The sequence below is a fragment of the Streptomyces sp. S063 genome (assembly GCF_002832675.1).
In the GTDB taxonomy this organism is placed as follows: Bacteria; Actinomycetota; Actinomycetes; order Streptomycetales; family Streptomycetaceae; genus Streptomyces; species Streptomyces sindenensis.
Map to the genome: position 1 here is coordinate 6031601 of NZ_CP021707.1, position 230686 is coordinate 6262286.

At 71.4% G+C, this 230686-nt stretch carries 178 protein-coding genes and 14 pseudogenes (2 of these 192 cut by a window edge); 111 read left to right on the top strand and 81 right to left on the bottom strand.

Annotation, left to right across the window (positions count from 1 at the left end; all coding sequences use genetic code 11):
- A pseudogene (locus tag CCZ36_RS37020) lies at positions 1 to 1828 on the top strand (SDR family NAD(P)-dependent oxidoreductase); its annotated part reaches 6762 nt to the left of the window's first position; the annotation flags it as partial.
- Between the two features lie 153 nt (positions 1829 to 1981).
- Positions 1982 to 4306: pseudogene (locus tag CCZ36_RS37025) on the top strand (type I polyketide synthase); the annotation flags it as partial.
- A gap of 248 nt (positions 4307 to 4554) precedes the next feature.
- On the opposite strand, the gene CCZ36_RS27610 reads toward CCZ36_RS37025, so the two are convergent.
- Both CCZ36_RS27610 and CCZ36_RS27615 read right to left on the bottom strand, forming a co-directional pair.
- Positions 4555 to 5751, bottom strand: coding sequence for a cytochrome P450 (locus CCZ36_RS27610; protein WP_069736815.1), 1197 nt, complete (start codon positions 5749 to 5751; stop codon positions 4555 to 4557).
- Positions 5748 to 7364, bottom strand: a complete 1617-nt coding sequence (locus CCZ36_RS27615; protein ID WP_128818787.1) for an AMP-binding protein — start codon at positions 7362 to 7364, stop codon at positions 5748 to 5750. The genes CCZ36_RS27610 and CCZ36_RS27615 overlap by 4 nt, the downstream gene beginning before the upstream one ends.
- Positions 7365 to 7506: 142 nt before the next feature.
- On the opposite strand from CCZ36_RS27615, the gene CCZ36_RS27620 reads away from it, so the two are divergent.
- Both CCZ36_RS27620 and CCZ36_RS27625 read left to right on the top strand, forming a co-directional pair.
- Positions 7507 to 7746, top strand: coding sequence for an acyl carrier protein (locus tag CCZ36_RS27620; RefSeq protein ID WP_069736817.1), 240 nt, complete (start codon positions 7507 to 7509; stop codon positions 7744 to 7746).
- A gap of 102 nt (positions 7747 to 7848) precedes the next feature.
- Positions 7849 to 9507 carry an AMP-binding protein gene (locus tag CCZ36_RS27625; protein ID WP_234427827.1) on the top strand — a complete coding sequence of 553 codons (1659 nt, stop codon included), beginning with the start codon at positions 7849 to 7851 and terminating at the stop codon, positions 9505 to 9507.
- Here CCZ36_RS27625 and CCZ36_RS27630 read toward each other — a convergent pair.
- The 4 genes from CCZ36_RS27630 to CCZ36_RS27645 are packed head-to-tail and all read right to left on the bottom strand — an operon-like array spanning position 9449 to position 14111.
- Positions 9449 to 10420 carry an ACP S-malonyltransferase gene (locus CCZ36_RS27630; RefSeq protein ID WP_069736819.1) on the bottom strand — a complete coding sequence of 324 codons (972 nt, stop codon included), beginning with the start codon at positions 10418 to 10420 and terminating at the stop codon, positions 9449 to 9451. The genes CCZ36_RS27625 and CCZ36_RS27630 overlap by 59 nt on opposite strands.
- Before the next feature lie 52 nt (positions 10421 to 10472).
- On the bottom strand, positions 10473 to 11789 hold the full coding sequence (locus CCZ36_RS27635; RefSeq protein WP_234427828.1) for a pyridoxal phosphate-dependent aminotransferase: 1317 nt from the start codon (positions 11787 to 11789) through the stop codon (positions 10473 to 10475).
- A gap of 20 nt (positions 11790 to 11809) precedes the next feature.
- Entirely contained in the window at positions 11810 to 13159 is a 1350-nt protein-coding gene (locus CCZ36_RS27640; RefSeq protein WP_069736820.1) for a KamA family radical SAM protein, read from the bottom strand.
- 34 nt (positions 13160 to 13193) lie between these two features.
- Complete coding sequence (locus CCZ36_RS27645; RefSeq protein ID WP_069736925.1) at positions 13194 to 14111, bottom strand: proline iminopeptidase-family hydrolase; 918 nt, start codon at positions 14109 to 14111, stop codon at positions 13194 to 13196.
- A gap of 203 nt (positions 14112 to 14314) precedes the next feature.
- On the opposite strand from CCZ36_RS27645, the gene CCZ36_RS27650 reads away from it, so the two are divergent.
- From CCZ36_RS27650 to CCZ36_RS27665, 4 genes are all read left to right on the top strand, one after another.
- Positions 14315 to 15610: a nucleotide disphospho-sugar-binding domain-containing protein gene (locus CCZ36_RS27650; RefSeq protein WP_069741287.1), complete on the top strand. Its 1296-nt coding sequence runs from the start codon at positions 14315 to 14317 to the stop codon at positions 15608 to 15610.
- 147 nt (positions 15611 to 15757) lie between these two features.
- Entirely contained in the window at positions 15758 to 16828 is a 1071-nt protein-coding gene (locus tag CCZ36_RS27655) for a glucose-1-phosphate thymidylyltransferase (RefSeq protein ID WP_069736822.1), read from the top strand.
- Positions 16825 to 17874, top strand: coding sequence for a dTDP-glucose 4,6-dehydratase (rfbB, locus tag CCZ36_RS27660; RefSeq protein WP_069736823.1), 1050 nt, complete (start codon positions 16825 to 16827; stop codon positions 17872 to 17874). The genes CCZ36_RS27655 and rfbB overlap by 4 nt, the downstream gene beginning before the upstream one ends.
- The gene (locus CCZ36_RS27665) at positions 17871 to 19235 is read left to right on the top strand and encodes an NDP-hexose 2,3-dehydratase family protein (RefSeq protein WP_069736824.1); all 1365 of its coding nucleotides are present in this window, start codon (positions 17871 to 17873) and stop codon (positions 19233 to 19235) included. Before rfbB ends, CCZ36_RS27665 begins: the two co-directional genes overlap by 4 nt.
- A 66-nt stretch (positions 19236 to 19301) precedes the next feature.
- Here CCZ36_RS27665 and CCZ36_RS27670 read toward each other — a convergent pair whose 3' ends face one another.
- Positions 19302 to 20030 (bottom strand): class I SAM-dependent methyltransferase, encoded by a 729-nt coding sequence (locus tag CCZ36_RS27670; protein WP_069736825.1) that lies wholly within the window; start codon positions 20028 to 20030, stop codon positions 19302 to 19304.
- Between the two features lie 202 nt (positions 20031 to 20232).
- On the opposite strand from CCZ36_RS27670, the gene CCZ36_RS27675 reads away from it, so the two are divergent.
- The gene (locus CCZ36_RS27675) at positions 20233 to 21225 is read left to right on the top strand and encodes a nucleotide disphospho-sugar-binding domain-containing protein (protein WP_069741290.1); all 993 of its coding nucleotides are present in this window, start codon (positions 20233 to 20235) and stop codon (positions 21223 to 21225) included.
- A 32-nt stretch (positions 21226 to 21257) separates the two neighbouring features.
- Here the strand turns inward: CCZ36_RS27675 and CCZ36_RS27680 are convergent, their stop codons facing one another.
- Positions 21258 to 22490 carry a class I SAM-dependent methyltransferase gene (locus CCZ36_RS27680; protein WP_128818788.1) on the bottom strand — a complete coding sequence of 411 codons (1233 nt, stop codon included), beginning with the start codon at positions 22488 to 22490 and terminating at the stop codon, positions 21258 to 21260.
- Between the two features lie 174 nt (positions 22491 to 22664).
- On the opposite strand from CCZ36_RS27680, the gene CCZ36_RS27685 reads away from it, so the two are divergent.
- Genes CCZ36_RS27685 through CCZ36_RS27700 form a run of 4 tightly spaced genes read left to right on the top strand, consistent with a single transcriptional unit; the run spans position 22665 to position 27486 of the window.
- Entirely contained in the window at positions 22665 to 23981 is a 1317-nt protein-coding gene (locus tag CCZ36_RS27685) for a cytochrome P450 family protein (RefSeq protein WP_128818789.1), read from the top strand.
- Between the two features lie 22 nt (positions 23982 to 24003).
- The gene (locus CCZ36_RS27690) at positions 24004 to 25293 is read left to right on the top strand and encodes an activator-dependent family glycosyltransferase (protein WP_128818790.1); all 1290 of its coding nucleotides are present in this window, start codon (positions 24004 to 24006) and stop codon (positions 25291 to 25293) included.
- Positions 25290 to 26306 carry a Gfo/Idh/MocA family protein gene (locus CCZ36_RS27695; RefSeq protein WP_128818791.1) on the top strand — a complete coding sequence of 339 codons (1017 nt, stop codon included), beginning with the start codon at positions 25290 to 25292 and terminating at the stop codon, positions 26304 to 26306. The genes CCZ36_RS27690 and CCZ36_RS27695 overlap by 4 nt, the downstream gene beginning before the upstream one ends.
- Positions 26296 to 27486 carry an aminotransferase class I/II-fold pyridoxal phosphate-dependent enzyme gene (locus CCZ36_RS27700; protein ID WP_128818792.1) on the top strand — a complete coding sequence of 397 codons (1191 nt, stop codon included), beginning with the start codon at positions 26296 to 26298 and terminating at the stop codon, positions 27484 to 27486. The genes CCZ36_RS27695 and CCZ36_RS27700 overlap by 11 nt, the downstream gene beginning before the upstream one ends.
- A 163-nt stretch (positions 27487 to 27649) precedes the next feature.
- Here CCZ36_RS27700 and CCZ36_RS27705 read toward each other — a convergent pair whose 3' ends face one another.
- Both CCZ36_RS27705 and CCZ36_RS27710 read right to left on the bottom strand, forming a co-directional pair.
- Positions 27650 to 28987, bottom strand: a complete 1338-nt coding sequence (locus CCZ36_RS27705; RefSeq protein ID WP_128818793.1) for an FtsX-like permease family protein — start codon at positions 28985 to 28987, stop codon at positions 27650 to 27652.
- A 3-nt stretch (positions 28988 to 28990) separates the two neighbouring features.
- Positions 28991 to 29803 carry an ABC transporter ATP-binding protein gene (locus CCZ36_RS27710; protein ID WP_069736832.1) on the bottom strand — a complete coding sequence of 271 codons (813 nt, stop codon included), beginning with the start codon at positions 29801 to 29803 and terminating at the stop codon, positions 28991 to 28993.
- Between the two features lie 338 nt (positions 29804 to 30141).
- Here CCZ36_RS27710 and CCZ36_RS27715 point away from each other — a divergent pair, with 338 nt between their 5' ends.
- Positions 30142 to 30567: a cold shock domain-containing protein gene (locus CCZ36_RS27715; protein ID WP_079134005.1), complete on the top strand. Its 426-nt coding sequence runs from the start codon at positions 30142 to 30144 to the stop codon at positions 30565 to 30567.
- Between the two features lie 81 nt (positions 30568 to 30648).
- Here the strand turns inward: CCZ36_RS27715 and CCZ36_RS27720 are convergent, their stop codons facing one another.
- A complete protein-coding gene (locus CCZ36_RS27720; RefSeq protein WP_069736833.1) occupies positions 30649 to 31425 on the bottom strand; it encodes a VOC family protein in 777 nt (258 codons plus the stop codon).
- 237 nt (positions 31426 to 31662) lie between these two features.
- Between CCZ36_RS27720 and CCZ36_RS27725 the strand changes: the two genes are divergently transcribed.
- Positions 31663 to 32493, top strand: coding sequence for a sulfurtransferase (locus CCZ36_RS27725; RefSeq protein WP_069736834.1), 831 nt, complete (start codon positions 31663 to 31665; stop codon positions 32491 to 32493).
- Positions 32494 to 32577: 84 nt separating this feature from the next.
- Here the strand turns inward: CCZ36_RS27725 and sepH are convergent, their stop codons facing one another.
- Positions 32578 to 33675 (bottom strand): septation protein SepH, encoded by a 1098-nt coding sequence (gene sepH, locus CCZ36_RS27730; protein ID WP_006128151.1) that lies wholly within the window; start codon positions 33673 to 33675, stop codon positions 32578 to 32580.
- 409 nt (positions 33676 to 34084) lie between these two features.
- Between sepH and CCZ36_RS27735 the strand changes: the two genes are divergently transcribed.
- Positions 34085 to 35239 (top strand): hypothetical protein, encoded by a 1155-nt coding sequence (locus CCZ36_RS27735; RefSeq protein WP_128818794.1) that lies wholly within the window; start codon positions 34085 to 34087, stop codon positions 35237 to 35239.
- Between the two features lie 91 nt (positions 35240 to 35330).
- Here the strand turns inward: CCZ36_RS27735 and CCZ36_RS27740 are convergent, their stop codons facing one another.
- Positions 35331 to 36650 carry a D-arabinono-1,4-lactone oxidase gene (locus CCZ36_RS27740; RefSeq protein ID WP_069736836.1) on the bottom strand — a complete coding sequence of 440 codons (1320 nt, stop codon included), beginning with the start codon at positions 36648 to 36650 and terminating at the stop codon, positions 35331 to 35333.
- Entirely contained in the window at positions 36610 to 37854 is a 1245-nt protein-coding gene (locus CCZ36_RS27745; RefSeq protein WP_069736837.1) for an MFS transporter, read from the bottom strand. The genes CCZ36_RS27740 and CCZ36_RS27745 overlap by 41 nt, the downstream gene beginning before the upstream one ends.
- A 242-nt stretch (positions 37855 to 38096) precedes the next feature.
- Here CCZ36_RS27745 and CCZ36_RS27750 point away from each other — a divergent pair.
- Positions 38097 to 39223: pseudogene (locus CCZ36_RS27750) on the top strand (ferrochelatase).
- A 45-nt stretch (positions 39224 to 39268) separates the two neighbouring features.
- On the top strand, positions 39269 to 40069 hold the full coding sequence (locus CCZ36_RS27755) for an inositol monophosphatase family protein (protein ID WP_069741299.1): 801 nt from the start codon (positions 39269 to 39271) through the stop codon (positions 40067 to 40069).
- 91 nt (positions 40070 to 40160) lie between these two features.
- Here CCZ36_RS27755 and CCZ36_RS34925 read toward each other — a convergent pair whose 3' ends face one another.
- Positions 40161 to 40334 (bottom strand): hypothetical protein, encoded by a 174-nt coding sequence (locus CCZ36_RS34925; RefSeq protein ID WP_164873557.1) that lies wholly within the window; start codon positions 40332 to 40334, stop codon positions 40161 to 40163.
- Positions 40335 to 40716: 382 nt separating this feature from the next.
- Between CCZ36_RS34925 and CCZ36_RS27760 the strand changes: the two genes are divergently transcribed.
- From CCZ36_RS27760 to CCZ36_RS27775, 4 genes are all read left to right on the top strand, one after another.
- Positions 40717 to 41370 (top strand): response regulator transcription factor, encoded by a 654-nt coding sequence (locus tag CCZ36_RS27760; RefSeq protein WP_069736840.1) that lies wholly within the window; start codon positions 40717 to 40719, stop codon positions 41368 to 41370.
- Between the two features lie 5 nt (positions 41371 to 41375).
- Entirely contained in the window at positions 41376 to 42608 is a 1233-nt protein-coding gene (locus CCZ36_RS27765) for a sensor histidine kinase (RefSeq protein WP_069736841.1), read from the top strand.
- A 403-nt stretch (positions 42609 to 43011) separates the two neighbouring features.
- On the top strand, positions 43012 to 43308 hold the full coding sequence (locus CCZ36_RS27770; protein ID WP_003965732.1) for a DUF4193 domain-containing protein: 297 nt from the start codon (positions 43012 to 43014) through the stop codon (positions 43306 to 43308).
- Positions 43309 to 43321: 13 nt separating this feature from the next.
- Positions 43322 to 44284 carry a hypothetical protein gene (locus tag CCZ36_RS27775; protein WP_128818795.1) on the top strand — a complete coding sequence of 321 codons (963 nt, stop codon included), beginning with the start codon at positions 43322 to 43324 and terminating at the stop codon, positions 44282 to 44284.
- A gap of 28 nt (positions 44285 to 44312) precedes the next feature.
- On the opposite strand, the gene CCZ36_RS27780 is transcribed toward CCZ36_RS27775, so the two are convergent.
- Complete coding sequence (locus CCZ36_RS27780; RefSeq protein ID WP_128818796.1) at positions 44313 to 44771, bottom strand: DUF3093 domain-containing protein; 459 nt, start codon at positions 44769 to 44771, stop codon at positions 44313 to 44315.
- 58 nt (positions 44772 to 44829) lie between these two features.
- Between CCZ36_RS27780 and CCZ36_RS27785 the strand changes: the two genes are divergently transcribed.
- The 8 genes from CCZ36_RS27785 to CCZ36_RS27820 all read left to right on the top strand — a co-directional run bounded on the left by CCZ36_RS27785 (position 44830) and on the right by CCZ36_RS27820 (position 52462).
- Positions 44830 to 45414 (top strand): PaaI family thioesterase, encoded by a 585-nt coding sequence (locus CCZ36_RS27785; protein ID WP_029182603.1) that lies wholly within the window; start codon positions 44830 to 44832, stop codon positions 45412 to 45414.
- The gene (gene dut, locus CCZ36_RS27790; protein ID WP_069741301.1) at positions 45411 to 45941 is read left to right on the top strand and encodes a dUTP diphosphatase; all 531 of its coding nucleotides are present in this window, start codon (positions 45411 to 45413) and stop codon (positions 45939 to 45941) included. Before CCZ36_RS27785 ends, dut begins: the two co-directional genes overlap by 4 nt.
- A gap of 1 nt (position 45942) precedes the next feature.
- Positions 45943 to 46716, top strand: a complete 774-nt coding sequence (locus tag CCZ36_RS27795; protein ID WP_069736844.1) for a DUF3710 domain-containing protein — start codon at positions 45943 to 45945, stop codon at positions 46714 to 46716.
- Between the two features lie 165 nt (positions 46717 to 46881).
- On the top strand, positions 46882 to 47616 hold the full coding sequence (locus tag CCZ36_RS27800; protein ID WP_069736845.1) for an ABC transporter ATP-binding protein: 735 nt from the start codon (positions 46882 to 46884) through the stop codon (positions 47614 to 47616).
- A 182-nt stretch (positions 47617 to 47798) separates the two neighbouring features.
- On the top strand, positions 47799 to 50342 hold the full coding sequence (locus CCZ36_RS27805) for a sensor histidine kinase (RefSeq protein WP_069736846.1): 2544 nt from the start codon (positions 47799 to 47801) through the stop codon (positions 50340 to 50342).
- A gap of 130 nt (positions 50343 to 50472) precedes the next feature.
- Complete coding sequence (locus CCZ36_RS27810; RefSeq protein ID WP_069736847.1) at positions 50473 to 51168, top strand: response regulator; 696 nt, start codon at positions 50473 to 50475, stop codon at positions 51166 to 51168.
- A 76-nt stretch (positions 51169 to 51244) separates the two neighbouring features.
- A complete protein-coding gene (locus CCZ36_RS27815; protein ID WP_176734525.1) occupies positions 51245 to 51670 on the top strand; it encodes an OB-fold nucleic acid binding domain-containing protein in 426 nt (141 codons plus the stop codon).
- A gap of 3 nt (positions 51671 to 51673) precedes the next feature.
- Positions 51674 to 52462, top strand: a complete 789-nt coding sequence (locus tag CCZ36_RS27820; RefSeq protein WP_128818797.1) for a DUF3159 domain-containing protein — start codon at positions 51674 to 51676, stop codon at positions 52460 to 52462.
- Positions 52463 to 52529: 67 nt separating this feature from the next.
- Here the strand turns inward: CCZ36_RS27820 and CCZ36_RS27825 are convergent, their stop codons facing one another.
- Positions 52530 to 53207: a potassium channel family protein gene (locus CCZ36_RS27825; RefSeq protein ID WP_069736849.1), complete on the bottom strand. Its 678-nt coding sequence runs from the start codon at positions 53205 to 53207 to the stop codon at positions 52530 to 52532.
- Positions 53207 to 53875, bottom strand: a complete 669-nt coding sequence (locus tag CCZ36_RS27830; RefSeq protein WP_069736850.1) for a potassium channel family protein — start codon at positions 53873 to 53875, stop codon at positions 53207 to 53209. The genes CCZ36_RS27825 and CCZ36_RS27830 overlap by 1 nt, the downstream gene beginning before the upstream one ends.
- Positions 53876 to 54197: 322 nt before the next feature.
- Between CCZ36_RS27830 and CCZ36_RS27835 the strand changes: the two genes are divergently transcribed.
- Together CCZ36_RS27835 and CCZ36_RS27840 are read left to right on the top strand one after the other, a co-directional pair.
- On the top strand, positions 54198 to 56246 hold the full coding sequence (locus tag CCZ36_RS27835) for an APC family permease (RefSeq protein ID WP_128818798.1): 2049 nt from the start codon (positions 54198 to 54200) through the stop codon (positions 56244 to 56246).
- 115 nt (positions 56247 to 56361) lie between these two features.
- Complete coding sequence (locus tag CCZ36_RS27840) at positions 56362 to 57690, top strand: class I SAM-dependent RNA methyltransferase (protein WP_069736852.1); 1329 nt, start codon at positions 56362 to 56364, stop codon at positions 57688 to 57690.
- Between the two features lie 553 nt (positions 57691 to 58243).
- On the opposite strand, the gene CCZ36_RS27845 is transcribed toward CCZ36_RS27840, so the two are convergent.
- The 5 genes and pseudogenes from CCZ36_RS27845 to CCZ36_RS27870 form a co-directional block, all read right to left on the bottom strand.
- Positions 58244 to 58900 (bottom strand): contact-dependent growth inhibition system immunity protein, encoded by a 657-nt coding sequence (locus tag CCZ36_RS27845; protein ID WP_069736853.1) that lies wholly within the window; start codon positions 58898 to 58900, stop codon positions 58244 to 58246.
- 13 nt (positions 58901 to 58913) lie between these two features.
- Positions 58914 to 59213 carry an RNase A-like domain-containing protein gene (locus CCZ36_RS27850; RefSeq protein WP_030080002.1) on the bottom strand — a complete coding sequence of 100 codons (300 nt, stop codon included), beginning with the start codon at positions 59211 to 59213 and terminating at the stop codon, positions 58914 to 58916.
- A gap of 57 nt (positions 59214 to 59270) precedes the next feature.
- The gene (locus tag CCZ36_RS27855; RefSeq protein WP_128818799.1) at positions 59271 to 59831 is read right to left on the bottom strand and encodes a hypothetical protein; all 561 of its coding nucleotides are present in this window, start codon (positions 59829 to 59831) and stop codon (positions 59271 to 59273) included.
- 26 nt (positions 59832 to 59857) lie between these two features.
- On the bottom strand, positions 59858 to 60439 hold the full coding sequence (locus CCZ36_RS27860) for an RNase A-like domain-containing protein (RefSeq protein WP_128818800.1): 582 nt from the start codon (positions 60437 to 60439) through the stop codon (positions 59858 to 59860).
- A 1431-nt stretch (positions 60440 to 61870) separates the two neighbouring features.
- Positions 61871 to 62370 (bottom strand): annotated as a pseudogene (locus CCZ36_RS27870) (transposase).
- A 103-nt stretch (positions 62371 to 62473) separates the two neighbouring features.
- On the opposite strand from CCZ36_RS27870, the gene CCZ36_RS27875 reads away from it, so the two are divergent.
- Positions 62474 to 63082 (top strand): hypothetical protein, encoded by a 609-nt coding sequence (locus CCZ36_RS27875; protein ID WP_237302750.1) that lies wholly within the window; start codon positions 62474 to 62476, stop codon positions 63080 to 63082.
- 238 nt (positions 63083 to 63320) lie between these two features.
- Here CCZ36_RS27875 and CCZ36_RS27880 read toward each other — a convergent pair whose 3' ends face one another.
- On the bottom strand, positions 63321 to 64754 hold the full coding sequence (locus tag CCZ36_RS27880) for an endo-1,4-beta-xylanase (protein WP_069736858.1): 1434 nt from the start codon (positions 64752 to 64754) through the stop codon (positions 63321 to 63323).
- 564 nt (positions 64755 to 65318) lie between these two features.
- Here CCZ36_RS27880 and CCZ36_RS27885 point away from each other — a divergent pair.
- Positions 65319 to 66785: a non-reducing end alpha-L-arabinofuranosidase family hydrolase gene (locus CCZ36_RS27885; RefSeq protein WP_128818802.1), complete on the top strand. Its 1467-nt coding sequence runs from the start codon at positions 65319 to 65321 to the stop codon at positions 66783 to 66785.
- A gap of 328 nt (positions 66786 to 67113) precedes the next feature.
- Here the strand turns inward: CCZ36_RS27885 and CCZ36_RS27890 are convergent, their stop codons facing one another.
- Positions 67114 to 68202, bottom strand: a complete 1089-nt coding sequence (locus CCZ36_RS27890) for a lytic polysaccharide monooxygenase (protein WP_069736860.1) — start codon at positions 68200 to 68202, stop codon at positions 67114 to 67116.
- 674 nt (positions 68203 to 68876) lie between these two features.
- Here CCZ36_RS27890 and CCZ36_RS27895 point away from each other — a divergent pair.
- On the top strand, positions 68877 to 71468 hold the full coding sequence (locus CCZ36_RS27895; RefSeq protein ID WP_128818803.1) for a glycoside hydrolase family 9 protein: 2592 nt from the start codon (positions 68877 to 68879) through the stop codon (positions 71466 to 71468).
- 183 nt (positions 71469 to 71651) lie between these two features.
- Here CCZ36_RS27895 and CCZ36_RS27900 read toward each other — a convergent pair whose 3' ends face one another.
- Positions 71652 to 72713: a LacI family DNA-binding transcriptional regulator gene (locus tag CCZ36_RS27900; protein ID WP_069736862.1), complete on the bottom strand. Its 1062-nt coding sequence runs from the start codon at positions 72711 to 72713 to the stop codon at positions 71652 to 71654.
- Positions 72714 to 72852: 139 nt separating this feature from the next.
- Here CCZ36_RS27900 and CCZ36_RS27905 point away from each other — a divergent pair, with 139 nt between their 5' ends.
- From CCZ36_RS27905 to CCZ36_RS27920, 4 genes are read left to right on the top strand one after another with little or no spacing between them, the layout of a single operon-like run.
- Positions 72853 to 74154: an ABC transporter substrate-binding protein gene (locus CCZ36_RS27905; protein ID WP_128818804.1), complete on the top strand. Its 1302-nt coding sequence runs from the start codon at positions 72853 to 72855 to the stop codon at positions 74152 to 74154.
- A 32-nt stretch (positions 74155 to 74186) separates the two neighbouring features.
- Positions 74187 to 75143 (top strand): carbohydrate ABC transporter permease, encoded by a 957-nt coding sequence (locus CCZ36_RS27910; RefSeq protein ID WP_234427831.1) that lies wholly within the window; start codon positions 74187 to 74189, stop codon positions 75141 to 75143.
- Positions 75140 to 75961, top strand: a complete 822-nt coding sequence (locus CCZ36_RS27915; protein ID WP_069736864.1) for a carbohydrate ABC transporter permease — start codon at positions 75140 to 75142, stop codon at positions 75959 to 75961. Before CCZ36_RS27910 ends, CCZ36_RS27915 begins: the two co-directional genes overlap by 4 nt.
- On the top strand, positions 75958 to 78426 hold the full coding sequence (locus CCZ36_RS27920) for a beta-glucosidase (RefSeq protein WP_069736865.1): 2469 nt from the start codon (positions 75958 to 75960) through the stop codon (positions 78424 to 78426). The genes CCZ36_RS27915 and CCZ36_RS27920 overlap by 4 nt, the downstream gene beginning before the upstream one ends.
- Here the strand turns inward: CCZ36_RS27920 and CCZ36_RS36025 are convergent.
- From CCZ36_RS36025 to CCZ36_RS27955, 6 genes and pseudogenes are all read right to left on the bottom strand, one after another.
- A pseudogene (locus tag CCZ36_RS36025) lies at positions 78410 to 78592 on the bottom strand (hypothetical protein); the annotation flags it as partial. The gene CCZ36_RS27920 and the pseudogene CCZ36_RS36025 overlap by 17 nt on opposite strands.
- A gap of 304 nt (positions 78593 to 78896) precedes the next feature.
- Positions 78897 to 79973 (bottom strand): C40 family peptidase, encoded by a 1077-nt coding sequence (locus CCZ36_RS27935; protein ID WP_069736866.1) that lies wholly within the window; start codon positions 79971 to 79973, stop codon positions 78897 to 78899.
- 32 nt (positions 79974 to 80005) lie between these two features.
- Complete coding sequence (locus CCZ36_RS27940; RefSeq protein WP_006128197.1) at positions 80006 to 80488, bottom strand: poly-gamma-glutamate biosynthesis protein PgsC/CapC; 483 nt, start codon at positions 80486 to 80488, stop codon at positions 80006 to 80008.
- The gene (pgsB, locus tag CCZ36_RS27945; protein WP_128818805.1) at positions 80485 to 82164 is read right to left on the bottom strand and encodes a poly-gamma-glutamate synthase PgsB; all 1680 of its coding nucleotides are present in this window, start codon (positions 82162 to 82164) and stop codon (positions 80485 to 80487) included. The genes CCZ36_RS27940 and pgsB overlap by 4 nt, the downstream gene beginning before the upstream one ends.
- Before the next feature lie 6 nt (positions 82165 to 82170).
- Positions 82171 to 84426: a cache domain-containing protein gene (locus tag CCZ36_RS27950; RefSeq protein ID WP_079133987.1), complete on the bottom strand. Its 2256-nt coding sequence runs from the start codon at positions 84424 to 84426 to the stop codon at positions 82171 to 82173.
- A gap of 230 nt (positions 84427 to 84656) precedes the next feature.
- Positions 84657 to 85835: a CapA family protein gene (locus tag CCZ36_RS27955; protein ID WP_069736869.1), complete on the bottom strand. Its 1179-nt coding sequence runs from the start codon at positions 85833 to 85835 to the stop codon at positions 84657 to 84659.
- 107 nt (positions 85836 to 85942) lie between these two features.
- Between CCZ36_RS27955 and CCZ36_RS27960 the strand changes: the two genes are divergently transcribed.
- Entirely contained in the window at positions 85943 to 86842 is a 900-nt protein-coding gene (locus CCZ36_RS27960) for a hypothetical protein (RefSeq protein ID WP_128818806.1), read from the top strand.
- On the opposite strand, the gene CCZ36_RS36030 is transcribed toward CCZ36_RS27960, so the two are convergent.
- A complete protein-coding gene (locus tag CCZ36_RS36030; RefSeq protein WP_237302751.1) occupies positions 86839 to 87297 on the bottom strand; it encodes an aldehyde dehydrogenase family protein in 459 nt (152 codons plus the stop codon). The two genes, CCZ36_RS27960 and CCZ36_RS36030, sit on opposite strands and share 4 nt — an antisense overlap.
- A gap of 276 nt (positions 87298 to 87573) precedes the next feature.
- On the opposite strand from CCZ36_RS36030, the gene CCZ36_RS27970 reads away from it, so the two are divergent.
- From CCZ36_RS27970 to CCZ36_RS27990, 5 genes are read left to right on the top strand one after another with little or no spacing between them, the layout of a single operon-like run.
- Positions 87574 to 88734 (top strand): NAD(P)/FAD-dependent oxidoreductase, encoded by a 1161-nt coding sequence (locus CCZ36_RS27970; RefSeq protein WP_164873558.1) that lies wholly within the window; start codon positions 87574 to 87576, stop codon positions 88732 to 88734.
- Positions 88731 to 89021, top strand: a complete 291-nt coding sequence (locus tag CCZ36_RS27975) for a (2Fe-2S)-binding protein (protein ID WP_069741330.1) — start codon at positions 88731 to 88733, stop codon at positions 89019 to 89021. The genes CCZ36_RS27970 and CCZ36_RS27975 overlap by 4 nt, the downstream gene beginning before the upstream one ends.
- The gene (locus CCZ36_RS27980) at positions 89014 to 90504 is read left to right on the top strand and encodes an FAD/NAD(P)-dependent oxidoreductase (RefSeq protein ID WP_128818808.1); all 1491 of its coding nucleotides are present in this window, start codon (positions 89014 to 89016) and stop codon (positions 90502 to 90504) included. The genes CCZ36_RS27975 and CCZ36_RS27980 overlap by 8 nt, the downstream gene beginning before the upstream one ends.
- 9 nt (positions 90505 to 90513) lie before the next feature.
- The gene (locus CCZ36_RS27985) at positions 90514 to 91428 is read left to right on the top strand and encodes a dihydrodipicolinate synthase family protein (protein ID WP_164873559.1); all 915 of its coding nucleotides are present in this window, start codon (positions 90514 to 90516) and stop codon (positions 91426 to 91428) included.
- A 1-nt stretch (position 91429) separates the two neighbouring features.
- The gene (locus CCZ36_RS27990; RefSeq protein WP_128818809.1) at positions 91430 to 92431 is read left to right on the top strand and encodes a proline racemase family protein; all 1002 of its coding nucleotides are present in this window, start codon (positions 91430 to 91432) and stop codon (positions 92429 to 92431) included.
- 78 nt (positions 92432 to 92509) lie between these two features.
- On the opposite strand, the gene CCZ36_RS27995 is transcribed toward CCZ36_RS27990, so the two are convergent.
- Positions 92510 to 93220: a GntR family transcriptional regulator gene (locus CCZ36_RS27995; RefSeq protein WP_128818810.1), complete on the bottom strand. Its 711-nt coding sequence runs from the start codon at positions 93218 to 93220 to the stop codon at positions 92510 to 92512.
- Positions 93221 to 93302: 82 nt separating this feature from the next.
- Positions 93303 to 94763 (bottom strand): aminopeptidase P family protein, encoded by a 1461-nt coding sequence (locus CCZ36_RS28000; protein ID WP_128818811.1) that lies wholly within the window; start codon positions 94761 to 94763, stop codon positions 93303 to 93305.
- Between the two features lie 324 nt (positions 94764 to 95087).
- Between CCZ36_RS28000 and CCZ36_RS28005 the strand changes: the two genes are divergently transcribed.
- From CCZ36_RS28005 to CCZ36_RS28035, 7 genes are all read left to right on the top strand, one after another.
- On the top strand, positions 95088 to 96839 hold the full coding sequence (locus CCZ36_RS28005; protein WP_128818812.1) for an ABC transporter substrate-binding protein: 1752 nt from the start codon (positions 95088 to 95090) through the stop codon (positions 96837 to 96839).
- A gap of 20 nt (positions 96840 to 96859) precedes the next feature.
- Positions 96860 to 97804 carry an ABC transporter permease gene (locus CCZ36_RS28010; RefSeq protein ID WP_128818813.1) on the top strand — a complete coding sequence of 315 codons (945 nt, stop codon included), beginning with the start codon at positions 96860 to 96862 and terminating at the stop codon, positions 97802 to 97804.
- A complete protein-coding gene (locus CCZ36_RS28015; protein WP_128818814.1) occupies positions 97801 to 98787 on the top strand; it encodes an ABC transporter permease in 987 nt (328 codons plus the stop codon). The genes CCZ36_RS28010 and CCZ36_RS28015 overlap by 4 nt, the downstream gene beginning before the upstream one ends.
- Positions 98788 to 98789: 2 nt before the next feature.
- Entirely contained in the window at positions 98790 to 99881 is a 1092-nt protein-coding gene (locus tag CCZ36_RS28020) for an ABC transporter ATP-binding protein (RefSeq protein WP_237302752.1), read from the top strand.
- Positions 99878 to 100912, top strand: coding sequence for an ABC transporter ATP-binding protein (locus tag CCZ36_RS28025; RefSeq protein ID WP_128818815.1), 1035 nt, complete (start codon positions 99878 to 99880; stop codon positions 100910 to 100912). The genes CCZ36_RS28020 and CCZ36_RS28025 overlap by 4 nt, the downstream gene beginning before the upstream one ends.
- Before the next feature lie 206 nt (positions 100913 to 101118).
- The gene (locus CCZ36_RS28030; protein ID WP_443069822.1) at positions 101119 to 103443 is read left to right on the top strand and encodes a collagenase; all 2325 of its coding nucleotides are present in this window, start codon (positions 101119 to 101121) and stop codon (positions 103441 to 103443) included.
- A 146-nt stretch (positions 103444 to 103589) separates the two neighbouring features.
- Positions 103590 to 104648 carry a VWA domain-containing protein gene (locus tag CCZ36_RS28035; protein ID WP_069736878.1) on the top strand — a complete coding sequence of 353 codons (1059 nt, stop codon included), beginning with the start codon at positions 103590 to 103592 and terminating at the stop codon, positions 104646 to 104648.
- A 51-nt stretch (positions 104649 to 104699) separates the two neighbouring features.
- Here CCZ36_RS28035 and CCZ36_RS28040 read toward each other — a convergent pair whose 3' ends face one another.
- Positions 104700 to 105347 carry a LysE family translocator gene (locus tag CCZ36_RS28040; protein ID WP_069736879.1) on the bottom strand — a complete coding sequence of 216 codons (648 nt, stop codon included), beginning with the start codon at positions 105345 to 105347 and terminating at the stop codon, positions 104700 to 104702.
- A gap of 162 nt (positions 105348 to 105509) precedes the next feature.
- Between CCZ36_RS28040 and CCZ36_RS28045 the strand changes: the two genes are divergently transcribed.
- Positions 105510 to 106853 (top strand): aminotransferase-like domain-containing protein, encoded by a 1344-nt coding sequence (locus CCZ36_RS28045; RefSeq protein WP_128819774.1) that lies wholly within the window; start codon positions 105510 to 105512, stop codon positions 106851 to 106853.
- A 28-nt stretch (positions 106854 to 106881) separates the two neighbouring features.
- Here the strand turns inward: CCZ36_RS28045 and CCZ36_RS28050 are convergent, their stop codons facing one another.
- Together CCZ36_RS28050 and CCZ36_RS28055 are read right to left on the bottom strand one after the other, a co-directional pair.
- Positions 106882 to 108408 (bottom strand): cryptochrome/photolyase family protein, encoded by a 1527-nt coding sequence (locus CCZ36_RS28050; protein ID WP_069736880.1) that lies wholly within the window; start codon positions 108406 to 108408, stop codon positions 106882 to 106884.
- Between the two features lie 125 nt (positions 108409 to 108533).
- Positions 108534 to 108968 (bottom strand): hypothetical protein, encoded by a 435-nt coding sequence (locus tag CCZ36_RS28055; protein WP_128818816.1) that lies wholly within the window; start codon positions 108966 to 108968, stop codon positions 108534 to 108536.
- A gap of 115 nt (positions 108969 to 109083) precedes the next feature.
- On the opposite strand from CCZ36_RS28055, the gene CCZ36_RS28060 reads away from it, so the two are divergent.
- On the top strand, positions 109084 to 109899 hold the full coding sequence (locus tag CCZ36_RS28060; protein WP_176735217.1) for a helix-turn-helix domain-containing protein: 816 nt from the start codon (positions 109084 to 109086) through the stop codon (positions 109897 to 109899).
- Positions 109900 to 109920: 21 nt separating this feature from the next.
- Here the strand turns inward: CCZ36_RS28060 and CCZ36_RS28065 are convergent, their stop codons facing one another.
- Positions 109921 to 110145: a hypothetical protein gene (locus tag CCZ36_RS28065; RefSeq protein WP_069736882.1), complete on the bottom strand. Its 225-nt coding sequence runs from the start codon at positions 110143 to 110145 to the stop codon at positions 109921 to 109923.
- A 182-nt stretch (positions 110146 to 110327) separates the two neighbouring features.
- Here CCZ36_RS28065 and CCZ36_RS28070 point away from each other — a divergent pair, with 182 nt between their 5' ends.
- From CCZ36_RS28070 to CCZ36_RS28090, 5 genes are all read left to right on the top strand, one after another.
- Positions 110328 to 111293, top strand: coding sequence for a hypothetical protein (locus CCZ36_RS28070; protein WP_128818817.1), 966 nt, complete (start codon positions 110328 to 110330; stop codon positions 111291 to 111293).
- A 161-nt stretch (positions 111294 to 111454) separates the two neighbouring features.
- Positions 111455 to 112507 carry an iron-siderophore ABC transporter substrate-binding protein gene (locus CCZ36_RS28075; protein WP_069736884.1) on the top strand — a complete coding sequence of 351 codons (1053 nt, stop codon included), beginning with the start codon at positions 111455 to 111457 and terminating at the stop codon, positions 112505 to 112507.
- A 50-nt stretch (positions 112508 to 112557) separates the two neighbouring features.
- Positions 112558 to 113595 (top strand): FecCD family ABC transporter permease, encoded by a 1038-nt coding sequence (locus tag CCZ36_RS28080; RefSeq protein WP_128818818.1) that lies wholly within the window; start codon positions 112558 to 112560, stop codon positions 113593 to 113595.
- The gene (locus CCZ36_RS28085; protein WP_128818819.1) at positions 113592 to 114659 is read left to right on the top strand and encodes a FecCD family ABC transporter permease; all 1068 of its coding nucleotides are present in this window, start codon (positions 113592 to 113594) and stop codon (positions 114657 to 114659) included. The genes CCZ36_RS28080 and CCZ36_RS28085 overlap by 4 nt, the downstream gene beginning before the upstream one ends.
- 277 nt (positions 114660 to 114936) lie before the next feature.
- Entirely contained in the window at positions 114937 to 115488 is a 552-nt protein-coding gene (locus CCZ36_RS28090) for a hypothetical protein (RefSeq protein ID WP_128818820.1), read from the top strand.
- A 72-nt stretch (positions 115489 to 115560) separates the two neighbouring features.
- Here the strand turns inward: CCZ36_RS28090 and CCZ36_RS28095 are convergent, their stop codons facing one another.
- Together CCZ36_RS28095 and CCZ36_RS28100 are read right to left on the bottom strand one after the other, a co-directional pair.
- Positions 115561 to 116229 carry a DedA family protein gene (locus CCZ36_RS28095; RefSeq protein ID WP_128818821.1) on the bottom strand — a complete coding sequence of 223 codons (669 nt, stop codon included), beginning with the start codon at positions 116227 to 116229 and terminating at the stop codon, positions 115561 to 115563.
- Positions 116230 to 116255: 26 nt separating this feature from the next.
- Positions 116256 to 117143 (bottom strand): SIS domain-containing protein, encoded by an 888-nt coding sequence (locus CCZ36_RS28100; protein WP_128818822.1) that lies wholly within the window; start codon positions 117141 to 117143, stop codon positions 116256 to 116258.
- A gap of 228 nt (positions 117144 to 117371) precedes the next feature.
- On the opposite strand from CCZ36_RS28100, the gene CCZ36_RS28105 reads away from it, so the two are divergent.
- The 11 genes from CCZ36_RS28105 (at position 117372) to CCZ36_RS28155 (ending at position 130284) form a co-directional block, all read left to right on the top strand.
- Positions 117372 to 118169 carry a DeoR/GlpR family DNA-binding transcription regulator gene (locus tag CCZ36_RS28105; protein ID WP_069736932.1) on the top strand — a complete coding sequence of 266 codons (798 nt, stop codon included), beginning with the start codon at positions 117372 to 117374 and terminating at the stop codon, positions 118167 to 118169.
- A 191-nt stretch (positions 118170 to 118360) separates the two neighbouring features.
- Positions 118361 to 118765 carry a cell division protein SepF gene (locus tag CCZ36_RS28110; RefSeq protein WP_006128240.1) on the top strand — a complete coding sequence of 135 codons (405 nt, stop codon included), beginning with the start codon at positions 118361 to 118363 and terminating at the stop codon, positions 118763 to 118765.
- A gap of 136 nt (positions 118766 to 118901) precedes the next feature.
- Positions 118902 to 119261, top strand: a complete 360-nt coding sequence (locus tag CCZ36_RS28115; RefSeq protein WP_069736890.1) for a nucleotide pyrophosphohydrolase — start codon at positions 118902 to 118904, stop codon at positions 119259 to 119261.
- Positions 119262 to 119385: 124 nt separating this feature from the next.
- Positions 119386 to 119907, top strand: coding sequence for a DUF6099 family protein (locus CCZ36_RS28120; protein ID WP_128818823.1), 522 nt, complete (start codon positions 119386 to 119388; stop codon positions 119905 to 119907).
- Positions 119908 to 119998: 91 nt separating this feature from the next.
- Positions 119999 to 120922 carry an LLM class F420-dependent oxidoreductase gene (locus tag CCZ36_RS28125; protein WP_069741351.1) on the top strand — a complete coding sequence of 308 codons (924 nt, stop codon included), beginning with the start codon at positions 119999 to 120001 and terminating at the stop codon, positions 120920 to 120922.
- A gap of 35 nt (positions 120923 to 120957) precedes the next feature.
- A complete protein-coding gene (mmuM, locus tag CCZ36_RS28130) occupies positions 120958 to 121980 on the top strand; it encodes a homocysteine S-methyltransferase (RefSeq protein WP_237302753.1) in 1023 nt (340 codons plus the stop codon).
- Positions 121981 to 122037: 57 nt separating this feature from the next.
- A complete protein-coding gene (locus tag CCZ36_RS28135) occupies positions 122038 to 123516 on the top strand; it encodes a 3' terminal RNA ribose 2'-O-methyltransferase Hen1 (RefSeq protein ID WP_128818824.1) in 1479 nt (492 codons plus the stop codon).
- Positions 123513 to 126158, top strand: a complete 2646-nt coding sequence (locus CCZ36_RS28140) for a polynucleotide kinase-phosphatase (RefSeq protein ID WP_237302754.1) — start codon at positions 123513 to 123515, stop codon at positions 126156 to 126158. Before CCZ36_RS28135 ends, CCZ36_RS28140 begins: the two co-directional genes overlap by 4 nt.
- 80 nt (positions 126159 to 126238) lie before the next feature.
- The gene (locus CCZ36_RS28145) at positions 126239 to 127474 is read left to right on the top strand and encodes an arginine deiminase (RefSeq protein ID WP_069736894.1); all 1236 of its coding nucleotides are present in this window, start codon (positions 126239 to 126241) and stop codon (positions 127472 to 127474) included.
- Positions 127475 to 127578: 104 nt separating this feature from the next.
- Positions 127579 to 128583, top strand: coding sequence for an ornithine carbamoyltransferase (gene argF, locus CCZ36_RS28150; protein WP_128818825.1), 1005 nt, complete (start codon positions 127579 to 127581; stop codon positions 128581 to 128583).
- Positions 128584 to 128796: 213 nt separating this feature from the next.
- Complete coding sequence (locus tag CCZ36_RS28155) at positions 128797 to 130284, top strand: amino acid permease (RefSeq protein WP_069741354.1); 1488 nt, start codon at positions 128797 to 128799, stop codon at positions 130282 to 130284.
- Here CCZ36_RS28155 and CCZ36_RS28160 read toward each other — a convergent pair.
- Positions 130235 to 130684, bottom strand: a complete 450-nt coding sequence (locus CCZ36_RS28160; RefSeq protein ID WP_069736897.1) for an ATP-binding protein — start codon at positions 130682 to 130684, stop codon at positions 130235 to 130237. The two genes, CCZ36_RS28155 and CCZ36_RS28160, sit on opposite strands and share 50 nt — an antisense overlap.
- 297 nt (positions 130685 to 130981) lie before the next feature.
- Here CCZ36_RS28160 and CCZ36_RS28165 point away from each other — a divergent pair, with 297 nt between their 5' ends.
- Together CCZ36_RS28165 and CCZ36_RS28170 are read left to right on the top strand one after the other, a co-directional pair.
- Positions 130982 to 131809: an enoyl-CoA hydratase family protein gene (locus tag CCZ36_RS28165; protein WP_069741355.1), complete on the top strand. Its 828-nt coding sequence runs from the start codon at positions 130982 to 130984 to the stop codon at positions 131807 to 131809.
- Positions 131810 to 131811: 2 nt separating this feature from the next.
- A complete protein-coding gene (locus CCZ36_RS28170; RefSeq protein WP_237302755.1) occupies positions 131812 to 134103 on the top strand; it encodes a bifunctional salicylyl-CoA 5-hydroxylase/oxidoreductase in 2292 nt (763 codons plus the stop codon).
- Here the strand turns inward: CCZ36_RS28170 and CCZ36_RS28175 are convergent.
- A complete protein-coding gene (locus CCZ36_RS28175) occupies positions 134090 to 134530 on the bottom strand; it encodes a hypothetical protein (protein WP_079149520.1) in 441 nt (146 codons plus the stop codon). The genes CCZ36_RS28170 and CCZ36_RS28175 overlap by 14 nt on opposite strands.
- Complete coding sequence (locus CCZ36_RS28180) at positions 134527 to 135357, bottom strand: GNAT family N-acetyltransferase (RefSeq protein WP_069736900.1); 831 nt, start codon at positions 135355 to 135357, stop codon at positions 134527 to 134529. Before CCZ36_RS28180 ends, CCZ36_RS28175 begins: the two co-directional genes overlap by 4 nt.
- A gap of 213 nt (positions 135358 to 135570) precedes the next feature.
- Between CCZ36_RS28180 and CCZ36_RS28185 the strand changes: the two genes are divergently transcribed.
- On the top strand, positions 135571 to 136149 hold the full coding sequence (locus tag CCZ36_RS28185; RefSeq protein ID WP_128818827.1) for a DM13 domain-containing protein: 579 nt from the start codon (positions 135571 to 135573) through the stop codon (positions 136147 to 136149).
- A gap of 36 nt (positions 136150 to 136185) precedes the next feature.
- On the opposite strand, the gene CCZ36_RS28190 is transcribed toward CCZ36_RS28185, so the two are convergent.
- On the bottom strand, positions 136186 to 137004 hold the full coding sequence (locus CCZ36_RS28190; protein ID WP_128818828.1) for a PaaX family transcriptional regulator: 819 nt from the start codon (positions 137002 to 137004) through the stop codon (positions 136186 to 136188).
- Positions 137005 to 137013: 9 nt separating this feature from the next.
- Positions 137014 to 138714, bottom strand: a complete 1701-nt coding sequence (locus CCZ36_RS28195; protein WP_069741358.1) for an AMP-binding protein — start codon at positions 138712 to 138714, stop codon at positions 137014 to 137016.
- Positions 138715 to 138864: 150 nt separating this feature from the next.
- On the opposite strand from CCZ36_RS28195, the gene CCZ36_RS28200 reads away from it, so the two are divergent.
- The 10 genes from CCZ36_RS28200 to CCZ36_RS28245 all read left to right on the top strand — a co-directional run bounded on the left by CCZ36_RS28200 (position 138865) and on the right by CCZ36_RS28245 (position 148430).
- Positions 138865 to 140058, top strand: a complete 1194-nt coding sequence (locus tag CCZ36_RS28200) for an acyl-CoA dehydrogenase family protein (RefSeq protein ID WP_128818829.1) — start codon at positions 138865 to 138867, stop codon at positions 140056 to 140058.
- On the top strand, positions 140055 to 140456 hold the full coding sequence (locus CCZ36_RS28205; RefSeq protein WP_069736905.1) for a RidA family protein: 402 nt from the start codon (positions 140055 to 140057) through the stop codon (positions 140454 to 140456). The genes CCZ36_RS28200 and CCZ36_RS28205 overlap by 4 nt, the downstream gene beginning before the upstream one ends.
- An 85-nt stretch (positions 140457 to 140541) precedes the next feature.
- On the top strand, positions 140542 to 140973 hold the full coding sequence (locus CCZ36_RS28210) for a (4Fe-4S)-binding protein (RefSeq protein WP_069736906.1): 432 nt from the start codon (positions 140542 to 140544) through the stop codon (positions 140971 to 140973).
- A gap of 151 nt (positions 140974 to 141124) precedes the next feature.
- Positions 141125 to 144028 carry a Na+/H+ antiporter subunit A gene (locus CCZ36_RS28215; RefSeq protein WP_128818830.1) on the top strand — a complete coding sequence of 968 codons (2904 nt, stop codon included), beginning with the start codon at positions 141125 to 141127 and terminating at the stop codon, positions 144026 to 144028.
- Positions 144025 to 144642 (top strand): Na(+)/H(+) antiporter subunit C, encoded by a 618-nt coding sequence (locus tag CCZ36_RS28220; RefSeq protein ID WP_069736908.1) that lies wholly within the window; start codon positions 144025 to 144027, stop codon positions 144640 to 144642. The genes CCZ36_RS28215 and CCZ36_RS28220 overlap by 4 nt, the downstream gene beginning before the upstream one ends.
- Complete coding sequence (locus tag CCZ36_RS28225; protein WP_069736909.1) at positions 144639 to 146291, top strand: Na+/H+ antiporter subunit D; 1653 nt, start codon at positions 144639 to 144641, stop codon at positions 146289 to 146291. The genes CCZ36_RS28220 and CCZ36_RS28225 overlap by 4 nt, the downstream gene beginning before the upstream one ends.
- Positions 146288 to 146917, top strand: coding sequence for a Na+/H+ antiporter subunit E (locus CCZ36_RS28230; protein WP_069736910.1), 630 nt, complete (start codon positions 146288 to 146290; stop codon positions 146915 to 146917). The genes CCZ36_RS28225 and CCZ36_RS28230 overlap by 4 nt, the downstream gene beginning before the upstream one ends.
- On the top strand, positions 146914 to 147252 hold the full coding sequence (locus CCZ36_RS28235) for a monovalent cation/H+ antiporter complex subunit F (protein ID WP_069741363.1): 339 nt from the start codon (positions 146914 to 146916) through the stop codon (positions 147250 to 147252). The genes CCZ36_RS28230 and CCZ36_RS28235 overlap by 4 nt, the downstream gene beginning before the upstream one ends.
- The gene (mnhG, locus tag CCZ36_RS28240; protein WP_006128274.1) at positions 147249 to 147602 is read left to right on the top strand and encodes a monovalent cation/H(+) antiporter subunit G; all 354 of its coding nucleotides are present in this window, start codon (positions 147249 to 147251) and stop codon (positions 147600 to 147602) included. Before CCZ36_RS28235 ends, mnhG begins: the two co-directional genes overlap by 4 nt.
- Before the next feature lie 90 nt (positions 147603 to 147692).
- Positions 147693 to 148430: a CDP-alcohol phosphatidyltransferase family protein gene (locus tag CCZ36_RS28245; RefSeq protein WP_128818831.1), complete on the top strand. Its 738-nt coding sequence runs from the start codon at positions 147693 to 147695 to the stop codon at positions 148428 to 148430.
- Here the strand turns inward: CCZ36_RS28245 and CCZ36_RS28250 are convergent.
- Positions 148399 to 148848 carry an adenylyltransferase/cytidyltransferase family protein gene (locus CCZ36_RS28250; protein ID WP_006128276.1) on the bottom strand — a complete coding sequence of 150 codons (450 nt, stop codon included), beginning with the start codon at positions 148846 to 148848 and terminating at the stop codon, positions 148399 to 148401. The two genes, CCZ36_RS28245 and CCZ36_RS28250, sit on opposite strands and share 32 nt — an antisense overlap.
- A 151-nt stretch (positions 148849 to 148999) precedes the next feature.
- Between CCZ36_RS28250 and CCZ36_RS28255 the strand changes: the two genes are divergently transcribed.
- The 3 genes from CCZ36_RS28255 to CCZ36_RS28265 are packed head-to-tail and all read left to right on the top strand — an operon-like array spanning position 149000 to position 153191.
- Positions 149000 to 150262, top strand: coding sequence for a glycosyltransferase (locus tag CCZ36_RS28255; protein ID WP_128818832.1), 1263 nt, complete (start codon positions 149000 to 149002; stop codon positions 150260 to 150262).
- Positions 150259 to 151950 (top strand): lipopolysaccharide biosynthesis protein, encoded by a 1692-nt coding sequence (locus tag CCZ36_RS28260; RefSeq protein ID WP_128818833.1) that lies wholly within the window; start codon positions 150259 to 150261, stop codon positions 151948 to 151950. Before CCZ36_RS28255 ends, CCZ36_RS28260 begins: the two co-directional genes overlap by 4 nt.
- The gene (locus CCZ36_RS28265) at positions 151947 to 153191 is read left to right on the top strand and encodes a hypothetical protein (protein WP_128818834.1); all 1245 of its coding nucleotides are present in this window, start codon (positions 151947 to 151949) and stop codon (positions 153189 to 153191) included. Before CCZ36_RS28260 ends, CCZ36_RS28265 begins: the two co-directional genes overlap by 4 nt.
- Here the strand turns inward: CCZ36_RS28265 and CCZ36_RS28270 are convergent.
- The gene (locus CCZ36_RS28270; protein WP_069736916.1) at positions 153160 to 154695 is read right to left on the bottom strand and encodes a hypothetical protein; all 1536 of its coding nucleotides are present in this window, start codon (positions 154693 to 154695) and stop codon (positions 153160 to 153162) included. The two genes, CCZ36_RS28265 and CCZ36_RS28270, sit on opposite strands and share 32 nt — an antisense overlap.
- Before the next feature lie 108 nt (positions 154696 to 154803).
- On the opposite strand from CCZ36_RS28270, the gene CCZ36_RS28275 reads away from it, so the two are divergent.
- Positions 154804 to 155967 (top strand): glycosyltransferase, encoded by a 1164-nt coding sequence (locus tag CCZ36_RS28275; RefSeq protein WP_069736917.1) that lies wholly within the window; start codon positions 154804 to 154806, stop codon positions 155965 to 155967.
- 32 nt (positions 155968 to 155999) lie between these two features.
- Here the strand turns inward: CCZ36_RS28275 and CCZ36_RS28280 are convergent, their stop codons facing one another.
- The 4 genes from CCZ36_RS28280 to gmd form a co-directional block, all read right to left on the bottom strand.
- Positions 156000 to 156839 (bottom strand): glycosyltransferase family 2 protein, encoded by an 840-nt coding sequence (locus CCZ36_RS28280; protein ID WP_069736918.1) that lies wholly within the window; start codon positions 156837 to 156839, stop codon positions 156000 to 156002.
- Positions 156836 to 157570, bottom strand: coding sequence for a hypothetical protein (locus CCZ36_RS28285; RefSeq protein ID WP_069736919.1), 735 nt, complete (start codon positions 157568 to 157570; stop codon positions 156836 to 156838). The genes CCZ36_RS28280 and CCZ36_RS28285 overlap by 4 nt, the downstream gene beginning before the upstream one ends.
- A gap of 3 nt (positions 157571 to 157573) precedes the next feature.
- Positions 157574 to 159832: a LamG domain-containing protein gene (locus tag CCZ36_RS28290; RefSeq protein WP_128818835.1), complete on the bottom strand. Its 2259-nt coding sequence runs from the start codon at positions 159830 to 159832 to the stop codon at positions 157574 to 157576.
- A 380-nt stretch (positions 159833 to 160212) separates the two neighbouring features.
- On the bottom strand, positions 160213 to 161226 hold the full coding sequence (gene gmd, locus CCZ36_RS28295) for a GDP-mannose 4,6-dehydratase (protein WP_128819776.1): 1014 nt from the start codon (positions 161224 to 161226) through the stop codon (positions 160213 to 160215).
- Positions 161227 to 161340: 114 nt separating this feature from the next.
- Between gmd and CCZ36_RS28300 the strand changes: the two genes are divergently transcribed.
- Entirely contained in the window at positions 161341 to 162324 is a 984-nt protein-coding gene (locus CCZ36_RS28300; protein ID WP_069736922.1) for a GDP-L-fucose synthase family protein, read from the top strand.
- A gap of 74 nt (positions 162325 to 162398) precedes the next feature.
- Here the strand turns inward: CCZ36_RS28300 and CCZ36_RS28305 are convergent.
- From CCZ36_RS28305 to CCZ36_RS28335, 6 genes and pseudogenes are all read right to left on the bottom strand, one after another.
- A pseudogene (locus CCZ36_RS28305) lies at positions 162399 to 163957 on the bottom strand (exopolysaccharide biosynthesis polyprenyl glycosylphosphotransferase).
- 572 nt (positions 163958 to 164529) lie between these two features.
- Positions 164530 to 167186: pseudogene (locus CCZ36_RS28315) on the bottom strand (SpoIIE family protein phosphatase).
- Between the two features lie 96 nt (positions 167187 to 167282).
- Positions 167283 to 167912 (bottom strand): alpha-ketoglutarate-dependent dioxygenase AlkB, encoded by a 630-nt coding sequence (locus tag CCZ36_RS28320; protein ID WP_128818837.1) that lies wholly within the window; start codon positions 167910 to 167912, stop codon positions 167283 to 167285.
- Between the two features lie 39 nt (positions 167913 to 167951).
- A complete protein-coding gene (locus CCZ36_RS28325) occupies positions 167952 to 169529 on the bottom strand; it encodes a GMC family oxidoreductase (RefSeq protein WP_128818838.1) in 1578 nt (525 codons plus the stop codon).
- Positions 169530 to 169543: 14 nt separating this feature from the next.
- Positions 169544 to 171132, bottom strand: a pseudogene (locus CCZ36_RS28330) (APC family permease).
- Positions 171129 to 172597, bottom strand: a pseudogene (locus CCZ36_RS28335) (aldehyde dehydrogenase family protein). The pseudogenes CCZ36_RS28330 and CCZ36_RS28335 overlap by 4 nt, the downstream one beginning before the upstream one ends.
- 350 nt (positions 172598 to 172947) lie before the next feature.
- Here CCZ36_RS28335 and CCZ36_RS28340 point away from each other — a divergent pair.
- On the top strand, positions 172948 to 174165 hold the full coding sequence (locus CCZ36_RS28340) for an FAD-dependent monooxygenase (RefSeq protein ID WP_128818839.1): 1218 nt from the start codon (positions 172948 to 172950) through the stop codon (positions 174163 to 174165).
- Positions 174166 to 174182: 17 nt separating this feature from the next.
- On the opposite strand, the pseudogene CCZ36_RS28345 reads toward CCZ36_RS28340, so the two are convergent.
- The 9 genes and pseudogenes from CCZ36_RS28345 to CCZ36_RS28385 all read right to left on the bottom strand — a co-directional run bounded on the left by CCZ36_RS28345 (position 174183) and on the right by CCZ36_RS28385 (position 187527).
- Positions 174183 to 174910: pseudogene (locus CCZ36_RS28345) on the bottom strand (ABC transporter ATP-binding protein).
- 10 nt (positions 174911 to 174920) lie between these two features.
- Complete coding sequence (locus CCZ36_RS28350) at positions 174921 to 175787, bottom strand: ABC transporter ATP-binding protein (protein ID WP_128818840.1); 867 nt, start codon at positions 175785 to 175787, stop codon at positions 174921 to 174923.
- Positions 175784 to 178000 carry a branched-chain amino acid ABC transporter permease gene (locus CCZ36_RS28355; protein WP_128818841.1) on the bottom strand — a complete coding sequence of 739 codons (2217 nt, stop codon included), beginning with the start codon at positions 177998 to 178000 and terminating at the stop codon, positions 175784 to 175786. The genes CCZ36_RS28350 and CCZ36_RS28355 overlap by 4 nt, the downstream gene beginning before the upstream one ends.
- A 1-nt stretch (position 178001) precedes the next feature.
- Positions 178002 to 179216, bottom strand: a complete 1215-nt coding sequence (locus CCZ36_RS28360) for an ABC transporter substrate-binding protein (RefSeq protein WP_069740701.1) — start codon at positions 179214 to 179216, stop codon at positions 178002 to 178004.
- Positions 179217 to 179270: 54 nt separating this feature from the next.
- Positions 179271 to 179675 carry a roadblock/LC7 domain-containing protein gene (locus CCZ36_RS28365; RefSeq protein ID WP_069740702.1) on the bottom strand — a complete coding sequence of 135 codons (405 nt, stop codon included), beginning with the start codon at positions 179673 to 179675 and terminating at the stop codon, positions 179271 to 179273.
- Positions 179672 to 182203, bottom strand: a complete 2532-nt coding sequence (locus CCZ36_RS28370; RefSeq protein WP_128818842.1) for a sensor histidine kinase — start codon at positions 182201 to 182203, stop codon at positions 179672 to 179674. The genes CCZ36_RS28365 and CCZ36_RS28370 overlap by 4 nt, the downstream gene beginning before the upstream one ends.
- A 694-nt stretch (positions 182204 to 182897) precedes the next feature.
- On the bottom strand, positions 182898 to 185540 hold the full coding sequence (adhE, locus tag CCZ36_RS28375; protein WP_128818843.1) for a bifunctional acetaldehyde-CoA/alcohol dehydrogenase: 2643 nt from the start codon (positions 185538 to 185540) through the stop codon (positions 182898 to 182900).
- Between the two features lie 215 nt (positions 185541 to 185755).
- Positions 185756 to 186403 carry a CBS domain-containing protein gene (locus CCZ36_RS28380; protein ID WP_128818844.1) on the bottom strand — a complete coding sequence of 216 codons (648 nt, stop codon included), beginning with the start codon at positions 186401 to 186403 and terminating at the stop codon, positions 185756 to 185758.
- Positions 186404 to 186795: 392 nt separating this feature from the next.
- Entirely contained in the window at positions 186796 to 187527 is a 732-nt protein-coding gene (locus CCZ36_RS28385) for a hypothetical protein (protein WP_128818845.1), read from the bottom strand.
- 554 nt (positions 187528 to 188081) lie between these two features.
- Between CCZ36_RS28385 and CCZ36_RS28390 the strand changes: the two genes are divergently transcribed.
- Positions 188082 to 188504, top strand: coding sequence for a pyridoxamine 5'-phosphate oxidase family protein (locus tag CCZ36_RS28390; protein ID WP_069737840.1), 423 nt, complete (start codon positions 188082 to 188084; stop codon positions 188502 to 188504).
- Positions 188505 to 188755: 251 nt separating this feature from the next.
- Here CCZ36_RS28390 and CCZ36_RS28395 read toward each other — a convergent pair whose 3' ends face one another.
- Positions 188756 to 189961, bottom strand: a complete 1206-nt coding sequence (locus CCZ36_RS28395) for a globin domain-containing protein (RefSeq protein WP_069737841.1) — start codon at positions 189959 to 189961, stop codon at positions 188756 to 188758.
- 271 nt (positions 189962 to 190232) lie between these two features.
- On the opposite strand from CCZ36_RS28395, the gene pflB reads away from it, so the two are divergent.
- From pflB to CCZ36_RS28445, 10 genes and pseudogenes are all read left to right on the top strand, one after another.
- Positions 190233 to 192491, top strand: coding sequence for a formate C-acetyltransferase (gene pflB / locus CCZ36_RS28400; protein WP_128818846.1), 2259 nt, complete (start codon positions 190233 to 190235; stop codon positions 192489 to 192491).
- Positions 192488 to 193225: a pyruvate formate-lyase-activating protein gene (pflA, locus tag CCZ36_RS28405; RefSeq protein ID WP_128818847.1), complete on the top strand. Its 738-nt coding sequence runs from the start codon at positions 192488 to 192490 to the stop codon at positions 193223 to 193225. The genes pflB and pflA overlap by 4 nt, the downstream gene beginning before the upstream one ends.
- Before the next feature lie 92 nt (positions 193226 to 193317).
- Positions 193318 to 194013: a response regulator gene (locus tag CCZ36_RS28410; RefSeq protein ID WP_069741558.1), complete on the top strand. Its 696-nt coding sequence runs from the start codon at positions 193318 to 193320 to the stop codon at positions 194011 to 194013.
- Between the two features lie 128 nt (positions 194014 to 194141).
- Entirely contained in the window at positions 194142 to 195899 is a 1758-nt protein-coding gene (locus tag CCZ36_RS28415) for a GAF domain-containing sensor histidine kinase (RefSeq protein ID WP_069737844.1), read from the top strand.
- A gap of 518 nt (positions 195900 to 196417) precedes the next feature.
- Entirely contained in the window at positions 196418 to 197047 is a 630-nt protein-coding gene (locus CCZ36_RS28420; protein WP_069737845.1) for a DoxX family membrane protein, read from the top strand.
- 151 nt (positions 197048 to 197198) lie between these two features.
- Complete coding sequence (locus CCZ36_RS28425; protein ID WP_128818848.1) at positions 197199 to 198104, top strand: universal stress protein; 906 nt, start codon at positions 197199 to 197201, stop codon at positions 198102 to 198104.
- A 405-nt stretch (positions 198105 to 198509) separates the two neighbouring features.
- A pseudogene (locus CCZ36_RS28430) lies at positions 198510 to 199352 on the top strand (universal stress protein); the annotation flags it as partial.
- A gap of 355 nt (positions 199353 to 199707) precedes the next feature.
- Positions 199708 to 200607: a universal stress protein gene (locus CCZ36_RS28435; protein ID WP_069741388.1), complete on the top strand. Its 900-nt coding sequence runs from the start codon at positions 199708 to 199710 to the stop codon at positions 200605 to 200607.
- Between the two features lie 32 nt (positions 200608 to 200639).
- Complete coding sequence (locus CCZ36_RS28440; RefSeq protein WP_069737848.1) at positions 200640 to 201671, top strand: zinc-dependent alcohol dehydrogenase; 1032 nt, start codon at positions 200640 to 200642, stop codon at positions 201669 to 201671.
- Entirely contained in the window at positions 201668 to 202531 is an 864-nt protein-coding gene (locus CCZ36_RS28445; RefSeq protein WP_128818849.1) for a universal stress protein, read from the top strand. Before CCZ36_RS28440 ends, CCZ36_RS28445 begins: the two co-directional genes overlap by 4 nt.
- Before the next feature lie 170 nt (positions 202532 to 202701).
- Here the strand turns inward: CCZ36_RS28445 and CCZ36_RS28450 are convergent, their stop codons facing one another.
- On the bottom strand, positions 202702 to 203877 hold the full coding sequence (locus tag CCZ36_RS28450) for a cation:proton antiporter (protein WP_128818850.1): 1176 nt from the start codon (positions 203875 to 203877) through the stop codon (positions 202702 to 202704).
- Positions 203878 to 203881: 4 nt separating this feature from the next.
- A complete protein-coding gene (locus tag CCZ36_RS28455) occupies positions 203882 to 204361 on the bottom strand; it encodes a cation:proton antiporter regulatory subunit (protein ID WP_069741390.1) in 480 nt (159 codons plus the stop codon).
- Between the two features lie 362 nt (positions 204362 to 204723).
- On the opposite strand from CCZ36_RS28455, the gene CCZ36_RS28460 reads away from it, so the two are divergent.
- Both CCZ36_RS28460 and CCZ36_RS28465 read left to right on the top strand, forming a co-directional pair.
- On the top strand, positions 204724 to 205641 hold the full coding sequence (locus CCZ36_RS28460; protein ID WP_069741559.1) for a universal stress protein: 918 nt from the start codon (positions 204724 to 204726) through the stop codon (positions 205639 to 205641).
- A 187-nt stretch (positions 205642 to 205828) separates the two neighbouring features.
- Complete coding sequence (locus CCZ36_RS28465) at positions 205829 to 206710, top strand: universal stress protein (protein WP_176734528.1); 882 nt, start codon at positions 205829 to 205831, stop codon at positions 206708 to 206710.
- 487 nt (positions 206711 to 207197) lie between these two features.
- Here the strand turns inward: CCZ36_RS28465 and CCZ36_RS28470 are convergent, their stop codons facing one another.
- The 3 genes from CCZ36_RS28470 to CCZ36_RS28480 form a co-directional block, all read right to left on the bottom strand.
- On the bottom strand, positions 207198 to 208070 hold the full coding sequence (locus CCZ36_RS28470) for a carbohydrate ABC transporter permease (RefSeq protein WP_069741391.1): 873 nt from the start codon (positions 208068 to 208070) through the stop codon (positions 207198 to 207200).
- Positions 208067 to 209035, bottom strand: coding sequence for a carbohydrate ABC transporter permease (locus CCZ36_RS28475; RefSeq protein WP_128818851.1), 969 nt, complete (start codon positions 209033 to 209035; stop codon positions 208067 to 208069). The genes CCZ36_RS28470 and CCZ36_RS28475 overlap by 4 nt, the downstream gene beginning before the upstream one ends.
- An 86-nt stretch (positions 209036 to 209121) precedes the next feature.
- A complete protein-coding gene (locus CCZ36_RS28480) occupies positions 209122 to 210441 on the bottom strand; it encodes an ABC transporter substrate-binding protein (RefSeq protein WP_128818852.1) in 1320 nt (439 codons plus the stop codon).
- Positions 210442 to 210707: 266 nt separating this feature from the next.
- Here CCZ36_RS28480 and CCZ36_RS28485 point away from each other — a divergent pair, with 266 nt between their 5' ends.
- On the top strand, positions 210708 to 213107 hold the full coding sequence (locus tag CCZ36_RS28485; RefSeq protein ID WP_128818853.1) for a glycoside hydrolase family 2 protein: 2400 nt from the start codon (positions 210708 to 210710) through the stop codon (positions 213105 to 213107).
- Positions 213104 to 214132: a LacI family DNA-binding transcriptional regulator gene (locus CCZ36_RS28490; RefSeq protein ID WP_069741395.1), complete on the top strand. Its 1029-nt coding sequence runs from the start codon at positions 213104 to 213106 to the stop codon at positions 214130 to 214132. The genes CCZ36_RS28485 and CCZ36_RS28490 overlap by 4 nt, the downstream gene beginning before the upstream one ends.
- Positions 214133 to 214883: 751 nt before the next feature.
- On the opposite strand, the gene manA is transcribed toward CCZ36_RS28490, so the two are convergent.
- Both manA and CCZ36_RS28500 read right to left on the bottom strand, forming a co-directional pair.
- Positions 214884 to 216107 carry a mannose-6-phosphate isomerase, class I gene (manA, locus tag CCZ36_RS28495; protein WP_128818854.1) on the bottom strand — a complete coding sequence of 408 codons (1224 nt, stop codon included), beginning with the start codon at positions 216105 to 216107 and terminating at the stop codon, positions 214884 to 214886.
- Positions 216108 to 216153: 46 nt separating this feature from the next.
- Positions 216154 to 217113 carry an ROK family protein gene (locus tag CCZ36_RS28500; RefSeq protein WP_128818855.1) on the bottom strand — a complete coding sequence of 320 codons (960 nt, stop codon included), beginning with the start codon at positions 217111 to 217113 and terminating at the stop codon, positions 216154 to 216156.
- A 662-nt stretch (positions 217114 to 217775) separates the two neighbouring features.
- Here CCZ36_RS28500 and CCZ36_RS28505 point away from each other — a divergent pair.
- The 4 genes from CCZ36_RS28505 (at position 217776) to CCZ36_RS28520 (ending at position 222614) form a co-directional block, all read left to right on the top strand.
- Positions 217776 to 219056: a cellulase family glycosylhydrolase gene (locus CCZ36_RS28505; protein WP_128818856.1), complete on the top strand. Its 1281-nt coding sequence runs from the start codon at positions 217776 to 217778 to the stop codon at positions 219054 to 219056.
- 351 nt (positions 219057 to 219407) lie between these two features.
- Complete coding sequence (locus CCZ36_RS28510; RefSeq protein ID WP_128818857.1) at positions 219408 to 220733, top strand: phytase; 1326 nt, start codon at positions 219408 to 219410, stop codon at positions 220731 to 220733.
- A 236-nt stretch (positions 220734 to 220969) separates the two neighbouring features.
- Entirely contained in the window at positions 220970 to 221953 is a 984-nt protein-coding gene (locus tag CCZ36_RS28515; RefSeq protein WP_128818858.1) for an acetylxylan esterase, read from the top strand.
- Between the two features lie 475 nt (positions 221954 to 222428).
- Positions 222429 to 222614, top strand: a complete 186-nt coding sequence (locus CCZ36_RS28520) for a hypothetical protein (RefSeq protein WP_069741402.1) — start codon at positions 222429 to 222431, stop codon at positions 222612 to 222614.
- 137 nt (positions 222615 to 222751) lie between these two features.
- Here the strand turns inward: CCZ36_RS28520 and CCZ36_RS28525 are convergent, their stop codons facing one another.
- The 3 genes from CCZ36_RS28525 to CCZ36_RS28535 form a co-directional block, all read right to left on the bottom strand.
- Positions 222752 to 224281 (bottom strand): helix-turn-helix domain-containing protein, encoded by a 1530-nt coding sequence (locus CCZ36_RS28525; RefSeq protein ID WP_069737891.1) that lies wholly within the window; start codon positions 224279 to 224281, stop codon positions 222752 to 222754.
- Positions 224282 to 224477: 196 nt separating this feature from the next.
- Entirely contained in the window at positions 224478 to 225128 is a 651-nt protein-coding gene (locus tag CCZ36_RS28530) for a TMEM175 family protein (protein WP_128818859.1), read from the bottom strand.
- Positions 225129 to 225166: 38 nt separating this feature from the next.
- Entirely contained in the window at positions 225167 to 225619 is a 453-nt protein-coding gene (locus CCZ36_RS28535; protein ID WP_069737893.1) for a RidA family protein, read from the bottom strand.
- 161 nt (positions 225620 to 225780) lie between these two features.
- Between CCZ36_RS28535 and CCZ36_RS28540 the strand changes: the two genes are divergently transcribed.
- A complete protein-coding gene (locus tag CCZ36_RS28540) occupies positions 225781 to 226215 on the top strand; it encodes a VOC family protein (RefSeq protein ID WP_069737894.1) in 435 nt (144 codons plus the stop codon).
- 32 nt (positions 226216 to 226247) lie between these two features.
- A pseudogene (locus tag CCZ36_RS28545) lies at positions 226248 to 227162 on the top strand (phosphotransferase); the annotation flags it as partial.
- Here the strand turns inward: CCZ36_RS28545 and CCZ36_RS36040 are convergent.
- The 3 genes and pseudogenes from CCZ36_RS36040 to CCZ36_RS28560 form a co-directional block, all read right to left on the bottom strand.
- Positions 227045 to 227473 (bottom strand): annotated as a pseudogene (locus CCZ36_RS36040) (alpha/beta fold hydrolase); the annotation flags it as partial. The pseudogenes CCZ36_RS28545 and CCZ36_RS36040 sit on opposite strands and share 118 nt — an antisense overlap.
- 23 nt (positions 227474 to 227496) lie before the next feature.
- Positions 227497 to 227832: a YnfA family protein gene (locus tag CCZ36_RS28555; protein ID WP_069737896.1), complete on the bottom strand. Its 336-nt coding sequence runs from the start codon at positions 227830 to 227832 to the stop codon at positions 227497 to 227499.
- A 56-nt stretch (positions 227833 to 227888) separates the two neighbouring features.
- Positions 227889 to 228713: a MerR family transcriptional regulator gene (locus tag CCZ36_RS28560; protein WP_128818861.1), complete on the bottom strand. Its 825-nt coding sequence runs from the start codon at positions 228711 to 228713 to the stop codon at positions 227889 to 227891.
- Positions 228714 to 229033: 320 nt separating this feature from the next.
- On the opposite strand from CCZ36_RS28560, the pseudogene acnA reads away from it, so the two are divergent.
- Positions 229034 to 230686, top strand: a pseudogene (acnA, locus tag CCZ36_RS28565) (aconitate hydratase AcnA); it runs 1061 nt beyond the window's last position.

Below are 230686 nucleotides of genomic sequence, written 5' to 3' on the forward strand. Positions count from 1 at the left end.
GGAGGGGCGGGTGTGGCCGGATGTGGGTCGGGTGCGTCGGGCGGGTGTGTCGTCGTTCGGGATCAGTGGGACGAACGCGCATGTGATTTTGGAGCAGGCGCCGGTGGAGGTGTCCGGTGAGGTGGGGCCGGAGCTGGTTCCGGTTTCTGGTGTGGGTTCGGTTGGTGTGGTGCCGTTGGTGTTGTCGGGTGGTTCTGTGGGTGTGGTGGGGGAGTTGGCGGGGCGTGTGGTGGCGGTGGGGGATGCGGTGGTGGGGGATGTGTCGGTGGGTGAGGTTGGTCGTGGGTTGGCGTTGACGCGTGCGGGGTTGGGTCATCGGGCTGTGGTGGTGGGTGAGGGGTGGGAGGAGTTGCGTTCGGGTTTGGTGGCGTTGTCGGAGGGTGAGCCGGCGTCGGGTTCGGGTGTCATTTCTGGTGTGGTGCCGTCTTCTGGTGGTGGGTTGGGGTTTGTGTTTGCGGGTCAGGGGTCGCAGTGGTTGGGGATGGGGCGTGGTTTGTATGAGGCGTTTCCGGTGTTTGCGGAGGCGTTTGATGAGGTGATGGGTTTGGTGGGTGAGGGTGTGCGTGAGGTGATGTGGGGTCTGGATTCCGATTCGGGTTCTGCTCCGGAATCTGGTTCTGGTTGGTGGTCTGGTTTGTCGGTGGATGATACGGGTGTGGCGCAGGTGGGGTTGTTTGCGTTTGAGGTGGCGTTGTTTCGGTTGTGGGTGTCGTGGGGTGTGCGGGTGGATTGTGTGGGTGGTCATTCGGTGGGTGAGGTGGTGGCTGCTTTTGTTGCTGGGGTTTTGTCGTTGGAGGATGCGTGTCGTTTGGTGGTGGCGCGTGGGCGGTTGATGCAGGGGTTGGCGTCGGGTGGGGTGATGGTGGCGGTGGAGGCGTCGGAGGAGGAGGTGTTGCCGTTGTTGGGTGGTGGGGTGTCGTTGGCTGCGGTGAATGGTCCTTCGTCGGTGGTGTTGTCGGGTGTGGAGGGTGTGGTGGATGAGGTGGTGGGGGTGTTTGTGGGGCGTGGTCGTCGATCGAAGCGTTTGGTGGTGTCGCATGCGTTTCATTCGGTGTTGATGGAGCCGATGTTGGAGGAGTTTCGGGGTGTGGTGGAGGGGTTGGTGTTCCGGGAGCCGGTGTTGGGTTTGGTGGTGGGTGGTGATGTGTGTGATCCGGAGTTCTGGGTGTCGCATGTGCGGGAGCCGGTGCGGTTTTTGGAGACGGTTCGGGTGATGGAGGGTCGGGGTGTTTCGGGGTTTGTCGAGGTGGGTCCGGATGCGGTGTTGTCGGTGATGGGTCCGGGTTGTGTTGTGGGTGATGAGGTGGTGTTTGTGCCGTCGGTGGTGCGGGGGCGTGATGAGGTGCGGGGTGTGGTGGGTGCGTTGGGTGGGGTGTGGGTGCGGGGGTTTGATGTTGATTGGGGTGCGGTGTTCGAGGGTCTTGGTGTTCGGGGTGGTGTTGGTGGTGGGGTTGTTGATTTGCCGACGTATCCGTTTGAGCGTCGGCGGTATTGGTTGGAGCCGGGTTCGGGTGGTTCGGGTTCGGGTGATGTGTCGGTGTCGGGTCAGGTGGGTGCGGGGCATCCGTTGCTGGCGGCGGTGCTGGATCACGTCGACGGGGATGGCGTGACGCTGACCGGAAGGCTGTCGCTCGCCACCCACCCCTGGCTGGCCGAGCACACGATGTCCGGCAACGTCATCGTTCCGGGCGCCGCGTTCGTCGAGCTCGCCATCAGAGCGGGCGACGAGGTCAGGTGCTCGCGGTTGGACGAACTCGTCCTGGAAGCGCCTCTCCACCTCGCGGCACGCGATTCCCTCGCCCTTCAGGTGACGGTCGGTGGGCCGGACGCCGCAGGACGCCGACCCGTGGCCGTCCATGCCCGTACGCACGGGGAGCGGAGCGACGGGGTTACGCGTGGGTGGACGCGCCACGCGAGCGGCTACCTGACGTCGGAGCCGGCATCGGCGGTCGCCGCCGTGGTGGCCGAGAAGGACGTATGGCCGCCGGCCGCCGCCGAAACCGTCGACATCGGCGCTCTGTACGACCTGCTGACGGAGCAGGGCTTCGGCTACGGGGAGCTCTTCCGCGGCCTGCGTCGTGCCTGGAAGCGGGGCGACGAGGTCTTCGCCGAGGTCGCACTCCCGGAGGACGCGGACGCGAGCGGCTTCGGCATGCACCCCGCACTGCTGGACATGGCGTTGCACGGTGGGGAGCTGTTCGCCGAGAACGACGACGTCACCATGCCGTTCGCCTGGCACGGTGTCACCCTGCACGCGACGGGAGCCACCGCGCTGCGGGTCCGGCTCACCCGGGCAGGCGGGGGAGCGGATTACGCGATCACCGCGACGGACCCGGGAGGCGGGCCCGTACTGACCGTCGACTCGTTCGTACCGCGTGCCGTGTCCGCCGACGAGTTCGCCGACGAGTTCGGGGGCGACCAGGTCCACGACGACCTGTTCACCCTGGACTGGACCGCGGTGGGAGCGCCGTCAGGGGCGGCGGAGTCGGAGTCGAAGAAGGGCGGCAGCACCGTCTGGGCGGTGCTCGGTGCCGCGGGCCCCGCTCTGCCCGGTGCCGTGTCGTACGAGGCTCTGGCCGCCCTCCTGGGCTCCGCCGGGCCGATGCCCGACGCGGTTCTCCACGTACCGCAGGTCCCTGCCGACGAGCCGCCGGCCGCGGTGCGCGAGACCGTCGCCGACACGCTCGCGCTGCTCAACGACTGGCTGTCGGCCGAACGTTGTGCCGCAGCGAGACTCGTGATCGCGACCACGGGTTCGGGTCCCGTCGACGGGGCCGTCACCGGGCTCGTACGCGCCGCGCAGGCCGAGAACCCCGACCGGATCACCCTCGTCCACCTCGGGCCGGGCGAGATACGGGCCGACCTGCTCACCGAAGGCCTGCGTTCCGGCGAGCCGGAATTCGCCTTGCACGACCGTGAGGTCCGGGTGGCCAGGCTGACGCGGGCGGCCGGGGTCGTGAAGGCGCCGGAGCCTGGTGCGAGTGTTCTGGTCACGGGGGGTACGGGCGGTCTCGGCGCCGCTGTGGCACGCCACCTCGCCGCCCGGTACGGAGTGAGCGAGCTGGTCCTCGTCAGCCGTCGCGGGACCGAGGCCCCCGGCGCGCGGGAGCTCGTGGCCGAGCTTTCCGGCCACGGTGTCCGCGCGACGGTCGTCGCCTGTGACGTCGGCGACCGCGAGGCCCTCGCCCGGTTGCTCTCGGACCATCCGGTGTCCGGCATCGTGCACACCGCCGGAGTGCTCGACGACGGGCTGATCGGCTCGCTGACGCCGGAGCGGTTCGACGCGGTGCTCCGTTCCAAGGCGGACGCCGCGTGGTACCTGCACGAACTGGCCGAGGAGATGGCGCTCGACCTCTCGATGTTCGTGATGTTCTCGTCGGCGGCCGGCACGTTCGACGGCGCCGGGCAGGCCAACTACGCCGCCGCCAACGGATTCCTGGACGCGCTCGCCGCGCACCGCCACCGTCTCGGACTGCCCGCGACGTCCTTGGCCTGGGGGCTCTGGGAGGAACGCGCCGGGATGGCCGGGACGCTCGGCGAAGCGGACCTGGAACGGATGCACCGGTCGGGCATGCGCGCCCTGCCGACCGCGCACGGCCTCGCGCTGTTCGACACGGCGGTGGGCCTGGGGAGCCCCGTCGTCCTGCCGATGCGGCTGGACACGGCGGCCGTGGGCGAACGCGGACGCGATGTGCCGGCGGTGCTGCGCGGCCTGGTCCGCTCCGGCGCTCCGCAGCGACGCAGTGCCGAGTCCGCTCCCGTCGAACCGGAGATGCCGTTCGAGGAGCGGCTGGCGGCGATGCGTCCGCGCGAGCGTGCTCCGTTCCTGCTCGACCTCGTCCGTACCCAGGTCGCGGTCGTGCTCGGGCACGACGGGCCCCGCGACATCGATCCGAAGCGCGGCTTCACCGATTTCGGCGTCGACTCGCTGGCCGCGCTCGAACTGCGCAACCTGCTGGCCAAACTGACGGACGTACGGCTTCCGGCGACGCTGGTCTTCGACCACCCCACCCCGCAGGCCGTCGCCGACCTGCTCTTCGAGGAGCTGGTGGACGATCCGGATGCCGGTCTCCCCCTGGGCGCGGAGCTCGCCGCGATCGAGGAGGCACTGCGTACGGCAGACCCCGCCGATGAGCAGTACGCCTCGGTGATCACCCGGCTGCGCGCGCTCACCGAGGCGTGGTCGGGGCCGCGGACGGACCAGGCCCGGGCGCGGGCGGCGGACGAGGAGGAGATCGGGTCGGCCACGGCGGAGGAGCTCTTCGGCATCCTCGACGGTGAACTCGGCGAGCTCGGCGAGGAGTGACGGGCAGGCCGGGGGAGCCGGGAGGCCGGGGGAACGGGCAGGCCGGAGGAGCCGGGAGACCGGAGGAGCCGGAAGACCCCGCCGCCCGCACCCGCGCCCCCCGGCACCGGGGGAACAGGAAGGCCCGCCCTCCCGCCCGGCCCTGACGTACCGCCGAAGTCGGTGTCAGGACCGCCGCGGAGGGCGGGCCGGTTCTGATCCAGGGGCTCCCACCGGTCCGGTCCGGGAGCTCCTGGCGTCCAGGACGTCTACCAGGTGACGCGCAGCTCGGCCGGACCGCGCACGATCACACCGAACTTCCACTGGATGCTCTCGGGCGGGTCGGCCAGGCGCAGATCCGGCAGGCGGGTCAGCAACTCCCTGAGCGATTCCTGGAGTTCCATACGGGCGAGTTGCGCGCCGATGCAGTGGTGCGGGCCGTGCCCGAAGGTGACGTGCGGGTTGTGGGCGCGTGCCAGGTCGATGGTCTCCGGGTCGTCGAAGACCTCGGGGTCCCGGTTGGCCGCGTGCAGCGCGGGCAGGACGGGGTCGCCCGTGCGCACCAGGGTGTCCCTGAACCAGACGTCCTCAAGGGCGTACCGGGCGAACATCGCCGACGTGTTGATGGGCACGTAGCGCAGCAGCTCCTCCACGGCGGTGGGAAGCAGCTCCGGCTCCTCACGCAACTGCTTGAGCAGTTCGGGCCGGGTGAGCAGCGTGTAGACGAAGCTGGGCAGCGCCGAGGCCACGGTCTCCACGCCGCCCGTGAGCAGCCCCGCGCCCGCGAGGGCGATCAGCTCGGTGTCGTCGAGTTTGTCCCCGTTGTCGCGGGCGTAGACCAGTGCGCCGAGAAGATCGTCGGTCGGCTCCTCGCGGCGCTGGGCGACCAGGCCGGCCATGTAGTCGTCCAGCTCCCCGCCGATCTCGAAGAGGACGTCCGCCTTCGCCGTCTCGTCGTTGGTCACACCCTCCGTCCAGCGGCGGAAGACGTGCCGGTCCTCGAACGGGACGCCGAGCAGATCGCAGATCACGGTCACGGGGAGCAGCCGTGCGAAATCCTCCACGATGTCGGCGCTCTGCCCGCCCGCGATCATGTCGTCGACGATCCGGGACGCGAGTCCGCGCACCTCGGCGCGCATCTTCTCCATCCGGCGTGCGGTGAACGCCTTTCCGACGAGCTTGCGCAGCCGGGTGTGGTCGGGCGGGTCCATGCCCATGATCCCGTCACCGACCAACTGGCTGCGCAGCCGCGGCTGGTCGAGGCCCTGGGAGATGGCCCGGCTGAACCGCGGGTCGGTCATCACGAGCTTCACGTCGTCGTAGCGCGTGGCCAGCCAGGAGGGCTCCCCGAAGGGCAGGCGCACGCGGCTCATCGGCTCGTCCTCACGCAGCCGCGCGTACTGCGCGGACACGCTGATGTCCTCCATGTCGAACGGGTAGTCGCGTATCCGCTTCTCGGTGCTCATCGTGACTCTCCTGCTCCCGTCGCCGGCTCGCCGGCCGTTCCGCTGGTGCTGTCCGTGCTGCTCATGTCGGTGCCGCCGTCGATCAGGCCCTGGGCGTACGCGGCAAGCCGCAGTCTGTCGACCTTCTTGTTCGCGTTGAGGGGGAACTCGGGCAGGTGGTGGTAGTGCTTGGGCAGCACCCCGGCCGGCAGATGCGCGCGGAGCCGTCCGACGAGCCCGGCCGTGGGAACCCGGTCACCCGTGTAGAAGGCGGCCAGTTCCGTGCCGGTCGCGCCCGTCACCGCGACAGCGACGGCATCGCCCACGCCGCACAGCCGCAAGGCCTGTTCCACCTCCGCCAGTTCGACCCGCCAGCCCTGGATCTGGACCTGGGCGTCGCGGCGCCCGAGGTAGACGAGTTCGTCCCCGTCCAGCCGCCGCACCCGGTCGCCCGTCCGGTACCAGCGGCGTCCGTCCCGCTCGAAGAACCTGCCCTGCTCGTCGGCCGGATCGAGGTAGCCGGCCGCCAGTTGGGGTCCGCTCACGCACAACTCGCCCTCGTCATGGCACGGTTCGCCGTCGTCGTCGAGCAGCAGGTGCTCGTGGCCCCGGTGCACCGGGCCGATCGGGGAGAGACCGTTGACGGCGGCCGCGGGGGAGTGTTCGCTCGACCAGCGGTGCGCCGCGATCGTGATGGTGAGCTCGGTCGGCCCGTACAGGTTCTCCAGGACGGAGGCGGGCGCGGAGCGCTGCCAGTCCTCGGCGTCCCGGCACTTCAGCGCCTCCCCGGCGAACAGGCTCCAGCGCAGCCCTGCCAGCACGTTCTCACCGAGGCCGCCGACACGGCGTACGAGGTCGATGGCGCTCGGCGTCGAGAACCACACCGTCAGCCCCTGCTGCGCGACGAAGGAGGGCAGATCGAGGTAGGCCCCCGGCGGGATCGTCACGACGGTCGCCCCCGCGCCCCAGGCGCAGAACAGGTCGAAGGCGCCGCAGTCGAAGTTCAGCTCGAACGCCTGGGAGAACACATCACCCGGGCCGAAGTCGTAGCGTTCGTCGGCCAGCCGGAAGTAGTGCTCGGTGCCGCCGTGGGTGAGGGCCACCCCCTTGGGCCTGCCCGTGGACCCCGACGTGAAGAGGTAGTACGCCGGATCGCCGGGCTTGATCCGGGCCGGCTCGTCGAGGGCGGTGGCGCAGGCCGGCAACAGCCGTACCCCGGGCACCGTCGCCCCGTCGGCGGCATCCGGCGCGAGCACGGACATCTCGTCGGCGCCGTCCAGCACCTCCGGGAGGACGGCGAGGCCCTCTTCGTCGGCCACGACGGCGCGGAGGCCCGACGCCTCGATGATCTGCCGGGTCCGGCTCGCCGGAAAGTCGGGCCGCAGCGGCACGACGGCCGCACCCGCGTAGAGCGCCGCCAGAATCCCCGTATAGGCCGTGAGCCCCCTGGCGGCCAGGACACCGACGGCCGGACTGCCCGTCCGGGCCAGCGAGCCACCCCAGCGCAACGCCAGACCGTGCATCTCGGCGTAGCTGCGGGATTCCTTTCCCGTGCGCGCGGCGATTCCATCGGGAGAGGCGGCGAGGCCCCGGAGAAACCTCGAATGCAGAGCGTACTCCGCGCTTTCTGCCATGCTCGACTCCGCTGTGAATAGGGGTGGTCGCCAGTCGATGAAAGCCACTTCTGCAACTAGGCTCGGTGCCCAACGATCGGACGCGATCTGCGTCCTGGCAACCCTTGATTCCAGCTGATGCGAATGCGGAGTGGAGTAGCCGATGTGGGACACCCGGTTCGAGGAACTGCTGCGCGGCCACCTGCCGTATCTCGGAGCGACCGAGCCGCTCGACGCGGACCTTTCGCTGCGTGACGTGGGGCTCGACTCCATGGCCATGGTGGAGCTGCTCTCGTCCATCGAGAGCAGCTACGACGTGCGGTTCGCGGACGAGGCGATGAGCATGCGGAACTTCGAGACGCCCGCTCGCCTCTGGGCGACGCTGGAGTCGGTCAGGGCCTGAGTCCGGTGACGGCGTATCAGGACCTGAGCCCGGTGACGGTATAGGGGTCGGCTAGGGGTGACCGGAGCAGACGGAGAGGCGGACATGGGCCGGGAGATATTCATGCGTGGGCAGAATGCGTCGGAACGACTTCATGAGTTCCTGCTGCTCGGTGCGCAACTCACGCCGGAAAAGCCGGCAGTGGTCGAATACCACGAAAATGAAACGGGTTTCCTTTCGTACCGGCAGCTCCAGGACCGTGTCGCCGGTTATGCCAAGACACTGGACGAACTGGGTCTGGACATCGGTGACCGCGTCATCCTGGAAGCCGATACGTCCGCCTCGTCCATCGCGGCCTTCCTGGCGTGCTCCTCCCGGGGACTGCCGTTCGTCCCCATCAGCCCCGAAACCCCCACGAAGCGGCTCCTGTCGATTCTCGGCACCATCCGGCCCGCGTTCTATCTCCAGGCGGACGACGGCCGGCGGGACGGCATCCCCGAGCACATCGGTACCGGGCGCTTCGGCGGATCCGGCGTCACGATCGAACGGGCCGCCGCGCCACGGGTGCGCCACCGGCGCGAGATCGTGGCCGCCGACCCCGCGTACGTGGTCTTCACCTCCGGGACCACCGGGCGCCCCAAGGGCGTCGTGATGAGCCACCGAGGGATCCTCGCGTTCTACCGGGGGATGCTCCAGCACGGCATCGTGGGACCGGAGAGCCGGGTCGCCACGACGGCTCCGCTGCAGTTCGACTTCTCCCTGCTCGACATCGGGCTGGCCCTGGGGACCGGGGCGACGATCGCGCCGGTGCCGCGCTCACTGCTGCGCTGGCCCCGGCGGTTCGTGAAGTTCCTCCGGGACGCGGAGATCACGCAGGTCAACGGCGCCCCGTCGATCTGGCGGCCCGTGCTCCGGCACGAGTCGGCGCAACTGGCGGAGCTCGGTGACCGGATCCGCGGTGTCCTCTACTCCGGCGAGTCCTTCCCGCTGCCCGAGATGCGGCAGCTCCAGGAGCTGCTGCCGGAGGCGAGGATCGTCAACTGCTACGGCAGCACCGAGTCCATCGCCGCCTCGTTCACCGACGTCCCCCGCCCGCTGCCGAAGGACATGGAGCGGATGTCGATCGGGTACGCCCACCCCGGCGCCGAGATGATGCTGGTCGACGACGACGGAGCCCCCGTCACCGAGCAGGGGGCCGACGGCCACATCCTGCTGCGCAGCTCCGCCCTGTTCACCGCCTACTGGGACGACCCCGCCGCGACGGGCGAGGCCCTGGTGCCCGACCCGGCGGCGCCGGAGTCGGGCCAGGTGGTGTTCCGTACGGGAGACGTGGCGACCCGGGGCGAGGCGGGCGAGCTCTATCTCGTCGGACGCGCCGACTCCATGGTCAAGATCCGGGGAAACCGCGTCGAACTGGGCGAGGTGGAGCGCAGGGCCGCCGAGTTCGCGGGCGTCGCCGCCGTCAGCGCCGTACTGATGCCCAGGTCCGGTGCCGACCCCGTGCTCGCGGTCTTCGTCGTCCTCACCCCCGAAGCCCGACAGGAAGGCACCTTCGACGAGATGGGGCTGTGCGCCTTCTGCATGGAGGACCTGCCGGGCTACATGGCGCCGCAGGAGATCCACGTGGTGGACGAACTCCCCGTCACCCCCAACGGGAAGATCGACCGCCCCGCGCTCCGCGAGATCGGCGAGGCCGCGGCCGCCGCCCGCCGGGGCACGACGGTCACGGGCGCGCCGGCCGGGGCCGCAGCACCGACTGCGGACCGATCTGATCGACCGTGAAGTTGCGGGTGGTGCGCGGCACGCGGGAGAACAGGCTGTCCGGGCCTGCCACGCACAGGTCGCGCACCCCCGACCGCAGGAGCGTGTCCACCACGGCGGGCCAGCTGACCGGTCGCACGAACCCGTCCAGGAGCATCGTGCGCACACCGTCCGCCGTCGTACGTACGGAGCCGTCCTGGTCGGCGACCACCGGGATCCGGGGGTCGGCGAAGGACAGATCGGCGAAGAGCTCCGCCTCCACCCGGTCCCGCAGCGGGGCGAACAGGCTCGCGTGCATCGGCGGGTTCATCGTGTAGAGCGGCATCCCGCCCTCGGCCCGGAGCATCTTCTGCAACCACTCCAGACGCTCCTCGCGCAGCGAGAGCATGTAGAAGTCGTCGTCGATGTGGCAGGAGATCTCGTGCCACTCGCCTGCCGCCGTCAGCTCCTCCCCGATCGCGTCCAGGACGGCGCGTGGCGTCCTGGCGAACGAGTGCGTGACGATGCCGGGACACTCCTCGGCGAAGAACGCCGCCTCGTAGCGGGCCAGTTGCGAGGTGAGCCGCACGGCGTCCCCGAAGGACAGCGCGCCCGAGTACACGGCGGCGCCCTTGCCGCCGAAGCTGGGGCCCACGCAGAGCCGGGGGCTGAGGCCCTGCGTGGTCTCGGCCCGGCGTGCGAGCGCGAGACAGACGACGAGGAACGCGATCTGCGCCTCCTCGCTGTAGTCGCTCGCGCTGTCCCGGTAGCGGGCGAACACGTCGTACCCGACCGTGTCGGAGGCCTCGGCGAGCATCTGACTCGCCACCGGGTCGATCAGCAGGAACTTCCCCGAGACCGCGAAGTCCTGCGGGCCCATCCCGGGGAAGACGATCGCGGTGCCGCCGTCGGGTACGCCGTCAATCTCCTCGACGTGCTGGGACGTGCTCTCCATGTGTGCTGCTCCTCGGTCTCCCGGCCTCGGCCCTGCGCCGGCCGGACACTTGTCAGCCGGCGGTCAGCGCGGTGAAGCCGCGGTCGATCGCGGCGAGGGAGTCGGCGATGTGCGGCAGCTCCAGCGGCTTCTCCGCCTCCTGCGCGGCCCGCTGCTCGTCGCGCGTACGGCCGTAGAGCATGCTCGTGGCCGCGCGGAACCGCAGAGCGTCCGGCGCGTCGCCGAAGTGGACCCCCGCGAGGACGGCGATGCCGGACTCCTCGATGAGGTGCCTCTGCAGGGACTCCCCGTCGACGATCCCCTTGCCCGCCAGCCGTTCCCGTACGGGACCGAAGTCCGGGTAGACGTAGAAACCGCCCGTCGGCTGCCGGCACTCCGCCCCCGCCGCGATCACGATGTCGTGCACCGCGCCCGCGACCGCCCCGTGCAGGTGTGCGTCCCTCCGCAGCCGCTCCAGCAGCTCGGGCGGCTCGGCGAAGGCGTACTCGGCGACCGCCTGCATGGGCCCGGCCAGCGTGGACCACACTTCACTCGCCACCGACGTGACGTCGGCGCACAGCCGCTCCCCCGCGGGGCCGGCCGGGAAGCGCGCGACACCGATGCGCCAGCCGCCCAGGGCCAGGCTCTTGCTGAGTCCCGTGACCACGATCGTGCGCTCGGGTACGACCTCGGCGGGGCTGAGGAAGGGGGGCGCGGACTCGTGCAGGATGTCGCGGTAGATCTCGTCGGAGACGACGAGCAGATCCTCCTCCTCCGCGACCGCGCAGACCTCCCGCACCGTCCGGGGCGGAGCCAGCGTCCCCGTCGGGTTGTCCGGCAGCGTCAGCACCACCAGACGCGGGTGATGGCCCGCCGCGCGGGCGGCCCGGACGGCGGTGCGCAGGGCGCCGGGCTCAGGCACCCCTCCGCAGTGGGCCGGAACCGGGACGCCGAACGCCCGCTTGCCCGCCAGCGTGGCCTGCGGCTGATAGGTGACCCAGCACGGCGCGGGCAGGAACACATCGCCGGGCTCGACCAGTTGCAGGGCCAGCAGCAGCGCCTTGCTGCCCGGCGCGACGATCACCTGCGCCGGGTCGGTCTCCAGCCCGCGGCGCGCGAAGTACCCGGCCACGGCCGCCCGCACCCCCGGGTCACCCGCGACCGGGCCGTACGCGTTGCGGGACGCGCCCGCCGCCAGCCGCTCGGCCAGCGGCGGGAAGACGGGCAGCCGCGACTCCCCGAACCCGAGATGCGTGATCCGCTCGCCCCGCGCCTGCCGCTCCGCCACGAGCTGGTCCAGGGCGAGGTTCGGGGAGATCCGGCGGGCGGTCCGTGCGCCGCCCGGGGCACCGGCGGCCGGATCCGTACGAGCGTGGGCGTGCGCGGTCATGGCTGGCTCCGTTCGGGACGTCACTCGGAGACACCGGCCATCGGCCGGCGGCTCGTGCCGGCGAAGGCGGCGGCGATGTCGGCGGGTGCCGACGGGTCGAGCTCCAGGTGGTCCATCCACGCGGCGGTCGGTGACCAGCGGGCCCGGAACGGCCGCCCCACCAGGTCCGGGTCGCGTGCCTGGACCATCCGCAGCTGGAAGAACCGGCCCTCGGCGGTCTCCTCGACCCCGTCCACGAGCACCTTGCCCGGCGTCGCGGACATCACGGGCCCGCGTACGGTACGGGCCAGCCCCGGCAGCTTGCTGTAGGCCGTGCGGAAGATCTCCAGCCCCTTCGTGAGCGGCACCTCGAAGTAGTGCCGGGGGCCGGTGTCCCGCTCCACGAACATGTAGTACGGGACGGCTCCCGCCGAGAGCTCGGCCCGCCACAGCTCCGCCCAGGTGCGCGCGTCGTCGTTGACGTGCGCGATCAGCGGCGCCTGGCAGTACACGACGGCGCCGGTCGCGCGGACGCGCCCCAGGGCCCTGCGTGCCGTGGCCGTCTCCAGCTCCCGCGGATGGCTGAAGTGGGCCATGACCGCCAGCGTGCGGCCGGAGGCCACGACCTGCTCGAACAGGCGCAGCAGATCGTCGGCGTCCGCGTCGCTGACGAACCGCTGGGGCCAGTACGCCACCGCCTTCGTACCGATGCGCACGGTCCGTACGGTCTCCACCGACAGCACGGGCTCCAGATGGCTCCGCAGCCGCTCGGTCGACATCACCATCGGGTCACCGCCCGTGAAGAGCACGTCCGACACCGCGGGATGGCACCGCAGATACTCCACGAGCCGCTCCGGACCCGGGGCAGCGAACCGCAGGTCGGCGTCGCCGATGAACTGCGCCCAGCGGAAGCAGTAGGTGCAGTAGGAGTGACAGGTCTGGCCCTGCTGCGGGAAGTAGAGCACCGTCTCCCGGTACTTGTGCTGGATCCCCTCCAGCGCGTCGTCGGCCAGACTCGGGACGTTCAGCTCCATCTGCCCGGAGGGGTGCGGATTCAGACCGGCCCTGATGCGGCGCACCTCGGCGGCGATCTCCCGCTTGGGCGCACGGGCCCGCGCGAGGTCGACCAGCAGCTTCTCGTCCTCGGCGCGGAGCATCCCGTGCTGGGGGAAGACGAGCTGGAAGATCGGGTCCTCGGGGACGCGGTTCCAGTCGATGAGCTCGGACAGCACGTAGTCGTTGACCCGGAAGGGCAGCACCCGGGAGACCGCGCGTACGGTCTCCAGCGCGCCGTGCGACAAGCCGTACCGTGCCGCCACCTCGTCCATGTGCTGCGGCCCCACCGTGCGGAACCGTGTCACTTCGCCGGCGGTCGGTCTCTGTGCGGGCATGCCACCGTTCCTTCGGGTCGGATCCGGGCCGGGCTCAGCCATCGGAACGCCTGTCGTCGAGGCTCTTCAGGAAGTCGACCAGGGTCGCGTGGAAGAGTTCGGGCTCCTCCAGGTGCGGCATGTGGCTGGACTCCTCGAGGATCTCCCAGCGCACATCGGGGATGCGTTCCCGGAAGGGGCGCACCGTCACCGGGGTCGCCTCGTCGTGGCGGCCGGAGAGCACCAGCGTGGGCACCGCGATGTCCGGCAGCCGGTCCTCCACCGACCAGTCCTTGAGCGTGCCCACGACATGGAACTCACTGGGCCCGTTCATGGTGTGGTAGACGGTCGGATCGTTCGCCGTCTCCATGACCGAGGCGACGTACGCGGGCGGCAGCGGCCGAACCCTGCAGACATGGCGGTCGTTGAAGACCCGCACCGCCTCGGCGTACTCCTCGGTGTGCGTCGTCCCCGCCGCCTCGTGCGCCCGGAGGGTCGCGTCGACCCCGGGGGGCAGCGCGGCCCGCAGCACCTCCATCTCCTGCCGCCACAGCGGGTAGGAGGCGGGCGAGTTGGCGATCACGAGGCCGCGCAGGCCGGCCGGACGGTCGGCGGCGTGCCGTGCCGCCAGCATCCCGCCCCAGGACTGCCCGACGAGCACGTAGTCGTCGGCGATGCCCAGGTGGCGGAGCAGGTTGTCGAGTTCCTCCAGGAAGAGGCCGACGGTCCAGAAGTCCGCCCCCGCGTCGGGGAGATGGGTGGATCCACCGTTGCCGAGCTGGTCGTAGTGCACCACCGGCCAGCCGTCCTCGCTCAGCGAGCTGAGGCCGATGAGGTAGTCGTGCGTGCTTCCCGGTCCGCCGTGCACGACGACGACCGCCGGGCGTCCCCGACCCGGCGTGCCCGTCAGCCTGTACCAGGTGCGGTACTCGCGGAAAGGGATCCTGCCCTTGGCGCCGGCCGCCACGGCCATGTTCTTCACCTCGCATCCAGCTCGAATCCCTGTCTAACCTCCTGGAGCATTCGGCGCCAGCCCCCTTAGGGGTCGCGCACCCCTAATCTCCCCGCCAGGGGTCGGACGGTATTTCCCCGCGCGCGTGCGCGGCTAACGTGGCGCCAATTGGGTCCTGTGGGCCGAGGCTTCCGCTGTCCCGCGCCGAACTATTGGAGAACTGCATGCGCGTCATGTTGATGTCGTTTCCGACCCGCACGCACATCTACAGTCTGGCGCCGGTCGGATGGGCACTGCGGGCGGCCGGGCACGAGGTGCGCTATGTCGGCCAGCGGAATCCGTCGGAAATCGATCCATTTCTGCAGACCGGGCTGGAGTGCGCCTGGGTCGGCGGTGATTTCGACATCGCCAAGCACCGCCAGTACGGCGACGACGGCGTGAGTGGCGCCAGCGGCCAGGTGAACGATCCCTTCAAGCTCGCCGAGGCCCGGCCGGAGCGGCTGACGGACGAGTACGTGCAGGCCGCGTACGAGACGACCGCGGGCATGATCCGGTACGTCAACTCCGACGAGTTCCTCAACGAGGCCCTGCGGTACGCCCGCCGGTGGCAGCCCGACCTCATCGTCTGGGACCCGCTGATCTACGCCGGCGCGATGGTCGCCGAGGTGGTGGGCGCCGCGCAGATGCGGATGCTGTACGCCGCCGACCAGAACGCGCGAGTCCACTTCGAGTACGAGAAGCTGAAGGAGCGCCGCCCCGAGGTCGCGTGGCCCGACCCGCTCGCCGAGTGGATGACGGAGTGGCTCGGCCGGCACGGGTGCGCGTTCGACGAGGAGCTGCGGTTCGGCAGCGCCAGCATCTGCCCCTCGCCCTCCTGCGTGCGCTTCCCGTTGGACGTCAACTACCTCCCCGTACGCTTCGTCCCCGTCAACCGGCCGCTGCCGATGCCCGACTGGGCCCTCCAGGCGCCCACCCGGCCGCGCGTGCTGCTGACGCTCGGTGTCTCCAACCGCCAGGTGCACGGGGTCGAGCAGGCTTCCGTCTCCGAACTCCTCGCCGGACTCGGCCGGCTCGACGTCGAGGTGATCGCGACCTTCAACAAGGCACAGCTGGCCTCGGTCAGGAACGTCCCGGACAACGTCCGGGCGGAGGCGTTCGTCCCGATGAACGAGGTGCTGGCGAGCTGCTCCGCGATCGTGCACCAGGGCGGCGGGGCGACCGTCGGGAACGCGGTGGTCAACGGCGTCCCGCAGCTCATCGTGCCCGGCACCATCTGGAGCGAGCGCGCCTCCGCCGTCGCCCAGGAGAAGCGCGGGTACGGGCTGTTCATCGACCTGGAGGACATCACGGCCGAGCGCGTCCGGGACAAGGTCGCCCGCCTCGTCGAGGATCCGTCGTTCCGTGAGAACGCCCGCCAGGTGCAGGCCGAGATGCTCGCCACCCGGACGCTCGGCGATCTCGTCCCCGAACTGGAGGCCGCGGCGGCCCGCCGCCGGCACCGCTCCACCGCGACCATTTAGGGGTTCCCCGGGGCGCGCGCGGATGAGTAACTTTCTGCGAGTCGGCGGGTCAGTTCCCGATATAGGTGCCTGGCCACGGGTCCGCAATGTCCGCCTGGTTTTCCTCTATGGCTTCCATGGCCAAGGCAGGGTAAGGACTTCATCCTCATGAAAGCACTCGTACTCGCCGGCGGCATCGGCAGCAGACTATTCCCGATCACGCACACCGGCGCCAAACAGCTCATTCCCGTGGCCAACAAGCCCGTGCTTTTCTACGTGATCGAAACACTGGTCGACGCGGGAGTGACGGATATCGGCATCGTCGTCGGCGGTACGCAGGCGCAGGTGCGCGAAGCGGTCGGTGACGGCAGCGCCATGGGCGCCCGCGTCACCTACATCTACCAGGAGGAACCGCTCGGCCTGGCACACGCGGTGCTCATCGCACGTGACTTCCTCGGCGACGAGGACTTCGTCATGTACCTGGGAGACAACTTCATCGTGGGCGGGATCGACGCCCTGCTCCGGAAGTTCCACGCGGAGCGCCCGGCCGCCGAGATCCTGCTGACCCGCGTGGACAACCCCACCGACTTCGGGGTGGCCGAACTCGACGCGGACGGGCAGGTGGTGCGGCTGGAGGAGAAGCCGAAGAACCCGGCCAGCCACCTCGCCGTCATAGGGGTCTACCTGTTCACCCCCGCCGTGCACGAGGCGATCGACGCCATCAGCCCCTCGCCGCGGGGCGAGCTGGAGATCGTCGAGGCCATCCAGTGGCTGGTGAACAACGGATACCCGGTGGGATCGGCGACGGTCGACGGCTACTGGAAGGACACCGGCACCGTCACCGACATGCTGGAGGTCAACCGGAGCGTGCTGGAGACACTGGAGCCCTGCACGGAGGGAAAGGTCGACGAGGAGAGCGAGATCATCGGCCGCGTGCGTATCGAGCGGGGCGCCGTGGTGTCGCAGTCCCGCATCGTCGGCCCCGCGGTGATCGGCGCCGGAACGGTCGTCACGTCCTCCTACATCGGCCCCTCGACGTCGATCGCCGAGGACTGTGTCATCGACACCAGCCAGATCGAGTTCTCCATCGTCCTGAACGGCGCCGCCATCGAGGGCGTCGGACCGATCGAGGGGTCGCTGATCGGGCGGGAAGCGCATCTGACCCGCGCCTGCCGCACGCCCCGGGCGTCCCACCGGTTCCTGATCGGCGACCACTGCAAGGTACAGGTGGCACCATGAGGGTCCTGGTCACCGGCGGTGCCGGCTTCATCGGTTCGTGTTTCGCGCGCCTGCTCCTCGGCCCGGACTCCCCGCTTCCGGTGACGGCGGTGACCGTCCTGGACGCCCTCACCTACGCGGGCAGCCGGGAGAACCTCGCTCCCGTCGCCGCCGACGAGAGGTTCACCTTCGTCCACGGCGACATCCGGGACGCGGCCCTGGTCGACACCCTCGTCGCCGGTCACGACGCCGTGGTCCACTTCGCGGCGGAGTCCCATGTGGACCGCTCCATCCTCGACGCGTCCGCGTTCGTGGGAACCAACGTCGTGGGGACGCAGATCCTGCTGGACGCCGCGCTCCGGCACGGCCCGGGGACGTTCCTGCACGTCTCCACCGACGAGGTCTACGGATCGGTGGAAAAGGGGTCCTCCAGGGAGGACCACCCCCTGCTGCCCACCTCCCCGTACGCGGCGTCCAAGGCGTCCTCGGACCTCATCGCGCTCGCCTACCACCGGACGCACGGCCTCGACGTGCGGGTCACCCGGTGCTCGAACAACTACGGGCCCTACCAGTTCCCGGAGAAGCTCATACCGCTGTTCGCCACGCGTCTGCTCGACGGGCGGACGGTCCCGCTCTACGGCGACGGGGGCAACGTCCGGGACTGGCTGCACGTGGAGGACCACTGCCGGGCGCTCTGCGCGGTGCTGACGGACGGCCGCCCCGGCGAGATCTACAACATCGGCGGCGGTACGGAGCTGAGCAACCGGGACCTCACCGGCCTGCTGCTCGACATCTGCGGGGCGGGCTGGGAGAGCGTCGAACGTGTCACCGACCGCAAGGGCCACGACCTGCGGTACTCCGTGGACTCCGGGAAGATCCGCGACGAGCTCGGGTGGACCCCCCGGAACACGATGGACACCGGTCTGGCGGCCACCGTCGCCTGGTACCGGGAGAACCGGCACCACTGGCAGCGGCCACCCGGGCCGGACGGTGCGGACCTGACCGCCGGCCCCCGGGCAGCGACGGCCCACCGAGGCGCCCGCGCGGACACGGGAAGCGCGGCATGAGCCCCGGGCCCGTCACCGACGCGGCCCGGCTCGCCCTCTCGGCGGCCACCACCGAGGGCGCCGTGATGCGCACCGAGGACGTCGTGCGGTGGCTGGGGGAGCGCCGGCGCGAGAACCGGTTCCGGGTGGAGCGCGTCCCCCTCGACCGCATGGACGGCTGGTACGCCGACGACGGCACCGGCGACATCCGGCACCGCAGCGGCGGCTTCTTCACCGTGGAGGGAATCCGGGCCAGGACCGGCCACGGCCCCGTCCGGACCTGGGAGCAGCCCATCATCTGCCAGCGTGAGGTGGGCATCCTCGGCATCCTCGTCAAGGAGTTCGACGGGGTGCTGCACTGCCTGATGCAGGCCAAGATGGAACCCGGAAACCGCCCTCTCCTCCAGCTGTCGCCCACGGTCCAGGCGACCCGGAGCAACTACACCGGTGTCCACCGCGGCGCGCGCGTCAAGTACATCGACTACTTCACACGGCCGGAAGGGGTCCGGGTCCTCGCCGACTCGCAGCAGTCCGAGCACGGTTCGTGGTTCCACCGCAAGAGCAACCGGAACACGATCGTCGAGACGGACGGCGACGTGCCGCAGGACGACGACTACTGCTGGCTGACCCTGGGGCAGATCGCGGAGCTGCTGCACCACGACAACGTCGTCAACATGGACTCCCGTACCGTCCTGTCCTGCGTCCCCCTCCCCGACACGGGGGAGGAGGCGTTGCATCCGGACGCCGAGATCGACCGCTGGCTCGAAGCCGAACGCGCCCGCCGCCAGGTGCACGTGGAGCCGCTGCCCCTCTCCGCGATCGACGGATGGAGCCGCGGCACGCACACGATCGATCACGAATCAGGCCGCTACTTCCGTGTCGTGGGGGTCTCCGTGCAGGCGGGCAACCGCGAGGTGACCGGCTGGTCCCAGCCGCTCTTCGAGCCCCGCGGGCTGGGCGTCACCGCGTTCCTGACCCGCCGGATCGGGGGCGTCCGGCACGTACTGGCGCAGGCCCGCGCCGAGGCGGGGCTCCACGACTCGGTGGAGCTCGCCCCCACCGTCCAGTGCACCCCGGAGAACTACGCGCACCTCGCCCCCGGGGACCGCCCGCTCTTCCTGGACCAGGTCCTGGCGGCCGACCGCGCCGACGTCCTCTACGAGGCGGTGCACTCCGAGGAGGGCGGCCGTTTCCTGGGGGCCGACAGCCGCTGTCTGCTGGTCGAGGCCGGCGACCGGGGCCCGGGTGACGCCGCGCCCGACGGCTACAGGTGGCTGACCGCCGGTCAGCTCTCCCGGCTGGTCCGGCGCGGCCACCACGTCAACGTGCAGGCCCGCACCCTGCTGGCCTGCCTCAACGCGACGGCAGCCGCGGGCCGGTGACCCCGTACCGCCGGCCGCGGGTCGTCGAGGACCCCCGGCCGCGGTACGGCTTCGGCCGTGCCCCGGTCAGAGCCGCCGTGCGACGAAGACGCCCCGGCCGGAGAAGCCTTCCGTGAGGTACTCCCAGGTGCAATCCGCCGCGTCGAAGGCGCCGAAGTACTCCTTCCGCGTGAAGAGCGACAGCTCCTGCTTGTTGACGAAATGCCGCACACTCTGCGGTTCGCCGACGAGGTAGTGCATCTCGACGCAGCTGTGCCCGTCCCGGGTCGTCCACTGGCCCATGCGCGTCACCGTGCGGTCGCCGCTCTGGAAGGTGGCGTGGACGAGGTCACCGCCGTTCCAGTCCTCCCTGCAGACCCAGGGCTCGACGACGAGGACGCCGCCCGGCGCAACGTGCTTCACCATCGTGGACACGGCGGAGTACAGCCCTTCGACGGAGGGCAGATAGCCCACCGACGAATACATGCACACCACCGCGTCGAAGGTCCGGCCGAGATCGAAGTCCCGCATGTCGCCCTGGTGGACGGGCACGTCCGGCAGCTTTTTCTGCGCCACCCGGACCATGGGGCCCGACAGGTCTATCCCCGCGACCTCGAAGTGGTCGCGCAGCCGGACCAGATGTTCCCCGGTGCCGCAGGCGACATCGAGCAGCGTGGTGGCATCCGGACAGCGTTCGGCGATCAGGTCGTGAATTTGCTGCGCGAAATCGGAGTAATCGGCGCGGACCGGATAGATGTCGTCATAGACGTCCGCGAACTTCTCGTCGTAGATCTGCTCATTCTCGATGACGATCATCCCAAGCGTGAGGTGGCGAACAGGTGCTCCGATGGTACGAGCGGGTTCAGGGGGCTCCTACCCCTAAAGCCGCCTTTACGGGAGTTCTGCGGACCGGCCCCTAGGCGTCCTGACTAAGGGTCCGAAGGGATCTTCCGGCGTTGTACTGTCGATTTCCCTGCGGGTTTCGCGGGCCAATACAGGAATCTGTCAGGAAGGGCCTATGCGTATTCTGCTGACCGTGCCGTCCTCGCGTGCGCGGCTCCACCGGCTCGCCCCGCTGGGCTGGGCCCTGCGCACCGCCGGACACCAGGTCCAGGTCGCCGGGAGACCGTCGTTCACCGACAGCATCACCCTGACCGGCCTGGTCGCGGTCCCCGTGGGCGACGGCGGTGCGGACGACGGCGGGCAGGCGGACCACCGGCTCGACCGGCGGTCCGACACGGATGCCCTGCTCGACTACTTCGCCCTGTGGCGGCCGGACCTCGTGGTGTGGGACTCCCTGGCACCGGCCGGCGCCGAGGCCGCGCAGGCCCGCGGGGTGGCCGCCGTACGCATGCTCGGGCCGCTCGCCGACCGCTCGGAGGGCGACGGCATGCCGGGGCGCACCCTCGACTGTCTGCCGCCGTCACTGCGCTCGGCCGGGGAACCCGAGGACCTGGCGGTCCGGTTCATTCCCTACGGGGGGTCGGCCGTCCTGCCGGCCTGGCTGCGCAGGAAGCCGCGCAGGCGCCGCGTCCACGCCACCCTCGGGGGCTCCGCGAGCGACGCCACGGTGACCGCCCTGTTCGAGGCGATGGGCGGCAGCGACGCCGAGTTCCTCTGCGAGCTCGCCGACGACCGGATCCCGGCCGGCACCCGGCTCCCCGGCAATGTGCGTCTCTTCCAGGACGCGCCGCGGGACGCGGTCCTCGCCTCGTGCGAGGCGGCCGTCCACGACGGCGGGGCGGAGATGACGATGTCCGCCGTGGCCGCCGGCCTGCCCCAGCTGATCCTCACGGACGGCACCACGCCCACCGGCCTCGCCCCACGGGTGGCGGACGAGGGGGGCGCGATCCTCGCCGATCCCGCCGGCCTGCGGATCGGGACCATCGGCCGGCTGCTCGACGACCCGGAACCGCGGGCCGGGGCGGCACGTCTGCGGGACGAGGTCGCCGCGATGCCCGGCCCGCGCGAGATCGTGCCCCTGCTGGCCGCCGTCGCCGGGCAGCGGTAGCCCCGCGCCCGGGCGACACGGCCGCCCGCGGGCTACGCCTCGGAGAGCCTCGGCAGCGGGAACACCATCGTGCCGCCGCCCGCGAGGTACTCCTGCTCGCGCTCGACGAATCCGTCCCGGAACACCCAGGGCAGCACCAGCAACTGGTCCGGGCGCTGCGCCTTCGCGTCCTCCTCGGAGACGATCGGGATGGTCGAGCCGGGCGTGAAGCAGCCGGCCTTCTCGGCGTTGACCTCGCCGATGCACGGCAGGTCCTGCTCGGTGATCCCGCAGTACTGCAGGATCACGTTCCCCTTGGTCGACGCCCCGTACCCCAGGGTCAGCCGGCCGGCCTCGCGCGAGCGGTCGAGGAAGTCACGCAGGGCGGCCCGGTGTTCCCGGACCCGCGCGGCGAAGGCGTCGAAGGGAGCCATGGTGTCGAGCCCGATCCGGTCCTCCGCCTGCCGCAGGCGCTCGATCGACGCCAGGTCGATCTTGTGCCGGGTGGGTGCCTTGGCGAGCGTCACGGACAGGCTGCCGCCGTAGACGTCCGTGATCTCGGCCTGCACGACGGTCAGGCCGGCCCGCTCGGCCATCCACTCGATCTGGCGCAGCGTGTAGTACTCCAGGTGCTCGTGGCACACCGTGTCGTACGCGTTCGACTCCAGCATCGAGGGCAGGTAGCTCATCTCGATCATCCACACGCCGTCGTCCGCGAGGACGGCATGCACGTCACGCATGAACTGCAGTGGATCCGGGAGGTCGTAGAACATCGCGATGGACGTGACGATCTTGGCCTTGCGGTCACCGTGCCGTGCTCCGAACGCCTCCCGCGAGAAGAAGTCCGAAATCAGGTCGATGTGCGCCGGATAATAAGGGCGCCATTTCTCGCCCGTCGGGTCGATTCCCACGAGGGTCGGTCCGTCGGCCGGATATGCCTGCAACAGCGTCGAGTCATTGCTGCCGATGTCCAGGACCAGATCCGTGGCTTCGAGATCCACGAGACCGGTGAGCGCCGCGACTTTGCCGTGCAGATGGTTGACCATGAACGGCCGGATGCTCGACCGATATCCGTAGCCGTCGCCGTACAGGAGCGACAGGTCGGGGGTGTGCCGCAACTGCACCAGACCGCACCCCTTCGGGGAGCACTTCACGAGTTCGAGCGGGCCGGTCGGCACGACTTCGTCCCGGCTGCGCGGGAAACATCCGGTCAATGCCTGTGTTCCCAGTTCCAGAACGGGCAAGAGGGCTTTGTTGCCGCAGGCTCGGCATGCAGAAATGGGCATGCCGTCAGTGTCGTCCAAACGAAATCCCGCCAGCACCCCTAGGAGCCCCCTGCCGACCGTCGCGAACCCGGGTTCCTAGGGGTGTGGTTCGGTGCCACGGCACTTTAGATTGAACATCTCTCCATCCATCTGTGCGAGGGAATAAGTGACGCACCCACAGGGCCGGATCATGACATGACCAGGTATCAGATCGACCCGAGACTGTGCTCGGACAGCGACCTGGCCCGCCATCTGCTGACCGCCCGTGGGGTGCAGTGGATGCACGGAGAGCGCGGCGTGCCGCTGGCCACCCTCCTGCGCGGGCTGGAGTCCGACCGGCACGCGTTGTACGACGAGATCCGCCGTCGCCCCGGACTGAGTTCGAGCCATGTCGGCGTGTGGGTCACCGCGGAGCACTCCGTGGCGGCCGCCGCGCTGTCCGACCCCCGGCTGGGCGCACGTGCCCCCGGGCCCGCGCCCCGCCGGAACCAGGTGTTCACCAACGACGCCGACTCCACGCTGAAACACGTCCTCACCATCGACGACGGCACGCTCGAACTCGAACACGAGACATGTGGGCGGCTGGCCCGGATCACCGCTCCGGTGCTGGGCGCCACCGCGGTGGAGGCGCGGGCCGGCGCCTTCGGCGACGTCTTCCGGCAGCGGGCGGACGCACTCACCCGCACGTTCGACCTGATGACCGACTACGCGCGTCCCGGTGTCACGACGGCACTCGCCGACCTGATCGGGCTGCCCGAGGCGGACCGCGAGCGGATCGGGGAGCTGATCGCGGACACCGGGCCGGTTCTCGACAGCCTTCTGTGCCCGCCGACCCTGCGGACGAGCCGCAGGCTGGTCGAGGCGTACGACGGGGTGAAGGCGGCCCTCACGGAACTCCTCGACGCGGATCCCGCCCTCCCGGGGGCGCCGGAGGAGAGCGCACTCGGCGCGTTGCCGCGACTGGCCGCGGCGGACGGAACCCGGCCCGGCGACGACGTCCTGACGGCCTGTCTGCTGACGCTCGTCGTCGGCACCCACCTGGCGACGAACCTCGTCTGCGGCACCGTCCACGCCCTGCTCCGGCATCCGCGCGAGCTGGCGCTCGTCCGCGAGGACGCCGCGTTCGCGGGCGCCGCCGTCGAGGAGACCCTGCGCCACACGCCGCCCGTACGCCTCGTGAGCCGCGTCGCACGCGAGGAACTCCGGCTCGGCGGCACGGACGTGGCCGCCGGGGACCAGGTCGTCGTGCTGGTGGAAGGGGCGAACCACGACCCCGCCGCCACCGCCGACCCCCGGACCTTCAGCCTGCAACGCCACGACCGGGCGCACGTGACCTTCGACGGACTGCCGGGACGATTCGTCGCCCCCGTCGTCAGGGTGCTGGCCACCGAGGCGGTCCGTGCGCTGATCAGCGGCAGGCCGGCGCCGGAGCCGGCGGGGGAACCCGTCCGGCACATGCGGTCACCGGTCACGGGCGCGGTCGCCAGGTACCCGCTCGTCGCCGCTGCTTGAGAAACCGGTTGGGAAGGCAGAGATGCGCGTTCTGTTCACGGTCTTCGCGTCGCGGAGCCACCTGTACAACATGGTCCAGCTCGCGTGGGCGTTGCGGGCGTCCGGCCACGAGGTCTGCGTGGCCGGCCAGCCGGACCTGGTCGACATGATCACCTCGACCGGTCTGCCCGCCGTGCCCGTGGGCAAGGAGCTCACCCCGGGCGGCGACGGCTGGCGGGGCAAGGGAATGCAGAACCTGGACGTCCTCAGCCGGGGCCTCGCCGCCCCGCACGAGGAACAGCGGGGCGGCGGGTGGGAGTACGTGCTCGGCGAGTGGACCATGGCCTGCGGAGTCCGGTACGAGTCGCTGGCCGATCAGCGCACGGTCGACGACCTGGTGAAGTTCGCGCGCGCCTGGGAACCCGACCTGGTCGTCTGGGACGCGATGACCTTCGCGGGCCCGGTCGCGGCGAAGGCGTGCGGCGCGGCGCACGCCCGCATGAACTTCGGACGCGACTACATCTACCGCCTCTACCAGGACTATGTGGCGCTGCGCGACGAGCAGCCGCCCGAGCAGCGCGACGACCCGCTGGAGGACTGGTTCACCGGCCGGCTCGCCAGGATCGGGCACACGTACGACCCGTCCATGGCGAAGGAGATGCTCACCGGACAGTGGACGATCGACCCGCTGCCCGCATGGCTGAGGGTGCCCACCGACCTGCCGACCGTGCACGCCTCCTACGTCCCGTACAACGGCCGGATCACCATCGCCGACTGGGTCTACCGGAAGCCCGAGGTGCCCCGGGTGTGCCTCTCGTTCGGGGTGTCGCTGCGGGAGCACGTCGGCGGGGCGATCGTGCCCATCGAGGACATGCTGGGCGCGGTGGCGGACCTCGACATCGACGTGATCGCCACCCTCGACGCCAGCCAGATCGACGCGGCCGCCGTACCGGACAACGTGACGCTCGTCGGCTTCGTCTCGCTCAACGAGCTGATGCCCAGCTGCTCCGTGGCGGTGCACCAAGGCGGCTACGGGACGTACAGCAACGCCCTCCTCCACGGCGTGCCGAGCCTGATCATCCCGCACCCGTTCTGGGACGAGGCCGAGTGCGGCGTGCTGTTCGAGAAGCGAGGGGCCGGGCTCTGCCTCACCCCCGAGGAGTTCACGCCCGAGGCGTTCCGGGAAAAGCTCGTCCGCCTCCTTGAGGAACCGCATTTCCGCCGCACCGCGCGGGAGTTGCAGCAGGAGATCCACGACGCGCCGAAGCCGCTCGACGTCGTCCCCCTGCTCGAACAGCTCACCGCACAGCACCGAGGACGGGACAGCCGGTGACCAAGGACAGAGAGAGCGCGGAGCGCACCCCCCTGCGCGTCGGAGTGCTGGGCTGCGCCCAGGTCGCCTGGGGGCGCACCCTTCCGGCGTTCGCGGACTCCGACGCCGCCGACGTGGTCGCCGTCGCCAGCCGCGACCGGGCGAAGGCGGACCGCTTCGCACGGCGCTTCGGCTGCGAGGCCGTCGAGGGCTACGACACGCTGCTGAAGGACCCCGGCGTGGAGGCCGTGTACCTGCCGCTCCCGACCGGGCTGCACGCCGAGTGGATCGAACGGGCCCTGCGCGCGGGCAAGCACGTACTGGCGGAGAAACCGATCGCCACGACCCACCGCGAAGCCGCCGCACTGGCCGCCCTGGCCGACGGCCTCGGTCTGTGCCTGATGGAGAACAGGATGTTCGTCCATCACCGGCAGCACGCCGCCGTACGCGAGTTCGTCGCGGACGGCGCCATCGGTGAACTCCGCTCCTTCACCAGCACCATGTGCATTCCACCGCTGTCGGCGGACGACGTCCGCTACCGGCCCGACCTGGGCGGCGGCGCGCTCCTGGACGTCGGGTTCTACCCCCTGCACGCGGCCCTGCACTTCCTGTCCGGCGGACTCGACGTACTCGGCGCCACCCTGCGCCACGACCCCCGGTACGGCGTCGACGTCGGCGGCGGAGTCCTGCTTCGGGCCGAGGACGCCGTGACGGCACACCTGACCTTCGGCTTCGAGCACGGCTACCGGTCGCACTACGAACTCCACGGCAGCGAGGGCCGGCTGACCCTGGAGCGGGCGTTCACACCGTCCGCCGCCTGGCAACCCGTCGTGCGCATCGAGCGCGGCAACCGGACAGAGGAGATCACCTTGCCCCCGAGCCATCAACGTCGAGAGATCATCGACGTCTTCGCCGCCGCCGTGCGGGACGGCGAACCCCCCGCCGGACACCTGGCGACCGCCCTGCGCGGGGTGGCGCTGTCGGAGGCCGTACGGGACGCGGCAGGGCGGGGGAGCGGTGGCCATGGCGCCTGAACTCGCCATCCTCGGCGGCGAACCCGCCTTCGCCGAGGCGCTGCACGTCGGACGGCCGAACATCCCGGACGAGGGCCTCGTCCTGGAGCGGATCAGACAGGCCATGGACAGGCGCTGGCTGACCAGCTTCGGTCCGCTGGTGAAGGAGTTCGAGGAAGAACTCGCCCGGCAGGCAGGGGTCAAGCACTGCATAGCCACCTGCAACGCGACGATCGCCCTCCAGGTGCTGATCAGGGCGGGCGGACTGCGGGGCGAGGTCGTGATGCCCTCGTTCACCTTCATCGCCACCGCCCACACCCTCCGCTGGGAGGGCGTCACCCCGGTCTTCTGCGACATCGACGAGGAGACCGGCAACATCGACGTGGCGCACGCCCGCAAGGTGATCACCGAGCGGACCACCGGGATCATGGGGGTGCACCTCTGGGGGAACCCGGCACCGACCGAGGAACTGGCGGCGCTCGCCGACGAGCACGGACTGCGCCTGTTCTACGACAGCGCCCACGCCATCGGGGGGACCCGCCTGGGGCGGCCGGTCGGCGGATTCGGCGACGCGGAGGTCTACAGCTTCCACGCCACCAAGTTCGTCAACGCCTTCGAGGGCGGCGCGATCGTCACCGACGACGACGCACTGGCCGAGCGGGTGCGGCTGATGCACAACTACGGGCGCGGGGAGGGCAACCACGTCTCGTGCGTCGGCACCAACGCCAAGATGACCGAGGTCGCGGCCGCGATGGGACTCACGTCGCTGGAGAACATGGCGTACCTCATCGACGTCAACCGCGAGCGCTTCGACCGCTACGCGGCCGGTCTCGCGGACGTACCCGGTATCCACCTGCGCCGCCCGAGCCCCGGCAACACCGTCAACCACCAGTACGTCGTGATCGAGGTCGACACCCCGGGTACCGGACTGAGCAGGGACGACCTGGTGGCCACCCTGCGGGCGGAGAACGTCCTGGCGCGCACCCACTTCCATCCCAGCTGCCACCGCACCGAACCGTACGTCCACGAGCAGGCGGTCTCGGCCCCGCTTCCGCTGCCGCACAGCGAGGCCCTGAGCGACCGGGTCATCCAGCTGCCCACCGGGACCGGGGTGACGCTCGACCAGGTGGACCAGGTGTGCGCCCTCATCGGCCGGGCGGTCCGACGCGCCCCCGCCGTCGGCAAGGCCTGCCGGGCGTGAGAAAGCAGCGGAACGTCAGAAAGCAGGGACGTCACAAAGCGGGGGAAGGTGTCAGACAGGAAGGGGCAGTCGCGTCGGCGGCTGCCCCCGGTCGTCCCGTCCGTGCCCCCGTTCTCGGCCCCGTCCACGCGGGCCCGGTGCGCCGCGGCCCGTCCCGCTCACGTCAGGCGGTCACCGCCACGGCCGACACCGCCGGGGTGCGCAGCGCGCGGCGGGCGGTGCCGACGCTCGTGACCAGCGTCGCCAGCGCGCCGACCGCCGCGATGCCCAGCCACATGACGGGGCTGACGTCCGGGAGGTACGTGTCGGTACGGACGGCACTGAACGGGATGATTCCGGCGACCCCCGCGAGCGTGCCGAAGAACAGCCCCGTCGCCGTCAGCACCAGTCCCTCCACGGTGACCATGGCGAGCACCTGGCCGGGGGTGGCCCCGGCGAGCCGCTGCCCACCGAACTCCCGGCGGCGGTAGGAGGTCGCCGCGTACAGGCTGTTGATCAGCATGATGCAGGCGAAGGCCACGATGATGCCGACGATCACGAAGTTCAGCGACTCCAGATTCTTGTCGGCGACCGATTTGGCGGCACCGGACGCCTTCACCGCGGCGCTCTCGATGTCCTGCATGTAGAGGGTGGCGGTGGCCATGCCGATGAAGAGGATCAGCGGCATCAGGACCCCGGACAGCTGCGTGGCGCGCTCCCGCAGGTTGTGCACCGTCAGATAACCGGCGGCCCCCGTGAGCATTTCGATCGGCCGCGCCAGCTTGCCCAGCAGAAAGCGCAGCAGGACCGGGGAGAAGGTCGCGAACCCGACGGACAGCAGGATGGCGCCGTACGCGGGCGCCGCCATCAGCGTGGGCTCCGTCTTCTCCATCGTGAAGGTGACGCTCACGCCGCCCAGTCCGACGACGAACGCCAGCGCCCCGCCGAGATTGCGCAGCCGGTGGCGGGGCGCCCGCCCGCCCGCCGCGGCCGTCATCGCGCGTCGCACCGCGAGGAACGCCGCCCCGACCGAGGCCAGCAGGGTGATGCCGATGCCGGCCGAGATCGCGACGGGGCCGAACACGTAGTCGACGGCCTTCGCGACCTGGCCGTTGTCCTGGAACTGCCCGAGCAGGGCCCGGCCGCCCAGCATCGCGGGTACGAGGGCCAGCAGCGTCGCGATCACGGCGACCAGAACCGCCTCGCCCACGACCATCCGCTTGATCTGGGCCGGGGTGGCACCGGTGCAGCGCAGGAGCCGGATCTCCTCGTCACGCTGACGCACGTTCACCGTGAGCGCGGAGGCGACCGCGAAGAAGACCAGCAGAGTGCCGTACCCGCCGACGGCCGCTCCCGTGATGGTGAGGAGCTCCGCGCTCTGGTCGTCGACGCCGCTGCCCGCGGCGGTGTCGTGCATCGAGTTGAACATCATCGTGATCGTCGCGCCCAGGAAGGCGGACAACAGGGTTCCCACGAAGCGCCCGGGGCGCTGGAGCACGGAACGGAAGGCGAGTTCGAACATGATTCAGGCCCCCATCGGCATTCCGTCACCCAGGTCCGCCGACGCGTTGCCCACGGTGTCGCCGAGGTGCGCCAGCCGTTCCGCGACGGCGTCGACGGTCGGCTCGTTCATGCGGCCGACCAGTCGGCCGTCCGCCAGGAAGAGCACCGAGTCCGCGTAGGAGGCGGCGACCGGGTCGTGCGTCACCATCACCACGGTCCGCCCGTGCACCCGCACGGCCTCCTGCAGGAGTTGCAGGATGTCCCGCGCGCTGCGGATGTCGAGTGCGCCGGTCGGCTCGTCGGCGAAGATCACGCTCGGTTCGGTGACCAGCGCGCGGGCGATGGCGACACGCTGCCGCTGGCCGCCGGAGAGCGCGTCCGGACGGTGCCCCAGACGGTCCCCGAGCCCGACCTGGTCGAGGATGTTCTGGGCGCGCGCGTGATCGATGCGGCGCCCGGCGAGCTTCAGGGGCAAGGTGGTGTTCTGCGCGACCGAGAGCGTGGGCATCAGGTTGTACTGCTGGAAGATGAAGCCGATCCGCTGCCGCCGGAACTTCGTCAGCGCGGCCTCCGTGCCGCCGGTCATCTCCTCGCCGTCCACCATGACGCGCCCCTCGTCGGGCCTCTCGAGCCCGGCGGCGCACTGCAGCAGCGTGGACTTCCCGGAGCCGGAGGGCCCCATGACCGCGGTGAAGCTTCCGGCCGGGAGGCTGAGGCTCACGCCGTCGAGGGCTTTCACCGCGTTCCCCTCGGCCCCGTACACCTTGGTGACATCGACCAGGCGCAGCGCCTCGGGGCTCCTCGCGGTTCCGACTCCCTTGTTGCGACGAAACATCCGCTCTCCCCAATCCGGTCGGGCGCTCTCTGCGCCGCGCAATCGAAGCTACGGGACGCCGAGGGGCCCGCGCACGGTGTCTACGGCCCGAACTGGGGGTGGTGCTCGGTACACCCCTATAGGGGTGAGTGATCACCAACAGCGTTGCACAGCAAGGCCGATGGGGGCGGAGTGAGTTCTGTTGCCTTTCGCCGAGTTCCCCTCGCTATACTCGGCCGCGGTAAGTTCGATCACACCGGAGAGTCCGTCGAGGGCCCGGATGTTCGAATTCCGGATCCCCCTTTCGAGTGGTCCGGAAATTGTTGTGTGCGGTAGTGGTGGAGGTGTTTTCGGTGTTGATGACGGGGAAAATTCTTCGGTTCGACGAGGTTCGCGGGTATGGGTTCATCGCCCCCGACGAGGGCGATGAGGACGTGTTCATGCACGCCAACGACCTTCTTGAGGAGAAGTACCTGTACCAGGCCGGCCGACGGGTCGAGTACTTCCTGGAGTCAGGTGACAAGGGCCCCAAGGCGGGCGAGATCCGCCTGGTGCGGCAGGCTGCCGCACCGGTGTCCCGGGCGCCCAGGGTCAGCGCGGCGGCCCCGCAGGCGGAGCACGACGAGGAGGCCGACTGCGACATCCTGACCGCGCTGGACTTCCAGAGCGAGGTGACCGAGGCGCTCATCGAGGCGGACGGCACCCTGACCGCCGCGCAGTTGCAGCACGTGCGGCAGCGTCTGCTCCGGCTGGCCCAGGCGCACGGCTGGGTCGACTCGGCCTGATCTTCCCGTATCCGCCGAGGTGGTGACGGCGGGCCGCCCCTCGCGGGCGGCCCGCCGGACGGAGCGTCGGAGGGCGGGGGATCAGCCTCCGGTGGACCGGACGATCGTGAACACGGCCCCCTCCGGGTCCGCGACCGTCGCCAGCCTGCCGCTCGACCCCTCGCGCGGCGGCTGGAGGACCCGCCCGCCCAGCTCCACCACCCGGGCCGCGGCCCGGTCGGTGTCGGCGACCTCGAAGTACGTCATCCAGTGCGGCCCCCGGTCGCGCGGCAGCGCGTGGCCGACCCCGTGGAGGGCCGCCACCGCCACGTTGTCCAGGTGCAGCGTCTGGTAGTCGAAGTCGGCCGAGACCACCGCCTCCGTCTCGTAGCCGAAGACCGTCTGGTAAAACTTCGCGACCATCGAGGTCTCCCGCGTCACCAGCTCGTTCCAGACCGGCGTGCCGGGCGTGCCCGTCGTCGCCGTGCCGATGTGGCGCAGGCCCTGCCAGATGCCGAAGACCGCCCCGCCCGGGTCGGAGGCGATCGCCAGCCGCCCCGCGTCCCCGGCGTCCAGCGGCCCCACCGCGACCGTCCCGCCGCAGGAGCGGATGGCCTCCGCGGTGGCGTCGGCGTCGTCCGTGGCGAGGTAGGTGGTCCAGGCGATCGGGAGATGCCGGTCGGGCGGCAGCTGGCCGATTCCCGCGACCTCCTCGCCGTGCAGCAGCCCGCGGAGGTAGGGGCCCAGTTGTTCGGGGCCCGGCCGGAACTCCCAGTCGAACAGGGCGCCGTAGAACTCCTGGGTCGCGGACAGGCCGTGCACGATCAGACTCACCCAGCAAGGTGTTCCGGGCGTGCGCCGGGCGGGAGCCTCGGTCATCGTCTTCTCTCTCCTCGGACCGTTGTGGTGGCCGTGCGGGGGAACGGGACAGGAACGCAGCCCCGGGTCAGGACGTGGTCCGCGTGCCCCGTGCAGATGCTTGCACCCCCCGGCGCGGGAGGCGCACCGGCCGCGCCGCGTCGTCCCGGTTCTCGACGAAGGACGGCCGGATTCCCCGCCGGCCGTCCCGTCCGATGCTGTTACGGGCGCCGGCCCCGCTGCGCGAGGATGGCACCCATGAAGCCCATCATCACCGCATCCGAATGCGCGAGCGAGTCGGCCGGGCCCCGGCCCCCGGTGCTCCTGGACATCCGCTGGCAGCTCGGCGGCCCGAACGGCCGCCCCGACTACGAGGCCGGCCACCTGCCCGGCGCGGTCTACGTCGACCTCGACGCGGAGCTGGCCGGACCGGCGGGAGACGGCGGCCGCCACCCCCTCCCGGACCCGGAGGCCTTCGGGGCCGTGATGCGCCGGGCCGGGGTCGGCCAGGACACCCCCGTCGTGGTGTACGACGGCGGGCAGGGCTGGGCGGCGGCCCGCGCCTGGTGGCTGCTGCGCTGGACCGGACACCCCGACGTACGGGTCCTGGACGGCGGGCTCGCCGCCTGGACCGGTGACCTCTCCACGGAGATTCCGTACCCCGCCGAGGGCGACTTCCGGCCGAAGCCGGGGGCCCTGCCCACCCTGGACGCGGAGAGCGCGGCGGCGTTCGCGCGGTCGGGTCTGCTGCTGGACGCGCGGGCGGCCGAACGCTATCGGGGCGACGTGGAGCCGATCGACCGCGTCGGCGGCCATATCCCCGGGGCCGTCTCCGCGCCGACCACCGAGAACGTCGACGCGGACGGCCGCTACCTCCCGGCCGACCGGCTGGCCGCACGGTTCGCCGGCCTGGGCGCGCAGGCCGGCACCGAAGGCGTGGGCGTCTACTGCGGATCCGGAGTCTCCGGCGCGCACGAGGTGCTGGCCCTGGAGATCGCCGGCTTCACCGGTGTCCTCTACCCGGGCTCCTGGTCCGAATGGTCCTCGGACCCCTCCCGGCCGGTCGCCACGGGGCCCGAGCCCCAGTAAGCCGACGGCGCCGGACCACGGCGAAGAAGCGGGGCCCGTACGCCATCGCGCACGGGCCCCGCTCCCACCGGTGGTCATCCCCGGTCAGTCCTGCTTCTTGCGCCGGGTGCCGAAGACGATCTCGTCCCAGCTCGGCACGGCGGCCCGGCGACCCGGCCGGACCCCGTCCGCCTCCGCCTGACGGTCCGTCGTCCCGGTCAGCCGGTCGCGATGACCGGCCACCGCCCGGGGCATCAGCACATCCGCGTACGCGGATCCCGCGCCGGCCGAAGCGGCAGCGGCCGGCGGCTCGTCCGCCTCCGCCTCCTCCGCCGGCTCCAGCGCGGGCGGCTCGGGCTGCGTGGGCCGCTCCGGTACGACCATGTCGCCCCGGAAGCTCGGCACCGCCTCCAGCAGGCTGGTCAGCGAGTCGCGCTCACCGGCCGAGGCACTGCTCACGTACTCCTCGGGCTCGGCGACCGGCGCGGGCCGCTCGATCTGCCGGTCCAGGGCCCGGTCCAGCGGGCGCTCGCGGTCGGCCTGCCGGTCGAGACTCCGGTCCAGCGGGCGGTCGCGCGGCAGCCGGGCGATCCGGGGCACGAACGGGAAGCTGGGCTCCGGCGCGGCGACGTCGTCGGTCTCGCCGATCAGGGAGCGCGCCTCGTCGTCCAGCGCCTGGACCAGCCGCCTCGGCGGGTCGTACGACCAGCTCGCCGAATGCGGTTCGCCCGCGACCCGGTAGACGAGGAGGACCTCCCAGGTGCCGTCGTCACGGCGCCACGAGTCCCATTGGACGGTTTCCTTGTCGGCGCCGCGCAACAGGAGACGTTCCTGCACCGCCTCGCCGAGCTGGGGGCCGGTGTTCTCGCCGGGACGGCGCACAGGAGTCTTCCGGGCCCGCTCGGCCATGAAGGCGCGCTCCGCGAGCACGGGGCCCTCGAAGCGGCGTACACGGTCGACGGGGATGCCCGCGAACTGGGCGACCTCCTCCGCGGAGGCGCCGGCCCGTATGCGGGCCTGGATGTCGCGGGGGCGGAGGTGGCTCTCCACCTCGATCTCGATCTGGCCGAGCCGGGCGCGGTCGTTGCGCACGGCGGCGCGCAGCCGCTCATCGATCGGAAGCGTGTACTCCGTGCTGTCCGCAGCCTTGAGCACCAGTCGTGTGCCGTCGTTGGAGACGGCCACGACACGCAGTTCGGGCATGGGGACCTCCCGGGTGGTGCCTGCCGACGTCACGTGCGTCGCTGCTTCCGCTAGTCGAGTGTGACCTGCCCGGGTGCAGCCTGCCACAACCTTGCCAAATTGCCCGGCGTGTCGGGCGCTCGCCCGGGTGCGCCCGCCCAGGGTGCCGCCGTCGGCCCCCTCCGGTAGCTGCGGAATCCCACGTCGGAGTCCGCCCCAGGGCTCGTCACAGTACTCCATTCGGGCCACCGGGGTGGACCGGCGCGCCGCCGAAGTTCTCGCGGGCTGCGGGAGTTGAGGTACCCAGTTCTCCGCGAAATGCCCCTGATGCGTGTTGTGCTTCACACAATCACCAGAATCGGAACTATCCACTTCGCTCATATGTCCCTCATTGGTGCATGGTGGGAGAGATGTCAAGCAGGGGCTGGTCATGGTTCAGAAGCGGGAAAGTGATGCGGAACCCAAGGAAAAGCGCATAGATCTGAGTCTTCCGCAGGTCGCCGGGAGCGCCGTGGCGGCTGTCGCGGCAGCTGTGCTGGCCTCGCAGTTGGGCGTGTACGGCACGATCGCCGGCGCGGGCGTGATGAGCGTCGTCGCCACCTGCGGCGGCTCGGTCTTCCAGCACTTCTTCCGCCGCACGGGCGAGCAGATCCGCGAGGTGACGGTCCAGGTGACCCACCCGGAGGGCCGCCAGGTGACCGTGCACACCAAGGAGACGACGCCCGCCGGGCGCAGAGCCGCGGCGCAGCGGACGGAGCCGGAGCCGACGGGGCCGGAGCCGGCGGGAGACGCCACCACGGTGCTTCCCACGGTCGGTCCGGGCACGGTCCCGCACGTCGTCCCGGACGCGGAGAGCACACAGCTCCTCAGGCCGGTCGACCCGGACCGGACGCAGCTGCTGGACCTCGGCGACGAACGGACCCGGATGCTCCGCGTCCCGCCGACCGCAGGACCCGGAGGCTCGGAAGCCCTCGGCGCCGGAGCCGACGCCGACCGTACGCGGATGCTCCCGCGGGCCGAAGCCCACCGGGCCGCCGCCGTCCCCGACGACACGTTCGGTGAGGGCGTCACCCACGGCACCCGGCTGCGCGGCTGGAAGCGGCCCGCGCTCGCGGCCGCCGCCGTCTTCGCGGTCTCGATGGCCGGGATCACCGCGTTCGAGCTGATCTCGGGCAACGACCTCAGCGGCGGCCAGGGCACCACCCTCAGCTCCGTCGTGCGCGGCGGCGACGACCATGACTCCGGACCGGCGGACCACGCCCCCTCCGGGGACACCGGCACGGACGGGGAAACGGACGAGCAGAGCCCGGCCCCGGGCGACGGCACCGGATCCGCCCCCGCCACGGACGGCGGTGACGGCGGCGCCACGAGCCCGGACCCCGGCAAGGGCACGGGCGGTGAGAACCCGACCACCGGGCCCACCCCCACCCCGACACCCTCCGGATCCGCCGGAGAGCCCACGCCCGAGCCGACGCAGCCCACCCCGTCGGACTCCGGCGACACCGGCACCGGCGAACCCTCGACCGGCACGGGTGTCGCCCCCGGCCAGGGCGAGCAGGCCCCGCCCGGCGCCGACGCCGAGTGACCCATCGGCGTACCGCGTACAGCACAGCGGCCCCGGCCCCCTCCGCACGGGAGAGGACCGGGGCCGACGGCGTACCGGAGGCGGTCCGGACTCAGTCGCCGAGCACGCGCCGCAGATAGTCGTTGCCGAACAGGCGGTCCGGGTCCAGCCGGTCGCGCAGCGCGGTGAACTCACCGAAGCGCGGATAGACCTCCGACAGGTAGGCCGCGTCCCGGGTGTGGATCTTGCCCCAGTGGGGCCGGCCCGCGTGTGCCGTCATGATCCGCTCGACCGCGGTGAAGTACGAGCGGTGGGGCGTGCCCTTGTAGAGGTGCACGGCGATGTACGCGCTGTCCCGGCCGGACGCGGTCGACAGCGCCATGTCGTCGGCCGGGGCGGTGCGCACCTCGACCGGGAAGCTGATCTTCAGCGGTGACCGCTCCACCATGGCCTTCAGCTCCCGCAGCACCGTCACCGCCAGCTCGCGCGGAACGGCGTACTCCATCTCCACGAACCGCACCCGGCGCGGGCTGGTGAACACCTTGAACGGGATGTCGGTGTACGTACGCGCGGAGAGGGCCCGGCTGGAGAGCCTGGCGATCGAAGGGATCGTCGCCGGGACTGCGCGGCCGAGCGAGCAGGCCACCTGGAACACCCCGTTGGACAGCAGCTCGTCGTCTATCCAACTGCTCATCCGGCCGGGCGGGGCGGCCGGACCGGCGCTGCGGTTGTTGCGCTTGGTGTTGCAGTTCCCGGTGTGCGGGAACCAGTAGAACTCGAAGTGCTCGTTCTCGGCCACGAGCTGGTCGAAGTCCGTGGTGACCCGGTCGAAGCCCATCGGCTCCTCGCGGGCCGTCAGCAGGAAGATCGGCTCCACGGCGAGGGTCACGGCGGTGATCACCCCGAGGGCGCCGATCCCGACCCGGGCCGCGGCGAAGACCTCGGGGTTCTCCTCCGCCGAACAGACCATGACCGTGCCGTCGGCGGTGACCAGCTCCAACGCCCGGATCTGGGCGGATATGGAGGCCGAATCGCGGCCCGTGCCGTGCGTACCGGTGGAGGTCGCCCCGGCGATCGTCTGCTCCATGATGTCGCCCATGTTCGTGAGCGACAGCCCCTCGCGGGCGAGTGCGGTGTTGAGCCGCTTGAGCGGAGTGCCCGCCTCCACCGTCACGGTCATCGCCGCACGGTCGATGTCCCGGATCCCGGTGAGCAGATCGGGGCGGATCAGCACCCCGTCGGTGGCGGCCGCCGCGGTGAAGGAGTGGCCCGAACCGACCGGCTTCACCTTCAGGCCGTCCGCGTGCGCCCGGCGCAGCACATCCGCGAGCTCGTCCACGGACGCGGGTGACTCGGTGCGGGCCGGCCGGGCGGTGACGGTGCCCGCCCAGTTACGCCACGCGCTCGTCGTCCGTGCGTAGGTCTCGGTCATCTTCCCCGCGCCCTCCCGTCGCAGCCGGCCCGGCCAGCCGGCGATATCCCAGGAACGCCACCGCCGCCGCGAGCGCTCCCGCCACGACGGGCACCGCGTACCCCGCCTTCGCCCCGGCGGCGTCGACCACCCAGCCGGCGGCCGAGGAGCCGAGCGCCACTCCGACCGCGAGCCCGGTACTGGTCCAGGTCATGCCCTCGGTCAGCTTGGTGCGCGGTACGTGCGCTTCGACGAGGGCCATGGTGGTGACCATCGTCGGTGCGATGGCCAGGCCAGCGACAAAGAGCGCCACGGCCAGCAACGGAAGGTTCCCGGCCAGTAGGAGGGGGATCATACTCACGGCCATCGCGCCGACACCCACCAGCCACCTGTTCGCGGGGTTCCCCTTCAGGTGCAGCAGCCCGAACACGGCCCCCGCGAGACACGAGCCGAGCGCGTAGACGGCCAGTACCAGGGAGGCCGCGGCCTTGTGCCCGCGCTCCTCGGCGAAGGCCACGGTCACCACGTCCACGCCCCCGAAGATCGCACCGGTCGCGACGAAGGTGGCCACCAGTACCTGGAGCCCCCGCGAGCGCAGCGCCGAGCCCCCGGTGTGCTGTGACTTCGGGTGCGGCACCGGCTCGGTGGCGCGCTGCGCGGTCAGCCAGAAGACGCCGACCAGCAGGAAGGCGGCGGCGATCAGCGGCCCCGCCTCCGGGAACCAGGCGGTGGAGAGACCGATGGAGATGATCGGGCCGAAGATGAAGCACACCTCGTCGACGATCGACTCCCACGAGTACGCGGTGTGCAGATCCCGGCCGGAGCCCCGGTAGATCTCCGCCCAGCGGGACCGGACCATCGACCCCACGCTCGGCACACAGCCCGCGCCCACCGAGAACACGAACAGCGTCCACTCCGGCGCCCCCTGCTGGGCGCAGACCAGCAGACCCGCCACCGCTGCCACGGCGACCAGCGTGACCGGGCGCAGCACCCGGCGCTGCCCGTAGCGGTCGACCAGCCGCGAGACCTGGGGGCCGCAGACCGCCGCTGACATCGCCAGGGTCGCCGACAGCGCCCCGGCCAGTCCGTAGCGGCCGGTGAGCTGGGAAATCATCGTGACGACGCCGATGCCCATCATGGACAGCGGCATCCGGCCGAGGAAGCCCGCGGCGGAGAACCCCTTGGTGCCGGGGGCGGAGAAGATGGCGCGGTAGGGGCTGGGCACGGGGTACTCCGGTCATGCCTGTCAGGCGTATAGCTGGCCCATACAGCTTACGGGCGGGCGGAGGCCCCGGACACCGGATTCCGGACGCCCTGAACACCGGATTCCGGACGGGCCGCGGAGCGGTTTTCGGGCGGGCCGAGGAGCGGTTCCGGCGGCTCCGTCACCGGCCGTTTCCCGCTTTCCCGACGGGCCGCCGGATGTCGGTTGCCACCCTCCCGGAGGCGGGTGGCAGGATCGACGGCATGTCCGATCTGCGCGATCCCGCTCCCTACGACGCCCTGCTGCTGCTCTCCTTCGGAGGTCCCGAAGGCCCGGACGACGTGGTCCCGTTCCTGGCGAACGTGACCCGCGGCCGCGGTATCCCCGAGGAACGCCTCAAGGAGGTCGGCAAGCACTACTTCCTGTTCGGCGGGGTCAGCCCGATCAACGCGCAGAACCGCGCCCTGCTGGAGGCGTTGCGCAAGGACTTCGCCGACCACGGCCTGGACCTGCCGGTCTACTGGGGCAACCGCAACTGGGCCCCGTATCTGACCGACGTCCTGCGCGAGATGACCGCCGACGGACACCGCCGGATCGCCGTGCTCGCCACCAGCGCCTACGCCTCCTACTCGGGCTGCCGCCAGTACCGCGAGAACCTCGCCGAGGCGCTGGCCGCCCTGGAGGCCGAGGGACTGGATGTGCCCCAGGTCGACAAGCTCCGCCACTACTTCAACCACCCCGGCTTCGTCGAGCCCATGGTCGACGGTGTGCTCGCCTCGCTCGCCGACCTCCCCGAGGAACTCCGCGCGGGCGCCCGCATCGCGTTCACCACCCACTCCATCCCGACCTCCGCCGCCGACGCCTCCGGCCCCCGGAGGCGCACGGCGAGGGCGGCGCGTACGTGGCCGAGCACCTCGACGTGGCGCGGCTGATCATCGAGGCGGTGCGGGCGGAGACCGGCGTCGAGCACCCCTGGCAGCTCGTCTACCAGTCCCGCAGCGGCGCCCCGCACATCCCGTGGCTGGAGCCCGACATCTGCGACCACCTGGAGACCCTGCACGGCGAGGGCGTCCCGGCGGTCGTGATGGCGCCCATCGGCTTCGTCTCGGACCACATGGAGGTGCTGTACGACCTCGACACCGAGGCCACCGCCAAGGCCGCCGAGCTCGGTCTGCCGGTCCGCCGCTCCGCCACCGTCGGCGACGACCCGCGTTTCGCCGCCGCCGTACGGGACCTGCTCCTGGAGCGTGCCGCGAGCGAGCGCGGCCGGACGATCGAGCGCTGCGCCCTGGGGTCGCTGGGGGCCTCCCACGACCTCTGTCCCGTCGGCTGCTGCCCCGCCAGGGCCCCGAAGCCCGCCGCCGCGGGCGCCGACAGCCCGTACGCGTAGCCCGTACGACCACCCGACCGTGCGCACCGACCACCTGGGAGCACCGTGACCGACCCCGCCCTGTCCGAACTGCTCGACCTCGCCCTCGAAGCCGCCCGCCGCGCCGGAGCCCTGCTGCGCGACGGCCGCCCCGCCGACCTGGGGGTGGCCGCGACCAAGTCCAGCCCCATCGACGTGGTCACCGAGATGGACATCGCCGCCGAGAAGCTGATCACCGGCTACCTCACCGACTTCCGCCCCGACGACGGCTTCCTCGGCGAGGAGGGCGCCAGCTCCCCGGGCTCCACCGGCATCCGCTGGGTCATCGACCCGCTCGACGGCACGGTGAACTACCTCTACGGCCTGCCCACCTGGGCCGTATCGATCGCCGCCGAGCGGGACGGTGAGCGGGTCGTGGGCGTCGTCGAGGCCCCGATGCGCCGGGAGACGTACCACGCGGTTCTCGGCGGCGGTGCGTTCGCGAACGGTGAAGCGCTGCGCTGCCGGCCCACCGCGCCGCTGGACCAGGCCCTCGTCTCGACCGGCTTCAACTACGTCGCCCACGTCCGCGCCCACCAGGCGGACGTCGCCCAGCGGCTGATCCCCAGGCTCCGCGACATCCGGCGCGGCGGCTCGGCCGCCGTCGACCTCTGCGACGTGGCGGCGGGCCGTCTCGACGGCTACTACGAGCGCGGGCTGCACCCCTGGGACCTGGCGGCGGGCGACCTCATCGCCCGGGAGGCGGGCGCGCTGACCGGCGGCCGCCCGGGGCTGCCCGCCGACGGCGACCTGACGGTGGCCGCCACCCCGGGCGTCTTCGAGCCGCTGCAGACCGCACTCGACGAGCTGGGCGCCTGGCACGACTGAGCACAAGCCCCTGGTGGGGCGGTGAGAGCCCGACGGCACAGCACAGGGCCCCGGATGCCTGGACAGCATCCGGGGCCCTGTGGCGTACGGCTCAGACGCTGGTGGCGCCGATCTCCACGCCGTGCTCGGCGGCGAGACGGCGCAGATCGTCCAGCTCGCCCTGCTCGACGTCCGCGAGGAAGTCGTCGCCGTCCTCGCGGGCCCGCGTGAGGCCGGACTCGGTCGTCTTGATGCGGTGCAGCAGACCTGCGGTGAAAGCGTCCATGATGCGCCCCCTCATCGTGGGTCGTTGGCACGGGGGTGTGCCCGGGATGACTCCGGCCCGGGAGCCGGAGGAGCGGGTGATCGCGCCGCCGCTCCGGGGAGAACGGGGCGGGCCGTGGCATGCCACGGGGCAGGCGTGATCGCGGGTGTGAACCCCTCTTCCCCACCCCGTGGCTCAGAGAAACCTCAACTGGCCGGGAAAACCTCCGGTTTCCCGGCGGAAGACCGCGGGAGGCCCCGGCCCGTCGCCGTCTTACCGCCGGTTTATGCGTGTTGAGGGCAGGATGGAGGCACACGGTCGGCCTTGCTGCCCGTGTCCGAGCGGCCCCGCGTGGGCCGCTCGCTCTGTGAACCCGACGAAGGACCGAAGGAAGGACTGCGCCGTGCGCGTACTCGTCGTCGAGGACGAGCAGCTGCTCGCCGATGCGGTGGCCACCGGACTGCGCCGGGAGGCCATGGCCGTCGACGTCGTCTACGACGGTGCCGCGGCCCTGGAGCGCATCGGGGTCAACGACTACGACGTCGTGGTCCTGGACCGGGACCTCCCGTTGGTGCACGGGGACGACGTCTGCCGCAGGATCGTCGAACTCGGCATGCCCACCCGGGTGCTCATGCTCACCGCCTCCGGCGACGTCAGCGACCGGGTCGAGGGCCTGGAGCTGGGCGCCGACGACTATCTGCCCAAGCCCTTCGCCTTCAGCGAGCTGACCGCCCGGGTGCGCGCGCTGGGCCGCCGTACGACGGTGGCGCTGCCGCCCGTCCTGGAGCGCGCCGGTATCAAGCTCGACCCGAACCGCCGCGAGGTCTTCCGCGACGAGGTGGAGATCCAGCTCGCGCCGAAGGAGTTCGCGGTGCTGGAGGTCCTCATGCGCAGCGAGGGCGCGGTCGTCTCGGCGGAGCAGCTGCTGGAGAAGGCCTGGGACGAGAACACCGACCCCTTCACCAATGTGGTGCGGGTCACGGTGATGACGCTCCGCCGCAAGCTCGGCGAACCGCCCGTCATCGTCACCGTGCCGGGCTCCGGATACCGGATCTGAGGACCATGGCCACCACGCCGGAGCCGCCCGCGGCGCCACCGAAGCCCACCTGGGAGCCCAAGCAGCCGGACCCCCCGTACCCCTGGCTGCGCCCGACCATCCGGATACGGCTCACGCTGCTGTACGGCGGGATGTTCCTGATCGCGGGCATCGTGCTGCTGTCGATCATCTACATGCTCGCCGCGCAGGCGCTCCACGTCGGCAGCGAGCTGCCGTTCGAGATCGTCAGCGGCAAGGTCACCAGCGAGATCTGCAGCTTGCCCACGAACGCCAGTCCGGACGCCTTCAACGCCGCGATGAACGCCTGCGTCAACAACCAGCGCAAGGCGGCCCTGGACACTCTGCTCAACCGCTCGCTCCTCGCCCTGGTCGGCCTCAGCGTGATGGCGTTCGCCTTCGGATACGCCATGGCCGGGCGTGTCCTGTCCCCGCTCGGCCGCATCACCCGGACCGCGCGCCGGGTCGCCGGCACCGACCTCACCCGGCGGATCGAGCTGGACGGCCCCGACGACGAGCTGAAGGAGCTGGCGGACACCTTCGACGACATGCTGGACCGGCTGGAACGGGCCTTCACCGCCCAGCAGCGGTTCGTCGGCAACGCCTCGCACGAGCTGCGCACCCCGCTCGCAATCAACCGCACCCTGCTGGAGGTCCATCTGTCCGACCCCGGGGCCCCGCCGGAGCTCCATCAGCTCGGCAAGACCCTCCTGGCCACCAACGAGCGCAGCGAGCAGCTGGTCGAGGGCCTGCTGCTGCTGGCCCGCAGCGACAACCAGATCGTCGAGCGCAAACCGGTCGACCTGGCGGAGGTCGCCGAGCGCGCCATCGACCAGACCCGGGCGGAGGCGCTGGCCAGGAAGGCCGAGATCCGCGGCGAGCGGCAGTCGGCCATGGTGCAGGGCAACGGGGTCCTGCTGGAGCGGATCGCGCTGAACCTCGTACAGAACGCCGTGCGCTACAACGTGCCCGACGACGGCTGGGTGGAGGTCACCACCGAGGTGCGGGACGGGCAGGCCCTGCTGGTCGTCTCGAACACCGGCCCGGTGGTCCCGGCGTACGAGATCGACAACCTCTTCGAGCCCTTCAGGCGGCTGCGTACGGAGCGCACGGGCAGCGACAAGGGGGTCGGACTCGGCCTGTCGATCGCCCGGTCCGTCGCGCGGGCCCACGGAGGCCGTATCATCGCGGAGCCCCGCGAGGGCGGCGGTCTCGTGATGCGCGTCACCCTGCCGCTCTGAGAGGCTGCGCGATGTGACTCTGCACCGAATCTTCATGTTCGCTTTGGGCGGAATTTTCAGGACCCGTTCCCGAGCGGGTCGTGTGTGATCGATCACAGGGTCGATTTTCCGTTCATCCACTCTCCGTGATCGCGACTCTGCCGGAAAGCCGGTAATCGTCCGGGTTTTCGGGGATCGTTATCACGGGAAGTACACGGGGTGGCACCCGTGAACTGCACAGTCGGGACCGTGTACGGTCCCCATCGCCACCCAAGCCGAGCCTCGCCGAGGCGACCGGTTGGGTGTCGATTGAGTAACAGACCTTGATGTGAGGCAAAATCTCCGCCTCAGGTCGGGCACAAGTCCGGCCTCTCACGCGTTACGTGCGCTGAGACACCTAGACACCCAAGAGGGGGAGAGCGACATGGCAACGGATTACGACACCCCACGCAAGACCGACGACGACGTCGACCAGGACAGCCTCGAAGAGCTCAAGGCACGTCGGAGCGACAAGACGGCCTCCGCCGTCGACGTCGACGAGTTCGACGCCGCCGAGGGCCTGGAGCTGCCCGGCGCGGACCTCTCCAACGAGGAGCTGGCCGTCCGGGTGCTGCCCAAGCAGGCGGACGAGTTCACCTGCATGAGCTGCTTCCTGGTGCACCACCGCAGCCAGCTGGCCCGCGAGAAGAACGGTCAGCCCATCTGCCGCGACTGCGACTGAGGTCGAGTCGGCCGTGGCAGGCGAGACACCGTTCCGGAAGCGGCGCCCCTGGCGTCGGCACGGCCATCAGCCGCAGCAGGACGGTATCGGCGGCACAGGCCCGGCAGAAGGCGGTCACGCGTCTGCCGAGCGGTCCGCCGCCCCGCCGGACCACTCCGGCGGTTCCGACGACGAGCGAGGCCGTTCGGCCTCGCTCGAAGTGGCCGGGGCGGCAGCGCTGCCGGACCTGGCCGCGCAGCGGGAAGAGCAGGACCGGGCGGACCCCACGACCGGGGGTCGCCTGCACGCAGTGAAACGGGGCGTACGCAAGAGCGGGGAGAGCGCGAAGGCACTGGCCGCACAGCTGGCCGACCGCATCATCGACACGGCCCCGCGCGTGCCGGTGCGCGACCTCGCCACCCTGCGCAGGCAGTTCCCCGGGCTCGGTCCCGAGGAGCTGGCCGACAAGCTGGTCACGGGAGCCTGCCGGGGCACCGCGACCGTCGGCGCCGGCATCGGCGCCGCCGCGATGATGCCCGTTCCCCCCGCGATGCTCGCCGAGCTGGCGGCGGAGGTGACCGGGGTCGCCGCGATCGAGATGAAGCTCGTCGCCGAGCTCCACGAGGTCTACGGCCTTCGCCCCCCGGGCAATCTCGGCCAGCGCAGCACCGCGTATCTGACGTCGTGGACGGAGGAGCGCGGCATCGACGTCACCCGGCCCACCACGCTCAACGCCAGCCTCGGCGGCCAGATGAAGCGTGAGCTGCGCCAGCAGATCATGAAGCGCATGGCGCGCAATCTGCCCAACCTGATCCCATTCATGATCGGCGCCGCCGTCGGCGCCACGATGAACCGCCGCGACACCCGCAAGCTCGCTGACCGGGTCAGGAACGACCTGCGCAAGGAGCAGATCCCCTGGGACCGGCTGCCCGCGCTGCCGCCGCTGGAGCAGCCGCTGGACCCGGCCGAGCTGCCCAAGGAGATCGAGGGCTCCTGAGAGGCCCTCGGCCGGCCCGGCGAACGGCTCAGGCGGTCGGCACGGCGCTCAGCGCGGCCGCCAGACCCCGCGGGTCCCGGGTCGAGAGATAGACGTACGGAGTCGGATCCTCCGGGTCCGTGACCTCCACCCGTACCGCCGTCTCCACATAGCCGCGCAGCAGCATGAACGCCCGGGCGTCCGCCTTGTGGGTGCGCCAGGCCCGAGCCTCCTCGGCGTCCAGCACCTCGGGCTCGCCGAGCGCCGACAGCGGGATCCGGGCGTCGCCGGCGACCAGGGACCCCGCCACCACCCGGATCCGGGCCGAGCCGTAACCGCTCACCGCCAGGGCCGCCGCGGCCGTACCGCCGACCAGCCCCGCGAGCAGCGGCAACGTGCCCAGCGGCAGCAGCATCAAGCCGCAGGCGACCCCGACCCCGAAGGCGATGAACCACCAGGAGCGGGGCGCGGTGAGACGTTCGTCGAAGGGCGGTACGGAAGGCTGCATGGCACCAAGCTTGGCACGGCGCGACCGGCACACCGGCGCGCGGGTAAGGTCTGCGCCTGTGAGTGGAACATCAGCAGCTCTGACACCCCCGGCCGACGCCGTCGCGCCGGTCCGGCACCCCGACGCGCCCGCCCCCGGCGAGCTCCTCGGGGCGCACTACGAACACTGCTTCGGCTGCGGCGGGGGACAGCCGCACGGACTGCACCTGATGGCGCGGGCCGGTGAGGGCGTGAGCGTCACCGCCGAGTTCACCGTGCAGCCCGCCCACCAGGGCGCCCCCGGCCTGGCCCACGGCGGCGTGCTCGCCACGGCGCTGGACGAGACCCTCGGCTCGCTGAACTGGCTGCTGCGCACGATCGCGGTGACCGGACGGCTGGAGACCGACTTCGTCCGCCCCGTCCCCGTGGACACCGTGCTGCACCTCGACGCCCGGATCACCGCCGTGCACGGGCGGAAGATCTACTCCACCGCCACCGGCCGGATCGGCGGCCCCGAAGGCCCCGTCGCGGTCCGGGCCGACGCCCTCTTCATCGAGGTCAAGGTCGACCACTTCATCGACAACGGCCGGCCCGCCGAGATCCAGGCGGCCATGTCCGACCCCGACCAGGTCCGGCGTGCCCGCGCCTTCGAGGTGAACCCGTGACCCGCGGCCCCGTCGACGTACTGATCCGCCTGACCGACCCGGACGTGCCGATTCCGGCGTACGGACACCCGGGCGACGCCGGAGCGGACCTGGTGACCACCGAGGCCGCCGAACTCGCCCCCGGCGAGCGCGTGGTGCTGCCCACCGGGGTCTCGATCGCCCTGCCCGACGGGTACGCCGCGTTCGTGCACCCGCGTTCCGGCCTCGCGGCCCGCTGCGGAGTAGCCCTCGTGAATGCCCCAGGGACGGTTGATGCCGGGTACCGTGGGGAGATCAAGGTGATCGTGGTCAACCTCGATCCACGCGAGAGCGTGCGATTCGAACGGTTCGACCGGATTGCCCAACTGGTTGTCCAGCAGGTCGAGAAGGTCCGCTTCCACGAGGTGGCGGAACTTCCCGGCTCGGCGCGGGCCGAAGGGGGCTTCGGGTCCACCGGCGGCCACGCGTCGGTGGACGGCGCCGAGGGCCAGATCACCCACGGTGGGAACAGCTACGCTTCGGTCGTATCCGACCGGGAAGGACAGTGACGTGTTCGGACGTCGCAAGAAGAGTGGTTCCGCCGAGGACACGGCGGACGAGGTGCGCGAGGCCGAGCAGGTCGCCGACGAGTCAGGCGCATCCGACGAGGCCGGCACCGGCACGCGACGGGTGAATCTCCCGCCGGCCCCCCGGCCGGACGGACCCTGGGACAGCTCCGAGGTCTCCCAGCCCGGCGAGGGCCGGGTCGACCTGGGCGGCATCTTCGTCCCCGGGGTCGAGGGCATGGAACTGCGTGTCGAGGTGGCCGGGGACGCGATCGTCGCCGCCACCGTGGTGCTGCGCGACAGCGCGATCCAGCTCCAGGCCTTCGCCGCCCCCAAGAAGGAGGGCATCTGGGGCGAGGTCCGCGAGGAGATCGCCTCGGGCATCACCCAGCAGGGCGGCATCATCGACGAGGTCGAGGGCCCGCTGGGCTGGGAGCTGCGCGCGCAGGTCCCCGTACAGCTCCCGGACGGCACGGGCGGGGTGCAGCTCGTGCGCTTCGTCGGCGTCGACGGCCCCCGCTGGTTCCTGCGCGGAGTGATCTCCGGCCAGGGCGCCGTCCAGCCGGAGGCCGCCGGGCTGCTGGAGACGATCTTCCGGGACACCGTGGTCGTCCGCGGCGACGGCCCGATGGCCCCCCGCGACCCGATCGTCCTCAAGCTCCCCAACGACGCCCAGATGGTGCCCGAGGGCGTGCAGCAGGAGGACCAGGAGAGCTCCCGGTTCTCCGGCGGCATGGGCCAGCTCCAGCGCGGCCCCGAGATCACCGAGGTCCGCTAGCGGACCTCGCGGTACCCCTGGCGACGGCCGGTGGGCCGCACCCCTTCCCGGGTGCGGCCCACCGGCCGTCGTACGTACCGGGCCCCGGCCATTGCCCGGCCGTGTGCCGTACACACATACTTGGCGGGCGACGACGCGGGCACGTGAACACGACGGGGGAGCAGCATGACCGAGAGCACCAGCGGGCAGTCCGGCACGGCCCTCGCCGAGGACCCGGCCCGCGGTGCCATGGTCACGGTCGAGGAGCTGCACCGGTCGTACGGCAGCGGAGCGGCGGCGGTGCACGCCCTGCGCGGCGTCTCGTTCGAGATCCCGCGCGGCGAGCTGGTCGCGCTCAAGGGCCGCTCCGGCTCCGGCAAGACCACCCTGCTCAACCTGGTCGGCGGACTGGACACCCCCGACAGCGGCCGGATCACCGTCGACGGCACCGAGCTGGCCGGCCTCGGCGAGAAGGGCCTGCTGGAGCTGCGCCGGGACAGGGTCGGCTTCATCTTCCAGTCCTTCGGCCTCATCCCGATCCTGACCGCCGCAGAGAACGTCGGCGTACCGCTGCGGCTGCGCAGGGCCGACCCGGCCGAGCGCGACGAACGGGTCGCCCTGCTGCTCTCCCTCGTCGGCCTCGCCGACCATGCCGAGCAGCGCCCCGGCGAGCTCTCCGGCGGCCAGCAGCAGCGCGTCGCCATCGCCCGCGCCCTCGCCAACCGCCCCGCCCTCCTGATCGCCGACGAACCCACCGGACAGCTCGACGCCGAGACCGGACTCGCCGTGATGGAACTGCTCCGCGCGGTCGTCCGCAGCGAGAACGTCACCGCGCTCGTCGCCACCCACGACCCGCAGCTGCTGGGCCTCGCCGACCGGGTCCTGGAGCTGAGCGACGGCCATATCGTCGAACAGGTCTGAGCCTGCGGCCGCTCCCTTCCGGCCCTCCCGGCGCGCATCAGAGTTCCGTCAATACGCCCCTCACCTGCACTCCCGGGACCGGACCACCGCCCGCGGCGGAGTAGCGTCGATGGCGGCAGCCGCACCGGGCGCGCCACCGGCCCTCCGCACGACCGGGCCGGACGGAAGAAGACAATGGGGCCATGGGACGCGGCACACTCCGGATCTACCTGGGCGCGGCACCGGGCGTCGGCAAGACGTACGCGATGCTCTCCGAGGCGCACCGCAGGGTCGAGCGCGGCACCGACTGCGTGGTGGCCTTCGTGGAGCACCACGCCCGGCCGCGTACCGAGGTGCTGCTGCACGGTCTCGAGCAGATCCGCCGCAGCGAGATCAGCTACCGCGGCGCCCTCTTCACCGAGATGGACGTCGACGCCGTCCTGGAACGCGCCCCGGCCGTGGCCCTGGTCGACGAGCTGGCCCACACCAACGTCCCCGGCTCCCGCAACGCCAAGCGCTGGCAGGACGTCGAAGAGCTGCTCAAGGCCGGGATCGACGTCATATCCACGGTCAACATCCAGCACCTGGAGTCGCTCGGCGACGTCGTCGAGTCGATCACCGGCGTCCGGCAGCGCGAGACCGTCCCCGACGAGGTGGTCCGCCGGGCCGACCAGATCGAGCTGGTCGACATGTCGCCCCAGGCACTGCGCCGCCGGATGGCGCACGGCAACATCTACCAGCCCGACAAGATGGACGCCGCCCTCTCCAACTACTTCCGCCCCGGCAACCTCACCGCCCTGCGCGAACTGGCCCTGCTGTGGACCGCCGACCGGGTCGACGAGTACCTCCAGCAGTACCGGGGCGAGCACGACATCCGCTCCACCTGGCAGGCCCGCGAACGCATCGTCGTCGGGCTGACCGGCGGGCCCGAGGGCCGCACCCTCATCCGCCGCGCCTCCCGGATGGCCGCCAAGGGCTCCGGCAGCGAGATCCTCGCCGTCTACATCGCCCGCAGCGACGGCCTGACCGCCGCCTCCCCCAAGGAGCTGGCCGTCCAGCGCACCCTGGTCGAGGACCTCGGCGGCACCTTCCACCACGTCATCGGCGACGACATCCCGGCCGCCCTGCTGGAGTTCGCCCGCGGCGTCAACGCCACCCAGATCGTGCTGGGCTCCAGCCGCCGCAAGACCTGGCAGTACATCTACGGCCCCGGGGTCGGTGTGACCGTCGCCCGTGAGTCCGGTCCCGATCTCGACGTCCACATCGTCACCCACGAGGAGGTCGCCAAGGGCCGCGGCCTGCCCCTCGCCCGCGGCGCCCGGCTCGGCCGCGCCCGGATCATCTGGGGCTGGCTCGTCGGCGTCGTCGGCCCCGTGCTGCTCGCGGTCGTCCTGCGCTCCATGGAGGACGCCCCGGGGCTCGCCAACGACGTCCTGCTCTTCCTCTTCCTGACGGTGGCCGCCGCCCTGCTCGGGGGACTGCGGCCCGCGCTCGCCTCGGTGGCAGTCGGCAGCCTGCTGCTGAACTACTGGTTCACCCCGCCCACCCACACCCTGACCGTCCAGGACCCGGAGAACCTCGTCGCCATCGTGATCTTCTTCGCGGTGGCGGTGGCGGTCTCCTCCGTGGTCGACCTCGCGGCCCGGCGCACCCACCAGGCCGCCCGGCTGCGCGCCGAATCGGAGATCCTCTCCTTCCTCGCCGGCAGCGTGCTGCGCGGCGAGACCGCGCTGGACGCCCTGCTGGAACGGGTCCGCGAGACCTTCGCCATGGAGTCCGTCGCCCTGCTGGAGCGCAGCAGCGACGTGGAGCCGTGGACCTGCGCCGGATCCGTCGGCCCTGCCCCGGTCACCCGCCCCGACGCCGCCGACGTGGACATGCCGGTCGGCGACAACCTGGCCCTCGCCCTCTCCGGCCGGGTGCTGCCCGCCGAGGACCGCCGGGTGCTCGGCGCGTTCGCCGCCCAGGCCGCCGTCGTCCTGGACCGCCAACGCCTGGTCTGGGAGGCCGAGCAGGCCCGCAGGCTCGCCGAGGGCAACCGGATCAGGACCGCGCTGCTCGCCGCCGTCAGCCACGACCTGCGCACCCCGCTGGCCGCCATCAAGGCCGCCGTCAGCTCGCTGCGCTCCGACGACGTCGCCTGGTCCGACGAGGACGAGGCGGAGCTCCTGGAGGGCATCGAGGACGGCGCCGACCGGCTGGACCACCTCGTCGGCAACCTGCTGGACATGTCCCGCCTCCAGACCGGCACGGTGACCCCCCTGATCCGCGAGATCGACCTTGACGAGGTGGTCCCCATGGCGCTCGGCGGCGTCCCCGAGGGCAGCGTCGACCTCGACATCCCCGAGACGCTGCCGATGGTCGCCGTCGACCCCGGGCTCCTGGAGCGGGTCGTCGCCAACATCGTCGAGAACGCCGTCAAGTACCACCCCGGCCGGGATCCCGTCACCGTGGCCGCCAGCGCGCTCGGCGGCCGGGTCGAGCTGCGGGTGGCCGACCGGGGCCGGGGCGTCCCCGACGAGGCCAAGGACCGCATCTTCGAGCCCTTCCAGCGGTACGGGGACGCCCCGCGCGGCGCCGGAGTGGGGCTCGGCCTCGCCGTCTCCCGGGGCTTCGCCGAGGCCATGGGCGGCACGCTGGACGCCGAGGACACCCCGGGCGGCGGGCTGACCATGGTCCTGACGCTGGCCGCGGCGCCGGGCGGGGGCCGGCCCGGCTCCGAGCTGCCCGCCCAGGTCACCTCGTGATCCGCCCCCGGGCGCGGGCCGCCCGCCCCCGCCCGCTCCCCACTCCCTCCCCGTACAGCCCATACAGCCCATACCGTCCATGCAGCCCATTCAGTCCGTGCAGCCCGTACAGCAGAAAGGCAGGTCCGCGATGACCAGGGTGCTTGTGGTCGACGACGAGCCGCAGATCGTCCGCGCCCTCGTGATCAACCTGAAGGCCCGCCAGTACGAGGTCGACGCCGCGCCCGACGGGGCGACCGCCCTCCAGCTCGCCGCCGCCCGCCACCCCGACGTCGTCCTCCTCGACCTCGGGCTGCCCGACATGGACGGGGTCGAGGTGATCAGGGGGCTGCGCGGCTGGACCCGGGTCCCGATCCTCGTCCTCTCCGCCCGCCAGACCTCCGACGAGAAGGTGGAGGCGCTGGACGCCGGGGCCGACGACTACGTCACCAAACCGTTCGGCATGGACGAGCTGCTGGCCCGGCTGCGCGCCTCGGTACGCCGGGCGGAACCGGTCGGCCCGGAGGGCGGCGCCGAGGCCGTCGCCGTCGTCGAGACCCCCGGCTTCACCGTCGACCTGGCGGCGAAGAAGGTGCAGCGGGCCGGCCGCGACGTACGCCTCACCCCCACCGAATGGCACCTGCTGGAGGTCCTCGTCCGCAACAGCGGCCGCCTGGTCAGCCAGAAACAGCTCCTCCAGGAGGTCTGGGGCCCCTCCTACGGCACCGAGACCAACTATCTGCGGGTCTACATGGCCCAGCTGCGCCGCAAGCTGGAGTCGGACCCCTCGCACCCCCGCCACTTCGTCACCGAACCGGGCATGGGCTATCGGTTCGAGCGCGGCTGACCCCATACCTGCTCACCCTTTCGAGTGATCGTCGCGGACCTGCGTGTGCCGCGCGCGGGACCGGTACCCTTCGGGTATGAGTGCTGTTCCCCGATCCGAGAAGGCCGGGAGGGCCGGGAAGGCGGCGAAGCCTTCCGGGCGCTTCCGCCGCATGCTCGACCGGCTCTCCAGTTCCCAGGAGGACCTGGAGTCCCAGGAGCTGCGGGAGGACGCGCAGGCCACCGGCTGCACCCGGATCTCCGAGTGCTCCGACCGGCAGATCGTGAAGGTGGCTGGTACGTTGCGGACCGTCACCCTCCGCCCCCGGGCCGGAGTGCCCGCCCTGGAGGCGGAGCTCTTCGACGGCACCGAGCCGCTGGACGTGGTCTGGCTCGGCCGTCGCTCCATCGTCGGCATAGAGCCCGGCCGCAGGATCATCGCCTCGGGGCGGGTCGCCATGAGCCACGGCCGCCGGGTGCTGTTCAACCCCACATACGAACTCCGACCGCTCGGCAAGGAGTAGCCGGTGACGTCTCTCGACAAGCCGACGTCCGACACGGACCAGCCCCACCGCACCGACCCGCAGCACGTCGGCGGGAGGCACGCCGCCCAGCAGGACGCCGAGTCGAAGGCCGTCACCGAGGCCGCCCTCTTCGAGGCCTTCGGCGGTGTACGCGGCATGGTGGAGACAGTCCTCCCCGGGCTGCTCTTCGTCACGATCTTCACCATCAACAAGAACCTGCAGATGTCGGCCATCGCGGCCCTGGTCGTCTCCCTGGCCCTCGTCGTCGTCCGGCTGATCCGCCGCGACACGGTCAAGCACGCCTTCAGCGGCGTCTTCGGGGTGGCTTTCGGTGTCCTCTTCGCGATGATGACGGGCAAGGCCAAGGACTTCTATCTGCCGGGCATGCTCTACACCCTGGGCCTCTCGATCGCCTACATCGCCACCGCCATCGGCGGCATCCCCCTGATCGGGCTGATCCTCGGCCCGGTCTTCAAGGAGAACCTCTCCTGGCGGACGCGCAACCCGGGCCGGAAGAAGGCGTACACCAAGGCCAGTTATGCCTGGGGCTTCATCCTGCTGGCCAAGTGCGCGATCCTCTTCCCGCTCTACTGGTGGGCCGACCCCACCCAGTTCGGCTGGGTGCTCATCGCGCTGAAGATCCCGCCGTTCCTGCTCGCGGTCTATCTGACCTGGATCTTCCTCGCCAAGGCGCCGCCGCCCATCGACGTCTTCGCCGAGATGGAGGCGGAGGAACAGGCCGAGAAGGAGCGCAAGGCCGCAGCGGCGGCCCTCCGCGACCCGGAGGCCTGACGCACACCGCACGGGAAGGGGCCCGGAACCGCTCAGCGGTTCCGGGCCCCTTCGCATGGTGGCCGGCTCAGCTCTCCTCCGGACTCCGCCGGACCGAGAGCAGGTCCTCCAACTGCTCCTCCCGTGCCTGGGCGGCCACGAACAACAGCTCGTCACCGGCCTCCAGGGACTCCTCGGGGCTCGGCGTCAGCACCCGCGTGCCCCGGATGATCGTCACCAGCGAGGTGTCCGAGGGCCAGGCCACGTCCCCGACGCGGATACCGGCCAGCGCCGACTCCGGCGGCAGGGTCAGCTCCACCAGGTTGGCGTCGCCGTGGCTGAAGCGCAGCAGCCGGACCAGATCACCGACGCTCACCGCCTCCTCGACCAGGGCCGACATCAGACGCGGCGTCGAGACGGCGACATCCACTCCCCAGGACTCGTTGAAAAGCCACTCGTTCTTCGGGTTGTTCACCCGGGCCACCACACGCGGCACGCCGTACTCGGTCTTGGCGAGCAACGAGACGACCAGGTTCACCTTGTCGTCCCCGGTCGCGGCGATCACCACGTTGCACCGCTGCAGCGCCGCCTCGTCCAGCGACGTGATCTCACAGGCGTCCGCGAGCAGCCACTCGGCCATCGGGACCCGCTCCACCGAAATGGCGGTCGGCGCCTTGTCGATCAGCAGCACCTCGTGCCCGTTCTCCAGCAGCTCGGCGGCGATGGAACGACCCACCGCGCCCGCCCCGGCAATCGACACACGCATCAGTGACCGCCTTCCTCGGGACCCTGGGCGAAGGCCTCTTCGACCTGGGCGATCTCGTCCGTACGCATCATCACGTGGACCAGGTCGCCTTCCTGGAGAACGGTCTGCGAGGTCGGCAGTATGGCCTCGCCCAACCGGGTGAGGAAGGCCACCCGCACCCCCGTCTCCTCCTGGAGCGTGCTGATCTTGTGGCCGATCCAGGACGGCGTCGTGTGCACCTCGGCGAGCTGCACACCCCCGCTCGGATCGCGCCACAACGGTTCCGCGCCCGACGGCAGCAGCCGCCGCAGCATCTGGTCCGCCGTCCAGCGCACCGTTGCCACGGTGGGGATGCCGAGGCGCTGGTAGACCTCGGCGCGCCGGGGGTCGTAGATGCGCGCCGCGACGTTCTCGATGGAGAACATCTCGCGGGCCACCCGGGCCGCGATGATGTTGGAGTTGTCGCCGCTGCTGACCGCGGCGAACGCCCCGGCGTCCTCGATCCCCGCCTCGCGGAGGGTGTCCTGGTCGAAACCGACCCCGGTGACCCGGCGACCGCCGAATCCGGACCCGAGACGACGGAACGCCGTCGGGTCCTGGTCGATCACCGCGACGGTGTGCCCCTGCCGTTCCAGGGTCTGTGCGAGAGCGGCACCGACGCGCCCGCAGCCCATGATGACGATGTGCACTGTGCGCCTACCCCGCCGTCCTGGTCATCCGGCTGACCTGCGAAAACACGCTGCTCACACTTCTCTCTCGGCTTGCTGGGCAAACAACGGGGCACACACCCGCGGTGTGGCCCGAGGACGAGCTTAAGCGCCGGGGAAGTCAAGCCCTCATCCGAGTGCCCGCATCCTCGCCCACTCCGGTAAAGGAAAAGCAAAACAGGGCGAACGAGTGCAAGGATCGCGTTAAAGAATGCGAAGGTAATCTCCTCCGACCGCAGGAGATTGCTGGGCCACGTCGAAAGGGCGTGCTTTCCGGCCACGGGCTCCGCTTACGATCCTCAGCGTGTCCAAACTGACCGACCTGCCCAAACGGATCCTCATCGGCCGGGCGCTGCGCAGCGACAAGCTCGGGGAGACCCTGCTCCCGAAGCGCATCGCGCTGCCCGTCTTCGCGTCCGACCCGTTGTCCTCGGTGGCGTACGCGCCCGGAGAAGTCCTCCTCGTACTGTCCGTCGCGGGCGTGTCGGCGTACCACTTCAGCCCCTGGATCGCCGCCGCGGTCGTCGTCCTCATGTTCACGGTCGTCGCCTCCTACCGGCAGAACGTCCGCGCGTACCCGAGCGGCGGCGGCGACTACGAGGTCGCGACCACCAACCTCGGCCCCAAGGCCGGACTCACCGTCGCCAGCGCGCTGCTCGTCGACTACGTCCTCACCGTCGCCGTGTCGATCTCCTCCGGCGTGGAGAACCTCGGCTCCGCGATCCCGTTCGTCGTCGAGCACAAGACGTTCTGCGCCATAGGCGCCATCGTCCTGCTCACCCTGATGAACCTGCGCGGAGTGAAGGAGTCCGGGAAGCTCTTCGCCATCCCCACCTATCTCTTCGTGGCCGGCGTCTTCCTCATGATCCTCTGGGGCGCCTTCCGAGGACTGATCCTCGGCGACACGATGCACGCCCCCACCTCCGACTTCGAGATCAAACCCGAACACGAGGGGCTGGCCGGCTTCGCCCTCGTCTTCCTCCTCCTGCGGGCCTTCTCCTCCGGCTGCGCCGCGCTCACCGGTGTCGAGGCGATCAGCAACGGAGTACCCGCGTTCCGGAAGCCGAAGAGCAGGAACGCCGCGACCACCCTCGCCCTGATGGGTCTGCTCGCCGTCACCATGTTCTGCGGCATTATCGGCCTGGCCCTGGCCACGGACGTCAAAATGGCCGAGAACCCGGCAGCCGACCTGATCCGCGACGGCGTCCCGGTCGGCGCGGACTTCACCCAGGACCCGGTCATCGCCCAGGTCGCCGAGGCGGTCTTCGGCCACGGCTCCTTCCTCTTCATGGCCCTCGCGGCCGCCACCGCCCTGGTCCTCTTCCTCGCCGCGAACACCGCGTACAACGGCTTCCCGCTGCTCGGCTCGATCCTCGCCCAGGACCGCTACCTGCCGCGCCAGCTCCACACCCGCGGCGACCGCCTCGCCTTCTCCAACGGCATCGTGCTGCTGGCGGGCGCGGCGATCCTGCTCGTCTGGATCTACGGCGCCGACTCCACGCACCTGATCCAGCTCTACATCGTCGGCGTGTTCGTCTCCTTCACCCTCAGCCAGACCGGCATGGTGCGGCACTGGAACCGCCTGCTGGTCGACGTACGGGACCCGGCCAGGCGCCGCCACATGATCCGCTCCCGCGCCATCAACGCCTTCGGCGCCTTCTTCTGCGGCGTCGTCCTGGTGATCGTCCTCGCCACCAAGTTCACCCATGGCGCCTGGGTGGCCCTGCTCGGCATGGTCATCTTCTACGGCACGATGACCGCGATCCGGAAGCACTACGATCGGGTCGCCGCCGAGATCGCCGCCGACGAGACCCCCGCCGACGAGAGCGTGCGCCCCTCGCGCGTCCACGCCATCGTCCTCGTCTCCAAGCTCCACCGCCCCACGCTGCGCGCCCTCGCCTACGCCCAACTGGTCCGCGCCGACCAACTGGAGGCGCTCTCCATCAGCGTCGACCCGGACGAGACGAAGGCCCTGCGCGAGGACTGGGAACGGCGTGCCATCAACGTCCCGCTCAAGATCCTCGACTCGCCCTACCGCGAGGTGACCCGCCCGGTCATCGAGTACGTGAAGGGCCTGCGCCGCCAGAGCCCGCGCGACGTGATCAGCGTCTACATCCCCGAGTACGTGGTCGGCCACTGGTACGAGCACCTGCTGCACAACCAGAGCGCCCTGCGCCTGAAGGGCCGGCTGCTCTTCACGCCCGGGGTCATGGTCACCTCGGTCCCGTACCAGCTCCAGTCCTCCGAGGCGGCGAAGAAGCGGGCCCGCAAGCGTGCCGACTGGAACGCTCCGGGTTCGGTGCGCAGGGGCCCGGTGGAGCGGGGGCACAAGGAGCCGAACCGCAAGGGCTGACGGGCGTGGCGGGCGTCTCGTGGTAAGCACCCCGGCCATGTCCACGTAGACTGATGGGCTGTTGTCCGGCCGTACGCGCGACCGCTTACCCCCTTCCTCCCTGGAGCTTTCCCTCATGCAGAACGAACCCACGTCGTCGCTGGTCGGGGAGGAGTACGAGGTCGAGGTCGGGCCCGTCGCACACGGCGGCCACTGCATCGCCCGCACCGCTGAGAACCAGGTGCTCTTCGTCCGCCACACGCTGCCCGGCGAGAAGGTCATCGCCAAGGTGACGGACGGTGACACGGACTCCCGCTTCCTGCGCGCCGACGCGGTACGCATCCTCGAACCGTCCAAGGACCGGGTCGAGGCGCCCTGCCCGTACGCCGGCCCCGGCATGTGCGGCGGCTGCGACTGGCAGCACGCGAAGCCGGGCGCACAGCGCCGCCTCAAGGGCGAGGTGATCGCCGAGCAGCTCCGGCGCCTGGCGGGCCTGACCCCCGAGGAGGCCGGCTGGGACGGCACGGTCATGCCGGCCGAGGGCGACAAGCTCCCGGCGGGCGAGGTGCCGGCCTGGCGCACCCGCGTCCAGTACGCCGTCGACGCCGAGGGCCGCGCGGGCCTGCGGAAGCACCGCTCGCACGACGTCCAGCCGATCGACCGCTGTTTGATCGCCGCGCCCGGCGTCTCCGAGCTCGGCGTCGAGAAGCGCGAATGGCCGCAGATCGCCGCGGTGGAGGCCATCACCGCCACCGGCTCGAACGACCGCCAGGTCATCCTCACCCCGAAGCCCGGCGGCAGGCTCCCCCTGGTCGAGCTGGACAAGCCGGTCTCGGTTCTCCGCGTCGACGAGAAGGACGGCGGCGTCCACCGTGTCCACGGCCGCGCCTTCGTCCGCGAACGCGCCGACGACCGCACGTACCGCGTCGGCTCCGGCGGCTTCTGGCAGGTCCACCCGCAGGCGGCCAACACCCTGGTCCGCGCGGTCATGCAGGGGCTGCTGCCCCGCAAGAACGACACCGCCCTCGACCTCTACTGCGGCGTGGGCCTCTTCGCCGGCGCCATCGGCCAGCGCCTCGGCGAAAAGGGCGCGGTCCTCGGCATCGAGTCCGGCAAACGCGCGGTCGAGGACGCCCGGCACAACCTGAAGGACCTGGAGAGGGTCCGCATCGAACACGGCAAGGTCGACCAGGTCCTGCCCCGCACGGGCATCACGGAGTGCGACCTGATCGTCCTGGACCCGCCGCGCGCGGGCGCGGGCAAGCAGGTCGTCAAGCACCTGTCGGGCCTGGGCGCCCGCAAGATCGCCTACGTGGCCTGCGACCCGGCGGCCCTCGCCCGGGACCTGGCGTACTTCCGCGAGGGCGGCTACCGGGTGCGGACGCTGCGGGCGTTCGATCTGTTTCCGATGACGCATCACGTGGAGTGCGTGGCGATCCTGGAGCCGGTGAAGAAGGACGCGTGACCTGGGGTTTTCCCGGCGTTCTCAGGCACGGCGATGCGCTCGACATGTTTTCCACCGGACGCGACGTGGAGCGCGCCGCAGTCCCGGCACACTGCTCTGACCTGCGGTTTCACCCAAGAGCGCAGGGGCAAGCAGTCTGCGGCGGTCTTCGTCGGGAATGGTGCACGACGGGCTCGACGCTCATCTGACGCTCGTTCTTATGGTGCGTCAGGTGAGCCTCGAACCCACGGCGCAGCAGGGGGCGTCGCGTCATTATGGAGGAGAGGTTCCTTGGCCGCCGCGAGTCATCTGGCCGCCCGGGTGGCCAGGTCGGTGTAGCCGTCCTGACCCCGGTCGGTGCGGTAAGGGCGCTGAGATACATCCGCCTTCGGACTGCGGATCGCCTGCGTCTCCTCCGGGTTGCGCTGTTACGGCCCTGGCGATGTCCTCGAAGGACTGCGGTCACCGGCCGGTCGGACCTTCAGGTGGGGTCTCGCGAAGGCTCGGCCCTGCGATGCTGTCCACGTTCGTGCCGTCTTGCGGCTGAGGAGCGTCCCTCGACCGTCCAGCCGGATCAGACGCCGGACAGCGTCGCCGCCAGCGACTGGAACCAGGCGCCGTAGGAGAACGGTTCCGGTGGGCCGACCTCCATGCCGAGTTCGGCGGCAGCCAGGGCGTAGTCCCCCTCGTCCAGGGGGAGGGCGAGCAACTCGTGCAGTTCACCCACGAGGCGGGCGACCAACTGCGGGTTTGTGGTGCCGGCGTAGTCGGCGACTGCGGCGTCGTGGCCGCGAAACTCGTCAACGATGTCCTGCGAGAACCAGCCCCCCAGCAGTTGCGCGGTCTCCGGAAAGCGGGCGTGCCACTCCCAGCGCGTCTGCGGGGACGATGGCTCCGGGACGTCGCCCTCCTCGATGCTCCTCTTCAGGTGGTCGGCCAGCACTGTTAGCCAGTCACCGATGTCCGACTGGGGCTTTCCGGTGTCCGGGATTGAGTAGAACTCGCCCAGCTCCTGCCGGAGGCGGCCTGGAGGATTGCGGCTGTACTCGCGCAGCTGTCGCTCCGCCTCGGCGATGGCCGAGGGGCGGGTATGCCAGGTGTGGCGGAGATACGCGTCCAGGGCGCGGCTGCGTCGCTCCGGGGTGTCGTCGGCCGGCTGACCCAGATACGCGCGCATCACCTGGTCCAGCTCGCCGTACCGCCGGTCGTGTTCGAGGGGCTTCATGGACATGTGCGTGTGACCCCTACAGGTAGAACGGGACGGTCGTGTGGACGACGAAGCCGAGCGGACTCGTCGCTTCGCGGCGCAGCACCACGCGCGCCGCGTGCACATCGACGGGGCCGCGCCCGGCCAGCAGGTCGCCCTCCAGCTGGACCCGGCCCACGGGCTCCTCACGGGACGGCCAGGCTGCCTCGATGGTGAGGCGGACCCGGGTGTTCTGGGCGAGCCAGCGGTGGACGGCCTGTTCGTTGGCGGTCACCACCTGCTGGGTGGCCCACTGGGCGGTCTCCCGGTCGGGATAGGAGGCGGATCGGGTCAGCACGGGGCATCCTCTCAAATTGCCTCGCCAGGAGCCGAGCTCCCACGGGTGGCAGGCGGTTCAGTAGTCGGCGAAGTTCCAGAACATGCCCACCTCGGTGTCCGAGACGACGATCAGGCCGTAGTCCTCCGAGTACACGCTCAGCGGGCTGTACGCCCAGCCCGACGATGTGAAGTCGAGCGTGCCGCTCACGTGACCGGGCTTGTTGACGTTGGTGTGGAAACTGGCGGAGTCCCCGTAGCGCGTGAGGATCGTGCGCGCCATCGCCCGAAGCTCCGTCTCGCTCTCGGCGAAGCGACTCAGGTTGGACAGGGTGCAGCCGTCGTCGGTAAGGGCGAGGAGCAGGTTCTCGGCGCTGTCCCGATCGATCTCCTGGAGGCGGCTCGCGATGTACTCCGGCGGGTGGGCGACGAAGGGGTAGGTGGGGGACGCCTCGCGCTCCGGGTCCTGAGCCGCGTCATCGAGACCGGTCCAGCCGCGGGGGTCCGGGGCCCGTGCCATCAGAGCGAGGACGTCGAGGACCCAGTTCGCGTGGCGACGCGGGCCCGTGGCGTCGTACGGGTACGCGTCCTCGTACAAGTGGCGTACCGCGGCTTCCCAGGGGGTCTGGTCGACGGACATGTAGTGCTGGCCTTTCTCGGCTTTCGCTAGGACTTGGAGGGCATCGACGTCATGACAGTGAACGGAGGGTTGCGGCTGCTGTCGTAGCGGATACGCGTGTCGACACCGCTCACGTCGTACGCCTTGGCATTCAGACCGCCCTGCTTGTACCCGGACAGCGGGTCGTTGGGGTCCACCGGCTGCTTACTCACGCTACGGCCACTGCTCTCACCGCTGGGCACCGTGTCGTAGAACGACTTGACGTCGCCGTCGGAGGCCGGCGGAGGCCCCTTGATCCATGCCTCGATGGCGGCCTTGTTCTTGTTGAGATTGCGCTCGGTCAATTCCTCGGCGCGCTGGTAGCTCGGGAAGGCGGAGGAGCCGCTGGGCATCGGCTTGCCATGGGGCCAGGCCGCTGTCGGGCCACCCGACTGCTGGTCACGCAGGCGCTGCGCCAACTGCTCGTCCGTCTTGCCGACATGCTTGTCCAAAGTATGACCATTCGCCATGTATTCGTTAGCGGCGAGATTCAAATCGTAGTTGCCGTTCGAATCAACCTTCAGCCAGACCTTCGAGTCCTTGAATTCCTCCAGGGCCCGGGTACCGAACTGGCAGGGCCCCACTGCCACGTCCTATCGATCGCTCCACCGCGGCGCCGCGGAGGATGCCGTTCGCATCGGGCTGACCATTCAATTCCTGGCGGAAGCTATTCGTCTGAGCGAAGGCGGCTTCACGGACCAGGAGCTCGAAACCCTTGAACAGTTCCGCAGAGTCCAGGTCGACGTCGACATAGAAGCAGCCGCGGACGCCTTGTCAACGCCGTCGAACCAGCCTCCGCGCAGCCGCCTGCAAGACCTCTGAAGCACAGAGAGTGTCCCCTCGACACGGTCCGAGGTCCTCCACGGTGCCGTCTCCGGACGTGAATCGGCCGGGTGTGACCGCCTGTGCCGCGCACCGGCCATGCGCAACCCTTCGCGGCTGAGTTCCTCCAGCGGTTCACCTCCACCCAGCGTGGCGCGCACCTTGCCCGTCGGCTCTTGCTGCACCAGCTCGACACATGGGGCGTGCCGCACGGCAGCGAGGCATCCGGCACCACCGCGCCGCTCGTCGCGGAACTCGTAGCCAACGCCGCCCCGCACGGCCGTGTTCCGGCCGGCACATCGAGGTCGCCGCTGAGGTCCTCGGTCGGACCCTGTTTCCCGCGCGTTGCCCCGGCCCTACGTGCCGATCCGGCGCAGGGCGAGGAGCGACGCGTCGTCGGTGCGGGTCGCCCAGGCGGGCCGCGAAGTGGTCGACGTAGTCCTGGAGTCCGGCGTGGCCGGGGTGCCTCGGGCTGCTTCCCGGAAACAGCGTTGCGCAGCTACGAGAAGACGGCGTGTGTCATGGTCCGGGTCGGACGGACGACCTTCGGCGGTCAGGGCGGTCCGAGCACATCAGGACGGGGTCACCGATCTCCTGCGGCGTCGCGATGGCGATGCAGGCCGCGCCGGGACAGGACGCCCAGAGAGCTCGGGCCCGCCGCAGTGGGTCGGTAGCTGGGTGTCGTGACCATCGTGCACCAGGACGGGGCGAGGTTTCTCGCGCAGCCCCACCGAGGTACGGGACACCGTCTCGCCCAACGAGGTGGGACGCATCTACTTCTCCCTCGACTCCGAGGAGAAGCGGTTCATCGTGAACCATGTGGGACTGCACCTGTAGCCGGCCCCGGCGGGCAGTCTGGTCACTGACTGTCGGCAGTGACGCTCGTTTGACGCTCCAGGTCCCCCACCCAGGATGGCGAGCTGAGAAAAGGGCGTCTGACCTGGGCTTTTCCGTGACTCGCCCAGGCCAACGTCTTCCCGATGACCCATCATGTGGAGTGCGTGGCGATCCTTGAGCCTGCCGCAAAGGGTGCCTGACCGGCAGCTTTTCCGGGGTTCTCAGGCCCGGCGGGATGCACTCGCCATGTTTCCGACCGGGCATGCTGTGGAGCGCGCGGCCGTCCCGGCACACTGCTCTGGACTGCGGTTTCACTCAAGAGTGCAGGGGTTAGCGGTCTGCGGCCTCCTTTGGGCATCGTCTCAGTTGGTGAGGCGGCGGTGGCAGATGAGGGCGGCGGCTATGCCGGCGAAGGCAAGGGAGTGGTCGGACCTGCCTTCATGACGGCGATGGAGGCGTCGGCAGCCGGCCGGCCAGGACACGGTTCCGACCACCCGTTGGTGTCGGCCGAGCCGCTGTGAGGGCTCGATGCCCTTGCGAGCGATGTGGTGCCCGCAGACTCACCGAGTTGATCGCGCACCGCGACCAGACCAGCTCTCCACGGGCGCCCAGTTCGTCGAGGACCAGGCGGTGCAGTTTGACCCGAACGCGAGCTTCGCCCAGTGCGTGAATAGGCGATGGGCGGTCTGCCATGACGCCCCGAACATGGGTGGGAGCTGCCGTCAAGTGCAACCAGAGGGGCAACTAACAGACCGTCAGCCCTCCGACGTCCACTGCCTTACGGACGCATAGGCGCCTCGGGTATCACGCGACGGAAGAGCTCCCACAACTTGTCCGGCACCAGTTGCCGTCCTATCTCCACGCCATGCCATGACAACGAGGACCCCGGCCGGCCGTCGACAGAAAAGGTGCTCGATGCTGGCTCGAACGATTCCCGGCATGCGTCTTCGAGAGGCATGATTGCCATGACCGACTACCTGCAGGCCGTCTTCGCGATGCTGGGCCCCGGAGAGGAACGCTACGCCGCCCCTGCGGCCTGGCTCAGCCTGGAGGAGGAACTCGGCAGGACGTTTCCGGGGGACTGCAAACGGATCGTCGACGCGTATGCGCCAGTACAGATCAACGGACACCTCACGCTGTCTCACCCTGCGTCAAGCTGGTGGAACCTGGGCGAGGAGATCCGCTCGGCTTCAGAAGTCCGGGCTGATAGCGGATGGGAGTCCTGCATCACCGGGCCGGACGACGATCCTCGCGTCTTCTGCCAACTCCCTCAGCTCAGCTTCGGAACCACCGAAGGTCTCATCCTCATCGCCGCCACCGATCAAGGAGCTGCGGTCTTCGTAGCCTCGTCGGTCCACGGGTTCTCCGACGGTGTGGTGGTCCAAGGGGCAGAGGGCGACTGGGTCGGACACCCCATGACCTTCGCCGAGTGGTTGTACCGCCACCTCGTCGGTGAGGAGATGACCGGTTGGGACAGCGCGGTCTTCCACCCCGGCCCCGTGGGGCTGGAGTACCCACCTGCAGGACCAGGCCGGCCCACTCGCGAGGCATACGGCCCGTACCGCGGAATGTGATCCCGCACCGACTGAGACGACTTCTCAGGCGCCTTCGCCCCTGCCCTGCTCGGACAGGGGCGAAGGCGCTTTCGCCGTTCCCCGGGGGCGTCGGCCGAGCGCCCTACCTGCCGCCGCCTCGGCGGGCCTCTGGATTCACTGCGGCGACCCCGGGCCCGTCAACGATGTCTTCCTGGGGGGAGAGAGAACCGCACCGCAGGTCGTCATCGGTTCGTCCCTTCGCCTGTGGCAGGTCCCGTCAGGTGAGGGTCCAGCGCTGGTTACTGCCGTTCGAGCAGGAGTAGAGCTGGATCTGGGTGCCGTTGGCGGTGCCGGTCCCGACGGCGTCGAGGCAGAGGCCGGACTGGACGCCGACGATGGATCCGTCGGAGTTGACCCGCCACTTCTGGTTGTCGCCGCCCCAGCAGCTGTAGATCTGGACCTTGCTGCCGTTGCTCGTGCCGGCGGCGTCCAGGCATTTGTCGCCGTAGACCCGGAACTCACCTGAGGCGGTGGCCACCCACTGCTGGTTGGCGCCGCTGCCGCAGTCCCACAGCTGGAGCTGGGTGCCGTCGGCGGTGCCGGCGTTGGGCACATCCAGACAGCGGCTCGAACCGACGCCCTTGATCTGTCCGGAACCCGTCGGGGGCTCAGTTGTGCCGCCGCCGTTGAGCGCGTTGAGGACGGCCGAGTAGGCGGCCTTCTTGCTGCCGTCGTTGTTGAACAGCAGCGGTGTGTGCTCCGGTCGCCAGGAGTCGCTGTCGCGCACACCCCAGACGGTGACGCCGAGACAGCGCTCGACGGCCAGGCAGTCATTGATCACGTTGGCGTAGGTCGTGGGCGAGGCCCCCTGGATGTCCAGCTCGGTGACTGCCACGTCGACTCCGAGAGCGGCAAAGTTCTGCAGCGTGGTACGGAAGTTGCTGTTGTAGGGGCTGCCGTTGTTGAAGTGTGCCTGGAAGCCGACGCAGTCGATCGGCACGCCGCGCTGCTTGAAGTCCCGGACCATGGAGTACATGGCCTGGGTCTTGGCCCAGGTCCAGTTCTCGACGTTGTAGTCGTTGTAGCAGAGCTTGGCGGACGGGTCGGCGGCGCGAGCGGTGCGGAAGGCGAGTTCGATCCAGTCGTTGCCGCTGCGCTGCAGGTTGGAGTCGCGTCGGGCGCCCGAACTCCCGTCGGCGAAGGCCTCGTTCACGACGTCCCACTGGACGATTTTGCCCTTGTAGTGGGCCATCACGCCGTTGATGTGGCCGATCATCGCCTGGCGCAGATCGTTGCCGCTGAGGTTCTGCATCCAGCCGGGCTGCTGGGAGTGCCAGGCCAGGGTGTGGCCACGCACCTCCTTGCCGTTCTGCACCGCCCAGTTGTAGACGCGGTCGGCGGAGCTGAAGTTGAACTGGCCCCGCTGCGGTTCGGTGGCGTCGATCTTCATCTCGTTCTCGGCCGTCACCATGTTGAACTCACGGTTCGCGATCGACGCGTACGTCGAATCGCTCAGTCGGCCCGAGGCGATGGCGGTGCCGAAGTAGCGGCCGCTCTGGGCCGCCGCGGCGCCCAGCGTGCTCTCCGCGGCGTGTGCTTCCGGTGGTGCGACCAGCGCGCCGGACGCACCGAGGGCGCCGACGACCAGCGCTAACAGCAGGCTGCGAGTTTTCCGGCGGACACCGGGTCCGGGAAGGGCGTAGGAGCCCATGACTGTGCCTCCAAGGTGGAATCACGAAAGGACTGAGGGGGTGCGCGGATCTGCTGTGCGGGACAGAAGGCCGAGGCCGACGTTCGGTATCTCGGACCACGGTCAGTTCCTCAGACAGGGATGATTGAGGCAGCAGTGATGGGCCGTCAATACTTCCCGCAGCAGAAGTTTCGATTGATGATTCGAAATTTTCTGACCCCTCGGTGAGGGGGAATGCAGCCTCGGTGAAGCCGTCGGCGAACGTCGTGGGGTCGCGGTCGGGGGGAGTGCTCGGACGCTGTCTGCTCGGCTTCACCCCTCCGCTTACGCACCCTGGGCTGGGCGAATCGCATGCGCGCACCCAGAAAGGTTCGCTCGGCGCGATCGCTTGTCAGGGCCCGAGGGGGAGGCGCTGCCTATGGGCAGACCAGTGGTAAGCCTTGACCGGAGAACTCCGCGTCCCTAGCTTGTGGCGTCATAGCATCCGAGAGGTCTCGAAACTTTCGAAACTGTTCTCGGACCCTCGGTACTTCCGCTCCGCTGTTCATCAGGGTCACCTCAGCTCACCCTCAGGAGGCGCAGCTCATGTGGTATCGCCATTCGTTACCGGCCCGGCCAAGACGCCTGCTCGCGGTTCTTGCACCCTTGTTGCTCGTGGCCACCTTCCTCGGCGCCCAGCCCGCCGAGGCGGCGACCGTGGACCCCAGCGCCTCGTACGTGCTGGTCAATCGCAACAGCGGCAAGGCCCTGGACGTCTACAACAGGGCGACCGCCGACGGCGCCCGCATCACTCAGTGGACCAGGAACGATCAGAGCCAGCAGCAGTGGCAGTTCGTCGATTCCGGAGGCGGCTACTACCGCATCAAGTCCCGCCATTCGGGCAAGGTGCTGGACGTCTACAACTGGTCCACCGCGAACGGCGGGTCGATCGTCCAGTGGACCGACCTGAACGCCGCCAACCAGCAATGGCGGCTGACCGACAGCCCGGACGGCTACGTGAGGTTCATCTCGCGCCACAGCAACAAGGCCCTTGAGGTGCAAGGCGCCTCCACCGCCGACAACGCGAACACCGTCCAGTACGACGACTGGGGCGGCGCCAACCAGCAGTGGCAGCTCGTCAAGGTCGGCGGTGGCGGTACAGGCCCGTGCGATCTTCCGGGGACCTACCGCTGGGCCTCGTCGGGCCCGTTGGCGCAGCCCAGGCCGGGTTGGGTCTCGTTGAAGGACTTCACCGTCGTCCCCTACGAGGGCAAACAGCTCGTGTATGCGACGACGCACGACACGGGGACCCGCTGGGGTTCGATGAACTTCGGCCTGTTCTCCGATTGGTCCGAGATGGCCTCGGCCGATCAGAACGCGATGTCGGCTTCCACCGTCGCGCCTACGCTCTTCTACTTCGCGCCGAAGGGTGTCTGGGTGCTCGCCTACCAGTGGGGCGGCTCCGCCTTCTCCTACCGGACGTCGAGCGATCCGACCAACCCGAACGGCTGGTCATCCCCGCAGGTGCTCTTCTCCGGAAGCATTCCCGACTCCGGAACAGGCCCCATCGACCAGACGCTCATCGGCGACGGGACGAACATGTACCTGTTCTTCGCCGGTGACAACGGCAAGATCTACCGGGCCGACATGCCGATCGGAAACTTCCCGGGGAGCTTCGGCTCGACCTCGACAGTGGTCATGAGCGATACGACGAACAATCTGTTCGAAGCCCCGCAGGTCTACAAGCTGCAGGGCCAGAACCGCTACCTCATGATCGTCGAGGCGATCGGCTCGCAGGGCCGCTACTTCCGTTCGTTCACGGCAACCAGCCTGAACGGCGCGTGGACGCCCCAGGCGGCGACCGAGGGCAACCCCTTCGCGGGCAAGGCCAACAGTGGCGCCGCCTGGACGAACGACATCAGCCACGGCGAACTGATCCGCTCGAACCCCGACCAGACCATGACCGTCGATCCCTGCAATCTGCAGATGCTCTACCAGGGGCGCAGCCCCGACTCCGGCGGCGACTACGGCCTCCTGCCCTACCGTCCTGGTCTGCTGACGCTGCAGCGCTGACGACGTGACACATGCCCGGCTCCGACAGGGGCCGTGGCGGCGGGCTCGGCGGAAGGCCGGGCCCGCCAGGCCTGCCGACAACGTCAGCGCTCGTGCGGCGACGGCGCGCGGGGGTGGTCGACGTTCACCCCTACCGGCCCGGCCGGCACCCCCCGCGCGTGGACAGTTCCTGCAGCTCCCACGGGGGGATGCCCCACCCGCCTGCGCCCGTTCCGCCACGCAACTCGGCCCAGGGGTGCGGCGCCGCGCGATGTCAGCGACCGGCGTCTCCGGCACGACAGCGCCGGTTCACGCCCGATGCGGGAACCGGCGCCGCACGCGTCTGCGGCTACGGGGTGACGCAGCCGATCGAACCGACCGGGAAGTCGTTGCCGGTCGAGGTCGCGGTGAACCCGAAGGTGACGCTGCCCTCCGGTGCGATGGTGCGGTTGTGGTCGAGGTTCCCCACCGTGAGCGTGCCATCGGGCCCCGCGGTCAGCGCGCCGTTCCACACGCTGCTGATCTCGGTGCCCGGGCCGGGCTTCCACCGGACGGCCCAGCCCTCACGCGCCGTCGTGCCGTGGTTCATGACCTCGACCGAACCCTGGAACCCACCGCTCCAGGAGTTGGTCACGTTGTACAGGGCCATGCACCCGGTGTGCGGGTCGGTGGGTGTCGGAGTCGGGGTCGGAGTGGGCGTCGGATTCGGAGTGCCGCCCGAGCCGCGAATGCCGGTTACCTCGCCGTTGCCGCCGTCGAAGACGATGTCGGAGCAGGAGAAGAAGTTCTCCTGGCTGTCCGAGCGCACCCACTGGATGAACATGACCGCGTCACCCGAGCGGCCCGAGGGCAGGTCCAGGTCCCAGTAGTAGTGACCGTCGTCGGTGCCGGGACCGCCCGACTGCGGCGGGTCGGAGACGGTCTCGATCAGTTCCAGGTCGTCCCAGCCCAGTTCAGTGCTGGGCGAGTAGCCGGGCTTGGACAAGTACACCCGGAACGAGCCCGGGTGTGCCGCCCAGTTGCTGTGCTTGATCTGGATCGTCGTTCCGGATGTCAGGTGCGTCCGTGGCCAGTCGGAGCGCGGGGCGTTGTAGCCGGTGAAGTCGTACGGTGACCGGTCGCCGGCACTGCACAGCTTTCCGTCCGGTACGTAACCGGCGCCTCGCCCGCCCGCGTTGGAGTCGAGTACGGCGAACCAGTTGTACAGCGCGGTCGCGCCGCTCTCTTCGAGCGCGGCCCTGCACGCCGGGTTTGTCGGGTCCAGAGCGCCGGTGGCGGTCTTGGCGTCCAGCATGCAGAGGTAGGTGCGCGATCCCGGCGTCATCGTGACGCCGTGTGCTTGCGCGCTGCCCTGGCCCATTAATGACAGGCCGATTCCGCCGAGCAGTGTCGCGAGCACCGCCGCCAGGAGGGCGAACAGCTTCTTGCGTCGGGCCATGAGGTCTCCTGTGCCTGAGTGGGAACGTTCTTCCGGTTGCGCTTCTCTCTTGCGGCCGCCGTCGTGCGGGGGCCCGGGGGTGGACCGGCCGTCGTACCGCGGGAGTCGAAGGTGCGTGGACCGGCAGGCGAGGACCGCGGTGACGTCACCGGGGGCCGCGCCCTGGGGATGGGGGACGTGAGGGAGGCGGGGCCGACTCGTGGGCGCCCCGGTTCACGCGCGGCGATGCCGCTGGGGCCGGGGCCGTACGGGCGGGATCCCGACGCGGACCGGACCGGCGCCGGCGAGCGCGACGAGCAGGCTGTGCGTGGTCCTGGGGGGAGTGTGCTGACGCTCGCATGCGGGGTCTCTCCAGGAGGGGTGACCGGATGGGGCGATCACGGAAGGGGAAGCGCCGGCCGTGCACGTCTGGGAGCGCTCCCACCCGTTACCTTATGGACTGTAGAAGCGTTGCCGTGCTCCTGACAACCCGCTGGGTCGCCTTCCGTGACCCCGGCAAGGCGACGAATCCTGTGCAACCGCTTGACGGCACGTGCTCCGGCCCTCGACGTTGGGAGCGCTCCCACCTCTGTCCGCGCCTCTCTCGTAAGGACTTCAGTGTGCCGCGACATCAGCCGCTCGTTCCCCACCGGTCCCGCACGTTCCGCCGTCCGTTCCGAACCAGGCGCCTCGGCGTGTTAGCGGCCGTCGCAGCCGCCGCCGGGCTGCTGGCCGGCACCCTCGCCGTACCCGCCGGTGCGGCCCAGCCCCTCGACGAGGCCCCCGAGCTCATCATCAACGGGGACTTTTCCGCGGGCACCGCCCCGTGGTGGTCGACGGCCAACAGCCCCATCGCCGTCTCGGACGGACGGCTCTGCGCCGACGTCCCCGCGGGCACGGCCAACGCGTGGGACGCCATCGTCGGGCAGAACGCCCTCGCCCTCACCGCCGGCGAAGGGTACACGCTGAGCTACACGGCGACGTCGACCGTGCCGGTCACCATCCACACCAACGTGCAGATGGCGAACGAACCGTGGACCACGGAACTCGCCACCGCACAACAGGTCGGGACGACCGGCGAACGTTTCACGGAGACCTTCACGGCCGGAGCCGACCACGACGCGGCGCAGCTCGCCTTCCAAATCGGAGGCAGCGCCGAACCCTTCACCTTCTGCGTCGACGACGTATCGCTGCGCGGTGGGACCGCGCAGCCGCCGTACGAACCGGACACCGGATCCCCGGTCCGCGTCAACCAGGTCGGATACCTCACCCACGGCCCCAAGTCGGGAACCGTCGTCACCGAACGGACCGACCCGCTGCCCTGGACGCTCCATTCGGCCGCCGGGACCCGCGTGGCCGAGGGCACCACCACTCCGGCGGGCGTGGACACCGCATCCCGGCGGCATGTCCACACGTTCGACTTCAGTGCGGTGACGGCCACGGGAGAGGGATACACCGTCACCGTCGCGGGGGAGAGGAGCGAGCCGTTCGCCATCGGCGACAGCCTGTACGCGACGCTGCGCACCGACGCGCTCGCGTACTTCTACCACAACCGCAGCGGCATCGAAATCGACGCGGACATCGTGGGCGAGCAGTACGCGCGGCCGGCCGGTCATCTGGGCGTGAGCCCCAACCAGGGTGACAACGACGTACCCTGCCAACCGGGCGTGTGCGACTACCGTCTCGACGCGCGAGGCGGCTGGTACGACGCAGGTGACCACGGCAAGTACGTGGTCAACGGCGGTATATCGGTTGCCCAGTTGATGGCCGTGTTCGAGCGGACCCTGTACGAGGGGACAGCCGACGCGGGGCCGCTCGGCGACGGCGAGCTCCGGCTGCCCGAGCACGGGAACGGCACTCCCGACATCCTCGACGAGGCACGCTGGGAGCTGGAGTTCCTCATGCGGATGCAGGTGCCCGCAGGGGAGCCGCTCGCCGGTATGGCACACCACAAGCTGCACGACAAGGCGTGGACCGGGCTGCCGCTCCGGCCGGACCGTGACCCCCAGCCCCGGGAACTGCATCCGCCGACCACGGCGGCCACCCTCAACCTGGCGGCCGCCGCCGCCCAGTGCGCCCGTCTCTTCCGGGTCTACGACGCGGACTTCGCCACCCGGTGCGGGTCGGCCGCGCGTTCCGCGTGGACAGCGGCCAAGGCCCATCCCGACATCCTCGCTGATCCGCAGGACGCCACGGGCGGCGGCGCCTACAACGACGACGACGTACGGGACGAGTTCTACTGGGCCGCCGCGGAACTCTTCCTCACCACGGGCGAGGACAGCTACCGCCAGGAAGTCCTCCGCTCCCCGTTGCACGGTGACACCGACGCCGTCTTCCCGCGCGGCGGCATGTCCTGGGGCTCGGTCGCCGGGCTCGGAGCCCTGAACCTCGCGCGGGTGCCGGGCGGGCTGTCCGCCGATCAGCTCGCCACGGTGCGAGGCATGGTGACCGAGGCCGCCGACGGGTACGCCGCCGATTCGGCCCGGGCCGCGTACGGCCTTCCGTACGCCCCCGACGACGGGCACTACGTATGGGGCTCGAACAGTCAGGTCGCCAACAACATGGTCGTCCTGGGCTCCGCACACGACCTGACCGGCAGGACCGCCTACCGTGATGCCGTACTGCGCGGGCTCGACTATCTCCTGGGCCGCAACGCGCTGAACCAGTCCTATGTCACCGGGTACGGCGAGCGGGACTCGCGCAACCAGCACCACCGGTTCTGGGCCAACCAGCTCGACCCCGCACTGCCGAACCCCGCACCGGGGTCTCTGGCCGGTGGCCCGAACGCATCCATCGAGGACCCGGTCGCGCAGGCCAAGCTGAAGGGCTGCGCACCGGCGATGTGCTACATCGACGACATCGAGTCATGGGCCACGAACGAGATCACCATCAACTGGAACGCCCCGCTCGCCTGGGTCGCGTCCTATGCGGACGACCTGGGCGGCGGCGAGCCCGTGAGGACACAGTGCGAGGTGACCTACACCTCGCAGCGTTGGAGCGACGGCTTCACCACGCACATCGCTCTGAAGAACACCGGCGACCGCCCGGTGCGGTCCTGGCGGCTCGACTGGACGTTCGCCGACCAGCAGCAGGTGACCGACACCTGGGGCGCGGGTATCGGGCAGACCGGGCCCCGGGTCGCCGCCGAGGGCCTGAGCTGGAACGCCACCGTCGCGCCCGGTGGCACCGTGCGGTTCGGCTTCAACGGCCGACCCACCGGCCTCGTGCACGACCCTCAGGTCTTCAGGCTGAACGGCAAGGTCTGCGGGACGGCAGCACGACGATGAGGGGCCGGCCCGTCCCGCCACGCACGAGGAGAGCGGCGGGAATCCGCCTTCGGGCGCTACCGGATGTCTGCGTGACGAGTGGGCTGGACGGGCCGCTGCTGCCGCGGTGACCGAAAGGCGGGGCGGCCCGCCCGCCGGACATGTGTCCTGCCGACGGCCGGGTGGCGACGAGCTGCTCGGCCGTCATGGACGGGCGCGCCCGCGGTCGGCGGGGCTCCCCGTCGGCGCCGACGCCGTGCTCTTCCGCACGATCAGGCTCGTCGCCAGCTCCAGCCGGGTGGACACCGGTTCCTCGGCCCGTAGCCGCATCAGCATCTGTGTGGCCTCCTCCGCCATCCGACGCAGCGGCTGATGGACCGTGGTCAGTGCCGGGCTTGCCCAGCGCGCGATCGATACGTCGTCGTAGCCGACCACCGAGAGGTCGTCGGGGACGCGCAGGCCGTGGGCCCGGGCGGCTTCCAGGACGCCGAGGGCCTGGAGGTCGCTGCCCGCGAAGATCGCGGTGGGCGGGTGGGGCCCGGACAGCATCTCGGTGGCGCGGTCGTATCCGCCCTCCACGTGGAAGTCGCCGAACAGGATGAGATCGGGGTCCACTTCGAGCCCCGCCATGGTCATCGCCGACCGGTAGCCGTCGAGCCGGGCGCGGGAACAGAGCATGTCCTCGGGACCGGTGACGATGCCGATGCGCCGGTGCCCGTGTTCGATGAGATGGCGGGTGGCGGCGAGTCCGCCGTTCCAGTTGGCGGAGCCGACCGAGGGGACGTCGGGGTCGGGGTCGCCCGCCGGGTCGATGATGACGAAGGGGATCGAGCGGGACCTGAGCTGCTGTTTCACTGCGGTGGGCAGCGTGGAGAAGACCAGGACGACGCCGAGCGGCCGACGCTGGAGCATCGCCTCCATCCACTCCGGGCCGGGCGCGTGGCGGGTTCCGCTTTCGGTGAGGACGACCCCGGCGTTGTGGGCCTTGGCGACGTTCTCCACCCCCCGGATCAGCTCCATCGCCCAGATGCTCTCCAACTCGTGGAACACGATCTCGATGAGCGGAGCCTCGCGGGCCGACCGTGTGGTGCGCCGGTAGGCGTGGGCCTCCAGAAGGCGTTCCACCTTGACCCTCGTGGGGGCCGCCACGTCCTGCCGCCCGTTGAGGACCTTCGAAACTGTCGAAATGGAGACGCCGGCCCGCTCGGCCACCTGGGCCAGCGTGATGCGGCCCATTTCCTCGTCATCGCGCATGCCGAGGAGCATAGAGCACGCCTCGACCTCGCACTTTGCGTAACGATTTGGTGACGGCGTGACGGGGGGTTGACCCTCCGGAGAGGGAGTCCTAGCGTCCCGACTCACAAGTTTCGGCAATAACTCCGAAACAGTTTCGAGAGGCGAGTCGATGAAACAACGCGCACGGTTCTCGCGGACCGTTGTCGTCGGTGGTGCCGCGCTGGCCCTGGTGCTGTCCCTGACCGCGTGCGGGGGAGATTCCGACGCGGCCGGCGACGGCGCCATCCACGTCCTGGTCTACGGGGACGCCGCGAACAAGGTGGAGAAGGAGCTCGTCGCCACCTTCAACGAGACATCGGAGGTCAAGGTCGTCCTGGACACGATCCCGGGCGCCGACTACCAGGCCAAACTGCAGACGATCATCAGGAGCAAGCAGGCGCCCGACGTCTTCTTCAACTGGGGCGGCGGCAGCATCAAGCCGTTCGTCGACGCCGGTCTGCTGCTCCCGCTGGATCCCTTCATCGCCGACGACCCCGGCCTCAAGGCGAACTTCCTGCCGTCCGTGTTCAACAGCGCGGTGGTCGACGGCGCCTCCTACGGGATCCCCATGCGCGGCACACAGCCCGTCCTGCTGTTCAACAACGGCAAGGTCCTCAAGAAGGCGGGTGTCGAACCTCCGGAGACCTGGGACGACCTGCTGGCGGCGGTCAAGGCGCTGAAAGCCGACGGCGTCACCCCGATCGCGCTGGGCGGCGGCGACCGGTGGCCGACGCTGATGTGGTTCGAGTACCTCTACGACCGCATCGCCGGGCCCGAGCTCTTCCAGAAGGCGCTGGACGGCGACAAGGACGCCTGGGCGAGCCCGGACAGCCGGAAAGCGCTCAGCATGATCAGGCAGCTGGTGGACGCCGGGGCCTTCGGTACCAACTACGACTCGGTGAAGTTCACCGACCAGGGTTCCCCCACACTCCTGGCGACCGGCAAGGCAGGCTTCGAACTGATGGGCTCGTGGGAGTACTCGACGCAGCAGGACGCCCACCCGGAGTTCGCGAAGAACGACCTCGGATACAGCGCCTTCCCCTCCGTCGAGGGCGGCAAGGGCGACCCGGCGAACCTCGTCGGCAACACGAACAACTTCTACTCCGTGGTGAAGAAGACGAAGCACCCGCGGGCCGTCGCCGAGTTCCTGAAGCTCATGTACTCGGACCGGTTCGTGAAGGCACAGCTCTCCATCGGCAACCTGCCGACCACCACCAACACCGAAGGCCTCCTGGACACCGCCGCCAGCCCCGAGTTCGCGAAGTTCCAGTACGGCATGGTCAAGGAGGCCCCGGCGTTCCAGCTCTCCTGGGACCAGGCGTACCCCCAGTCGGCGGCCACCGCCATGTACCAGGCCCTCCAGCAGTTCTTCAATGGCTCGATGGACGAGGACGCCTTCATCGAGGCCATGCAGGCACTGCCGACCTCGTGACCTCACTCGAAACCGGACGCGGAACCCATGACATGAATCCAACCGCCGTCGTATCCGAACGTCCCGGGGACAGCGGGACGGCCGGGAGAGCCTTCAAGAAGGACGGACCTGTCGGTATCGGAGCGAGCCGGCCGGGGTTCCTCTGGGCGGCCCCGGCCGCCGTCTTCTTCGGCCTCTTCGCGATCGTCCCGCTGATCATGGTCGCCGTACTCTCCTTCGCCAGCTGGGACGGTCTCAGCGACCCGGAGTTCGCCGGCCTCGCCAACTGGAAGAAGCTCCTCGACGACCCCGTCATGATCAAGAGCCTCTGGCTGAGCGTCCTGCTCACCGTGCTCGGGGTCGCCGTGCAGACCCCGCTGAGCATTCTGCTCGGGGTCTGGGCGGCGGGACACCAGCGCAACCGGGCCGTCCTGTCCGCCATCTACTTCGTCCCGATGCTGCTGTCCATCGCGGCCGTGTCCGTGCTGTGGCGCGCTCTCCTCGACCCCAACCTCGGGGTCCCCGCCCACGCCACCTGGCTGTTCGGCGACGGCAACCTCTTCGGGGTGCAGGCCGGCGCGATCGGTGTTCTGGTCTTCGTCAGCACCTGGCAGTTCACTCCGCTGCACACGCTGATCTACCAGGGCGCGGCGCGCGCGGTGCCGCAGGTCCTCTACCAGGCGGCGCAGATCGACGGCGCGGGCCGGGTGCGGCAGTTCTTCCACATCACGCTGCCGCAGCTGCGCAACGCGATCATCACCTCGATGATCCTGATGGTGGTCGGCGGGCTCACGACCTTCGACACCGTGCTCATCCTGACCCAGGGCGGTCCGGGGAGCGACACCACCATCAGCGCCTACTACATGTACCAGAAGGCGTTCAAGAGCTTCGACTACGGATCGGCGTCCGCCATCGCCCTTCTCCTGGTCCTCGTCTCCACGCTCATCTCGCTGATCGTCGTGCGGCTCTCGGGCTACGACAGGATGCGCAGCACCATGGAGGGACTGTGAGCAAGAGCCGACCCAACCACCTCGCCGGCTTCGGCTCGGTGGTCTGGCTCCTCGTGGTGGGGCTGCCGCTGTACGTGATGCTCGTCGCCACGTTCCAGTCGCGCTCCGACTACGCGGCGAACGGCCCGCTGGCCTTCCCCGAGCACTTCACGCTCGACAACTACGTCAAGGACCTCAACAGCGGCTTCGCGCAGTACTTCCTCAACACGGTCGTCGTCACCGTGTGCGTGGTCGGCATCGTCGTCCTTCTCGTACCGCCGCTGGCGTACACCATCGTCAGAAGCCGGGGCCGGGCGACCACCACGGTCTTCCGGCTGTTCCTCCTGGGGCTGGCGATCCCCTCGCAGGCGGTCATCGTGCCGATGTTCTTCGTCATCAGCGAGGCCGGCCTCTACGACAACCTCATCGGCGTCATCCTGCCGACGGCGGCCTTCGCCATGCCGGTGTGCGCCCTGATCCTCACGGGCGTCATGCGTGACATCACCCCCGATCTGTACGAGGCGATGACGATGGACGGCGCTTCGTCCCGGCGCGTCTTCTTCCAGCTGGTGCTGCCGCTGTCCAGGAGCGGGCTCGCGACGATCGTCGTCTTCTCCGCCCTCCAGGCGTGGAACGGCTTCCTCTTCCCCCTCGTGCTGACGCAGTCCGCGGAGACCAAGGTCATCACCATGGGGCTCTACGAATTCCAGACGGAGCACGGCGTCGACACTCCCGGCCTGCTCGCCGCGGTCGTCCTGTCCATGCTCCCCATCCTGATCGTCTACCTGTTCGCTCGTCGGGCCCTGGTACAGGGGCTGATGGGGGTCGGAGGAAAGTGACCGCCAACATCGACAACGCCGGTGTGCGGAAAGCCGCCGGGACCACCGAGTCCGCGGCGCCGGCATCCGGCGCCACGGGCCACCGCACCGGACCCTGGCACGATCCCGGCCTCACCCCCGAGGCCAGGGCCGACGCCCTGATCGACGCCATGACCCTGCGGGAGAAGCTCTCCCAGCTCGTCGGCGTCTGGGTGGGCGCATCCGACGAGGGCGGCGAAGTCGCGCCGTTCCAGCACGACATGGAGGAGGCCGTCGACCTCGACGATCTTCTTCCACACGGCCTCGGCCAGCTGACCCGCCCGTTCGGGACGGCGCCGGTCGACCCGGCCGTGGGCGCCCTCTCACTGTCACGCACCCAGGAGCGGATCGCCGGAGCGAATCGGTTCGGCATCCCGGCGCTCGCCCATGAGGAGTGCCTCGCGGGCTTCGCCGCCTGGGGCGCGACGGCCTACCCGGTGCCGCTGTCCTGGGGCGCCACCTTCCATCCGGAACTGATCCGTGAGATGGCCGCCACGATCGGCCGCGACATGCGCTCCGTAGGCGTGCACCAAGGGCTCGCCCCGGTCCTCGACGTCGTACGCGACACCCGGTGGGGGCGCGTCGAGGAGACGATCGGCGAGGACCCGTATCTGGTGGGGACCATCGCCACCGCGTATGTACGGGGACTGGAGTCGGCCGGAATCGTCGCCACGCTCAAGCACTTCGCCGGGTACTCCGCCTCACGGGCGGGCCGTAACCTCGCCCCCGTCGGCATGGGCGCGCGGGAGCGGGCCGACATCATCCTGACCCCGTTCGAGATGGCCGTACGCGAAAGCGGCGTACGGTCGGTGATGCACGCCTACACCGACACCGACGGCATCCCCTCCGCGGCCGACGGGCAGTTGCTGACCGGTCTGCTCCGGGACACCTGGGGCTTCGACGGGACCGTTGTCGCGGACTACTTCGGCATCGCCTTCCTGAAGACGCTGCACGGGGTGGCGGGAACCTTCGGGGAAGCGGCCGGTGCCGCACTCGGCGCGGGGGTGGACGTGGAACTGCCGACCGTGAAGACCTTCGGCGACCCGCTCGCCGACGCCCTCGCCCAGGGCCTGGTGTCCGAGGCCCTGGTGGACCGTGCCGTACGCCGAGTTCTGGTCCAGAAAGTCCAGTTGGGGCTGCTCGACGCGGACTGGAGGCCGGAGCCGCCGGTGCTGGCCGGGGCCGCCGGCCCGGACGGGCCGGCGGATGGCAACTCACAGGTGCTGCGGGGGACCGTCCGGCTCGACACCGACGAGAACCGCGCGCTCGCCCGGCGCGTCGCCGAACAGGCCGTCGTGCTCCTGCGCAACGACGGCACCCTGCCCCTGGCGGCGGGCGCCGGGGCCCCGGCCCGTATCGCACTCATCGGACCCAACGCGGACACCCCGACGGCCGTCCTCGGCTGCTACGCCTTTCCCGTCCACGTCGGAGGCCGGCACCCCGGGACGCCGCTCGGCATCGACCTGCCCACCCTGCGCGAGGCATGCGCGGCGGAGTTCCCCCACAGCGAGCTCGTCACCGCGCGGGGTGCGGACATCGACGGCACGTCCACCGACGGGTTCGGCGAGGCCGTCGAACTGGCCCGGGGCGCCGACCTCGTGATCCTCGCACTCGGCGACCGGGCCGGGCTCTTCGGGCGCGGTACGAGCGGGGAGGGCTGTGACGCCGAGGACCTGGCCCTCCCCGGAGTCCAGCAACAGCTGCTCGACGTCCTCCTCGACACGGGCACGCCCGTCGTCGTCACCCTCCTCGCCGGGCGTCCGTACGCCCTCGGGCGGGCGGTGGACGAGGCGGCCGCGATCGTGCAGTCGTTCTTTCCCGGCGAGGAGGGCACGACGGCCATCGCCTCGGTGCTCAGCGGCCGCACCGCACCGTCCGGCCGGCTGCCCGTCGGCGTGCCGCGCCACCCGGGCTCCCAGCCGTCCACCTACCTGGCGGCGCGGCTCGGCCACGCCAGCGATGTGTCCAGCGCGGACCCGGCCCCGGCGTTCGCGTTCGGCCACGGTCTGACGTACACCGCCTTCGCGTGGGACGACCTCGTCGTGGAGCGCGGACGGGCCACGACGGAAGGGGAGTTCACCTTCTCCTGCACGGTCCGCAACACCGGTGCGCGGGAGGGAACCGAAGTGGTGCAGGTCTATCTCCACGACCCGGTCGCCTCCGTGGTCCAGCCGGTGCAGCGGCTCATCGGGTACGTACGACTCGACCTGGGGCCGGGACAGGCGGCCCGGGTGCGGGCGACGGTCCCGGCGGACCTCGCGTCCTTCACGGGCCGCGACGGCCACCGGATCGTCGAACCGGGCGATCTCGAACTGCGGTTGAGCGCATCGAGCGACGACCCGCGACTCGCCGCCCGGGTCACGCTGACCGGGCCGGTGCGAACGGTCGATCACACCCGGCGGCTGCACATGAACATCACGACGGAGCTACTCACGGACACGCCGTAGACGGGACCGGACCGAGGGGGAGGCGGGTCCGCCGCCAGGCCAGGGATTCCGCGGAGACCGCCAGGCCGGTGTCCGGGAAGGGGGTCACCAGGGAGCGGAGGGCGATCTCGGCCTCGGCCCGGGCCGGCGGAGCGCCCGGGCAGCGGTGGATGCCGTGGCCGAAGGACTTCGCTTCCCCGCTCCATGAGCTGGCGGATCACGCCGGCCATCACCTCGGCCTCGTGCTCGTCCTCGCTCGTGTAGCTGGTCCGGCCGGACACGCGCCGCACGAGGGCGGGGTCGGACCCGGTGACACTTCGGTTGACGCCGGGCAGTCACTCTGGCGTGCGTGACCAATGCTTCGTCACCACTGAAGTGTCGAGGGGGTGGGTGGTGGCACCGGTCGGCCTGGGGTCGAGCTTCACGGGGGCGAACTCGGCCGACAGCCCGGCCGGCCGCGCCCCGCCGCCGTGACGGCGGGGCTTGCGGCCTCACAGCCGCTTCGCGCTCCGCAGCGTCTTCGCGTAGTAGCCGTTGCCGTCCAGCCGGGAGACTCCGCCGACGTCGCCGATGGTCGGGCCGTTGATCTCCTCGCGGCTGGAGATGAAGATCAGGTGGCCCTCGGTGTCGTAGCCGAGCACGATGCCGACGTGGTCGAGCCGTTCCTTGGTGCGGGCGTCCAGCTTGAAGAAGACGAGGTCGCCCGGCTGCAGCTGGTCGATGGCGGAGGGCCGGTCGTCGGGGCCCACGCCGGTCAGCGGGAGCACGTCGGCGCCCTCGTCGGAGCGGGCCATGCCGTTGGCGGTGCGCGGCAGTCCGTCGCCGGAGGTGTCCGAGGACATCAGCGGGTACCGGGTGCGGTAGCCGAGCACCATCCGGATGAACCCCGAGCAGTCCAGGGACTTGGCGCGCATGGACTCCGGGGTGCCGGTCTGCCCGTCGCGGAAGGGGTAGGGCAGGCCGAGGTAGTCGTAGAAGTCGGACTGCTCCAGGCGCAGGTCGCCGCCTTCGGCGCCGGTGGTGTTCAGCGGACCGAAGTTGGCGTCACCGGCGTAGGCGACACCCTGCTCGTCCTTCTTCTGCGGGGCGCCGGCCACGTACTGGAAGGCGGTGGCGAAGACGTCGTCCTCCTTGCTGTCCGCGTACTCGGCGTGCCAGTCGGTGAACCACTTCTCCTTCTCGGCGCCCTTCTTCCACGGTTCCGGCATCAGACGCACCCAGTCCGTGGTGGAGACCTTGGAGGCGGTGGAGGCCGGTTCGGTGAAGGTGCGGGCCGGGCCGGTGAGCGTGGCCAGGCGCGCCCCGTCGGTGAACACCGCCTTGATCTGGCCGTCGGAACCGCGCAGCACGGAGCGCGCCGGGTTCTCCAGCCGGGACCACGTGGCCTCGCCCTTGTCGTCGGCGGAGCCGGAGCTCTTGCCGCCGTCCAGGACGCCGACGTTGCGGACCTCGGTCACCCCGGGCGCCTCCTGCTTGCGCAGTTCCAGGGTGAGGTAGCCGGAGGTCGCGACGAGCGCCAGCACCACCAGTCCCGAGACGACGGGCCGTGACTTCTTCTTCCCTGCCATCGGTTACTCCTCGGTTGTTCGTGGGCGGCCGGTCAGACAGCGGGCATGATGCCGAGCAGCAGCCCGGCGGCGACGACGATGTAGGCCATGAGCGAGACCGTGCCGGTGGCCAGCAGCGTGGGGCCCTTCGGCTGGCGCACCAGCTGGTAGGCGATCAGGCCGGGCACGATGAAGCCGAGGGTCTGGTTGCCGTAGAGCAGCGGGAACTCCAGCGACAGCAGGATCATCACCGTGCTCTGGAGCAGCACGCCGAGCAGGACGACCGAGGCGAACAGCCGCTTGCCGTACAGGATCACCAGCCGCTGCATGACCTTGGTGCCGGCGTAGGTGAGCGCTGTGACGCCCAGCACCATCGCCGCGCGCTGGACGTCCTCGATCAGCGTCAGCGCGAGCCACCCCGGCGTGATCATCCCGCCGGGCGAAAGGTTGGTGGTGAGGTAGCACAGCAGCGAGAAGAACAGCCCTATGGCGATACCCAGGGCGGCCATCTCGGGGGTCAGTGCGGCGGTGGTCAACGGGATCTCCGGGCGTCGTCGTGCGGCTCGTCGTGGGGCGGCCAGATGTGCGGGGCGGGCTCGTACGGCTGCTTCCGCGGCGCGTCGGCGAAGAACTCGAAGGGGTGGTCCTGTTGTCTCCGGCCCTGCCCCTGGCCCTGGTTCTGGACCGGTCCCTGGTGGTGGCCCTGGCCCTGGCCCTCGCCCTGGATCTGGTTCTGACCCGGGTCCTGCGGGGGATACGGCTCGCGCGGCGCGTACGGCTCCTGCTGGGCGTGCGACTCGCGCTGCCCGTACCGCTCCTGCCGCGCGTACTGCTCGTGTTGCTGCGGCTGCGGCTGCGGCCGGTAGGAATCCGTCGGCTGCGCCGGGATGCGTACCACCGGGATCTCCTGCGTCTGCGAAGCCTGGTAGCGCTCCTCGTACGCCGGGTGGTACGAGGCGAACGGGTCCAGGCGGGACGCCTGGGCCGGATTCGCGGCGACCGGGTTCGGGGTCTCCTCGTCCGCCTCGCTCTCGTCGGCGGGGAGCTCGGCGAGGTATTCCAGCAGCTCCTCGCCCTGGCCGTGGATGTTGCCGATGGCCACCAGCGACGCGCCGTCGGACATCCGGCCGAGCATCGCCGGCATGAACTCGTCGGCGGCCCGCTTCTCGCCGCCCAGGTCGACCGCCCGGTCCTGCCAGTCGGCGGGGATGGCGTCGATCGCGCTCTTGGCGGGGTGCCCGATGACGAAGACGTTGTCGGGCTGGAGGTCGGGGATGATCTCACCCATCTGCCCGTTGCGCTCCACGCGGTCGGGGCGGCAGTTGATCACCACGTTCAGCGGGCGGCGGATGGCGCCGAGGTCGAGCAGCTGGTTGATGTTCATCAGCGTCGACTCGGGGTCGTTGGCCGCGAAGACGTTGGCGAAGGCGAGCCGGTTGCCGTCGGGGGCCACATAGCGCTCCACGGAGAGCACACCCGGGTCCGGCGGGGCGTCGTACATCCCCTGGAGCGCGACCTCGCGCTCGACACCGAGCAGGTCGGCGACGACCAGGGCGATCGCCACGTTCTCCTTGAAGGTGAACCAGCTGAAGCCGCGCAGCTCCTCGTCGCTGACGGTCTCCGGGTCGGCGTACACCAACTGGCAGTTCCGGGCGTCCGCCTCCTCCTGGAGGATGTGGAAACGTTCCTTCTCGGCGGTCACGCAGATGCCGTCCTCGGGCATCGAGCGGCACAGCGAGCGGGCCACGTCGTCGAGGGTGGGGCCCATCTCGGCGAGGTGGTCCTCGCGCACGTTGCAGAGCACGCCGATCGTCGAGCGGATCAGCTTGCTCTGGTTGACCTCCTGGAGGGCCGGCATCACGGCCATGCACTCGATGACGAGCGCGTCGGGCCGGTAGGTGGCCGCCCGGCGGACGATGCCGATCTGCTCCACCACGTTGGCGATGCCGAACTTGCGGTAGACCGGCTCCTCGGTGGCGTCCGGGTGGATGAAGCGGGCAGCCGTCCCGGTCGTCTTGGCGACGGTGATCAGATCACCGCCCCGCAGGGCGCCCGCGCAGAGCCGGGTGATGGAGGACTTGCCGCGGATGCCGTTGACGAGCACCCGCGAGGGGATGGTGTGCAGCGCGGCGTAGTGCCGCCGCTGCTCCACGATGCCCGCGACGAGCAGGAACACGCTGCCGGTGAGCAGGACGAAGTAGAGGTAGAGCACGCTGGTTCACCTTCCTCCGGCGCCGGGCCGGGTCTCGGCGGGCCGGCGCGCCTGGGTCTGCCGACGGGCCTGCAACTGCTGGCGGATCAGTTCGAGGCTCCGGACGACGGCGCCCACCTCGTCCTGGTAGCGGGGGTAGTGCACGGTCTTGAGGTCTCCGTCGGCGAGCTTCTCGGCGGCCGCCGCGAGGGCCCGCAGGGGCCGTACGACGACGAGGTGGATCCAGCCCAGACAGACCACGATCAGGGCGAGGCCGAGCAGGCTGGCGAGCACGCTGCGGTCCTCGCGCTCGTAGGCGGTGATCTCGAAGCGGCCGGCGTCCTGCCAGCTCACGACGGTCCAGCCCACATCGGAGGCGACACCGCCGCCGGTGAACGGCGCGGCGGCGGCCACGGTGACGGCGCCACCGTCCCGGATGAGCAGCCCGTTCTCCAGCGGCCCGGCGCCCACCCGCACATTGGCGGCGCGCACCAGGTCGGGCAGCGCGTCGTTCGGCAGCCCCTCGAAGGCGCGGAATCCGTCGCTGGCGGCGACGGTCCGCGCGTCCGCGTTCACGATCCGGACCTCGCCGAGGCCGGGCCGCTTCAGCAGCGAGTTGAGGAACTCCACCCGCACCTCGCCGACCAGGGTCATGCCCTTGCGCTCCGGCACGGGCGCCCCGGCCTGGACGACGGGCCTCTTCTCGCCCTGGCCGGAGACGCGGACCAGCGACGGGTCCTTCTCCGCGCTCCACGGGTGGGTGTCGCCGCCGGCCCGGGCGACGATGTCGCCGTTCGCGCCGACGACGTACAGCGCCTGGTAGCGGGTGTGCTCGCGCAGGGCGTTCTTCAGCACGGTCTCGGTGCCGGCGGGGTCGTCGACGTCGAGCAGGCGGGAGGTGGAGACGAGGTCGGCCTGGGCCTCGTTCAGCGCCCGGCGGGCCCGGTCGGCGACCAGGTCGGTGCGGTCGCGCTGGTCGTTGACCATGACGGCGGGGATGCTGACGGTCCCGTCCGTGCGGTTGAGCAGGAGGCCTACGGGAACGCACCACAGCAGCAGGAGGACCGCCGTCAGCGCCAACGGTCCGCGCGCGCCGCCCCGGAACCGGCCGGGCGGGCGGGCGCCCACGGGGCCGTCGGAGGCCTGAGCACCGCCGAGCTGGCCGCGGATACGTTCCAGCGCGGCGCCGATCCGGGCGGCCTCGCCCCAGCGGGGCACGGTGACCGGGCGGATCAGGTCGCCGCGGGCGAGCCGGCGGGACTCCAGGAACAGTCCGAGCAGCGGGCGCTGCACGGTCATCCACAGCACGGCGACCGCGAGCAGGCCGAGCAGCACCAGGGCGCCCGCCGCGAGCAGCCCGAAGAGCTGCCGGCTGTCGTCGGTGAAGGTCTGCTGCTGGACCACCGGGAGCAGGGAGACGACCGTGAGGCCGAGACCGGCGGCGACGCTCTCCCCGTCCTCCGGGTCGGAGGCGGCGAGGGAGGCGTACCCCACGGTGGCGACCCGGCCGTTGTAGCCCCCGCCCACCAGGGTTCCGCTGACCCCGGGGTAGCCGCGGGAACCGGGCTCCCGGGCGCTGACCGGGTTCTGCTCGGTCTCCTCGGCGGCCTGGTCGGACAGCCGGGTCATCTGCTTCTGGAGGAAGGTGAGTTCCTTGCGCTCCGCGTCCGAGTTCAGCGCCTCGGACTGCTCGAAGCCGGCGGTCGCGAGGATCTCGCCACCGCGCGCGACGACGGCCATGCTGCGGAACGGGCCCAGGTTGATGGGCGGCACGGAGAGGCTGTTGGAGGCGACCAGCAACTGCTGCGCCCCCTGCTTCCCCTCCAGCACGGCCATCGTCATCAGGCGTACGTCGCCGGTCTCCAGCCGCACCATCCGCGGGGTGAGCGCCTTGTCACCGGTGAGGACGTCCTTGTCCACCCAGGCGAGCGGGATGCGCTCCCCGCGGGCGGCGAGCACCTTGCCGTCCGCCAGGTCCAGCACCGTGGTGCCGGTCCACTTCTGGTACGCCTTGCTCAGGTCCGACAGCACGCGCTCGGGGTCGGCCGGCTTGCCCGTGTTCAGGGCGGCCGCGGTGCGTTCGAGGTCCGTGACCCGCTCGTCGATCGAGGCGCGCAGGGCGATGGCGCCGTCCTCGGCGAAGTACTGCTGGGAGGAGAGCACCGCCTTCGGCACGACCGGTTCCGAGCCCGGCCCCAGCACCTTGGCCGTGAGCCCCGCGAGGGCGAGGATCAGCACGCACAGCAACGCGATCGGCGGCCGGATGCCACCCAGCAGCGGCATGTCCGCACGTCTGCGGCTGCGCCGCCGGCCTTTCGGCACGAGGGGCGCGGCAGGAGTCGATGTCACCGGTTTCTTCCTTGGTCGCTGCGTGTGCTCAGTGCCCGGAGGAAGCACCGCTGTCGCGTGGCTGCGAGACGCTGTCGTAGAGAAGTTCGAGACGCTGTCATAGGAAAGACGGACAAGCGCCTAAGAGGTTGTACTCATCGGCATATGAGCGGGTGTGTGCCTGGTCACTTCTCCAGGGACAGCCGCTTCAGGCCGTCACCGCCCGGAGCTCCCCGGTTGTAGAGGAAGCCGCGCGTGCGGTCCTCGGCCAGGCGGTAGCGCGCGGTCCGGTCGGCGGGCAGCCCTTCGGGGTTCTCCAGTGCCTGCTGTACGTCCACCAGCCGGAGGTCCTCGACGGCGCCCTCGGGGGCCTTCTCCCCGGGTTCGATCTCCGGCGGAACGTCGACGAGCGTGGTGCGGTAGCGGGCCGAGACGTCCCAGCCGTCGGCGGTCTCGCGGAACTCGAACCAGCCGATGGCCCCCTCCTCGGTGAGGCCGGTCGGCGAGGAGTGCCGGGCCACCTGGTTGCCGAGGCTGTAGGCGACCCAGGTGCCGTTGACCTTCTGGATCGGCTGCACCACGTGGGCGTGGTGCCCGATCACCAGGTCGATACCGGTCTCCTCGGTGATCCGCTGGGCCATGTCCAGCTGCGGGACGCTCGGCTCGTTGTAGTGCTCCAGGCCCCAGTGCAGGGAGAGCAGTACCACCTCGGCGCCCTTGTCGCGGGCCCGCTTCTCGTCCTTCTTGATGTCCTCGGTACGGGAACGGTTGAAGGCCCAGCTCTGCTTCTCGGGCGTGGGGTTGAGGAAGGACTCCCAGGAGTACGAGAGGTGAGCGACCTTGACGCCGTTGACGTCCCGGATGTTGATCTGCTCTGCTTCCTTCGGCGTCCGCGCCGACCCGCTGTGCCCGAGGCCCACCTTGTCCATGGCGTCCAGCGTGCGGCGCACGGCTTTCAGTCCATGGTCGAAGGTGTGATTGGAGGCTGTCGAGCAGGTGTCGTATCCGACGTCTTTCAGGCTGGTCAGGATCTGCGGCGGAACCAGGAATTCCGGATATCCCTGGAACGGCCCCTTGGGGTTCCCGACAGGTGTCTCCATGTGACAGATCGCGAGGTCGGCCTTGCTGATCACTGGCTTCACCCCGGCGAGCAGCGGCCCGAAATCCAGGCCGGCCTCCCCGCGTCCGCTCTTCTCCGCATCCTTGGCGGCCTGCTCGACCAGCTCGGGATGGATGAGGACGTCTCCGGCCGCGGCGACGGTGAAACTGCGGCCGCCGGCCTTGGCCTCGGGTTGCGCCGGCTGCGAGCCGCACGACACGGTCAGGCCGACGGCTATCGCCAGCAGGCCCGCCGCCCGACCCATACCGAGAGAATTACGGAATGTCACTGAGTCATACTTACATGCGCCTCGTGTGTGATCGTCGTATTGCCATCACGGGACGATCACGTTTCCTCCGCATTTTTGTCCCGGTGGGTTTGCTCCTGGCTCTGGTCGGTTGCCAGACCGAACCGTCCCCGGCCCCGGAAGACACCGTTCCGCGCGCCCGGGAACTGGTCGACCTGCGCAGCCGCATTCTCGGATACACCGCGAAGTTCCGCGCCGACGCCCCCTACCGCCCGCCCGGCAAGGAGCAGCGGGAGCGGCTGGCGAAGGCCGTCGGGAGTCTGCTGTCGGGTGACGCCCAGGGCGCCGAGCGCCGGCTCGCCCCGCTGGGCCTCGGTGTGACCCGCCTCACCGACACCGACTCGGGTCGCCGCTACGACGAGATCGCCGCCACCGGGCCGGGCGAGAGCGCCCGCTGGGGCCGCCTTTACCTGAACGCCGACTCCACCGTCCGCTGGAACGCCCAGGTCCCGCACCCCGTCTCCGACCGCGACACCGAGGACCTCGGTATCCGGCTCCTGGAGCAGAACCCCGGCGGCGCTCTCGTCATCGCCGGATCCCACCGGCGGGCCGGCGGCAACGGCGAGGCCGATGTGGCCCACCGCGAGGACAGCGCCTTCCACACGATCGTCGTGGAGTTGCAGAAGCGTGGGGTGCCCGGAGTCCAGCTGCACGGCTTCAGCGACTCCTCCGACCGCCCCTACGACGCCGTGGTCTCCACCGGCGCCGTCGAAGCCGCGCCCGCCGAGGTGGTCGCCCTGGCCGACCGTATGGACGACGAGGGGCTGCGGGTCTGCCGGGCCTGGGCGGCGCGCTGCCCGCTGGAGGGCAGGAGCAACGTCCAGGGCCGCTCGGCGGAGCGCGAACACGCCGGCTTCGTCCACGTCGAACTGGCCCGCCGCGCCCGCGCGGACGGCGGCCGCGACACGGAGGAGGCGGCCGAGGCCCTGGCCGGACTGGTCGCGGGGTGGAATGCCGGCGGTTAGCCCGTCGCGGTGATCGTGATCGGTCCGGACGGCGAGCGGCATCGAGCAGCTGAACGCCGACCGCCTCGGCGCGGGCGGCGGCGGCATCCATTGCGCCACTGAGCAGCGGCCCGTGCCCTGTGGCGCGGCACGGCGGCGGCGACCAGGGGCGCCGGGCCCGCCGACCCGGGCCCGGTGAAGCCCGCCGCGGCGACCCCCGGATCCCCGACCGAGGCGAGGCTCGCCTCGTGGCCCCGGCCCACCAGTAGCGCGAACACCCCGGCCGGTACGCCGGTGAGCGCGGCGGCCAGGGCGGCGCGGGCCATCGCCTCGCCGGTGCCGGGGTGGGCCGGATGCGCCTTGACCACCACGGGGCACCCGGCCGCCTCCGCGACCTGTTCCGGCGAGGCGTCCCGGTACGCGGGGTCGAACGGTTCGCCGGTCGTGACGGTTGCCGCGCGCCGACGGGCACCCATGCCGGCCGCCACCCGTGCCGGGGACCTCCCGGCCGGCCGGGGGCGAATGCCCGGTGAGGGGCGTGAGTTCGGTGGATGGGGGGCGTCTGCGGCCGGGTGCGGGTTCTCGGTCGGGTGGACGGTGATGTGTCGGGTTCGGAGGTCCCCGGGCATCCGGGTGTCGCGGTGAAACTCGTCCCGGCGGTGGCGTTGTCCTCGGGTCGTCCGGATGTATAGCCTAAGCAATGGCATGTGACATTGCACTAGAGGCGGTCGTGCGGACGCCGAGGGGTGGTCATGGAAGTCGTCATCGTCGGCGCGGGCATCGTGGGCGCCGCGTGCGCGTTCCACGCCGCCTCCGCCGGTCTCGGCGTCACGGTGCTCGACCGGGGGCCCGTCGGTGCGGGCACCACCAGCCGCGGCGAGGGGAACATCCTGCTCTCCGACAAGGAGCCGGGCCCGGAGCTGGAGCTGGCCCGGCTCAGCCGTGACCTCTGGGGCGAGGCGAGCGAGGAACTCGGGGCGCGGTCCGTCGAGTTCGAGAGCAAGGGAGGCCTGGTCGCCGCCAGCACCCCCGAAGGCCTCGCGGCCCTGCACGCGTTCGCCGCACGCCAGGCGGCAGCGGGTGTGCGCACCGAACTGGTCACTTGTGCACGGGAGTTCGAGCCGCACATCGCTCCCGGTCTCCCCGGCGCCGTCCACTACCCGCAGGACGCCCAGGTGCAGCCCGTCCTGGCCGCCGCCGGACTGCTGCAAGCCGCCGTCCGGCGCGGCGCCCGGGTCCGTACCGGCGAGGCCGTCGCCGCCGTCACCGGAACCGGCGGGCGGATCACCGGAGTTCGCACGGCCGACGGTTCGGTGCTGGCCGCCGATGCCGTGGTCAACGCGGCCGGGACGTGGGGCGGCGAGGTCGGCCGCCGCCTCGGCGCGCCGGTCGAGATCCTGCCGCGCCGGGGGTTCGTCCTCGTCACCGAGCCGCTGCCGCCGATGATCCGGCACAAGGTCTACTCCGCCGACTACGTCGCCAACGTCGCCTCCAACGGCGAGGGCCTGGAGACCTCGTGCGTTGTCGAGGGCACCCGCGCGGGCACCATCCTGATCGGCGCCAGCCGTGAACGCGTCGGCTTCGACACCGCGATGAACCCTGACGTGGTGGCCCTGCTCGCCGCGCAGGCGTGCCGCCTCTTCCCGTTTCTGCGCGACGTCCATCTGATCCGCGCCTACCGGGGGTTCAGGCCGTACTGCCCCGACCATCTGCCGGTCGTCGGCCCGGACCCCCGGGTTCCCGGTGTCCTGCACGCGTGCGGCCACGAGGGCGCGGGCATCGGTCTCGCTCCCGGCACCGGCGCCCTCATCACCGCCCAGTTGCTCGGCCGCCCGTGGCGCGGTGCCGATCCGGCCGCCCACACCGGCCTCCTGCCCGACCGATTCCTCACGACCGGAGGTGTGCCGAAGTGACCGGAGCGGCCGCGGAGACCGCGGCGACCGACGTACCCACCGTGACCGTGGACGGCGAACCCCTGGCGTTCGTCCCGGGGCAGACCCTGGCCGCCGCGCTCGTCGCCTCGGGCCGGGTCGCCTGGCGGACCACCCGGGGCGGGCAGCGGCCCCGGGGCGTCTTCTGCGGGATCGGGGTCTGTTACGACTGCCTCGTCGCCGTCGACGGACGGCGCGGACAGCGCGCCTGCCTGGTGCGGGCCCGCGCGGGCATGGCCGTCGCGACGGAGGAGGGCGACGATGACTGAGCCCCGGGACCTCGGCGGCCTCCCCGCGATGCAAAAGCCACACGACCTCGTGGTGGTGGGCGCCGGGCCGGCCGGTATGGCGGCCGCCGCCACCGCCCTGGACGGCGGGCTGCGGGTCGCCCTCGTCGACGCGGGCCCCGCTCCCGGCGGCCAGTTCTGGCGCCACCCCCCGGACCACGCGCGCGACGCCGTTCCCACCGAGGACCTGCACCACGACCTGCGCACCTACCGCGCCCTCCGCGCGACCCTGGCCGCCCACGAGCGCACCGGACGGCTCGCCCTCCTGCTCGACCACCACGTATGGACCACGGCCCGCGCGGCGGACGGCTTCGCCGTCCACGCCGTGGACCGCGGCAGGCCGCCCGAGGAGCGGGCCGTCGTGCTGCGCGCACCGGCCCTCCTGGTGGCGACCGGCGCCTACGACCGCCAACTCCCCTTTCCCGGCTGGGACCTGCCCGGCGTGCTCACCGCGGGCGGACTCCAGTCGCTGCTCAAGGGCGGGGGAGTGGTCGCCGGCCGCCGCGTGGTCCTCGGGGGTACGGGCCCGTTCCTGCTGCCCGTCGCCGCCGCCCTCGCCGCACGCGGCGCGGAGGTCGTCGCGGTGTGCGAGGCGGCGGCGCCCTCGGCCTGGCTGCGGCACCCCGCACCCCTGCTGCGTAACCCCGCCAAGTGGGCCGAAGCCGCTGGATACGCGGGCACGCTCGCCCGGCACCGCATCCCGGTCCGTACCCGCACCGGCATCATCGGCGCCGAAGGGGCGGGGCGGGTCGCCGTCGTACGCACCGCCTCCCTGGGCGCCGACGGGGCGCCGCTGCCGGGTACCGAGCGGCGGATCGAGGCCGACACCGTGGGCGTCGGCTGGGGCTTCGTCCCCCAGCTCGACCTGCTGCTCCCGCTCGGCTGCGACCTCGCCGACGCGGGCGACGGCACCACGGCCGCCGCCGTCGACGCCGGACAGCGCACCACGGTGCCGGGGCTCTACGCGGCGGGCGAGACCTGCGGGGTGGGCGGGGCGGCGCTCGCCCTGAGCGAAGGGCGCGTGGCGGCCGTCTCCGTGCTCACCGACCTCTCCGCGCCGGGCCGGCCGGGCATCCGGCCCCTGGCCGCGGAGCGCCGATCGGTGGCCCGGCACCGCGCCTTCGCCCGCGCCCTGGCCCGGGCGCACCCCGTGCCCCGGAACTGGCCCGCCTGGCTGACCGACGACACCACGGTCTGCCGGTGCGAGGAGGTCACCGCGGGGGCGGTCCGCGCCGCCCGCGCCGACGGCCCGGCAACCGACCACCGGCAGGTCAAACAACTGACCAGGGCGGGCATGGGGTGGTGTCAGGGCCGGATGTGCGGGCCCGCCGTGCACTGCCTCGTCGCCGCCCGAGCCGAGTCCTACACCCCCGCCGAGCGACTCATCGCGACCCCCGTCACCCTCGGCGCGCTCGCCGACTCCAGCACGTTCCCCACCGGCGACACCCCTACCGAACCCACCTGAGGAGTTCCCATGAACCACGTGGACCGCACAGCCCCTGCCCGGATGCCCTGGCACGGCGTCATCGTCGCGACGAGCCTCCCGTTCGACCGGGACCTCGCCGTCGACCACGGCGCCTACGGCGACAACGTCGCCTGGCTCGCCGCCCAGGGCCTGCACGGTGTCGCCCCGAACGGCTCGCTGGGCGAGTACCAGACCCTGACGTACGAGGAACGCGACCGTGTCGTCGAGACCGCCGTCGCCCACGCCCCCGAGGGCTTCACCGTGATGCCGGGCGTCGGTGCGTACGGCGCGATCGAGGCGCGGCGGCACGCCCTCTTCGCCAAGGACGCCGGCTGCCAGGCCGTCATGTGCCTGCCGCCCAACGCCTACCGGGCCGACGACCGCGCCGTCCTGGAGCACTACGCGATGGTGGCCTCCGCCGGGCTCCCCGTCACCGCCTACAACAACCCCATCGACACCAAGGTCGACCTGCGTCCCGAACTGCTGGCCAAGCTGTACGCCGAGGGGTTCATCGTGGCCGTGAAGGAGTTCTCCGGAGACGTACGACGGTGTTACGCCATCAGTGAACTGGCCCCCGGCCTCGACCTGATCATCGGCACCGACGACACCCTCCTCGAAGTCGGCGTCGCCGGGGCCAAGGGCTGGGTCGCCGGATATCCGCAGGTCTTCCCGCGTGCCTGCCTCGACCTCTACGAAGCCGCACTGGCCGGCGACCTCGCCACCGCGCTCCCGCTCTACCGCCGGCTCCACTCCGTACTGCGCTGGGACAGCAGGACCGAGTTCGTCCAGGCGATCAAGCTCGGCCAGGACATGATCGGCCGGACCGGCGGCGTCTGCCGGCCGCCCCGCCGGCCCCTGGACCCGGAGACCGAGGCCGTCGTACGTTCCGCGACCCGGGCGCTCATCGACGCGGGGGTGAACTGACGTGCTTTCCACGGTGTGTTACCACGCCGTCGACTCGCACACCGAGGGCATGCCGACCCGGGTGATCACCGGCGGGGTGGGTGTCCTGCCGGGCGCGACCATGGCGGAGCGCCGGCAGCGGTTCATGGCCGAACGCGACGGACTGCGCACCCTGTTGATGTGCGAGCCGCGCGGGCACGGGGCCATGTCCGGCGCGATCCTCCAGCCCCCGACCCGGCCGGACGCCGACTTCGGCGTGCTGTTCATCGAGGTCTCCGGCTGCCTGCCCATGTGCGGCCACGGCACCATCGGCGTGGCGACGGTCCTGGTGGAGACCGGCATGGTCGAGGCGGTCGAGCCGGAGACCCTCATCCGCCTCGACACCCCCGCCGGTCTCGTCACGGCACGGGTCGCCGTGCGCGACGGCCGCGCGGAGTCCGTCACCCTGGAGAACGTCGCCTCCTACAGCCACGCCCTGGACCAGGTCGTCGACGTGGCGGGGTTCGGCCCGGTCCGGTACGACATGGCGTACGGCGGCAACTTCTACGCGATCGTCCGCACCGAGGATCTGGGCATCCCCTTCGACCGGGCGGAGAAGGGCCGGCTGCTGGACGCGGGCCTCGCCGTCATGCGGGCGGTCAACGAGCAGAACCCGGTGGTCCACCCGGAGAACCCCGCGATCGACGTCTGCCACCACGTCTACCTGGAGGCCCCCGGCTCCACCGCCGAACACTCGCGGCACGCCATGGCGATCCACCCCGGCTGGTTCGACCGCTCACCCTGCGGGACGGGAACCAGCGCCCGGATGGCCCAACTGCACGCGAGGGGGCTGCTGAAAACCGGGCAGGACTTCGTCAACGAGTCCTTCATCGGCTCCCGCTTCACCGGCCGGATCCTGGACGAGAGCACGGTCGGCGGCCGACCCGCCGTCCTGCCCTCCGTCACCGGTCGCGCCTGGATCACCGGCACCGCGCAGTATCTGCTCGACCCGAACGACCCCTACCCGGAGGGATTCACCGTCTGACGTCCGCTCGGCACACCGGCCCCAGGGGGCCCGCGCCGCGCGAAACGCCAACCCCCGCCGCCCGGCACCGACTTCGGCTCAGCGCGCGCCGAGCTTGCGGGACGGGGCCGCGCGCTCGGCCTCCCGCTTCCGTGCCGCCCACAGGGTCCGCACATGCGCGAGATGGCGGCGCATGTGCTCCTCGGCCGCCTCCGCGTCGCCCTCGATCATGATGTCCAGGAGCGCGGTGTGCTCCCGCGCCGAACCCACCAACGACCCTTCCTGGGACAGGTCGGTGAGTCCGTACAGCCGGGAGCGCTTGCGCAGGTCCGCCACCGTCTCGACGAGACGGGCGTTACCCGCGAGGGCGAGCAGGTCGAGATGGAAGCGGCGGTCCGACTCCAGGTAGCCGATCAGGTCGCCCCGCTGCGCGGCCGCCACGATCTCCTCGGCCACCGGGCGCACCGCCTCCAACTGCTCGCGGGAGGCGGTGCGGGTCACCCGGCCGATGGTGGGGATCTCGATGAGCGCGCGGATCTCGGTGTACTCGTCCAGGTCGCGCTCGGAGAGCTCGGTGACCCGGAAGCCCTTGTTGCGCACCGCCTCGACCAGGCCCTCGCGGGCCAGATCCAGCATCGCCTCGCGCACGGGTGTGGCCGAGACGCCGTACTCGGCGGCCAGGGTGGGCGCCGAGTAGATCGCGCCGGGCTGGAGTTCTCCCGCTATCAGCGCGGCACGGAGGGCGCCCGCCACCTGGTCGCGCAGATGCTCCTGCACCGAGATGAGTTTGCGGGACTTCAGCTCACTCATGCGTTCCCCTTCAGATTTGTCACCGCACTATACAATGTCACGTTGCGCGGTGCGCCCCTCCTCGGTCGGCAGCTGGCAGCCGTCAGTCGTCCAGGAGGCGGGCCATCCACTCCTCGACGCCGTCGGCCGTACGGGGCAGCGCTCCGGAGAGGAGCTTCGCACCATCGGCGGTGATCACGAGGTCGTCCTCGATGCGCACGCCCATGCCACGCAGTTCGGGCGGCAGCGTCTCGTCGTCCGGCTGGAGATAGAGCCCGGGTTCGACGGTGAGGACATGGCCCTCCTCCAGTACTCCGTCGAGATAGGTCTCCACCCGGGCCCGGGCGCAGTCGTGCACGTCGATGCCGAGCATGTGCCCGCTGCTGCACAGGGTGTAGCGGCGGTACAGGCCGCTGTCGTCGGCGAGCGCCTCCTCGGGTGCGACCGGCAGGACGCCCCAGGCGTGCAGCCCCTCGGCGATGACGCGCATGGCCTCCCGGTGGAAGTCCCGGAAGCGGGCTCCGGGCCGCAGGACGGCGATGGCGGCCTCCTGTGCGGCCAGCACCAGTTCGTAGACGTCGCGGTGGGCCGGTGAGAAGCGGCCCGACAGGGGGAGGGTGCGGGTGATGTCCGCGGTGTAGAGGGTGTCGGTCTCCACCCCCGCGTCGAGCAGGAGGAGTTGGGACGGCGAGAGCGGGCCGTCATTGCGGATCCAGTGCAGGACGCAGGCGTGCGCACCCGCCGCCGCGATGGTCTCGTAGCCCGTGCCGTTGCCCTCGGTCCGTGCGCGCAGGTTGAACACGCCTTCGATCCAGCGTTCGCCGCGGGGGTGGCGCAGGGCGTCGGGCAGGGAGCGCGCCACGTCCTCGAAGCCCGACGTGGTGTGGTCGACGGCCAGTTGGAGCTGGCTCACCTCCCACGGGTCCTTGAGCAAGCGGAGTTCGGCGAGCACAGAGTCCAACTCGGCGTCCCCGAAAGGGGTGTGGGACCGCGCGGGCAGCAGGTCGTCGACGTGGGGATCGACGCCCGCGAGCAGGCGGGTCGGCGGCTGAGGACCGGCGAGGAGCCTTGGCAGCCCGTCCAGGTGGGCGCAGCGCAGCCCGGTCAGCGCCGCCGTCTCGTCCAGGTCGGGCCGGCGGCCGACCCAGAACTCGCCGTAGCGGCGGTCGCGGTAGAACCCGCTGGTGTCCCGGGGGGAGCGGGGGCGGATGTGGAGCACCGCCTCGTGGCCGTCGGGGCCCGACGGGTCGAGGACCAGGACGTGGTCGGGCTGCTCCTCACCGGTCAGGCCGGTCAGCCAGGCGTAGGCGCTGTGCGGGCGGAAGCGGTGATCGGTGTCGTTCGAGCGGACCTTGAGCGTTCCGGCGGGTATGACCAGCCGTTCGCCCGGGAAGCGCGCCGACAGGCGCTGCCGCCGGCCGGGGAGCAGGGCGTGGCCGGGGAACCGTGCGTCGGCGGGCAGCGGGGAGGGCGCCCAGCCGGTGGCCATGAAGGCGTCCAGGGCGGCCGGGACCGGCAGATCGTGGCTGCCCGTGTGCAGTCGGGCCGGGGGCGTGGAGGTCATGGGTCTCCTTCGGAGGGTGTGCCTTGGGGGTGCCGGGGCTGCCAGGGGTGCCGGGACGGGGAGCCGAAGCGTCCGACTGCGGGACACGTTTCGGTAACGGGGCGACGCACTCCTTGGCTGTGCAATTTCACATTACTATGTTACGGGTCACATCGCGTGGATGGATGCGTTCCCGGCCGCTCCGCCTCGCGTTCCGCAAACGGCCGCCCACCGGGCCGCTCGGCCGCCCGGAGCACCAGATCCCGCCGGACCCCTCCTTCTTCCTCCTTTCCGCCGGCCCGTTCCGCTGTCGCCGTGCCCCGTTCCCGTACCGAGGAGTGCCCCATGTCCCGTCGCAGCCGTGCGCTGTCCGTATCCCTGAGCACCTCGCTGGCCCTGGCCCTGGCCCTGCTGGGCGCCTGCTCCCCGCAGGGAGGTGACGACCGAGGCCCGGGCGCGCGGCAGCCCGGTGTGGCGACCGGCACCGTCATCGGCGGCACACCGAAGCGGGGCGGCACCCTGACCGTGCTGTCCAACCAGGACTTCGCCCATCTGGACCCGGCCCGCAACTGGGTCATGCCGACCATGGACTTCGGCACCCGGCTGATCTACCGCACCCTCACGACCTTCCGGGCAGCGCCCGGGAAGCGGGGCAGCGAGGTCGTCCCCGATCTCGCGACCGACCTCGGCCGATCCTCCGACGGGGGACGCACCTGGACCTTCACCCTGAAGCCCGGCCTCGTCTACGAGGACGGCACCCCGATCCGCGCCCGCGACGTCAAGTACAACGTCGAGCGCTCCTTCGCCCCGGACCTCGCCGGCGGCCCGGACTACGCCCAGCGCTATCTGACCGGCACCGAGGGATACACCGGCCCGCTGGACGGCAAGCACCTCGACTCGATCCGTACCCCCGACGACCGGACCATCGTGTTCTCGCTGCGCAGGCCCGTCGCCGAGTTCTCCTCCACCGTCACGCTGCCGACCTTCTCTCCCGTGCCCGTGGCCCGGGAGAAGGGCGTCCAGTACGACCTGCGGCCCTTCTCCTCGGGGCCGTACCGCATCGAGAACTACGCCCGCGGCAAGAAGCTGGTGCTCGGCCGCAATCCCCACTGGGACGCGGCGACCGACCCGGTGCGCAAGGCGTACCCCGACCGCATCGTGGTGATCCAGGGCCTCAAGGGCGGTCAGATAGACGACCGGATCATCGAGAGCGCGGGCGCCGACGCCTCCGCCGTCGAATGGTCCGACCTGCAACCCTCCAGCGTCGCCAAGGTCCTGCCGAAACCCGGGACCCGGCAGCGGCTCTCCGCCGAGCGCACCGGCTGCACCGACATGCTCGCGCTGAACACCTCCCGGGCGCCCTTCGACGACCCGAAGCTCCGTCAGGCGATGCAGTACGCCGTCGACAAGCAGGCCCAGGTCACCGCCAACGGCGGGCCGGCCCTCAACGACATCGCCACCGCCTATCTGCCGCCGTCCCTCACCGGCGGCCGCGCGGCCGACCCGGTCCACACCGGGCCGGCCACCGGGGACGTGAAGAAGGCCGAGAAACTCCTCGCCGAGGCGGGCAGGGGCGACGGCTTCGACACGACGATCACCGTGTCCACCGGCGACAAGACCCGCGCCGAGGCGCTCCAGCAGAGCCTGGCCCGGGTCGGCATACGGCTGCGCATCGAGACCGTCGACCCCTCCGTCTACTACGACACCATCGGCGACACCGCCGCCGCCCCCGACATGGCCATCAGCGGCTGGTGCCCCGACTACCCGTCCGCCGCCACCTTCCTGCCTTTCGTCTTCGACGGCCGCACCATCAAGGCCAAGGGCAACCAGGGCAACGTCTCCCAGTTCCGCGACAAGGCCGTGGAGCGGCGCATGGACGAGATCGCCGCGATGCCCGACGCGACCGCCGCCGCGAAGGCGTGGAACGCGCTCGACCGGGAGATCCAGCGCAAGTCCCCGGCCGTCCCCCTGCTCTGGGAGCGCAAGCCGCTGCTCGTCGGCGACAACATCGCCGGGGCCTTCGGACACCCGTCCTGGACCGGCCAGTTCGACTTCGCGGTGATCGGACTGAAGGACCCGTCCCGGAGCCAGGGCTGACAGGGCGGGGACGCGTTCCCATGAGCATCCTCAACGCGCCGGCCACCGGCCCCGGCTCACCCTCCCTGCCCGACGCCCCCTGGCGGACCACCTGGCGCCGCCTGTGGGGCGACCGGGGCAGCCGGACCGCCCTGATCGCCGCCGCCCTGCTGATCCTGATCGCCCTCACCGCGCCCCTGCTCAGCCTGCTGGGCGGCTGGTCGCCCACCGCCTTCGACGCCGACGCCATCGACCCCTACCTCGGCGGTCTGCCCCACGGCACCCTCGGCGGCATCAGCGCCGAACACTTGCTCGGCGTCGAACCGGTCACCGGCCGCGACCTGTTCGCCCGCGTCGTCCACGGCGCCCAGGTCTCCCTGCTGATCGCCTTCGCCGCCACGGCCATCGTCGTCGCCACAGGCACCGCCGCGGGCATCGCAGCCGGCTACTTCGGCGGCCGCGTCGACACCGTACTGAGCAGGCTGATGGACCTCACCATGTCCTTCCCCTCGCTCATCTTCATGATCGCGATGATGTCGGTGGCCCAGGACGTCAACCGGGTCGTGCTGATGACCGTCGTCATCGGCGTCTTCGGCTGGCCCGGCATCGCCCGCGTGGTGCGCGCCGAGGCCCTCTCCCTGCGCCACCGCGAATTCGTCGAGGCCGCCCGCGCCTGCGGCAGCGGACCATGGCGGATCCTCACCCGGCAGGTGCTGCCCAACATCTCCGGCCCCGTCATCGCGTACACCACGCTGCTGATCCCCGGAATGATCAGCACCGAGGCCGCGCTCAGCTTCCTCGGAGTGGGTGTGCGCCCGCCCACTCCCTCCTGGGGCCAGATGATCGCCGAGGCCGTCGCGTACTACGAGACGGACCCCATGTACTTCATCGTCCCCAGCGTCTTCCTCTTCGTCGCCGTCCTCGCCTTCACGGTCCTCGGCGACGCGCTGCGCGACATCCTCGACCCCCAGGGAGGCCGGCCGTGATCGCCCACCTGATCCGCAGGTGTCTCGGCGTGGCGGGTGTCCTCCTCGCCATCTGCGCCGTCACCTTCACCATCTTCTACCTGCTGCCCGCCGACCCGGCCGCGGCGGCCTGCGGCAAGACGTGCAGCCCCGAACGGCTCGCGGACGTACGCCACTTCATGGGGCTCGACCAGCCCGTGTGGCGCCAGTTCGGCGACTACCTCGTCGGCATCTTCGGCGGCCGCGAGCTGGGCCGCGGCCCCCACGCGATCCAGTGCGGTTTCCCCTGCCTCGGCTACTCCTACGAGAACGCCCTGCCGGTGTGGGACCTGCTGATGGACCGGCTGCCCGTCTCCGTGTCGCTGGCCTTCGGCGCCGCCTGTCTGTGGCTGGTGCTCGGACTGGGCGCCGGAGTGACCGCGGCCCTGCGCAAGGGCGGCCCCCTCGACCGCACCCTGATGGTCGGCGCGGTCGCCACCGCCTCGCTGCCCGTCTACTTCACCGCGGTGATGCTCCTGTACGGCCTGGTCCGGCTGACCGGACTGCTGCCCTACCCCGCGTACGTCCCGCTCACCGACGACCCCCTGGCCTGGGCGTCCAACCTGCTGCTCCCCTGGATCGCCCTGGCTCTGCTCTACGCCGCCATGTACGCCCGGCAGAGCCGCAGTTCGATGATCGAGACGATGGAGCAGCCCTACATCCGGACCGCCCGCGCCAAGGGGCTGCCCGCCCGGACCGTCGTGGTCAAGCACGGACTGCGCTCCGCGATGACGCCCGTGCTCACGCTCTTCGGCATGGACCTCGGCGCCCTGCTGGCCGGAGCGGTCATCACCGAGTCCATCTTCGGCATCCCCGGTGTGGGCCGGCTCTTCTACGACGCCCTGCAACGCTCCGACCAGCCCGTCGTGCTCGGCGTCACGCTGCTCGCGGCCTTCTTCATCGTGGCGGCCAACGCCGTCATCGACCTGCTGTACGCCGTCGTCGACCCGAGGGTGAGGAACTGACCGTGCCGCCCACCACCGAACCGGACCTGCTCCGCGAACCGGACCAGCCCCTGCTGCGCGTCCACGACCTGCGGGTCGCCTTCGACACCCCGGCCGGAGCCGTCCGGGCCGTCGACGGGGTCTCCTTCACCGTGGCGGCCGGCCGCACCCTGGGACTGGTCGGCGAATCCGGCTCCGGCAAGTCGGTCACCTCCCTCGCCGTGATGGGCCTGCACCGCCGGGCCCGGGTGAGCGGATCGATCACCCTCGCCGGGCAGGAACTCCTCGGCCTGACCGACCGCCGGTTCGGCCGGTTGCGCGGACGCCGGATGGCGATGGTCTTCCAGGACCCGCTGTCCGCGCTGCATCCCGCGTACACGGTCGGCGAACAGATCGCGGAGGCTCACCGCCACCACTTCGGCAGCGCCCGACGCGTCGCCCGCAGACGGGCCGTAGAGATGCTCGGCGAGGTCGGCATCCCCGTGCCGGCCCGCCGGGCGGCGGAGTACCCGCACCAGTTCTCCGGCGGCATGCGCCAGCGCGCCATGATCGCCATGGCCCTGTCCTGCGAACCCGAACTGCTCGTCGCCGACGAACCGACCACCGCGCTCGACGTCACCGTCCAGGCGCAGATCCTCGAACTGATCGCCCGCCTCCAGCAGGAACGCGGACTGGGCGTCCTGATGATCACCCACGACCTGGGAGTGGTGGCGCGCGTCGCCCACGAGGTGCTCGTCATGTACGGCGGACGCGGCGCCGAACAAGCTCCGGTGGACGAGCTGTTCAGCAGCCCCGCCCACCCCTACACCCGCGGCCTCCTGGACTCGCTGCCCCGACTGGACGACCCCGACGACGCACCGCTGCGCGCCATCCCGGGCTCCCCGCCGTCTCCGGCCGAGCCGCGATCCGGCTGCCCCTTCGCGCCACGCTGCCCCCGGGCGGCCGCCGCCACCGCCCCCGAGCGGGCCCGCTGCGCCGGGGAGAGCCCCCGCCCCCGGGCCGTACCCGGCGAGGGGCGGCTGGTCGCCTGCCACCTGCCCCTGCCGGTTGTCCCGGCCGTCCCGCACCCCGGTCCGCCCGGCGGCGCCCCCGTACCGGCCGAGGAGGCCCGATGACATCCGATTACCCCAACACTCTTGATTGTTCCGCGCGTTCGACTTCTCAAGGTGGTGCGGCGCCGCTGGTGTCCGTACGCGGGCTGCTGAAGACGTTCCCCGGCCGCCGCGTTCTCGGCCGCGCCACCGCGCCCGTCCGGGCGGTGGACGGTGTCGATCTGGAGCTCGCCGCGGGGGAGACCCTCGGTCTGGTCGGGGAGTCGGGCTGCGGCAAGTCCACGACGGGCCGGATGCTGGTCCGGCTGCTCGAACCCACCTCGGGGACCGTCGAGTTCGAGGGACGCGACATCACTCATATGTCCCCGCGCGAGCTACGGCCCGCCCGGCGGCACCTCCAGATCATCTTCCAGGATCCGCACGCCTCCCTGAACCCGCGGCAGACCGTGGCCCGGATCATCGCCGAACCCCTGCTGGTGCAGGGGGCCACCGTCCGGGCGGCCCGGGAGCGGGCCGCCGAACTGCTCGACCTGGTGGGCCTGGGAGAGGAACACCTGGACCGGCACCCGTACCAGTTCTCCGGCGGGCAGGCCCAGCGGATCGGCATAGCCCGCGCCCTGGCGACCGGCCCGCGCCTGATCGTCGCCGACGAGCCGGTCTCCGCGCTCGACGTGTCCGTACAGGCCCAGGTCGTCAACCTGATGGCCCGTCTGAGGGCCGAACTCGGGCTGTCGTTCCTCTTCATCGCCCACGACCTGTCGGTCGTCAAGCGGGTGTGCGACCGGGTGGCGGTGATGTACCTGGGGCGCGTCGTGGAGATCGGCGACAAGCGCGAGCTGTACGACAGCCCCGCGCACCCCTACACCCGGGCGCTGCTCTCCGCGGTGCCGCTGCCCGACCCGGCGGCCGAGCGCCGCCGCGAGCGGATCCTCCTCCTCGGCGACCCGCCGAGCCCCGCCGCGCCGCCCAGCGGCTGCGGCTTCCACCCGCGCTGCCCCAAGGCGCAGGCGGTCTGCCGTACCGAGCGACCGTTGCTCCGGGTCGTGGGCTCGGGAGCGCGCACGGCCGCCTGCCATTTCCCCGAAACGGACTGAAAGGGCAGGGGATTTCCGGCACAGCTCTTCCTTGTGATGTGTGACCTGTGCCATTGTACATGGCACATGGCGTGGGCATGTCAAATATGGCATCGACCCCACCCCGTCCGACAGCACGGCATGACGACACCCCCGCGCCGCGCCCTGTCCATCCCATCGGTCACGCACGCCGCGTGCCCCCCATCCCTCATGGGAGGAAAATCAACGTGAGAACCACACTTGTCCGCCGAGGTGTGGGTGCCGTTCTGCCGCTGGCTCTGGCCGGGGCGATGGGCGTCGCGCTGCTCGCGCAGCCGGCCCAGGCGCAGCCGAACCTACCTTCGGCCGCCACGGCATCGAACGCGTCGCAACCGTCCCGCCCCGCCGGGACGGCCGCCCCCGCGCCGCAGGCGCAGCAGTCCCCCGCAGCGGACACCGGCCACCGGACCGTGGAGCGGCGATCGGTCTCCCAACTCCCGCCGCAGAGCGCCGACAAGTCCCCTCTCAGGGAGGCGTACGGCGACCACGACGCCCCGAACGAGCGGGCCGACGGTAAGAAGCCCTCGGCGAAGGCGGCCGCCGCGTGCGACCCGGCCGACTTCACCGGCCGCACCGGGGCCCAACTGGTGCGGCAGATCAAGGCGTCCACGACCGACTGCGTGAACACGCTGTTCGGCCTGACCGGCAACGACGCCCGACTGGCCTTCCGCGAGGCCCAGATGACCTCGGTGGCGTACGCGCTCCGCGACAACTCGGCCTACTACCCGGGCGACGGCAGCACCGGCACCCCGCAGCTCGTCCTCTACCTGCGGGCCGGGTACTACGTGCAGTGGTACAACCCGGATGTCGTCGGACCGTACGGCAGCGCCCTGCGGACCGCCATCCGCTCGGGCCTCGACAGCTTCTTCGCGAGCCCCCGGTCGCGTGACGTCACCGACGAGAACGGCGAGACGCTGTCCGAGGCGGTCATCCTGATCGACAGCGCGCAGGAGAACGCCCGCTACCTCGCCGTCGTCAAGCGGATGCTGGCGGACTACGACTCCTCCTGGAACGACTTCTCGCGGATGCTCGCCGCGGTCAACGGCGTGTACACGGTGACCTTCCGGGGCCACCAGGTGCCCGCGTTCGTCAGCGCCGTCGAGACGGACCCGAGCGTCATCGACTCCCTGCACCGCTTCGCCGCCGACCACCTCTCCCTGCTCGGCGGCGACCATGCGTACCTGACCTCCAACGCAGGGCGGGAGCTGGGCCGTTTCCTCCAGTACCCGAGCCTGCGGGGCAAGGCCCGGCCCCTGGCCACCGACCTGCTCGGCCGGAGCTCCATCACCGGCCCCACCGCCGCGCTCTGGGTGGGCATAGCGGAGATGGCCGCCTCCTACGACCGGGCGAACTGCTCGGCCTACGGCGTCTGCGACCTCCAGGAACGCCTCAAGCGGGAGGTCCTGCCGGTCCGCCACACGTGCAGCCCCGGCATACGGATCCTGGCCCAGCAGATGACGTCCGCCGAGCTGAGCGCGTCCTGCACCAGCCTCATCGAGCAGGACGCCTACTTCCACCGGATCGCCAAGGACGACGGCCCGGTCGCCGACGACCGCAACACCAGCATCGAGGTCATCGCCTACGACTCCAGCGCCGACTACCAGACGTACGCCGGCGCGATGTACGGGATCGACACCAACAACGGCGGCATGTACTTGGAGGGCGACCCCTCCGCCGAGGGCAACCAGCCCCGCTTCATCGCCTACGAGGCGGAGTGGCTCCGGCCGGACTTCCGCATCTGGAACCTCAACCACGAGTACACGCACTACCTCGACGGCCGCTTCACCATGTACGGCGACTTCACCGAGAACATGAGCACCCCCACCGTCTGGTGGGTGGAGGGCTTCGCGGAGTACATCTCCTACCACTACCGGGGCGAGCCCTACACCGCGGCCATGACCGAGGCGGGCAAGGGCACCTACGCCTTGAGCACGCTGTTCGACACCGACTACAGCCACGACACCACGCGGGTGTACCGCTGGGGCTACCTCGCCGTGCGGTACATGCTGGAGCAGCACCCCGCCGACATGGACACGGTGCTCGGCCACTACCGCACCGGACGGTGGGCCGCCGCCCGGACCCACCTCACCAGCACCATCGGCACCCGGTACGACAGCGGCTTCCGGACCTGGCTGGCGGGGTGCGCGGCCGGTGACTGCGGCGACGGCCCCACCACGCCCGCCCCCGAGTGCACCGACCCCGACATCCGTGTCCTGGGCGAGAACTGCCGTCGCAGCGGCCTCTCCGCCACCACCGGCAACTACGCCTACCACTACCTGTACATCCCGGCCGGCACGGAGGAGCTGAAGATCACCGTCGGCGGCGGCACCGGCGACGCGGACCTCTACTACAGCGGCACCGGCTGGGCCACCACCGCGTCCCACGCCGGCCGCGCGACCGGCCCCGGCAACTCCCACACCCTGACCGTCACCGACCCGCCCGCGGGCGCCAACTACATCAGCCTCCACGCGGTCGCCTCGTTCGGCGGAGCGACCGTCACGACCTCCTACTGATCCGCCCGCCGCACCCTCCGGCCGGGGCCGGGCGCCAGGCGCGCCCGGCCCCGAACCCACTGTCAGTGCCTGCCCCTACAGTCGAAGACATCCCCCGGGGAACGCCCCGGGGGAGTCGGGGAACACCGGAGAAGGGGGCCACACCCATGTCCGCCAACAGGATCCAGCACAAGGTGAATCACGTCGCTCTGGTCGTGGACGCCTCCGGTTCCATGAACCCGCACCAGGGGCAGCTGATCCGCGTCGTCGACGAGTTCGTGGCGGGGCTGAAGGCCGAGTCGGACAGCCTGGGCCACGAGACCCGGATCAGCCTCTACTCCTTCGACCACCGGGTGGAGAATCTGGTCTGGGACATGGATGTGAAGCACCTCCCGTCCATGCGCGGGCTGTACAAGGTCAACAACGGGGCCACGGCTCTGATCGAGGCCTCGCTGAAGTCCCTGGACGACCTGGGCCACATCTGGGAGGAGTACGGCGAGCACAGCTTCCTCCAGATCGTCGTGACGGACGGCGAGGAGAACGCCTCCGGCGGCGACCGGCGCCACGACGGCGACATGACCATCCTCGGCCCCTGGCTCGACCGGATCACCGCGAAGATGAACGGGCTCCCGGGGCACTGGACCTCCGCCATCCTCGTGCCGAACTCCCTGGCCAAGCGCACCGCCCAGAACTACGGCTTCCCGGCGGGCAACATCGCGATCTGGGACGCGGACTCCCAGAAGGGCGTCGAGGACGCGATCGGCACCGTGCGCGCCGCCGCGACCAGCTTCCTGCGCGGCCGCGAACAGGGCGTCCGCGGAACGAAGAACCTGTTCGCCGTCGGCCAGGACATATCCGTGGACGACGTGCGGGCCACCCTCGAACCGGTCGCGGCCGACAAGTACCGGCTGCTCAAGGTCGACAAGGAGATGGAGATCCGCGCCTTCGTCGACTCGCACCCGGGCGTCACGTACGAACGCGGCTCCTGCTACTACCAGTTGGGCTCCCGGGTCCAGGTGCAGCCCGACAAGGAGGTCATCGTCGTCGAGAAGGCCACCGACCGCGCCTACACGGGCGAGGCTGCGCGCAACCTCCTGTTCGGCGCCGGAGTCCGCGGAACCGTCTCCGTGAAGGCGGGCAACAACCCCAAGCTGGAGGTGTACGTCCAGAGCCGTTCGGTGAACAGGAAGCTCAAGGCCGACACGCGTCTGCTCATCATGCTCTGACCCGCCGCGACGCTCCCGGCCCGGGTGGCGCTCCCGGCCCCGGGCGGCCGTTCAGCCCGAGGTCGCCGGAGCCGTGGTGTCCGTCGCGACCGATACAGCCAGCAGGCCCAGGGCGGTGCCCATCAGATAGCGCTGGGCGCGGAGCCAGGAAGGACGCCGGGCGAGGAAGACGGCGATCGCTCCCGCCGCGAGGACGATGCCCAGGTTGACGGTGAGGGCCACCACGATCTGGACCGAGCCCAGCACAAAGCCCTGGAGAAGGACGTTTCCCGCCTCCAGGCTGATGAACTGCGGGATGAGGGAGAGATACATGATGGCGATCTTCGGATTGAGCAGGTTCGTCATCAGGCCCATGGTGAACAGCCTGCGCGGGGAGTCGTGCGGCATCTCCTTGGGTGCGAAGACGGAGACGCCCCCGGGCCGCAGGGCGGTCCAGGCGAGATAGGCCAGGTAGCCGGCCCCGGCCAGTTTCACCGCCACATACAGTTCGGGCACCGCGAGGAAGACCACCGACAGACCGAGATTCGTGGCCACCAGATAGACCAGGAAGCCCACGGCCACACCGCCGAGGGAGACCACCCCCGCGCGTCGCCCCTGGGTGATGCTCCGGGAGACGAGATAGATCATGTTCGGGCCCGGGGTGAGCACCATGCCCAGGGCGATCATCGCGACCCCGAGGACTCCGCTCAGCTCAACCATGCCTGTCCGCCGCCCTGTTCATGCCTCGGTCGATGCTCCGGTCCCGGCCGCGCGGCTCGGTGCAATGCGAGTCTATGTTCGCGCTCCGACTCGGCTCAATAGGGGACATTGCACTCGGTGCAATGATGTGTTTCGATGCGGCCGACCAAGGAGGTGAAGCCCGTGAAGGACTTCCGGTCCGTCGCGGACACCGTGGCGGAGGAGATCGCGTCCGGTCGGCTCGGGCCGGGGGAACGCCTGCCTCCGCAGCGGGAGTTCGCCCGGCGCCAGGCGATCGCCAACTCCACCGCCGTCCGCGTCTACCAGGAGCTCGCCCGCCGGGGCCTCACCGTCGGCCAGGTCGGACGCGGCACGTTCGTCGCGGCCGCGCCTGGCGCCCCCGCTCCCGCGCCGGCCCTCTCCGAGCCCGCCACCCACCGGGTCGACCTGGAGCTCAACCACCCCGTCGTCCCCGAACAGGCCGGGCTGCTCGCCGAGGGCCTGGAGAAGCTGGTGCGCTCCGATGACCTGGAGCAGGTGCTCCGCCCGGTCGGGCCCGCCGGCACGCCCGCCGCCCGCGAGGCGGCCGCCGATCTCCTCGTACGGGGCGGAGGGCGGCCGGATCCGGAGCGCGTCCTGTTCACCGGGAACGGCCGCCAGGCCATCTCGGCCGCCGTCTCCGCGCTGACCCGGCCGGGCGCCCGGCTGGGCGTGGAGGAGTACACCTATCCGGTGCTCAAGGCCGTCGCGGCCCGGCTCGGCGTCACCCTCGTACCGCTGGCGATGGACGGGGACGGGCTGATCCCGGAGGCGGTCGAAGAGGCGCACCGCGCCGAACCGCTGCACGCCGTCTACGTACAGCCGGTTCTCCACAACCCGCTGTCGCTCACCATGCCCGCGCTGCGGCTCGACCGCCTGGCCGACGTGCTGCTGACGTGCGGGATCCACGCGATCGAGGACGCCGTCTGGTCGTTCCTCCGGGACGACCTGCCGTCCCTCGCCTCGCGGGCCCCCGAGCACACCGTCCTCGTCGACAGCCTCTCCAAGCGGCTCTCCCCGGGCCTGTCCCTCGGGTTCGCCGTGGCCCCCGCCGCACTGGAGGGCCGGGTCGCGGCGGCCGTGCGCTCCGGTGGGTGGACGCCCATGCGGTTCCCCCTGGAGGCGATGGTGCGGTGGCGGGAGGACGGGGTCGTCGCCACACTCGTACGGGCCAAGCAGCGGGAGGCCGGGGCGCGTCAGGAGATCGCGCAACGCCACCTGGGCGACTTCCGCACCCGCAGCGACCCGTCGTCGTACCACCTCTGGTGGGAGCTGCCCGCCCCCTGGCGCTCCGACATCTTCGTGGCCGCCGCCGCGCGGCACGGCATAGCGGTGACCCCGGCCGCGGCGTTCTCCGCCGGCCGCCCCCGCGGCCCGCACGCGATCCGCCTCGGGCTCGCGTCCCCCACCAGGGAGGTGCTCTCCCGGACCCTCGCGACCCTCGCCGGTCTCGCCCGGTCGGCCCCGGACGACTTCGCGGGGGACTGAGGCCCCGGGCCCGGGGAGCCGACGGGAGTCAGGGCGCCCGGTCGCCGCGCTCCGCGATCTCCTCCAGGAGCCCGTCGAGGTCCTTCAGCCGGTCCAGGCCCTTGACCGCCCTGGCCATCCGGTGGTTGGCGCCCAGGGGGGCCCGGTGGCGGTGCAGGAAGGCCCAGTAGCCCGCCGTGTACGGGCAGGCGTGCTCGCCGGTGCGGTCGGCGGGGCGGTAGGCGCAGGGCCCGCACAGGTCGCTCATCCTGTTGATGTAGGCCCCGCCGGAGGTGTACGGCTTGGTCGTCATCCGGCCGCCGTCGGCGTACTGCGACATGCCGACGACATTGGGCAGCATCACCCAGTCGTAGCCGTCGACGAAGCACCGGTGGAACCAGTCGGTCACGGCAGCCGGGTCCCAGCCGTCCTGGAGGGCCCGGCTGCCCAGCACCATCAGCCGCGGGATGTGGTGCGTCCAGCCGGTGTCGCGGACCTGGGCCAGCACCGTGGACAGGCAGTTCGCGGTGACCTCGTCGGCGTCCAGATCGAGAAACCAGCGGGGCAGCGGGGTCCGGTGGCCCAGCGCGTTGCGGTGCCGGTACTCCTCGCCGAAGTGCCAGTACAGCTGCCACACGTACTCCCGCCAGCCCGCGATCTGCCGGACGAACCCCTCGACGCTGTTGAGCGGCGCCTCTCCCGCGCGCCATGCCTCCTCGGCCCGGTCGACGCACTCGGCGGGGTCCAGGAGCCCCAGGTTGAGGGGGACGGACAGCAGACTGTGGCTCATCACGGGGTCGGCCGCGAGCATCGCGTCCTCGTACCGGCCGAAGTCGGCGAGGCGGTGGGCGACGAAACGCCGCAGCGCGGCCAGCGCCTCCCGCCGGGTGACGGGGAAGCGGCGGGGTCCGTCGCGGCCGACGAACGTGACTTCGCCGTCCCGCTCCCAGCGGTCGAGATCGTGGCGCACCTCGTCGTCGATCTCGTCCTCGTGCGGGCGGTAGGGCGCGGGGACGTCCAGGGTCTCCACGCTCCGGGGCGGCGGCTCGCGGTTGTCGTGGTCGAGGTTCCACGTTCCGCCGGCCGGCTCGTCGCCGTCCATGAGCAGATCGTGCTCCCGGCGCACCCACCGGTAGAAACCCTCCATCCGCAGCCGGTCGCCCCCGTGTTCCTCGGCCCACGCCCCGAACTCCGCCTGGGCCAGCAGGAACCCCCGGGCCGGCAGCACGTCGATCCCGTCCCGGGCGGTCACGAAGTCCAGTGCGGCCCGGGACGTCGGGTGACAGACCGTCAGTCGGCCGCCTCCGCCGCCCCCGTCGCCGAATCCCGCCTCCGCCAGCCCTTCGGCGTAGGTCTCGGCCCGGACGTAGCGGACCCGGTCGCCCAGTTCGGCCGCCCGGTGCCGCATCGCGGAGAGGACGAGGTGGGCCTTGGCCCGGTGGAAGCGGCGCCGGCGCAGGACGGACCGGGCCTCGATCATCAGGAGCGGGGAGTGGGCGTCCGGGCCGCCGTCGCGCGGATCCAGGAAGTGGGGGCCGAGCTGGTCCCCGAAGAGCCAGTGGGTGCGTGGTGCCATGAGATGCGTTTGTCCTGTCGTCGGAGGCCCCGCCCCCCGTCACGCTAGGGAGCGAGAGGACGGCTCCCGCGACGCCACGCCGCGCCACGAACGCACGGTCGCCGGGCAGGTCAGGCGGCCCCCGCTCAGGCCGCCGCCGCCGTCATCCGCCGCAGCCCCGTGTACTGGAGCGCGGTGTAGACCGCCACGATCACTGCGCCGATCAGCAGGAACACCACTCCGGACCCGTTGAGCGGTACGAAGTCGGCGAAGGCGATCACCACGCACCCGACCGCACACACGGCGTTGACCGCGACGACGGTCCTGGCCAGGGCGGGCGGGATCACCGGATAGCCCGCGATCAGGGCGAGGCAGCCCGCTCCGCCGAGCTGGAACACCCCGAACGCGACGGCGAAGGCCACCGGCATTCCGGTCAGCGAGCCGAGCGGCGCGGCGGCCGCGACGAGCACGAGGCCCATCACGGCGGTGCTCACGCTGTCCACGCGCAGCACCAGCCGGAGGAAGCGGGCGGTGTCCGGTGCGGGGGCCGTCGCTGCGGACGGGGCGAGGGTGTACGTCATCGCGGATCTCCTTCGTGCGGCGGGTCGACGCCACCGTGCCACGCGCGGGGGCCGGGACTCCATGACCTCCCAGGTCAAGAACGCCCGGTCGGTGACCCACGGATACGGTGGGATCATGGAGACCCAAGGTCCTTCCCGCATAGGCCCGTTGCTTCGCTCGTGGCGCCGCCGCCGCAAGCTCAGCCAGCTCGACCTGGCCCTGCGGGCGGACTCCTCCACCCGCCATCTCTCCTGCGTGGAGACGGGCCGCGCCCGGCCGAGCCGCGAGCTGGTGCTCCGGCTCGCCGAGCACCTCGACATCCCGCTGCGGGACCGCAACGGCCTGCTGCTGGCCGCCGGTTACGCCCCCGCCTACCGGGAGTCGCCGCTCGACAGCGACCGGATGGCCATGGCCCGCTCGGCGATCCGGGCGATGCTGGCCGGACACGAGCCCTACCCGGCCGCCGCGATCGACCGGATCTGGAACATCGTCGACCGCAACGACGCGATGTCCCTGCTCCTCGGCACCGTGCCGCCGCATCTGACGGAGTCGGGCGGCAACGTGATGCGGCTGATCCTGCACCCGGACGGGCTCGCCTCCCAGTGCCTGAACTTCGCCCAGGTCCGCGCCCACGCGCTGGGCCGGCTGCGGCACCAGGCGGACACCACCGGCCACCACGACCTGCGGGAGCTGTACGAAGAGGTCTCCGCCTACCCGGCCCCGGCGGACCTGGACGCCGACCCCGGCCCGGTGGACCCGACCGGCATCGTCGTCCCGTTGCGCATCCGTACGCCGCTCGGCGACATGGCGTTCTTCAGCACGATCGCCACCTTCGGGGCCCCCGCCGACGTGACCCTGTCGGAACTCGCGGTGGAGTCGTTCTTCCCGATGGACGAGCAGACCGACACCCTGCTGCGCACCCTGGCCGCGCTGGGCGGCGGGGCGCGGTAGCCGGGTCGGCCGGGCCGCTGGTCAGGAGGGGCGCGGCCCCGGACCGGAGCCCGACCCTCCGTGGGGGTGGGCCCGGAAGTCCCGCCCCGCGCTCCGCGACTGCTGGGCCCTCAGCCGGGCGGCCTGCTCGATCAGCAGCCCGTCCGCGTTCTCGGTGGCCCCGCGACGCCCGCGCCGGACCAGCACCACCACACACCACGCACACACCGCGCCGATGCCTGCCAGCAGTGCGACGAACGTCCCCATGGATCCCCGTTTCCCCGTGCCACGCCGGTCCGTTCCCCGTGCCTCGCCGGTCCGGTCAGCTTCATCCTCCGTGTTCCGCGTACCGCCGACAAGATCGCCTCCGGTTGACTTGATACCCCTGGGGGGTATCGTGGGTGGTGAGTGGTCGCGTTCCGGCGGCCTCGACGAGGGAGTGGTGGGTCATGCAGATCGGTCTCAAGATCACGGCTTTCGCCGCAGGGCTCGCGGCGGCTTTCGGGTCGGCGTACGCGGTCGGCGGCGCGCTGGATCCCGTGGCCCCGCCGAAGGAGCCGTCCCACCAGGAGAGCGGGGAGAGCCACGGTGAGAGGGAGCGCCCGGTGGCCGAGAAGGGTGCGGGGGAGGCGGCCGACCTTCCCGGCGGCCTCCAGGTCTCGCAGGGAGGGTTCACCCTCGACCTCGACACGCCGCGCATCGAGGCGGGTGAGCCCGCCGAGCTCCGCTTCGCCGTCGTCGACGAGGACACCTCCCGCAACGTGACCGCGTTCCGTCGTGAGCACGGCAAGGAGCTGCACCTGATCGTGGCGTCGAGCGACCTCACCACCTACCGGCACCTGCACCCCGCGCGGGCCGCCGACGGCACCTGGTCCACCCCTGTCGAGCTGCCCGAGGCCGGCGGCTACCGGGTCTTCGCCGACTTCACCCCCGACGAGAAGAACGCCGAGGGCGTCACCCTGGGCGCCGACCTCGCCGTCTCCGGCGACGCGCGCCCCGGGCCGTTGCCGAAGGCCGAGCGGACGGTGACCGTCGACGGGTACGAGGTCACGCTCGACGGGGCGCTGCGCCCCGGGGCGGGCAGTGAACTGAAGCTGGAGGTCGAGAAGGACGGCAAGCCGGTCACCGACCTCCAGCCCTACCTCGGTGCGTACGGCCACCTCGTCGCGCTGCGCGCCGGAGACCTGGCGTACCTCCACGTCCACCCGAACGGCGAACCGGGCGACGGCAGTACGGAGTCCGGGCCCGAGGTCTCCTTCACCGCGACGGCCCCGAGCAAGGGGGCCTACCGGCTCTTCCTCGACTTCCGGCACGAGGGGAAGGTCCGTACAGCCGCCTTCACCGTGTACGCCGGGGGTGCGGCCGCCGAGAAGCCCGCGCCGCGGGACGGGGAGTCCACCGATCACGGCCACTGAGTGCCGTCCGCTCCGCCCTTTGCGTCGCCACTCCTGCCGGAGCGGCGGTATCGAGGGGAGCGTCCGCGGCCGGTGGTGAGAGGGGGGGCGCGTTTGAGCCACTCACCCGTCTGGCTTAGGCTTGCCTAACCTTCATTGCTCGGTCAACCTGAGGACCCTCCATGCTCGGCTTCACCCGCGTGCGCCGCCACACTCTCGCCGCCACGGCCACCACCGTCGCTCTCGCCGTCGCCCTGGTCGGCTGCTCCTCGGACGGCGACGGCGACACGAAGGACGGGGCGAAGGACTCGGCCAAGAGCGGCAGCGCCTTCCCCGTCTCGATCAAGAGCTCGCTCGGCACCGCGAAGATCGAGGAGAAGCCCGAACGTATCGTCACCCTCGGCCAGGGTTCGGCCGAGACCGCGATAGCCCTCGGTCAGACGCCGGTCGGCATCGAGAGCTACCCGTGGGGCAGCGACAAGTCCGGCTACCTGCCGTGGATCAACGAAGCCGTCAAGAAGTCCGGCGACAAGCTCCCGAAGCAGTTCACCGGCGGCGAGGAGATCGACTTCGAGGCGATCACCGAGCTGGAGCCGGACGTCATCCTCGCCCCCTGGTCGGGCATCACGCAGAAGCAGTACGACGTCCTCAAGGACATCGCCCCCACGGTCGCCTACCCGGACCAGGCGTGGAGCACCGACTGGGACCAGCAGATCGACATCATCGGCAAGGCGCTCGGCCGCACCGAGGACACGAACGGTCTCAAGGCGAAGATCGAGAAGCAGCTCGCCGACGCCGCGGCCACCCGGCCGAACTACAAGGACGTCACCTTCTCGTACATCTACAACTCCGGCCCCGGCACCCTCGGCGTCTTCAAGCCCGAGGAGCAGCGCGTCAAGATGGTCTCCTCGCTCGGCCTGAAGGTCGACCCGGTCGTCAACGGCTTCAAGGAGACCCCCGGCACCGACTCGGCCCTCATCGGCCTGGAGAACGCCGAGAAGCTCAAGGACAGCGACGTGATCTTCACGTTCTACACGGACGCGAAGAACCGCAAGGAGATCGAGGGCCAGAAGCTGTACGGCGAGATCCCCGCGATCAAGAAGGGCGCCGTCGTCGCGAGCAACGACAACTCCTTCGTCACCGCCTCCTCGATCATCAACCCGCTGACCGTGCCGTGGACGATCGAGCGCTACCTGCCGCTCATCGACGAGGCCGTCAAGACCGCCGGCAAGTAACCCCGGCCGGGTATCCGGACCGCCGAGCCCCCGAGGCACACTCCACTCCCATGGCAACCACCACGGTCGCACCGCCGAGCGGCGCCGGTACCTCGCGTACCGGCGCCGCTCGGTCGGCGTTCCTCCTGCTCCTCGGCCTGGCCGTGCTGGCGCTCGCGCTCTGCGCCAGCGTCATGTTCGGCAGCCGCTCCACGTCGTTCGGCGATGTCCTCGACGTCCTGGGAGGCACCGCCGACCACAATGTCACCACCATCATCGAGAGCCGCTACCCCCGCACCGTCCTCGGCGTCCTCGCCGGGGTCTGCCTCGCGGTCGCGGGCACCCTCATGCAGGGCGTTTCACGCAACCCGCTGGCCGAGCCGGGCCTCCTCGGCATCAACGCCGGCGCCTCCGCGAGCATCGTCGCCGCGACCGCCTGGCTCGGGGCCTCCGGTGCCACCGACACCATGTGGTGGGCGCTGCCCGGAGCGCTGATCGCAGGCGTCCTCGTCCATGTCATCGGCTCCGCCGGTACGGGGACGAGCGTGGTGCGCCTGGTGCTCGCCGGAGCCGTGCTCACCGCCGTCCTCATGGCGTTCATCCAGGCGGTGACCCTCAGCAAACCGCAGGTCTTCGACAGCTACCGCTACTGGGTCGTCGGAGCGCTCGGCGGCCGGGACTTCGACGTCTTCTGGTCCGTCCTGCCGTTCGCCGCCGTCGGCTTCCTGATCGCCCTCGCCCTCGGCCCCGGCCTCAACGCCCTGGCCCTCGGCGACGCGACCGCCGTCGCCCTCGGCTCGCATCCCGGGCGCACGCGGGCCGGCGGACTCATCGCCGCCACCCTGCTCAGCGCCGCCGCGACCGCCGCCGTCGGCCCGATCGCCTTCGTCGGCCTCGCCGTCCCGCACGTCGTACGGGCCCTGGTCGGCGTCGACTTCCGCGCCCAGATCCTCTTCTCCGCCCTGATGGGCCCCACCCTCCTGCTCCTCGCGGACGTGGTGGGCCGGGTCGTCATGCGGCCCACCGAACTCATGGTCGGCGTCGTCACCGCCTTCATCGGCGCACCCGCGCTGCTCATCGCCGTACGCAGGATGCGGGGCACCTCATGACCGTCACCGACCGCACCGCTCCCGTCCGCAAGGTGCCCCGGGGCTATCTGACCGTCGGCAGCACCGTCGCGCTACCCATGCGACGGGCCTCCGTGTTCGCGGGGATCGGGCTCTTCGTGCTCCTCCTCGCGGCCGCCGTGGCCACCCTGGCCTGGGGGCGGCTCGGCATCGACCTCGCCGACCTGCCCGCCGCCCTCGTCGGGGACGCCGAGGGCAAGGACCGGTTCGTCTTCAACCGGCTGCGCGGCCCCCGCCTCACCGTCGCCATCGGCGTCGGCGCGGCGCTCGGCCTGTCCGGCGCGCTGTTCCAGTCCGTCACCCGCAACCCGCTCGGCAGCCCGGACGTCATCGGGCTCTCCGCCGGGGCCGGCGCGGGCGCCGCGTTCTGCGCGCTGATGTTCCCCGACACCGTCCCGGTCCCCGTCGGCGCGCTCATCGGCGCCCTCCTCGCGATGGCCCTCGTGTACGTCTCCACCGGCACCGGCTTCCGCAATCCCGCCCGGCTCGTCATCGCGGGCATCGGGGTCGCCGCGATGGGCGCGGCCCTCACCCAGTACGTCGTCTACGCCCTGGAACGCGACAAGGCCTCCGTCCTCACCGCGTACGTCAACGGCAGCCTGACCGCCCGCTCCTGGACCGACGCCACCACGGTCTGGCTGGTCCTGCTCGCCGCCACCCTGCCGGCCGCTCTCATCTCCCGACGGCTCGAAGTCGGCGAGATGGGCGACGACATCGCCGAAGGGCTCGGCGCCGAGCCGAAGAAGGCCAAGACCTTCGCCGTGCTCCTGGCCATCGCCCTCTCGGCCGCCGCGGTCAGCGTCTCGGGCCCCATCGCCTTCATCGCCCTGACCGCCCCTCAGATCGCCCGGCGCCTCACCCGCGGCTCCGGACCCCACCTGCTGCTCTCCGCCCTCACCGGCGGCCTGCTGCTGGTCCTCGCGGACCTCTGCTCCCAGCAGCTGACCCTCTTCGACGACCTGCCGGTCGGGATCTACACCATGGCGATCGGCGGCGCGTATCTCGGCTATCTGCTGGTACGGGAGTGGCGCAAGGGCGTGCTCTGAGGACCGGACGGCTCGGGGCCGGGCGCGCGGCGGAGCGGGGGAGGACCGGTCCCGCCCGGCTCGCCCGGCCGCCCTGCCCGTCAGATGCCCAGCACCGTGCGAACCGCTGTCGGCCGAGGAGGCCGGAGAGGGCTTCGTCGGACGGGGCGCGCGGTCCTGCGCGTTGCGTCACGAAGGGGGTCAACCTCCGTGGCCGCCCGGCAAATTCCGGCACCCGTCGGCCGACCGGAGCAGTGGCGACTGGTCACGTACAGGTTCGTCGACCATACTGCCCGCCGTGGAGCAGAGCATAGATTCGAACAAGAAGCCCGAGTTCGCCGCAGGCACCGACCCGGCGTTCATCCCCCTGCCCGGACTGGCGGCCCCCGCCGGTACCCGCAAGCCGGAAGCGGAGGCCGGTCCGGAGGCGGAGGGGGTCCGCGACGACGAGGCTGGGCCGACGGCCGCGGAGGGTGAGGCCGACGGGGAACCGGAGGCGGTGGACGAAGCGGCGGCGGTCGACGGCGACAGCGACGGCGATGCGGACGCCGATGCGGATGCCGATGCCGAAGAGGGCCCCGTCTTCGAGGTGAGCGACCGGCGCGGTTCGATCCGGGTGGCCCGGGAAGGTGTCCGGTTCCGTCTGGACGACCAGGAGGCCGAGTTCGGCTGGGACGAGATCGGTGCGGTGGAGACCACTCCGGCCCGCTTCGGCCGCAGGTTCACGGTGACCGTCCACCTGTCGAGCCGCCGCTGGTTCAACGCCGAGGTCGAGGCGGCCAGTCGCAGTGAGCTCAAGGGCTGGCCGGCCGAGCTGGACAAGGCCCTGGACGCCTACTTCGAGGAGTGACGCCCACGTCGGGTCCTGAGCGGTCGCGCGCGGGGCACCCCTCCGGGGTGTCCCGTGGACCGCTCCGTGCCGTCAGGGCTTCCCGCGTCGGCGGCTCCGGACCCGCATGACGACGTAGCCCGCGAGGGCCACGGCGGCCAGCGCCAGGACGACCTGGGACGAGAGGCCGACGTAGGACCCCACGACGTCCCACTGGTCGCCGAGCCAGTATCCGGCCATCACGAGCACGGTGTTCCACACCAGACTGCCCGCCGCCGTCAGCGCGACGAACACCGGCAGCGGCATGCGCTCCACACCCGCGGGCACCGAGATCAGGCTCCGGAACACCGGCACCATCCGGCCCAGCAGCACCGCCTTTGTGCCGTGCCGGGCGAACCACGCCTCCGTCCGTAGCAGGTCGGAGGCCTTCACCAGCGGCAGCTTCGCCCACCAGGCGTGCATCCGCTCCCGGCCGAACAAGGCGCCGACGCCGTACAGGACCACCGCGCCCACGACCGAGCCGAGCGTCGTCCAGAACAGCGCCGAGGCGATGCTGAGCACGCCCTGCGAGGCGGCGAACCCGGTCAGCGGCAGAATGACCTCGCTCGGCAGCGGCGGGAACACGTTCTCCAGTGCGATGGCCGCACCCGCGCCGGGGCCGCCGAACGTCTCGACCAGGCCGGCGGCCCAGCCGGCGAGGCCCCCCTGGGGCTCCGGGGCCGCAGACAGTCGGCGGGCCGCCGCGGACAGGGTCAGGTGCATGCCTCCATGGTCGTGCGGCCCGCGCCTCAGGCCCCGTCGAGCACCACCGAACGGCTCAGGTGGCGCGGCAGATCGGGGTCGAGCCCCCGGGCCGCCGCCCGGGCGAGGGCGAGACGCTGTACGCGTACGAGATCGGCCAAGGGGTCGAGGGAGCCGCTCACCCACTGGGAACCCGTCGCGCGCACCTGCTCCGGCAGGCCCTCGGGTGCCTCGCCGAACATCCAGGTCGTGGTACCCGCGGTGGAGATGCTGATGGGGCCGTGGCGGTACTCCATCGCCGGGTACGACTCCGTCCAGGACAGCGACGCCTCCTTCATCTTCAGCGCCGCCTCGTGGGCCAGGCCGACCGTCCACCCCCGCCCGAGGAACGAGAACTGGGTGCTCCGCAGCAGTTCGCCGGGGAGCGGCTCGGCGAGGGCGGCCTCCGCGTCCGCGACGACGGCGTCGGAGTGCAGCCCGAGGTGGGCCCGCAGCAGGGTGAGGGCGGTCGTGGCGAAACGGGTCTGGACGACGGACCGCTCGTCGGCGAAGTCCAGGACGACGAGATCGTCGGCCGCCGCCCTGACCGGAGTCCGCGGGTCCGCCGTCACGGCCACCGTGGGGGTGGTGCCGCGCAGCCGGTTCAGCAGCTCCAGCACCTCGGTCGTGGTCCCCGACCGGGTCAGCGCGACGACCCGGTCGTAGCCGCGTCCGAAGGGGAACTCGGAGGCGGCGAACGCGTCCGACTCGCCCTGTCCCGAGCCCTCGCGGAGCCCGGCGTAGGCCTGCGCCATGTAGAAGGAGGTGCCGCAGCCGACGACCGCGACGCGCTCGCCCGCGACGGGCAGGCCGGCGGCCTCTGGGCCGCCGGCCAGGGCTGCGGCGCGCCGCCAGCAGGCGGGCTGACTGGCTGTCTCGGTCTCGGCATACGACATGTCTGCACTCCACGGGAACGAGGTGGACCACGGGATGGGGGCTGAGCGGGGCGATCACCCCGCATGTAGAATTTTGCACGTTACATGCAGTTATCGAGCAAAAACAAGCAAGGAGCAGGTGGGTGGAGGGCTCCCGACGGGCCTTGTGCGACGCTTGCGGCGGTCCGGCCCCCGGCGACCGCGTTCCCGCGAAACGCGGTGCCCGCGCCGGACGGTGAGGAGATGCTCTTGTCCAGGGACGCCCGGTGGGACGCGCTGCTGGAACTGGTCGGCAAGCACGGCAGGGTGGACGTCGAGGAGGCGGCGACGGCGCTCGACGTCTCGGCCGCCACCATCCGCCGCGATCTGGACCAGCTGGCCGAACAGCATCTGCTCACCCGCACCAGGGGCGGCGCGGTCGCGCACGGCGTCTCCTACGAACTGGCCCTCCGCTACAAGACGGGCCGCCATGCGCCGGAGAAGCAGGCCATCGGCCGCGCGGTGTCCGGCCTCGTGGCCGTCGGCGAGGTGGTCGGCCTGACCGGCGGGACGACCGTGACCGAGGTGGCCAGGGCGCTGGCCGTGCGCCCGGACATCGTGGGCGAGACGCCGGTGGCGGGCGGCCAGCCGACGCTGACCGTGGTGACCAACGCCCTCAACATCGCGAGCGAGCTGGCGATCCGTCCGCAGATCAAGATGGTCGTGACGGGCGGCGTCGCGAGGCCGCAGTCGTACGAGCTGACGGGCCCGCTCGCGGTCGGCGTGATGAACGAGATCACGCTGGACGTCGCGGTCCTCGGGGTGAACGCCATCGACATCGAGCGCGGCGCGTACGTCCACCACGAGGGCGAGGCCAGCGTCAACCGGCTGCTCGCGGAACGGGCCCAGCGGGTGGTGGTGGCGGCCGACTCCTCGAAGATCGGCAAACGGGCCTTCGCGCGCGTCTGCGACCTGGGCCTCGTCGACGTCCTGGTCACCGACTCCCGCATCGGCGCGGAGGCGAGGGGCCGGTTCGGCGAGGCGGGGGTCCAGGTCATCACGGTCTGACGGTCCGCTGTCCGGCAGTGCGCCGAAGGTCCGGCCGTCATGAACCGGTGTCCGCCGGGTATCGGATGCGACACGGACGCGGACTTCGCCGTGTCGCTGGTACGCCGAACGGGTGAGGGGCGAGAGGATTGCCCGATGAACAGTGAGTGCAGCCGGTGCCCATCCGACCGGCTCGACGACGGGGTGGACCGTTGAGCAGGTACGACAGGTATGACAGATACGACGCCACCGACGAACAGTGGGAGGGGCTCGCCCAGGTCGTACCCCTGCGCGGCCGTGACGAGTGGCCGTCCCGGATCGACCACCGCACCGTGCCCGACGAGCGCGCCGCCGAACAGCGCCGCCTCGTCGTGCTGCGGGTGCAGGTCTTCGCGGACGCGCGGGAGGTCGCCGAGTATCTCGTCGCCCAGGTTCCGGTGCTGCTCGACCTGACGGCGGCGGAAACGGACGTGGCCAAGCGGATTCTCGACTTCAGCAGCGGTGTGGTCTTCGGTCTCGGCAGCGGGATGCACCGCGTCGACCGCAACGTCTTCCTGCTGGCGCCGGTCGGCATGGAGGTCGAGGGAGTCACGCCCGCAGGCCTCGCCCAGTCGTAGGAAGCGGCGGCCGGGCGGCGGGCGGAGTGGCAGCCGGGTGGCGGGCGGGGGCGGCGGCAGCGGTCCGGCCGCCGCCCCCGGCCGCGCCTCGGACGTGCGGCGGGCACTGTCGGTGGGCGGTGATAGACCTGGTGCTGTGACGGACATCGATGTGGCAGAACTCCAGCGCCGGCTGGCCGCGTTCGCGGCGGCGCGGGACTGGGGCCAGTACCACACCCCGAAGAACCTGGCCGCCGCGCTCAGTGTCGAGGCATCCGAACTGCTGGAGATCTTCCAGTGGCTGACGCCCGAACAGTCGGCCGGGGTCATGGAGGACCCCGGATCCGCCCACCGGGTCACCGACGAGGTGGCGGACGTGCTCGCCTATCTCCTGCAGTTCTGCGAGGTGTTGGGTATCGACCCGACGGCGGCACTGGTGGCCAAGTTGGAGCGGAACGAGGAGCGCTTCCCTCTGCCGAGCGCGGCCGAACCCTCCGATCGTCACTCTTCGGAGTGATCGAGATATCCACATTCGACTTCGTGTCCACAGATTTCCGATTTCCTCTGGCCTTACGGTGCTGTCTACCTCACTGTGGGTAATGAATGAGGTGAGCGGGTTTTCGTACGGACGGGGGAGACAGATGGAAGCGGAGCGACTCATCGAGGTGGGTCGGCGGGCTCTGGCCGACAGTCGGGGCGCGCTGGACGTCATGGCGGAGGCCTGGCAGGCGCAGGCGCTCGCCCGGGCGGTCGGCAGTCGGCTGGCGCTGTGCGGGCCGGTGGAATTACGGGGCGAGGCGCGGGCGCTGGGGGAGATCGGCGCCGGCTGCTCGGCGCTGGACCACCCGACGGTGATCTCCGGCGGTGCCAGGGCCGCCCAGTTGTCGGGGATCGGTGAGGTCCGGCCGGCTCTGGCCGGGCTCGCGCTGCTGCTCGGTGAGGCCGGGATCGCGCTGGTCGGGGTGGCCTGCGACACGGGGGAGGACGGGCTCTACTGGCAGTGCATCGAGGCCATGGACGCGGCGGACGAATCACTGGACCGCGTGCACGGGATGCTGAGACGCCTGGCGGAGCGGGAGCGAGAGCGGGAGCGGGATCGCGAGAGGGGGCGCGACGGCCCGTACGGCATACGCGGCCCCGCCCCGTCGGCGGCGGGGTCCTGAGCGGAGGCCGAGCGGAGGCTGAGCGGAGACAACGGGCCGCCGAGGGGGAGGCGCGGCGCGGTCGACGGCCCTGGGGAGGCAGGATGGAGACATGGATCTTCGCATCTTCACCGAGCCCCAGCAGGGGGCCGACTACGACACCTTGCTCACCGTCGCCAAGGCCACGGAGGACCTGGGCTTCGACGCCTTCTACCGCTCCGACCACTATCTCCGGATGGGCTCCGGCGACGGTCTGCCCGGACCGACGGACGCCTGGATCACCCTGGCCGGACTGGCGCGCGAGACCCGGCGGATCCGGCTCGGCACGCTGATGACCGCCGGCACGTTCCGGCTTCCGGGGGTCCTGGCCATCCAGGTGGCCCAGGTCGACCAGATGTCCGGCGGCCGGATCGAACTGGGCCTGGGCGCAGGATGGTTCGAGCAGGAGCACAAGGCCTACGGCATCCCGTTCCCCAAGGAGAAGTTCGGCCGTCTGGAGGAGCAGCTCGCGATCGTCACCGGGCTGTGGGCGACGGAGGTCGGCAAGACCTTCAGCTACGACGGGACCTACTACCAGCTGACCGACTCGCCCGCGCTCCCCAAGCCCGCCCAGGCCAAGGTGCCCGTGCTGATCGGCGGCCACGGAGCGACGCGCACCCCGCGCCTCGCCGCGCAGTACGCGGACGAGTTCAACATCCCGTTCGCCTCGCTGGAGGACAGCGAGAAGCAGTTCGGCCGGGTCCGGGCCGCCGCGCAGGCGCACGGGCGCTCTCCGGACGACCTCGTCTACTCCAACGCGCTGATCGTCTGCACGGGCAAGGACGACGCCGAGGTCGCCCGGCGTGCGGCGGCGATCGGCCGGGACGTGGAGGAGCTCAAGGCGAACGGCCTCGCGGGGTCGCCCGCCGAAGTGGTCGACAAGATCGGCCGCTACGGGGCGATCGGTTCGCAGAGGATCTACCTCCAGATCCTCGACCTGGACGACCTGGACCATCTGGAACTGATCTCCTCGCAGATCCAGTCCCAGCTGACCTGACCTGACCTGACCTGACCCGAACCGAGGAGGCAGAGGTGGCCGCGAGCAACGGCGGTACGCTCGCCGACGCGCTGGACGCCGGGCCCGTCCTGCTGGACGGCGGGCTCTCCAACCAACTGGAGGCGCAGGGCTGTGATCTGTCCGACGTGCTGTGGTCGGCCCGGTTGCTGGCCGACGCGCCGGAACAGATCGAGGCCGCTCACCTCGCCTATCTCCGGGCCGGGGCACGGGTGCTCATCACGGCGAGCTATCAGGCCACGTTCGAAGGGTTCGGGAGGTACGGGCTCGACCGGGCCGGGACCGAGGCCCTGTTCGCCCGCAGTGTGAAGCTGGCCCGGCGCGCCGCCGACGCGGCGCGCCGGGCCGGGCCCGGGCGGGAGACCTGGGTCGCCGCGTCGGTCGGACCGTACGGGGCGATGCTCGCGGACGGCAGTGAGTACCGGGGGCGTTACGGGCTGAGCGTCGGTGAGCTGGAGCGGTTCCACCGCCCCCGGGTTGCGGCGCTCGCCGCGGCAGGTCCCGATGTTCTCGCGCTGGAGACGGTGCCGGATCTGGACGAGGCGGAGGCCCTGGTCCGGGTGGCCGAGGAGACCGGACTGCCGTACTGGATCTCGTACAGCGTGGCGGGCGGCCGGACCAGGGCCGGCCAGCCGCTGGAGGAGGCGTTCGCGGTGGCGGCCGGGCGGGAGTCCGTCCTCGCGGTCGGGGTCAACTGCTGCGACCCGGACGAGGCCCGGGCGGCGGTCGAGCTGGCGGTGGCGGTCACGGGCAGGCCCGCCGTGGTCTATCCGAACAGCGGCGAGGGCTGGGACGCCGGGGCGCGGGGCTGGACCGGGCGCTCCACCTTCACCCCGGACAGGGTGCGGGCCTGGACGCGGGCCGGCGCCCGGCTCGTCGGGGGCTGCTGCCGGGTGGGGCCTGACCTCATAGCGGGGCTGGCCGGGCGGCTGGTGGAGTCGGGGGAGGCGGAAGAGCCGGAGAACCCGGCGAACCCGGCGAGCCCGGAGAAGCTGGAGGGAGCGGAGAACCCGGAGAGCCCGGAGGGAGCGGAGACGTAGGGCAAGCGGGGCGAAAATGCCTGGTGGGGACAGGGGGTGAGGATCATACTCGGACACGTGTTCCTGACCATCGGTACGACCGGCACCCAAGAGCGTCCCGCCACTGATCTGGGCTTCCTGCTGCACAAGCATCCCGACAGGGCGCAGGCGTTCTCCACCTCGCACGGCTCCGCGCACGTCTTCTACCCCGAGGCGTCCGCGGAGCGCTGCACGGCCGCACTCCTGCTGGAGGTGGATCCGGTGGCGCTCGTGCGACGCGGCAAGGGCAAGGGCCGGGGAGGCGCGCCCGACGCGGCGCTCGCGCAGTACGTCAACGACCGCCCCTACGCGGCGTCCTCGTTGCTGTCGGTGGCCCTCGCCGCCGTCTTCAAGTCCGCGCTCGGCGGGGTCTGCCGGGCCATGCCCGAGCGGGCCGAGAGCCCGCTGCCGCTGCGGATCGAGGTGCCCGCCCTGCCCGCCCGGGGCGGCGTCGAGCTGGTGCACAAGCTGTTCGACCCGCTCGGCTGGGAGCGGGTCGAGGCCACGGCCGTACCGCTGGACGAGCAGTTCCCCGCCTGGGGCGACTCGCGCTACGTACGGCTGGTGCTGGAGGGCGAGTTGCGGCTGGCCGACGCGCTGCGGCAGCTCTACATCCTGCTGCCGGTGCTCGACGACGCCAAGCACTACTGGGTCGCGCCCGACGAGGTGGACAAGCTGCTGCGGGCCGGGGAGGGCTGGCTGGCCGACCACCCGGAGCGGCCGCTGATCACCCGGCGCTATCTTTTCCACCGCTGGGGGCTCACCCGCCAGGCCGACCAGGCCCTGGAGCTGGTCCGGCTCGCCGAGTCGGACGACCTCGACGTGGACAGCGTCGACAACGCCGTGGACGAGAGCACCGACACCGAGGAGAGGCCGGTCCCGCTCGCCGAGCACCGGCGGACCGCGATCCTCGACGCGTTGCGCGCCGCCGGGGCGAGCCGCGTGCTCGACCTCGGCTGCGGCCAGGGCCAGTTGGTGCAGGCACTCCTCAAGGACGTGCGCTTCACCGAGATCGTGGGCGTCGACGTCTCGATGCGTGCCCTCACCATCGCCTCGCGGCGGCTCAAGCTGGACCGGATGGGGGAGCGCCAGGCCGGCCGGGTGACCCTGCGACAGGGCTCGCTGACCTACACCGACAAGCGGCTGGCCGGGTATGACGCCGCCGTGCTCAGCGAGGTGATCGAGCACCTGGATCTGCCCCGGCTGCCCGCCCTGGAGTACGCGGTGTTCGGCGCCGCACGCCCCGGGACGGTGCTCGTGACCACGCCGAACGTCGAGTACAACGTCCGCTGGGAGACCCTCCCGGCCGGGCACGCCCGGCACGGGGACCACCGCTTCGAGTGGACCCGGGCCGAATTCCGGGACTGGGCCGGGCAGGTAGCCGAGCGGCACGGATACACCGTCCGGTACGTGCCGGTCGGGCCGGACGACCCCGAGGTGGGGCCGCCGACCCAGATGGCCGTGTTCACCCGCGTCACCGAGCAGACCGAGCAGAAGAAGGAGGCGGAAGCCGCATGAACAGCGACCACAGCACCACCGAAGCGGAGACCGCCGAGTCCGCCAAGTCCGCCGAGTCCGAGATTGCCGAGTCCGCCGAGACCGGCGCGGAGACCGCCGCCCCGAGCCCCGTGCGTACCCTGCCGGTGACCGATCTCTCCCTCGTCGTTCTCATCGGCGCCAGCGGATCGGGCAAGTCCACCTTCGCCCGCAAGCACTTCAAGCCGACCGAGATCGTCTCCTCGGACGTCTGCCGGGGCCTGGTCGCCGACGACGAGAACGACCAGAGCGCCAGCCGCGACGCCTTCGACGTTCTGCACTACATCGCGGGCAAGCGCCTGGAGGCCGGGCGGCTCACCGTCGTCGACGCCACCAGCGTCCAGTCCGAGAGCCGCAAGCAGCTCGTCCAGCTGGCCAGGAAGTACGACGTCCTGCCCATCGCCATCGTCCTCGACCTCCCCGAGGAGCTCTGCGCCGCCCGCAACGCGGCCCGCCCGGACCGTGCCTCCATGCCCCGCCACGTCATCCAGCGGCACCGCCGCGAGCTGCGGCGCTCGCTGCGAGGCCTGGAGCGCGAGGGCTTCCGCAAGGTGCACATCCTGCGCACCGAGGCGGAGGCCGAGACCGCCGAAGTGGTCCTGGAGCGCCGGTACAACGACCTGCGCCACCTCACCGGCCCGTTCGACATCATCGGCGACATCCACGGTTGCAGCTCCGAGCTGGAGACCCTGCTCGGCAAGCTCGGTTACGTGGACGGCGCCCACCCCGAGGGGCGCACCGCCGTGTTCGTCGGCGACCTCGTCGACCGGGGCCCCGACAGCCCCGGCGTGCTGCGCCGCGTGATGTCCATGGTGGCGTCGGGCAACGCCCTCTGCGTCCCCGGCAACCACGAGAACAAGCTCGGCCGGTATCTCGCGGGCCGCAAGGTCCAGCTCACCCACGGGCTCGCCGAGACCGTCGAACAGCTGGAGCGCGAGGACGCCGAGCACCCCGAGTTCCGGGGCCAGGTGCGGGAGTTCATCGACTCCCTCGTCAGCCACTACGTCCTGGACGAGGGCAAGCTGGTGGTCTGTCACGCCGGGCTGCCGGAGAAGTACCACGGCCGCACCTCCGGCCGGGTCCGCTCGCACGCGCTGTACGGGGACACCACCGGCGAGACCGACGAGTTCGGCCTGCCCGTGCGCTACCCATGGGCCGAGGAGTACCGGGGCCGCGCCACCGTGGTCTACGGCCACACCCCCGTCCCCACCACGTCCTGGATCAACAACACCATCTGCCTGGACACCGGCGCCGTCTTCGGCGGGAAGATGACCGCGCTGCGCTGGCCGGAGCGCGAACTCGTCGACGTACCCGCCGAGAAGGTCTGGTACGAGCCGGTCAAGCCGCTGGTGACCGAGGCGCCCGGAGGGCGGGAGGGCCGGCCGCTGGACATCGCCGACGTCCAGGGCCGCCGGATCGTCGAGACCCGGTACATGGGGCGTGTCGCCGTGCGCGAGGAGAACGCCGCCGCCGCGCTCGAAGTCATGAGCCGGTTCGCCGTCGACCCGCAGCTCCTCGCCTACCTGCCGCCCACCATGGCCCCCACCGCCACCTCCCGTGAGGACGGCTTCCTGGAGCACCCGGCCGAGGCGTTCGCGCAGTACGCGGCGGACGGCGTCGAGCGGGTCGTGTGCGAGGAGAAGCACATGGGCTCCCGGGCCGTGGTCCTGGTCTGCAAGGACGCGGAGGCGGCGGCCGCGCGGTTCGGCACGGCGGGCCCCACCGGCGCGCTGTACACCCGCACCGGCCGCCCCTTCCTGGACGACCCGACGATGACCGAGGAGGTCCTGGCACGGCTCCGCAGCGCCGTCACCGCCGCCGGGCTCTGGGCGGAGTGGGACACCGACTGGGTGCTCCTGGACGCCGAGCTGATGCCGTGGTCGCTGAAGGCGGGCGGCCTGCTGCGCTCGCAGTACGCCGCCGTCGGCGCCGCGGCCGGGGCGGTCTTCCCGCCGGCCGTCGCCGCCCTGGAGCGGGCGGCCGCCCGGGGCGTCGAGGTGGCGGGCCTCGCCGGACACCAGCGGGCCCGTGCGCAGGACGCCGCCGCGTTCACCGACGCGTACCGGCGCTACTGCTGGCCCACCGACGGACTGGAGGGCGTGCGCCTGGCCCCCTTCCAGATCCTCGCCGTCCAGGGCCGCTCCCTGGCCGCCGTTCCGCACGACGAGCAGCTCGCCCGGCTCGACCGGCTCGTGGAGCACGACCCGACCGGGCTGCTCCAGGTCACCCGCCGGCTCGTCGTCGACACCGGCGACGAGGCCTCCGTCCGCGCGGGTGTGGACTGGTGGCTGGAGATGACCGGCCGCGGCGGCGAGGGCATGGTCGTCAAGCCGCTCGGCGCCCTCGTCCGGGACGCCAAGGGCCGCCTCGTCCAGCCCGGCATCAAGGTGCGGGGCCGGGAGTATCTCCGCATCATCTACGGCCCCGAGTACACCCGCCCGGAGAACCTGGAGCGCTTGCGCTCCCGGTTCCTCGGCCACAAGCGCTCGCTCGCGCTGCGGGAGTACGCACTGGGTCTGGAGGCCCTGGACCGGCTGGCGGAGGGCGAACCGCTGTGGCGGATCCACGAAGCGGTGTTCGCCGTCCTGGCGCTGGAGTCGGAGCCGGTCGACCCCCGGCTCTGAGCCCGGGGCCGGACACCCCTGGATCCAACGGATAGGCGATTCGCGGGGTGAACGGTGCTCCGCGCGGTGAGGATGAGGGCATGGGATTCCATGTCGACTCCGAAGCCGGGCGGCTGCGCCGCGTCATACTCCACCGCCCCGATCTGGAGCTGAAGCGGCTCACCCCCAGGAACAAGGACGCGCTCCTGTTCGACGATGTCCTGTGGGTGCGCCGCGCCCGGGAGGAGCACGACGGGTTCGCCGACGTCCTGCGTGACCGGGGGGTCGCCGTGCACCTCTTCGGCGATCTGCTGCGCGAGTCCCTCGACATCCCGGTCGCGCGGCGCCTCGTGCTCGACCGGGTCTTCGACGAGAAGGAGTACGGCCCGCTCGCCACCGAGCATCTGCGGGCCGCCTTCGAGCAGCTGTCCGCGGCGGAGCTGGCGGAGGCCCTGGTCGGCGGCATGACCAAACGGGAGTTCCTGGAGCGGCACAGCGAGCCGACCTCCGTCCGCTTCCATGTGATGGACCTGGACGACTTCCTCCTCGGCCCGCTGCCCAACCACCTCTTCACCCGGGACACCTCCGCCTGGATCTACGACGGGGTTTCCATCAACGCCATGCGCTGGCCCGCCCGGCAGCGCGAGACCGTCCACTTCGAGGCCATCTACCGCCACCACCCCCTTTTCACCGGCCCGGAGGCAGGCGTCTTCCATCACTGGTCGGAGGGGCAGGACGACTACCCCTCCACCATCGAGGGCGGCGACGTCCTGGTCATCGGGCAGGGGGCGGTCCTGATCGGCATGAGCGAGCGCACCACCCCGCAGGCGGTCGAGATGCTGGCCCGCGGTCTCTTCGACGCCGGCTCGGCGCGCACGATCGTGGCGCTGGACATGCCGAAGGCCCGCGCGTTCATGCACCTGGACACGGTGATGACGATGGTCGACGGCGACACGTTCACCCAGTACGCCGGTCTGGGCATGCTCCGCTCGTACACCATCGAGCCCGGCAGCGGCCCCCGCGAACTGAAGGTCACCGACCATCCTCCGGAGCACATGCACCGGGCCATCGCCGCCGCCCTCGGCCTCGACGAGATCCGGGTGCTCACCGCCACCCAGGACGTGCACGCCGCCGAGCGCGAGCAGTGGGACGACGGCTGCAACGTGCTCGCGGTCGAGCCCGGTGTCGTCGTCGCGTACGAGCGCAACGCCACCACCAACACCTATCTGCGCAAGCAGGGCATCGAGGTGATCGAGATCCGGGGCAGCGAGCTCGGCCGGGGGCGCGGCGGGCCGCGCTGTATGAGCTGCCCGGTGGAGCGGGACCCCGTGGCGTGAGCGGTCGGCGGAAGGGGGCTGTATAGAGATGCGAGACGTCGTATACACTTCCAGTCCTGCTGTGCGCAGCGCGTCGATCCCCGCCGGACCCAGGAGCAGTCATCATGGCCATAGACCTCACCGGCCGCCACTTCCTCAAGGAGCTGGACTTCACCTCCGAGGAGTTTCTCGGCCTGGTCGCGCTGGCCGCCGAGCTCAAGGCGGCCAAGAAGGCCGGGGTCGAGGTCCAGCGGTTGCGCGGGAAGAACATCGCGCTGATCTTCGAGAAGACCTCGACCCGTACGCGCTGCGCGTTCGAGGTCGCCGCCGCCGACCAAGGCGCCTTCACCACCTACCTCGACCCGGCGGGCTCCCAGATGGGCCACAAGGAGTCCGTGAAGGACACCGCCCGGGTGCTGGGCCGGATGTTCGACGGGATCGAGTACCGGGGCGACAGCCAGCAAGCCGTCGAGGAGCTGGCCGCGCACGGCGGCGTGCCCGTCTTCAACGGGCTCACCGACGACTGGCACCCCACCCAGATGCTCGCCGACGTCCTCACCATGACCGAGTGCCGCGAGGGGCCCCTCACGGGGACGGCCTTCGCCTACCTCGGCGACGCCCGCTTCAACATGGGCAACTCCTACCTGATCACCGGCGCCCTGCTCGGCCTGGACGTCCGGATCGTCGCCCCCGAGGCGTACTGGCCGAACGAGGCGGTCGTGGCGCAGGCCCGGAAGATCGCCGAGATCAGCGGCGCGACCATCACCCTCACCGGTGACGTGGTCCAGGGCGTCTCGGGCGCCGACTTCGTCGCCACCGATGTCTGGGTCTCCATGGGGGAGCCCAAGGAGGTCTGGGCCGAGCGCATCGCCGCCCTCGGGCCCTACGCCGTGACGATGGACGTCCTGCGGGCCACCGGCAACCCGGACGTGAAGTTCCTGCACTGCCTGCCGGCCTTCCACGACCTCGGCACCCGGATCGGCCGGGACATCCACGCCCGGTACGGACTGACCGAGCTGGAGGTCAGCGACGAGGTCTTCGAGTCGGAGCACTCCGTCGTCTTCGACCAGGCGGAGAACCGGATGCACACGATCAAGGCCGTGCTGGTGGCGACGCTCGCCGGGAAGTAGCCCCGCGCGAGAGCCATACGCATACGGGGTAAGGGGTTCGCATGCTCATGCGCCCGATTGGGTGAACATGCGTGCCGGTGGCTACGATGTCGGCTCTTGGCGGGGTTCGGACCCGGGGGAGACCCCTCGCAGGGCCCGAGCCCCTTACCTGTGCCGCCACACCCGGGGCACGGGCCTCCCCCCACTGCACCACCAGAGATGAGAACGTCCCGCATGAGCACCGGTCTGCCGCGATCCGGCACCCCGAAGCCCTCCGGCCCCCACCCGTCGGGCCTGCGCCGCAAGAGCCCCGAGCAGCTCATCGCCGAATCCGGCGGCGACCTGGAGGGCCACGGCCTCAAGCGCACGATGGGGCTCTTCCAGCTCGTCTGCTTCGGGGTCGGCGCGATCGTCGGCACCGGCATCTTCGTCGGGCTCTCCGACAGCGTCGCCGAGGCCGGCCCCGCCGTCGTGATCTCGTTCGTCCTCGCGGCGATCACCTGCATCTTCACCGCCCTGTCCTTCGCGGAGCTGGGCAGCGCCATCCCGGTCTCCGGAAGCTCCTACTCCTTCGCGTACGCCGCCCTCGGCGAGCGCACCGCCTTCCTCGTCGGCTGGTGCCTGTTGCTGGAGTACGGCGTCTCGGTCTCCGCCGTCGCGGTCGGCTGGAGCCAGTACGTCAACGAGCTGCTGAACAGCCTGTTCGGCTGGGAACTGCCCGCCGCCCTGTCCTCCGGGCCCGGCGACGGCGGTGTGGTCAACCTGCCCGCCGTCGTCGTGATCGCCATGGCCGCCACCCTGCTGGTGCGCGGCGTCCGCGAGAGCGCCACGGCCACCGCCGCCATGGCGGTTCTCAAGATCGGCATCCTGGTCGCGTTCTGCGCGGTGGCGTTCAGCGCGTTCCAGGACGACAACCTCATGCCGTTCGCCACCCACGGGCTCGGCGGGATCACCGCGGGCGCGTCGCTCGCGTTCTTCTCCTACATCGGCTTCGACGCCATCACCACCGCGGGCGAAGAGGTCAAGAACCCCCGCCGCAACATCCCCGTAGCCATCCTGATCTGCATCGGCGTCGTCACCCTGCTCTACTGCGCCGTGGCGCTCTCCGCCATCGGCGCGATCGGCTCGGACGACGTGGCGAACAAGAGCGCCGCTCTCTCGATCGCCGTCAACGAGGTCACCGGCTCCTCGGTGGGCGGCGGCATCATCGCCTTCGGCGCGGTCGTCGCCATCGCCTCGGTGGTGCTGGCCGTGATGTACGGGCAGACCCGCATCCTGATGTCGATGTCCCGCGACGGGCTCATTCCGCGTGTCTTCGAACGGGTCTCGCCCACGACCCACACCCCGGTCGCCAACACCTGGATCGTCGCCTGCGTCTTCGCGGTCCCTGCCGCCTTCGTCTCGCTCGACGTCGTCGTGAACCTGACGACCATCGGCACGCTGGCCACGATGGTCGCCGTCAACGTCGCGGTGGTGGTGCTCCGTCGCCGCAACCCCGAGCTGAAGCGAACCTTCCGGGTCCCGCTCTACCCGGTCAGCCCGCTGCTGGGCGTCGCGTTCTGCCTGTATCTGATGTACGGGACCGGCTGGACGACCTGGGTCCAGTTCGCGGTCTTCCTGGCCGCCGGCTCGCTTCTGTACGCCGGCTACGGCCGCAAGCGCTCCCGGCTGGTCAGCTCCCCGGTGACGGACCCGGCTGCGCCGGTATCGCCGGAAGCGTGAACCAGACGGCCTTGCCCTGCTCCGTGGTGCGGTGACCGCACGCGGAGCTGAGGGTCCGGATCAGCAACAGGCCGCGGCCGTGCTCCTGCCAGGGGTCGACCTCGAAGCCCGGCTGCGGCCGGGAGAGGTCGCCCGGCGGAGCGGGGTCGCGGTCGTGCACCTCGACCTGGCAGCCGGTCGGCAGCAGCTCCACGACCAGCTCGATGGGCTCGCCGCCCAGGGTGTGCTCGACCGCGTTGGCCACCAGTTCGGCGGTCAGGAGTTCGGCGGTGTCACTGTCGGCCGGGGCGTCGATGTCCGACAGCGCCGTACGGATCAGGGCCCGGGCGATCGGCACGGCCGCGGTGGAGTGCGGCAGGGCGATGCGCCAGGAAGCGGGAACGGGGACATCGGGCGGCACGGCAGGGTTTCCGTTCGGGAGCGGGTCTTCCTGAAGCGGGAGGTCTCGGCCCTCGCGTACGCGTCTTCTCGGGTTCACGTCGTACTCGTGACGAGACTTCCTGGTTTCAACCTTACGAACCGTTCCGGCCCAGCCATAGGGGCGGTCGGCCGGAGCAAAGGGGACTTTCGCCACAACAGTCTCATGGATGCGGTATTGCGACCTCGTGACGGCAGTCACGCATGAGTGATAACTTCGGAGGCGGAACGCGACCCGCGCACGGCCGGCACCAGCCCGATCGCTGAAGGGGACCCCTCCATGAGCCCGTTTCCCAGCTCGGCCCCGAGCACCGAGGAATGGCGTCATCTCCGGCTGACCCGGGACGACGGTGTGGCAACCGTCACATTCTCCCGACCCGAAAAACTCAACGCGCTCACCTTCGGCGCCTACGCCGATCTGCGCGACCTCCTCGCCGAGCTCTCCCGGGAACGCTCCGTCCGCGCCCTGGTCCTCGCCGGGGAGGGGCGCGGCTTCTGCTCCGGCGGCGACGTCGACGAGATCATCGGCGCCACCCTGGCCATGGACACCGCGCAGCTACTCGACTTCAACCGGATGACCGGACAGGTCGTCCGGGCCCTGCGGGAGTGCCCCTTCCCCGTCGTCGCCGCCGTCCACGGGGTCGCGGCGGGGGCCGGAGCCGTCCTGGCCCTCGCCGCCGACTTCCGCGTCGCCGACCCCTCGGCCCGCTTCGCCTTCCTCTTCACCCGGGTCGGCCTCTCCGGCGGCGACATGGGCGCGGCCTACCTGCTGCCCCGGGTCGTCGGCCTCGGCCACGCCACCCGGCTCCTGATGCTCGGCGACGCCGTCCGCGCCCCCGAGGCGGAGCGGATCGGCCTGATCAGCGAGCTGGCCGAGGAGGGGAAGGCCGACGAACGCGCCGCCGAGCTGGCCCGCCGCCTCGCGGACGGCCCCGCTCTCGCGCTCGCCCAGACCAAGGCCCTGCTCACCGCCGAGCTGGACATGCCGCTCGCCGCCTCCGTCGAGCTGGACGCCAACACCCAGGCCCTCCTGATGCACGGCGAGGACTACGCCGAGTTCCACGCCGCCTTCACCGAGAAGCGGGCCCCGAAGTGGCAGGGGCGGTAGCCGTGGCGCGCGGCACCGGTCCCGTACGGCGCATCGCGGTCATCGGCGGCGGCCCAGGCGGGCTCTACGCCGCGTCCCTGCTCAAGCAGCTCGACCCGGAGCGCGAGGTCACCGTCTTCGAGCGCAACGCCCCCGACGACACCTTCGGCTTCGGCGTCGTCCTCTCCGACGAGACCCTCGGCGGCATCGAACACGCCGACCCCGAGGTCTACCGCGCCCTCAGTGGTGAGTTCGTCCGCTGGGACACCATCGACATCGTCCACCGCGGCCGCACCCACACCTCCGGCGGACACGGCTTCGCCGCCCTCGGCCGCCGCCGGCTCCTGGAGATCCTCCACGAGCGCTGCGCCGGCCTCGGCGTCGACCTCCGTTTCCGCACCCCGGCCCCGCCCGCCGCCGAGCTCGCCGCCCACCACGACCTGGTCATCGCCGCCGACGGGGTGCACAGCGCCACCCGTGCCGCGCACGCCGACGCTTTCGGGCCGGACATCACCGAACACCGCAACCGCTATATCTGGCTCGCCGCCGACTTCGCGCTCGACGCCTTCCGCTTCGAGATCGCCGAAACGCCTTACGGCGTCATGCAGTTGCACGGCTACCCGTACGCTACCGACGCCTCCACCGTCATCGTCGAGATGCGCGAGGAGGTGTGGCGCGCCGCCGGACTCGACACCTGCGACCCGTCCGAATCCACCACCCGCTGCGCCAAGTTCTTCACCGAGGCCCTCGACGGCCGCCCCCTTCGCTCCAACCGGTCCTCCTGGCTCGCCTTCCGTACGGTCACCAACTCCCGCTGGTCCCAGGGCAACACCGTGCTCATCGGCGACGCGGCCCACACCGCCCACTTCTCCATCGGCTCCGGCACCAAACTCGCCGTCGAGGACGCCCTGGCCCTGGTCGCCTGCATCGAGGAGCAACCCGACCTGCCGTCCGCGTTGACGGCCTACGAGGCCGAGCGCCGCCCGGTCGTCGCCTCGACCCAGCGCGCGGCCGCCGCCAGTCTGCGCTGGTTCGAGGAGCTGACCCACTACGTCGATCAGCCGCCCCGGCGCTTCGCGTTCAACCTGCTCACCCGCAGCCGCCGGGTCACCCATGACAACCTCCGGCTGCGTGACGCCTCGTTCACCGTCGCCGTCGAGGAGGAGTTCGGCTGCCCGCCCGGCACCCCGCCGATGTTCACCCCCTTCCGGCTGCGCGGCCTGGAACTGCGCAACCGGGTCGTCGTCTCACCCATGGACATGTACTCCGCCACCGACGGGCTCCCCGGCGACTTCCACCTCGTCCACCTCGGGGCCCGCGCGCTCGGCGGCGCCGGACTCACCATGACCGAAATGGTCTGCGTCAGCGCCGAAGGCCGCATCACCCCCGGCTGCACGGGTCTGTGGAACGACGAACAGACCCTGGCCTGGCGGCGGATCACCGACTTCGTCCACAGCTCCGCCCCCGGGGCCGCCATCGGCGTCCAGCTCGGCCACTCCGGCCGCAAGGGCTCCACCAAGCTCATGTGGGAGGGCATCGACGAGCCCCTGGACAGTGGCAACTGGCCCCTGGCAGCCGCCTCCCCGCTGCCGTACACCCCCGGTGTCAGCCAGGTCCCGGCCGAGCTGGACCGGGCCGGACTGGATGCCGTGCGCGAGCAGTTCGTCGAGGCCGCCCGGCGTGCCGCCGCATCCGGTTTCGACGTCCTCGAACTGCACTGCGCCCACGGCTATCTGCTCTCCGGCTTCCTCTCCCCGCTCACCAACCACCGCACCGACGCCTACGGCGGCTCCCTGGAAGGGCGCCTCCGCTTCCCCCTCGACGTCTTCGACGCCGTGCGTGAAGTCTGGCCGGAGGAAAGGCCGATGACCGTCAGGATCTCCGCCACCGACTGGGCCGAGGGCGGCACCGACGCCGAGGACGCCGTCACGATCGCCCGCGCCTTCGCCGAGCACGGGGCCGATGCCATCGACGTCTCCACCGGCCAGGTCGTGCCCGAGGAGCGCCCCGAGTTCGGCCGCTCCTACCAGACCCCGTACGCCGACCGGATCCGCAACACCGTGGACGTCCCCGTCATCGCGGTCGGCGCGATCTCCTCCTGGGACGACGTCAACTCCCTGCTCCTGGCGGGCCGCGCCGACCTCTGTGCCCTGGCCCGCCCCCACCTGTACGACCCGCACTGGACCCTGCACGCGGCGGCCGAACAGGGCTACACGGGACCGGGCGCACCCTGGCCCCTCCCGTACGGTGCGGGCAGCCGCACCCCGCCCACCGGCCGCACCGACGGGCCCAAGCCCCGGCTCACGCTGGGGTGACCAGGCACGTGTGGCAGCGGCACGGTGTGGGGTGGGGCGCGCCGTGGTGGCTCTCGCGGTACCCGGCGGCGAGCCGCTCCAGCAGTCCGGCCAGCGCCTCGGCCTCCTCCCGGGTCTGCGGTCGGACCCCGACCGCCTCGGCGCGGCGCAGCACGGCCGGCGCGTACGCCAACTGCGCCCGGAAGGTGTGCAGATGACGTGAGCCCGTGTCGACGGTGATCCACCGGCCGGTGCGGGCCCGCCCGACGGTGGTCACCTGCTCGTGCCCCATGCCGGGGTAGGTGTCGACGACGTACACCTTCGCCCCGCCCCGGTACGACTTCGTCCCCGGCCGCAACTCCTGCCCGGCGTCCCCGTACCGTCGCCACCGCACCACGTTCGCCGCGACGAGCCACATCGGCTCGGGTGTCACGGACTCCGCCGTCACATGTCCCTCCTCAACTGCACCCGGTCCGCCACCCGCTCGTAACCGATGCGCAGATACACCCCGTTGCTCGTCGGGTCGGCGAGGTCGGTGAAGAGCAGGACCTCCGCCGCGCCCTCCGCCAGGGCGGCCCGCGAGGCCTCGGCCGCCACGGCGGCCCCGTACCCCCGGCCGCGGAACCCCGGCGGGGTGTACACCAACGTCACCCGCACCGTGCCCGCCAGTATCCGGGTGCGCCCCGCCAGGGCCACCGGCGTACCGCCGCTCTCCCAGAGGGTGAGCGACCCGCGTTCCGTGCCCTCGTCGACCAGCCACTCCGCTGAGGACTTGGACTGCCCGGTCGCGTCGGCGAACCCCTGTACCCACGCCACCAGCAGCGCCCGGTCCGCCCGCGTCGCCACTCTGGACCGGCCCTCCGGCGCGGGAGACGGCGCCCGCAGCGTGCCCAGCCGGTACAGCCGCTGCGCCTGCTCGGTCCGGTAGCCCGGCAGCCGGACGGCCAGCAGCGCCGCGGTGTCCGGTTCCGCGTTGACGCCGTCGAGGTCGGGACCCGCCCCCAGGAGCTCCACCAGCGGCCCCACCGCCTTGGGGGGCACGGCGTTCAGCAGCGCCGCGTGAGGTGGGGTGCGCACGAAAGTCCCCGCCACCACCCCGTCCGCCCCACGCCACCAGCCGAGGAGCGGATCGTCGTCCCCGTAGTGATGGGCACCGGAACGTCTCAGCCGCTCGGTGACCGTCAGCGCCACCGTGTGCTCGACGGGCCGCGCGGCGAGCGACGGGCCGGCCGAGGCGAGGAACACGTCGACGTCGGGGGTGAAGGTCCAGGTCATGCCTCATCGTGCCAAGGCCGGGAGGCCGGGGCACCTGGATTTCCCCTTCGTACGCGAGCGCCACCCGCGCACGAAGAGCCCCCGGCGCCCGGCGGCGGTGATGCCGTAAGACTTTCGTCAGGTGGGGGCCATCGCCATGGGCGGGGCCGGTCGGGTTGGATGGGTGGTCCGGAGCCGGTGTGCCTGGTCGGCCGACGTAGCGGAGGAGCAGCAATGGGACGGGTGCGGGGAACGCTGACGCGGCCGATGGTCGCGGGGGCCCTGGTGGTGGCCGTGGCGCTGGTGGGCGTGGGGCTCTACTGGTTCAAGCCGTGGACGCTCTGGCAGGACGACACGGTTCAGGAAGCCCTGCCCGACGTGGCGGCTGCGGAACCGGCTGACACCTCCGCGGGCCCGTCGGCGAAGCCGCAGAAGACTCCCAGCCCCGAACAGGCCGCGCCGGTGACCGTGGCCTCCGGCGATCTGATCAGCCATGAGCACACCACCTCCGGCACGGTGCGGCTGCTCCGGCTCGCCGACGGCTGGCACATCGTGAGGCTGGAGGACCTCGACACCAGCAACGGCCCCGATCTCCGGGTGTGGCTGACCGACGCGCCGGTGAAGGAGGGGCGGGCAGGCTGGTTCGTCTTCGACGACGGGCGCCATGAGAGCCTCGGCAAGCTGAAGGGAAACAAGGGCTCCCACAACTACCGGCTGCCCGCCGGTCTCGACCCGGCAGACTTCACCAGCGTCAGCATCTGGTGCGACCGGTTCAGCGTCTCCTTCGGCGCTGCCGAACTGGCCCGCGTCTGACGGCCGACGCGCGGGAGGTCTCCGGCCGCCGCACCCTCACTGCCGTACGAACCGCTCCCCGGCGTCCCGCAGCCGCTCGTGCAGCCGGCCGAACACCTCCGCCGACCAGGTGCCCGGCCAGTCCGCCGGCAGCAGCTCCGCCGGCAGACCCGGGTCCGCGTACGGCAGTCGCCGCCAGGAGTCGAGCGCCAGCAGATAGTCACGGTAGGCGGTCTGCGGGCGGGGCGCGCCGTCGGCCCCGGACGCCTCCCAGTCGCGCAGCACCGGCTCGTGCAGCTCCAGGAAGTCGTGGTGCAGGCGCGCCACCGTGTCCAGGTCCCACCAGCGGGCGACCGCCTCGCGGGTGGCGGCGAAACCGAGGTGCTCGCCCCGGAACAGGTCGACGTACGGGGCGAGTTCGAGCCGTTCCAGGGTGTGCCGCGTCTCCTCGTACAGTCCGGCCGGCGCGATCCACACCCCGGGCGCGGCCGTGCCGAAGCCCAGCCGGGCCAGCCGGGAGCGCAGCACGTGGCGCTTGCTGCGCTCCGCCTCGGGAACGGAGAACACCGCGAGCACCCAGCCGTCGGCGAGGCGGGGCGCGGGGTGCCGGTAGATCCGCCGGTCCCCGTCGTCCAGCAGCTGCCGGGCGTCCGGGGAGAGCGCGTACCCCGCCGAGCCGTCCGCCGCCCGGGCGGCCACCAGCAGCCCGCGCCGTTTCAGCCGCGAGACGCACGAGCGTACGGAGGGGGCGTCGACGCCCACGGCGTGCAGCAGACGGATCAGCTCCGACACCGCGAACGGCGCACCGTCCGCCGGACGGCCATAGGCGCCGTAGAGCGTGATGATCAGGGAGCGGGGGGTGCGCAACTCGGCCACGTGATCACTTTAGGCTCTGTCCTCCCGGAGGTCTTCCCGGAGCAGGAACCGCTGGAGCTTGCCGGTCGCGGTGCGCGGCAGGGACTCCTCGAACACGAAGACGCGCGGGCATTTGTGCGGAGCCAGATTCGCCTTCATATGGGCGCGCAGCGAGTCCGCCGTCTGCACCGAGCCCTCGGTCAGCACCACGTGCGCCACCACGATCTCGCCGCGCAGTTCGTCCACCCGGCCCACGACGGCCGCCTCCGCGACCTCCGGATGGCGCAGCAGGGCGTCCTCCACCTCGGGGCCCGCGATGTTGTACCCGGAGGAGATGATCATGTCGTCGGCGCGGGCCACGTAACGGAAGTAGCCGTCCGGTTCGCGGACGAAGGTGTCTCCGGTCAGATTCCAGCCGTGCCGGACGTACTCCGTCTGCCGCGGGTCGGCGAGATAGCGGCAGCCGACCGGGCCGCGCACCGCGAGGAGCCCCGGTTCGCCGGCGGGCAGCTCCTCCCCCTGCTCGTCCACCACCCGGGCCTGCCAGCCCGGCACGGGCACCCCCGTCATGCCCGGCCGGATCGCGTCGTCGGCGGCCGAGATGAAGATGTGCAGCAGCTCCGTGGCCCCGATGCCGTTGATGATGCGCAGCCCCGTGGCCTCGTACCAGGCCCGCCAGGTCGCCTCCGGCAAGTTCTCCCCGGCCGACACACAGCGCCGCAGCGCCGACAGGTCGTGGCCGTTCAACTGGCCGAGCATCGTGCGGTAGGCCGTCGGCGCGGTGAACAGCACCGAGACCCGGTGCCGGGCCAGCGCGGGCAGCAGATGCTGCGGGCCCGCCTGTTCCAGCAGCAGCGTCGAGGCCCCGGCCCGCAGCGGGAAGACCAGCAGCCCGCCCAGGCCGAACGTGAAGCCCAGCGGCGGGCTGCCCGCGAACACGTCGTCGGCCGAGGGGCGCAGCACGTGCTGGGAGAAGGTGTCGGCGATGGCCAGGAGATCCCGGTGCAGATGCATACAGCCCTTGGGGCGCCCGGTGGTCCCCGAGGTGAACGCGATGAGCGCGACCTCGTCGGCGGCCGTGTCCACCGCCCGGTACGGACCCTTCCTGCCCTCCGCCAGCCGGGTGAGGTCGTCGGGCCCGTCCCCGCCGAACAGGGTGATCCGCAGCCCGTCCACGTCCGCCGCCGCCAGATCCTCCACGGACCGGGCGTCGCACAGCGCGTGGCCGATACGCGCCAGCGAGCAGATGGTGGCCAGCTCCGCGGCGCGCGCCTGCGCCAGTACGGTGACGGCGACCGCGCCCGCCTTCATGACGGCCAGCCAGCAGGCGGCCAGCCAGGGCGTGGTCGGCCCGCGCAGCAGCACCCGGTTGCCCGGCACCACGCCCAGGTCGTCCGTCAGCACCTGCGCGATGCGGTCCACGGTCTCCCGCAGCTCGCCGTAGCTCCAGACGCCCCCGTCGCCGGAGCGCAGCGCGGGACGGTCGGCGCCGTACTCCTCGACGGTGCGGTCCAGCAGCTCGTGTCCGCAGTTCAGCCGGTCGGGGTAACGCGGCGCGGGATCGTCCAGGAGAAGCTCCGGCCACTGCTCCGGCGGTGGGAGATGGTCGCGCGCGAAGGTGTCGGTATGGGCGCCGGCGGCGCGCCCGGCCGGCTCGTGAGGCGCGCCGGGGACGCGTACGGACGCGTCGGCGGCGGCTGTGGGCGTGTTCGGCGAGGAATTCGGCTCCATGAAGGATCGCCCCCTTGTCGCCTCTGGAGCGTATCGTTTGGGTGACGGTAGTCAACGGTCCGCGATAAGCCAGGGCGTGCGATATGACGCGACGAGATGCCACCCGACGCGACGGGGCACGCGACACGACGCGACAAGAGAGGCGCCGCCATGACGGCATTCTCCCTCGAACCGCAACAGACCGCCTGGTGCGAGGAGCTCCGTACGCTCGCCGTGCGAAAGCTGCGCCCGCTGGCGGAGAAGGGGGAGCCCGGGCGGGTCAACCGCCCCCTGCTGGCCGCACTCGGCGAGCTGGGCCTCCTCGGCCGGATGCTCGGATCCGGTGCGCTGGACCTGTGCCTGCTGCGGGAGTCGCTGGCCCGGGGCTGCACCGAGGCCGAGACCGCGCTCGCCCTCCAGGGCCTCGGCGCCACTCCGATCGTCCAGGCGGGCACCTCCGCCCACCACGAACGCTGGCTCCCCGAGGTCCGGGCCGGGCGGGCCGTCGCCGCGTTCGCGCTGAGCGAGCCGGGGGCGGGCTCCGACGCGGCGGCCCTGAGCCTGGCCGCCGAGCACACCGCCGTCGGCTGGCGGCTCACCGGCGAGAAGTGCTGGATCTCCAACGCCCCCGAGGCCGACTTCGCCGTGGTCTTCGCCCGCACCACCCCCGGCGCGGGCTCCCGGGGCATCACCGCCTTCCTCGTCCCGTCCGACCGCCCCGGACTCACCGGCTCCGCCCTCGACATGCTCTCCCCGCACCCCATCGGCACCCTGGAGTTCGACGGTGTACCGGTCACCGCCGACGACGTGCTCGGCGAACCCGACCGTGGCTTCCGGGTCGCCATGAACACCCTCAACCTCTTCCGCCCCAGCGTCGGGGCCTTCGCCGTCGGGATGGCCCGCGCCGCCCTCGACGCGACCCTGGACCACACCGCCCACCGCACCGCGTTCGGCGGCCCGCTGAGCGACCTCCAGGCCGTCTCCCACCAGGTCGCCGAGATGGCCACCCGCACCGAGGCCGCCCGCCTGCTGGTCCACGCGGCGGCAGCGGCGTACGACGCGGGGGAGAGCGGGGTGCCGCGCCGCGCGGCGATGGCCAAGCTGTACGCCACCGAGACCGCGCAGTACGTCGTCGACACCGCCGTCCAGCTCCACGGCGCCCGCGCCCTGCGCCGGGGTCATCTGCTCGAACACCTCTACCGGGAGGTCCGCGCGCCGCGCATCTACGAGGGCGCGAGCGAGGTGCAGCGCACCATCATCGCCAAGGAGCTGTACGCGAACGCCGCCCAGGATCCCGCCACCTCCTCCGCTCGGTCCGCCTCCGCGCAGCCGTCCGAGCCCACGACCCAGGAGCCGCCCGCATGAGCCCGTCCCACCGGATCAACCCGGCCGAACTCTCCCCGCCCACCGGCTTCAGCCACGCGGTCGTCGCCACCGGCGGCCACCTGGTCTTCCTCGCCGGACAGACCGCCCTCGACCCGGCGGGCAAGGTCGTCGGGGCCACGCTGCCCGAGCAGTTCGCGCTCGCACTCGGCAATCTGCTCACCGCTCTCCACGCGGCCGGTGGCGCCCCCGCGGACCTCGCCCGGGTCACCGTCTACGCCACCGACGTCGACGACTACCGCTCCCACTCCGCCGAACTGGGCCGGATCTGGCGCAGACTGGCGGGGCGCGACTACCCGGCGATGGCCGTCATCGGCGTCGCCAGGCTCTGGGACGAGCAGGCGATGGTCGAGATCGACGGGGTCGCGGTCCTCCCGTGAGGGCCCGGCCCCCGAGTAGCGGCGGCGGGGTACCGGGGCGAGGCTGGAGGGGTCCGGATACCGAGCCGACCCGGGAGAGTCAGCGGTGACCAGCCAGCCGCCTCCGCGCCCCGCCGCCAAGTCCTACGACGGCGAGGGCATCGTCGTCGGCTTCGACGCGCACCGCTGCCTGCACGCCGCCGAGTGCGTGCGCGGGCTCCCCACCGTCTTCGACGTCGACCGCCGCCCGTGGGTCCAGCCCGACAACGCCCCCGCCGACGAGGTCGCCGAGGTCATCCACCGCTGCCCGAGCGGCGCCCTCCAGTACCACCGCACCGACGGCATGCCCGACGAGGTCCCCGACGTTCCCACCCATGTGTCGCTCCATGCCGACGGCGTGCTCCACGTGCGCGGTGACCTCGACGTCGCCACCCCGTACGGCCCCCGCCACGAGACCCGGGTGATGCTCTGCGGCTGCGGCGCCACCGCCAACACGCCGTACTGCGACCACAGCGGACGCTGCGCCGGACACGGCTGAGACCCAAGGCCGGGCCCCGGGCCCCCGAACCTCGAACACAGCGGACCGGGGGGCGCGCGGCGCGCCGGACGGGTGAATCGCTCCGAGGGATATATCTGTATTTGGTGCCCTTTACTCCGGACGCCCCGCCGCCCGACCCGGACACCCGGCTGTGATCGCGCTCATCGTCGCCCACTTCGCGCTGGCGGCCTGCGCGGGTCCGCTGGTGCACCGGCTCGGCCGACGGGGTTTCGTCGTGCTGGCGCTGCCCCCGGTGGCCGCCACCGTCTGGGCCCTCACCCGCTGGAACACCGCCGCGTCCGGCGGCGCGGACACCTGGACCTGGGAGTGGATCCCGGACTACGGCGTCACCCTCGACCTGCGGCTGGACGCGCTCGCCGAACTGATGGTGCTGCTCGCCGCCGGGATCGGCGCGCTCGTCCTGCTCTACTGCGCCTCCTACTTCACCGACGACACCCCGCAACTGGGCCGGTTCGCCGGGAACCTCCTCGCCTTCGCGGGCGCGATGCTCGCCCTCGTCCTCGCCGACGACCTGATCACGCTCTATGTGTTCTGGGAGCTGACCACGGTCTTCTCCTATCTGCTGATCGGCCACAGCAGCGAACACCGGCACAGCCGCCGCTCCGCCCTCCAGGCCCTGGTGGTCACCACCTTCGGCGGTCTCGCCATGCTCGTCGGCTTCCTGATCCTCGGTCAGGCCGCGGGCACCTACCGGATCTCCGCGATCGTCGCCGATCCCCCCGGGACGACCCTCGCCGTGTCGGTCGCCGTGGTCCTCGTGCTGTGCGGGGCCCTCTCCAAGTCCGCGATCTGGCCGTTCTCCATGTGGCTGCCGAACGCCATGGCCGCGCCGACCCCCGTCAGCGCCTATCTGCACGCCGCCGCGATGGTCAAGGCCGGTGTCTACCTGGTCGCCCGGCTCGCCCCGGCCTTCGCCGACGTCCCCGTCTGGAAACCCGTCGTCCTCGTCCTCGGCGGCGCGACCATGCTGCTCGGCGGCTGGCGGGCGCTGCGCCTCAACGACCTCAAGCTGGTCCTCGCCTACGGGACCGTCAGCCAGCTCGGCTTCCTCACCCTGCTTGCCGGGACCGGCAACCGCGACGCCGCGCTCGCCGCCGTCGCGATGATCCTCGCCCACGCCCTCTTCAAGGCCCCGCTGTTCCTCGTCACCGGCATCGTCGACCACGCCGCCGGCACGCGTGACCTGCGGAAGCTCTCCGGGGTCGGTCGTTCGCTGCCGTACGTCGCCGCGGTCGCCGTACTCGCCGCCGCCTCCATGGCCGCCCTGCCGCCCTTGCTCGGCTTCGCCGCGAAGGAGGCCGCGATCGAGGCGCTGCTCCACGGGTCGGCCGCCGAGCGGTGGGCGCTGGCCGTCGTCGTCGCGGGCTCCGCGCTGACCACCGCGTACACCCTGCGGTTCGTCTGGGGCGCCTTCGCCCGCAAGCGCGGAGTCCCCGACACCCCCGTCCACTCCGTCGGCCGGGCCTTCCTCGCCCCGCCCGCCCTGCTCGCCGTACTCGGCCTGGTCCTCGGGCCCGGCGTGGGGTGGACGGACCGGCTGCTGGGCGCCTACGCCGACACGTTCCCGGCCGAGCCGGACCCGTACCACCTTGCCCTCTGGCACGGATTCGGCCTCGCCCTGCTGCTGTCGGCCGCCGCCTGGGCGGCGGGCACCGTGCTCTTCCTCGGCCGCACCAGGGTCACCCGGCTCTCCCGGCGGATCGCCTGGCCCACCGCCGACAGCGTCTTCGGGCATCTGCTCCTCGGGCAGGAACGTCTCGCCCTCCAGGTCACCGGCTTCATCCAGCGCGGTTCCCTCTCCGTGTACCTCGCCACCACCCTGCTCGTCATGCTCGGCGGACAGCTCGCCGTCCTCATGGTCGACACCCCCTGGGACGGTGCCGTACGGCCCCGGGTCTGGGACAACCCGCTCCAGGGCGCCGTGGCCGCCCTGACCTGCGCCGCCGCCCTGCTCTGCCTGACGGTCCGGCGGCGCATGAAGGGCGTCGTCCTGGCCGGACTCACCGGTTACGGCACGGCGCTGCTCTTCGTCGTCCAGGGCGCGCCCGACCTGGCTCTCACCCAGTTCTGTATGGAGACCGTCGCGATGATCGTCTTCGTGCTGGTGCTGCGCCGGATGCCCGTCCACTTCCAGGAGACCGTGAGTATCTGGCGGCGGGCCATCCGCATCCCCGTGGCGCTCGCGGCGGCCGCCACCGTCGGCGTCGGGATGTGGGTCGCCGCCGCCGCGCGCACCGCCGAACCGGCCGGCACCGCCATGGTCCAGGAAGTCGCCGACCACGGGCTCAAGGACGTCGTCGCGACCATCCTCGTCGACCTGCGCGCCTGGGACACGATGGGGGAGTCCGCCGTGCTCGCCGCCGCCGCGGTCGGCGTCACCAGCCTCATCTACCTGCACCGCCGCAGCGAGGGTTCCATGGCCCAGGAGGAGTTGCGGGGCCGTACCGCCTGGTCCCTGACCGCCCACCACTCCTCCCGGCTGCCGCAGGGCGACGACGCGGCCCCCGAACGCAGCTGGCTCGCCGCCGGGGCCACCCTCGCCCCCGAACACCGCTCGATCGTCTTCGAGGTCGTGGCCCGGCTGCTGTTCCACCCGATCCTGGTGCTCTCGGTCTATCTCCTGTTCTGCGCCGAGTCCCTGCCCGGCGGCGGCTTCGTCGCCGGGCTCGTCGCCGGGGTCGCCCTGATCACCCGCTACCTGGCGGGCGGCCGCTTCGAACTCGCCGAGGCGGCCCCCCTCCAGCCCGGCCTCTTCACCGGCCTCGGACTCTTCATCTCCACCGGGGTTGCCCTCCTCGGACTCGGCGAGGGCACCGTCCTGCACGCCTTCACGTACTACGGACACCTGCCGGTCTTCGGCACGTACCACCTGAGCACGTCGGTCCTCTTCGACTTCGGCGTCTACCTGCTGGTCCTCGGCGTCGTCCTGGACATCGTGCGGGCCCTCGGCGCCAAAGTCGACCGGCAGATCGAACGGGCCGCGGGCGTCCTCACCCCCGACGGCGGACCCGAGGCGGGAGGGCCCCTCCGGTGATCGTCAGCGCCTCGCTCATCGCCACCGCCGTCGTCCTCTGCGCCGTCGGCGGCATCCTCATGCTCACCCGTCCGCTCACCCGCATCCTGCTCGGCGCCGTCATCCTCAGCAACGGCATCAATCTGCTGGTGCTCTCCTCGACCGGCCGGGCGGGAGCCGCACCCCTGCTGTACGGGGTGCCGCTGAGTCGGGTCACCGACCCGCTGCCCCAGGCCATCGCGCTGACCGCCATCGTCATCACCCTGGCCACCACCGCGTTCCTGCTGGCCATGGCCTACCGCAGCCACCAGATCACCGGCACCGACGAGGTCCACGACGACCTGGAGGACCGGCGCATCGTGCTGCGCGCCGAAGTGCTCTCCGAGCGAGCCCAGCTGCGCGAGGAGTTCCGCTCGGGCGCCGAGCCCACCGCCGAGGAGCGCGAACGCTACCGGGAGGAGCGCCGCCGGCTCCGCGACCGGCTCCGCGCCGACCGGGCCCGGCAGGCCCGGGGGCGCGACGCCTCCGGCAACCTCTGGAACGACGTGCTGGGCGCCGACCCGGAGGACTACGCCCGCGACGGCGACGCCAAGGCGGACGACCGCTACCCCCGTGACCCAGGAGCCGACGGATGAACGCGCTCGTCCCCCTGCCGGTGCTGCTGCCGCTGTGCGCCACCGGACTCAGCCTCGCCTTCGGCACCCGGCTGGGGCGCTTCCAGCGCTTCATCAGCGTCGCCGTGCTCACCGCCGTCACCGCGCTCTCGGCGATCCTCATGGTCGCCGCCGACCGGCAGGGCCCGCTCTCCGTCCACCTCGGCGACTTCGCCCCGCCGCTCGGCATCACCCTGGTCGCCGACCGGCTTTCCGGGCTGATGCTCACGGTCTCCTCGGCGATCACCCTCTGTGTGCTCGTCTACTCCCTCGGCCAGGGCATGACCGACCGGGACAAGGAGACCCCGCTCGCCGTCTTCCACCCCGCCTACCTGATCCTCGTCGCCGGGGTCTCCTGCACCTTCCTCGCCGGCGACCTCGTCAACCTCTTCGTCGGGTTCGAGATCATGCTCGTCGCCAGCTTCGTCCTGCTCACCCTCGGCGGCACCGGACCGCGGATGCGGGCCGGCTCCACCTACGTGATCATCTCGTTGTTCTCCTCGATGCTCTTCCTCACCGCCATCGCCATGACGTACGCGGCCACCGGCACCGCGAACTTCGCTCAGCTCGCCGTGCGGCTGGCCGAACTCCCCATCGGCGTGAGGACCCTGATCCAGGCGCTGCTGCTCACCGTCTTCGCCATCAAGGCCGCCGTCTTCCCGCTCGCCGCCTGGCTCCCCGACTCCTACCCCACCGCCCCCGCCCCCGTGACCGCCGTCTTCGCCGGACTCCTCACCAAGGTCGGCGTCTACTGCATGCTGCGCACCGAGAGCCTGTTCTTCCCCGGCAACCGCCTGGGGGACCTCCTGATGGCCGTCGCCCTGGCCTCCATGGTCATCGGGATCCTCGGAGCGGTCGCCCAGACCGACCTCAAGCGACTGCTCTCCTTCACCCTGATCAGCCACATCGGCTACATGGTCTTCGGGATCGGCCTCGCCACCCGCGAGGCGTACGGCGGGGCCATCGTGTACGTCGCCCACCACATCACCGTCCAGACGACGCTCTTCCTCGTCGCCGGGCTCATCGAACGTCGCGGCGGCACCACGGAGCTGACCCGGCTCGGCGGTATGGCCAGGGCCGCGCCCATGCTCGCCGCCCTGTTCTTCGTCCCCGCCATGAACCTCGCCGGGATCCCCCCGCTCTCCGGCTTCATCGGCAAGCTCGGCCTGATGCGCGCGGGCGTCGCCGACGGCGGCGGCTGGGCCTGGGTCCTGGTCGCCGGCTCGGCCGCCACCAGCCTGCTCACGCTGTACGTCGTCGCCAAGGTCTGGAACCTCGCCTTCTGGCGCGCCGCCCCGCCCGGCCAGGCCGCCACCGGCACCGTCCTGGAGTCCGGCGACGACAGCGACGACGACACCGACGCAGGCCCCGACCGCATCCCGGGCACCGGCGACGAGGGCATCGGGACCACGCCCCCGCCCGCCGGGCAGGCCGTCGTCGCGACCCTGCACGAACGGGCCGTCACCACCACCAGCCGACTGCCCCACCCCATGATCGCTGCCACCGCCGCCACCATCGCGATCGGCCTCGCCTTCACCGTGTTCGCCGACCCGCTCACCGCCTTCACCGACCGCACCGCTGTCGAACTCCTTCAGCGGACCCCCTACATCCAGGAGGTGCTGGGCCGGTGAAACGCCTTCTGGGCCTCTCCTTCCGCAACGCCGATCTGTCGCCCCTGAGCTTCGAGTTCGGCACCCGCCGACGACGGGTGCTCGACCTGCCGCTGATCGTCTGGCTCACCCTCATCTGGGTGCTGCTCTGGTCCACCCTCACCTGGGCCAACGTCCTGACCGGTCTGGTCGTCTCGGTCGCCGTCTGCCTGGCCTTCCCGCTGCCCCGGGTCGACCTCGGACTGCGGCTCCGCCCCTGGGGCATCGTGTGCCTGGCGGGCTATCTCTTCCACGACATGTACACCTCGGGAGTGAAGGTCACCCGGCAGACCTTCTTCGGCCTGCCGCACCGGGCCGCCGTCATCGGCGTTCCCCTGCGCTGCCGCAGCGACCTGATGCTCGCCGCCACCGCCGTCGCCGTCTCCAACGTCCCCGGCGGCTCCGTCATCGAGGTGCGCCGGGCGACGGCCACCGTCTTTCTGCACGTCCTGGACGCCGACCGGCCCGAGGAGCTCGAAGCCGCCCGCCGCAAGGTGTGGCGGATGGAGGAGCTGACCGTACGGGCCTTCGGCACCCGTGACGAGATCGCCCGGGTCGCCGAACCCCCGCCACCGCCCCAGCTCGCCGCCGGGAGGCCCGCACCGTGACCGCACCCGAACGCGTCGACCAGGCCCTGCTGATCTGCGCCGTCGCCCTCGTCCTCATCGCCGGGGGACTGCTGCTGGCCCGGATCTGGCGCGGCCCCTCCATGCTGGACCGGGCGATCTCACTGGACGTCTGTGCCGCCCTGATCATCGCGGGCCTCGGTGCCAAGTCCGCCTTCGCCCGGGACCCCTTCTACTTCCCGATCATGCTGGTGCTGGCGTTCCTCGGCTTCACCGGCTCGGTGGGCATCGCCCGCTTCATCGCCGTACGCGACCGGCCCCGCGACCCGGCCGGCTCCCCTCCGCACTCCGACGACCCCCAGGAGGGCTCGCGGTGAACGTCTGGCTCCAGATCGTCGACACGGCCGGCGCCGTCCTGCTCCTGATCGGCGCCGCGACCTGTCTGCTCGGGGTGATCGGCATGCTCCGGCTGCCCGACGTCCTCTCCCGCAGCCACGCCGCCACCAAACCGCAGACCCTCGGCATCATCCTGGTGCTGGCCGGGGTCGCGCTGCGGCTGCGCGGCGGCATGGAACTGGCCACCCTCGCCCTCATCGCCTTCTTCCAGATGCTCACCGGACCGGTCGCCTCGCACCTGGTGGCCCGCTCCGCGTACCGCACCGGCCAGGTGGACCACAGCGAACTGCTCTTCGACGAGCTCGACGAGCAGCTCACCGACGGCAAGTAGGCGCGTACTCCCACCTCGTCGCGGCCAAACACCCCACGGCCCCGGGCCCGCGTGCCATGATGCGGGCACTGCCGGACGCTGGGGGGCGTAGTGGGAAGCACGGGCACCGTGCTGCGCGAATTGCGCGGCGCACAGAAGAGCGCCAAGGGCGTCTCGCTCTACTCGCGGTACGTGAACCGGCCCGCCGGCCGCGTGCTCGCGGCCATGGCCTACCGGACCGGGCTGACGCCCAATCAAGTGACGTTGGTCAGCGCGTTGTTCACCTATTCCGCGCTGGTGGCCGTCGCGCTCGTCGAACCGTCCTGGACGCTCGCCGTCCTGGTCTACGCGGCCCTCGCGATCGGGTTCGCCTTCGACTCCGCCGACGGGCAGCTCGCCCGGCTCACCGGCCGGGGCGGGCCCGACGGGGAGTGGCTGGACCATGTCGTGGACTGCGGAAAGCTGCTGCTCGTCCACACCGCGGTCCTGATCTCCTTCTACCGCTTCGGCGAACTTCCGTCGGAAGCGTGGCTGTTGCTGCCGCTCGGCTTCCAGCTGGCCGCCGTGGTCACCTTCTGTGCGGGGCTGCTGCGCGAACACCTCGGGAAGGCCGCGGCGAGTGCGCGGGGGCCGTCCTGGGCGGCGACCCGGGCTGTGCCCGTTTCCCGGGTGTGGGCCGTGGCCCTGTTGCCCGCCGACTACGGGGTGTTCTGTCTGGTGTTCCTGCTGCTCGGCGCACCCGGGGCCTTCCGCGCCGGGTACGCCGTGCTCGCGGTCGTGCACACGCTGTTCCTGGCGGCCTTCCTCGCCAAGTGGTTCAGGGAGCTGAAAGCGCTCCGGGCCGGTTGACGAGGACGTCCAGCGCCCGGCGCAACTGGGTGCTGGACGTATGCACGGTGTACGGGAAGTAGACGACCTCCACGCCCACCTCGGCGAAGTCGCGCTCCAGCTTCAGTCCCTTCTCCGTGCCCCGCCAGTCGTCGCCCTTGAAGATCACGTCGAACCGGACCTGCTGCCAGGTCTCGACCTTGTCCGGCACGGTCTCCACGAACGCGGCGTCCACGAAACGGACGCTGCGGACGATCTCCAGTCGTTCGCGGAGCGGGATCATCGGCGTATGGCCCTTGGCGAGCGCCGCCATCTCGTCCGACACGACCCCCGCGACCAGGTAGTCGCACTGACTGCGGGCATGACGCAGGATGTTGAGGTGCCCGACGTGGAACAGGTCGTACACCCCGGGTGCGTAACCCACCCTGTGCTGCACCATCCGTATCTCTCCCCCCACGGTGAACGTGATCCGGTGATGTTCCAACGACCTTACTGTGAAGAACACTTGTGCAAGCCGTGAACGGATAAGCTCGACGGGGGCTGTTCCTCGCCGGGAACAGCGGCTGTCGTGGGGGGAAGGCGATCGTCCGATGTCCGATGCTGCAAGGCCCGGCCCGTTCCGGGGCCGCCGACTTCTGCTGGTCTCGACCAACTACGCTCCGGAGCTCACGGGCATAGGCCCGTACGCCACCCAACTGGCCGAGCACTGGGCCGCGTCCGGCGCCCGCGTCCGGGCGCTCACCGGCATGCCGCACTATCCTTCCTGGCGCCTGGAGCAGAGCTACCGGGGTGTGTGGCGGACGGTGGAGATACGCGGCGGCGTCGGCGTGCACCGACGCCGCCACTACATACCGTCCCGTCAGACAGCGCTCAAACGAGCCGCGTTCGAGGCCGGCATCCTCGCCACCGGGCTCATCGCACCGCCGCCCGGCCGCCCCGACGTCGTGGTCTCCCAGATGCCCAGCCTCGCCGGCGGGATCATCGGAGCCCGTCTCGCCCGGCACCACCGCGTGCCCTACCTCCCCGTCGTCCAGGACCTGATGGGCGCCGCCGCGGCGCAGAGCGGCATCCGGGGCGGAGGCAGGGCCGCCGCCGTCGCCGCCGCCGCCGAGAGGTACGCGCTGCGCGGGGCCACCCTCGTCGGCGTCATCCACGAGAGCTTCGTCCCCGGAGTCCGGGCCCTCGGCGTCGACCCCGGCCGCATCCGCCTCGTCCCCAACTGGAGCCATGTGCAGGGCCCCACCGTCGACCGGGCCGCGACCCGGGCCCGGCTCGGCTGGCCCGAGGGCACCCCCGTGCTTCTGCACTCCGGCAACATGGGCCTCAAGCAGGGCCTGGAGGTCCTGGTGGAGGCCGCCCGCCTCGCCCCCGGCGTCCGCGTCGTCCTGATGGGGGACGGCAACCAGCGCGACGCCCTGCGCGCCCGCGCCGAGGGGCTCGCCAACGTGGAGTTCCTGGAGCCCGCGAGGGCCGAGGAGTTCACCGACGTCCTCGCCGCCGCCGACGTCCTCGCGGTGACCCAACGCGCCTCGGTCCTCGACATGAGCGTCCCCTCCAAGCTCACCTCCTACTTCGCCTCCGGCCGGCCCGTGATCGCCTCCGTCGCCGACGAGGGCGGCACCGCCGACGAGGTCCGCCGCTCCGGCGCCGGAGTCCTCGTCGCCCCCGAGGATCCGGCCGCCCTGCTGGAGGCCGTACAGAAACTCGCCGCCGACCCGGCCGCGGCCGACGCCCTCGGGGCCGAGGGCCCCCGGTACGTCGCACAACACCTGAGCCGGGAGGCGGGGCTCGCCCGCTTCGACGACCTGCTCGCCGAGATCCTGCGGGACGGACAGGGCGGTGGTCACCGATGACACCGGTGAACCGGGTCCTGGACGACCACGACGAGCCCGCGCTGCTGCGCGACCAGTTCCGCCAACTCCTGCGCTACCGGGCCCTGCTGGCCGTCGGCGTGGTCGTCGGCCTGCTCGGCGGCGGCTATCTCGCCCTCGGTGGCGAGAAGACGTACACCGCCACCGGCGAGGTCCAGGTCCGGTCCGCCATTGCCGACCCCTTCGCCGCCGGAGCCACCGCGGACAAGGGCATCAACATCGGCTCCGAGCGCCAGACCGCCGCCAGCGACACCGTCGGCACCCTGGCCGCCGGCACCCTCCTCAAGGAGGGCGACGACGTCACCGCCCGCGAACTGCTCCTCGGACTCCAGGTCACCAACCCGCCCAACACCCTCACTCTCCGGTTCTCCTACACGGGCGCCACCCCCGAGCAGTCCCGGGCCCGCGCCGAAGCCCTGGCCCATGCCTATCTGGCCCACCGCAAGGCGCGCACCGAGGACAGCATCGAGAACATGGCGGGCGGCTACCGCGCCCAGCTGAAGCCGCTGGAGGAGAAGCGCGATCTGCTGGAGGAGCAGGTCGGTGCGGGAGCGGCCGACGACGTCACCAGCGCCCGCGCCAACATCATCGTCTCCATCTCCGAGCTGAGCCGGAAGATCTCCGAGCTGAAGGCCCTGGACACCACCCCCGGCTACCTCAACAAGAAGCCGGTCGCCCCGACCTCGCCCACCGGCGCGGGCCTGCCCCTGCTCCTCGGCCTCGGCGGGGTCGTCGGCCTGGCGCTCGGGCTGCTGCTGTCCTGGGTGCGGCTCGTCTTCGACCCCGCCGTCCGCTCCGACCGCGAGCTGGTCCGCTCGCTCGGCGCACCGCTCCTGGGCACCCTGCCCCGGGAGCGCGCCGCCGGGACAGGGCTGCTCGCCATCGGCCGCGGCGGCTCCCGGCTCGCCGAGGAGTACCGCGCGGTCGCCTTCCGGCTCGCCTACGACCCGGCGTTCGCCGAGAGCCGCCGCCTGCTGGTCACCGCCCCGCGCGGGGACAACGCGGAGGCCGCCGCCGCTGCCGCCAACCTCGCCGCCGCCTTCGCCGAGATGGGCCGGGACGTCCTCCTCGTCGAGGCCGACCTGCGCACCCCGACCCTCGCCAAGCAGCTGGGCTCCGCCGCCCACGAGACGCGTTCGCCGCGCTGGGCCGCCGACGAGGGCGACGGCAGCTGGCCCACCGGCAGCCGCTCCGGCGTCGACGTCCCCGGCTCCGGGGCGTTCACCCTGATCCCCGGCACCGTCGTCGACAACGTCCCGCGCGCCCTCACCTCCCCGCCCGTCGGCCGCATCGTCGGCGAGGCCGACAGTCCGGGCACCGTCGTCATCGTGCTCGCCCCGCCCGTCCTCGCGTACGCCGACGCCGTCGCCCTCGTCGACCGGGTCACCGGCGTCATGATCGTGTGCGATCCGCGCGAGGTCCACCGCAGCGACCTGGAGCGCATCCGCGAGATCATCGGCGCGTCCGGCGGCTCCGTCCTCGGCGCCCTGCTCCACCCGTCCCGGCGCAGGCTGCGCCGCGCCGAGCGCCGCCCGAAGTCCGCCCGCCGCCGCTCCGGAGGCTCCGGGCCCACCGCTCCCACTCCGGAGCCGGACACCCCCGAGACCACCGGAGACCCCAGCGAGACCCTCGGCCTGCGCTCCCTGACGCTTCCGGCCCCCCGCCGGTGAGAGCCCGCACCGCCGTCCTCTGCTCGGTCGCGGACCAGGGCGTGGCGGCGCTCACCAACATCCTCGTGCTGGTGGCCGCCGCCCGCCTCTCCACCCTCGCCGACTTCGCCCGCTTCTCAGCGGTCTACCTGGTCTTCACCGTGCTGCTCGGCGTCTCGGGGGCGTACACCGGGCAGCCGCTGGTCCTCAAGCGCGGCGCGGGGGAGGAGACCCGGGGCGCCTGCCGGTCGGCCGTCACCTTCACGGTGCTCGCCGCCGCCGTGCTCGGCGCGCTGCTCGCGGCCGTCTGCGTTCTCGTCCCCGGCGACACGGCCCGCGCCCTGCTGATGCTCGGCCTCGTCCTCCCCGTGGTGCTGGGCCAGGACGCCGTACGGTACGCCTTCGCCACCCTCCAGCAGCCCCATCTCGCCCTGCTGTCCGACCTGGCGCGGCTGGTCTGTGTGCTCGGGGCACTCTCCGTACAGGACTACGGGGCGTCCCCGGCCCGGCTGATCGCCGTCTGGGGCCTGTCCGCGCTGCCCGCGCTTCTGCTCTCCGCCGCCCTCCTCCACCGCGCCACCGCCGGATCCCCGCTGCGGCTGCGCCCCATGCTGCGGCGCGGTCACCTCGGGCAGCGCTTCACCGTCGAGTTCGGCGTCGGCAACGCGACCGGCCAGTTGTCCGTCCTCGGCCTCGGCGCGGTCGGCGACCCCCTCCTGGTCGGCGCGCTGCGCGGGGCGACCACCCTGTTCGGGCCGCTCAACGTGCTGTTCACCTCGGCCACGTCCTTCGGTCCGCCGATCCTCGGCCGCATCGGCGACGAGCGCCGCCGGATCCGGGCCACCGCCGGGCTCGCCGCCGTCCTCGCGGGGACCGCCGCCCTCTGGGCCACCGTGCTCGCCCTGCTGCCGGACACCGCCGGTCGCCAACTCCTCGGCGACACCTGGCCGGTGGCCGCCGACCTGCTCCCGGCGACGGGCAGCCAGTACGCGGCGATGGCGGTCGGCACCTGCGGCCTGCTCGCCCTGCGCATGCTGGACCCGCGCACCACGCTCGCCATCCAGATCGTCTTCTCGCTCACCTCCGTGGCGTTCCTCGCGGGCGGTTACGTCGTCGGGGGCGTCCCGGGCGCCGCCTGGGGGCTGTTCCTGGGCTCGCTCTGCAAGGCCGCCGCCACCTGGATCAGGGTGGCCCGGCTGCGCCGGCGCACCCCTGCCCGAGCCGAGGACGTCAGCGCCGACGCCCTGCCCGCCGCTCCCTGAACGTCACGATCGCGACCAGACACAGCGCGGCGATGGCCAGCTTCCCCGCCGCCTGGAGGAGCGGGCCCCGTAGCAGGATGAAGGTGTATCCGGCGATCAGCGGCGCGGCGATGGCCAGCACGCTTCCCGGGCCGGGCCCCGCCCGGGTGACGGCCAGCGCGTAGCGGCGGTCGGTGCGGGCCGACGCGTAGCCGATCAGCGCCATCCCGCCGACCATGCCGGTCGCGCCGAGGTCGACCCAGAACTCCGTCCACAGCGGGGCCGAGAGGTTGGTCATCCGCAGCCCCATCCACTGCCCGACCCGGACCCCGGTGTCCTCCGGCTTCCCGCTCCACACCGCGCGCGGCACGAAGAACAGCCCGGAGCCCGCCAGTTGACGGCCATAGGTGTGGCCCCGGGTGTCGACCCACGAGATGGTGTTGGCGAACATCACCATCTGGTCGTAGTCCTTGGTCACCAGCGGATCGAAGACCGAGGCCGACTGCACCGACCGCTGGCTCCCCTCCTCGTACCGGAACCTGTCCGCGTACGGGAACACCACCAGCGCCCCCACCACGCCCGCCGTCAGCACCGTCCGGTAGACCGCCGCGCTGCTCGGGAACGCGGCGAACACGAACGCCACCACCACCGTCAGAAACCAGTAACGGGCGTTGGACACCGGGTTGTTGACCAACAGGTTGAGTCCCGCCAGCGCCACCCACACCAGCACCGTCGACGGTCGGCGCCGGGCCCGGTAGGAGGTCGCCAGGCGCCGGGTGTAGAAGAGCAGGGCCAGCAGCGCGGGGACCTGCCCGAAGCCCTTGAGGAACGCCGAGCCCACGTTGGACCCCTCCGTGACCACTCCGCTGGCCGCCACGGTCTCGTTGATCTCCTGCCGACTGGCGAAGAAGACCGCGGGCCCGCCCAGCTTCAGCACGTAGAACGCGCTCGCCGTGAACGCCAGCAGCACCAGCAGCCGCAGCCGCAGCGGATGGGCCACGGCGGACCCGCCGCCGCCCGGCCCCCGCGCGGAGGCGGCCCGGCGGCGCGGCGGGCGCCGGGAGGCCAGCAGCGCCCCCAGGTCGTAGGCGGCACACCCCACCAGAACCATCGCGATGGCTGTCACCAGGTCCTGGCGCGGCCCCACCATCGGCGTCGGCGTCTGTCCGATCACCACCTGGGCGAACGGCGCCACGCCCATCGCGATGTACACGAACATCCAGAAGACGCCCTGGAGCAGCCGCCGCCGGGTGGAGAGGATCATCGTCGCGAGCCGGGCGCCCGCGTAGCAGGTCAGCACCAGCTGGAGCCAGTACGCCGTGTCCCGGACCCCGTTGCCGGGCTGGGCGGCGATCACCGCGGGCAGGAAGCAGACCAGGCCCAGGATGAGCGGTACGGACAGGGCCCGCGAGAGCATCGACCAGGCGATGGGCCGTTCCGGAGGGCCACCGGGAGCCCCGGGCCCCTGCGGGCCCACGGCCGTGGGCACGACCTGCTCCTGCGCCGACGTGTGCACCGACGTCATGCGCCCCCCCGGGATCAGTGAACCGCTGAACACTCTAACGAATCAGCCCACTTGAGGGGGGTCGATGACTACGCTGTGAATACTTGGCCATAGTCGAGGGGAACTCTGGTGAAAATCCTGCACGTTGTCACGCTCCACACCCCGGACCACGCCTTCGGCGGTCCGACGCGCGTGGCGTTCAACCTCTCCAAGGTCCAGCGTGGACACGGCGACGACGCACGCGTCATGGCCCTCGGTGACGGCTTCCCCCACGGCGAACTTCCCCGGCAGGTGGAGGGAGTTCCGGTCCATCTCTTCCAGGCCCGGCACATCCTCCCGATGTTCGAGGTCAGCGGCATCACCTCCGCCGGCCTGCTGAACACCGCCCGCCGCATGATGCGCGGCGCCGACCTCGTCCACGTGCATCTGATGCGGGACCTGGTGACCCTGCCCGCGGCCCTCCTCGCGCTCGCGACCCGGACGCCCCTGGTCGTGCAGACCCACGGCATGATCGACCCCACCGAGAAGAAGGTCGCCCAGCTCACCGACCTCCTCGGGGTCCGCAAGGTGCTCCGGGAGGCGGACGCCGTCCTGCATCTGACCGAGATGGAGCGGCTCGACGTGAACGCCGTCGCCGCGCCCGTCCCGCTCACCCGCACCGTCCGGCTGGTCAACGGGGTCCGCCCGCAGGAGCGCAAGCCCGCCCGCGAGCCCGGCCGCCCGCCCACCGTGCTGTATCTGGCCCGGATCCAGGAGCGCAAGCGGCCCGAGGACTTCGTCGCCGCGATGCCTCACGTCCTCGCCCGCCACCCGGACGCCCGCTTCGTGCTGGCCGGCCCCGACACCGGGGCGCTGGCCGGCACCCTCGCGCTGGCCCGGAAGCTCGGGGTGGACGAATCCCTCGATCACGTCGGCCCGTTGGAGCACGACGAGGTGCTGGCCGCGGACCGCAAGGCCGATGTGTATGTGCTGCCCGCGATCGAGGAGCCCTTCCCGGTCTCGGTGCTGGAGGCGATGTCGGTCGGCACCCCGGTCGTCATCACCCGCACCTGCGGCCAGGCCCCCGATGTGGCGGGGGCGGGCTCGGGGCGGGTCATCGACAGCCGGGTCGGCGAGGACGCGGCCAACGCCCGCAAGGTCGCCGACGCGATCCTGGAACTGCTGGAGCCCGAAGCCGCCGAGCAGGCGGGCAAGGCCGCCTGGGAGCTGGTCAACGAACAGTTCACCATCGAGGCCGTCACCGCCACCCTCCGGCGGACCTACGAGGACGTGGTCCGCCGGAGGCGAGGGTGAGCGGCTGACGTGTCAACGGATCGGCCGGCGCGTCAACGTTGGGGCTTCTCACGTGACTTGAGCGCGATCTGCCAGCGGTAGAAGCTCATCGCCAGTGCGAAGTCGAAGCCCGCCCGGCCGTCCAGGAACCCCCGCTTGTAGAGATACATGTAGGCGAAGGACACCACCGGCTTGAACGGCGCCTTGTGGAACAACTGCCCTTGGCGCGACTTGACCTGGCGCACCTGCTCCTTCACCTGGGGATGGTGCTCCAGCCAGGCCTCCCAGTCCGAGTAGCGGTTGTGCCGCTCGAACCAGGCGGTCACCGGGTCCAGGTCCTGGTGCTCGATGGGGTGGGTGAGGGTGCCGACGCTCGCCGCGACCGGCTGGTAGTGGCCCTCCACCTCCCCGATCCCCGGCGCGTCCAGGTCCCCGACCTCCGGGTAGTGGCAGCGGGTCCGGTCGGTCAACGACCGCTTGCGGATGGTGTATCCGTGCCGCAGCCGCTTCCCCGAGAACCAGTAGCCGAGCGGTATGTCGTACGCGGCGGGCTTCGGCGCGTCCGGGTTGCGGAAGGTCTCCCGCAGCTCGGCCAGCAGCCCGGGGCTGAGCCGCTCGTCGCCGTCGAGCAGCAGGATCCAGTCCAGGTCCGTGCGGACGTTCTCCAGACACCACTGCTTCTTGCGCGGGTGGCCGCCGTCCCACGTGTACGTGACCACCTCCGCCCCGCACTCCTCGGCGACCTTCACGGTGTCGTCGGTGCTGTGGGAGTCCACCACGACGACCGCCTCGAAGTGGCCGAGCACCGACTTCACCGCCTCCGCGATGTTCAGCCCCTCGTTCTTCGTGGGGATCGCCACGGCTATCGGGAGTTTCGGCGTATCTGCGGTCATCCCGCGGCTCCTTCGGGCAGCCAGGCGTAGCAGCCTGTGGACGTGAACGTGACGGCGGAATCGGGGATGGTGATCTTCCGGGACTTCCCGGTGTCGGAGGTGCCGGAGGCCAGCTCCTTGCCGCCCGCCCCTTCGATCTGCCAGGAGCAGTCCGGGGTGGGCGATGCCGAGCGGTACCCGCCCGGGCGGAGCTTCTTCCCGGAGTGCTTGCCGTCCGGATAGCCGTACGCCGCCTCGTCGACCAGGTCCTGGTGCTGGGGGCAGAGCCCGGTCACCGCGTCCTTCGCGTCGGGGATCTCGTCCGTCACGATCGCGCCGACCGCGGTGTCCCGGTCGGCCTTGACGAGGTAGCGCAGCTTGTCGCAGGTCTCCTGGCCGGTCTGGAGCACGGCCGCCGGGTCCATCCCCTTCGGCACCCGGTCCTTCAGATACTCCTTCTGCTTCTTGGTGAACGTCCCCGTGGCCGGGGTGATCTCGTCGGCGGGCGTCTTCGGACCCTCGGCCGTAGCGGCCGGAGCGGACGCCTCCGGGACCGTCGGCTCCTCGGTGGGCGGTGCGGCGGGCTCGGTGGCGTCGGTGGTGGCGGACGGGCCGGGGGCGGCGGACCCGGAGGCCGCGGGGCGCTGGGCGCCCGCGGCCTCCGGTCCGTTCCCGTCCGCGGACGAGCCGCAGGCGGCCAGCGCCGCCGCCGTCAGGACGACGGCGGCGCAGGCCAGGAACGGGTTTCTCATCTCTCAGCCGTTCCTCAGGGCGTAGTGCGCGCTGATCGTGGATCCGCTCAGCGCACTCGGGTAGATGGCGGTCTCGTCGATCTGCCCTTCGAAGAAGTTGCTCGACGGACGGTTCGGCCAGCCGGAGAGGTTGTCCCCGCCGACCCGCCAGTAGCCCGGCTGGCTGTCGTTGCCGGAGACCAGGATGTTCGACGCGCGCAGCTGCCCGTCGACGTACAGGGACATGCCCTGACCCAGCGGGCCCTGGGTGGCGACGACGTGGTGCCACTGGCCGTCGTTGTACGCCCCCGAGGTGGCGACGGTGCGGGCCCCGCCGCTCTGGACGCCGAACACGAGACGCCCGTCGTTGCGCATGTAGATGTGCTTGTCGTGACGGCTGCTGTTCTGCTGGGTCCTGTTGCCGAAACCGACGATCTTCCCGCCCCGGGTCGTGGTCGTCCTGATCCAGGTCTCGATGGTGAACCGAGCGGGCTGGGTGTGCAAACGGTTGCTGTACGCGTACTCGTCGGTCCCGTTGAACCCGATCGCCGTGGAGGGCCCGGACACCGCCGCCGGGGTCTGCCGGTAGGCGGGGCCGTTGCGCATGAACCCGTTGTTCAGATTGTCGCTGCTGTCGTGCGCGAAGGTGGAGGTGCCCTCGTCCCAGCGCCAGTAGAGGCTCGCCCCGTCGGACCTGACCCGTCCCGGGTACGCCTCCGTCGTGCTCGCCACGGTGGCGGACTGGGCCGGGGACTTGGCGCTGGTGTTGGTCCCGTCGCTCGCGGTGATCCGGTACGAGTGGGTCTCGCCCGGTGCGACGTCGGTGTCCGTCCAGGTCAGCTGAGGCCGGTCCCAGAAGACGGAGTAGCCGGTCGTGGTGTGGATCGGGGTGTTGGAGCCGTCCTTGTAGATCCGGTAGGTCAGCCAGCCGTCGTCGGTGTCGAAGCTGGTCTGCCAGTTCACGTCGATCCGCCCGGGAGTCAGCGTGGAGAGGCTGACGTTGGGCACCCACGGCGCACCCGTGTCCGGTCCGTCCGCGAACCGGGTCAGACCCTGCTGCGCCTTGGTGTTGACGGTGGTGAACTCGCCGCCCACCCAGAGGTAGTGACGTCCGCCGCTGTTCGTCTGGGCCATCACGCGCGGCCCGACGGGTTCCCCGATCCCGTCGTTGGTGTCCGGGAACCAGGGCAGCAGCTTCGGGTCGTCGACCGACTGGGCCAGCAGGTGCTTGCGCGGCTGGTCCGGGAACGCGCCCATGCTGGAGCAGTCGTGGGCGTGGCTGCCGCTGTACAGCACCCCGGAGTGGACCAGCACCGCCTGGGTCGCGCCGAGGCAGGTGTCCCGCCAGCGCTGCTCGAAGTTGCCGAGGTTCAGGGCGATGCGGCCGTCGAACACGCCGCCGCCGGTGCCCTCGTTGGCGGTGTAGAAGCCGCCCGCGTCGGTGGTGATGTCCTGGACCGTGGAGTTGTTGTGGATGAACCCCGGGTAGGACTTGGTGAGCTGTCCGGTCGTGGCGTCGACCACGGCCAGGGCGTGGGTGTTCGTTCCGTTGATCCGGAAGAAGTCCCCGCCCAGCAGCACGTTCTGCCCGTCCGGGGTCACCTCGACGGCCCGTGCGACCTCGTCGGCGTCGGCCGTGAAGGGCAGCAGTGAGGCTCCGGTCGTGACGGCGGCGAAGTGGCTCCTGGTCTGCCCGCCGACCTGGGTGAAGTCGCCCGCGAGATAGACCGTGTCGTCCGTGACGGCGAGACCGCGGACGGTCGCCGAGACCCCGATCTTGAAGGTGTTGCTGACGGTGCAGGTCTCGGTGTCGATCGCCGCGATGTTGCTCACGCCGACCCCGTTGACCGCACCGAACTGGCCGCCCGCGTAAAGGGTTTCGCCGTCCGGGGAGAGGGCGAGCGCCCGGACGGTCGCGGTCCCCGAGGAGATGGTGAAGGACAGCGAGCAGTCGGTGGGCGCCCCGGTCGCCGCGTCGAACGCGGCGAAATTCACCGCGGGCTGTTCGTTCGTGCCGGGGGCGGCGGTGGGGGGCCGCAACCGCGAGAAGGTGCCGCCCGCGTAGACGACGCCGTCGCCGGCGGCCATCGACCAGACGATGCCGTTGGTCTGCCAGGTGGAGAGGTCGTCCGCGGTGATGGCGACCGGTGGTGTCAGCGCCGCCGCCGGGGAGGCCCCGACCGTCGTCGCGGTCAGGGCTCCGGCCAGCAGGCCGATGGCGGCGGACACGGCCCGCACACGGCCGCGCCCTCCGCCTCTGCGCCCCGTACTTCCGTTCATCATTCAGCTCCGAAGGTGAGATTCGAGCTGCGGCCGAAAGGCCGCGGATCCTGCCTCGCCCGACCGGCCGCGAGGACGGGTCGTCCCGTTGTCGGCCGGGGCGAGTGGGGAGGCGGGGCCGGGGCCCCGCCCGTAGCCGGCGCGTTGAGCTCCACCGAGCGGTCGGCGGAGATCGGCGGTGGCGCCGGTGATCGTCCCGGGCGCGGCGAGCGCCGGCCGGGAGTCGTGGGTGGCCGCCGGCCCGGAGCGGGCGTCGGCGGTCACACGGACCTGTCGGTCCGGTAAGGGAACGGCGGGCCGGCGGCGGCGCGGACCCACCCGGCCGCCGGAGGAGCGGCGCAGGTGGCGGCGGAGCGGCCCGCGCGCACAAAGGTCCTTTCCCGTCACCGGTCCACCCGGACGGCGGCCCCGGACAGCTGGTCGGCCAGCTTGCGGATATCGGCGTCGACCATGATCCGGGCCAGCTCCCGGGACTTCACCTCGGGCTTCCAGCCCAGCAGCTCCTCGGCCTTGGAGGCGTCACCGATCAACGCGTCGACCTCGCTGGGGCGTTCGTACTTCGGGTCGTAGCGCACATGCTCGCGCCAGTCGAGGCCCGCGTGATCGAAGGCGTACTCCAGGAAGTCCCGGACGCTGACGCCCTCGCCGGTGGCGATCACGAAATCGTCGGGGGTGTCGCACTGGAGCATCCGCCACATGGCGTCCACGTACTCCGGTGCGTACCCCCAGTCCCGGACCGCGTCCAGGTTGCCCAGGTGCAGCCGGTCCTGGAGCCCCGCCTTGATCCGGGCGACGCCCCGGGTGATCTTCCGGGTCACGAAGGTCTCGCCCCGGCGCGGCGACTCGTGGTTGAAGAGGATCCCGTTCACCGCGAACATGTCGTACGCCTCGCGGTAGTTGACCGTCGCCCAGTAGGAGTAGACCTTCGCCACGCTGTACGGGCTGCGCGGGTGGAACGGGGTCTTCTCGTTCTGCGGGGGCGGGCTGGCGCCGAACATCTCGGAGGACGACGCCTGATAGATGCGCGTCTGGATGCCGCTGGCCCGGACCGCCTCCAGGAGCCGGATGGTGCCGAGCCCGGTGACGTCACCGGTGTACAGCGGGGCGTCGAAGGACACCCGCACATGCGACTGCGCGCCCAGGTTGTAGACCTCGTCGGGCTGGATGTCGCGCAGCAGGTTCACCAGCGCCACACCGTCGGACAGGTCCGCGTGATGCAGGACGAAGGAGCGCTCCGGCTCCTCGGGACCCTGGTAGATGTGGTCGATGCGCTCGGTGTTGAAGCTCGAGGAACGGCGTATGAGCCCGTGCACCGTGTATCCCTTGTCGAGCAACAACTCGGCCAGATACGAACCGTCCTGGCCTGTCACTCCGGTGATGAGCGCGGTCTTCGCCACGATTCCCCCTTCTCTGCTGATCGCCTCGGCGGCGATGTTCACCGATATTCCGGAATTGGAGCGTTATGCGGCAAAGTGTCACCGCGGTCCTTTTCTGCTGGCACAATCCGAGCCATGACGACCGAACTCCCCGTCCCGTCCCAGGAATCCGCCCGTTCCCTACTGCGGCCCGGCTCCCGCGTATTCGTCGCGGGACACCGCGGCCTGGTCGGCTCGGCGGTGGCCCGCCGCCTCGCCGACGACGGCCACGAGGTGCTCACCCGCGGCCGAGACCTCCTCGATCTGCGCGACGCCGCGCGGACCGAGACGTATCTGAAGGAGGTCCGCCCGGACGCCGTGGTGCTGGCCGCCGCCAAGGTGGGCGGGATCATGGCCAACAGCACGTATCCCGTGCAGTTCCTGGAGGACAACCTGCGCATCCAGCTCAGCGTGATCGCGGGCGCGCACGCGGCCGGGACGAAGCGGCTGCTCTTCCTCGGCTCGTCGTGCATATACCCCCGGCTCGCACCCCAGCCGATCCGCGAGGAGTCGCTGCTCACCGGGGAGCTGGAACCCACCAACGAGGCGTACGCCCTCGCCAAGATCGCCGGAATCGTCCAGACCCAGTCCTACCGGCGGCAGTACGGCGCCTCCTACATCAGCGCCATGCCCACCAATCTCTACGGACCCGGCGACAACTTCGACCTGGAGACCTCGCACGTCCTGCCCGCGCTGATCCGCCGCCTCCACGAGGCTCGCAGGGACGGCGCCCCGGAGGTGACCCTGTGGGGATCCGGCTCGCCGCGCCGGGAGTTCCTCCATGTCGACGACCTCGCCGCCGCGTGCGTGACCCTGCTGGAGGCCTACGACGGCGACGAACCCGTCAACATCGGCTGCGGCGAGGACCTCACCATCCGCGAACTGGCGGAAACCGTGAGGGAGGTGACGGGGTACGAGGGTCGGATCGTCTGGGACACCTCGAAGCCCGACGGGACCCCCCGCAAGCTCCTCGACGTCACCCGTCTGAACGCCCTCGGCTTCACGCCGAAGATTCCGCTGCGCGACGGCATCGCCCGCACCTACGCCTGGTGGCTCGGGCAGCTCCCGCCCGGACAGTGACCGCCCGCCGCCGGGAGAACCCTCCCGGCGGCCCACCGGTGGTGCCGCTCCTCGCATCCGCACGCCCGACGCCCTCAGTACGCCCCGCGGCCGTCGGTGACGGCGCGCACGGTGCGGGCGAGAAGTCCCAGGTCGGCGGCGACCGACCAGTTGTCCACGTACCAGAGGTCGAGCGACACGGTCTCCTGCCAGCTCAGGTCGGAGCGCCCGCTCACCTGCCACAGACCCGTGAGCCCCGGCTTCACGGTGAGGCGGCGGCGCTCCCGCTCGTCGTATCGGGACGCCTCCTCCGGCAACGGCGGTCGTGGACCCACCAACGACATATGGCCCAGCAACACGTTGACCAGTTGCGGGAGTTCGTCGATCGACGTACGCCGCAGCATCCGGCCGACCGGAGTCACCCGGGGGTCGCTGCGCATCTTGAACAGCGGCCCGTCGACCTCGTTGACCACGGCGAGCCGCGCCTTGAGCTGTTCCGCGTCCGCCACCATCGTGCGGAACTTCCACATGGTGAACGGCCGGTTGTGCTGCCCCTGCCGCACCTGCCGGTGGAAGACCGGCCCCCGCGAGGACAGCCGTACACTCAGCGCCACCGCCAGCAGCAGCGGGGCCAGAGCCAGCAGTCCGAACAGGGCGCCCGTACGGTCCAGCACGCTCTTGACCACCGCCTGCGGCCCCCCGCGCAGCGGCGGCGCGATGTGCAGCAGGGTGAGCCCGGCGGCGGTGACGGGACGCACCCGCTCGGCCGCCACGCCGGTCAGCTCGGAGAGCACGGAGAGGGCGACACCCCGGTCGTGCAGTCCCCAGCCGAGCCGGCGCAGCCGGTCGCCGGTCAGCTGGGGCCCGGGGGCCACCAGCACCAGGTCCGCCGCGTGGGCGTAGACCCCGCCGAGCACCGTCGACACATCGTCGTCGGCCGGGCAGGACGCGAGGCGCCCCGGCACCTGGACCCCCTCCAGCTCCAGCCGGGCGGCGCCCACCGGAATGGCGGCGACGAGCGAGAAGTCGTGATCCGTACGGGAGGCGAGCAGCTCGGCCGCCCGGTCCACGCCCGATGCCTCACCGACCAGCAGCACCCTGCGGAGCCGGCCGGCCCGCCGGGCGCTGCGTGGCCACCGCCGCAGCCCCGCCACCGCGGCGGCGACCAGCAACCCCGGTGCGACGGCCACGACGGCCGTGGCCGGGTCCACCGGGCTGCCCGCGGCGGTGTGCAGCACGGCCAGCAGGCCGATGAGCACGAGCCAGTCGCCGACCGCCCCGACGGTGTCGGCCGCACCGCCCGGAGCGGGCCGCAGCCGGTCGGTGTACCGGCCCCGTGCGCCGCGCAGTCCGGCCCACAGCAGCCCGGCCACCGCGGCGGCAGCCACCGGGCGGGGCTCGTCCCCCGCGCGCAGCAGCAGCCAGGCCGGACCGGCCAGGCCCAGCAGATCGGTCAAGGCGGCGAGGACCGGGCCGTGTGCGGGCTCCCCCGGACCGGCGCCGGGCCGGCCGGGTCGCGCTGAGCTGTCGGGGCCCGCCAGAGCTGCTCCAGGGCCGCCGTGCGATTCCGGGAGGCGGCGGTGCGAGGGCGCGGCGCGCCCCGTAGCCCCACCGGTCCGGACAGATCGGTATCAGGTATTTCGACATGCCCCATGAGCCCCCCAGCCACAGTTGCACCCCCGCAAACGGGACGCATCCGTCGATCCCATGGACTGACGGATGCGCCCTCGCTCGGTGCACGATATCCACACACGTGCCATTTCGCTGGAGTTCTCGTGAAGTTCAGACGGCTCGGTCCAGACACCTCCGATCGGCCGGAACCATCCGATGTCGCCTGTCGGGCAAGGAGATTGATGGAGCGGCAGCCCAGCAGGCGCTGTGGCCGACGGTGCCGAGGGGGTCGGCCGACGGGGGTCCGGCACCCCCGTGGCCGGGCGGGAACGCGTGAACTCCCTGGCGGGCGGCGTGCCGGGGCGCGGGGTTCATCTGCCGCCCGCCGAACCCCGCAGAAAGGAAAGGGGGGTTGTGGAGTCGGCGTGCGCCCTTCGTGCGCCTCCTGGTGCGCCGGTGGACCAGCGCCCCTGCGCCAACGGAACGGGTTGCTGCGAGAGTTGCCGACATCACAGCGGCGGCCTGCCTGCCGGAGGACCGTGGGATCGGCGTCGCCCTCCCGAGCCAACGTCTGCCGGGTTGTCGGCACAGTGGATCGGCCCGTACGGAGAAGGGTCAGCCTTCGTCGGCGGACGGCAGCGCCTGCTCGGTCCAGATGGTCTTCCCGGTCGGGGTGTAGCGGGTGCCCCACCGCTGGACGAGCTGCGCCACGATGAACAGGCCGCGCCCGCCCTCGTCGTCCTCCGCGCTGTGCCGCAGGTGGGGGGAGGTGTGCCCGGTGTCCGCGACCTCGCAGACCAGGGTGCGGTCCCGGATGATGCGGAGCCCCAGCGGCCCGCCCGCGTACCGGACCGCGTTGGTGACCAGTTCGCTGACGACGAGCTGGGTCGCGAACACCAGCTCCTCCAGGCCCCAGGCCTCCAGTTGGCCGGTGGCCAGTTCGCGGGCGCGGCCCACCGACACCGGCTCCGCGCTCAGCTCCCAGTCGGCGACCCGCTCCGCGTCGAGCTCACGGGTGCGGACCAGGAGCAGGGCCGTGTCGTCGGCGCTCGTGCCGCCGGGCACCAGCTCGGACACCGCCCGGTCGCAGAGCTCCTCCAGCGACGCGGAACGGTCTGCGAGCACCCGGCCCAGCGTGTCGAGGCCCTGGCTGATGTCGTGGTCCCGGGCCTCGACCAGACCGTCGGTGAACAGGGCCAGCAGGCTGCCCACCGGCAGCTCGAACTCCATCGACTCGAACGGCAGCCCACCGAGGCCCAGCGGTGGTCCGGCGGGCAGGTCCGGGAACGACACCCCGCCGCCGGGGTCGACGATCGCCGGCGGCAGATGCCCGGCCCGGGCCATGACGCACCGCCGGGAGACCGGGTCGTAGACCGCGTACAGGCAGGTCGCCCCGGTGGTGACGTCGTACGTCTCGACGGCCCGCCGTGCGCGTCCGGCGGCTCCTCGGCGGGCTGCCCCACCAGGTCGTCCAGCCGGGTCAGCAACTCGTCGGGCGGCATGTCCAGTTGGGCGAAGGCCCGGACGGAGGTGCGGAGCCGCCCCATGGTGGCGGCGGCCTGGAGGCCGTGCCCGACGACGTCCCCCACGACCAGGCCGACCCGGGTCCCGGACAGCGGGATCACGTCGAACCAGTCCCCGCCGACGCCGGTCACATCGTCGGCGGGCAGATAGCGGTAGGCCGTCCGGACCGCGGACCGGGGCGGCAGGCGGTGCGGCAGCAACTGCCGCTGGAGGGCGAGTGAGGCGGTGCGCTCGCGGGTGTAGCGGCGCGCGTTGTCGATGCAGACCGCGGTCCGGGCGGTCAGTTCGTCGGCCAGGGCCACCTCTCCGTTGTCGAACGTGGTCGCCCGGTCCGGGGCGGGCGTCCGGCCCGCGGCGTCCGGCCCGACGCCCCGGTCGAAGGTGACGAGCCCGAGGATGCCGCCCCCGGCCCGCAGGGGGACGACGAGGGTGCCCTCGTCGAGCACGAGCCCGCCGGAGGAGAGGCTGCGGTGCTGGGGGGACCCGGGCGGATAGACGACCGGCGGATGCGGGTGCCGGCCGTCACCGCAGGAGCTCGCGGCCCGGGGCCCGCCGTCCGGTCCGGCCTCCGTGCCTTCCGGGCCCGGGCCTTGGAGATCCGGCCCGGGGGCGGCGGTGTCCGGGGCGCCCGGGTCCGGAAGGGCCGGGTCCGGGGTGGCGGCCCCCGGCTCCGAGCGGTCCGCGACCCGGAGCAGTGACATGTCCGCCCGGCTGCCCACCGCCGCGCTCTCCCCGGTCATCGCGGCCCGCGTGACATCGACCCGTACGGTCGCGGCGAAGTCCGGCACCGCCACCTCGGCGATCTCCTCGGCGGTGGTGGCCACGTCCAGCACGGTGCCGATCCGGCGGCCGGCCTCCACCAGGAGGGTCAGCCGCTCCTGGACCCGGTAGCGGTCGGTGATGTCGAACGCGTCCTCGCACACCCCGAAGACGTGCCCGTGGGCGTCCTCCAGCCGGTAGTAGGCGCAGGACCACAGGTGGTCCCGCCCCGGGTCGCTGGGAGGCTGCCCCCGGAAGTGCAGGTCGAGGATCGGTTCGCCGGTGTCGATCACCTGGTGCATGACGCCGTCGAGCGTCTGCGGATAGCCCGGGGACACGAAGGAGCCGCCGGAGTACAGCTCGTCGGCCCGCATGCCCCGGAACGCGGCCAGCGGCTGCCCGATCTCCCGTTCGTAGGCGGTGTTGCACCAGGTCAGCCGCAGATCGGTGTCGTAGATCGCCAGCCCGACGGGCGACTGGGTGGCCAGCCCCTGGAGCAGGGCGAGCCGGGACTCCCAGTGCCGCAGTTCGCCCACCTCGGCCGCCACCAGAATCCGGTCCGGGGTGCCGGGGGCACGGTTCGCCGCCCCGCCCGGCAACGGGCACATCGCCGTAGCCACCAGCAGCTCACGGCCGTCCCGGGCGTGGGCCACATGGATCTCGTTGCCCACGAGGGACGGTGGCCCGATGCCGGCGGCGGTCGTCCCGGATGCCTCGGCCGTCCCCGGGACCCCGGTCGTTCCGGAAAGCTCCGGAGCGCCGGACGCTTCGGCCGCTTCCGCCGGGGGAACGCCCCCCACCGGGTGTACGGAGAGGAAAGCGCTCAGCGGCTGCCCGAGGGCCTCGGCGGGTCCGTAACCGAGGAGCTCGGCCGCCGCGGGACTCCAGCCGATGACGGTGCTCTCGGCGTCCAGAACCACCGTGGCCGCCCTGGTGATGTCCAGAGGCCCACGGAAATCGGCGCTCTCCGCCGTGTTCGCCGCGCTCATGGCGCGGCCCCGGCCCGGTTCATTACTCTCAGAATCGGCCCTGCCCGGGAGCCGCACAACCGCGGCGCTTTGGGGCGCGGCCCCGGAAAGCCGGGGTCAGCGCACCCCGTCGGGCCGGAACTGCACGCTGACGCGTGGCCCGACGGCCCGCGCGGTCTTGGGGATCGCGTGCTCCCAGGTGCGCTGACAGCTGCCGCCCATGACGATCAGGTCGCCGTGGCCGAGCCGCCTGCGGACGGGGGCGGGGCCCGGGCGGCGCGGCCGCAGCGCCAGCTGCCGGGGTGCTCCCAGCGAGAGGATCGCGACCATCGTGTCCTCGCTGCCGCCCCGCCCGACGGTGTCCCCGTGCCAGGCGACCCCGTCCTGCCCGTCACGGTAAAAGCACAGCCCCGCCGTGGTGAACGGTTCGCCCAGCTCAGCGGCGTAATGCTCGCCCAGCTCGGTGCGGGCGGCCTCCAGCGCCGGATGGGGCAGGGGGGCATGGCGGCCGAAGAAGGCCAGCAGCCGGGGGACCGCCACCACGCGCTCGTACATCACGCGCTGCTCGGCCCGCCAGGCGACATCGCGCACCAGTATCTCGAACAGGGTGTCCGCGCCTCGGAGCCACTGCGGCAGTACGTCGATCCAGGCCCCATCGCCGAGATCGGTGCGCCGCAGTCCGCTCAGGGGGCGGGTGCCGACCTCGTCCTCCTGGTCGAAAAGCGAGCTTTGCAGGTGTACGGCCATGAGGAGAGCGTAACGCTATTCGAGCATGTGTGCGAATATCTATCGAGTGGCCTGGACCGGGCCGTCCTTGATCAGATCGGCGCACCTCTCGCCGATCATCATCGTGGTGATGCACGGATTGACCGTCGGCAGGACCGGCATGACCGACGCGTCGGCCACCCGCAGTCCGGTGACGCCCTTCACCCGCAGCTGGGGGTCGAGCGGCGAGTCCGGGTCCTCCGCCGCGCCCATGCGTACGGTTCCGGCCGGGTGGTAGACGGTGTTGTGCGTCTCGCGGATGTAGTCGAACAGTTCCGCGTCCGTGGTCGCGCCGGGCCCCGGAGCCAGCTCGGCCCCGGCCCACGCGGCCATCTCCGGCCGCGCCACGATCTCCCGCGCCAGTCGCAGCCCGTAGGTCATCACCCGTACGTCGTGCTCGTCGGTGAAGTAGCGCGGATCGACCCGCGGCTTGTCCCGGAAGTCCCGGGTCCGCAGCCGCACCGTGCCCCGCGACCGGGCGCGGGTGACGTTCGGAGTCAGGCAGAACGCGTTGTCCGAGGTCGGGTAGCCGCGCCGGTAGGTGTTCATGTCGAACGGCACCGAGCCGTAGTGGAACATCAGGTCCGGCCGGTCGAGCCCCGGCTCGGTGTCCGCGAAGATCCCGATCTCCCACCACTGGGTGGACGAGGTGACCATGGGCTGCTTCGCCTCCCACATGATCACGCCCTCCGGGTGGTCCTGGAGGTGCGAGCCGACGCCGGGGGAGTCCACCCGTACGTCCACCCCGGTCTCCCGCAGATGCCCGGCCGGCCCGATACCGGACAGCATCAGCAGCTTCGGGGAGTCGATCGCCCCGCAGGAGACGATCACCTCGCGCCGCGCCCGCACCGTCCCGCTGTGCACGGTGTCGGGCTCCAGGTACTCCACCCCCGTGCACCGCTCGCCGTCGAACAGCAGCCGTTTCGCCTGGAGCCCGGTCCGTACCTCCAGGTTGGGCCGCTTCCCCAGCACCGGGTGCAGATACGACACTGAAGCGGAGGAACGGGTGCCGTCCTCGCGGGCGTTGATCTGGAACCAGTGCGCGCCCCGGATCACGGTCGAGCCCGTGTTGAACGGGACGGTGGGGATGCCCGCCGTCGCGCACGCCTCCAGCAGGGCCGTACCGCACGGGTCGCGGGGCGGTACGGTCCGGATGGTGACGGGACCGGAGCGGCCGTGGTGGTCGCCGGGGGCGTCGTTGGTCTCCAGGCGCCGGTAGAGCGGGAAGCAGTCGGCCGCGCTCCACCCGGTGCAGCCGAGCGCCGCCCACTCGTCGAGGTCCTCGGCCGGGGCCCAGAAGGCGATGCACGAATTGTGCGAGGAGCAGCCGCCGAGCACCTTGGCGCGGGCGTGCCGCATGAAGCTGTTGCCCCGCTCCTGCGGCTCCACCGGATAGTCCCAGTCGTAACCGGACTCCAGCAGGGCCATCCATCCCTCCAGCCGCAGGATGCTGTCGTCGCCGACGTCCGAGGGGCCCGCCTCCAGTACGCAGACGGTGACGTCGGGGTCCTCGGTGAGCCGGGCGGCGACGACGGCACCGGCGGTGCCGCCGCCGACGACGACGTAGTCGAACGCGGGTACAGGGCCTGCTTCGGGCATCGGGTCTCCAGAATTCAGCCGGCCGGCGGGGGCGGGGGAGGGGCGGTGGGGTCGGTGGGCCCTTCCTGGGCCTCGAAGCGGTGCTCGGCGAGTACGCCGGTCCGGTGCCGCTGGACGAACCAGTAGTAGGCGAAGCCGCCGAGCGCGACGACGCCGATGAACAGGAACGCGCCCCAGCGCAGATACCAGTGCTGCGGGCCGGTCGCGTTGTACACCTCGGCGCGCGGCCAGGCCAGGTTGAGCGACATGGCCGCGCCCCAGAGCACAGCAGCGACGTTGACGGGCAGCCCCCAGCGGCCCAGCGAGAACGCGCCCTCGCGCGGCTGCCAGTCGCCCCGCAGCCGGCGCAGCAGCATCGGCACGGTGACCAGCAGATATGCCACGTAGATCATGATGATCGCGATGCTGGTGATCACCGAGAAGATCTGCGGCTGGTTGATGTTCACGACCAGGATGACGACGCCCACCACCCCGATCAGCACGGCGGGCACCACGGGCGTCCTGAACCGGGGACTGACCCGGGCCAGCGTTGATCCGGCGGGCAGGTTGTTGTCCCGCGCCATGGCGAACATCAGCCGGATCCCGGCCGCCTGCACGGCCAGCACGCAGACCGTGATCGCGACGACCACCGCCCAGAGGAAGATCTCGCCGACGGTCTCGCCGAGCGTCGCCAGCACCACGTACTGGAGTCCGCCGGTGGAGAGTTCCTCGGCGTTGAGGTCCGGCACCGAGAGCAGCGCGAAGAGCAGGATGAACGCGCCGATCAGGAAGGACGCGATGAGCGCCCGCAGGATGGCGCGGGGCGCGTTGCGGCCCGGGTTGTGCGACTCCTCGCCGAGCGAGGACGCGGTGTCGAAGCCGTACATCACATAGGCGGAGGCCAGCGACGCGGTGAGGAACGCGCCGAAGTAGCCGAGCGACCGGCCGCTGCCCAGCCCGTACGTCTCCGTCAGCGCGGTGCTCGGGCCCGGGTGATGTGCGCGCCCAGGAAGATGATCAGGGCGACGGCGGCGATCAGCTCGATGAAGACGCCCGCGGAGTTGATCCGGGCCATGAGCCGGACGCCGAACGCGTTGACCAGCGTGGAGAACAGGATCAGCACACTGCCCAGCAGGACGGCGTTGGCCGCCTGGTCGTTCCGGCCGCTCCCGTCGCCCACGAACTGGAACCAGTCGTCGATCTGCGGCAGCGTGATCTGGTAGGCCAGCGCCACCGCCGACAGGGTGACCATGGTGGCCGTCATCATCATCCAGCCGCCGAGCCAGCCGACGTGCGGGCCGCCCATCCTCTTGGCCCAGTTGTAGACCGAACCGGCCACCGGATAGCGGGCGGCCAGCTCGCAGAAGCACAGGGCGACCATCAGCTGCCCGCAGAAGACCATCGGCCAGGACCACCAGTAGGCGGGGCCGCCGAAGGCGACGCCGAAGTAGAACAGCTGGAAGGTCCCGGTCAGGATCGAGATGTAGCTGATCCCGGCGGCGAAGGTGTGGAAGTTGCCGAGCGTGCGCCGCAGTTCGGGCCGGTATCCCAGCTCGCCGAGCGCGTCGTCGTCATGGCTGCTGTCCCGCGCCGCCCGGCCCTCGGGCCCCGTGGTCCGGCTCACTCGAACCACCGCTGCGGGGTGGCGGCGACATTGCGCCAGATGTGCTTGGCCTCCTGGTACTCGGCGAGACCCGCGGGCCCCAGCTCGCGGCCGAAACCGGACTGCTTCATCCCGCCCCACTCCGCCTGCGGTACGTAGGGGTGGAAGTCGTTGATCCACACGGTGCCGGCCCGCAGCCGCGACGCCACTCGGTGGGCGCGCCCGCCGTCCTGCGTCCAGACCGCGCCCGCCAGCCCGTACACGGTGTCGTTGGCCAGCCGGACCGCGTCGTCCTCGTCCCGGAACCGCTCGACGGTGAGCACCGGGCCGAACGACTCGTCCTGCACCACGGACATCGAGGTCGCGCACTCGTCCAGCACGGTGGGCGGGTAGTAGAAACCGTCCGCCAGCGCCGGATCGTCGGGCCGCGCCCCGCCGCAGCGCAGCACCGCGCCCTCGGCGATGCCCTCCGCCACGTACGCCTCGACCTTGTCGCGGTGCGCGGCGGAGATCAGCGGACCGCTGCGGGCGTCCTCGTCGAACGGCCCGCCGAGCTTGATCCGGCCCGCCCGCGCCACCAGCTCGTCCACGAACCGGTCGTGCAGCTCGTCCTGCACGAGGAGCCGCGCCCCGGCGGAGCAGACCTGTCCCGAGTGCAGGAACACCGCCATCAGCGCGTAGTCGACGGCGGTCTCGAAGGCGGCGTCGGCGAACACGATGTTGGGATTCTTGCCGCCCAGCTCCAGCGCGACCTTCTTCACGGTGGGCGCGGCGGCCGCCATGATGCGCCGCCCGGTGGCCAGCCCCCGGTGAACGACACCAGATCGACCCGCGGATCCTCCGTCAACGGCGCCCCCACGTCCGCGCCCGCCCCGAGCACCAGGTTGGCCACCCCGTCCGGCAGCCCGGCCTCGGCCAGCAGCCGCATCAGCAGGACGGCGGTGTGCGGGGTCAGCTCGCTCGGCTTGAGGACGAACGTGTTGCCCGCCCCGAGCGCCGGGGCGACCTTCCAGGCGGTCTGGAGCAGCGGATAGTTCCACGGAGTGATGAGCGCGCACACTCCGACGGGTTCGTACACGATCCGGCTGTCGACGTCCGCGAGCCCGGTGTCGACGACCCGCCCCGCGTCCCCGGCGGCGACGAGGTTGCCGAAGTACCGGAAGCAGTTGGCGATGTCGTCCATGTCGTAGGCGCTCTCGACGAGCCGCTTGCCCGTGTCCAGCGACTCGGCCCGCGCGAAGGCGTCCTTGTCCCGCTCCAGCAGCTCCGCCACCCGCAGCAGGAGCCGCCCCCGCTCGGCGGCGGGCGTCCCCGGCCAGGGCCCCCGGTCGAAGGCGGCCCGCGCGGCTGCCACAGCGGCGTCGGCGTCCCGGGCCCCGCCCTCGTCGACGGTGGCGACCAGCGTGCCGTCGGCCGGACAGCGGATCTCCCGCTTCCGCCCCTCGGCGGCGGCGGTCCACTGGCCATCGATGAACAGCTCCGGCATGGGCTCCTCCTGTACGGGGCCGGGCCGGGCGCCCCGCCGGGCGCGGGTCACGACGCCCACCGGCTCCCTGCGCGACGACATCAGACAGACGGTAAGGGCGGCGGGGCGGGCGCGCAGGGCGGGCGCGGCCGATCGGGGGAGTGCCGCGCGACGGGTGACGCTGCCGAGGGCTCGGGCCTGCGGGTGGGCGCCCCGATAGGATCCAGCTCGGGTCCTGACCGTAGGGTTCGGGTCAACTGTCGTTGATACAGGGCGATTTGCGGCCGGTTGCGCCGCCGCGGCAGCAGCGGTTCGAACGGCGGCCGGAACGCCCGCGACGCCCGGAACACCGAGTGAGTGGAGAGCCAGTCATGCGTGGAGGCAGTGTCGCCGTGGTCGGCGGCAGCATAGCGGGGTGTGCGGCGGCTCTCGCCGCGTCGCGCGGTGGGGCCGAGCGGGTCACCGTGCTGGAGCGCGCCGATGACCGCCTCCGTGACAGAGGTGTGGGAATCGCCCTCCACGGCGACCGGTACGACGAGCTGCGGGAAGCCGGATACGTGGCCCCGGAGATGCCCTGGGCGCCGCTGACCCGGCGGGTGTGGAGCGTGCGCGACGGAGAGGCCGGCCACGGGCGGGTCGTCGGCGAGCAGCCGTTCCCCTTCCGGGCCTACAGCTGGGGCTCTTTGTGGAGCGAACTGCGGCGACGGGTGCCCGACGGGGTGTCCTACCGGTCCGGGTCCGTCGTCACCGCCGTCGAGCCGGACGCCGACGGCGCGACGCTGCGGCTCGCGGACGGGTACGAGGAGCACTTCGACCTCGTGATCGGCGCCGACGGATACCGCTCCGTCGTCCGCGAGGCCATGTTCCCCGGCGCCGACGCCACGTACGCCGGATACATCGGCTGGCGCGGCACGTCGCCGGACGTCGCCGGCCTCCCGTCGAACGGCAACGACGCGCACAACATCGTCTTCCCCGGCGGACATTGCATGATCTACCGCATCCCGGACGGCGTCGGCGGGCACCGGCTCAACTGGGTGCTCTACACCGCACCCCCGCGGACCGACGGCCTCCACCCGGACCTTCGGACCCCGACCTCCCTGCCGCCGGGCCGCCTCAACTCCGAACTCACCGCGCACCTGCGCGCCCTGGTCGCCGACAACTTCCCGCCGTACTGGGCGGCCCGGGTGCTCCGCACCCCCGCCGAGACCACCTTCATCCAGCCCATCTACGACCTGGAGGTGCCGCACTACACCTCGGGCCGCCTGGTGCTCGTCGGCGACGCCGCCAGCGTGGCCCGGCCGCACATCGGCGGCGGCAGCGTGAAGGCGCTCCAGGACGCCACGGCGCTGGAGGCCGCGTGGGTGGCCGGGGACAGCTGGAAGGAGGTCCTGGAGGGCTACGACGAACGGCGCGGAGCCGTCGGGGCCGCCATGGTCGCGCTCGCCCGCCGGATGGGCGACGCGCAGGTCGAGAACACGCCCGACTGGACCGCCATGGACCAGGCCGGGTTCGACGCGTGGTGGCAGGCACAGAACAGCGGCTCCGACCGGCGCAGCGGCTTCGGCGGGCACAGCATGAAGGCCGGGTAGGGCGAAAGGCGGCCCCCTCAGGCCCCCGCGGCCGTCAGCTCCAGCGCCGCGTGCAGCGCCGTCGCGTCGGCGCGGGCCGCCTCCCCGGACAGACGCAGCGTCATCCGCCCCGAGGTGAGGACCGTGAGCGTACGGGCGCACGCGGCGGCCTGGGCGGGGCTGGGCGACACCAGGAGGACGGCGAGCCCCTCGGTCGCCAGCGTGGTCACCAACGCGTCGATCTGCCGCACCAGAGAGGGCGCGAGGCCCTCCGTCGGCTCGTCGAGCAGCAGTACCCGCGGCGAGCCGAGCAGTGCCCGGGCCAGCGCCAGCATCTGCTGTTCGCCGCCGGACAGATCCGTGCCCCGGTTGCCCCGGCGTTCGCCGAGCCGGGGCAGCAGTTCCAGGACCCGCGCGGGGTCCACACGCTGGGGCGGGTCGTGTCGCCCCGGCGCGGCGGACGGTGGGACAGCCGCAGGTGCTCGTCGACGGTGAGTCCGGCGAACACCCGGCGGCCCTGCGGTACGAGACCGATCCCGGCCCGGGCGATCCGGTGCGCCGGCCGCCCGGTCACATCGCGGCCGTCCAGGCGTACGGTTCCGGCGCTCGGCCGCATCAGCCCGGCGACGGTGTGGACGAGCGTCGTCTTGCCCGCGCCGTTGTGGCCGACCACGGCATGGACCGTACCGGCGGGCACCGACAGGTCGAGGCCGTGCAGGACGGTGCCGCCGTGGTAGCCCGCGGTCAGGCCGGTGAGTTCGAGCATGGGACGTCGGTCATCCTCTCGCGTCGGTGGGGGACGGGCAGACGGTCGGGACCGTCCTGGCCCGGGCCGCGTCCGGGCCCGCCGACGGGGCGGTTCCGTGGTACGCCTCCCGGACCTCCGGATGGGCCAGCACCTCCTGGGTCGGCCCGTCGACCAGCACCTTCCCCGCCGCCATTACGGTGACGGACGTGGCGAGTTCGGCGACCACCTCGACATGGTGCTCGACCAGGACGACCGCGACGGCCGGCGGCAGCGCGCCGATGATGCCGAGCAGCCGGCCGATGTCGCCGTCGGTCAGCCCGGCCGCGGGCTCGTCCAGGAGCAGCAGCCGGGGGTTGCCCGCCAGCGCGGCGGCGAGATCGAGCATGCGGCGCCGGCCGTGCGAGAGCGTGGCGGCGGGCCGGTGGGCGAGGTCCGCCAGCCCGACCGTCTCCAGGTGGCGGCCCGCGGACTCCTTGTGCAGCCGGTACCGGGACGGTCTGCGCCACGCCCCCCGACGCCGCGGATGGTGCGGCCAGCCCGCCAGGACGACGTTCTCCAGCACCGACAACTCCTCGATGACCGAAGGCTGTTGGAAACTGCGGGCGATACCGAGACGGCTCCGCTGCGCCGTGGGCTTACGCGTGATGTCGACGCCGTCGAGAGCGATCGTGCCGTGGTCGGGCCGGTCGGTGCCCGCGATGAGGTTGAGCAGGGTGGTCTTGCCCGCCCCGTTGGGGCCGATGACGGCGTGCCGGGCCCCCGGCGACAGCCTCAGGCTCATGTCGTCGACGGCGGTGAGCGTGCCGTACCTGCGGGTGAGCCGGTCGAGGGCGAGGACCGGAGGGGGAGCGGCGGAGGTCGCGGCGCTGGAGGTCGGAGCGGGTGTCGGTGTCATGGGGAGGCCTTCCCGGCACGGGTCGGGGCGGGCACGGACGGGGGCTGCACCTCGGCCCCGGAGGAGTCGGAGCCGTCGGAGTCGTGGGAGACCCGGGGGCCGCCGGAGACCCGGGGCGCGCCCGGTGTGCCGGGAGCCCCTTTCGTCCCGGACGGCGGCCCGCTCTCTCCACCGCCGCCGGGTCCGCCGCTCCGCAGACCCGCGAGCCCGCGCGGCAGCACGTACACCGTCGCGACGAACAGCACGCCCAGGAGCAGCGGCCCGTGGCCCGGCCAGGAACCGGCGACCCAGTCCCGGGTGGCGACGATGAGCCCGGCGCCCAGCAGCGCGCCGATCACCGACGTCGTGCCGCCGATGACCACCGCCAGCAGGGCGAACGCGGCGATCTCGAACCCGACGTCGGCGGGCGAGAGGTACTGCTGGACCGTCACCATCAGCGAACCGCCCACACCGGCCAGCGCGCCCGCACAGATGTGGGCCACCAGCAGATACCGTCCCACCGGGTGCCCGGAGGCGCGCATCCGCGCCTCGGCGCCCCGGGTGCCGGTCAGCAGCTTCCCCGCCGGGGAGCGCAGCACGAGCAGGGTGACGGCGACGGCGACGGCGGCCACGACGAGCGCGTAGGTGTACAGCTCGCTCTCCTCCAGCATCTCCTCCCGGCCCCACAGCGCCCGCGTGGCCGGGAAGCCGACGAGGCCGTCCGCGCCGCCGGTGACGGACTTGAGCTGGTTGACGACCGCGCCGGTCAGCTCGCCGACCGCGAGCGTGATCATCAGAACGGTCGTGCCGCGGGCCCGGATCACCGCCGGCCCCACGACCGCCGCGAAGACGGCGGCGGCGAGCGCCGAGAGGACGATCTGGACGGGGCCCACGGTCCACCCGGCGTCCGCGAGGTTCGCGGTGGCGTACGCGCCCACGGCGAACGGCGCGGTCTGCCCGAGGGTGGGGAGGCCGGCGTACCCGGTGAGGATGGTGACGCTGACCGCGAGCAGCCCCAGGGCGAGGGCGGAACCCGCCAGCGAGATGCTGTACGCGTCGAGCAGGGCGGGCAGGGCGATCAGTACGACGAGCAGGGCGAGCAGCGGAGCCGCCTGCCACCACGCGGCCCTGCCGGGGAGCCGGGAGAACCAGGCGGGGACGCCGTACCCGCCCGGGAGGGGGCCCGCGGAGACCAGGCCCGGCCCCACGCCTGACGGCTCCCCCGGCGTGCTCACCGTCCCCGGTGCCCCGGCCGCGCCCGGCGCCTCTGCCGTCCCGCCCGGCCGTCGCCGCAGCCTGCCCGCCAGCCGGCCCCGGAGCCGGGCGACCGGGTCCGGGCCGGACGCCTCGGAGCCGTGCCCGGCACCGGACCCCGCCGGTTCCGCGAAGCGGGAGCGCAGCACCAGCACCGCCGCCATCGCGGCGAACAGCAGATACGGCGCCAGCTCGGGCGCCACCGAGACGCCCAGCGTCTGCACCTCGCCCACGGCGACCGCCGCGAAGAAGGTCGCCCACAGCGAGCGCAGCCCGCCCAGCACGACGACCACGAGCGAGAGCATCAGCACGGTCTCGGACGTACCGGGGCCGGGGCCGATGATCGGCGCCCCGAGCACGCCCGCCGCCCCGGCCAGCGCACCCGCCGCCGCGAGGACACCGGTGTGCACGGCCCGGGGGCTGTGCCCGGTGGCCGCGAGCATCTGCGGATCGTCGGCGGCGGCCCGTACCGCCGCACCCATCCGGGTCCGGGTCAGCACCCACGTCCCGAAAGCCGCGAGCAGCACGGCCATCACGATGAAGCAGAGCCGGTACGCCGGGTAGCGGTGCCCCAGCAGGTTCACCGAGGAGTCGAGCGCCTGCGGTACGTGGACGGGGAGTTCGTCCGCGCCGAAGAACTGGATGAGCAGATCACCGCCGATCAGGGCCAGCCCGAACGTCAGCAGCGCCTGCGCGAGATGCCCTCGCCGGGCGAGCGGGGCCGTCGCCGCGGACAGCCCCGCCCCGGCGACGCACGCCGCCGCCGTCCCGGCGGCCAGACCGAGGGCGAGACCGCCCCAGGTCCCGTCGCTCAGCTCGGCCCCCGTGTACGCGCCGATCGCGTACAGCGTGCCGTGCGACAGGTTCAGCACACCCGCCGTGCCGAAGGCGAGACTCAGACCGGCGGCGACGACGAACAGCAGCAGCCCGAAGGCGACTCCGTCCACCACCGGTACGAGATGGGCATCCAGGAGTTCCATCTCAGCTGCCGAGGGTCGCCAGGTCCTGGACCATGACGTTCGCCAGCTTGGAGCCGTCGGGCCGCACTTGGCGCAGATACCAGGTCTGCACCGGCGAGTGGGCCTTGTCGCCGAACTCCCAGGCCCCGCGCGGGCTGTCGATCTGGCCGAGACCCGCGATGGCCTTGTTGATGGTCTGCGGCGTCACGTCGCCGTCCTTCGCCGCGTCGGCGATCGCCTTGTCCAGCACGGCCGCCGCGTCGTACGAGGCCATCGCGTAGGTGGTGGGCTGCGTGTCGTGCTCGGCCGTCCAGTCGGCGGCGAACGTACGGTTCGCCTCGTTGTCCAGGTCGGCCGCGTAGTTCAGGACGGAGTAGATGTCCTTCGCGGCGGGGCCCTGTGCCTGGAGCACGCTGCCCTCGGTGACGAAGGCCGTGTACAGCGGGATGTCGGCGATGTCCGACTGGGCGTACTGCTTGGCGAAGTCGATCGCGGCCTTGCCGGCGTAGAAGCAGTACACCGCCTTGGCGTCCGTCTTGGCTATCTCCGCGAAGTACGGCATGAAGTTCGTCGTCTTCGGGAAGGGGGTCCAGGTGGTCTTGCCGTCGGGGTTGGCGAGCTCGCCGTTCACCCGCTTGAACTCATCCGTGAAGCCGCGGAGCTCGTCGTGGCCGCCCTGGTAGTCGGGGCCGATCGCGTAGACCGGGCCGTCGACCTTCTCCTTGATGTACGGGGCGATGGCCTTGCCCGGCTCGTCGGACAGGAAGCTCGTGGTCCAGACGTACTCGATGTCCTTGACCGGCGGCCGGGCGTTCGACCCCAGGAACGGGATCTTGGCCTGCTGGGTCAGCGGCAGCACCGCGTTGACCGAGCCGCCGCCGACGAGGCCCGTCAACACGTCGACCTTGTCCTTCTTGACGAGCTTGGTGGCCGCGGGCACGGCGGTCGGCGGTCCGTCGCCCTCGTCCGCCACGATCAGCTCGACCTCGCGGCCGCCCAGCTTGTTGTTGTGGGTGTCCAGATACAGCTTGAAACCGTCCCGCAGCTCCGTGCCGACCGGTTCGTAGGTACCCGACAGGGAGGCCACCAGGCCGATCTTCACGGTGTCGTCGGAGGAGCCGCTGCCGCCGCCGCTGCAACCGGTGACGGCAGCGAGGCCGAGAGCGAGGGCGGCGGCGCCGGCCGGGCGGAACCGCACTCTGCGGCGGCGGGGGACGGTTGGGGCGAAGGGGAACATGTGGACTCTCATCGGGGGGAGGGGAGGGGCGGTGGAATGGGCCGGCGGGGGCGTTCAGCGCGCGGGCGGCAGGCTCGGGTCGCGGACCTCGGGGGAGAGGGAATCGCCGACCTGGTTGATCAGTTCGGACATCATGTAGCTGACCTCGCCGATGTCGGCGTCCCTGGTCGTGGTGACGAGCAGCGAGGCGCCGCTGGAGACCGCCATCGAGAACATGTAGCCGCCCTCCATCGCGGTGAGGCTGTGCTCCACCGGGTCGGTGTTGGTCAACTGCGCTGCCGCGGAAAGCAGGTTGACGACGCCGGACGCGATGGCGGCCAGCCGCTCCGCGTCGTCGCGTTCCACGCCGGTGTACGCCAGCGCGAGTCCGTCCACGGACACGGCTATCGCCTGGGTGACTTCCGGGAGGCGCCCGGCGAAATCGCTCAGGATCCAGCTCAGGTCGGAGGAGGTGGTCATTTCTCGGTCCGTTCGGTGTGGTCGTCCGGGGCGGAACGCCCCCGGTGGTTCGTGCTCCTGTTGATCCCCTGGGCATAGGCCGCCAGTACGTCGGAGACCTGCCGGGAGTCCCGGCGGCGGGGCGACGGTCGCGGGGCCCCCGCGCCCGGGCGCTGTTCGGCGCCCTCCCGCCGGCCCGCGGTGGGCCACTGCTGGGGCGCCCGGCGCTGCCGCAGGGGCAGCCCCGAGGAACTGACACCCGCGACCCGTGAGGCCGGCTCGTCGCGGGCGGGACGCGGCGCGGGCGTTCTGCCGTGTCCCCGGTCCCGTGCGCCGATGCCCGGCCGTTCGTCCTCGCGGGGCCTCTCGTGGCCGGGCGGGACTTCCCGGCCACCGCCGTCCGCCGGCGCGCCGGTCCCGGCGGCACCGAAGCCCGCACCCGGGCCCGCACCGACGGCCGTACCCGGGCCGGTACCTGTGTCCCCGCCCGTAGCGGCGCTCGCGCCGAGGCCCGCGCCGACCGGGGTGCCGAGGTGGCCGGGCCGTACCCCCGCTCGGGCCGGTCGGCCGCGGCCCTGCGGTCCCGGGGGCGTGATCGGCCGGGGCGTCTCGTAGCCGACACCGTTGCCGAGGTCGTCCTGCGACGGCCCCCGGTCCTCCCGGAAGTCCAGGGCCAGCACGTTCGCGGGCAGCGTGACCTCGGCGATGGTGCCGGGGCCCGAGGAGTCGCGCAGTTCGACAACGATGCCGTGGCGCGCGGCGAGCCGGGCCACCACATGCAGCCCCATGGACCGTACGTCGCCGATGCCCGCCTGCGGTTCGAGCAGCGCGGCGTTGTGGACCGCGCGGCGCTCCGCCGTCATGCCCACCCCCTCGTCGACGATCTGCACGACCGCCCGGTCCCACAGCCGCCAGACGGCGACCCCGACCTGCTTGTCCGGGGGCGAGTACCGCGTCGCGTTGTCGAGGAGTTCCGCCAGAATGTGCGCCACGTCGTGGACGGCGCGGGCGGTGATGCCGATCCCGGACTCGATCGCACCGAGCGAGACGCGGTCGAACCGCTCGATCTGCTGGGCCGCGGCCACGATGACGGTGGAGCACCCCACATCGGCCGAGCGGACCCGGGCGTTTCCGTAACCGCCGAGCACCAGCAGGTTGTTGGTGTTGCGCTCCATGCGCACCGCGAGGTGGTCGAGAGCGAAGAGGGCCTTCATCCGTGCGGGGTCGGCCTCGTCCCGCTGCACCGTGTCCAGCTCGGACACCATGACCGCGGTCAGCCGGGCGCCCCGGCGCGCGACACCGACCAGCGTCTCCGCCAACTGCTCGTGTGCGTGCGCCTGTTGGGCGGCGAGGCGGACGGCTTCGTGGTGGACGGCGTTGAACGCCTCACCGACCTCGCCGATCTCGTCCTCGCCGGTGGTCCGGACCGGATCGCCGGTGCGCCGGGCCACTTCCTCGGGCGTCGCGCCGCGCAGCGCGCCGGGCTGGGACAGCTCGGCCATCACGGTGGGCAGCCCGGAGTGGGCGACCTCGTGCGCTGCGTTGCGCAGATCGCGCAGCCGCCGGATCATGACGCGCCCCAGGCGGATCGCGACCACGACGACGCCGACCAGGGTCAGCACCACCAGGGCGACCTCCGCACCGGCCGTCCAGATGAGCGTCGTGCGAACGTCGGAGACCTGGGCGAGCACGGCCGCGTCGACCCGCTTCTCCACCGAACGCAGCAGCTCCTGGCGGTCGTTGGACGCCTTCTGCCACTTCTCGGGGGTGACCGTGAGGTCCTTGCCGGCGCCCGTCCGCCCGATCTCGTCCTCCAGGCGCCGGGCCTCCAGGGCCTTCGCCCCGGAGAGGGTGCGTTCCAGCCAGGTCCGCCAGGCGCCCGGGCCGAGGTCGTACAGGACGCCGATCGATTCGGTGTAGCCCATCCGGCTGGCGTCGAAGGTCCGCTGCGAGGCGGTGGTGAACCCGCCCGAGGCCTGCGCCCTCGCGACGGTGACCTGCTGCTGGGCGGTGTGCTCGGCGGCCTCGGAGAGGGCGGCCGCGGCGCGGATCCGGTCCGCGATGTCGGCGTCGACGCCGTCGGCCTGCGCGATGCCGTCGCGGTAGCTGTTGAGGTCGGCGATCACGATCCGATAGCCGAAGGCGAGGGCGGAGGCGGTGCTGCTCTTCGAGCGGACCTGGGCGCGCAGCCCGGGCATCTCCTCCACGAACCGCTCGATACGGTCCAGGGCGCCCCTGGCACTGCCGGGGACGGCCGATAGCCCCTCGGCCCTGCTGCGGAACCCGGCGATGCTCCGGTCGGTCTCCTCGGTGCGTAACCGGAACGCTTCCGCGTCTCCCTGTTCGGACACCAGAGCGGTGGCCGCTGCCCGCTCACGCTGGAGCCGGTAGGTCAACTCGCTTGCTTCGTCCGCCACTTCGACCATCGAGGTCAGTCGTCCCGCCTGGAGCGCCTGGTTGGTCGCGGGGGCGAGCGCCAGCACCGAGAAGGCGACGGCCACGGTGAGCGGGGCGGTGACGAGGAGGACCAGGCGGCGATTGATTTTCACTGCGCGGCTCCATCGTCAAAACCGGGCTTGAGCTTGAGTATCGGTGACACGCGGATACCTGTTAACGGGTCGTGGGGGGTCCGGTGGGAGTGTCGGTGACGGCGTACCGCTGGGGGGAGTGATGCTGGTGGTACGGAAGGGGCCCCAGGGGCACGCGCGGCATGATCCTATGCCGTAGGACGCACCTTCGGACGGGTGAATCATCGAAAAAGTGCACACCGATCGCACAACAACGAATCCGCTTCGCTCACAAGTGAGCAGAAATCAAAGCGTTTTGAGGATCGTCGGCCGATCCGGTGGCGATTCGACGCGGGCCCGGAGCCCCGCGACGACGTGCACTCGGTGCCGCTTCCCGCATCCGGATCACGCCGGGGCGACACCGCCGTCGCACCGAACTCTGAGGGACGTCATGCGAGTTGCTGGACGAGGAGAGCCCTGATGCACCGGGCGGGCACGCGGGGAGACGCGTCGGTGGAACGCGGCGGGTTCATCTCGTACAGCCATACGCGCGACCGGGAGTCGGCGCAGGCCCTCCGGGGACGTCGTCGCCGTCGGCCGCCGGCCTCGCGCGGCCGGCCCGAAGGATGCCGCGCAGCCCGGCGCGGCATCCTTCGGGCCGGGCTGCGCGGCAGCGGTCCTGGCACGGCGATCCGGGAACTCCGGCAGCGGCTTCCGCTCGGAGAGACCCCCGCGCTCAGCCGTAGTAGGCCGCGCGCATCAGCTCCCGCATGTCGTCCAGCATCGGCATGCGGGGGTTGGCCGGTGCGCACTGGTCCTCGTAGGCGTGGAGAGCCTGCTGCGGCAGCGCGTTCAGGAAGGCCTGTTCGTCGACCCCGAGCGCCTTGAACGTCGGCTCGATGCCGACGGCGTCGCGCAGCCGCTCGACCGCCGCGGCGAGGGACTCCACGCCCTCGGCCGGGGTGGTGGCCGGCAGCCCCAGGGCCCGGGCGATGTCCTGGAACCGCTCGGGAGCGCGGTAGTCCTCGTACTTGGGCCAGCCGGTCAGCTTCGTCGGAACGGTGCCGTTGTAGCGGATGACGTGGGGGAGGAGCACGGCGTTCGTGCGGCCGTGCGCGACGTGGAAGGTCGCGCCGAGGGTGTGGGACATGGCGTGGACGATGCCGAGGAAGGCGTTGCCGAAGGCCATGCCGGCGATGGTGCCGGCGTTGTGCATCTTCTCCCGCGCCTCCGGTGCGCCCTCGCGGTCGGTGACCGCTGCCTCCAGGTGGTCGAAGACCAGGCGGATGGCGTGCAGCGCGAGACCGTCGGTGAAGTCGTTGGCGTAGACGGACGCGTACGCCTCGACAGCGTGCGTGAGGGCGTCGAAGCCGCTGTCGGCAGCGAGGGCCGGAGGCAGGACCGAGGTGAGCAGGGGGTCGATGATGGCCACGCTGGGCGTGAGCGCGTAGTCGGCCAAGGGGTACTTCTTGCCGGTGACGGGGTCGGAGATGACGGCGAAGGGGGTGACCTCGGCGCCGGTTCCGGAGGTGGTGGGCACGCAGACCAGACGGGCCAGTCTGCCCAGGTCGGGGAAGCGGAAGGCGCGCTTGCGGATGTCGGAGAACTTCTGCCGCATGTCCGCGAAGTCGATGCCGGGCTGCTCGTACAGCAGCCACATGACCTTGGCGGCGTCCATGGGGGAGCCGCCGCCGAGCGCGACGATCGTGTCGGGGCGGAAGTCCCGCATGAGGTCGGCGCCGTGCTGGACGGAGTCGATGCTGGGCTCGGGCTGGACGTTGTCGATGATCTGGAGGGTGACCGGTTCCCGGCGCCGCTGCAGTACGCGGCTGATGCGGTCGACGAACCCGAGGCGGGTCATGGTGGCGTCGGTGACGATGGTGACGCGGTGGACGTCGGGCATGGAGGTCAGGTAGCGGATGGCCTGCGGTTCGAAGTAGATCTTCGGGGGGACCTTGAACCACTGGAGGTTGTTGCGGCGGGTGGAGACCCGCTTGACGTTCAGCAGCTGGGCGGCGGAGACGTTGTCGGAGACCGAGGTGCTGCCCCAGGAGCCGCAGCCCAAGGTGAGTGAGGGCAGCAACCCGTTGTAGACGCCGCCGATCGCGCCCTGGGAAGAGGGGGAGTTGACGATGATCCGTGCGGTCTTCATCCGCATGCCGTACGCCTCCGCCACGGCCGCGTCTTCCGTGTGGATGACGGCGCTGTGGCCCTGACCGTGGAAGGCGACCATGTCGGCGGCCAGGCCGAAGCCGTGACGTTCGTCCTCGGCGCGCAGCACGGCGAGCACCGGGCAGAGCTTCTCGCGGGTCAACGGCTCGTCGGGGCCGACGCCTTCGGCTTGGACGAGGATGACCGAGGTGTTCTCCGGCACCGAGAACCCGGCCCGCTCGGCTATCCACGCGGAGCTCTGTCCGACGGCGGCGGCATTGACCTTGGGCTCGCAGCCGGCCCCTGAACCGCCGTTGGCCGGGAACAGGAAGGCCTCCAGTTTCGCCTTCTCCTGCGGGGTGGCCAGATGGGCGTGCAGGGTGCGGAACTCGGCGAGCGCCGAGTCGTGGATCGCCGCGTCCAGGATGACGGCCTGTTCCGAGGCGCAGATCATGCCGTTGTCGAAGGACTTGGACAGCACCAGGTCGTTGACGGCTCTGCGCAGCTTCGCGCTGCTGTGGATGTATGCGGGGACGTTGCCCGCGCCTACGCCCAGCGCGGGCTTGCCGGCCGAGTAGGCGGCCTTGACCATGGCGTTGCCGCCGGTGGCCAGGATCAGGGAGACCCCGGGGTGCCGCATCAGCGTGTTGGTCGCCTCGACGGAGGGAGCCTCGATCCACTGCACGCAGTGCTCCGGTGCACCGGCGGCGATGGCCGCGTCCCGTACGATGCGGGCCGCTTCGGCGCTGCACCGCTGGGCGGAGGGGTGAAACGCGAAGATCACCGGATTGCGGGTCTTCAGCGCCATCAACGCCTTGAAAATCGTGGTCGAGGTCGGGTTGGTGACGGGGGTGACCGCGGCCACCAGGCCCACCGGTTCGGCGATCTCGACCATGTTCTCGATGTCGTCCCGGCCGATGACCCCGACGGTCTTCATGTGCGCCATGCTGTGCGTGACGTGCTCGCAGGCGAACATGTTCTTGGCCGCCTTGTCCTCGAAGACCCCGCGTCCCGTTTCCTCGACCGCCAGACGGGCCAGCTCCGTGTGCTGGTCCAGGGCCGCGACCGACGCCTTCTTGACGATGTGGTCCACCTGTTCCTGGGTGAGGGCGTCGTAGTCGGCGAGTGCTTCGAGGCCGCCCGTGACCAGACGGTCCACGGCGACCGCGATGTCGGACGGGGCGTCTGTCCTGTCGCGGTTCTCGCTCCGCACGTCCTGTCGGGTCATGTGGTGTGCCTCCGTCGTCAGGGGCCGCCGCGGTGTGCGGCGGTGCCGGTCAGGAGCGGTGTGACGGTGGACCGCCCCGCTCTGCCCTCACTGTCCTTCGGCGCCGTCCGCCGCACGAGGACCCGGGGGCCCCTGCCGACGCCGGCAGGCCCGGCGCGGCAGGGACCGTCGGCCCCGGCTGCCCTGCCTGCCTGCCGGAACGGCTCGCCGCGCGCTCATGAACTCCCCGTGCGAGCGGACCCGGCCGGAATCGCGCAGTCGTCGATGCGAAAGCCCAGGCCGTTCACCACGCCGACCACACCTTCGAGGCGCCAGGCGGCGTAAACGATCTCCGGTACCCGGGAACGCAGTTCCACCCGGCCCTCAAGGGTGACCACACCGTCGCGAACGGAGACGAGGACCGGGTCCGACGGTTCCCCCTCCGCTCCGCCGACGATCTCCGCGGCCACCTCCCGGCGGATGTCCTCGTCCGCACGCAGGAAGACCCGGAGGAGGTCGCGGCGGGTGGCGATGCCGATCAGGCGATCGGCCTCGTCCACCACGGGCAGCCGCTCGACACCGCGGCGCTCCATGAGCCGGGCGGCGTCCGCCACGCTCTGCTCCGGGTGCACGGTGACGGCCGGGCTGGACATCATGTCCTCCGCGCTCACGGCCAGGGGTGGAGCGGAGCCTTCCCGGTATGCCTGGGCGCGTACCAGATCGCTGCCGGACAGCACACCGAGGACCTTGTCGTCGGCGTCGACCACCGGCAGCCCGCTGACCCGGTGGTGGTCGAGCAGTCGCACGACCTCCTTGAACGGTGTCGTCGGGCCGGCCTGCACGACGTCCCGCGTCATCACCTCACCGACAGTGCGAGAGGGCATGATGGATCCTCCTTCACGAGCAGGGGCGAAGAGAGCCGGAGCCGACGGCCGGCTGGGTCTCACGGGCACTGAAGTGCCGGCGACCCGGTGCTCCGCTGCCCGTGACCGTGTCGCCACGCCTCAAGACTGCCGCGCTGCGCAGTCACGGACCAGGGGCGGCCGGTCCTGGTGGGGAGGGGCTCCTCGGCCCTGGCCACAGGGCCGAGGAGCCCCCGTGCCCGGCTGCTGTCTGCTCCGCTCGGCCCCTGCCGGGGCGGCCCGGTCGACCCCTCCGGGACGTGCCTGCGGCGCCCGGAACGAGCGAGCCGGAGAAGTAGTGGGCACCACGCAGTTCCAGGCGCCCGGCGAGATCGTCGCCGAGCGCCTCCTTGCCGGACGGCTGAGGACGGAGCTCAGTCCGTGCTTGTCTTCGTTGTCAGCTTCTCGAGTTGTGCGGTGATCACTTCTTCCGGGGCGTCGCCCGCGTTCTTGTGCGCGACCAGGCTCTGCCAGCCGAAGACGGCCACATTCGAACCGCTGCGGACCACCCGGTACCAGTGTGCCGTTCCCGACGACTCCCTTCTGTAGGCGAAGGCATCGTCGGCGGGGCCCGGATCGGGGTCGGGGAGGGCGGCGACGGTGGGGTTGAGGCCCATGTCGTCCTCGTAGCTGGTACAGCTCTTCGCCGCGTCGCGCACGCGGGCGATGAGCTCTTCGGCTTCGGCAGCCTTGCCGTAGGCGTACAGCGTGATGTCGGTGGCTTTCGTGTCCGTCTTCGGATGGACGGATCGGGCCGCCGCCGCGGTCGGCGCTGGTTCGGGCGAACGCAGCCGGATGTCCTCCATCGGCTGGCAGGTGGCCGGGTCGGCCGGCTTCCCCTTGGTGCCGAGGACGGTGCCCTGCTTGAAGACGGTGAAGGTGTATCCGGGCAGGTCCGCTTCGGTGACCGCCACGCTTTCGAGGCCGGCTGCGTCCAACTGGCCGCCCCCCGCCTTCCCCGCCGACGTGCCCTTCGCCGGGTCCTCGGTCCCGGCATCGCTTCCGCGGCCTCCGGCCCCGTCGTCGCTTCCGCAGCCGGCCAGCAGGGCCACCGTCGCCAGTGTCACCACGACGACCGGAACCCGCCGCAGTCCGTGCACCTTCATTCCCGCTCCCCAGGTAGTGGCCCCCGGGTGCGTCGGCACCGGGGCGCTTCTCGAAGCACGGTGACAGAGCGCGACAGTTTTGGCGTCAGCCGAAATGCGTACAGCCGCTACGCGCGTCAGTCGGCCGGGGGTGGTCGCGCAACTCGGCGAGTGCCGCGACGCGGCTCGCCCCCGGCCCGGATGACGACCCGTTCCAAGGCGCGGGCCAGGCCAGGCCGATGGCGCACGGCCAGATTCCGCCGGTGGGAGGACGAACCGGCCATGCGGTTCGCCGCGTCGGCCCGGGCGAGGCCGTAGCCGGTCGTGAGGTACGTCGGTAGTTAGACGGAGAAGGCCACGTAGCCGCCGAGCGGGCCGGGGCTGCATGGGCCAAGGGGCCCTGCCGAGAAGCTGAGGGGCCTCCATCGAATCCGGCCCGCTCCCCTTCGACAAGGCGCCCCGGTTCGCTCACACGACTCGGACGGAGCGGCGGATGCGGCCGTCCGCTGCCAGGACCCGCAGATAGGGCCGACCGGCCCTACCCGGCGTCACAGCCCGGCGCGGAGGATGGTGGGATGCTCGAGAACGACGCCATCCGCATTCTCGACCGGCTGGAATGCCTTCGTCTGCTCGCCGAAGTGCCGCTCGGCCGGGTCGTGTACACCCGGCAGGCGCTGCCCGCGGTCCTCCCGGTCAACTTCACCCTGGACGAGGACGACTCCGTCGTGCTGTACACCTCGGCGGTCTCCGACCTCGTGCACGCCGTTGACGGTGCCGTGGTCGCCTTCGAGGCGGACGAGTTCAGCGCAGCGACCCGGTCGGGCTGGAGCGTGGTCGTCACCGGCCGGGCCGGCGTGGTGGACGAGCCCGCCGAGCACGAACGGCTCTCGCAGTCCGGCCCGCGTTCCTGGATGCCCGTACGTGACGGGGTCTTTCTGCGCATCGAGTCCGAGTTGGTCACGGGCCGCGAGATCATGAGCACACGCACCACCGGATGACCGCGCGTTTCCGCATGCGTCTCCGGTCGGCAGTGCCGAGGGCCGGTCAAGGACCGACGAGCACAGCCCGGTGCGAGGCCGGGTGCTGACCGCCGGCGCGCTCGGAGAAGGTTTCCGCAGGCGGTCCATCACGCAGCCAACGGTGGCCGGCGACCACAGCCTCGCTCCTCACCCACGCCGGTGAGGCGCCGCCGGCCGCCTGCCGCCTGCCGCCGCGGACCAGGTCGCCCCCGCCCCCGTGTCGTCCGCGCTCAGCCCTCCGTGTGGGCCAGCCACAGGTCGGGGCCGAAGACCTCGTAGCGGATGTGGCGCGCCGGGACGCCCGAGTCGAGCAGTTGTGCCCTGACGGCCCGCATGAAGGGCAGTGAGCCGCAGAGGTAGACATCAGCGCCGGCGGACAGGTCCAGCGCCTCGAGGTCCATCAGACCGCGGTGGGCACCGGGCTCGGCGGCAGCGTTCTGCTCGTACCAGAACTCTGCCCGGGCAGCGGGCAGGAGGCCCACCAGCCGCTGGGTGTCCGAGAGCAGTGCATGGTCCGCCGGGGAACGATCGGCGTGCAGCACCGTGACCGGGCGGGTGGCTCCGGTCGCCGCGAGGTGCTCGAGCATGCCGACCATCGGAGTGCAGCCGATACCGGCCGAGACCAGCAGCAGAGGGCTGTCGGCGTCGTCGAGGACCACGTCTCCGAACGGAGCGGACAGGGTGAGTCCGTCACCGGCCCCGATGGTGCGGTGCAAGTGGTTGGACACCTCGCCCTCGGGCGCGTCGGACAGGCTCGCCACCCGCTTCACGGTGATTCGGCGCAGCCGGTCGCCGGGTGCGCCCGACAGGCTGTACTGGCGCACCTGGTGTATGCCGTCGGGCATCCGCACCCTGACGCTGACGTACTGTCCGGCGCGGGCGGGCGGTACGGGGGCCTCGTCCGCCGGGCGCAGCAGGAAGGACACCACGTCGGAGGTCTCCTCGCGCCGCTCCACCACCGTCCACCGCCGCCACGGGTGACGGGGGTCGACCTGCGCCTCCTGGTAGAGACGGGCCTCCTGGGCGATCAGGGCGCCGGCCATGAGCCAGTACACCTCGTCCCAGGCGGCGGCCACCTGGGGCGTGACCGCTTCGCCGAGCACCTCCGCGATGGCACCGAAGAGGTACTTGTGGACGATCGTGTACTGGTCCTCGGTCACGCCGAGCGCCGCGTGCTTGTGGGCGATCCGGGAGAGCAGCGCGTCCGGCCTCGTCTCCGGATCGGCGAGCAGCGCCTGCGCGAAGGCCGCGATGGAACCGGCAAGAGCACGGCGCTGACCACCGTTTGCCTGGTTGCCGCGGTTGAACAGCCCGTCCAGCAGTCCGGGCTGCTCGGCGAACATGGTGCCGTAGAACCGAGCCGTGATCTCGTCCAGCGCTCCGCCGACAGCGGGCAGGGTTGCGCGGACGACGGCGGCCGAATCGGGCGAAAGCATGGGTCTCCTCGACAAAGGGGTGCGCGGGGGAACTGTGCTCACATCCTGGCCGCCCGGGCACCGGCCCCGGATGGGCCGATCGGCCTTCTTGGCGGGGGCCGACCGGCTCGGGAGCAGATCCGCCAGCCGCCGCCACGTGTCCGTGGCGGGCCGAAGGTCCCGTCGGCCGGGGCCGCCCGGGGCCCGCCCGGTGCCCTGACCGGCACTGCCCGCCGCCTGCCCGCACGACGAGTATCGGCGGTGACAGGACCGCCCGACGAGAGGACCCGCGATGACCGCGACGGTGACAACCGCCCCCCGGACCGCCGACGCCTGGCGGCAGTTCACCGGCAGCGGGTGGCGTGAGCGCATCGACGTACGTGACTTCATTCAGGCCAACTACACGCCCTACGAAGGCGATTCCGGCTTCCTGACCGGTGCGACGGGCCGCACACGGGCGGTATGGGAGAAGGTCAGCGCGCTGTTCCCGGAGGAACGGCGCAAGGGCGTCCTCGACGTGGACACCGCCACCCCCTCCACCATCACCTCGCATGCCCCCGGCTGGATCGACCGCGACCGCGAGCTGATCGTCGGCCTGCAGACCGACGCGCCGCTCAAGCGGGCGATCATGCCCAACGGCGGCCTGCGCATGGTGGAGAACGGCCTGAAGGCATACGGGTACGAGCCGGACCCGTTCGTGACGCGGGTGTTCGACACCTACCGCAAGACCCACAACGCCGGTGTCTTCGACGCCTACACCCCGGCGATGCGCGCCGCCCGCAGGGTCGGCATCATCACCGGCCTGCCGGACGCCTACGGGCGTGGCCGGATCATCGGGGACTACCGGCGCGTCGCCCTCTACGGCACCGACCGGCTCATCGAGGCCAAGAACGCCGAACGCGCCGGCCTCGACGGCAGGCCGTCCACCGCGGACATCATCCGCGACCGGGAGGAACTCGCGGAACAGATTCGGGCTCTGGGCGAGCTGACGGAGATGGCGGCCACGTACGGCTGTGACGTCAGCCGGCCCGCGGCCACGGCGCACGAGGCCGTGCAGTGGCTCTACCTCGGCTACCTGGCCGCCGTGAAGGAGCAGAACGGCGCGGCGATGTCGCTCGGCCGGACCTCCACCTTCCTGGACGTCTACCTCCAGCGCGACCTGGACGGCGGACTCCTCGACGAGACACGAGCCCAGGAACTGATCGACGACTTCGTCATCAAGCTCCGCATCGTCCGCTTCCTGCGCACCCCCGAGTACGACGCGCTGTTCTCCGGCGACCCGACCTGGGTGACGGAGTCCATCGGCGGCATCGGCGCCGACGGCCGCCCGCTGGTCACCCGCACCTCCTTCCGCTTCCTGCAGACCCTCTACAACCTCGGCCCCGCCCCGGAACCCAACCTGACCGTGCTGTGGTCGTCGCGACTCCCGGACGGCTTCAAGGAGTTCTGCGCCCAGGTGTCCATCGACACCAGCGCCGTCCAGTACGAGTCGGACGACCTGATGCGGACACGCACCGGCGACGACACCGCGATCGCCTGCTGCGTCTCCGCCATGGCGGTGGGCAGGCAGATGCAGTTCTTCGGAGCCCGCGTCAACCTCGCCAAGGCACTGCTGTACGCCGTCAACGGCGGCCAGGACGAGATGACCGGCGACCAGATCACGCCCGAGATGGCCCCCCTGACCGGCGAGTACCTCGACTACGACGAGCTGTCGGCCGCGTACGACCGCGTCCTGGACTGGCTCGCGGGGACCTACGTCGACGCGCTCAACGTCATCCACTACATGCACGACAAGTATGCGTACGAGCGCCTGGAGATGGCGCTGCACGACTACCCCGTCCACCGCTTCCTGGCCTGCGGCATCGCCGGCCTGTCCGTCGCCGTGGACAGCCTCTCCGCCGTCAAGTACGCCCGTGTCAAGGTTTTCCGCGACCGGACGGGGCTGGCCGTCGACTTCCGGACCGAGGGCGAGTTCCCCGCGTACGGCAACAACGACGACCGGGCCGACAGCATCGCAGTCGACCTGGTGGAGTCGTTCATGGCGAAGGTGCGCGAGCACCCCGCCTACCGCGACGCCGAGCACACCCAGTCCGTGCTGACCATCACCTCCAACGTCGTGTACGGCAAGCACACCGGCAACACTCCCGACGGCCGGCGCGCCGGACAGCCCTTCGCCCCCGGCGCCAACCCGATGAACGGCCGCGACAAGCACGGAGTGGCCGCCTCCGCCCTCTCGGTGGCCAAGCTGCCCTACGACGCCGCGCGGGACGGCATCTCCCTGACCACCACGATCACCCCGGAAGGGCTCGGGCACGTCCCGGGGGAACGCGCCGGTCACCTGGTCGGCATCCTCGACGCCTACGTATCCGCGGGCGGCTTCCACATGAACGTCAACGTGTTGAACCGGGCCGTGCTGGAGGACGCCATGGAGCACCCGGAGAACTACCCCGAGCTGACCATCAGAGTCTCCGGCTACGCGGTGAACTTCGTCCGCCTGACCCGTGAGCAGCAGCTCGACGTGGTCAGCCGCACCTTCCACGGCGCACTGTGAGCGCCGTGACGACAGGCCGGATCCACTCCTGGGACCTGTCCACCGGCGTGGACGGTCCCGGGACCCGGTTCGTGCTCTTCCTGAGCGGCTGCCCGTTGCGCTGCCTGTACTGCGCCAATCCCGACACCTGGCACATGCGCGACGGGCGGGAGGCCACCGTCGACGAGGTGATGGCCGAGGTCGGCAAGTACGAGGGCTTTGTCACCACGGCGGGGGGAGGGGTCACCGTCACCGGTGGTGAACCTCTGCTCCAGTCGACCTTCACCGCGGCGGTCCTGCGCCGCTGCAAGCAGGCCGGTCTGCACACCGCCCTCGACACCTCGGGCCTCCTGGGGGCCCGAGCCTCGGACGAACTCCTCGCCGACACCGACCTGGTGCTCCTCGACATCAAGTCCTTCGACATCACCACCTACAGGAAGCTGACCGGCGGGGCACTCGCTCCCACCCTCAGCTTCGTGACCCGTCTGGATACCCTGGGCAAGCGTGTGTGGATCAGGTACGTCCTGGTGCCCGGCTGGACCGACGACGAGATCGCCGTCGACGGACTCGCCGCGTTCCTCTCCGGCCTCGGCTGCGTGGAGCGGGTCGACGTCCTGCCGTTCCACAAGCTCGGCACCGCCAAGTACGACGCACTGGGCGTCCCCTTTCCGCTGCGCGACACGCCGGTTCCCGACCCGGCGCTGGTGGACCGGGTACGGGGGCAGTTCCGCGAGCATGGGCTCGTGGCTCATTGACACGGCCGAAAGTGGGGCCGACCGGCCCTGGTCCCGGGCCGTCCGGCAAGGTGATGATGCCGGCACAGGACGAGGCGTACGAGGAGCGGTCGATGGCGCACAGCGAGCAGGACGGCAGCATGGGAAGCCCGATCAGGGTGTTCCTCCTGGATGATCACGAGGTGGTCCGGCGAGGGGTGCACGACCTGCTGGAGGACGAACCGGGAATCACGGTCATCGGGGAGGCCGCGACCGCGGAGCAGGCATTGGTGCGGGTCCCCGCCCTGCGGCCCGACGTGGCCGTCCTCGACGTGCGTCTGCCCGATGGCGACGGGGTGACCGTCTGCCGTGAACTGCGCTCGGCGATGCCGGAACTGGCCTGTCTGATGCTGACCTCCTTCGACGACGAGGAGGCGCTGCTGGACTCGATCATGGCGGGAGCCGCCGGTTACGTCCTGAAGCAGATCCAGGGATCGGACCTGGTCACGGCCGTGCGGACGGTGGCCCGTGGGCAGTCGCTGCTGGACGCGAGCGCCACCACCAAGCTCATGGCACGTCTGCGGAGCGGACAGCAGCCGGCCGAGGAGCCGGAGATGCTTCCGGGCCTGACCGACCGCGAGCGTGAGATCCTCGACCTGATCGGTGAAGGGCTGACCAACCGGCAGATCGGGCAGCGGCTGTACCTCGCGGAGAAGACGGTGAAGAACCACATCTCCCGCCTGCTCGCCAAGCTCGGAGTGGAACGCCGCATCCAGGCCGCGGTCATCGCCACCCAGGCCCGCGACCGTATGCGACCCGACGGACGCTGAAGGCCACGGCCCGCCCGGCGCCTCCGCACGGCTGCGTCGGTCCCTCGTCCCGCCCCTGTTCGAACCGTTACTGTGGTGATGCACGGGACGGGTCGCCGACAGGCGGTGTGGCGTTGGAGGAGCAGCGGGTGGAGAGCGCCAAAGGTTCCGGCGAGGCACGGGTGCGACTGCCGCAACTGCGGCTGGACGAGTTGCTGGAGGAGCTGCAGGCCCGGCTGGACGCGGCGCGCGGCACCCGGGACCGGGTGCACAGCCTGCTGGAGGCCGTGCTGTCGGTCGGTCGTGAGCTGGACCTGGAGCAGGCGCTGCGCAGCATCGTCGAGGCCGCGGCGGCCCTGGTCGACGCCGAGTACGCCGCGCTCGGCGTGATCGGCCCGGACGGCACACGGCTGTCGGCTTTCCACACGGTGGGTGTGGGCGAGGAACAGATCGCGAGGATCGGTTCCTACCCGGAGGGTCACGGCATCCTGGGCGAGCTGATCCGCCACCCCGAGCCCTTGCGTCTGCCCAAGCTCTCCGAGCACCCGGCGTCCTACGGCTTCCCGGCCCACCACCCGCCGATGAACACCTTCCTGGGCGTCCCCATCCGGGTACGTGACCACGTCTTCGGCAACCTGTACCTGACGGAGAAGCGCGGCGGGCAGCAGTTCGACGAGGACGACGAGTCGGTACTCGCCACGCTGGCCGTGGCGGCCGGCGTGGCGATCGACAACGCCCGCCTCTACGAGGAGTCACGGCTGCGTGAGCGCTGGCTGCAGGCGAACGCGGAGATCGCCCACACCCTGATGTCCGGTGCCGACCAGGCGGGTGTCCTGCCGCTGATCGCGGAACGGGCCAGGGAGATCACCACGTCGGTCCTGAGCGTGGTGGCCACCCCGGTACGCGGGACGAACACCCTCGCCGTGGAACTGGCGATAGGACAGGACGCCGATGCGTGGCGGGGGGTCGTCCTGCCCGTGGAAGGCACGCTCATCGGGCAGGCGTTCGTTCACCGGGCCCCTGCCGGCACGGCCGACGGATCACCTGAGCGCCGGCTCTCGGTGGGCCCGCCGGGCTTCGACGGGCCGGGACCGGCCGTCGCCGTGCCGATCGGCACGGGCGACGAGGCCAAGGGGGTGGTCCTGCTGGTCCGCCGGACGGGCGGCAGGGAGTTCACCGAGAAGGAGACCGAGCCCCTCCAGGTCTTCGCCGCGCAGGCCGCCGTCGCGATGGAGCTGGCGGAACGCCGCCAGGACGCCGAGCAGATCACGCTGCTGGAGGACCGCGACCGGATCGCACGCGACCTGCACGACCTGGCCATCCAACGGCTCTTCGCCACCGGTATGACGCTGCAGAGCGCCGGGCGGCGCGTCCAGGACGACGTGGCCTCCGAGCGGATCCTGCGGGCGGTGGACGACCTCGACGAAACCATCAAGATCATCAGATCGACGATCTTCGGCCTGCGCTCCCGCGACGACGACGCGGCGCCCGGCCTGCGCGCCCGCGCGGTACGCGCCATCGGTGAGGCAGCTCCCCTTCTGGGATTCGCCCCCAGCGTCCGTATGGAGGGCCTGCTCGACACGCACGTGCCCGGTCGGACCGCGGACCACGTCATGGCCGTCCTCACCGAGTCCCTGTCCAACATCGCCCGGCACGCCCGCGCCGACCGCGCGGATGTGGTGCTGGAGACCGACGGCAAGCAGGTCCGCCTGACGGTCACGGACAACGGCGTCGGCATCCCCGCCGGAGGCCGCCGCAGCGGCCTGGCCAACATGGCGGAACGCGCGCGGACACTCGGCGGCGACATGGTGCTGGAGAGCCCGGGAGGAAAGGGGGCGCGGCTCGTGTGGCACGCACCCCTGGGGCAGTCCTCGGACACCGCGGAGAGCGCCCCGCCCGTCTCGTGACGCACGGCTCAGCTGCCGAGCGGTAGTTCGGCCCAGTGCCGGGCGGCCCGGTCGGCGTTCGTCCCGTCGCGGCTCTCCCGTCCCTCCGCAGCATCCGGCACCGTTCGGTCCCCGGCGGTCCCGGCAGGGGGTGGTGCGCCCCTCGGTGAGGGGGCATCAGCACCACGGCAGGCTGTGGTTCAAGGACGGCACGGCCCCGGCGGCCCGGGCCGGTCGTTCCCGAAACGTGGTGCCGAGCATGACGCGGCCCATCGGCGCTCCTTCTCGCCCGGGTCCGGGCCGGCGGGGCCGGGGAAGCCCCTGTCCGGGGTCCCGGCCCGAGGCCGCGCGTGCGTGAGCACCTGGCGGGGCCGGCCCGCCACCGGTCCGGTCCATTCGCCCCATGGCCCCGAACGTCCCGCCATTCAGGGGACGTTCAGCCCTCCATCGCAGACCTTCGGCACCAGGTGCGCGGTGGCGCGAGCCGCAAGAGTAAGCGGTGCAGGAACCACTCGGACCGTGTTGAGAGGACCATCGTCATGGCCATCCACCAGCCCGCTCACCGCCGCTCACTTTTCCACCTGCCGTCGTCGCGCAGGACGCAGGCCGCCACCGGACCGGAGGCGGACGTGTCGGTGGGAGCCGGCACGCGTACCGCGCAGGCGTATGTGCTCGCCTCGGCCCGTGTGTTGATGGGTTTCATCTTTCTGTGGGCCTTCCTCGACAAGACGTTCGGCCTCGGCTACGCCACCGCCTCCGGCAAGGGCTGGATCGACGGTGCTTCGCCCACCGAGGGATTCCTCGGTCATGTCGCTGTCGGTCCCATGGAGTCGACGTTCCACGCGTGGGCCGGCGCGGCCTGGGCGGACTGGCTGTTCATGCTGGGGCTGCTCGGGATCGGGGTGGCTCTGACGGCCGGGGTGGCGCTGCGGCCGGCGGCGCTCGCGGGAACGCTGATGATGGCGTTGATGTGGGTGGCGGAGTGGCCGCCCGCGCAGCACCTGTCGGACGGGTCGGCGAGCATGTCGACGAACCCGTTCGCCGACTATCACCTGGTCTACGCGGTGCTGTTGATCGCTCTGGCCGCTGTCCCGGCAGGCGGCGTGTTCGGTCTGGGGCGGTTGTGGGCCGGGCTCCCGGTCGTCCGTGACCACGAGTGGCTGCGCTGAACACGGCCGGTGGGGCGGGGCCGTTGACAGGCCCGCCCCATCAGCCCGTCGACAGGGGCCGTCGGCGCTCTTCCGGGACCAGCGGCCCCCGCCCGCGCCACCGCCGCACGACATGCCGAGAACAGACCGAAGGACACAGGAGGTGGGCGGTATGACCCGCTCGATCACCGTAGGACTCGACGGCTCGCCCGAAAGCCGGGCAGCAGCCGACTGGGCGGCCCGCGAAGCGGCGCTGCGGAAGCAGCCGGTACGGATGCTGCACGTGTGGCATCCGGTCCCGGATGCCATGGCCGAGGCCCCGCCGCTCGGCACCCGGACGCACCAGCACTGGACCGAGCGCATTCCCCGGGATGCCGCCCAGGAACTGAAGCTGCGTCACCCTGGCGTACAGATGGCCACCGAGCAGCGGACAGGAGTTCCGGCCGAGGTTCTGCTCGACGCCGCGCACGACTCGGAACTGCTGGTACTGGGATCCCGCGCCCTGAGTGGGCTCACAGGCTTCCTGGTCGGGTCGGTCGGCCAGTCGGTGGTCGCCCGGGCCGAGGTGCCCGTGGTCCTGGTGCGCGCCGGGCGACGGGCCGCCGACGAGCACGTCCAGGTCCCCGACGGGCTTCCGTCCACCGCTACCGGTTTCCGGCCCGTGGTCCTGGGCCTGGACACCGACAGCCCCGACGACGCGCTGATCACCTTCGCGTTCGAGGAGGCGGGACGTCGCGATGCCACGCTGACCGTCGCCACGGGCTGGAACCTCCCCTCCTCCTACGCGTACAGCCTGGCCGCCGGGGTGGACCTCCGCGAGGACATCGTCCGGGAGCGGACCATGGCACTCACCGACGTGCTCCTGCCGTGGAGGGAGAAGTATCCGGACGTGGAGGTGGCCGAGGTCTCCCGGCTCGGAAGTCCCGCCGGCCTTCTGATCGACGCCTCACACGACGCCTCCCTCGTCGTCGTGGGCCGGCGTGTGCGCCGCAGCTCTTTCGGCGCACACATCGGAGCCGTCACCCACGCGGTCATGCACCACGCCGTCGCGCCGGTCGCCGTCGTCGCTCACGACTGACGTGCGGACACGCCTGCCGCCACGGCGGCCACCGGCCTCTCGTCCGCGCCTGTCCGGCATCGTCGTCCGGCACGAGTTCGTCCCGCACGCGGTGCTGCACCACGCCGCCGCACCGGTGGTGGCAGCGGCCCCTCACCCGTGAGCACGTGCGGTCGGCTCGACGCCGACGGCGAAGACCGCCGGGGCATGCCGCCGCGCTTACACGGCACACCCCCCGGGGCGGCCCTTCCGGCACCCCGGCCCGACGCCGGTTCGAGGCCGCGTCGGGCAGCACGATCAGGGCCGCTCAGACCGACACCAGGGACGATCGGCCCCAGCGCCCTCGGCCGCCCCCGTGTGAGGCTCACACCATCACGTCACCCCGTCCGCCGGGGTCTTTCCCCAGCGGCAGCATCAGGAGGCAACATGTCCGGCACCATCACCGCAGGACTGGACGGGACCGACCACGCTTCGGCGGCGGCGGACTGGGCGGCCCAGGAGGCGGAGCGCCGGGGATCGGCCCTGCGACTGGTGCACGCCTGGGTCTGGCGCCCCACCGACGTGGTGTACGTCGGAGACAGGGCCGCCGAGGAGCGCTGGGTGCGCACCATGCTCGACGAGGCCCGGGCCCGCGTGGCGAGGGAGCATCCGGCCCTCGACGTCACGACGGAGCTGATCGTCGACGACCCGGTGCCCACTCTCCTGGCCGAAGCCGCACGCGCCGACATGCTGGTGCTCGGATCTCGCGGCTACGGCACCCTGACCGGCTACCTGATCGGTTCCATCTCGATGAAGGTGCTGCGCCATGCGGCCGGGCCGGTCGTCATGGTCGGGAAGCCGCATTCCGGCACGCCGCGGCGGGCTCAGGAAGTGGTGGTCGGCGTGGATCCCGGGCAGATCGGTGACGCGGTCCTGGAATTCGCCTTCTCCGCCGCGGCCGAACGCGGAGCGACCCTGCGTGCCGTACACGTCTGGAGCGTCCCGACGACCCTCGCCTGGAGCCCGGGGTCGCTGTATCCGGTCGAAGTGGCGAACGGTCTGGAGCAGATCACCAGAGAGCTCCTGGCCGAAACCCTCAAGCCGTGGCGCGACAAGTATCCGCAGGTCGGCGTCGTCGAGCAGGTCGAGACCGGCTCTGCCTCCGAGGTCCTGCTGTCCAGCAGCCCCGGTGCCGGCCTCGTGGTCGTCGGACGGCGCAGTCACGAGGCGGGCCTGCGACGTCTGGGCCCGGTCACCCACGCCGTCCTGCACCACGCCACAGCCCCCGTGGCGGTCGTGCCTCACGACTGTCCCCCGGGTAGGACCGCCGCCCGCACCCCCGCCGTACGGACGAAGGCGCGTGCGATGCCTTCTCTCCCGCGCCGACCGGAACGGCCTGGGCCGGCCGCTTGCTCGCGCCGGGCCGAGGGGCACCCGCCCGGTGACGCTCGGCCCGGCGCGGTGGTGGCCGTCGGCTTCCGGCCGTCCGAGGCGACGGAAGACGGAGGCCGGGAACCCCGGTGGACCGCCGCACACCCGCACCGATGGGGCCTGTCGGCCCGTGCGGGGGACCAGCGGCACCTGACGCCGGAACCTGCCGCGCGCGACGCTGGAACCAGAGCACCCGACACCGGAGGAGACCATCATGACCCGCACGATCACCGTCGGACTCGACGGATCGGCCGAGAGCAGAGCCGCCGCGGAATGGGCGGCGCGCGAGGCGAAGCTGCGCGACCTGCCGGTACGGCTCCTCCACGTGTGCATGCCGGTGCCGGAACCCATGGCCCAGGCCCCGCTCCTCGGGGCGGAGACCCACCAGCACTGGACCGAGCGTGTCCCGCGCGAGGCCGCCGAAGGGCTGAGACTGCGCCACCCAGGGGTCGGGGTGAGCACCGAGCAGCGTACCGGGGCGCCGGTCGAGGCCCTCGTGGAAGCCGCCCGCGATGCCGAGCTGCTGGTCCTGGGGTCCCGGGCGCTGAGCGGACTCTCGGGTTTCCTCGTGGGCTCTGTCGGACAGGCCGTGATCGCCCGGACCGAGGTACCCGTGGTCCTGGTGCGCGCCGGGGAACAGGCCACCGACGAGCACGTCATGGACCCTGCCGGCCTTCCGTCCGCCGACACCGCGTTCCGGCCCGTCGTCCTGGGCCTCGGCAGCCCCGAGGACGCCGCCATCGCCTTCGCCTTCGAGGAGGCGAAGCGCCGCGAGGCCCCCTTGTACGCGGTCCGGGCCTGGGACTCGTGGCCGTACGCCGTGTACACCGTCGGTCCGGGTTTCGAGCACCACGAGGAATTCTCCCGCCGGAGAGCCGACGCACTCGCCGAGACCCTGCGTCCGTGGCGGAAGAAGTACCCCGACGTCGAGGTCGTCGAGGTGTCCCGCCCGGGCAGTGCCGCCGCTCTCCTGATCGACGCGTCCCGTGACGCCTCCCTCGTCGTCGTGGGCCGGCGTGTACGCCGTAACCCCTTCGGCCCCCACATCGGTTCCGTCACCCACGCGGTGCTCCACCACTCCACCGCTCCCGTCGCCGTCGTCGCACACGACTGACGCGCATCCGGACACAGAAGAACGAGGACATCATGAAGGCAGCGGTCGTACGAGAATTCGGTCAGCCCCTGGTCATCGAGGAACGCCCCGACCCCGAGCCCGGCCCCGGACAGGTCCGCGTCCGCGTCGAGGCGTCCGGGCTGTGCCACACCGACATCCACGCCGCGCACGGTGACTGGCCCGTCAAACCCACCCCGCCGTTCGTGCCCGGCCACGAAGGTGTCGGCCTCGTGGAGAAGCTCGGCGAGGGCGTCACCCATCTCTCCGTCGGCCAACGGGTCGCCGTGCCGTGGCTCGGCAGCGCCTGCGGACGGTGCGAGCACTGCCTGTCGGGGTGGGAGACGCTGTGCGAGAGCCAGGTCAACACCGGTTACGGCTGCGACGGCGGATACGCCGAGAAGATGCTGGCCCGGGCCGACTTCGCCCAGCCGGTGCCGGAGGGCGTCAGCGCCGTCGACGCGGCTCCGCTGACCTGTGCGGGCGTCACCACCTACAAGGCCCTGAAGGTCGCCGGGGTCCGGCCCGCACAGCTCGTCGCCATCTCCGGGGTGGGCGGTCTCGGCCACCTGGCGGTGCAGTACGCGAAGATCGCCGGTGCCACCGTCGCCGCCATCGACGTCACCGACGAGAAGCTCGGCCTCGCCCGGGAACTGGGCGCGGACATCCTCATCGACGCCCGTACCCAGGACGTCGCGGCGGAGCTCAAGCGGCACGGCGGCGCCCACGCCGCCCTCGCTCTCGCCGTCAGCCCGGCTGCCTTCGAGGCCGTCAACTCCGGCCTGCGGCGTGGCGGGAAGCTCGTCATGGTGGCCCTGCCCGCACACGGCACCATCCAGGTGCCCATCTTCGACACCGTGCTCAACGGCACTTCGGTGATCGGCTCCATCGTCGGGACCCGCCAAGACCTCGCGGAGGTCTTCCAGCTCCACGTGGCCGGCCGGACGAGAGTGATCCAGGAGACCCGCCCGCTCACCGCCGTCAACGAATCGATCGACGAGGTCCTGCACGGCCAGGTCAAGGCCCGCATCGTCTTCGACCTCGGCGCGGGAGGCCGAGAACGATGAACCAGCCCCTGGTCGTCGGTGTCGACGGCTCCGAGCCGAGCCTGCGGGCCGTCGACTGGGCGGCCGACGAGGCCGCCCTGCGCCGGGCGCCCCTGCGGATCGTGTACGCCTCCCTGTGGGAGCGCTACGAGGGACCCGCACTCGCGCGAGAAGTCGGCGGCTCGTCGGGGCGGGTGGCCGCGGAGGACATCCTCGCGGCCGCGGCCCAGCGGGCGCTGCGCCATCATGCCGAGCTGCCGGTGACGACTGCCGACATGCTGGAGGAGCCTGAGCGCGCCCTCGTACGCGAAGCCCGCGGCGCTTCCGCCGTGGTCGTGGGCAGCCGTGGACGCAGCGGTCTCGCCGATCTGCTTCTGGGCTCCGTCAGCCTGACGGTGGCCGCGCAAGCCGACTGCCCGGTCGTCGTGATCCGCGGCAACCACAGCAACCGCGCTGTCGGCGGGGGCCGGGATCACATCGTCGTCGGAGCGGCCGACGGGCCGACAGCGGCCGTGCGCTTCGCCTGCGAGGAGGCGAAGCGGCGGGGGGTCCCGTTGGAAGCGGTACGGGCATGGCGGTGTCCCCTGCACGAGACCGTCGACCACCCCCTGCTCACGGGTGAGCCCGAGCGCCTGTACGAGGAGCGGGCGGCCAAGGAACTGGAGGCCGCCCTCGCCGACGCTCCTGAGGAGGTTCGACTGCGGCGGCGCACGGTGGAGGGCCCCGCCCGCAGGGTCCTCCTGGCCGCCTCCCGGGACGCCGGCCTCCTCATCGTCGGCCGACGGTGTCCCGGCCGCCCGGGGCCCCGTCTCGGACGGGTCGCCCACACGGTCCTGCACCACTCCGGCTGCCCCGTCGTGGTCGTGCCCGAGGTGGAGTGAGGGCGGGGGCTCCGGGTGGACGGGCGTACGGACGGGACGTCTTCGCGACCGCACCCGGGCCCCGCCACCCTGCCCGATGCCGTGTCGCTCACCTGGCGAGGTGCTGCTCCGCGCGAAGCCGTTTCGCCGCGCCCGGCTCGCCCGACCGGTGCCGTGCGGCGTCCGCCGTATCACGCGACGGGCGTGCTGCGGCGTGGTGAGCGCGTCGCTTCGGAGGGGCGCGGTCCGGTGAAGCGGGTGATGACGGGGCCGGCCACGGCGAGCAGGAGGACATAGGCGGCGACGAGGGCGCCGAGCCGGTCATGGCCGGTGCCGACGAGTCCGATGATGACGATGGAGAACTCACCCCGGGCGATGAGCGCGGTCCCCGCACGCAGGCGGCCCCGGCGTCCCACTCCTTCACGGCCTGCCGCGTACCAACCGGACGCCACCTTCGTCGCCGCGGTGACCACAGCCAGGAGCAGGGCGGCCGGTAGTACCGGCAGCAGCGAGTCCGGTGGGATGGACAGGCCGATGGCGAGGAAGAACACCGCGGCGAACAGGTCGCGCAGGGGGCTCAGCACCTTCCGTGCCCGGTCGGCAGCGCCTCCCGTGAGTGACAGTCCGACCAGGAAGGCGCCGACCGCAGCCGAGACGTGAACGGCCTCCGCGAGGGCCGCGACGACCAGTGTCACGCCCAGGACACGCAGCAGGAGCTGCTCCGCGTCCGGGTGGGCCAGCAGTCGCCCCAGATGATGCCCCCACCAGTAGGACAGGGTGAGCGCGGCCACGACGGCGCCCAGGGCGAGCAGCACTCCCAGCAGGGCCTGCTGCCATGTGCCGCCGGCGGCCACGACGACGAGCAGCGGGAGGTACGCGGCCATCGCGAAGTCCTCCAGCACCAGCACGGACAGCACGGCCGGGGTCTCCCGGTTGCTCATCCTCCGCAGGTCGCCCAGGAGCCGGGCGACGATGCCGGAGGAGGAGATGTAGGTCACCCCGGCGAGCGCCAGGATGCCGCCGGCGTCCAGCCCGAGCAGCCATCCCGCCACCGCACCGGGGGTCGCGTTCAACAGGAGATCCACCCAAGCCGAGGGCAGGTGGCGGCGCAGACTGACCGTGAACTCCGGCACGGTGAACTCGAGACCGAGCACCAGCAGCAGCAGGACGACGCCGATGCCCGCGCCGGTCTCCACGAAGGAGGCGGCTGCGGGGACCGGTGCGACTCCTCCCTCGCCCAGCGCCAGGCCCGCCAGGAGATACAGCGGGACCGGGGACAGCGCGAAACGCCGTGCCAGCGTGCCGAGCAGACTCAGCGAGACCAGGATGATGCCCAGCTCCAGCAGCAGGGCGACCGAGATGTGCATCCGCTCAGCCCCGGACGAGCTGTTCCACCGCGGCGATTCCCTCGCGGGTCCCGATCACCACCAGTACGTCCCCGGCGCTCAGGACCTTCTCCGGCCCGGGGGACGGGATGACCTCCTCACCGCGGACGATCGCCACGATCGACGCGCCGGTCCGTGTCCGTGCCCTGGATTCTCCCAGCGGGCGGCCGACGAACGGAGTGCCGGGGAGCACCTCGACCTGCCCGGCGCTGAGCCCGGGTACTTCTCTGGTGAGATCCGCGAACCGCTCGGCGATGCGTGGCGCGCCCAGGATCTCGGCGACGACGTCGGCCTCCTCACCGGTGAGCCGGAACACGGCCCGGGCCTGGTCCGGGTCCCCTTCTCCGTAGACCGCCAGTTCGAAGTCGCCCGAGCGCCGTGCGACCACGCCGATTCTGTCGCCTTCCAGATTGACGAACTCGTAGAGCAGCCCCACACCCGGCAGTAGAACCTCGTTGACGTCCACCCGTACCCATCCCGTTCGTCGTGAAGCCGTGGTCGTGCGGCTCGGAGCCCCGACCGCTGTGCCCTGGGTATTCGGCATACGGGGACGGCGGCTCAAGCGCCGGCCTGCCCCGGCGGGAGAGGCCCACCGGTCACCCTTCCTCGCATCGCGCGGGGCCGGCAGGGCCCGAAGGGCCCTGTGCGCGGGGCCGGACGGGCCCCCTGCGGCCACTGGCTCCGGGGGAACGCAGGCAGCGGCCGTGCCGGACGAGCGTGCCGGGACGGTCGGGCCCGAAAGTGGCCCACACGTCCCATGGCCGCAGGAGCACGTGGGGAGTGGACTGGGACGTACCGAAGTCAGGCGGAAGGGACGTAGGAGGCATGGTGCGCGGTCTGGTGGTCGTGGGCGTGGACGGGTCGGAGTCGAGTTTCGCCGCGGTGGAGGCGGCGGCCCGGGAGGCGCGGGCGCGTGGGGCCGGGCTGCGGGTGGTGCACGCGCTGGTCTGGCCGGTGACGTACACGCTTCCGCGCCCTTTCCCCGGGGGCACTTCGCCGTTGGGGCCGCCGCCGATGGATCTGTCCGAGGACAGGCTCCGGGAGACCGCCGGGGGGCTGGTGGCCGAGGCGGCCGGGCGGGCGCGGGCGGTGGCTCCGGATGTCGAGGTCAGCCATGCCGTGGTGACCGGTGAACCGCTGACCGTCCTGGAGGCGGAGTCCCGCGCGGCCGATCTGGTCGTGGTGGGGGCCAGGGGGCTGGGCGGGTTCGTCGGGCTGTTGGCGGGGTCGACGGCGGTCCACCTGGTGGCACACGGGCGGTGTCCGGTGCTGGTGGTCCGCGAGCAGTCGGTCGCGGACGGCCCGGTCGTGCTGGGCGTCGACGGCTCGGCCGAGGGGGAATCGGCGGTGGAATTCGCCTTCGCCACGGCGGACCGGCGGAAGGCCCCCCTGGTGGCGGTGCACGCCTGGACGACCTGGAACGCGCCGCTGCCTGCCCCGCCGGACGCGTCGGCTCCGTACGCCAACCCGCCCGGCGCTCTCGCCGAGGAAGAGGAGACGCTGCTGGCCGAGGCGCTCGCGGGCTGCCGGGCGCGGTATCCGGACGTGGTGGTGGAGCGCCGGGTGGTGCACGGTCGAACGCGCGAGGCGCTGATCGACGCGAGCCGCTCCGCACAGCTGATGGTGGTCGGTGCGCGAGGACGCGGCGGGTTCGCCGGACTGCTGCTGGGCTCGGTCAGCCAGGCCGTGTTGCACCACGCCCACTGCCCGGTCGCGGTGGTGCGGGCGGCGGGCGCGCGGCACTGAGACGTCCCGGCGCGGGGCCGGCCGGCGCGTTCCGGGCACAGTGCTCGGCCGCGACGGCGGCAGGGGCCCCATCAGGACCGAATGGTCCTGAAGGCGGCCCATTGGTCCCTGGGCGCGACGAGTTGAGTGCGACAAGGATGAGGGTCGAGGAGCCGCGCATCGGCGGCGCTCAGGACGGGAGACTGCAATGACTGATCCGGTGATCGTCGGGGTGGATGGTTCCGCTTCCAGCCTTGAGGCGGTCGACGTAGCGGCTCGTGAGGCGCGCCTGCGGGGCGCCCCGCTGCGGATCGTGCACGCGTTCGGCCACGCGCCCGGGCATCGGCCGGCCGGCGGGCCGCCGTGGAGCCGGGCCGACCAGGGTCTGGAGCCGATGGCCCGGGGAGTGCTGGCCGACGCCGAGGGCCGGGCCCACGCGGCGGCACCGGGTGTCACCGTGACCCGGTCGGTGGTGGCGGGGGAGGCGTTGGAGGTCATGGAGATCGAATCGAGGTCGGCGTCCTTGGCCGTCGTCGGCAGCCGGGGGCTGAGTGGGTTCTCGGGGTTGTTGGTGGGCTCGACGGCGGTGCATCTGGCCGCCCACGGCCGTTGCCCGCTGATGGTGGTGCGAGGCCGCGGCGAGCCGTCCGGAGCGGTGCTGCTGGCCGTCGACGGCTCCGACGCGGGTGGCGCGGCGGTGGAGTTCGCGTTCGCCGAGGCCGCTCTGCGCGGGGCGCCGCTGGTGGCCCTTCACGTCTGGAACACCTGGAGCGAGCGCGCCTACGAAGGCCCCGGCGACCCTCTCAACGCCATGGTGGTGGATGTCGAACGACTCCGAGAGGCCGAGCAGCGCCTGTTGGACGAGACGCTTGCGCCCTGGCAGAAGGTCTTTCCCCAGGTCACGGTGGAGCGGCGGCTGGAGCGTGCCCGGATCCGCCCGGCCCTGATCGACGCCAGCCGCGACGCCCAGCTGGTCGTCGTCGGCGCCCGCGGGCACGGTGGTTTCACCGGTCTGCTGCTCGGCTCGGTCAGCCAGGCCCTGCTGCACCACGCCCACTGCCCCGTCACCGTGGTCCGCGGTCAGGAATGACCGTGCCTCAGCAGACCACGACCGAGAGCAGCGCTCCGTCCAAATCGGGGCCCGCAGCCGGACGCCCACCGACGCGACGCTGCCGGCGTGGCCGGCTCGCGCGCAGGGGTTCCGGCACCTGCCCTGACCCCGGAGGCCGACGGCGAGGCTGAAGTCCCGGCGCGTCCTCCGCCAGTCTCGATGCAGCCCCACCCGCTCGACGTCAACCGCCCAGGCGAATCTCACGCTGGAGCGGCGACGCGGAAGAAGCTCACCTCTCCCGACCTGCCCGGATGGGGCACAGGCCCTGGACGCGGTGGTCCCGAGGCCTTCGCCCGTCCCCCGCGAGTGCGAACCGGAGCGGTGGAACCCGGCGCCACCCCGAGACGACACCCTGTCCTCGGCGCGCCCACACCTGGTTCACGGCATGCATGCGGGCCACCGCCCTCGTAGGGCTCCCGGCTCCGCCGCGGGGAGGATGCCGGCGAGAACGCCGGCCGGTCCCCTGCTATTTGGTCGCGCCCTGGGCGAAGCCGTTGTAGATGTAGCGCTGGAGGAAGAGGAACGCGATCAGGGTCGGAACGATGACCAGGACGGCTCCCGCCGAGATGTTCTCCCAGTGGGCCCCGAAGGGGCCCTTGAAGCGGAACAGGGCGGTGGAGATCGTGCCGAGCTCCTGGGAGGGCATGTAGAGGAAGGGGATGTAGAAGTCGTTGTAGACGGTGATCCCCTTGATGATCACGACGGTGGCGATCGCCGGCTTGAGCAGCGGCAGGATGATCTTGCGGTAGACGGTGAACGCGTTGGCTCCGTCCAGCCGCGCGGCTTCGTCGAGGGAGACCGGGATGCCGCGGATGAACTGCAGGAAGATGTAGATCGAGACGATGTCGGTGCCCATGTAGAGCAGGATCGGGGCCCACCGTGTGTCGAACAGCCCGAAGCCGTTGATGACCTGGAAGGTCGCGACCTGTGTGGTCACCCCGGGAACGAGGGTGGCTATGAGGAAGAGGCCCATGACGAGCTTCTTCGCCCGGAAGTGGAAGCGGTCGATGGCGTATGCCGTCATCGAACCGATGAGCACGGTGCCGGTGATCGAGAACAGCAGGATGAACGCCGTGTTCCCGAAGGCCGTGAGCATATGACCGTCGGAGAACGCGGTCGCGTAGTTGTCGAAGTTCAGCCAGTTGCTCGGGAGCGACAGCGCGTTGCTCTCGGCAGCCTCCTCGGATGTCTTCAGCGAGGTGAGGAGGACGACGGCGAGGGGGAGCAGCACCACCAGCGAGGCGATGACGAGCGAGAGGTAGACGAGCGTCTGCCCGAGTCGGCCGCGTAGCCGGACGGAACGACGCGAGGGGGAGGTGGTCAGCTGGGCCGTGGTCATACGAGGTCCACCTTGTCGTCGGGCACGAGCCGGCGCTGGACCCAGGTGATCAGCAGAATGATCAGCAGGAGCACGACGGCCGCCGCGGAGGCGAGCCCGGTCTTGTTGAACTGGAACGCGAGCTTCACCGTCTGGATGACGAACGTCGACGTCCCGGTCGCGCCGCCGGTCATGATGTACGGGATCTCGAAGACGGCGAGTGAGCCGGAGACCGCCAGGATGATGCTCAGGCTGAGGATGGGTTTGATGCTGGGGGCGATGATGTGGCGGAACTGCTGCCAACGGGTCGCGCCGTCCAGTTGCGCGGCTTCGTAGAGTTCGCCGGGGATCGACTGGATGGCGCCGAGGAACAGGACGAAGTTCAGACCGGTGAAGCGCCAGACGGATACGCCGGCGAGCGAGGTGTTGGCCGAGGTGGGGTCACCCAGCCACGCGTGGTCGGTCTCCGCTCCCATCCAGGACAGGACCGAGTCGAGCGTGCCCCCGTCCTGGAAGAAGTACAGGAAGACGAATCCGATCGCCACGCCGTTGATGAGGTAGGGGAAGAAGAGCAGGCCCTTGAACAGGTTGCGGAACCGCAGGTTGAAGCTGAGCACCGTGGCGAAGTACAGGGCGACGGCGATCTGTAGGCCGGATGCCGCCAGGTAGTAGAGGCTGACGAAGAAGACGCGGAACAGTTCGGGCCGGGTGAAGATCTGGACGTAGTTGTCCGACCCGGTGAAGTGGCGGTCGGGGCTGATGCCGTCCCAGTCGGTGAAGCTGTAATAGATCATGTTCGCCACGGGGACGTAGGTGAACGTGATCAGCAGGGCCAGCGGCGCCACCAGGAAGAGCCAGGGCGTCGCGCGGCGCAGCAGCTGTCCCGGCGACCGGTGTGACGGTCCGGTGCGGCTGGCGGCGGTCGTCGTGCGCCGTGCGGGTGCGGCGAGGTGCGTCTTCTCGCCCGCCTCGGTCGTTCTGGTCATATCGGGCCTTTCGTCATCCGCGTCTCGATTCCTTGTACGGGGGAGGGGGCCCGGCCTCTTTCCTGGGCCGGAACCCCCTCGCCGATTCAGGACCCGACGGACTTCGCTGCCTCGTCCCACCGCTTGTTCAGCTCGGTGAAGTAGTCGTCGAGGCTGCCCCTCTGCGCTCCGCGGGCGATGTCGATCAGCTTCTGGCGGTAGTCGGGCTTGTTGAGTCCGATCTCGGCGGCGTTGTCGATGTCGTTGACCTTGCCGGTGTCCGTCTCCGAGCGCTCCGTGAAGGTGACATCGTTGTCAACGAAATCCTTGAGAGTGGAGGGCATGGGGGCCGACTTGAGGGTGGGGACGGCCCCTTCCTCGGCGGAGTAACCCGACTTCTCGGTGAACCAGTCGATCCATGCGCGGGCCGCCTCCTTGTCCTCGGAGTGGACGTTGACGGCCTGTTGGTAGTCGGAGACGAGCGTGGCGCAGTGGCCGTCGCCCTTCAGGACCGGGAGGGGCATGTAGCCGATGTCGGCCGGATTCCTGCCCGCCTTCTCGGCGGCGTCCTGCATCTGGGTGATGGACCAGGAGCCCGCCATCATGGAGCCGATCTCGCCCTTGGCGAGCTTGGTTTTGGAAGCCTCCCAGTTGGTGGTGCTGGGGTCCTTCTCCGACAGCTTCCTCTTGACGATGTCGTGCAGCAGGGTGTCGATCACCTGGAGTTCGCTTCCCTGCTTCCACGGGGAAGAGGGGCCGGCGAGCTTGTTGGTCGCGTTCTCGTCGCAGGTGACCGAACCGATGTTGGTGGTCCACTGGACCAGCGGCCAGCCGTCCTTGAAGTTGGTGTAGTACGGGGTCGCGCCGGTCTTGGTCTTGATCGCCTCCAGTCCGGCGAGGAACTCGTCCGGCGTGGTGGGCCAGGCGGTGATGCCTGCCTTCTTCCACAGGGCTTTGTTGTAGACGAAGCCGTTGGCGGTGCCGAACTGGGCGATGCCGTAGACCTTGTTGTCCACGGCGGACTTGTCGCTGAAGCGGTACCTGTCCGCCATTTTGATGGACGTGCCGAGCGGGGCGAAGAACTTGGGATAGTCGTTCTTGGCGACGGAGGCCGGGATCATGAGAACGTCCCCGTAGTTCTCCGTGTTCATCCGGATCTTGACTTCGCCCTCGTAGTCGGTCAGCCCCTCGAACTTGACCTTGACCTTGGGGTAGACCTTGTTGAACTCCGAGGCGTAGGCGTCCATGGCCCCGCTCTGGACCAGGTCCGTGCGCTGGGTGAGGACCGTGATGGAGCCGGTCGCCTTGCCCGGATCGGCGGGCGCCGTGGCCGTTTCGGTCGACGGAGCGCCGCCGCCGCTGCAACCGGTCACGGCGAGCGCTGCGACGGCCAGCAGCGCACTCGTAAGCGACTTCGTGTTCCCCATGTGCCCAACTCCTTAGATGGCGGCTCGGGTCCGCGGTGGGATGTTGGCACTATGGCAGGGCGATGTGAACCGGTAAAGCTCTCATTTCCGTGACGATGTCCAATCGTTACCTTGTGTTGCGATTGCAGGGCGGATCCGGCTCCTGGGCTCGCCCCGTGTTACGCGTGCGTGACTAGACCGGTTTATGGACAGTGATCGAACTGCAGGTTAGGTTGTGTGCCGTCATCCATTTGAGAGCGCGCGAATTCGGGCGATTGGAGCCGCACATGAAGGACGTCACCCAGCTCACCGACGGCTGGAGCCTGCGCTACGACCACGATCTGCTGCCGGCCCGGGTCCCCGGCTGTGTCCACACCGATCTGCTGGCCGCAGGGATCATTCCGGACCCCTTCCTCGACCTCAATGAGATCGAGGTGGCCTGGGTGGGCCGGCGCGCGTGGTCCTACGTCGCCGACGTCGCGCACGACAGCGGGCACGAGCGAACCGACTTGGTCTTCGACGGCTTGGACACCGCCGCACGGATCACGTTCGACGGCCGCGAGATCGGCACCACCCGCAACATGCACCGCTCCTACAGGTTCGACGTCACCGGGGTGGCCGGCCGACTGGAGGTGCACTTCGCCTCCGCCTACGAGGAGGCGGAAGCGGTCCGGGCGGTGACGGGAGACCGGCCCAACGTCTATCCCGAACCGTTCCAGTACATCCGCAAAATGGCCTCCAGCTTCGGCTGGGACTGGGGACCGACGCTCGTCACCGCGGGCATCTGGCGCCCCGTGCGGCTGGAGCACTGGTCGACGGCGCGACTCGCCGCCGTACACCCGCTGGTCACCGTCGACGAAGGCACGGGGAGCGTGGAGATCCGGCTCCAGGTGGAGCGCACGGACCCCGGCGCGGGCAGGAGTCTGCTGGCGCGCGCCACGGTCGCCGGGGAGCACGCGGAGGTCCGCTTCGAGGGGGAGACGGCCGTACTGCGCCTGACGGTCGACGAGCCGCGGCTCTGGTGGCCACGCGGGTACGGGGGCCAGCCGCTGTACGACCTCGACGTCACCCTGTCCGACGAGGGCGGGCGACTGGACGCCTGGCACCGGCGCATCGGCTTCCGCACCATCGAACTGGACCGGGCGCCCGACGCGCGGGGCTCCGGCTTCACCCTCGTCGTGAACGGAGAGCGCGTTTTCGCCCGGGGCGTCAACTGGATCCCCGACGACGTGTTCCCCTCCCGGGTGTCCCCCGCGCGCTACCGCACCCGACTGAGCCAGGCGGTCGAAGCCAACGTCGACCTCGTGCGCATCTGGGGCGGCGGCATCTACGAGGACGACGCGTTCTACGACGTCTGCGACGAGCTCGGGCTGATGGTCTGGCAGGACTTCCTCTTCGCCTGCGCCGCCTACCCGGAGGAGCAACCGCTACGGGGAGAGGTCGAGGCCGAAGCCCGTGACAACGTTGTCCGACTCATGCCGCACCCCAGCCTGGTCCTCTGGAACGGGAACAACGAGAACCTCTGGGGCTTCCGCGACTGGGACTGGGAGCCCGGTCTCGCGGGGGACTCCTGGGGCGAGGGCTACTACCTGGGCCTGCTGCCCCGCCTGGTCGCCGAACTCGACCCCACCCGCCCCTACACCGCGGGCAGCCCGTGGTCCGGATCATGGGACCACCACCCCAACGACCCCGACCACGGTACGTACCACTCCTGGGAGGTCTGGAACCGCCAGGACTACGCCGAGTACCGTGCGAACGTCCCCCGGTTCGTCGCCGAGTTCGGCTGGCAGGCTCCGCCCGCCATGGCCACGCTCCGCCGTGCGCTCACCGACGGGGTACTGGCCCCCGACTCCGCCGGGATGCTGCATCATCAGAAGGCCGAGGAGGGCAACGACAAGCTCAACCGCGGTGTCGCGCGTCACTTCGCCCTCCCCGACGGCAACTTCGACCGCTGGCACTACCTGACGCAGGTCGTCCAGGCCCGAGCCGTCGCCGCGGGCATCGAGCACTGGCGCTCCCACTGGCCCACCTGCTCGGGCACCGTGGTCTGGCAGCTCAACGACTGCTGGCCGGTGAGCTCCTGGGCCGCGATCGACGGGGACGGCCGCCCCAAGCCGCTCCACCACGAGCTGCGCCGTGTCTACGCCGACCGGCTCCTGACCCTGCAACCCGCTGAGGAGGGGCTGGTCCTCGCCCTCGTCAACCAGTCCGCCGCCGAGTGGCGCACCGCGGTGGACCTGCGCCGCATGGAGGCGGACGGGACGCCTCTCGGCCGCAGCACGCAGGAGGTGGTGGTCGCCGCGCGTTCCGTCCTGCGCCTCTCGACCGCGGCCGGACTCGTGCCCGAGAAGCACTCCGCCAAGGAGTTCCTCGTGGCCGACGCGGACGGTCTGCGCGCCCTGTACTTTCCGGTCCCCGACAAGGAGTTCTCCTACGTACGGCCCGACTACGACGTCATCCTGGAACCGGTCGCCGGCGACGGCGGTAAGGTCGACGTCGTGGTGAACGCGCATACCCTTGTCAGAGATCTCCTCCTCCAGGCCGACAGGCTTGGCCCCGATGCCCGCGCCGACCGTGGCCTCACCACACTGCTGCCCGGCGAGCGGACCCGGATCCGCGTCGACGGCTGCGGCAGCGTGACGGTGGACGATGTACGGGCCGCCCTGTTCTGCGCGGATACGAAGTGAACAGCCCTGCCCGCATCACCATCAAGGACGTCGCGGCCCGCGCCGGAGTCTCCAAAGGTGCGGTTTCCCTCGCGTTCAACCGTAAACCGGGTGTCTCCGAAGCGACGCGCGAGCGCATCTTCGAAGCCGCCCGGGATCTCGGCTGGGCGCCGAACCAGACAGCTCGCAGCCTCTCCAGCCAGCGAGTCGACATCGTCGGTCTGGCCCTGTGCCGCCCCGCCCGGCTGCTGGGACTCGAACCGTTCTACATGGACTTCATCTCCGGAATCGAGAGCGTCCTGGCCGACCGGTCGTGCTCGCTGCTGCTGAGGCTGGTGCGCGACGTCGAAGAGGAGATCGAGCTGCACAAGACCTGGTGGCGCAGTCAGACGATCGCCGGAGCCATTCTGGTCGACTTCGAGGACGACGATCCACGGGTTCCGGCGCTCCAGGCCATCGGTCTGCCCGCGGTGGCCGTGGGGCACCCGTCGCTGACCGGTTCCTTTCCCGCGGTATGGACGGACGATGCCACGGCGACAGCCGAGGCCGTCCGCTACCTTGCCGCTCTGGGCCACCGGCGGCTGGCACGGGTGGGCGGTCCGGCCCGGTTCGGGCACAGCGCGATCAGGGCAGCGGCTTTCGCCTCGACCGTGCGCGAGTTGGGGCTGGAGGAGGGACGTCAGACGGCGACCGGCTTCGACGAGAGGGAGGGCGCACGCGCGACACGGTCCCTCCTCCTGGGGGCGAACCGCCCGACGGCCATCATCTACGACAACGACATCATGGCGGTCGCGGGCGCGGGCGTCGCGGCGGAGATGGGCTTCGTCGTCCCGGACGACGTCTCCCTGCTCGCCTGGGACGACTCCCAACTGTGCAGGATCACCCACCCCACGCTGTCGGCCATGAGCCACGACGTCCACCACTTCGGTGCGGAGGTGACCCGCACCCTCTTCTCCCTGATCGAGGGCACACACATCGAATCGCTCCAGGTCCCCACCCCCTCCCTCACGCCGAGAGGATCCACAGCACCGGCGCCCCAGCAGTGAGCCATCACCGGTATCCGAGCGACGGCTGTTCCGCCACCACCCAAGGGGCTTAGTGCCGGCCCGGGTTGGGGCGTGGTCGGCTCATGGTGCTCGCGATGCGTGACCGTTCGGCCGTGCGGGGCGGCCACCACGGAGCGGAGGTACTCCTCGGCGAGCGCGGCCGTCACGCGACGCCCGTTGGCCGGCGCCACGGCCGACGAGTCACGGGCGTGGATCGCCGACCGGGGTCAGGTCGTTCCGCTGTGGTGGAAGAGGGAAGTGCTGCCGCTACCGGCTCGCCTCGGCCGTGGAGGCACTGCACGAGAGGGGGAGGGTGCGCCCATGGGCGGACCCGAGCACTCGACGTCGCTTCCTCATCGGCCCGCCCGCCGCCGCGACGGCCGCTTTCGAGCCGGTACGGGGAAAGGCGACCCGGGCTTGAACCCGACAGCTCCGGCCGAAGGGAATGCTGGTGCCGGCGCAAGGAAGGGCCCTCCCCGGCGCTTTGGCGCGGATCACCGACGCTGATCGGACCGCGGCTGACCTGCCTCGCGGTCAACACCACCGACATACTGATCACGCCAACAGAAAAAGAACGTGGGAATTCCGAAATGCGCTTTCCGCGTTCCTCGAATCACTGGGTCCCAATTCACCGACGACCCGTGAGGAACGGACAGGAAAGGCCGATATCAGGGCACGGCTTCGAGGGCCCATGGACCGCCCGCCCGAGAGCGAGGTAGACCGGTTCAATGGAAGCGGCGGACATAGCGGATCATCCGTACTTTCTCCGCCTGTGCCTGTGCCCGTGCCCCGCGTCGACCGTCGCCCGGAAGACCTCACCCTCGCCTCGGACAGTCACCTGATCCCCGGCCGGCGCGTATGCGGACTCACCCGGCCTCAGGGTCAACGAGCCGCGTGAGCCGCTGCTCAGTCGGATGCTGCCGCTCGTGCAGACGAGGATCTGGGGTGCTGTCGCATCCAGAGCGGCGCAGGATCCGGCGGAGAGGCGGACGCGCGACAGCCGGAAGTCGTCGACCGGGGCCGCGTAGACCTCCTCGGCTCCGGCCCCCCGCGCGGCGGGCCGCAGGACTCGTACGGGCGAGGCGGTGGCCCTCACCACGCGCAGCAGCTCCTCCGTGTCCACGTGCTTGGAGGTGAGGCCGCATCTGAGGACGTTGTCCGACGAGGCCATGATCTCGACGCCGAGCCCTCTCAGGTAGGCATGGGGGACGCCGGCTCCCAGGAAGATCCCTTCGCCCGGGGCCAGCCGCACGTGCTGGAGCATCAAGGCGGCGAGCAGCCCGGGGTCGCCCGGACGGGCCCGGGCGACCCTGTCGTACGCCTGCCACGCGGGCCGGTCCTCCTCCGCGGTCTCCGCTTCGCGGGCCACCGAAGCGGCCACCGCGGCGACCAGCGTCGCGGGGGCGGTGAGGAAGGCGGAGAACACGGCCCGCAGGGCGGGCTCTTCGGGCTCCTCGCGCAGCGTTGTGACGTGCGGGGCCAGTTCGGGGAGCCGAAGGGCCGCGAGCAGGTCGGCGCAGTGCGTGGGTGGCTTGAAGCCACAGAGGCCCTCGAAGCCGCTGAGCGCCACGATCATTTCCGGTTTGTGGTTGTCGTCCCGGTAGTTGCGGTAGGGGGCGTCGAGGGGGACCCCCTGTGCGTTCTCGATCCTGTGTCCGACGGCGGCCTGGGCCAGATCCGGATGCACCTGGATGGAGAGCGGTGACTCGACGGCCAGCAGCTTGAGGAGGAAAGGCAGGCGTGGCCCGAACCGGCGGAGCGTCGCTTCTCCGAGCTCGGCGGCCGGCCGTGAGCGGATGAGGGCGTCGAGCGGCTCGGGGCCGTGGGCACGGAGCAGCCGCGAGGGGGCCGCCGGGTGGGCCCCCATCCACAGCTCAGCCTGTGGCGTGCCGTCGGGGACGGTGCCCATCAGCTCGGACAGCGCGGTGGTGGAGCCCCAGGAGTAGGGACGGATGGTGTTCAGGAGTCGATCCACGGGTGTTCCCTTCCGGGGCTGCCGCCGAGGGCGGCACGCGACGGTGTCAGCAGTGCGGTATCCCGGCGGGGGACACGGTTTCGGCGGAGGCCGTGGCAGCCGCTCCGATGAGACCGGCGTTCAGCGCGAGGCCGGCGGGGACGACGGAGAACCCACGGGTGAAGTCGAGTACGGCGTAGTCGTCCAGGTACTGCCGGAGCGGGGAGAACAGGACGTCGCCGGCCTGCGCCACGCCGCCGCCGATGACCACCCGATCGAGCTCCACCAGTGCTGCCGTCGCCGCGATCGCCGCGGCCAGTGCTCGCGCCGATCTCCGGAAGGCGGCAAGAGCCCGCTCGTCCCCTTCGCGGGCCGCCGCGGCGACCGCGGCGGCGTGCGAGGGCGAACCGGGCTCAGCCGTCCATCCGAGCGCGCGGGCGTGTGCGGCGATCGCCGTTCCGCTCGCCAGACTCTCCACGCATCCCGGGGCCCCGCACGCGCAGCGCGGGCCCTCGTGGTCGACGGTGATGTGGCCGATGTGCCCGGCATTGCCGGTGCGTCCGGCATGCACTCTCCCGCCGAGGACCAGTCCGCCCCCGACCCCGGTGGACACCACCATGCAGAGGGCGTTGTCGAACCCGCGCGCGGCGCCGAGCCAGTGCTCGGCCGCCGTCATGGCGACAGCGTCCCCCACGAGAACAGGGAGGACACTTAGCGGCAGCCGAGGGTGTGTGCGCACAAGATCGATGAGCGGAAAGCCGCGCCAGCCAGGAATGTTGACAGGACTGACCGTGCCCGCGTCGGTATCGACGGGCCCCGCGCTGGCAATGCCCATGCAGGACAGCTCGTCCCAGGCCGGGAACGCGGCCAGGTCGTCCAGCACCTTCATCACGGCCGCCGCCAGATCGGCGGCAGGCCGGTCGGCCGGAGTCGCGCGCTGCGCCCGTGCGAGGAGACGGCCCTTCCCGTCGAGGAGCGCCCCTGCGATCTTGGTACCGCCGATGTCGAGTGCTCCGTACACCGTCACGTTCTGCCCTTTCCTGGGGGTGCATCGCTCAGGAACGCCACTGTGCCCGCTTCTGACAACGTTTTCTAGTAAACTGGTTTAGTTAAGTAAATGATTCGCAAAATCTCACGGACGGCGGGGGAGGAGCCACGCCCGTCTCCTTGTCGTCGAAGCGGTTCTTCGCCGAGCGGAAGGTGGCCGGGCGTTGCCGACCTCCTGTTATCGACGACCGTCCCGAGAGGGCGGGGCGAATTCCGGTGCGGTCGGCCGAGCGCATGCTCGCGGCGTTCTCGAATTGCGCGGAACGGGGGGTGAAACCTCTGCGACACGCCTATTGACATGGCTGGAACATTCGGTGCCTCATATGGGTGCGACATCCGGCCTCTGTCGGGAAACCGGGGCTCCGCAACTCAGTGGCCCCGGGGCTGCTTCCGTCCGCAGGTGCTCATCGGTGCCGACGCGTTACCGGGCGAACGTCACTCACGCGATCCGATTCCCGCCCTCCGTTCAGGCGACGGCAACGTTGTCCAGGAGGTAGCACGCCGCCCGCCCGCCGAGGCCGTCCCCGGACCGTGCGGCACGCGCAGTTGTCGGCCGAGCCGCTCGACAAGCCGTACCCGGATTGCCGTTGATCTTCCCGGACCAACCGCCAGGGCTGTTGCAGCCCCCACTTGAGGAGAGACATGAAACCTCCGCGGAGAAACACCCTGTACACGGTCGTCGCCATGACCGTGGCCGGCCTGGTCGGTGCCGTGCTGGCCGTCTTCGGAACGGCCACCAGCGCGGCAGCCGCCACGGGGCTGCGGGTCACCGACGGTCGTGTGTACGAGGCCAACGGAAACGAGTTCGTGATGCGTGGCGTGAACCATGCCCACGTCTGGTACCCGGGTGAGACCGGCTCGCTCGCCGACATCGCCGCCACCGGCGCCAACACGGTCCGGATCGTCCTCGGCAGCGGGGACCGCTGGACCAGGACCAGCGCCTCCGAAGTCTCCTCCCTGATCGGCCAGTGCAAGGCGAACAAGCTGATCTGCGTGCTGGAGGTGCACGACACGACCGGCTACGGAGAAGACGGTGCCGCCGCATCACTGGACCAGGCCGCGGACTACTGGGTCGACGTCAGGAGCGCCCTGGAGGGACAGGAGAACTACGTCGTCATCAACATCGGCAACGAGCCCTTCGGCAACACGGGCTACACCGCCTGGACCGAGGCCACCAAGAACGCGATCGGCAAGCTCCGCGGCGCCGGCCTCCACCACGCGCTGATGGTGGACGCACCCAACTGGGGCCAGGACTGGTCCAACACCATGAGGACCAACGCCGCCGCCGTCTTCGCCTCCGACCCGGACCGCAACACCATCTTCTCGATCCACATGTACGGGGTGTACGACACCGCTGCCGAGGTGCGGGACTACCTCAACCACTTCGTGAACAACGGACTGCCCATCGTGGTGGGTGAGTTCGGCGACGCGCACAGCGACGGCAACCCGGACGAGGACGCCATCATGGCGACCGCCCAGTCGCTGAAGGTGGGATACATCGGCTGGTCCTGGAGCGGGAACGGGAGCGGAGTCGAGTACCTCGACATGGTCAACGGCTTCGACGCGGACGCGCCCACCAGTTGGGGCAGCCGCTTCCTCACCGGGGCCAACGGCATCTCGACCACTTCCGAGCCCGCGACGGTCTACGGTGACGTCCCCGGCGGCGGGGGCGGCACGGCCCCGAACGGTTACCCCTACTGCCTGTCCGGTTCCTCGGACCCCGACGGTGACGGCTGGGGTTGGGAGAACAACCGCTCCTGCGTGGTCCGCGGCAGCTCGGCGGACCCGGGCAGCGGTGAGGGCGGCACGGCCCCGAACGGTTACCCCTACTGCCTGTCCGGTTCCTCGGACCCCGACGGTGACGGCTGGGGCTGGGAGAACAACCGCTCCTGCGTGGTCCGCGGCAGCTCGGCGGACGGCTGATCGTTCATGCCCCCGGAGCGGCGCCACGCCTGCCGGCCACGGCGGACAGGCGCCGCCCCCGGACCGCTCCCCGTGAGCGTCGGCTTCCGAAAGCCCTCGCCGCGGACGCGTTGCATCGGGCGGCGGCCCGGTCGTACCCGGGCCGCCTGCGCCGTCCGAGCGACATGCCTCCTGGAGCGCTCCAGACCGCCGCCCTCACGAGCGGATCCCGGCTCCGGCTTTGGACCGAGGCCGGCGGAGCTTCCATGAACGAAGAGAACTGACGGGGCGGCTGTTGTTCATCTCTGCTTCCGGTCGTCTCCAACCACGGCTTCTACGGTTTCGACCGGCTGTCCCCTACTGAGGAGTATCGTGAGCGCCACCGCTTTTACCGCCCTTGCCGCCACCTTGCTCATGGTGGCCGGGGGCCCGGCCCCCGCCTCCGGACCGGTGCTGGTCAACGCCGGCATCGAGACGCCCGCCGTGCACGACGACCCGGCCGGCGGCAACGCCGACGCCGACGACCCGGCCGTCTGGGTCGACCCGGAGCATCCCGGGCGCAGCATCGTCATCGGTACTCTCAAGGAGGCCGGACTCGATGTATACGGTCTCGACGGCAAGAGGATCCAGCACATCGCCGCGCCCCCGGCGCCGAGCGAGGAGGGCGCGGTCGGCCGTTTCAACAACGTGGACGTGATCTACGGCTTCGAACTCGGCGGGAAGAAGACCGACCTGGCGCTCGTGAGCGACCGGGGCCGCGACCGCGTCCGCGCCTTCGCCATCGACCCCACCGCTGTGGCGGCGGGCAGGCCGCCGCTCAAGGACGTCACCGCGCCGGACGTCAAGCCGGTCTTCGCCTCCGGCGAGTCCGAGGTGGAAGAGCAGCGAACGGCGTACGGGCTCACCGCGTTCAGCGATGACGACGACGCCTACGTCGTCGTGTCGCAGCGCGAGGAGACCCGCCTGCGCCTGCTGCAACTGAAGGACCGCGGTGGCAGGGTCGGTTACGAGACCGAGGACACGCTCTCGCTGCCCGGCAGCTTCGAGCTGCCCGACGGAACCGACTGGGCCCCGTGCGGCGACCCCGGGGAGCGTCCGCAGGTCGAGGGCATGGCGTTCGACCAGGAGGAGGGCGTCCTCTACGCCGCGCAGGAGGCCGTGGGCCTGTGGCGCATCGAGCTCGACGACGAGGAGTTCGACGACGCCGATCTGATCGACCGGGTCCGCGAGTACGGCACGCCGTGGACCTACGACGAGGAGGCGGACGAGGAGTGCGTCCTCGACACGGCGAACGACCCCGGCTACGGCGGCAAGCACCTGAGCGCCGACGCTGAGGGCGTCACGGTCTACCACGCGGCCGACGGCGCCGGGTACGTGCTCGCCTCCAGCCAGGGCGACGACACCTTCGCGGTGTACGAGCGGGAGGGCCGCAACGCCTACGTCGGTTCCTTCGCGGTCACCGGCGGCCCGGCCGTCGACGGCGTCCAGCACTCCGACGGCTCCATGGTCGTCAACGTGCCCTTGGGCGCGGCGTTCCCGCAGGGCCTGCTGATCACCCATGACGGCGACGACACCCCCGCGGACGGCGACCGGGAGGGCACCAACTTCAAGTTCACCCGGTGGGACGCCGTGGCCGGCGGATTCCCCGAGCCGCTGACGGTCGACACCACGTCGTTCGATCCCCGCGACGCGGGCTGATCCGATCGAGCCCCTGGCACGTGTCCCGCACGTGCCAGGGGCTCGCCTCGTGGAGGGCAGCGGCATCCCCGGCGGCACGGTGTGCGGCGGCAGTACGTGCGCGAGAAACCTGCCAACACCCCACCTGTGGTAGTACAGGAGGCCCGATCGGCCCCCTCCGGCGTTCATGCGGCTGCCGGAGGAGGCGGGAGAATCGGGCCTCCCGGACCACGCCTCACCCCGAAAGAGCAGGCCCCATGCCGTTCGCCGACCTCCGACCGGATCAACTGGACTCTTTTCGCGAGGAGATACCGGAGCCCGACGACTTCGACGCCTTCTGGGACGAGAGCCTCTCGCTGTCCCGCGACGCCGGAGGCGATCCGCGCCTCACACCTGTCCTCGACACGCTGATGTCCACCGTGGACATCCACGATCTACGGTTCCCCGGCTGGCGCGGCCAGACCGTTGCCGCCTGGTTCATCACCCCGGCCGGGGCCCGGGGCCAGCTGCCCACCGTGATCACGTACATCGGCTACAGCGGCGGCCGCGGCCTGCCCACCGATCACCTCGGCTATGCGTCGGCCGGGTACGCCCATCTCGTCGTCGACAGCCGCGGCCAGGGACACGACACTCCTGACCGCGACGAGAGCGGCGGCCCCCAATGGGTGCGGGGCTTCATGACCCGTGGCATCCAGGACCCGCGTGAGCACTACTACCGCCGCCTCATCACCGACTGCGTGCGGGCCGTCGACGCCGCACGGTGCTTGCCTCGGGTCGACCCCGACCGGATCATCGTCCAAGGAGCCAGCCAGGGGGGCGGGCTCACGCTCGCGGTCGCGGGACTGGCGGGCGGAGACATCGCGGCAGCCCTGCCCGACGTGCCGTTCCTGTGCCACTTCAGGCGAGGGGCGGAGACAGCCACCGAAGGGCCGTACACCGAAGTCGTCGACTACCTGCGCCACCACACCCGCGACGCCCCCGACCGCGCGTTCGCCACGCTCGGCTACTTCGACGGCGTGCACTTCGCACGGCGCGCCCAGGCTCCCGCCCTCTTCAGCGCGGGGTTGATGGACCCGGTCTGCCCACCGTCCACCGTCTACGCGGCGTACCACCGCTACGCGGCCCCCAAGGCCATCAAGGTCTGGCCCTTCGCCGACCATGCGGGAGGCCAGGGAGCCACCCTCCCGGCCCACCTGCGCTGGCTGCAGGGTCAGGGCCTGGCGCCCGCAGGCCGCGACTGAGGGCCCTTCCCACCTCACGCTGTCGCGTGGTGAAGGACGAGAGCGGGCCCTTCGCCACACCGCGCTCCATCACAGGGCGGCTCCGGATCGGCTCCAGGGCGTGGCCGCAGGCGCCAGAGGGCCTGACCGACGTTGTCGGCCAACTCGGTCAGGCCGGGCAGACCGGTATCTTCGGCGGCACCGGGATCCGTGTCCGCCGCCCGGCCCCCGGTCGCAAGGACCGGAACCGGCATCGCCCGCCATTCCTGACCGATCGTGAGGTGGTTGTTCCGGATCAGGTAGCGCGGGTCAATCGACGTGTCGGGCCCGTCCGTCGAGCGGCGCGTCGGCCTTGGGCTCCGGCAGGGGGAGGCGCTCGGGCTTTCCATGGAGGAGGACATCGACTTCGTCAAGGAAGTCGTCCACGTCCGGCGGCGGGTCACGATGGTGCGCGAGGCTGTGTTTCGCCCTCCCCAAGGGCCGCAAGGTACGGGACGTGCCGCTGCCATCCAGCGTGGCGCGGGCCCTCCAGCAGCACACGGAGCAGTTCGCGCCGATCCCGGTCACGCTGCCCTGGGACGACCCGACTCCAACAGAGACGCCGGTGGAAGCCGAACACCGGCGGCCGAGGACCTACGCGGGCGCACGGGGCAGCGCCGCTATCGACGCGATCTTCGCGTAGCCGTAGCCGTAGCCGGTCGGCAGAACCTGTGGAGCGTGGCTCGTAGCCCACGCGGGCCCAGAGTCCCAGAGATGCCGCCACACCCCTCCATGCCCCGCTCGGTAGCGGGTCAGACAGGGCGCGGCGGCATCCTCATCTCAAATGTCCCGGAAGATCTCGATCTGTGCGCCCACCGAGTTCAGCCGCTCGGCCAGTTCCTCGTAACCGCGGTTGATCACATAGACGTTGCGGAGTACGGAGGTGCCTTCGGCCGCCATCATCGCCAGCAGCACCACCACGGCGGGCCGCAGGGCGGGCGGGCACATCATCTCGGCGGCGCGCCAGCGCGTCGGGCCCTCGACCAGGACCCGGTGGGGGTCGAGGAGTTGGAGGCGGCCGCCGAGGCGGTTGAGGTCGGTGAGGTAGATCGCGCGGTTGTCGTAGACCCAGTCGTGGATCAGGGTCTGGCCGTGCGCCGCGGCGGCGATCGCCGCGAAGAACGGGACGTTGTCGATGTTGAGGCCGGGGAACGGCATCGGGTGGATCTTGTCGATCGGCGCCTCCAGCTTGGAGGGCCGGACGGTGAGGTCCACCAGGCGGGTGCGGGCGTTGTCGGCCGCGTACTCCGGGGTGCGGTCGCAGTCGACGCCCATCTCCTCCAGGACGGCGAGCTCGATCTCCAGGAACTCGATGGGCACCCGGCGGATGGTGAGTTCGGACTCGGTGACCACGGCGGCTGCCAGCAGGCTCATCGCCTCGACCGGGTCCTCGGAGGGGGAGTAGTCCACGTCCACGTCGATCTGCGGGATCCCGTGCACGGTGAGCGTCGTCGTCCCGACCCCGTCGACCCGTACGCCCAGGGCCTCCAGGAAGAAGCACAGGTCCTGGACCATGTAGTTGGACGAGGCGTTGCGGATGACCGTCGTGCCGTCGTGCCGGGCGGCGGCCAGCAGGGCGTTCTCGGTCACCGTGTCACCGCGTTCGGTCAGCACGATGGGCCGGTCCGGGGCGACGGTGCGGTCGACCTGCGCGTGGTACAGGCCCTCCGTCGCGGCGATCTCCAGGCCGAAGCGGCGCAGCGCGATCATGTGCGGCTCGATCGTGCGGGTGCCCAGGTCGCAGCCGCCCGCGTACGGCAGGGTGAACTGCTCCGTCCGGTGCAGCAGCGGTCCCAGGAACATGATGATCGAGCGGGTCCGGCGTGCGGCGTCGGCGTCGATCGCCGCCAGGTCCAGCTGCGCGGGCGGCACGATCTCCAGGTCCACACCGTCGTTGACCCAGCGGGTGCGCACTCCGATGGAGTTGAGCACCTCCAGGAGCCGGAACACCTCCTCGATCCGGGCCACCCGGCGCAGGACGGTGCGCCCCTTGTTGAGCAGCGAAGCGCACAGCAGCGCCACGCAGGCGTTCTTGCTGGTCTTGACGTCGATCGCCCCGGAGAGCCGTCGGCCGCCGACGACCCGCAGATGCATGGGACCGGCGTACCCGAGCGACACGATCTCGCTGTCGAGGGCCTCGCCGATGCGGGCGATCATCTCAAGGCTGATGTTCTGGTTGCCGCGCTCGATGCGGTTGACGGCGCTCTGGCTCGTGCCGAGAGCCTCGGCCAACTGCGTCTGTGTCCAGCCCCGATGCTGACGGGCGTCACGGATGAGCTTGCCGATACGTACGAGGTAGTCGTCTGACATGTCGGCAGGCTATCTCAGATATGAGATGAGAATGCTGTGGGGGTGTGCCGTTCGAGTGACGGGCCTGTACCGGCTCCGCACGGCCGGGTCTCCCCATCGTCGCCCGGCCGGGAGGAGACGGCGAGGCCGGTACGTCCGTACGGGGAAGGGGCCGTCCCTTGCGCGCTCAACTCGCCCGGCCGCCCCGCCGGCCCGCTCAGCTCGCCCGGCCGTGCCGGCGGCCGGTGGCCCGCTTCCGGCGGGTGAGGGTGAGCTTGATGGGGACCAGCGCCAGCCAGCACCACATGGCCGCGACGGGAGAGACGAGGTAGGCGACCGGCGCGGTCGCGGCGAAGAGCGCGGCGGTCGAGGCCAGATCGGCGGTGACCGCCCGGCCCGCATCGCCGCGGGAGGCCTCCGTCGCGTGCTCCGTCCTCCGGCCGGTCAGGAACATCGCCAGCTCCAGCAGGTTCGTGACGGCGACCATGCCCGCGTACACGGCCACGGTCAGCGGGCGCGCGGCGTACTCGGAGAGCAGCGCCGTCGGGAACGGGACGAGGGCGATGGCGCCCAGCCACATCAGCGCGAACCGCAGCGCCACCCCCTCGAAGCGCGGGACGAGACGGACGATCAGCCGGTGGTCGCGCCAGAAGCCCGCCAGGATCGTGAAACTCAGGACGTACGCGCCGAGGTCCGGCAGCGCGCGGCGCACGGCATCAATGAACTCGTCCTTGTACAGCCCCGGTTCGACGTGGAGGTCCAGGACCAGCAGGGTCATCGCGATGGCGAAGATCCCGTCGGACAGGGTCGTCAGACGGTCCGCGCTCTTCTCGTCGGCCTTTTCGGCGGCGGCTCGGGCATCGCTCACCGGCTCAGGCTGAGGGGGCGGCGAGTCTCACCCTGTCATTACGCCGACGGCGGGCAAGCCGCTCCTTCGGGCTGAGGCTCGTCGAGGACGGCGGCCACCGCTTCGATCTCGACGAGCTGGTCGGCGTAGCCGAGCACGGTGACGCCCATCAGGGTGCTGGGCACATCGTGGTCGCCGAAGGCATCCCGGACCACCTGCCAGGCGGCCACGAGATCCTCCTGCCGGGCCGAGGCCACGAGGACGCGGGTGCTGATGACGTCCTCGACCGAGGCGCCGGCGTCGGCGAGCGCGGTCCGCAGATTCGCCACGGCCCGCGCCGCCTGGCCGGCGTAGTCGCCGACGGCCACGGTCCCGCCGTGCTCGTCGAGCGGACACGCGCCGGCGAGGAAGATCAGCCGGGACCCGGCGGGTGCCGTGGCCGCGTAGGCGTACTCGGCGACGTCGGAGAGGGTACGGGAACGGATCAGCGAAACGGCGCTGGTGCGGGTCACGACGGTTGCGTCTCCTGCGGGCTGGGCGTGTCGGGACTGGACGGCGCCATCCTTCCAGCGCCCCCCTTTTCCACAGCAACCCGGGTGGTGGCCCGGCAGCGAGGAAACAGCGAGGAAATCCGGAGGCTCGTCGGGGGGGGGCGCTCCTCTACGGTGGCCCGATGACGTCGATCAGGCAGGTCCAAATCACCTTCGACTGCGCGTCGCCCACGCGCGTGGCCCACTTCTGGTGCGAGGTGTTGGGGTACGTCGTACCGCCGACGCCGGAGGGGTTTGCCAGTTGGGACGATTACGCTCTCTCCCTGCCGCCGGAGAAGCGGGACGCGGGGTTCGCCTGTCAGGACCCCACGGGGGCGGGCCCGCGGCTGTACTTCCAGCGTGTGCCCGAGGGCAAGACCGTCAAGAACCGCGTGCACCTCGATGTGCGGGTCGGTACCGGGCTCGTCGGGGAGGAGCGCCTCGCCGCACTGGAGGCCGAGTGCGCGCGGCTCCTGCCGCTCGGCGCGAAGCGCGTACGCCTGCTCCTCGCCGACGAGGAGAACGAGTCCTGCCTCGTGATGCAGGACGTCGAGGGCAACGAGTTCTGCCTCGACTGACCGGCCGGGCCCGCCCGGTACCGTGGCGCGGCATGACCGACGCGGACTCCGGCACTGCCGCCGGCATCGAGATCACGGCGGACCTGGTCCATGACCTGCTCCGGGAGCAGCATCCGGATCTCGCGGAGCTGGCCGTCCGCGAGGTCGTGGGCGGCTGGGACAACCAGCAGTGGCGCCTCGGCGACGAGTTGGCCGTACGCATGCCGCGTACGGAACGCGCCCCGGAGCTTCAGCGCAAGGAGTGCCGGTGGCTGCCCCACCTCGCTCCCCGTCTGCCGCTCCCCGTCCCGCGCCCGGTACGGGTCGGGGAGCCGTCCGCCCGCTTCCCGAAGCGGTGGACGATCATGACGTGGGTCCCCGGCGATCCGCTGGACCGCACCTCGATCAGCCGTGGCGACCACGCGGCGGACACCTTGGCGGACTTCCTGAGGGCGCTCCATGCGGCGGCCCCCGCCGAGGCCCCGGGTGTGGTGGACCGGGGCGCTCACCCGGGCGCGTACACCGAAGGCTTCGACCACCTCTTGCGGTCCGTCGCCCTCGGCGGCAGAGGCGACGGGGCCCGGGCCGTCTGGGACGACGCGGTCGCCGCCCCCGCGTGGGAGGGCCCGCCGGTCTGGGTGCACGGTGACCTCCACCCCGCGAACGTCGTCGTGTCCGACGGGACGCTCTCGGGCGTGATCGACTTCGGCGACCTGTTCGCCGGAGATCCGTCGTGGGACCTCGCGGCCGCCTGGGTCGTCCTTCCCCGGGGCGGGGCCGCGCGGTTCTTCGACGCGTACGCGCGGGCGGACGGGGCCACGATCCGGCGCGCCCGTGGACTGGCCGCGCTGAAGAGCCTGTTCCTCATGCTCATGGGCCACAACGGGGACCGCGGGCTCCCCGGCGGCAAGCCGGCCTGGGGACCCGCCGGCCGGGCGGCGCTCGATCGCGCCCTCGGCACCGACGTGGGGTGACCGCGCGCAGGGTGCCGGCCGCGTGCGCGACCGGACGCTCGGGCGAACTCCAGCGAGACATAACCGCCGAGCGAGTGCCCCACGACCACGGCCGGGCCGCCGCCGAGCGACTCCACCGCGGCGGCGACGACCTCCGTCGCCGCGCGCGGACTCCAGGGCTGCGCCGAGCGCACTCCGTGGCCCGGAAGGCCGTCGGCGGCGACCGGGGGCTCCTCTTGGAGTGCGGCGAGTCGCGTGCTCCACTGCCCCGCGCTGAAACGAGTCCCGTGCACGAAGACGATGGGCGGTGCGTCGGCTGTTGTCATCGCCCCCGAGCGAGACCCCCAGATCAGTGGCCGCGCGGCGCGTACATGATCACGGCCATGCCGGCCAGGCAGACCAGGGCCCCGATGATGTCGAAGCGGTCCGGGCGGTAACCGTCGGCGACCATGCCCCAGGCGATCGACCCGGCGACGAAGACGCCGCCGTACGCCGCGAGGATCCGGCCGAAGTTGTCGTCGCTCTGGAAGGTGGCGACCACGCCGTACAGCCCCAGCGCGATGACACCCGCGCCGACCCACACCCACCCCTTGTGCTCCCGCATGCCTTGCCAGACCAGCCAGGCTCCCCCGATCTCGAACAGCGCGGCGACGACGAACAGGGCGATGGAACGGGCGACGAGCACGGTGGAGGGCTTCCTGGTGAGAGGTGGCTGGGGCGGGGGAGGGCGGGGCGACAGCGTCAGTCGGTGGAGCCGAAGAGGTCTGTCAGCAGCGCACCCCCGTCGGTGGGCGCGCGGACCTCCAGGTGCAGATTCGGGCCGTCGAGGTGGAGGCGGAAGTCGAAGAACGGGCAGCACCCCTGCTCCGCGGCTGCCAGCTCGGCGATGCGCGTGACCTGCTCGACGGGCAGGGTCAACCGCAGCCCTTCGGGTACGGCTGCCCGGGCCGCGCCGTCGACGGCCGCGCGCCACCGCGCGGTGCGCTCCTGCCGTCCCCTGCCGGGCAGCGAGCACGCCTCCGGCGCGGCGCGCCACCGCTCCGCCTCCTGCCCGGCGGCCCGCCTTCCGGGCGACAGGACGACATCGACCCGCTGCCCACCACGAGCCCCGCTGGAGACGGGGGCCGAGTCCGGGGCAGGCCCCGGGCCCGCGCCCGGCCCCGGGGCCGGGAAGCCGCACTCCGGGTCGCACCGGCCGGCCCGGTCCGGCAGTGCGTCCAGGCGGGTCAGGGCGCCGCGCAGGGAAGCGGTGAAAGCCGCCGGCTCGGCGGCGCGGGCCTCGGCCTCGGCGAGCCGGGCGGAGATCCGGGGCCGCAGGCCGGCCTTCACCTCGCGGCAGGCGCCGGCCTCCCACACTCCGACCAGCCGGCCGATCTCCTCCGGCGCGAGACCCAGACGCTTGGCCGCGCCGATGAACGCCAGGCGGTCGATCGCGTCCTCGGCGTACATCCGGTACCCGGCGGGGGTCCGGCCGGCGGACAGCAGCCCCGCGCTCTCGTAGAACCGCAGGGTCGTGGCCGGCACCCCGCTGCGCTCGGCGAGCTGGGAGATCCGCAGGGAGGTCATGCCACCGACCGTAGACCTTCCACCCGGCTGGAAGGTCAAGGGTCGTCGCTCAGGCCGTGGCCGTATCGAGCGCGCCGCGTCAAGCGGTCCGTGTGTCGGCGCGGTCACAGGGCACCTGGGCATGACCGCGCGGCGGCTATGTACTAGAGTTATCTCGACATCGAGATATCTGCCGAGGCGCACCACAGCCGCCGCCCAGTAAGGGTTACCTAACTAATCCTTACCTTAGCGGATGGCCGGAGCCGTAGGTGGCAAAACGCGGCGCCGGCTGCCAATGAGGCGCGGCGCGGTAGACGCGCACATTGAAGAAGGAGACTGTCGTGTCGGCGAACAGCTTCGACGCCCGCAGCACGCTGCGCGTGGGCGACGAGTCGTACGAGATCTTCAAGCTGGACAAGGTAGAGGGCTCCGCGCGCCTCCCGTACAGCCTGAAGGTCCTGCTGGAGAACCTGCTCCGTACCGAGGACGGCGCGAACATCACCGCCGACCACATCCGGGCCATCGGCGGCTGGGACTCCCAGGCGCAGCCCAGCCAGGAGATCCAGTTCACGCCGGCCCGCGTGATCATGCAGGACTTCACCGGCGTCCCGTGTGTCGTGGACCTCGCCACCATGCGTGAGGCCGTCAAGGAGCTGGGCGGCGACCCGGCGAAGATCAACCCGCTGGCCCCGGCCGAGCTGGTCATCGACCACTCCGTCATCGCCGACAAGTTCGGTACGAAGGAGGCCTTCGGCCAGAACGTCGAGCTGGAGTACGGCCGCAACAAGGAGCGCTACCAGTTCCTGCGCTGGGGCCAGACCGCCTTCGACGAGTTCAAGGTCGTCCCCCCGGGCACCGGCATCGTCCACCAGGTGAACATCGAGCACCTGGCCCGTACGGTCATGGTCCGGGGTGGCCAGGCGTACCCCGACACCCTCGTCGGCACCGACTCGCACACCACCATGGTCAACGGCCTCGGTGTGCTCGGCTGGGGCGTCGGCGGCATCGAGGCCGAGGCGGCCATGCTCGGCCAGCCGGTCTCCATGCTGATCCCGCGCGTCGTCGGCTTCAAGCTGACCGGCGAGCTCCCGGCCGGCACCACCGCCACCGACCTCGTGCTGACCATCACCGAGATGCTCCGCAAGCACGGCGTCGTCGGCAAGTTCGTCGAGTTCTACGGTGAGGGCGTCGCCGCCACCTCGCTCGCCAACCGCGCCACCATCGGCAACATGTCGCCGGAGTTCGGCTCCACCGCCGCGATCTTCCCGATCGACGACGAGACGCTGAAGTACCTGCGTCTGACCGGCCGTGACGAGCAGCAGGTCGCGCTCGTCGAGGCGTACGCCAAGGAGCAGGGCCTCTGGCTGGACCCGAAGGCCGAGCCCGACTTCTCCGAGAAGCTGGAGCTCGACCTCGCCACGGTCGTCCCCTCCATCGCCGGCCCGAAGCGCCCGCAGGACCGCATCGTCCTGGCCAACGCCAAGGAGCAGTTCGCCCGCGACGTCCGCAACTACGTCTCGGACGACGAGGAGGCGGGCAAGGAGTCCTTCCCGGCCTCCGACGCCCCGGCCGTCTCCAACGGCGTCCCGTCGAAGCCGACCACCGTCACGGCCCCCGACGGCTCGACGTACGAGATCGACCACGGCGCCGTCACCGTCGCCGCGATCACCTCCTGCACCAACACCTCGAACCCCTACGTCATGGTCGCCGCCGCGCTCGTGGCGAAGAAGGCCGTCGAGAAGGGCCTGACCCGCAAGCCGTGGGTCAAGACGACCCTCGCCCCGGGCTCGAAGGTCGTCACCGACTACTTCGACAAGGCGGGTCTGACCCCGTACCTCGACAAGGTCGGCTTCAACCTCGTCGGCTACGGCTGCACCACCTGCATCGGCAACTCCGGCCCGCTGCCGGAGGAGGTCTCCAAGGCCGTCAACGACAACGACCTCGCGGTCACGTCGGTCCTCTCCGGCAACCGCAACTTCGAGGGCCGCATCAAC

Bases quoted from the DNA above. Each gene is read 5' to 3' on its own strand.
- CCZ36_RS27640 (WP_069736820.1), bottom strand. From the start codon at position 13,159: ATGCCCGCACAGAGACCGACCGCCGGCGAAGTGACACGGTTCCGCACG.
- CCZ36_RS27715 (WP_079134005.1), top strand. From the start codon at position 30,142: ATGACGGGGAAAATTCTTCGGTTCGACGAGGTTCGCGGGTATGGGTTC.
- CCZ36_RS28365 (WP_069740702.1), bottom strand. From the start codon at position 179,675: ATGACCACCTCCTCCGACCTGAGCTGGATCCTGAGCGATTTCGCCGGG.
- CCZ36_RS27780 (WP_128818796.1), bottom strand. From the start codon at position 44,771: ATGCAGCCTTCCGTACCGCCCTTCGACGAACGTCTCACCGCGCCCCGC.
- CCZ36_RS28360 (WP_069740701.1), bottom strand. From the start codon at position 179,216: ATGTTCCCCTTCGCCCCAACCGTCCCCCGCCGCCGCAGAGTGCGGTTC.
- CCZ36_RS28125 (WP_069741351.1), top strand. From the start codon at position 119,999: ATGGATCTTCGCATCTTCACCGAGCCCCAGCAGGGGGCCGACTACGAC.
- adhE (WP_128818843.1), bottom strand. From the start codon at position 185,540: ATGACCCGACAGGACGTGCGGAGCGAGAACCGCGACAGGACAGACGCC.
- CCZ36_RS27950 (WP_079133987.1), bottom strand. From the start codon at position 84,426: ATGCCGCTGCTGGGTGGCATCCGGCCGCCGATCGCGTTGCTGTGCGTG.
- CCZ36_RS27880 (WP_069736858.1), bottom strand. From the start codon at position 64,754: ATGGGCTCCTACGCCCTTCCCGGACCCGGTGTCCGCCGGAAAACTCGC.
- CCZ36_RS36030 (WP_237302751.1), bottom strand. From the start codon at position 87,297: ATGGGTGCCCGTCGGCGCGCGGCAACCGTCACGACCGGCGAACCGTTC.
- CCZ36_RS27805 (WP_069736846.1), top strand. From the start codon at position 47,799: ATGGGACGCGGCACACTCCGGATCTACCTGGGCGCGGCACCGGGCGTC.
- CCZ36_RS27650 (WP_069741287.1), top strand. From the start codon at position 14,315: ATGCGCGTCATGTTGATGTCGTTTCCGACCCGCACGCACATCTACAGT.
- CCZ36_RS27905 (WP_128818804.1), top strand. From the start codon at position 72,853: ATGAAACAACGCGCACGGTTCTCGCGGACCGTTGTCGTCGGTGGTGCC.
- CCZ36_RS27620 (WP_069736817.1), top strand. From the start codon at position 7,507: ATGTGGGACACCCGGTTCGAGGAACTGCTGCGCGGCCACCTGCCGTAT.
- CCZ36_RS27710 (WP_069736832.1), bottom strand. From the start codon at position 29,803: ATGTTTCGTCGCAACAAGGGAGTCGGAACCGCGAGGAGCCCCGAGGCG.
- CCZ36_RS28145 (WP_069736894.1), top strand. From the start codon at position 126,239: ATGGGATTCCATGTCGACTCCGAAGCCGGGCGGCTGCGCCGCGTCATA.
- CCZ36_RS27845 (WP_069736853.1), bottom strand. From the start codon at position 58,900: ATGTCCATGAAGCCCCTCGAACACGACCGGCGGTACGGCGAGCTGGAC.
- CCZ36_RS27885 (WP_128818802.1), top strand. From the start codon at position 65,319: ATGTGGTATCGCCATTCGTTACCGGCCCGGCCAAGACGCCTGCTCGCG.
- CCZ36_RS28470 (WP_069741391.1), bottom strand. From the start codon at position 208,070: ATGACCACGGCCCAGCTGACCACCTCCCCCTCGCGTCGTTCCGTCCGG.
- CCZ36_RS28465 (WP_176734528.1), top strand. From the start codon at position 205,829: ATGACTGATCCGGTGATCGTCGGGGTGGATGGTTCCGCTTCCAGCCTT.
- CCZ36_RS27610 (WP_069736815.1), bottom strand. From the start codon at position 5,751: ATGAGCACCGAGAAGCGGATACGCGACTACCCGTTCGACATGGAGGAC.
- CCZ36_RS34925 (WP_164873557.1), bottom strand. From the start codon at position 40,334: ATGGACGCTTTCACCGCAGGTCTGCTGCACCGCATCAAGACGACCGAG.
- CCZ36_RS28385 (WP_128818845.1), bottom strand. From the start codon at position 187,527: ATGAAGGTGCACGGACTGCGGCGGGTTCCGGTCGTCGTGGTGACACTG.
- CCZ36_RS28350 (WP_128818840.1), bottom strand. From the start codon at position 175,787: ATGACACCGACACCCGCTCCGACCTCCAGCGCCGCGACCTCCGCCGCT.
- CCZ36_RS28480 (WP_128818852.1), bottom strand. From the start codon at position 210,441: ATGGGGAACACGAAGTCGCTTACGAGTGCGCTGCTGGCCGTCGCAGCG.
- CCZ36_RS28420 (WP_069737845.1), top strand. From the start codon at position 196,418: ATGGCCATCCACCAGCCCGCTCACCGCCGCTCACTTTTCCACCTGCCG.
- CCZ36_RS27675 (WP_069741290.1), top strand. From the start codon at position 20,233: ATGCGTATTCTGCTGACCGTGCCGTCCTCGCGTGCGCGGCTCCACCGG.
- CCZ36_RS28410 (WP_069741558.1), top strand. From the start codon at position 193,318: ATGGCGCACAGCGAGCAGGACGGCAGCATGGGAAGCCCGATCAGGGTG.
- CCZ36_RS28165 (WP_069741355.1), top strand. From the start codon at position 130,982: ATGAGCCCGTTTCCCAGCTCGGCCCCGAGCACCGAGGAATGGCGTCAT.
- CCZ36_RS27935 (WP_069736866.1), bottom strand. From the start codon at position 79,973: ATGGCAGGGAAGAAGAAGTCACGGCCCGTCGTCTCGGGACTGGTGGTG.
- CCZ36_RS28205 (WP_069736905.1), top strand. From the start codon at position 140,055: ATGAGCCCGTCCCACCGGATCAACCCGGCCGAACTCTCCCCGCCCACC.
- CCZ36_RS28025 (WP_128818815.1), top strand. From the start codon at position 99,878: ATGACATCCGATTACCCCAACACTCTTGATTGTTCCGCGCGTTCGACT.
- CCZ36_RS28280 (WP_069736918.1), bottom strand. From the start codon at position 156,839: ATGACCGCAGATACGCCGAAACTCCCGATAGCCGTGGCGATCCCCACG.
- CCZ36_RS27770 (WP_003965732.1), top strand. From the start codon at position 43,012: ATGGCAACGGATTACGACACCCCACGCAAGACCGACGACGACGTCGAC.
- CCZ36_RS28035 (WP_069736878.1), top strand. From the start codon at position 103,590: ATGTCCGCCAACAGGATCCAGCACAAGGTGAATCACGTCGCTCTGGTC.
- CCZ36_RS28255 (WP_128818832.1), top strand. From the start codon at position 149,000: ATGTCCGATGCTGCAAGGCCCGGCCCGTTCCGGGGCCGCCGACTTCTG.
- CCZ36_RS27655 (WP_069736822.1), top strand. From the start codon at position 15,758: ATGAAAGCACTCGTACTCGCCGGCGGCATCGGCAGCAGACTATTCCCG.
- CCZ36_RS28155 (WP_069741354.1), top strand. From the start codon at position 128,797: ATGAGCACCGGTCTGCCGCGATCCGGCACCCCGAAGCCCTCCGGCCCC.
- CCZ36_RS28095 (WP_128818821.1), bottom strand. From the start codon at position 116,229: ATGCACCTGACCCTGTCCGCGGCGGCCCGCCGACTGTCTGCGGCCCCG.
- CCZ36_RS28080 (WP_128818818.1), top strand. From the start codon at position 112,558: ATGGCAACCACCACGGTCGCACCGCCGAGCGGCGCCGGTACCTCGCGT.
- CCZ36_RS28250 (WP_006128276.1), bottom strand. From the start codon at position 148,848: ATGGTGCAGCACAGGGTGGGTTACGCACCCGGGGTGTACGACCTGTTC.
- CCZ36_RS27995 (WP_128818810.1), bottom strand. From the start codon at position 93,220: ATGAGTGAGCTGAAGTCCCGCAAACTCATCTCGGTGCAGGAGCATCTG.
- CCZ36_RS28445 (WP_128818849.1), top strand. From the start codon at position 201,668: ATGAACCAGCCCCTGGTCGTCGGTGTCGACGGCTCCGAGCCGAGCCTG.
- CCZ36_RS28355 (WP_128818841.1), bottom strand. From the start codon at position 178,000: ATGGAACTCCTGGATGCCCATCTCGTACCGGTGGTGGACGGAGTCGCC.
- CCZ36_RS28010 (WP_128818813.1), top strand. From the start codon at position 96,860: ATGAGCATCCTCAACGCGCCGGCCACCGGCCCCGGCTCACCCTCCCTG.
- CCZ36_RS27980 (WP_128818808.1), top strand. From the start codon at position 89,014: ATGACTGAGCCCCGGGACCTCGGCGGCCTCCCCGCGATGCAAAAGCCA.
- CCZ36_RS28380 (WP_128818844.1), bottom strand. From the start codon at position 186,403: ATGCCCTCTCGCACTGTCGGTGAGGTGATGACGCGGGACGTCGTGCAG.
- CCZ36_RS28395 (WP_069737841.1), bottom strand. From the start codon at position 189,961: ATGCTTTCGCCCGATTCGGCCGCCGTCGTCCGCGCAACCCTGCCCGCT.
- CCZ36_RS28140 (WP_237302754.1), top strand. From the start codon at position 123,513: ATGAACAGCGACCACAGCACCACCGAAGCGGAGACCGCCGAGTCCGCC.
- CCZ36_RS27855 (WP_128818799.1), bottom strand. From the start codon at position 59,831: ATGTCCGTCGACCAGACCCCCTGGGAAGCCGCGGTACGCCACTTGTAC.
- CCZ36_RS27685 (WP_128818789.1), top strand. From the start codon at position 22,665: ATGACCAGGTATCAGATCGACCCGAGACTGTGCTCGGACAGCGACCTG.
- CCZ36_RS28050 (WP_069736880.1), bottom strand. From the start codon at position 108,408: ATGGCACCACGCACCCACTGGCTCTTCGGGGACCAGCTCGGCCCCCAC.
- CCZ36_RS27630 (WP_069736819.1), bottom strand. From the start codon at position 10,420: ATGGAGAGCACGTCCCAGCACGTCGAGGAGATTGACGGCGTACCCGAC.
- CCZ36_RS28070 (WP_128818817.1), top strand. From the start codon at position 110,328: ATGCAGATCGGTCTCAAGATCACGGCTTTCGCCGCAGGGCTCGCGGCG.
- CCZ36_RS28075 (WP_069736884.1), top strand. From the start codon at position 111,455: ATGCTCGGCTTCACCCGCGTGCGCCGCCACACTCTCGCCGCCACGGCC.
- CCZ36_RS27725 (WP_069736834.1), top strand. From the start codon at position 31,663: ATGAAGCCCATCATCACCGCATCCGAATGCGCGAGCGAGTCGGCCGGG.
- CCZ36_RS28485 (WP_128818853.1), top strand. From the start codon at position 210,708: ATGAAGGACGTCACCCAGCTCACCGACGGCTGGAGCCTGCGCTACGAC.
- CCZ36_RS28055 (WP_128818816.1), bottom strand. From the start codon at position 108,968: ATGACGTACACCCTCGCCCCGTCCGCAGCGACGGCCCCCGCACCGGAC.
- CCZ36_RS28180 (WP_069736900.1), bottom strand. From the start codon at position 135,357: ATGACCTGGACCTTCACCCCCGACGTCGACGTGTTCCTCGCCTCGGCC.
- CCZ36_RS27740 (WP_069736836.1), bottom strand. From the start codon at position 36,650: ATGACCGAGACCTACGCACGGACGACGAGCGCGTGGCGTAACTGGGCG.
- CCZ36_RS28425 (WP_128818848.1), top strand. From the start codon at position 197,199: ATGACCCGCTCGATCACCGTAGGACTCGACGGCTCGCCCGAAAGCCGG.
- CCZ36_RS28440 (WP_069737848.1), top strand. From the start codon at position 200,640: ATGAAGGCAGCGGTCGTACGAGAATTCGGTCAGCCCCTGGTCATCGAG.
- argF (WP_128818825.1), top strand. From the start codon at position 127,579: ATGGCCATAGACCTCACCGGCCGCCACTTCCTCAAGGAGCTGGACTTC.
- CCZ36_RS27645 (WP_069736925.1), bottom strand. From the start codon at position 14,111: ATGGCCGTGGCGGCCGGCGCCAAGGGCAGGATCCCTTTCCGCGAGTAC.
- CCZ36_RS28260 (WP_128818833.1), top strand. From the start codon at position 150,259: ATGACACCGGTGAACCGGGTCCTGGACGACCACGACGAGCCCGCGCTG.
- CCZ36_RS27970 (WP_164873558.1), top strand. From the start codon at position 87,574: ATGGAAGTCGTCATCGTCGGCGCGGGCATCGTGGGCGCCGCGTGCGCG.
- CCZ36_RS28435 (WP_069741388.1), top strand. From the start codon at position 199,708: ATGACCCGCACGATCACCGTCGGACTCGACGGATCGGCCGAGAGCAGA.
- CCZ36_RS27670 (WP_069736825.1), bottom strand. From the start codon at position 20,030: ATGATCGTCATCGAGAATGAGCAGATCTACGACGAGAAGTTCGCGGAC.
- CCZ36_RS27615 (WP_128818787.1), bottom strand. From the start codon at position 7,364: ATGGCAGAAAGCGCGGAGTACGCTCTGCATTCGAGGTTTCTCCGGGGC.
- CCZ36_RS27700 (WP_128818792.1), top strand. From the start codon at position 26,296: ATGGCGCCTGAACTCGCCATCCTCGGCGGCGAACCCGCCTTCGCCGAG.
- CCZ36_RS27625 (WP_234427827.1), top strand. From the start codon at position 7,849: ATGCGTGGGCAGAATGCGTCGGAACGACTTCATGAGTTCCTGCTGCTC.
- CCZ36_RS28005 (WP_128818812.1), top strand. From the start codon at position 95,088: ATGTCCCGTCGCAGCCGTGCGCTGTCCGTATCCCTGAGCACCTCGCTG.
- CCZ36_RS27955 (WP_069736869.1), bottom strand. From the start codon at position 85,835: ATGGGTCGGGCGGCGGGCCTGCTGGCGATAGCCGTCGGCCTGACCGTG.
- CCZ36_RS28040 (WP_069736879.1), bottom strand. From the start codon at position 105,347: ATGGTTGAGCTGAGCGGAGTCCTCGGGGTCGCGATGATCGCCCTGGGC.
- CCZ36_RS27720 (WP_069736833.1), bottom strand. From the start codon at position 31,425: ATGACCGAGGCTCCCGCCCGGCGCACGCCCGGAACACCTTGCTGGGTG.
- CCZ36_RS28100 (WP_128818822.1), bottom strand. From the start codon at position 117,143: ATGTCGTATGCCGAGACCGAGACAGCCAGTCAGCCCGCCTGCTGGCGG.
- CCZ36_RS28320 (WP_128818837.1), bottom strand. From the start codon at position 167,912: ATGGCCGTACACCTGCAAAGCTCGCTTTTCGACCAGGAGGACGAGGTC.
- CCZ36_RS28285 (WP_069736919.1), bottom strand. From the start codon at position 157,570: ATGAGAAACCCGTTCCTGGCCTGCGCCGCCGTCGTCCTGACGGCGGCG.
- CCZ36_RS27635 (WP_234427828.1), bottom strand. From the start codon at position 11,789: ATGACCGCGCACGCCCACGCTCGTACGGATCCGGCCGCCGGTGCCCCG.
- rfbB (WP_069736823.1), top strand. From the start codon at position 16,825: ATGAGGGTCCTGGTCACCGGCGGTGCCGGCTTCATCGGTTCGTGTTTC.
- CCZ36_RS28185 (WP_128818827.1), top strand. From the start codon at position 135,571: ATGGGACGGGTGCGGGGAACGCTGACGCGGCCGATGGTCGCGGGGGCC.
- CCZ36_RS28290 (WP_128818835.1), bottom strand. From the start codon at position 159,832: ATGATGAACGGAAGTACGGGGCGCAGAGGCGGAGGGCGCGGCCGTGTG.
- CCZ36_RS28450 (WP_128818850.1), bottom strand. From the start codon at position 203,877: ATGCACATCTCGGTCGCCCTGCTGCTGGAGCTGGGCATCATCCTGGTC.
- CCZ36_RS28525 (WP_069737891.1), bottom strand. From the start codon at position 224,281: ATGTCAGACGACTACCTCGTACGTATCGGCAAGCTCATCCGTGACGCC.
- CCZ36_RS28340 (WP_128818839.1), top strand. From the start codon at position 172,948: ATGCGTGGAGGCAGTGTCGCCGTGGTCGGCGGCAGCATAGCGGGGTGT.
- CCZ36_RS27765 (WP_069736841.1), top strand. From the start codon at position 41,376: ATGGCCACCACGCCGGAGCCGCCCGCGGCGCCACCGAAGCCCACCTGG.
- CCZ36_RS27840 (WP_069736852.1), top strand. From the start codon at position 56,362: ATGCAGAACGAACCCACGTCGTCGCTGGTCGGGGAGGAGTACGAGGTC.
- CCZ36_RS28085 (WP_128818819.1), top strand. From the start codon at position 113,592: ATGACCGTCACCGACCGCACCGCTCCCGTCCGCAAGGTGCCCCGGGGC.
- CCZ36_RS28195 (WP_069741358.1), bottom strand. From the start codon at position 138,714: ATGGAGCCGAATTCCTCGCCGAACACGCCCACAGCCGCCGCCGACGCG.
- CCZ36_RS27900 (WP_069736862.1), bottom strand. From the start codon at position 72,713: ATGCTCCTCGGCATGCGCGATGACGAGGAAATGGGCCGCATCACGCTG.
- CCZ36_RS28475 (WP_128818851.1), bottom strand. From the start codon at position 209,035: ATGACCAGAACGACCGAGGCGGGCGAGAAGACGCACCTCGCCGCACCC.
- CCZ36_RS28065 (WP_069736882.1), bottom strand. From the start codon at position 110,145: ATGGGGACGTTCGTCGCACTGCTGGCAGGCATCGGCGCGGTGTGTGCG.
- CCZ36_RS28300 (WP_069736922.1), top strand. From the start codon at position 161,341: ATGACGACCGAACTCCCCGTCCCGTCCCAGGAATCCGCCCGTTCCCTA.
- CCZ36_RS28060 (WP_176735217.1), top strand. From the start codon at position 109,084: ATGGAGACCCAAGGTCCTTCCCGCATAGGCCCGTTGCTTCGCTCGTGG.
- CCZ36_RS27800 (WP_069736845.1), top strand. From the start codon at position 46,882: ATGACCGAGAGCACCAGCGGGCAGTCCGGCACGGCCCTCGCCGAGGAC.
- CCZ36_RS27890 (WP_069736860.1), bottom strand. From the start codon at position 68,202: ATGGCCCGACGCAAGAAGCTGTTCGCCCTCCTGGCGGCGGTGCTCGCG.
- CCZ36_RS28225 (WP_069736909.1), top strand. From the start codon at position 144,639: ATGAACGCGCTCGTCCCCCTGCCGGTGCTGCTGCCGCTGTGCGCCACC.
- CCZ36_RS27815 (WP_176734525.1), top strand. From the start codon at position 51,245: ATGAGTGCTGTTCCCCGATCCGAGAAGGCCGGGAGGGCCGGGAAGGCG.
- CCZ36_RS28000 (WP_128818811.1), bottom strand. From the start codon at position 94,763: ATGACCTCCACGCCCCCGGCCCGACTGCACACGGGCAGCCACGATCTG.
- CCZ36_RS28390 (WP_069737840.1), top strand. From the start codon at position 188,082: ATGCTCGAGAACGACGCCATCCGCATTCTCGACCGGCTGGAATGCCTT.
- CCZ36_RS28515 (WP_128818858.1), top strand. From the start codon at position 220,970: ATGCCGTTCGCCGACCTCCGACCGGATCAACTGGACTCTTTTCGCGAG.
- CCZ36_RS28325 (WP_128818838.1), bottom strand. From the start codon at position 169,529: ATGCCCGAAGCAGGCCCTGTACCCGCGTTCGACTACGTCGTCGTCGGC.
- pflB (WP_128818846.1), top strand. From the start codon at position 190,233: ATGACCGCGACGGTGACAACCGCCCCCCGGACCGCCGACGCCTGGCGG.
- CCZ36_RS28505 (WP_128818856.1), top strand. From the start codon at position 217,776: ATGAAACCTCCGCGGAGAAACACCCTGTACACGGTCGTCGCCATGACC.
- CCZ36_RS28120 (WP_128818823.1), top strand. From the start codon at position 119,386: ATGGAAGCGGAGCGACTCATCGAGGTGGGTCGGCGGGCTCTGGCCGAC.
- CCZ36_RS28200 (WP_128818829.1), top strand. From the start codon at position 138,865: ATGACGGCATTCTCCCTCGAACCGCAACAGACCGCCTGGTGCGAGGAG.
- CCZ36_RS27985 (WP_164873559.1), top strand. From the start codon at position 90,514: ATGAACCACGTGGACCGCACAGCCCCTGCCCGGATGCCCTGGCACGGC.
- CCZ36_RS28540 (WP_069737894.1), top strand. From the start codon at position 225,781: ATGACGTCGATCAGGCAGGTCCAAATCACCTTCGACTGCGCGTCGCCC.
- CCZ36_RS28270 (WP_069736916.1), bottom strand. From the start codon at position 154,695: ATGACGTCGGTGCACACGTCGGCGCAGGAGCAGGTCGTGCCCACGGCC.
- CCZ36_RS28560 (WP_128818861.1), bottom strand. From the start codon at position 228,713: ATGACCTCCCTGCGGATCTCCCAGCTCGCCGAGCGCAGCGGGGTGCCG.
- CCZ36_RS27690 (WP_128818790.1), top strand. From the start codon at position 24,004: ATGCGCGTTCTGTTCACGGTCTTCGCGTCGCGGAGCCACCTGTACAAC.
- CCZ36_RS27875 (WP_237302750.1), top strand. From the start codon at position 62,474: ATGACCGACTACCTGCAGGCCGTCTTCGCGATGCTGGGCCCCGGAGAG.
- CCZ36_RS27825 (WP_069736849.1), bottom strand. From the start codon at position 53,207: ATGCGTGTGTCGATTGCCGGGGCGGGCGCGGTGGGTCGTTCCATCGCC.
- CCZ36_RS27680 (WP_128818788.1), bottom strand. From the start codon at position 22,490: ATGCCCATTTCTGCATGCCGAGCCTGCGGCAACAAAGCCCTCTTGCCC.
- sepH (WP_006128151.1), bottom strand. From the start codon at position 33,675: ATGCCCGAACTGCGTGTCGTGGCCGTCTCCAACGACGGCACACGACTG.
- CCZ36_RS27665 (WP_069736824.1), top strand. From the start codon at position 17,871: ATGAGCCCCGGGCCCGTCACCGACGCGGCCCGGCTCGCCCTCTCGGCG.
- CCZ36_RS27705 (WP_128818793.1), bottom strand. From the start codon at position 28,987: ATGTTCGAACTCGCCTTCCGTTCCGTGCTCCAGCGCCCCGGGCGCTTC.
- CCZ36_RS27735 (WP_128818794.1), top strand. From the start codon at position 34,085: ATGGTTCAGAAGCGGGAAAGTGATGCGGAACCCAAGGAAAAGCGCATA.
- CCZ36_RS27910 (WP_234427831.1), top strand. From the start codon at position 74,187: ATGAATCCAACCGCCGTCGTATCCGAACGTCCCGGGGACAGCGGGACG.
- CCZ36_RS27810 (WP_069736847.1), top strand. From the start codon at position 50,473: ATGACCAGGGTGCTTGTGGTCGACGACGAGCCGCAGATCGTCCGCGCC.